The sequence below is a fragment of the Pseudosulfitobacter pseudonitzschiae genome (assembly GCF_900129395.1).
In the GTDB taxonomy this organism is placed as follows: domain Bacteria; phylum Pseudomonadota; class Alphaproteobacteria; order Rhodobacterales; family Rhodobacteraceae; genus Pseudosulfitobacter; species Pseudosulfitobacter pseudonitzschiae.
Genome location: NZ_FQVP01000006.1, coordinates 1 through 229487, shown reverse-complemented (window position 1 = coordinate 229487; position 229487 = coordinate 1). Strand labels below are relative to the sequence as shown.

The 229487-nt window shown below is 62.6% G+C and carries 207 protein-coding genes, 1 pseudogene and 1 riboswitch (1 of these 209 running past the window's edge); of the genes and pseudogenes, 112 read left to right on the top strand and 96 right to left on the bottom strand.

The features are described 5' to 3' along the window. Positions 1 to 881, bottom strand: partial view of a bifunctional cobalt-precorrin-7 (C(5))-methyltransferase/cobalt-precorrin-6B (C(15))-methyltransferase gene (locus BUC08_RS18415; RefSeq protein ID WP_037927400.1) — the 5' portion only. Its footprint begins 319 nt before the window's first position; only the first 881 of its 1200 coding nucleotides appear in the window; it begins with the start codon at positions 879 to 881; the stop codon falls past the left edge of the window. Between BUC08_RS18415 and BUC08_RS18410 the strand changes: the two genes are divergently transcribed. After that, the gene (locus tag BUC08_RS18410; RefSeq protein ID WP_037927403.1) at positions 880 to 1635 is read left to right on the top strand and encodes a cobalt-precorrin-6A reductase; all 756 of its coding nucleotides are present in this window, start codon (positions 880 to 882) and stop codon (positions 1633 to 1635) included. The two genes, BUC08_RS18415 and BUC08_RS18410, sit on opposite strands and share 2 nt — an antisense overlap. Here the strand turns inward: BUC08_RS18410 and cobJ are convergent. The 8 genes from cobJ to BUC08_RS18370 all read right to left on the bottom strand — a co-directional run bounded on the left by cobJ (position 1608) and on the right by BUC08_RS18370 (position 10933). Continuing rightward, a complete protein-coding gene (cobJ, locus tag BUC08_RS18405) occupies positions 1608 to 2360 on the bottom strand; it encodes a precorrin-3B C(17)-methyltransferase (RefSeq protein ID WP_037927405.1) in 753 nt (250 codons plus the stop codon). The two genes, BUC08_RS18410 and cobJ, sit on opposite strands and share 28 nt — an antisense overlap. Further along, positions 2357 to 3085: a precorrin-2 C(20)-methyltransferase gene (cobI, locus tag BUC08_RS18400; RefSeq protein ID WP_037927408.1), complete on the bottom strand. Its 729-nt coding sequence runs from the start codon at positions 3083 to 3085 to the stop codon at positions 2357 to 2359. The genes cobJ and cobI overlap by 4 nt, the downstream gene beginning before the upstream one ends. Further along, positions 3082 to 3711, bottom strand: a complete 630-nt coding sequence (locus BUC08_RS18395) for a precorrin-8X methylmutase (protein ID WP_037927411.1) — start codon at positions 3709 to 3711, stop codon at positions 3082 to 3084. The genes cobI and BUC08_RS18395 overlap by 4 nt, the downstream gene beginning before the upstream one ends. Before the next feature lie 6 nt (positions 3712 to 3717). Beyond that, positions 3718 to 4842, bottom strand: a complete 1125-nt coding sequence (locus tag BUC08_RS18390; RefSeq protein WP_037927413.1) for a cobalamin biosynthesis protein CobG — start codon at positions 4840 to 4842, stop codon at positions 3718 to 3720. Then, complete coding sequence (cobN, locus tag BUC08_RS18385) at positions 4839 to 8156, bottom strand: cobaltochelatase subunit CobN (RefSeq protein ID WP_037927415.1); 3318 nt, start codon at positions 8154 to 8156, stop codon at positions 4839 to 4841. Before cobN ends, BUC08_RS18390 begins: the two co-directional genes overlap by 4 nt. Positions 8157 to 8162: 6 nt before the next feature. After that, positions 8163 to 9221, bottom strand: a complete 1059-nt coding sequence (gene cobW, locus BUC08_RS18380) for a cobalamin biosynthesis protein CobW (protein ID WP_037927418.1) — start codon at positions 9219 to 9221, stop codon at positions 8163 to 8165. Beyond that, on the bottom strand, positions 9214 to 9633 hold the full coding sequence (locus BUC08_RS18375; RefSeq protein ID WP_051694457.1) for a DUF1636 family protein: 420 nt from the start codon (positions 9631 to 9633) through the stop codon (positions 9214 to 9216). Before BUC08_RS18375 ends, cobW begins: the two co-directional genes overlap by 8 nt. Before the next feature lie 94 nt (positions 9634 to 9727). Then, positions 9728 to 9938, bottom strand: a riboswitch (cobalamin riboswitch). 59 nt (positions 9939 to 9997) lie between these two features. Beyond that, positions 9998 to 10933, bottom strand: a complete 936-nt coding sequence (locus BUC08_RS18370; RefSeq protein ID WP_051694459.1) for a LysR family transcriptional regulator — start codon at positions 10931 to 10933, stop codon at positions 9998 to 10000. Positions 10934 to 11095: 162 nt separating this feature from the next. Between BUC08_RS18370 and BUC08_RS18365 the strand changes: the two genes are divergently transcribed. Together BUC08_RS18365 and BUC08_RS18360 are read left to right on the top strand one after the other, a co-directional pair. Next, positions 11096 to 12232: an iron-containing alcohol dehydrogenase gene (locus BUC08_RS18365; RefSeq protein ID WP_037927421.1), complete on the top strand. Its 1137-nt coding sequence runs from the start codon at positions 11096 to 11098 to the stop codon at positions 12230 to 12232. A gap of 244 nt (positions 12233 to 12476) precedes the next feature. Further along, positions 12477 to 13469 (top strand): nucleotidyltransferase family protein, encoded by a 993-nt coding sequence (locus BUC08_RS18360; protein ID WP_234973773.1) that lies wholly within the window; start codon positions 12477 to 12479, stop codon positions 13467 to 13469. Positions 13470 to 13564: 95 nt separating this feature from the next. Here the strand turns inward: BUC08_RS18360 and BUC08_RS18355 are convergent, their stop codons facing one another. Further along, on the bottom strand, positions 13565 to 14041 hold the full coding sequence (locus tag BUC08_RS18355; RefSeq protein ID WP_073194356.1) for an MgtC/SapB family protein: 477 nt from the start codon (positions 14039 to 14041) through the stop codon (positions 13565 to 13567). A gap of 133 nt (positions 14042 to 14174) precedes the next feature. Between BUC08_RS18355 and BUC08_RS18350 the strand changes: the two genes are divergently transcribed. The 24 genes from BUC08_RS18350 to BUC08_RS18230 all read left to right on the top strand — a co-directional run bounded on the left by BUC08_RS18350 (position 14175) and on the right by BUC08_RS18230 (position 41500). Then, positions 14175 to 16634 carry a membrane-bound PQQ-dependent dehydrogenase, glucose/quinate/shikimate family gene (locus BUC08_RS18350; protein WP_037927425.1) on the top strand — a complete coding sequence of 820 codons (2460 nt, stop codon included), beginning with the start codon at positions 14175 to 14177 and terminating at the stop codon, positions 16632 to 16634. Between the two features lie 58 nt (positions 16635 to 16692). Further along, complete coding sequence (locus BUC08_RS18345; protein WP_051694463.1) at positions 16693 to 18093, top strand: APC family permease; 1401 nt, start codon at positions 16693 to 16695, stop codon at positions 18091 to 18093. A gap of 13 nt (positions 18094 to 18106) precedes the next feature. Beyond that, on the top strand, positions 18107 to 19108 hold the full coding sequence (locus BUC08_RS18340) for a cytochrome c oxidase subunit II (protein WP_143186778.1): 1002 nt from the start codon (positions 18107 to 18109) through the stop codon (positions 19106 to 19108). Next, entirely contained in the window at positions 19105 to 21669 is a 2565-nt protein-coding gene (gene ctaD, locus BUC08_RS18335; RefSeq protein WP_037927431.1) for a cytochrome c oxidase subunit I, read from the top strand. Before BUC08_RS18340 ends, ctaD begins: the two co-directional genes overlap by 4 nt. Next, positions 21666 to 22061, top strand: a complete 396-nt coding sequence (locus BUC08_RS18330) for a hypothetical protein (protein WP_037927433.1) — start codon at positions 21666 to 21668, stop codon at positions 22059 to 22061. The genes ctaD and BUC08_RS18330 overlap by 4 nt, the downstream gene beginning before the upstream one ends. Then, positions 22058 to 22636 (top strand): cytochrome c oxidase assembly protein, encoded by a 579-nt coding sequence (locus BUC08_RS18325; protein WP_037927436.1) that lies wholly within the window; start codon positions 22058 to 22060, stop codon positions 22634 to 22636. The genes BUC08_RS18330 and BUC08_RS18325 overlap by 4 nt, the downstream gene beginning before the upstream one ends. Beyond that, positions 22633 to 23679 carry a c-type cytochrome gene (locus BUC08_RS18320; RefSeq protein WP_037927439.1) on the top strand — a complete coding sequence of 349 codons (1047 nt, stop codon included), beginning with the start codon at positions 22633 to 22635 and terminating at the stop codon, positions 23677 to 23679. The genes BUC08_RS18325 and BUC08_RS18320 overlap by 4 nt, the downstream gene beginning before the upstream one ends. Before the next feature lie 141 nt (positions 23680 to 23820). After that, the gene (locus tag BUC08_RS18315; protein ID WP_037927442.1) at positions 23821 to 24723 is read left to right on the top strand and encodes a LysR family transcriptional regulator; all 903 of its coding nucleotides are present in this window, start codon (positions 23821 to 23823) and stop codon (positions 24721 to 24723) included. 143 nt (positions 24724 to 24866) lie between these two features. After that, positions 24867 to 26975: a hydantoinase/oxoprolinase family protein gene (locus BUC08_RS18310; protein ID WP_051694465.1), complete on the top strand. Its 2109-nt coding sequence runs from the start codon at positions 24867 to 24869 to the stop codon at positions 26973 to 26975. A gap of 2 nt (positions 26976 to 26977) precedes the next feature. Beyond that, the gene (locus BUC08_RS18305; protein WP_037927445.1) at positions 26978 to 28687 is read left to right on the top strand and encodes a hydantoinase B/oxoprolinase family protein; all 1710 of its coding nucleotides are present in this window, start codon (positions 26978 to 26980) and stop codon (positions 28685 to 28687) included. 4 nt (positions 28688 to 28691) lie between these two features. Beyond that, positions 28692 to 29102 (top strand): hypothetical protein, encoded by a 411-nt coding sequence (locus BUC08_RS18300; protein ID WP_037927448.1) that lies wholly within the window; start codon positions 28692 to 28694, stop codon positions 29100 to 29102. A 159-nt stretch (positions 29103 to 29261) separates the two neighbouring features. Further along, positions 29262 to 30245 (top strand): TRAP transporter substrate-binding protein, encoded by a 984-nt coding sequence (locus tag BUC08_RS18295; RefSeq protein WP_037927450.1) that lies wholly within the window; start codon positions 29262 to 29264, stop codon positions 30243 to 30245. Between the two features lie 69 nt (positions 30246 to 30314). Further along, positions 30315 to 30824: a TRAP transporter small permease gene (locus BUC08_RS18290; RefSeq protein ID WP_073194342.1), complete on the top strand. Its 510-nt coding sequence runs from the start codon at positions 30315 to 30317 to the stop codon at positions 30822 to 30824. 3 nt (positions 30825 to 30827) lie between these two features. Then, positions 30828 to 32132: a TRAP transporter large permease gene (locus tag BUC08_RS18285; RefSeq protein ID WP_037927453.1), complete on the top strand. Its 1305-nt coding sequence runs from the start codon at positions 30828 to 30830 to the stop codon at positions 32130 to 32132. 360 nt (positions 32133 to 32492) lie between these two features. Next, positions 32493 to 32945, top strand: coding sequence for a Bug family tripartite tricarboxylate transporter substrate binding protein (locus tag BUC08_RS18275; protein ID WP_051694471.1), 453 nt, complete (start codon positions 32493 to 32495; stop codon positions 32943 to 32945). Further along, positions 32945 to 33280 carry a tripartite tricarboxylate transporter permease gene (locus BUC08_RS18270; RefSeq protein ID WP_037927459.1) on the top strand — a complete coding sequence of 112 codons (336 nt, stop codon included), beginning with the start codon at positions 32945 to 32947 and terminating at the stop codon, positions 33278 to 33280. The genes BUC08_RS18275 and BUC08_RS18270 overlap by 1 nt, the downstream gene beginning before the upstream one ends. Before the next feature lie 161 nt (positions 33281 to 33441). After that, positions 33442 to 35073 (top strand): long-chain fatty acid--CoA ligase, encoded by a 1632-nt coding sequence (locus BUC08_RS18265; protein WP_037927462.1) that lies wholly within the window; start codon positions 33442 to 33444, stop codon positions 35071 to 35073. Positions 35074 to 35106: 33 nt separating this feature from the next. Beyond that, the gene (locus tag BUC08_RS18260; protein ID WP_037927465.1) at positions 35107 to 36234 is read left to right on the top strand and encodes an acyl-CoA dehydrogenase family protein; all 1128 of its coding nucleotides are present in this window, start codon (positions 35107 to 35109) and stop codon (positions 36232 to 36234) included. A gap of 13 nt (positions 36235 to 36247) precedes the next feature. After that, positions 36248 to 37027 (top strand): enoyl-CoA hydratase/isomerase family protein, encoded by a 780-nt coding sequence (locus tag BUC08_RS18255; protein ID WP_037927468.1) that lies wholly within the window; start codon positions 36248 to 36250, stop codon positions 37025 to 37027. Then, complete coding sequence (locus BUC08_RS18250; RefSeq protein ID WP_037927471.1) at positions 37027 to 38196, top strand: acyl-CoA dehydrogenase family protein; 1170 nt, start codon at positions 37027 to 37029, stop codon at positions 38194 to 38196. Before BUC08_RS18255 ends, BUC08_RS18250 begins: the two co-directional genes overlap by 1 nt. A 23-nt stretch (positions 38197 to 38219) precedes the next feature. Continuing rightward, positions 38220 to 38981: an ABC transporter ATP-binding protein gene (locus BUC08_RS18245; RefSeq protein WP_037927473.1), complete on the top strand. Its 762-nt coding sequence runs from the start codon at positions 38220 to 38222 to the stop codon at positions 38979 to 38981. Continuing rightward, a complete protein-coding gene (locus tag BUC08_RS18240) occupies positions 38971 to 39690 on the top strand; it encodes an ABC transporter ATP-binding protein (RefSeq protein ID WP_037927477.1) in 720 nt (239 codons plus the stop codon). The genes BUC08_RS18245 and BUC08_RS18240 overlap by 11 nt, the downstream gene beginning before the upstream one ends. A 2-nt stretch (positions 39691 to 39692) precedes the next feature. Beyond that, entirely contained in the window at positions 39693 to 40571 is an 879-nt protein-coding gene (locus BUC08_RS18235) for a branched-chain amino acid ABC transporter permease (protein ID WP_143186777.1), read from the top strand. After that, on the top strand, positions 40571 to 41500 hold the full coding sequence (locus BUC08_RS18230; protein WP_037927481.1) for a branched-chain amino acid ABC transporter permease: 930 nt from the start codon (positions 40571 to 40573) through the stop codon (positions 41498 to 41500). The genes BUC08_RS18235 and BUC08_RS18230 overlap by 1 nt, the downstream gene beginning before the upstream one ends. Positions 41501 to 41522: 22 nt before the next feature. Here BUC08_RS18230 and BUC08_RS18225 read toward each other — a convergent pair whose 3' ends face one another. Beyond that, positions 41523 to 42302, bottom strand: coding sequence for an IclR family transcriptional regulator (locus BUC08_RS18225; RefSeq protein ID WP_037927486.1), 780 nt, complete (start codon positions 42300 to 42302; stop codon positions 41523 to 41525). A gap of 259 nt (positions 42303 to 42561) precedes the next feature. Between BUC08_RS18225 and BUC08_RS18220 the strand changes: the two genes are divergently transcribed. The 7 genes from BUC08_RS18220 (at position 42562) to BUC08_RS18190 (ending at position 50502) form a co-directional block, all read left to right on the top strand. Beyond that, positions 42562 to 43320, top strand: a complete 759-nt coding sequence (locus tag BUC08_RS18220) for an SDR family NAD(P)-dependent oxidoreductase (RefSeq protein WP_037927728.1) — start codon at positions 42562 to 42564, stop codon at positions 43318 to 43320. 61 nt (positions 43321 to 43381) lie between these two features. Then, positions 43382 to 44602: an ABC transporter substrate-binding protein gene (locus BUC08_RS18215; RefSeq protein ID WP_037927488.1), complete on the top strand. Its 1221-nt coding sequence runs from the start codon at positions 43382 to 43384 to the stop codon at positions 44600 to 44602. A 54-nt stretch (positions 44603 to 44656) separates the two neighbouring features. Next, positions 44657 to 45547 (top strand): SMP-30/gluconolactonase/LRE family protein, encoded by an 891-nt coding sequence (locus BUC08_RS18210; protein WP_051694472.1) that lies wholly within the window; start codon positions 44657 to 44659, stop codon positions 45545 to 45547. Then, complete coding sequence (locus BUC08_RS18205; RefSeq protein WP_224769527.1) at positions 45540 to 47657, top strand: acetate--CoA ligase family protein; 2118 nt, start codon at positions 45540 to 45542, stop codon at positions 47655 to 47657. The genes BUC08_RS18210 and BUC08_RS18205 overlap by 8 nt, the downstream gene beginning before the upstream one ends. Continuing rightward, complete coding sequence (locus BUC08_RS18200) at positions 47654 to 48184, top strand: nuclear transport factor 2 family protein (RefSeq protein WP_037927494.1); 531 nt, start codon at positions 47654 to 47656, stop codon at positions 48182 to 48184. The genes BUC08_RS18205 and BUC08_RS18200 overlap by 4 nt, the downstream gene beginning before the upstream one ends. 28 nt (positions 48185 to 48212) lie before the next feature. Next, positions 48213 to 48734: a flavin reductase family protein gene (locus BUC08_RS18195; protein WP_081855407.1), complete on the top strand. Its 522-nt coding sequence runs from the start codon at positions 48213 to 48215 to the stop codon at positions 48732 to 48734. A 136-nt stretch (positions 48735 to 48870) separates the two neighbouring features. After that, positions 48871 to 50502 (top strand): flavin-containing monooxygenase, encoded by a 1632-nt coding sequence (locus BUC08_RS18190; protein ID WP_200796215.1) that lies wholly within the window; start codon positions 48871 to 48873, stop codon positions 50500 to 50502. Positions 50503 to 50626: 124 nt separating this feature from the next. Here the strand turns inward: BUC08_RS18190 and BUC08_RS18185 are convergent, their stop codons facing one another. Then, complete coding sequence (locus BUC08_RS18185; RefSeq protein WP_051694477.1) at positions 50627 to 51445, bottom strand: flavin reductase family protein; 819 nt, start codon at positions 51443 to 51445, stop codon at positions 50627 to 50629. A 4-nt stretch (positions 51446 to 51449) separates the two neighbouring features. Next, positions 51450 to 52529 (bottom strand): LLM class flavin-dependent oxidoreductase, encoded by a 1080-nt coding sequence (locus tag BUC08_RS18180; RefSeq protein WP_037927499.1) that lies wholly within the window; start codon positions 52527 to 52529, stop codon positions 51450 to 51452. A gap of 108 nt (positions 52530 to 52637) precedes the next feature. Here BUC08_RS18180 and BUC08_RS18175 point away from each other — a divergent pair, with 108 nt between their 5' ends. Next, positions 52638 to 53570, top strand: a complete 933-nt coding sequence (locus BUC08_RS18175) for a LysR family transcriptional regulator (protein ID WP_037927501.1) — start codon at positions 52638 to 52640, stop codon at positions 53568 to 53570. A gap of 57 nt (positions 53571 to 53627) precedes the next feature. Further along, a complete protein-coding gene (locus BUC08_RS18170) occupies positions 53628 to 54248 on the top strand; it encodes a TetR/AcrR family transcriptional regulator (protein ID WP_037927503.1) in 621 nt (206 codons plus the stop codon). Here BUC08_RS18170 and BUC08_RS18165 read toward each other — a convergent pair. Together BUC08_RS18165 and BUC08_RS18160 are read right to left on the bottom strand one after the other, a co-directional pair. Then, complete coding sequence (locus tag BUC08_RS18165) at positions 54245 to 55027, bottom strand: SDR family NAD(P)-dependent oxidoreductase (RefSeq protein ID WP_037927506.1); 783 nt, start codon at positions 55025 to 55027, stop codon at positions 54245 to 54247. The genes BUC08_RS18170 and BUC08_RS18165 overlap by 4 nt on opposite strands. A 58-nt stretch (positions 55028 to 55085) precedes the next feature. Next, positions 55086 to 56159 (bottom strand): Bug family tripartite tricarboxylate transporter substrate binding protein, encoded by a 1074-nt coding sequence (locus BUC08_RS18160; protein ID WP_224769526.1) that lies wholly within the window; start codon positions 56157 to 56159, stop codon positions 55086 to 55088. A 97-nt stretch (positions 56160 to 56256) separates the two neighbouring features. Between BUC08_RS18160 and BUC08_RS18155 the strand changes: the two genes are divergently transcribed. From BUC08_RS18155 to BUC08_RS18120, 8 genes are all read left to right on the top strand, one after another. Further along, entirely contained in the window at positions 56257 to 57027 is a 771-nt protein-coding gene (locus BUC08_RS18155; protein WP_037927512.1) for an enoyl-CoA hydratase/isomerase family protein, read from the top strand. A 1-nt stretch (position 57028) separates the two neighbouring features. After that, the gene (locus BUC08_RS18150; RefSeq protein WP_037927514.1) at positions 57029 to 59170 is read left to right on the top strand and encodes an acetate--CoA ligase family protein; all 2142 of its coding nucleotides are present in this window, start codon (positions 57029 to 57031) and stop codon (positions 59168 to 59170) included. Continuing rightward, positions 59167 to 60360, top strand: a complete 1194-nt coding sequence (locus BUC08_RS18145) for an acyl-CoA dehydrogenase family protein (RefSeq protein ID WP_037927517.1) — start codon at positions 59167 to 59169, stop codon at positions 60358 to 60360. Before BUC08_RS18150 ends, BUC08_RS18145 begins: the two co-directional genes overlap by 4 nt. Positions 60361 to 60363: 3 nt before the next feature. Next, complete coding sequence (locus BUC08_RS18140) at positions 60364 to 61368, top strand: acyl-CoA dehydrogenase family protein (RefSeq protein WP_037927522.1); 1005 nt, start codon at positions 60364 to 60366, stop codon at positions 61366 to 61368. Then, entirely contained in the window at positions 61358 to 62110 is a 753-nt protein-coding gene (locus BUC08_RS18135; RefSeq protein WP_037927525.1) for an SDR family NAD(P)-dependent oxidoreductase, read from the top strand. Before BUC08_RS18140 ends, BUC08_RS18135 begins: the two co-directional genes overlap by 11 nt. A gap of 9 nt (positions 62111 to 62119) precedes the next feature. Next, on the top strand, positions 62120 to 63391 hold the full coding sequence (locus BUC08_RS18130) for an SDR family oxidoreductase (RefSeq protein ID WP_051694480.1): 1272 nt from the start codon (positions 62120 to 62122) through the stop codon (positions 63389 to 63391). Positions 63392 to 63508: 117 nt separating this feature from the next. Continuing rightward, a complete protein-coding gene (locus BUC08_RS18125; RefSeq protein ID WP_051694482.1) occupies positions 63509 to 63937 on the top strand; it encodes a tripartite tricarboxylate transporter TctB family protein in 429 nt (142 codons plus the stop codon). Further along, positions 63937 to 65448, top strand: coding sequence for a tripartite tricarboxylate transporter permease (locus BUC08_RS18120; RefSeq protein ID WP_037927529.1), 1512 nt, complete (start codon positions 63937 to 63939; stop codon positions 65446 to 65448). Before BUC08_RS18125 ends, BUC08_RS18120 begins: the two co-directional genes overlap by 1 nt. A gap of 33 nt (positions 65449 to 65481) precedes the next feature. On the opposite strand, the gene BUC08_RS18115 is transcribed toward BUC08_RS18120, so the two are convergent. Next, complete coding sequence (locus BUC08_RS18115) at positions 65482 to 66102, bottom strand: TetR/AcrR family transcriptional regulator (protein WP_037927532.1); 621 nt, start codon at positions 66100 to 66102, stop codon at positions 65482 to 65484. 91 nt (positions 66103 to 66193) lie between these two features. After that, positions 66194 to 67138 carry a nucleoside hydrolase gene (locus BUC08_RS18110; RefSeq protein WP_037927535.1) on the bottom strand — a complete coding sequence of 315 codons (945 nt, stop codon included), beginning with the start codon at positions 67136 to 67138 and terminating at the stop codon, positions 66194 to 66196. Positions 67139 to 67246: 108 nt separating this feature from the next. On the opposite strand from BUC08_RS18110, the gene BUC08_RS18105 reads away from it, so the two are divergent. From BUC08_RS18105 to BUC08_RS18085, 5 genes are all read left to right on the top strand, one after another. Then, positions 67247 to 68254: an isopenicillin N synthase family dioxygenase gene (locus BUC08_RS18105; RefSeq protein WP_037927537.1), complete on the top strand. Its 1008-nt coding sequence runs from the start codon at positions 67247 to 67249 to the stop codon at positions 68252 to 68254. A 55-nt stretch (positions 68255 to 68309) separates the two neighbouring features. Further along, entirely contained in the window at positions 68310 to 69167 is an 858-nt protein-coding gene (locus BUC08_RS18100; RefSeq protein WP_037927540.1) for an ABC transporter substrate-binding protein, read from the top strand. 57 nt (positions 69168 to 69224) lie between these two features. Beyond that, positions 69225 to 70175, top strand: coding sequence for an amino acid ABC transporter permease (locus BUC08_RS18095; RefSeq protein ID WP_051694486.1), 951 nt, complete (start codon positions 69225 to 69227; stop codon positions 70173 to 70175). Between the two features lie 46 nt (positions 70176 to 70221). After that, positions 70222 to 70974 (top strand): amino acid ABC transporter ATP-binding protein, encoded by a 753-nt coding sequence (locus tag BUC08_RS18090; RefSeq protein ID WP_037927752.1) that lies wholly within the window; start codon positions 70222 to 70224, stop codon positions 70972 to 70974. 67 nt (positions 70975 to 71041) lie between these two features. After that, a complete protein-coding gene (locus BUC08_RS18085) occupies positions 71042 to 72238 on the top strand; it encodes a trans-sulfuration enzyme family protein (protein ID WP_037927543.1) in 1197 nt (398 codons plus the stop codon). 31 nt (positions 72239 to 72269) lie between these two features. Here the strand turns inward: BUC08_RS18085 and BUC08_RS18080 are convergent, their stop codons facing one another. Next, a complete protein-coding gene (locus tag BUC08_RS18080; protein WP_037927545.1) occupies positions 72270 to 73973 on the bottom strand; it encodes an ABC transporter ATP-binding protein in 1704 nt (567 codons plus the stop codon). Positions 73974 to 74199: 226 nt separating this feature from the next. Between BUC08_RS18080 and BUC08_RS18075 the strand changes: the two genes are divergently transcribed. From BUC08_RS18075 to BUC08_RS18055, 5 genes are all read left to right on the top strand, one after another. Further along, on the top strand, positions 74200 to 76449 hold the full coding sequence (locus BUC08_RS18075; protein ID WP_037927548.1) for an acyl-CoA dehydrogenase: 2250 nt from the start codon (positions 74200 to 74202) through the stop codon (positions 76447 to 76449). Beyond that, positions 76446 to 77729: an acetyl-CoA C-acetyltransferase gene (locus tag BUC08_RS18070; protein WP_037927550.1), complete on the top strand. Its 1284-nt coding sequence runs from the start codon at positions 76446 to 76448 to the stop codon at positions 77727 to 77729. The genes BUC08_RS18075 and BUC08_RS18070 overlap by 4 nt, the downstream gene beginning before the upstream one ends. Before the next feature lie 8 nt (positions 77730 to 77737). After that, positions 77738 to 79789 (top strand): 3-hydroxyacyl-CoA dehydrogenase NAD-binding domain-containing protein, encoded by a 2052-nt coding sequence (locus tag BUC08_RS18065; protein ID WP_037927754.1) that lies wholly within the window; start codon positions 77738 to 77740, stop codon positions 79787 to 79789. Continuing rightward, positions 79782 to 81593, top strand: a complete 1812-nt coding sequence (locus BUC08_RS18060) for an acetyl-CoA hydrolase/transferase C-terminal domain-containing protein (protein WP_037927553.1) — start codon at positions 79782 to 79784, stop codon at positions 81591 to 81593. Before BUC08_RS18065 ends, BUC08_RS18060 begins: the two co-directional genes overlap by 8 nt. Positions 81594 to 81697: 104 nt before the next feature. Continuing rightward, complete coding sequence (locus BUC08_RS18055; protein ID WP_037927556.1) at positions 81698 to 83356, top strand: FAD/NAD(P)-binding protein; 1659 nt, start codon at positions 81698 to 81700, stop codon at positions 83354 to 83356. A gap of 39 nt (positions 83357 to 83395) precedes the next feature. Here the strand turns inward: BUC08_RS18055 and BUC08_RS18050 are convergent, their stop codons facing one another. The 3 genes from BUC08_RS18050 to ada form a co-directional block, all read right to left on the bottom strand. Then, on the bottom strand, positions 83396 to 84112 hold the full coding sequence (locus BUC08_RS18050) for a 2OG-Fe(II) oxygenase (RefSeq protein WP_037927558.1): 717 nt from the start codon (positions 84110 to 84112) through the stop codon (positions 83396 to 83398). Then, entirely contained in the window at positions 84109 to 84651 is a 543-nt protein-coding gene (locus tag BUC08_RS18045; protein ID WP_037927562.1) for a methylated-DNA--[protein]-cysteine S-methyltransferase, read from the bottom strand. Before BUC08_RS18045 ends, BUC08_RS18050 begins: the two co-directional genes overlap by 4 nt. Before the next feature lie 113 nt (positions 84652 to 84764). Next, positions 84765 to 85847, bottom strand: a complete 1083-nt coding sequence (gene ada, locus BUC08_RS18040) for a bifunctional DNA-binding transcriptional regulator/O6-methylguanine-DNA methyltransferase Ada (RefSeq protein ID WP_037927565.1) — start codon at positions 85845 to 85847, stop codon at positions 84765 to 84767. Between the two features lie 386 nt (positions 85848 to 86233). Here ada and BUC08_RS18035 point away from each other — a divergent pair, with 386 nt between their 5' ends. Next, entirely contained in the window at positions 86234 to 86833 is a 600-nt protein-coding gene (locus BUC08_RS18035) for a gamma-glutamylcyclotransferase (protein WP_211254185.1), read from the top strand. 106 nt (positions 86834 to 86939) lie between these two features. On the opposite strand, the gene BUC08_RS18030 is transcribed toward BUC08_RS18035, so the two are convergent. The 3 genes from BUC08_RS18030 to BUC08_RS18020 all read right to left on the bottom strand — a co-directional run bounded on the left by BUC08_RS18030 (position 86940) and on the right by BUC08_RS18020 (position 89289). Further along, positions 86940 to 87698, bottom strand: a complete 759-nt coding sequence (locus tag BUC08_RS18030; RefSeq protein WP_037927571.1) for an SDR family oxidoreductase — start codon at positions 87696 to 87698, stop codon at positions 86940 to 86942. A 111-nt stretch (positions 87699 to 87809) separates the two neighbouring features. Further along, the gene (locus tag BUC08_RS18025; protein WP_200796214.1) at positions 87810 to 88868 is read right to left on the bottom strand and encodes an SDR family oxidoreductase; all 1059 of its coding nucleotides are present in this window, start codon (positions 88866 to 88868) and stop codon (positions 87810 to 87812) included. 4 nt (positions 88869 to 88872) lie between these two features. Continuing rightward, the gene (locus BUC08_RS18020; RefSeq protein ID WP_037927756.1) at positions 88873 to 89289 is read right to left on the bottom strand and encodes an ester cyclase; all 417 of its coding nucleotides are present in this window, start codon (positions 89287 to 89289) and stop codon (positions 88873 to 88875) included. A gap of 94 nt (positions 89290 to 89383) precedes the next feature. On the opposite strand from BUC08_RS18020, the gene BUC08_RS18015 reads away from it, so the two are divergent. Next, the gene (locus BUC08_RS18015) at positions 89384 to 90244 is read left to right on the top strand and encodes a LysR family transcriptional regulator (protein WP_037927577.1); all 861 of its coding nucleotides are present in this window, start codon (positions 89384 to 89386) and stop codon (positions 90242 to 90244) included. A 40-nt stretch (positions 90245 to 90284) separates the two neighbouring features. Here BUC08_RS18015 and BUC08_RS18010 read toward each other — a convergent pair whose 3' ends face one another. Genes BUC08_RS18010 through BUC08_RS17995 form a run of 4 tightly spaced genes read right to left on the bottom strand, consistent with a single transcriptional unit; the run spans position 90285 to position 93446 of the window. Continuing rightward, entirely contained in the window at positions 90285 to 91151 is an 867-nt protein-coding gene (locus BUC08_RS18010; protein WP_037927580.1) for a transporter substrate-binding domain-containing protein, read from the bottom strand. Between the two features lie 58 nt (positions 91152 to 91209). Further along, complete coding sequence (locus BUC08_RS18005; protein ID WP_037927758.1) at positions 91210 to 91998, bottom strand: ABC transporter ATP-binding protein; 789 nt, start codon at positions 91996 to 91998, stop codon at positions 91210 to 91212. Between the two features lie 5 nt (positions 91999 to 92003). Further along, the gene (locus BUC08_RS18000; protein WP_037927583.1) at positions 92004 to 92735 is read right to left on the bottom strand and encodes an ABC transporter permease; all 732 of its coding nucleotides are present in this window, start codon (positions 92733 to 92735) and stop codon (positions 92004 to 92006) included. A gap of 3 nt (positions 92736 to 92738) precedes the next feature. Continuing rightward, positions 92739 to 93446: an ABC transporter permease gene (locus BUC08_RS17995; RefSeq protein ID WP_037927585.1), complete on the bottom strand. Its 708-nt coding sequence runs from the start codon at positions 93444 to 93446 to the stop codon at positions 92739 to 92741. Positions 93447 to 93598: 152 nt separating this feature from the next. Here BUC08_RS17995 and BUC08_RS17990 point away from each other — a divergent pair, with 152 nt between their 5' ends. Beyond that, on the top strand, positions 93599 to 94771 hold the full coding sequence (locus tag BUC08_RS17990; RefSeq protein ID WP_037927588.1) for an amidohydrolase: 1173 nt from the start codon (positions 93599 to 93601) through the stop codon (positions 94769 to 94771). Here BUC08_RS17990 and BUC08_RS17985 read toward each other — a convergent pair. The 4 genes from BUC08_RS17985 to BUC08_RS17970 are packed head-to-tail and all read right to left on the bottom strand — an operon-like array spanning position 94760 to position 98896. Beyond that, complete coding sequence (locus BUC08_RS17985; RefSeq protein WP_051694501.1) at positions 94760 to 95794, bottom strand: alpha/beta hydrolase fold domain-containing protein; 1035 nt, start codon at positions 95792 to 95794, stop codon at positions 94760 to 94762. The genes BUC08_RS17990 and BUC08_RS17985 overlap by 12 nt on opposite strands. A gap of 1 nt (position 95795) precedes the next feature. After that, positions 95796 to 97220 (bottom strand): gamma-aminobutyraldehyde dehydrogenase, encoded by a 1425-nt coding sequence (locus BUC08_RS17980; protein ID WP_037927591.1) that lies wholly within the window; start codon positions 97218 to 97220, stop codon positions 95796 to 95798. A 24-nt stretch (positions 97221 to 97244) separates the two neighbouring features. Further along, positions 97245 to 98261, bottom strand: a complete 1017-nt coding sequence (locus BUC08_RS17975; protein WP_081855410.1) for a pyridoxal-phosphate dependent enzyme — start codon at positions 98259 to 98261, stop codon at positions 97245 to 97247. Continuing rightward, positions 98258 to 98896, bottom strand: a complete 639-nt coding sequence (locus BUC08_RS17970; protein ID WP_037927594.1) for a helix-turn-helix transcriptional regulator — start codon at positions 98894 to 98896, stop codon at positions 98258 to 98260. The genes BUC08_RS17975 and BUC08_RS17970 overlap by 4 nt, the downstream gene beginning before the upstream one ends. A gap of 92 nt (positions 98897 to 98988) precedes the next feature. Between BUC08_RS17970 and BUC08_RS17965 the strand changes: the two genes are divergently transcribed. The 5 genes from BUC08_RS17965 to BUC08_RS17945 all read left to right on the top strand — a co-directional run bounded on the left by BUC08_RS17965 (position 98989) and on the right by BUC08_RS17945 (position 103453). After that, on the top strand, positions 98989 to 100059 hold the full coding sequence (locus BUC08_RS17965) for a threonine aldolase family protein (RefSeq protein WP_037927596.1): 1071 nt from the start codon (positions 98989 to 98991) through the stop codon (positions 100057 to 100059). A 181-nt stretch (positions 100060 to 100240) separates the two neighbouring features. Further along, positions 100241 to 101047: a methylthioacryloyl-CoA hydratase gene (dmdD, locus tag BUC08_RS17960; protein WP_037927599.1), complete on the top strand. Its 807-nt coding sequence runs from the start codon at positions 100241 to 100243 to the stop codon at positions 101045 to 101047. Between the two features lie 182 nt (positions 101048 to 101229). After that, entirely contained in the window at positions 101230 to 101934 is a 705-nt protein-coding gene (locus BUC08_RS17955; protein WP_037927602.1) for an ABC transporter permease, read from the top strand. Further along, entirely contained in the window at positions 101934 to 102644 is a 711-nt protein-coding gene (locus BUC08_RS17950; protein WP_037927605.1) for an ATP-binding cassette domain-containing protein, read from the top strand. The genes BUC08_RS17955 and BUC08_RS17950 overlap by 1 nt, the downstream gene beginning before the upstream one ends. Next, complete coding sequence (locus BUC08_RS17945; protein WP_037927766.1) at positions 102644 to 103453, top strand: ABC transporter substrate-binding protein; 810 nt, start codon at positions 102644 to 102646, stop codon at positions 103451 to 103453. The genes BUC08_RS17950 and BUC08_RS17945 overlap by 1 nt, the downstream gene beginning before the upstream one ends. Before the next feature lie 47 nt (positions 103454 to 103500). Here the strand turns inward: BUC08_RS17945 and BUC08_RS17940 are convergent, their stop codons facing one another. From BUC08_RS17940 to BUC08_RS17920, 5 genes are read right to left on the bottom strand one after another with little or no spacing between them, the layout of a single operon-like run. After that, positions 103501 to 103998 carry a DUF6505 family protein gene (locus tag BUC08_RS17940; protein WP_037927607.1) on the bottom strand — a complete coding sequence of 166 codons (498 nt, stop codon included), beginning with the start codon at positions 103996 to 103998 and terminating at the stop codon, positions 103501 to 103503. After that, entirely contained in the window at positions 103995 to 104711 is a 717-nt protein-coding gene (locus BUC08_RS17935) for a biotin/lipoate--protein ligase family protein (protein ID WP_037927610.1), read from the bottom strand. Before BUC08_RS17935 ends, BUC08_RS17940 begins: the two co-directional genes overlap by 4 nt. Further along, positions 104708 to 105778: an Mrp/NBP35 family ATP-binding protein gene (locus BUC08_RS17930; protein ID WP_037927613.1), complete on the bottom strand. Its 1071-nt coding sequence runs from the start codon at positions 105776 to 105778 to the stop codon at positions 104708 to 104710. Before BUC08_RS17930 ends, BUC08_RS17935 begins: the two co-directional genes overlap by 4 nt. 3 nt (positions 105779 to 105781) lie before the next feature. Continuing rightward, positions 105782 to 105985, bottom strand: a complete 204-nt coding sequence (locus tag BUC08_RS17925; protein WP_037927617.1) for a DUF6494 family protein — start codon at positions 105983 to 105985, stop codon at positions 105782 to 105784. Positions 105986 to 106012: 27 nt separating this feature from the next. Continuing rightward, positions 106013 to 107995 carry a 4Fe-4S binding protein gene (locus BUC08_RS17920; RefSeq protein WP_073194334.1) on the bottom strand — a complete coding sequence of 661 codons (1983 nt, stop codon included), beginning with the start codon at positions 107993 to 107995 and terminating at the stop codon, positions 106013 to 106015. Positions 107996 to 108372: 377 nt separating this feature from the next. Here BUC08_RS17920 and BUC08_RS17915 point away from each other — a divergent pair, with 377 nt between their 5' ends. The 21 genes from BUC08_RS17915 to BUC08_RS17820 all read left to right on the top strand — a co-directional run bounded on the left by BUC08_RS17915 (position 108373) and on the right by BUC08_RS17820 (position 130120). Beyond that, positions 108373 to 108912, top strand: coding sequence for a DUF3305 domain-containing protein (locus BUC08_RS17915; RefSeq protein ID WP_037927623.1), 540 nt, complete (start codon positions 108373 to 108375; stop codon positions 108910 to 108912). Continuing rightward, positions 108909 to 109505 carry a DUF3306 domain-containing protein gene (locus BUC08_RS17910; RefSeq protein ID WP_037927104.1) on the top strand — a complete coding sequence of 199 codons (597 nt, stop codon included), beginning with the start codon at positions 108909 to 108911 and terminating at the stop codon, positions 109503 to 109505. The genes BUC08_RS17915 and BUC08_RS17910 overlap by 4 nt, the downstream gene beginning before the upstream one ends. Further along, the gene (locus tag BUC08_RS17905) at positions 109502 to 110107 is read left to right on the top strand and encodes a TorD/DmsD family molecular chaperone (protein ID WP_037927106.1); all 606 of its coding nucleotides are present in this window, start codon (positions 109502 to 109504) and stop codon (positions 110105 to 110107) included. Before BUC08_RS17910 ends, BUC08_RS17905 begins: the two co-directional genes overlap by 4 nt. A 58-nt stretch (positions 110108 to 110165) precedes the next feature. Next, positions 110166 to 110372 (top strand): hypothetical protein, encoded by a 207-nt coding sequence (locus tag BUC08_RS17900; protein WP_028956832.1) that lies wholly within the window; start codon positions 110166 to 110168, stop codon positions 110370 to 110372. Between the two features lie 148 nt (positions 110373 to 110520). After that, positions 110521 to 113517 carry a formate dehydrogenase subunit alpha gene (locus BUC08_RS17895; protein WP_037927108.1) on the top strand — a complete coding sequence of 999 codons (2997 nt, stop codon included), beginning with the start codon at positions 110521 to 110523 and terminating at the stop codon, positions 113515 to 113517. Positions 113518 to 113529: 12 nt separating this feature from the next. After that, complete coding sequence (fdh3B, locus tag BUC08_RS17890; protein WP_028956830.1) at positions 113530 to 114123, top strand: formate dehydrogenase FDH3 subunit beta; 594 nt, start codon at positions 113530 to 113532, stop codon at positions 114121 to 114123. A gap of 110 nt (positions 114124 to 114233) precedes the next feature. After that, positions 114234 to 115436, top strand: a complete 1203-nt coding sequence (locus BUC08_RS17885) for a formate dehydrogenase subunit gamma (protein ID WP_037927111.1) — start codon at positions 114234 to 114236, stop codon at positions 115434 to 115436. A 34-nt stretch (positions 115437 to 115470) separates the two neighbouring features. Continuing rightward, on the top strand, positions 115471 to 115596 hold the full coding sequence (locus BUC08_RS25140; RefSeq protein ID WP_263480987.1) for a hypothetical protein: 126 nt from the start codon (positions 115471 to 115473) through the stop codon (positions 115594 to 115596). 14 nt (positions 115597 to 115610) lie between these two features. Beyond that, positions 115611 to 116951: a sigma-54-dependent transcriptional regulator gene (locus tag BUC08_RS17880; protein WP_037927115.1), complete on the top strand. Its 1341-nt coding sequence runs from the start codon at positions 115611 to 115613 to the stop codon at positions 116949 to 116951. Between the two features lie 419 nt (positions 116952 to 117370). Further along, positions 117371 to 118111: a FadR/GntR family transcriptional regulator gene (locus BUC08_RS17875; protein ID WP_037927118.1), complete on the top strand. Its 741-nt coding sequence runs from the start codon at positions 117371 to 117373 to the stop codon at positions 118109 to 118111. 26 nt (positions 118112 to 118137) lie between these two features. Next, the gene (locus tag BUC08_RS17870; RefSeq protein ID WP_037927121.1) at positions 118138 to 119040 is read left to right on the top strand and encodes a crotonase/enoyl-CoA hydratase family protein; all 903 of its coding nucleotides are present in this window, start codon (positions 118138 to 118140) and stop codon (positions 119038 to 119040) included. Further along, a complete protein-coding gene (locus BUC08_RS17865) occupies positions 119037 to 119813 on the top strand; it encodes an enoyl-CoA hydratase-related protein (protein ID WP_037927125.1) in 777 nt (258 codons plus the stop codon). Before BUC08_RS17870 ends, BUC08_RS17865 begins: the two co-directional genes overlap by 4 nt. A 110-nt stretch (positions 119814 to 119923) precedes the next feature. Beyond that, positions 119924 to 121060 carry a C4-dicarboxylate TRAP transporter substrate-binding protein gene (locus tag BUC08_RS17860; protein ID WP_037927128.1) on the top strand — a complete coding sequence of 379 codons (1137 nt, stop codon included), beginning with the start codon at positions 119924 to 119926 and terminating at the stop codon, positions 121058 to 121060. An 81-nt stretch (positions 121061 to 121141) separates the two neighbouring features. Continuing rightward, positions 121142 to 121678: a TRAP transporter small permease gene (locus BUC08_RS17855; RefSeq protein WP_037927130.1), complete on the top strand. Its 537-nt coding sequence runs from the start codon at positions 121142 to 121144 to the stop codon at positions 121676 to 121678. Beyond that, complete coding sequence (locus tag BUC08_RS17850) at positions 121671 to 122978, top strand: TRAP transporter large permease (protein ID WP_037927132.1); 1308 nt, start codon at positions 121671 to 121673, stop codon at positions 122976 to 122978. Before BUC08_RS17855 ends, BUC08_RS17850 begins: the two co-directional genes overlap by 8 nt. 53 nt (positions 122979 to 123031) lie before the next feature. Further along, complete coding sequence (locus tag BUC08_RS17845; RefSeq protein ID WP_037927138.1) at positions 123032 to 124612, top strand: fatty acyl-CoA synthetase; 1581 nt, start codon at positions 123032 to 123034, stop codon at positions 124610 to 124612. Between the two features lie 54 nt (positions 124613 to 124666). Continuing rightward, on the top strand, positions 124667 to 125815 hold the full coding sequence (locus BUC08_RS17840) for an acyl-CoA dehydrogenase family protein (protein WP_211254184.1): 1149 nt from the start codon (positions 124667 to 124669) through the stop codon (positions 125813 to 125815). Between the two features lie 101 nt (positions 125816 to 125916). Continuing rightward, positions 125917 to 126678 (top strand): SDR family NAD(P)-dependent oxidoreductase, encoded by a 762-nt coding sequence (locus BUC08_RS17835; RefSeq protein ID WP_037927141.1) that lies wholly within the window; start codon positions 125917 to 125919, stop codon positions 126676 to 126678. Beyond that, a complete protein-coding gene (locus BUC08_RS17830; RefSeq protein ID WP_200796213.1) occupies positions 126675 to 127865 on the top strand; it encodes an acyl-CoA dehydrogenase family protein in 1191 nt (396 codons plus the stop codon). Before BUC08_RS17835 ends, BUC08_RS17830 begins: the two co-directional genes overlap by 4 nt. Beyond that, positions 127862 to 128926, top strand: coding sequence for a phosphotransferase (locus tag BUC08_RS17825; RefSeq protein ID WP_037927143.1), 1065 nt, complete (start codon positions 127862 to 127864; stop codon positions 128924 to 128926). The genes BUC08_RS17830 and BUC08_RS17825 overlap by 4 nt, the downstream gene beginning before the upstream one ends. Before the next feature lie 33 nt (positions 128927 to 128959). Further along, positions 128960 to 130120: an acetyl-CoA C-acetyltransferase gene (locus tag BUC08_RS17820; protein WP_037927146.1), complete on the top strand. Its 1161-nt coding sequence runs from the start codon at positions 128960 to 128962 to the stop codon at positions 130118 to 130120. Between the two features lie 65 nt (positions 130121 to 130185). Here BUC08_RS17820 and BUC08_RS17815 read toward each other — a convergent pair whose 3' ends face one another. From BUC08_RS17815 to BUC08_RS17770, 10 genes are all read right to left on the bottom strand, one after another. Further along, on the bottom strand, positions 130186 to 130920 hold the full coding sequence (locus tag BUC08_RS17815) for an amino acid ABC transporter ATP-binding protein (protein ID WP_037927148.1): 735 nt from the start codon (positions 130918 to 130920) through the stop codon (positions 130186 to 130188). Beyond that, positions 130917 to 131591: an amino acid ABC transporter permease gene (locus tag BUC08_RS17810; RefSeq protein WP_028956910.1), complete on the bottom strand. Its 675-nt coding sequence runs from the start codon at positions 131589 to 131591 to the stop codon at positions 130917 to 130919. Before BUC08_RS17810 ends, BUC08_RS17815 begins: the two co-directional genes overlap by 4 nt. 3 nt (positions 131592 to 131594) lie before the next feature. Then, entirely contained in the window at positions 131595 to 132353 is a 759-nt protein-coding gene (locus BUC08_RS17805; protein WP_037927150.1) for an amino acid ABC transporter substrate-binding protein, read from the bottom strand. A 281-nt stretch (positions 132354 to 132634) separates the two neighbouring features. Further along, entirely contained in the window at positions 132635 to 133579 is a 945-nt protein-coding gene (locus BUC08_RS17800; RefSeq protein ID WP_051694415.1) for an ABC transporter substrate-binding protein, read from the bottom strand. A gap of 43 nt (positions 133580 to 133622) precedes the next feature. Then, a complete protein-coding gene (locus BUC08_RS17795; protein WP_051694417.1) occupies positions 133623 to 134621 on the bottom strand; it encodes an ABC transporter permease in 999 nt (332 codons plus the stop codon). Then, on the bottom strand, positions 134621 to 136129 hold the full coding sequence (locus tag BUC08_RS17790; protein WP_037927151.1) for a sugar ABC transporter ATP-binding protein: 1509 nt from the start codon (positions 136127 to 136129) through the stop codon (positions 134621 to 134623). The genes BUC08_RS17795 and BUC08_RS17790 overlap by 1 nt, the downstream gene beginning before the upstream one ends. Then, positions 136126 to 137259, bottom strand: a complete 1134-nt coding sequence (locus tag BUC08_RS17785; RefSeq protein ID WP_037927154.1) for a Gfo/Idh/MocA family protein — start codon at positions 137257 to 137259, stop codon at positions 136126 to 136128. The genes BUC08_RS17790 and BUC08_RS17785 overlap by 4 nt, the downstream gene beginning before the upstream one ends. 3 nt (positions 137260 to 137262) lie before the next feature. Next, positions 137263 to 138315 carry a sugar phosphate isomerase/epimerase family protein gene (locus BUC08_RS17780; RefSeq protein ID WP_037927156.1) on the bottom strand — a complete coding sequence of 351 codons (1053 nt, stop codon included), beginning with the start codon at positions 138313 to 138315 and terminating at the stop codon, positions 137263 to 137265. 17 nt (positions 138316 to 138332) lie between these two features. Further along, positions 138333 to 139580, bottom strand: a complete 1248-nt coding sequence (gene xylA, locus BUC08_RS17775) for a xylose isomerase (RefSeq protein ID WP_397466916.1) — start codon at positions 139578 to 139580, stop codon at positions 138333 to 138335. Positions 139581 to 139639: 59 nt separating this feature from the next. Continuing rightward, on the bottom strand, positions 139640 to 140647 hold the full coding sequence (locus BUC08_RS17770) for a LacI family DNA-binding transcriptional regulator (RefSeq protein WP_037927163.1): 1008 nt from the start codon (positions 140645 to 140647) through the stop codon (positions 139640 to 139642). A gap of 352 nt (positions 140648 to 140999) precedes the next feature. On the opposite strand from BUC08_RS17770, the gene BUC08_RS17765 reads away from it, so the two are divergent. Next, a complete protein-coding gene (locus BUC08_RS17765; protein WP_073194328.1) occupies positions 141000 to 141557 on the top strand; it encodes a CHAP domain-containing protein in 558 nt (185 codons plus the stop codon). Between the two features lie 33 nt (positions 141558 to 141590). On the opposite strand, the gene BUC08_RS17760 is transcribed toward BUC08_RS17765, so the two are convergent. After that, positions 141591 to 142235 (bottom strand): SGNH/GDSL hydrolase family protein, encoded by a 645-nt coding sequence (locus tag BUC08_RS17760; RefSeq protein WP_037927166.1) that lies wholly within the window; start codon positions 142233 to 142235, stop codon positions 141591 to 141593. A 228-nt stretch (positions 142236 to 142463) separates the two neighbouring features. Here BUC08_RS17760 and BUC08_RS17755 point away from each other — a divergent pair, with 228 nt between their 5' ends. Genes BUC08_RS17755 through BUC08_RS17725 form a run of 7 tightly spaced genes read left to right on the top strand, consistent with a single transcriptional unit; the run spans position 142464 to position 149069 of the window. Continuing rightward, positions 142464 to 143951, top strand: coding sequence for an ABC transporter substrate-binding protein (locus tag BUC08_RS17755; RefSeq protein WP_037927169.1), 1488 nt, complete (start codon positions 142464 to 142466; stop codon positions 143949 to 143951). Positions 143952 to 143997: 46 nt separating this feature from the next. Next, the gene (locus BUC08_RS17750; RefSeq protein WP_037927172.1) at positions 143998 to 144942 is read left to right on the top strand and encodes an ABC transporter permease; all 945 of its coding nucleotides are present in this window, start codon (positions 143998 to 144000) and stop codon (positions 144940 to 144942) included. Further along, on the top strand, positions 144939 to 145760 hold the full coding sequence (locus BUC08_RS17745) for an ABC transporter permease (protein ID WP_037927174.1): 822 nt from the start codon (positions 144939 to 144941) through the stop codon (positions 145758 to 145760). The genes BUC08_RS17750 and BUC08_RS17745 overlap by 4 nt, the downstream gene beginning before the upstream one ends. After that, complete coding sequence (locus tag BUC08_RS17740) at positions 145761 to 146729, top strand: ABC transporter ATP-binding protein (RefSeq protein WP_037927177.1); 969 nt, start codon at positions 145761 to 145763, stop codon at positions 146727 to 146729. Continuing rightward, the gene (locus BUC08_RS17735) at positions 146726 to 147511 is read left to right on the top strand and encodes an ATP-binding cassette domain-containing protein (RefSeq protein ID WP_037927180.1); all 786 of its coding nucleotides are present in this window, start codon (positions 146726 to 146728) and stop codon (positions 147509 to 147511) included. Before BUC08_RS17740 ends, BUC08_RS17735 begins: the two co-directional genes overlap by 4 nt. Next, entirely contained in the window at positions 147508 to 148317 is an 810-nt protein-coding gene (locus BUC08_RS17730; RefSeq protein ID WP_037927182.1) for a metallophosphoesterase family protein, read from the top strand. The genes BUC08_RS17735 and BUC08_RS17730 overlap by 4 nt, the downstream gene beginning before the upstream one ends. Further along, positions 148314 to 149069, top strand: coding sequence for a tyrosine-protein phosphatase (locus tag BUC08_RS17725; RefSeq protein WP_037927185.1), 756 nt, complete (start codon positions 148314 to 148316; stop codon positions 149067 to 149069). Before BUC08_RS17730 ends, BUC08_RS17725 begins: the two co-directional genes overlap by 4 nt. A gap of 1 nt (position 149070) precedes the next feature. On the opposite strand, the gene kdgD is transcribed toward BUC08_RS17725, so the two are convergent. Then, on the bottom strand, positions 149071 to 149976 hold the full coding sequence (kdgD, locus tag BUC08_RS17720; RefSeq protein WP_037927641.1) for a 5-dehydro-4-deoxyglucarate dehydratase: 906 nt from the start codon (positions 149974 to 149976) through the stop codon (positions 149071 to 149073). A 72-nt stretch (positions 149977 to 150048) separates the two neighbouring features. Continuing rightward, positions 150049 to 150795: a FadR/GntR family transcriptional regulator gene (locus BUC08_RS17715; RefSeq protein WP_051694420.1), complete on the bottom strand. Its 747-nt coding sequence runs from the start codon at positions 150793 to 150795 to the stop codon at positions 150049 to 150051. Positions 150796 to 150947: 152 nt separating this feature from the next. Between BUC08_RS17715 and BUC08_RS17710 the strand changes: the two genes are divergently transcribed. Continuing rightward, positions 150948 to 151739, top strand: coding sequence for an NAD-dependent epimerase/dehydratase family protein (locus BUC08_RS17710; RefSeq protein WP_037927191.1), 792 nt, complete (start codon positions 150948 to 150950; stop codon positions 151737 to 151739). Positions 151740 to 151833: 94 nt separating this feature from the next. Here the strand turns inward: BUC08_RS17710 and BUC08_RS17705 are convergent, their stop codons facing one another. The 5 genes from BUC08_RS17705 to BUC08_RS17685 all read right to left on the bottom strand — a co-directional run bounded on the left by BUC08_RS17705 (position 151834) and on the right by BUC08_RS17685 (position 159936). Next, entirely contained in the window at positions 151834 to 153138 is a 1305-nt protein-coding gene (locus BUC08_RS17705; protein WP_037927194.1) for a TRAP transporter large permease, read from the bottom strand. Then, positions 153135 to 153683: a TRAP transporter small permease subunit gene (locus BUC08_RS17700; protein WP_037927197.1), complete on the bottom strand. Its 549-nt coding sequence runs from the start codon at positions 153681 to 153683 to the stop codon at positions 153135 to 153137. Before BUC08_RS17700 ends, BUC08_RS17705 begins: the two co-directional genes overlap by 4 nt. A gap of 89 nt (positions 153684 to 153772) precedes the next feature. Next, positions 153773 to 154885 (bottom strand): C4-dicarboxylate TRAP transporter substrate-binding protein, encoded by a 1113-nt coding sequence (locus BUC08_RS17695; protein ID WP_037927198.1) that lies wholly within the window; start codon positions 154883 to 154885, stop codon positions 153773 to 153775. A gap of 76 nt (positions 154886 to 154961) precedes the next feature. Beyond that, a complete protein-coding gene (locus tag BUC08_RS17690; RefSeq protein ID WP_037927201.1) occupies positions 154962 to 156671 on the bottom strand; it encodes an AMP-binding protein in 1710 nt (569 codons plus the stop codon). Between the two features lie 37 nt (positions 156672 to 156708). Next, a complete protein-coding gene (locus BUC08_RS17685) occupies positions 156709 to 159936 on the bottom strand; it encodes a carboxyl transferase domain-containing protein (protein WP_037927204.1) in 3228 nt (1075 codons plus the stop codon). Positions 159937 to 160121: 185 nt separating this feature from the next. On the opposite strand from BUC08_RS17685, the gene BUC08_RS17680 reads away from it, so the two are divergent. After that, positions 160122 to 160730 carry a TetR/AcrR family transcriptional regulator gene (locus BUC08_RS17680; protein WP_037927207.1) on the top strand — a complete coding sequence of 203 codons (609 nt, stop codon included), beginning with the start codon at positions 160122 to 160124 and terminating at the stop codon, positions 160728 to 160730. 24 nt (positions 160731 to 160754) lie between these two features. Here BUC08_RS17680 and BUC08_RS17675 read toward each other — a convergent pair whose 3' ends face one another. Further along, a complete protein-coding gene (locus BUC08_RS17675; RefSeq protein WP_037927210.1) occupies positions 160755 to 162692 on the bottom strand; it encodes a sensor histidine kinase in 1938 nt (645 codons plus the stop codon). Positions 162693 to 162757: 65 nt separating this feature from the next. After that, positions 162758 to 163438 carry a DnaA N-terminal domain-containing protein gene (locus BUC08_RS17670; protein WP_037927212.1) on the bottom strand — a complete coding sequence of 227 codons (681 nt, stop codon included), beginning with the start codon at positions 163436 to 163438 and terminating at the stop codon, positions 162758 to 162760. 527 nt (positions 163439 to 163965) lie between these two features. Here BUC08_RS17670 and BUC08_RS17665 point away from each other — a divergent pair. After that, a complete protein-coding gene (locus tag BUC08_RS17665; RefSeq protein WP_037927214.1) occupies positions 163966 to 165261 on the top strand; it encodes an AAA family ATPase in 1296 nt (431 codons plus the stop codon). Positions 165262 to 165264: 3 nt separating this feature from the next. Next, the gene (locus BUC08_RS17660) at positions 165265 to 166392 is read left to right on the top strand and encodes a ParB/RepB/Spo0J family partition protein (protein WP_037927220.1); all 1128 of its coding nucleotides are present in this window, start codon (positions 165265 to 165267) and stop codon (positions 166390 to 166392) included. 5 nt (positions 166393 to 166397) lie between these two features. Here the strand turns inward: BUC08_RS17660 and BUC08_RS17655 are convergent, their stop codons facing one another. From BUC08_RS17655 to BUC08_RS17615, 9 genes are all read right to left on the bottom strand, one after another. Beyond that, the gene (locus tag BUC08_RS17655; protein WP_037927644.1) at positions 166398 to 167471 is read right to left on the bottom strand and encodes a tyrosine-type recombinase/integrase; all 1074 of its coding nucleotides are present in this window, start codon (positions 167469 to 167471) and stop codon (positions 166398 to 166400) included. A gap of 359 nt (positions 167472 to 167830) precedes the next feature. After that, a complete protein-coding gene (locus tag BUC08_RS17650) occupies positions 167831 to 168841 on the bottom strand; it encodes a zinc-dependent alcohol dehydrogenase (protein WP_037927224.1) in 1011 nt (336 codons plus the stop codon). Then, a complete protein-coding gene (locus BUC08_RS17645; RefSeq protein WP_037927229.1) occupies positions 168838 to 169839 on the bottom strand; it encodes a branched-chain amino acid ABC transporter permease in 1002 nt (333 codons plus the stop codon). The genes BUC08_RS17650 and BUC08_RS17645 overlap by 4 nt, the downstream gene beginning before the upstream one ends. A gap of 12 nt (positions 169840 to 169851) precedes the next feature. Continuing rightward, the gene (locus BUC08_RS17640) at positions 169852 to 170712 is read right to left on the bottom strand and encodes a branched-chain amino acid ABC transporter permease (protein ID WP_037927231.1); all 861 of its coding nucleotides are present in this window, start codon (positions 170710 to 170712) and stop codon (positions 169852 to 169854) included. After that, the gene (locus BUC08_RS17635; protein WP_037927244.1) at positions 170699 to 171421 is read right to left on the bottom strand and encodes an ABC transporter ATP-binding protein; all 723 of its coding nucleotides are present in this window, start codon (positions 171419 to 171421) and stop codon (positions 170699 to 170701) included. The genes BUC08_RS17640 and BUC08_RS17635 overlap by 14 nt, the downstream gene beginning before the upstream one ends. Further along, positions 171418 to 172155, bottom strand: a complete 738-nt coding sequence (locus BUC08_RS17630; RefSeq protein ID WP_037927247.1) for an ABC transporter ATP-binding protein — start codon at positions 172153 to 172155, stop codon at positions 171418 to 171420. Before BUC08_RS17630 ends, BUC08_RS17635 begins: the two co-directional genes overlap by 4 nt. A gap of 10 nt (positions 172156 to 172165) precedes the next feature. Next, complete coding sequence (locus tag BUC08_RS17625; protein ID WP_037927249.1) at positions 172166 to 173461, bottom strand: ABC transporter substrate-binding protein; 1296 nt, start codon at positions 173459 to 173461, stop codon at positions 172166 to 172168. Positions 173462 to 173538: 77 nt separating this feature from the next. Then, positions 173539 to 174357, bottom strand: coding sequence for an SDR family NAD(P)-dependent oxidoreductase (locus BUC08_RS17620; protein ID WP_037927253.1), 819 nt, complete (start codon positions 174355 to 174357; stop codon positions 173539 to 173541). A gap of 35 nt (positions 174358 to 174392) precedes the next feature. Then, positions 174393 to 174908 (bottom strand): 2,4'-dihydroxyacetophenone dioxygenase family protein, encoded by a 516-nt coding sequence (locus BUC08_RS17615; protein ID WP_051694421.1) that lies wholly within the window; start codon positions 174906 to 174908, stop codon positions 174393 to 174395. A 238-nt stretch (positions 174909 to 175146) separates the two neighbouring features. Here BUC08_RS17615 and BUC08_RS17610 point away from each other — a divergent pair, with 238 nt between their 5' ends. After that, entirely contained in the window at positions 175147 to 176742 is a 1596-nt protein-coding gene (locus BUC08_RS17610) for a XylR N-terminal domain-containing protein (RefSeq protein WP_159436702.1), read from the top strand. A gap of 21 nt (positions 176743 to 176763) precedes the next feature. On the opposite strand, the gene BUC08_RS17605 is transcribed toward BUC08_RS17610, so the two are convergent. The 6 genes from BUC08_RS17605 to BUC08_RS17580 all read right to left on the bottom strand — a co-directional run bounded on the left by BUC08_RS17605 (position 176764) and on the right by BUC08_RS17580 (position 183731). After that, positions 176764 to 178353, bottom strand: coding sequence for a gamma-glutamyltransferase family protein (locus BUC08_RS17605; protein WP_037927260.1), 1590 nt, complete (start codon positions 178351 to 178353; stop codon positions 176764 to 176766). Between the two features lie 72 nt (positions 178354 to 178425). Next, entirely contained in the window at positions 178426 to 179439 is a 1014-nt protein-coding gene (locus tag BUC08_RS17600) for an oligopeptide/dipeptide ABC transporter ATP-binding protein (RefSeq protein WP_037927650.1), read from the bottom strand. Next, complete coding sequence (locus BUC08_RS17595; protein ID WP_037927263.1) at positions 179436 to 180410, bottom strand: ABC transporter ATP-binding protein; 975 nt, start codon at positions 180408 to 180410, stop codon at positions 179436 to 179438. The genes BUC08_RS17600 and BUC08_RS17595 overlap by 4 nt, the downstream gene beginning before the upstream one ends. After that, positions 180407 to 181306 carry an ABC transporter permease gene (locus BUC08_RS17590; RefSeq protein WP_037927266.1) on the bottom strand — a complete coding sequence of 300 codons (900 nt, stop codon included), beginning with the start codon at positions 181304 to 181306 and terminating at the stop codon, positions 180407 to 180409. Before BUC08_RS17590 ends, BUC08_RS17595 begins: the two co-directional genes overlap by 4 nt. Then, positions 181303 to 182253 (bottom strand): ABC transporter permease, encoded by a 951-nt coding sequence (locus BUC08_RS17585; RefSeq protein WP_037927269.1) that lies wholly within the window; start codon positions 182251 to 182253, stop codon positions 181303 to 181305. Before BUC08_RS17585 ends, BUC08_RS17590 begins: the two co-directional genes overlap by 4 nt. Continuing rightward, positions 182253 to 183731 (bottom strand): ABC transporter substrate-binding protein, encoded by a 1479-nt coding sequence (locus tag BUC08_RS17580; RefSeq protein ID WP_224555815.1) that lies wholly within the window; start codon positions 183729 to 183731, stop codon positions 182253 to 182255. Before BUC08_RS17580 ends, BUC08_RS17585 begins: the two co-directional genes overlap by 1 nt. Before the next feature lie 299 nt (positions 183732 to 184030). On the opposite strand from BUC08_RS17580, the gene BUC08_RS17575 reads away from it, so the two are divergent. Then, complete coding sequence (locus BUC08_RS17575) at positions 184031 to 184747, top strand: GntR family transcriptional regulator (RefSeq protein ID WP_037927272.1); 717 nt, start codon at positions 184031 to 184033, stop codon at positions 184745 to 184747. A 22-nt stretch (positions 184748 to 184769) separates the two neighbouring features. Here the strand turns inward: BUC08_RS17575 and BUC08_RS17570 are convergent, their stop codons facing one another. The 5 genes from BUC08_RS17570 to BUC08_RS17550 all read right to left on the bottom strand — a co-directional run bounded on the left by BUC08_RS17570 (position 184770) and on the right by BUC08_RS17550 (position 190596). Further along, complete coding sequence (locus BUC08_RS17570) at positions 184770 to 186005, bottom strand: Tm-1-like ATP-binding domain-containing protein (RefSeq protein ID WP_037927274.1); 1236 nt, start codon at positions 186003 to 186005, stop codon at positions 184770 to 184772. A gap of 18 nt (positions 186006 to 186023) precedes the next feature. Continuing rightward, the gene (locus BUC08_RS17565) at positions 186024 to 187508 is read right to left on the bottom strand and encodes an aldehyde dehydrogenase family protein (RefSeq protein WP_037927276.1); all 1485 of its coding nucleotides are present in this window, start codon (positions 187506 to 187508) and stop codon (positions 186024 to 186026) included. A gap of 5 nt (positions 187509 to 187513) precedes the next feature. Further along, positions 187514 to 189031 carry a tripartite tricarboxylate transporter permease gene (locus tag BUC08_RS17560; protein ID WP_037927279.1) on the bottom strand — a complete coding sequence of 506 codons (1518 nt, stop codon included), beginning with the start codon at positions 189029 to 189031 and terminating at the stop codon, positions 187514 to 187516. A gap of 15 nt (positions 189032 to 189046) precedes the next feature. Continuing rightward, the gene (locus BUC08_RS17555; protein WP_037927282.1) at positions 189047 to 189586 is read right to left on the bottom strand and encodes a tripartite tricarboxylate transporter TctB family protein; all 540 of its coding nucleotides are present in this window, start codon (positions 189584 to 189586) and stop codon (positions 189047 to 189049) included. Between the two features lie 65 nt (positions 189587 to 189651). Further along, on the bottom strand, positions 189652 to 190596 hold the full coding sequence (locus BUC08_RS17550; protein ID WP_037927285.1) for a tripartite tricarboxylate transporter substrate-binding protein: 945 nt from the start codon (positions 190594 to 190596) through the stop codon (positions 189652 to 189654). 150 nt (positions 190597 to 190746) lie between these two features. Here BUC08_RS17550 and BUC08_RS17545 point away from each other — a divergent pair, with 150 nt between their 5' ends. Next, complete coding sequence (locus BUC08_RS17545; RefSeq protein ID WP_037927288.1) at positions 190747 to 191556, top strand: IclR family transcriptional regulator; 810 nt, start codon at positions 190747 to 190749, stop codon at positions 191554 to 191556. Beyond that, the gene (locus BUC08_RS17540; RefSeq protein WP_037927292.1) at positions 191553 to 192899 is read left to right on the top strand and encodes an aminotransferase class III-fold pyridoxal phosphate-dependent enzyme; all 1347 of its coding nucleotides are present in this window, start codon (positions 191553 to 191555) and stop codon (positions 192897 to 192899) included. Before BUC08_RS17545 ends, BUC08_RS17540 begins: the two co-directional genes overlap by 4 nt. A 165-nt stretch (positions 192900 to 193064) precedes the next feature. Here BUC08_RS17540 and BUC08_RS17535 read toward each other — a convergent pair whose 3' ends face one another. From BUC08_RS17535 to BUC08_RS17505, 7 genes are read right to left on the bottom strand one after another with little or no spacing between them, the layout of a single operon-like run. After that, positions 193065 to 194381 (bottom strand): TRAP transporter large permease, encoded by a 1317-nt coding sequence (locus BUC08_RS17535; protein WP_037927296.1) that lies wholly within the window; start codon positions 194379 to 194381, stop codon positions 193065 to 193067. Continuing rightward, entirely contained in the window at positions 194378 to 194929 is a 552-nt protein-coding gene (locus tag BUC08_RS17530) for a TRAP transporter small permease subunit (RefSeq protein ID WP_037927298.1), read from the bottom strand. Before BUC08_RS17530 ends, BUC08_RS17535 begins: the two co-directional genes overlap by 4 nt. A gap of 58 nt (positions 194930 to 194987) precedes the next feature. After that, on the bottom strand, positions 194988 to 196004 hold the full coding sequence (locus tag BUC08_RS17525) for a TRAP transporter substrate-binding protein (protein ID WP_037927301.1): 1017 nt from the start codon (positions 196002 to 196004) through the stop codon (positions 194988 to 194990). Between the two features lie 33 nt (positions 196005 to 196037). Continuing rightward, positions 196038 to 197081: an L-idonate 5-dehydrogenase gene (locus tag BUC08_RS17520; protein ID WP_037927304.1), complete on the bottom strand. Its 1044-nt coding sequence runs from the start codon at positions 197079 to 197081 to the stop codon at positions 196038 to 196040. Next, positions 197078 to 198043: a 2-hydroxyacid dehydrogenase gene (locus tag BUC08_RS17515; protein WP_051694507.1), complete on the bottom strand. Its 966-nt coding sequence runs from the start codon at positions 198041 to 198043 to the stop codon at positions 197078 to 197080. Before BUC08_RS17515 ends, BUC08_RS17520 begins: the two co-directional genes overlap by 4 nt. Before the next feature lie 7 nt (positions 198044 to 198050). Then, positions 198051 to 198818, bottom strand: coding sequence for an SDR family oxidoreductase (locus BUC08_RS17510; protein WP_037927309.1), 768 nt, complete (start codon positions 198816 to 198818; stop codon positions 198051 to 198053). Further along, positions 198815 to 200011 (bottom strand): mandelate racemase/muconate lactonizing enzyme family protein, encoded by a 1197-nt coding sequence (locus BUC08_RS17505; RefSeq protein ID WP_037927310.1) that lies wholly within the window; start codon positions 200009 to 200011, stop codon positions 198815 to 198817. The genes BUC08_RS17510 and BUC08_RS17505 overlap by 4 nt, the downstream gene beginning before the upstream one ends. Before the next feature lie 200 nt (positions 200012 to 200211). On the opposite strand from BUC08_RS17505, the gene BUC08_RS17500 reads away from it, so the two are divergent. Next, a complete protein-coding gene (locus tag BUC08_RS17500) occupies positions 200212 to 200922 on the top strand; it encodes a FadR/GntR family transcriptional regulator (protein WP_073194326.1) in 711 nt (236 codons plus the stop codon). A gap of 79 nt (positions 200923 to 201001) precedes the next feature. Here the strand turns inward: BUC08_RS17500 and BUC08_RS17495 are convergent, their stop codons facing one another. Both BUC08_RS17495 and BUC08_RS17490 read right to left on the bottom strand, forming a co-directional pair. Beyond that, positions 201002 to 203173 carry a TonB-dependent siderophore receptor gene (locus BUC08_RS17495; RefSeq protein ID WP_037927312.1) on the bottom strand — a complete coding sequence of 724 codons (2172 nt, stop codon included), beginning with the start codon at positions 203171 to 203173 and terminating at the stop codon, positions 201002 to 201004. 111 nt (positions 203174 to 203284) lie between these two features. Continuing rightward, positions 203285 to 204226 (bottom strand): ABC transporter substrate-binding protein, encoded by a 942-nt coding sequence (locus BUC08_RS17490; protein WP_051694428.1) that lies wholly within the window; start codon positions 204224 to 204226, stop codon positions 203285 to 203287. A gap of 173 nt (positions 204227 to 204399) precedes the next feature. On the opposite strand from BUC08_RS17490, the gene BUC08_RS17485 reads away from it, so the two are divergent. Genes BUC08_RS17485 through BUC08_RS17475 form a run of 3 tightly spaced genes read left to right on the top strand, consistent with a single transcriptional unit; the run spans position 204400 to position 207109 of the window. Beyond that, positions 204400 to 205389 carry a FecCD family ABC transporter permease gene (locus tag BUC08_RS17485; protein WP_051694431.1) on the top strand — a complete coding sequence of 330 codons (990 nt, stop codon included), beginning with the start codon at positions 204400 to 204402 and terminating at the stop codon, positions 205387 to 205389. Beyond that, positions 205386 to 206327, top strand: a complete 942-nt coding sequence (locus BUC08_RS17480) for a FecCD family ABC transporter permease (RefSeq protein WP_037927315.1) — start codon at positions 205386 to 205388, stop codon at positions 206325 to 206327. Before BUC08_RS17485 ends, BUC08_RS17480 begins: the two co-directional genes overlap by 4 nt. Then, a complete protein-coding gene (locus BUC08_RS17475) occupies positions 206327 to 207109 on the top strand; it encodes an ABC transporter ATP-binding protein (RefSeq protein ID WP_037927318.1) in 783 nt (260 codons plus the stop codon). Before BUC08_RS17480 ends, BUC08_RS17475 begins: the two co-directional genes overlap by 1 nt. Positions 207110 to 207149: 40 nt before the next feature. Here the strand turns inward: BUC08_RS17475 and BUC08_RS17470 are convergent, their stop codons facing one another. Then, positions 207150 to 210992 (bottom strand): amino acid adenylation domain-containing protein, encoded by a 3843-nt coding sequence (locus BUC08_RS17470; protein WP_051694434.1) that lies wholly within the window; start codon positions 210990 to 210992, stop codon positions 207150 to 207152. Continuing rightward, a complete protein-coding gene (locus tag BUC08_RS17465) occupies positions 210989 to 211192 on the bottom strand; it encodes an MbtH family protein (RefSeq protein WP_037927321.1) in 204 nt (67 codons plus the stop codon). Before BUC08_RS17465 ends, BUC08_RS17470 begins: the two co-directional genes overlap by 4 nt. A 132-nt stretch (positions 211193 to 211324) precedes the next feature. On the opposite strand from BUC08_RS17465, the gene BUC08_RS17460 reads away from it, so the two are divergent. From BUC08_RS17460 to BUC08_RS17435, 6 genes are all read left to right on the top strand, one after another. Further along, positions 211325 to 212650 carry an MATE family efflux transporter gene (locus tag BUC08_RS17460; protein ID WP_051694437.1) on the top strand — a complete coding sequence of 442 codons (1326 nt, stop codon included), beginning with the start codon at positions 211325 to 211327 and terminating at the stop codon, positions 212648 to 212650. Beyond that, entirely contained in the window at positions 212647 to 213813 is a 1167-nt protein-coding gene (locus BUC08_RS17455) for a PLP-dependent transferase (protein WP_037927324.1), read from the top strand. Before BUC08_RS17460 ends, BUC08_RS17455 begins: the two co-directional genes overlap by 4 nt. Then, a complete protein-coding gene (locus BUC08_RS17450) occupies positions 213810 to 214721 on the top strand; it encodes an alpha/beta hydrolase (RefSeq protein WP_051694439.1) in 912 nt (303 codons plus the stop codon). Before BUC08_RS17455 ends, BUC08_RS17450 begins: the two co-directional genes overlap by 4 nt. A gap of 2 nt (positions 214722 to 214723) precedes the next feature. Then, on the top strand, positions 214724 to 215767 hold the full coding sequence (locus BUC08_RS17445; RefSeq protein ID WP_051694442.1) for a GNAT family N-acetyltransferase: 1044 nt from the start codon (positions 214724 to 214726) through the stop codon (positions 215765 to 215767). After that, positions 215764 to 217041 (top strand): lysine N(6)-hydroxylase/L-ornithine N(5)-oxygenase family protein, encoded by a 1278-nt coding sequence (locus BUC08_RS17440; protein WP_200796212.1) that lies wholly within the window; start codon positions 215764 to 215766, stop codon positions 217039 to 217041. Before BUC08_RS17445 ends, BUC08_RS17440 begins: the two co-directional genes overlap by 4 nt. A 182-nt stretch (positions 217042 to 217223) precedes the next feature. After that, positions 217224 to 217799, top strand: a complete 576-nt coding sequence (locus BUC08_RS17435) for a sigma-70 family RNA polymerase sigma factor (RefSeq protein ID WP_081855404.1) — start codon at positions 217224 to 217226, stop codon at positions 217797 to 217799. A gap of 32 nt (positions 217800 to 217831) precedes the next feature. On the opposite strand, the gene BUC08_RS17430 is transcribed toward BUC08_RS17435, so the two are convergent. The 5 genes from BUC08_RS17430 to BUC08_RS17410 all read right to left on the bottom strand — a co-directional run bounded on the left by BUC08_RS17430 (position 217832) and on the right by BUC08_RS17410 (position 224476). Next, positions 217832 to 220336, bottom strand: a complete 2505-nt coding sequence (locus tag BUC08_RS17430) for a cation:proton antiporter (RefSeq protein ID WP_037927326.1) — start codon at positions 220334 to 220336, stop codon at positions 217832 to 217834. Between the two features lie 268 nt (positions 220337 to 220604). After that, entirely contained in the window at positions 220605 to 221639 is a 1035-nt protein-coding gene (locus BUC08_RS17425; protein WP_037927330.1) for an extracellular solute-binding protein, read from the bottom strand. A 45-nt stretch (positions 221640 to 221684) separates the two neighbouring features. Then, positions 221685 to 222488: an ABC transporter permease gene (locus BUC08_RS17420; RefSeq protein WP_037927332.1), complete on the bottom strand. Its 804-nt coding sequence runs from the start codon at positions 222486 to 222488 to the stop codon at positions 221685 to 221687. Beyond that, positions 222481 to 223410, bottom strand: coding sequence for an ABC transporter permease (locus BUC08_RS17415; protein ID WP_037927335.1), 930 nt, complete (start codon positions 223408 to 223410; stop codon positions 222481 to 222483). Before BUC08_RS17415 ends, BUC08_RS17420 begins: the two co-directional genes overlap by 8 nt. Further along, entirely contained in the window at positions 223400 to 224476 is a 1077-nt protein-coding gene (locus BUC08_RS17410; protein ID WP_037927337.1) for an ABC transporter ATP-binding protein, read from the bottom strand. Before BUC08_RS17410 ends, BUC08_RS17415 begins: the two co-directional genes overlap by 11 nt. Positions 224477 to 224579: 103 nt before the next feature. On the opposite strand from BUC08_RS17410, the gene BUC08_RS17405 reads away from it, so the two are divergent. From BUC08_RS17405 to BUC08_RS17395, 3 genes are read left to right on the top strand one after another with little or no spacing between them, the layout of a single operon-like run. Then, positions 224580 to 225257, top strand: a complete 678-nt coding sequence (locus tag BUC08_RS17405) for a TetR/AcrR family transcriptional regulator (RefSeq protein ID WP_051694446.1) — start codon at positions 224580 to 224582, stop codon at positions 225255 to 225257. After that, positions 225254 to 226903 carry an amidohydrolase gene (locus BUC08_RS17400; RefSeq protein WP_037927340.1) on the top strand — a complete coding sequence of 550 codons (1650 nt, stop codon included), beginning with the start codon at positions 225254 to 225256 and terminating at the stop codon, positions 226901 to 226903. Before BUC08_RS17405 ends, BUC08_RS17400 begins: the two co-directional genes overlap by 4 nt. Then, entirely contained in the window at positions 226893 to 227372 is a 480-nt protein-coding gene (locus BUC08_RS17395; RefSeq protein WP_051694448.1) for a DUF3237 domain-containing protein, read from the top strand. The genes BUC08_RS17400 and BUC08_RS17395 overlap by 11 nt, the downstream gene beginning before the upstream one ends. A 45-nt stretch (positions 227373 to 227417) precedes the next feature. Here the strand turns inward: BUC08_RS17395 and BUC08_RS17390 are convergent, their stop codons facing one another. The 3 genes and pseudogenes from BUC08_RS17390 to BUC08_RS17380 all read right to left on the bottom strand — a co-directional run. Beyond that, positions 227418 to 228098, bottom strand: a complete 681-nt coding sequence (locus BUC08_RS17390; protein ID WP_051694451.1) for a GntR family transcriptional regulator — start codon at positions 228096 to 228098, stop codon at positions 227418 to 227420. 152 nt (positions 228099 to 228250) lie between these two features. After that, on the bottom strand, positions 228251 to 229012 hold the full coding sequence (locus BUC08_RS17385; protein WP_037927343.1) for an SDR family NAD(P)-dependent oxidoreductase: 762 nt from the start codon (positions 229010 to 229012) through the stop codon (positions 228251 to 228253). Positions 229013 to 229083: 71 nt separating this feature from the next. Continuing rightward, positions 229084 to 229487 (bottom strand): annotated as a pseudogene (locus tag BUC08_RS17380) (glutamine synthetase family protein); the annotation flags it as partial.

Here is a 229487-nt window from a genome sequence, read left to right as displayed (position 1 = left end):
GTGGCATTTGCCGTGATCCGTGCGGCGCGCGCGGGGTTTTGTTCGATTGTCGTCGCGCTCAGGCTTGGATCGCTCAGCAGCCATTCAATCGCAATCGATCCTGAGCCGCCGCCAATGTCCCAAAGATGTTCGAACGGACGTGGCGCCAGTGCCGAGAGGGTCATCGCCCGCACCGGCTGTTTCGTCATGGTGCCGTCGCTGTCGAAAAAAGTGTCCGGCCTGCCGCTGGCCAGAGGCAGGGCAATGCCTGTGCCTGCAACCTCGATTGCCGCGCAAACCGGATGGGCATAGTTGCCGCCGACACTTTCATCAGCACGCAGGTCGCTGCGCCGCATGTTCGGCCCACCCAGCGATTCCAGCACGCTGATCGCGGAGGCACCCCAGCCTTGTGCCACCAGATACTGCAACAACGACGACACGGCCGCACCGTCGCGCAACAGCACGATCAGCCGCACACCCGGCGCCAACGCAGGGCGCAGGCGTGACAGCGGCGCGGCATGCAGCCCGAAACAGCGCGTGGTCTCTAACGGCCAGCCCATCGCACCAGCCGCAAGCGAAAAGGTAGAGACCCCCGGCAATGTCCGCCATTCCCCCGGTGCCAGGTGGCGCATCATGCTGCCGCCTGCACCGAACCAGAACGGGTCACCCGACGCCAGCATGACGACACGCCTGCCACGATATCCCAGCAGGGTTTCGATGCCGTCGGCAAAAGGCACGGGCCACGTCACGCAGTCCGCCCGCAGTGGCGGCAGAAGGGACAGGTGGCGTGCCGCGCCCATGACGATTTCTGCATCTTCCAGCGCGGCAAGACTTGCACGCGACAGGCCTTCTGGCGCATCTTCGCCAATCCCGAGTATGGTCAGCCAAGGAGTATCAGGCATGCAGAGCAACCCCCTCGTCCTTGGTGGCACGACCGAGGCAACGGCGCTGTGCCGTGCGCTGAGCGACGCGGGTATCGGCGGCACAATTTCCTTGGCAGGCCGTGTGGCGCGTCCTTTGCAGCAGCCCTTGCCGCAGCGCATCGGCGGGTTCGGCGGCGTTGCGGGACTGGTGCAATATCTGACCGACCACCGCATCAGCCATGTCATTGATGCCACGCATCCCTTTGCCGCACAGATGAGCACCAATGCGATCCAAGCCTGTGCATTGGCGCATGTGCCGTTGATTGCACTGAGCCGCGAACTGTGGCGCGCGGGGGCGGGTGATAACTGGACCCATGTGCGCGATATTGCAGGTGCGGTCGCGGCCCTGAACCGTCCTGCGGCCCGTGTCATGCTGGCCGTCGGACGCATGCACCTTGCCGAATTCAGCCCGAACCCGCAGCATTTCTATTTGCTGCGCTTGATCGACGCGCCAGAAGAACGGATGCCCTTTCCCGATCACCGCATCGTGCTGGATCGCGGTCCGTTCACCTATCAAGGCGACCTTGAACTCATGCAGCAGAACGGGATCAACCTGGTCGTGTCCAAAAATTCCGGCGGCACCGGCGCGCGGGCCAAGCTGCTGGCGGCGCGCGCCCTTGGAATTCCCGTCGTGATGATTGATCGGCCCGACCTTCCACCGCGCCTGGAAACCTATGAGGTTTCCGCTGTTCTGGACTGGCTGCGTCATGGCAGGACCGATCTGGGCGTATAGACGATCTTGCGCCGCGCGCCTGTGATGATCCGTGTGTTGGACGCACCCACGATGACCACCGTGCGCATGTCTGCCATTTCGGGGCGCGCGTCATTCAAAGGCACGACGCTGATCTGTTCGTCCGGCGTGGACACCGCACGGGCAAACACAACCGGGCGCGCATCGGCGCAGGCCATCTGCAAAAGGTCCAGTGCGCGGGCAAAGCCCTCGGGTCGGGATTTTGAACGTGGGTTGTAGAACGCCATGGCGAAATCGCCCTCGACCGCGAGGCGCAAACGCTTTTCGATCAGGGTCCAGGGCTTGAGATTGTCGCTTAGATTTATTGCGCAGAAATCATGTCCCAGCGGCGCACCGACCCGTGCGGCAGCGGCCAGCATGGCGGTGATGCCCGGCAGCACCTCGATGTCCAGATCGCGCCAACTGGCAGGACCGTCTTCCAATGCCTCGAACAGGGCCGAAGCCATGGCAAAGACGCCGGGATCGCCCGACGAGACCACCACGACCTTGTGCCCCTGAAGGGCCAGCGACAGCGCATGGCGTGCGCGGTCAAGCTCGACCCGGTTGTCGCTGGGATGCAACGTCAGCCCCGCGCGCGGGGCAATCCTGGCGACATAGGGGATATAGCCGATCACATCGCTGGCCTGTGCCACGGCATCCGACACCTGCGGGGTGACCAGATCATCCGATCCCGGTCCCAAGCCTACGATTTTCACCCAACCCGTCATGGCCTGCGCCCCTGACCGTGGACGACGATGATCGAGAAATAGGGCGTGACCTGTCCTGCGGCCTCGGACAGGCGTCGGACCGTCTGACCCGGCATGCTGGCGTATTCGATCAACCAGGCGTCGTCGTATTTTCCTGCCGCGGTCAAAGCTGCACAGACCTTTTCAATGTTGCGCCCGATCTTCATCACGACCAGCGCATCGGTTGTTTTCATCCGCTCTGTCAACTGCTCTGCGCTGAGCGTTCCCATGAGCACCGTCAGAACATCGTCGCCCCAAGTGATCGGGCTGCCCGTGGCCGTCCAGGCGGCGGACATTCCCGTCACTGCCGGAACGACCTGCACCGGAACGTCATCTTTCAACCGCGTGTAAAGATGCATGAAAGAGCCATAGAAGAACGGATCGCCCTCGCTCAGCACGACCACATCCTCGCCGCCAGTGGCAAGGGCGCGCAGGTGCGCGGCGCAGTCTTCGTAAAAGCGGGACAGAATTTCGTTGTACTGCGGGTCGGTCAGGGGCACTTCGGTTGTGATCGGATATTCCATCGCGAATTCAACGACATCCGGGTGCAGCAGCCCCTCGATGATGGCGCGTGCCTGGCCGGTGCGACCGGCCTTGCGGAAATAGGCGACATGTTTAGCGCCGGTCAGCAACCGGTGCGCGCGCAAGCTCATCAGGTCCGGGTCACCGGGCCCCAGGCCGACGCCATGGATTGTACCAACGCTCATTCCTGTGTGCTCGCGATGGCGTTCACTGCGGCCACGGTGATGGCACTGCCGCCAAGGCGACCTTCGACGATACAGCACGGCACCGGCTGATCCGCCCAAAGTGCATCCTTGCTTTCGCGGGCTCCGACAAAGCCGACGGGGCAGCCGATGATTGCGGCAGGGCGCGGGCATGCGGGGTCTTCCAGCATGTTCAGCAGGTGGAACAGCGCGGTCGGCGCGTTGCCGATGGCAACAACCGCACCGTCCAGATGCGGCCGCCACAACTCCAATGCGGCGGCGGATCGGGTGTTCCCCATTTCCGCGGCCAGTTCGCGCACCCGTGGGTCCTGCAACGTGCAGATCACCTGATTGTCTGCCGGCAGGCGCGCGCGGGTCACACCCTCGGATACCATGCGCACATCGCACAGAACCGGTGCGCCGTCCTTCAATGCCGCCCGCGCGGCGTCGGCAAAGCCAGGCGACAGCTTTACGTCCCGTTCCAGGCCGACCAGTCCGGCGGCGTGGATCATCCGCACGACGATGGATTCCTCTGATGGGGAAAAGCGGGCCAGGTCAGCCTCGGCGCGGATCATGGCAAAGGACTGGCGGTAGATTTCTGCGCCATCGGTTTCATAAGTATAGGTCATTTTATGTCAGAATTCTCCGGTCATCACGTCGTCGGGTTTCAACCCTGTTTTATGGGGGGTGTCGCTTGCGTTGCCTGCCTGCACCAGGTCGAATTTGCCGTCCCTTCCGACAAGCGTCAGATCGGCCGATTGCTTGCGCGCACAGCCTTTTGAGCAGCCCGATACATGCAGGCTGCCACGGATCCGTGGCGCCAGTGTCCGCGCCAGATCGCGTGTCTCGACAGTGGCCGAGGGGCAAAAGGGTGCGCCGGGGCAGGCATCGACGCGCATCAACGGATCGCCGGGCGCGGTCACAAATGCAGATGAGGTTGGCATCGCTGCCCCCTCCAGCAAAAAGGCGCGCCAGGGTGTCAGTCGTATCCCGTCTGCACGCTTCAGGCATTGGCGCAGGGCGTGGGCGTCGATTTGCCCGAACGGTGCACCGACCAAGGCCCCGAGAGCGTGCGGTCCAATAGCGGGGCGCGCAGCGGGTGGGCGTGGTTGCGCGTTGGTCCAGTCGGAAGGCAAGGCAACGCGATTGCACACCGCAGCCATCCTGCGCGCTTGCGGCGTCAGATGATCGGCCAGCCAGACCGCCATTTCGGTCAGGGCGGTATTCGCGGTTTCTTCCGAGACCGCGCGACCGCCTTGCGCGCCATCGGCCCGCAGGATCAGCCCCGCCTGACCCTGTTCAATCCGGATGTCGGCAGAACAGCCAACCAGTTGCGGACCCGCCGGATCGCAATCGACCGCGAAGCCTACCTTTGCCGGCAGTTCGGGCAGATCAGCCAGGTGATCCAGCAGCGACTGTGCAAGCCGGGCAGTTGCGTCGCCCTTGGTCCAGAACGGCGCAACCAGGATGTTGCGGCGGCTCTCCTGTGCGGGGTCTTCATCCAACAGCCCCAACGCGCCCAGCCCCGCCAGAACCGTATCGAAATCCGCCTCTGCCACACCGCGGATCTGCAGGTTGGCGCGATTGGTCAGGTCGATATGCCCAGACCCATGGTCCACCGCGATGTCGCACAGCCCTGCGGTCTGGTCCGCTGTCAAACGCGCCAGCCTGGGCCGCACACGCACGACCAGCCCGTCCTCGGACATCATCGGACGGTAGGCACCGGGACACCAGCCTTTGACGGTCGGGGGCGTTGTCATTGCAAATCCGCCTGATCGGCCAGTATGGAATTGCGCCGCGTCTGCCACAGTCCGCTTCGCAGAAGTTCGGCAAAACGGGCCTGCATCGCCGCATGGGCCTGTGGATTGGCGTCTCGCAAGAAGCTGTCGGTCTCCGGGTCTCCCAGCGTCGCGTCGTGATAGAGGTCAAACAGGTGCGGTGCGACAACACCCGCCAGATGCGCAAAGCTGGCCATGTGATCCAGTGTTGCCGCGATTTCAGCCGCGCCGCGAAAGCCGTGTTGCTTCATCCCGGCGATCCAGCCGGGGTGTGACGCGCGGCTGTGCACCACGCGCGCGATTTCCTCGGACAATGCGCGGGCACGGGGACGGGTGGGGTCGGTATTGTCCAGATGGTACAACGCCGCGCGGCCGCCTGTGACCTGTTGTGCTGCGGCAAAGCCCGCTTCGTGCGCGGCATAGTCGCTGGCCAGCAACAGGTCGGTCTCGGGCAGGTCCTGCGCGTGAACAAAGCTGTCGGCCTGCGCCACACGTTCACGGATGCCCGCCGCGTCCGCCATGGCCGCATCGCCGTCCAGGGCCCAGCTGCTGGCCTTTAGCCAAGCTTCGCCCGCATTTCGCCGTCCGGTTTCGGTGTAATCCTCAAGGTTGGCGCCCATGGCTAAACCAAACTCGCCCGGCGCGGGTCCATACACACGCGCCAGATCGGTGCGTCCCACATAGGGGTTCCAGTCTTTTTCCTCGTCGCGGGCCGCCAGAACACGGACTGCCTGAGCAAAAAGCGTCGACAGCGTGGGGAACACGTCGCGGAACAGGCCCGAAACCCGCAGGGTGACATCAATGCGCGGGCGGTTCATTTCAGCCAAAGGCACGACCTCGACCCCCGAGACACGCTCGGACCCGGCATCCCAGACGGGGCGCACCCCCAGCAGGTGCAGCGCCATGGCGAAATCCTCGCCTGCGGTGCGCATTGTGGCCGATCCCCAAAGATCGACAATCAGCCCGCGCGGCCAATCGCCCTCGTCCTGAAGGTGGCGGCGGATCAGCTCCTCTGCCAGCCGTACGCCTTGCGCATATGCGGCACGGGTCGGCACCGCGCGCGGGTCTGTCGTGTACAGATTGCGCCCCGTGGGCAGCACGTCGGACCGACCCCGATAGGGCGACCCGGAGGGTCCGGCCTCGATACGTCGTCCGTCCAGCGCATCCAGAAGCGATTGCCGTTCCCCATTTGCCGACTCTGCGGTCGCAAAGGGCGTCTTGCCAACAGGGGCGCGGCCCCAGATATGCAACCCTTCGCCAAACTGGCTCTCTTTGATGTCACAGACAAAGCGGTCAATACGGGTGATCGCCTCGGCACTGCACGCGGCACCATCAAGCCCCAGGTCGCGTTCGACGCCTTGGGTCCGTGCTTCGGCGCGGATGTCACCCTGAAGCCGGTCGCGCCTGCGTGGATCAAGCCCGTCCGCGTTGGAAAATTCATCCAGCAGCGCCTCAAGACGGGACAGCCGTTCCGGTGTGCCACTGTCACGCAGGGGCGGGGGAATATGTCCAAGGGTCACGGCGCCGATCCGTCGCTTGGCCTGTGCGGCCTCGCCGGGGTCGTTGACGATAAAGGGGTAGATCACCGGCAATGCACCGGTCAGCGCCTCGGGCCAGCAAGCACCAGAAAGTGCGACCGATTTGCCCGGCAGCCATTCCAGCGTGCCATGCGCACCGATATGAACCAGCGCATCGGCCTGATCCTGAAGCCAGAGGTAAAAGGCAACATAGGCGTGACGCGGCACGCGCGACAGGTCGTGATAGCTGTCCTCGCGCCCCTCTTGCAGTCCGCGTTCCGGTTGCAGCGCAACCCGGATTTTGCCAAAGCGTGCAGCCGTAAAATGAAAGGCACCGTCGCGGGCATCCGGGTCGTCTTCGGGGGTGCCCCATGCCTCCTGAAGGTCCGCGCGCATCGACGCGGGCAGCTGTTCCAGCGCGGCCTTGTAGTTGGCCAGGGGCCAGCGGGTTTCACCTCCCGCCAGAACACGTTGAAGCGCGTCACCGGAGGGTGCATCGCCTGACCCCGCATCATAGCCGGAAGAGGCAAGATCAGAGAGAATTGTTCCCGCGGATTGCAACGCATCAAGGCCAACCGCATGACCCATGTTCCAGTCCTTGCCGGGATAGGTCGACAGCACCATTGCAACGCGCCGGTTGCCCGGTTCCTGTCCTGCAAGCTTCAGCCAGCCCATGATGCGTTTCGTGATCGCCTCGATACGTTCGGCGTCGGCCTGATGGGCAAAGCGGGAAAACTGCAAATGTGGGTCGCGCGGGCCCGGCTGCTTGAACGATGCGACACCGGCCAGAATGCGTCCGTCCACCTCTGGCAGAACGACATGCATGGCCAGGTCCGACGGCGACAACCCGCGTTCGGCCTTGGCCCAGGCGTCCCGGGTCGAGGTGGCCAGCGCAACCTGAAACACCGGCACGCCAGCCGCATCCAGCGGCGAGCGGCCATCGTCGCCTTTGCCGGAAAACGCGGTTGCGTTGATTATGGCGTCCGGTGCCAGCCGGGCGATCTGGCCGCGCAGCCAGCCTGCCGCCTCCGGTGCCTTCAGCGATGGGACGAACAAGGCCGCCACATCGCACCCCTGCCTGCGGAATGCGGAAAACAACGCCTCGATCGGCGCGAGGTCGGCGGCAACCAGATAGGACCGGTAAAAGACAATTGCCACGCGCTGGCGACCGGCCGGTGCGGGGGGCTGTGTCATGGCAAGCGCAGGACAGGCTGGCCCGGTTTCTGGTGTCCATGCCCCGACAGGTGGCAGCCCTTTGGCACCTTGCACAGGACCGGCATAAAGCCCTGCGGCCAGTGACAGTTGCGCCAATGCCGCTTGTGCCGCGACCGCGCCGCCGTTGTCGCACAGGCGCGCCAACCGGCGCAGGGTGGAAATCGGCAGGGTGGAGATTTCGTCCAACCGACTGTCAGGCCGCCCGTCAGCAGGCACCACCGCCAGCGCGATGCCGTGGGTGCGGACCAGCGATTGAATATGTTGCAGGCCATAGGGCCAATAGGGAACGCCACCGATCAACCGGATCAGGATGCCCTTGGCGCCCGAAAGCGTATTCTCGACATATGTATCAACCGAAAGCGGATGCTTGAGTGCCGCGATATTGGCCAGCCTGAGCGTGGGCAGGCGACCCTCCGGTCCGCCGCCCCTGTGCCAGCCTTCCGCGAACGCCCCAAGGTCGGAATCGGACAAAGACAACACAACCAGATCTGCGGCATCCTGGCCCAGATCAGTTGGTGTTTCGGTCTCTTCCAGCCCGTGACTTTCGCGAAAGACAACATGCATCGGATGTTACTCTGCCGCCGTGGTCAGTGTCGAACCAAGTGCTGCGCGGATCGTCTCGGGGTTGATGTCGTCGTGTTCGGCGATCACAACCAGCCGGCCCTGCCTTGCCTCACCCGCATGCCACGGGCGGTCGTACTGGTGACGCACGCGCGCACCCACCGCTTGCACCAACAGGCGCATCGGTTTGCCCGTAATGGCCACGTATCCCTTGACGCGCAGGATGTTGTGATCGCGCGCCAGCCCTTCGATTGCGGCGACCAATGCGGCGGGGTCGTTCTGATCGGGAATCTCGACAACGATGGATTCGAAATCGTCATGCTCATGATCGTCGTGGTCATCGTGATGGCTTGGCCGGGCGTCCATGTCATCCTCTGCTGCCGCCTCAAGGCCCAGGATAATGCGCGGATCAACGACGCCTTCTGCAACCTCGATCACCGGCAGCGGGCGCGGCAGTTCGGCGGCGATCACCGCCTTGGCCTTGGCAACACCTTCGGGGCCGGCCAGGTCAGGTTTTGTCAGCAGGATGATGTCGGCACAGGATATCTGATCCTCGAACACTTCGGAGAGCGGTGTTTCGTGGTCAATGCTGTCATCCGCCAACCGCTGCGCGTCCACTGCGGCCACGTTGGGGGCAAACCGCCCCGCTGCAACGGCTTCGGCATCGGCAAGCGCGATGACACCATCGACCGTAATTCTGGAGCGGATATCAGGCCAGTCGAACGCCTTCAGCAACGGTTTTGGCAACGCCAGTCCCGAAGTTTCGATCAGGATATGATCGGGACGCGGGTCCAGCGCCATCAGCGCCTCGATCGTGGGAATGAAATCATCCGCCACCGTGCAGCAGATACAGCCGTTGGCCAGCTCAAGAATGTTTTCAGCCGGACATTCGGGGATGGCGCAGGATTTCAGGATGTCGCCATCCACGCCGACATCGCCGAATTCATTGACGATCACGGCCAATCGCTTGCCGCCCGGGTTCTGCATCAGGTTGCGGATCAGCGTTGTCTTGCCGGAGCCGAGAAAGCCGGTGATCACGGTTACGGGAAGTTTTGCAAGATCAGTCATTCAGGGTCTCCAGGGGCTGGGTCATCGGTGGAATACGGGCAACACAGTTGCGTTTGAAATGCTCGGGGCGCTCGCGCCAGGGGATCACGCCGTCGGGTGTTGCATGATAGCGCACAGCACCGTCCAGGATCATCGCGGGATGATCCGCCTCATCGACATTGGCAAAGACATAGGTCCATTTGTTGTCCCCGCCGCGCAGCGCGACGGTGCAGCCGTGATCGCAATTTTGCAGGCATTCGACGGGGGCAATGCTGATGCCCTCCGGCACATCCAGCCCGGTGATCGCATCAAAAAGCGCCTGTCCGGGGCGGCGCGCATCTTGCAGGACGCCCTGACCCCGCAGGCACTTGACGCAAACAAGCAATTGCGTCGCTGTCCCGTCCAGGTCTTTGGGCTTTCGTAGCTCTGTCATGGTCCTCTGTCCCATTCTAAGATGGGACGCGGGTCTGATGGCGAGGCAGCACTGACCAGCAGAGCAATCCCCGACACCGGAACACCCCGTCCGGTCGTGGCAATCTGTGCTGGCAGGTCTCCCGGCTCACGGATTTACGGGCGGTGCCCTGCGGTGCGTCTGCCTTCCCAGCCATAGGCCAGTGGCGGTGACACGCCTTGTTTCCGTTCACGGTCGCGGGGGCGGCTTTGCTTGACCGGAAAAGCTCCCGGTTGCAGATTCCCTTTTCACCTGCTTGCACAGGCACCAACACAGGTGCAGATGGTCTTAATCCAACCGGGTTGTCAAGAACGAGAACCTGCAAAGGAATTGTTGCGCCAGTCTCTCAGAGCCGTGTCGTCGCTCCGGCAACGAGATCCTCGATAAAGGCCAGCGCGTGAGGGGGCAGTTCGACCGAGCGACGCGTGATCAGTTCATAGGGCTCGCTTTTCGAGCGCAGGTGCATCGGCAGGACGCTTGCCATGCCAAAGTTCACGAAAAATGCCGCAACATCGCTGGACAGCAACGCCACCGTGTTCGGGTCAGCCTGTATCAGCGAGATCGTGGTCAACGCAGAGCGCGTTTCCATCAACCCCCGTGGCATCCCAAGCCCGGCCTGGCGAAACTCCTGCTCCAGCAGCAACCGCATGGGCATTGCCGCAGTGTAGACAATCCAGCGCGCATCCTCGAGGTCCGTCAGGCGCACCCGCGTGCGGCCGATCAACGGGTGCGCGGGATTGGCGACCACCGCCAGCCGTTCATCGTGGAAAGCCGTTACATGGTAGAGCTGCGGCGTCGCGATCATGGAACTGCGACCGATGATAAGGTCGAGCATCCCCCGGTCCAGCTGTCGGAACAGTTCGACGCTGGTGTCTTCGAGGATCTCGAACGAGGTGCGGGGAAACCGTCGCAGGTAGGTGCTGATGGTTTCCGTCAGATAGGGAACAGCGCCCATAATCGTGCCGATCCGCAACTTGGCCCACCCGCTGTCCGACGCCGTGCGCAATTCTTCTTCCATCTCCTTCAGCTGGGACAGGATGGTCTTGGCATGTCGGATCATGGATTCGCCCGCATGAGTCGGGTTCAGGCCGCGGTTGGTGCGGTTGAACAGCTTTGTGCCGGTAATCTCCTCGGCCTCCTGCAACGCCTTGGTGGCGCGCGGCTGGCTCATCCCGATCAGCTCGGACGCGCGCTTCAGAGAGCCGTTGTCGTCGATGGCGGATATCAAAAGCAATTGTCGCATGGAGAGGGGCGTCATCGGCTGGGAATGGGTGCGCGGCATGGGTTGTGGATTTCCTTTTTGTTATATCCATATCTGATAATAACGCATTTACAGCCCCCTTCCTGCCGATACTTTGCGCGGCGAGATGAAATTCCAGCCGCATCGCCCGAGAATATGGGTTTGCGCGTTGCCAAACGGGAATACCAAAGCAGGGGGAGGCCTATGAGCCTGATCAACTACGTCACGCGGGTCCAATTCGGGTACGGCGAAATCGCAACGCTCAAGGAAGAATTGGCGCTTGCGGGGATCACCCGCCCTGTCATCGTCACCGACAAGGGTGTCCGTGCGCTTGGCCTGCTGGAGCGTATCGAGGCCGCAACGGGCGTTACCCCGGTTGCGGTGTTCGACGAAACCCCGGGCAACCCGACCGAAGCCGCTGCCATTAAGGCGACCGCGCTTTTCCGTGAGGCAAAAGGCGATGGCGTGATCGCCATCGGCGGCGGCTCGGCTCTGGATCTTGCCAAGGCCGTGGCGATAATGGCCGCCCATGAGGGACCGCTGAAGACCTATGCCGTGATCGAGGGCGGCTTGGCAAAGATCACTCCGCGCACGTTCCCGACCATCGCCGTGCCAACCACCGCCGGCACCGGCAGCGAAGTGGGCCGCGCCGCCATCATCATTTTGGAGGACGGGCGCAAGGTCGGGCTGTTGTCCCCCTATCTGGTGCCGCGGGCGGCCATTGTCGATCCGGAACTGACGCTCAGCCTGCCACCGGCGCTGACCGCTGCAACCGGGATGGACGCGATTTCCCACTGTATCGAAACCTACCTCGCCCCCTCCTTCAATCCGCCCGCCGATGGCATCGCGCTGGAAGGGTTACGCCGGGGCTGGGCCAATATCCGCCTTGCGGTGGAACAGCCCGAAAACCGCGATGCGCGCGCCAACATGGCTATCGTGGCAACCATGGGTGCGATGGCGTTTCAGAAGGGTCTGGGCTGCGTGCACAGTCTCAGCCATGCGCTGGGGGGCATCAACCCAAAGCTGCATCACGGCACGCTGAACGCCATTTTCATGCCGCCGGTCCTGGCCTTCAACCGCGACGCCAGGACATCTGTGGAAGAGAACAAGTATGCCCGTCTGGCCGGTGCCATGGGCCTTGCCGCCGAGGCAGATCTTGGTGCGGCGGTCGAAGAGATGACCCGCGCCATCGGGCTTCCCACCCGCCTTTCGGAGCTGGGCGTCTCGTCGGACTTGTTCGACCGGGTGATCACGGGAGCGCTGGCCGATCACAGCCACCTTACCAACCCGCGCGAGGCGACGGCGGAGGATTATAAAACCATGCTTCAGGCTGCGCTTTGAGCGCGGCCGCCAGTCTGGGAGCAAACCGATCATATATGCGCCGCAGGGCAGGCGCCTGATCGCTTCCAGAACGAACCCGTTGTCGGCGCGCCCCACAGCGTTTCGCCGGGGACCGTGGACCTTGTGAACCGCGCCGTTTTTGTTGCTGATCACTTTGTGCCTAGCAATTTAGGTTTTTGCTAGGTATATTCGTGCCTATCAAAACTTGGAAACGATAGGCATGACCTCACTCAGCAGCATCGCAATGAGCGCATATACCGATCTGGTAAGGCTTCTGAAAGATGATGCGCTGTCCGACGTCGCGGGCAAGCCGACGCTGAAACACCGCGGTGACAAAGCGTATTGGTATGTGGCGCGCCGTGTCGGAACAGATATGCGTTTCATCTATATTGGCGAAGACTCCGACGAGATGCGCGCGCGTATCGAACGTATCGAGGACCTGCGCGCCACGGCCAAAGAGCGGCAGGCCGTGCGGTCGCGGCTGGTCCGGTTGTTGCGTGCAGAAGGGCTGACACCGACCGACCGTGCGACGGGGTCGATCCTGTCCGCCATGGCGGCGGCCGGGACATTTCGGCTGGGTGGGACCATCGTCGGGACGAATGCGTTCCGCCTGTATGAAGGCGAGCTTGGCATTCGTCTGCCCCTGGGTGGCATGGCAAACACCGGTGACATCGACATCGCCCAATTTGAAAAACTCAGCGTCGCCCTGCAAGACCAGGTTGATCCGGGGCTGACCGAGACATTCTCGGAGCTGAAGTTTGCCCCGGTGCCGGGGCTGGACCGGGGACGCACATGGCGGTGGGTGCAAGGCGGCAGTGGCCAATTGGTCGAGTTTCTGACGCCTGCATTCGGAGATGAATCTATCCGCGACCTGCCTGCGCTGGGGGTCAACGCGCAGGCGCTGAATTACCTCAACTTCCTGATCGCCGAACCGATCCATGCCGCCGCGCTTTATCGGTCAGGCATATTGGTTCAAGTGCCACGACCCGAGCGGTATGCCATTCACAAGCTGATCATCGCGGATCGGCGGCGCGACGGAGCGGGAAGTCTCAAGGCGTCGAAGGACAGGGAGCAGGCTGCGTTTCTGATCGAAGCCTTGGCCGAGGACCGGCCCGACGATCTGTCCAGCGCCTATGCTGCCGCGTTGAAGGTCGGGCCACGATGGCGCGAACGCATCGCCAACTCGTTGGCGCGGATGCCGGAAACAAGGGCCATCCTGGACAACATTGATCTCTGAGATCTCTGAGCGCTGCGCAACAGACCTCTGGCGGCTGTAACCCCCAGGGCCATCGCCGTGCGCAGCCTTGGCGCGTGCCCGGCGATGGCGCGTGATTACTCTGCAGATCTTTCCAAAGACTTCAGCACGCCCACAATGAAAAGCGCGAGAACGGTGGCCAGCACGGCGATCAACCACACGCCCAGACCTGCCGCTGTGCCGATGGCCGCAACCAGCCACAGGCTGCCGCCCGTTGTAAGTCCTTTGACCTCGCCTCGGGTGAACACGATCAAACCGGCGGCCAGAAACGCCACACCTCCTGTCACGGCTTCGATCATGCGGATCGGGTCAAGGCGCACCTGATCCCCGAAATCCCGACCGACAAGGTCCAGCGCCAGCAGGCAGTAACAGGACGCGGCCAGGCCGACCAGCATATGCGTCCTGAGGCCAGCGGCATGATCCCTGCTTTCGCGTTCAAATCCGATGAGGGAGGACAATATCACGGCACCGGTGATCCGAAAGATCACGACGGGCCATGCCAGCATGCTGTGACCCGCGATCTCTGTTGAAAGTGCATTCAATATTTCCGTCATGGCGAAGCAACCCATCAAAGGGGTTTTCAGTTCCACACCACACGTCAGGGGGGAACCAAATGCAAGGCCGCGCGTTTCAGAACAAAGAGGAAAGGGACCAGTTCCCCCGTTTTTCTATCTAGGGAAAGTTGTCATGCCTGAGGCCTATACACCGCGCACCCGCACTCGTTTTGAATGGTACGCAGTGTTCATAGGAATTCTCCTGCTGGCAATCGGTCTGATCCTCGCAGCCGGCGGTGTCTGGCTGATCTCCCTGGGTGGTTCGTGGTATTACGCGATCACGGGTGTGCTGTTGATCGTCTCTGGCATTTTGCTGTGCCAAAAGCGCCGCAGTGGCGCGGTGGTGTTTGTCGCCGTCTGGCTGGGCACGCTGATCTGGGCAATCTGGGAAGTGACCCTGGACGGCTGGGAGCCTGCTTCGGATTGGTGGGCGCTGGAGCCTCGGGTGTTTGCCCCGACGGTGATGCTGGTCCTTGTGTTGATTGCCTTGCCCGTGTTGCGTCCGCGCAGGATGAACGGGGTGACTGCGGTTGCGGCAACGGCCGCACTGGGTCTGTCCCTTGTGATGGGGGGTGCGGTGCCGCTTCATGCACAGCAAGACGCTTCGCAGGGTGCAACCGAAACACCGGATGTGGCGCAGCAGGCCGAGGTGCCCGAGGACGCGACGATTGCCACGGCGAGACCTGCGCAGGTCACACCCCTGGAAACAGGTGCGGATTGGCCGGTCTACGGTGGCACCGTTCATGGCGAGCGGCACTCGCCTTTGACACAGATCACCACCGAGAATGTGGCGCAGTTACAGCAGGTCTGGTCGATCCACACAGGTGACCTGCCGACCGAAGCCGGGGACACAAAATATTCGCCGGAAAACACGCCGCTGAAAGTTGGCGATACGCTTTTTGTCTGCACGCCGATGAACCAGGTTCTGGCGCTGGATGCCGCTACCGGGCGCGAGGAATGGCGCTATGATCCGGGCGTGTCCGAGGATGCAATTCCTTATGGGGCAACATGCCGTGGTCTGGCCTATCACCTGTCGGCAGATATGGACCCCGACGCGCTGTGTGCTGCGCGGGTCGTGATGGGGACGCTGGACGCGCGGCTGATCGCGGTGGATGCGGACACCGGCCAGCTGTGTTCCGAATTCGGCAATGCCGGGATGGTCGATCTGAACGACGGCCTGGGCGACACGGTGCCCGGATGGTACGCCGTGACCGCGCCGCCGACGATTGTGCGCGGCGTGGCGGTGATCGGCGCACAGGTCAGCGACAACGAGGCGAACGATGCGCCCTCGGGCGTGATCCGTGGCTATGACGTGGTCACGGGCGAGATGCTGTGGGCCTGGGATCTGGGGCAGGGCGGTGTCGTTGATGAACCGGCCCAGGGCGAGACCTATACGCGCGGCACGCCAAACATGTGGACGATGGCCTCGGGCGATCAGGAACTGGGCTATGTGTACCTGCCGCTTGGCAACTCTTCGAGCGACTATTACGGCAGCGACCGCAGCGCGGAAGAGAACGAATATGCGTCCTCCCTCGTGGCTCTGGATGCAACAACCGGCGAAGAGGTCTGGCATTTCCAGACCGTGCACCATGACGTCTGGGATTACGACCTGGGCAGCCAGGTGACGCTGGTCGATTTCCCCGTGGATGGCGGCACGGTTCCGGCACTGATCCTGCCGTCGAAACAGGGGCAGATCTATGTGTTGAACCGTGAAACAGGCGAAAGCCTGTTTCACGTCGAGGAACGCCCCGCGCCCAATGTCGGCAGTGTCGAACCCGACTATATCTCGGACACGCAACCCTATTCCGGTTATGCCAACCTGAACCGGCCACCGCTGACCGAAAAGGACATGTGGGGGATGAGCCCGATTGACCAGCTGTGGTGCCGCATCCAGTTCCGCCGCGCCAATTATGCGGGGCAGTTCACACCGCCTTCGGCGGACAAGCCGTTTATCCAGTATCCCGGCTATAACGGCGGATCGGATTGGGGCAGCGTGTCGGTGGACACCGAACGCGGCATCCTGATTGCCAACTATAACGACATGCCGAACTACAACCAGTTGATCCCGCGCGAAGAGGCCGACAGGCGTGGCGTCAAGCCGTTCAGCGATGCAGGCGGTGAAGCCGGTCCGATGGAGGGGGTGCCCTATGCCATTGATGTGAATGCGGGCTGGCGTGTGCCGTTCACCGGAATGCTGTGTTCCGAGCCACCTTATGGCTGGATCAGGGGGATTGACCTGGCCACCGGTGAAACCCTGTGGGACCAGCCGTTCGGCTCGGCCGAAAACAACGGACCCTTTGGCATCCCGTCGATGCTGCCGCTGACCATCGGCACGCCGAACAATGGCGGGCCAATCACCACGGCGGGCGGCGTGACCTTTGTGGCGGCGACCACCGATGACAAACTGCGTGCCTTTGCGACCGAAACCGGGAAGGAGCTTTGGCAGGTCGATCTGCCCGCCGGGGGCCAGACCACTCCGATGACCTATGAGGTCGACGGCCGCCAATACGTCGTGATCTATCCCGGCGGGCATCATTTCATGGAAACCAAAGTGGGCGACGAGATCATCGCCTACGCGCTGCCCCAAAACTAATAATCGAAAGCCCTTCGCCATTCGGCGGAGGGTTTCTTGTCCTGCATCGGAGAGGGATATGTCGGACACAGGCTCAGACCCATCACAGAAGGATGGCGATACAAAGCTCAAGCGGGTCATGGGCCCGGGGTTGCTGTTGCTTTTCATCGTGGGCGATGTGTTGGGAACGGGCATCTACGCCCTGACGGGCAAGGTGGCCGGAGAGGTCGGCGGCGTGGTCTGGCTGCCCTTCCTCGTTGCCTTTGTCCTGGCGACGATAACCGCGTGCAGCTATCTGGAGCTGGTGACCAAATACCCCCGTGCCGCGGGTGCTGCGCTGTATACACACAAGGCGTTCGGCCTGCATTTTCTGACCTTTCTGGTGGCCTTTGCGGTGATGTCGTCCGGCATCACGTCGGCCTCTACCGCCTCGCGGGCCTTTGCCGAAAACTTTGCCCAGACGGCCGGCTTTGGCGAGGGGGCGTTTGGTGTGACGGTGATCAGCCTGGCCTTTATGGCGCTGATCGCTGCCGTCAACCTGCGCGGTGTGGGCGAAAGCGTGAAGATGAACGTCGTCTTCACCTGTATCGAACTGACCGGTCTGATCATCATCATCCTGATCGGCGCCTGGGCGCTGGCCGGCGGGCAGGGCGATTTTGGCCGTGCCTTTGATTTCAGCGGTGGAGAGGCTGACAAAGGCCTGTTCTGGCCGGTGATCGCCGCCACAACACTGGCGTTTTTCGCGATGGTCGGGTTCGAGGATTCGGTCAACATGGCCGAGGAATCCAAGAACCCGTCGCGCATCTTTCCCAAGGTGCTGCTGACCGGCCTGCTGATAACCGGGGTGATCTACCTGTTGGTATCGGTGACCGCGATTGCATTGGTCGACGCGGATGACCTGAGCGAAGGCGCCACGCCCCTGCTGAAGGTCGTCGAGGCGGGCGCGCCGTGGTTCCCGTTGGGCGTATTCGGGGTGATCACCATGTGCGCGGTGGCCAACTCCGCCCTGATCAACATGCTGATGGCGTCGCGGTTGCTGTATGGGATGGCCGAGGAAAAGGTGTTGCCCAGCGTCCTGGGTCACGTGTTGCCGAACCGTCAAACGCCCTGGGTCGCCATCCTGTTCACCACGGCCCTGGCGGCGGGGCTGATCACCTTTGTCGGGGCGGTGCCCGATCTGGGCGGGACCACTGCGCTGTTGTTGCTGGCGGTGTTTGCCGTGGTCAATGTGGCGGTGCTGGTGCTGCGCAGTGACAAGGTGGACCACGACCATTTCACCGCACCGCTGGGGCTGCCCTATCTTGGCGCGGTGAGTTGTGCGTTTTTTGTCGGACCTTGGACGGGGCGCGACCCGGTGCAGTATCTGATTGCGGGCATTCTGCTGGCAATCGGCGTGGTGCTGTGGGGGGCGACCGTCGCTTACATGAGATCAAATGACGAGACACCCGGAGGGGATGATATGAGCAAGCTGGCCCAATGACGCGGGTGTATTCTTGACCCGTTCTAGGTTGCGCACTGTGTTGCGGACGCTGGTCGCTTTGGCCGGCGTCCTTCTGTTGCCGGCCTGCGGAGAAGGGCGGCAATCGGTGCTGAATCCGTCGGGGCGCGATGCCCTGTTGCTGTATGATCTGGCACTGGTGATGTTTGTCGGCGCGCTGGTGCTGTGGCTGCTGGTGGGTGGGCTGTTTGTCTATGTGACACGGATCAACCCGCGCGAGATGTCGCGCGGACTGGCCGAGGGGCTGATCGTCGGCGGGGGCGTGTTGTTTCCCGTCGTGTTGCTGGGCGGGTTGCTGGTGTACAGCCTGCCGCTGATGCAGGCCCCGCGTGAAGCGGGCGAGGGGATGCGCGTGCACATCACCGCCGAACAATGGTGGTGGCGGGTGGAATACGAGTTGCCCGATGGCAGCCGTGTGACATCGGCCAATGAATTGCGCCTGCCCGTGGGGCAGCGCACCGGGCTGGTCCTGAACGCGCACCGGGTGATCCATGCGTTTTGGGTGCCAGCCCTTGGCGGCAAGGCCGACATGATCCCGGGCCGCGAGACCTATCTGTCGTTCCTGCCCGAAAGTGCGGGCACCTATCGCGGCCAATGCGCCGAATTCTGCGGCGCGTCCCATGCGCTGATGGCCTTTGAAACCGTGGTGATGGAGCCGGAGGATTTCGAGGCATGGCTGGCCGCCGAAGCACGCGACGCCACGCCGCCCCAGACCCAGGAGGCCACGCGCGGCGCGCAGGTTTTTGCCCGCGAAGGCTGCGGCAGCTGCCACACGGTGCGCGGCACGCAGGCCGTGGGACAGGTGGGACCGGACCTGACCCACATGGGCAGCCGCGTGTCGTTGGGGGCCGGTATCCTTGGCGTCACGCCGCCCGATTTTGCCAACTGGATCGCCCACACCGAGACCCTCAAACCCGAGGTTGCCATGCCCAGCTATGACCACCTGTCGCCCGACGACCTGACGGCGCTTGCCGCCTATCTGGGAGGGTTGCAATGACACGCCCCGCCCCGCTGCCCGTGGCCGAAGGGCCCTATCCCCCGACCGAGGAAATGCTGAACGCGCCAGTGCCGCCCGAGGAACAGGAGCGCGGCAAGGCAGAACTGCGCGCCGCGTGGAAAACGCCGGAAGGGTGGCGCTATTTCTCGGCGGTGAACAACACCGAGGTGGGCGTCTGGTACGCGCTGACCGCCTTCGGCTTTATGTTGCTTGCGGGGCTTCTGGCCCTGGCGATGCGGGTGCAACTGGCCTTTCCCGGCATGACCTTCCTGGATGCGGACCGGTTCAACCAGTTCTTTACCATGCACGGCTCGGCGATGATGTTCCTGTTCGCCGTCCCGATGTTCGAGGCGATCAGCATCCTGTTGCTGCCTGCTTTCCTTGGTGCACGCGACATGCCGTTTCCACGGCTCTCGGCCTATGGCTACTGGTGTTTCCTGATCGGCGGCTGTTTCGTCCTGGGCTCGCTGCTGTTCGACGCCGGGCCAAAGGCGGGGTGGTTCATGTATCCGCCGCTGGCCACCGAAGAGGAAGGCGTCGGCCCCGACATCTGGCTGCTGGGTCTGTCATTCATCGAGGTTGCCAGCATCGCCGCCGCGGTCGAGTTGATCGTGGGCGCTTTGAAATGCCGCCCGCCGGGGATGCGCGTGAACATCATGCCGCTGTATGCGTGGTATGTGATGGTCGTGGGCGGGATGATCCTGTTTGCCTTTCCGCCGCTGATCGCGGGCGATTTCCTGTTCGAATTGCAACGCTCGTTCGACTGGCCGTTCTTTGACCCCGAACGCGGGGGCGATCCGATCCTGTGGCAACACCTGTTCTGGATCTTCGGGCACCCCGAAGTCTACATCGTCTTTCTGCCCTCCATCGCCATCGCTGCGATGATCGTGCCGACCGTCGCGCGGCGGCCGATCGTGGGCTATTCGTGGATCGTGCTGTCGGCGGTGGGCACCGGGTTCCTCAGCTTTGGGCTGTGGGTGCACCATATGTTCACCACAGGGCTGCCGCAGATGTCTTTGGCTTTCTTTTCCGCAGCTTCCGAGGCGGTGGTGATCCCCACGGGTATCCAGCTGTTTGCCTTTATCGCCACGCTGATGGTCGGACGGGTCAGGATGAGCCTGCCGATGCTGTGGATTGCCGGGGCGCTTGCGATCTTTGTGGCGGGCGGGCTGACGGGGGTGATGCTGGCCATCGTGCCGTTCAACTGGGCGGCACATGACACCTATTTCGTCGTCGCACACCTTCACTATACACTGTTTGGTGGCATGGTGTTTCCGGTGATCGCGGGGGTCTATTACTTCTACCCGTTCTTCGCGAAAAAGCTGTTGTCGGAACGGCTGGGCCGCTGGTCTTTCTGGCTGATCTTCACCGGTTTCAACGTGACCTTCCTGCCGATGCACCTGACCGGTCTGATGGGGATGCCACGGCGCGTGTTCACCTATCCCGAAAGTTCGGGCTGGGGGACGCTGAACCTGGTTTCGACGATCGGGGCCTTTGTCGTGGCCGCAGGCTTTGCCGTATTCGTCTATGACCTGCTGCGGCCCAAATCGCGGCAGGGGCAAATTCCGCGCAACCCGTGGGACGCCGGTACTTTGGAATTTTCCCACGACGTTCCCGAAGAAGCCTGGGGCGTGCGGTCGGTGCCCTATATCACGTCGCGCTATCCGCTGTGGGACCAGCCAAAACTGGTCGAACGTATGGACGCGGGTCGCTATTACCTGCCCGACGCGCCGGACCACCAGCGCGAGACGGTCGTCACCTCGGTGATCGATGCCAAGCCGATCTATGTGCAACGCGTCACCGGCCCTGCGTGGATCACGATCTGGGCTGCGATCTTTACCGGGGGTGCGTTCATCTTTCCGACGTTCCACATCTACAAGCCCGCGATTGTCTGCGGCGCATTTGCCATTGTCTGTGTGCTCTACTGGTTGTGGACCAGCACCGCCCGCCCGCCCAGGGATGAAATGCGCGAGGCGGGATTGGGCCTGCGCCTGCCGACCTATACGTCTGGACCGGATGCCGTGGGCTGGTGGGGCATGTGGATCACCATGCTGGGCGACGCGACCGCCTTTGCCAGTATCGTGTTTGGGTTCTTCTTTTACTGGACGGCCCGCCCCGATTTTCTGCCCGCCGGTACCGACCATGCCATCGGCACGTGGGTTGCGGCAGCGGCGCTGTTGGGGGTGCTGGCCTGGGCCGCGACCCTGCTGGCCCGCGAAGTCAACCGGCGCGGCAACGTGATGCTGGCGCGGCTGGCACTGGGGCTGGCTCCGCTGAGTGCGGCGGCTGCGGCCGCGACCGCGTGGCTTGCGGTGCGCGATCTGGACCCGGTGTCGCATGTTTACCCCGCGATCCTGTGGGCGCTGATGGTCTGGTTGGTGGTGCACCTGTGCGCGGGGATCGTCATGCAATGCTATTGCCTGGCGGGCAGCCTCTTTGGCAAGGTCACGCCGCGCCATGATGCGGACCTGCGCAATGTCACGCTGTACTGGCATTTCATGGCGCTGAAAGTGCTGGTCACGGCCGCGCTGCTGGGGCTGGTGCCGGGGTGGTTGCCATGACCGAGATCACAGAGAACGAGGATGCCCACGAATTCCGCTCCGAGGCGGTCAGCCTGTGGCGGATCACCTTTGCCCCGCTGATCTGGGCAGTGCATTTCGCAGCATGTTACGGTGCGACGGCCTTGGTCTGTGCCAAGGACGGCGCGGTGGACGGTTTGCGGCTGGGCATCGGGATCGGCACGGGCGTGGCGCTTGTCGCGATTGTGTGGCTGGGCTGGCAGGCCTGGCAACAGTGGGACCTGGTGCGCGACCGGGATTGGGAAAACGATCAGGGCACCGGCGAGGATCGCCACCAGTTTCTGGGCCATGCTGCGTTTCTTTTGGCAGTGATTTCGTTCATCGGGGTCAGCTATGTCGCCCTGCCTGCGCTGCTGATCGGCACCTGCCGGTGAGGCCCTTGCTGGGATACGCAGGCCTGCTGGTTCTGGCCGTGCTGTGGGTGCTGCCGTTGGGGGGCTGGGCAGGGGCCGATTTTCCGCATCACATGCTGCGGCACATGGGGCTGGTGGCCATCGTCACACCGCTGCTGGTCCTGGGCTTTCCCAACGCCACGCGCCCCTTTGCCCTGTCGCCGCTGGTCGGGGCGGCGGTCGAGTTTGTGGTCGTCTGGGGGTGGCACCTGCCGGGGCTGCACGGCTGGGCCGACGGTGGTGGCGTGGGGCTGGTGTTCGAGCAGGGCAGTTTCGCCATTGCCGGTCTGCTGGTCTGGGCCGGTGCCCTGCGCGCCGAACAACCGTTGGCTGGGGCAGGGGGACTGTTGCTGACCTCGATGCATATGACCTTGCTGGGGGCGCTGATCATACTGGCGCCGCGCGATCTGTATGCGGAGATCTGCGGACGGGCGCCGGATCTGGATGCGCAGCAACTGGGCGGGCTTTTGATGCTGGGCATCGGGACGCCGGTCTATCTGGTGGCGGGGCTGGCGCTGGTGGCGCGGGCATTGGATGACAAGAGGGAGTTGGCATGAAACGGGTTTTTCAGACTTTGGCGGCATTGGCGGTCTGTGGCGTGATCGCCGCCGCTGCGGTCGTGGGCTTTGGCTTGTACAACGTGTCGGCACGGCAGGGGCATTTGCCCGGTGTCGAATGGGTCCTGCACACCACGTTCAAACAATCGGTGCGCCTGCGTGCGCCGGACGCCAGTGAGGTTCCCGACGACCTCAACCACGCCGACCGCGTCCAGCTGGGCGCGCTGCATTTCCAGGGGGCTTGTGCCTTTTGCCATTCGGTGCCCGGTCAGCCGCGCAGCGCCACGGCACAGGCGATGAACCCGCCGCCGCCCCACATCTCCGAGGCGGCGGCAAAATGGGAGCCGCAGCACATGTTCTGGATCGTGGAACAGGGTGTAAAGATGAGCGGAATGCCCCATTGGCCGGCAGACGGACGCGGCGACGAGATCTGGTCGGTTGTCGCCTATCTGAACGCGGTGCCGGATATGACGGCGCAGGACCAGACCGCGTTGACCGGGGACGGGTCGGGGGCGGCCCGGTGCTCGGCCTGTCATGGCGAGGGCGGCAAAAGCACCAACAGCTATGTGCCGCGACTGGACATTCTGACAGCTGACCAGATCACGCAGGCGTTGATCCAGTACCGCGACGGAACACGCCCCAGCGGTATCATGCAAGAGGCGGCAGCGCGGCTGACCAACGGGCAGATCGACCGTATCGCGGGACGGTATGGCGCGGCACAGCCGGTCAGCGACCCAGCCGCCGCCACGCCACAAACCGATCACGCGGGCGCGCAGCTGGCCATGCGCGGCACCGACGCCGTCCCTGCGTGCACGCAATGCCATGGCCCCGGACGGGCAGCGGACGCGCCGATTGCGCCAGTGTTGGCGGGGCAAAGCCGCGCCTATCTGGAAAGCCAGCTGAAGCTGTGGCGCGACGGCCATCGCGGCGGCGGGGTGCGCGCCAACCTGATGACCAAGGCCGCCCAAGACCTGAGCGACGCCGAGATCACGGCGCTGGCTGAGTGGTTCGCGGGCCTGGATCCCGCCGCCGACACGCAGTGACCGCCCCGGCGTGGTGGCCTCAGGCGTTCCCAAGCCGCAAGATGCGGCAAAACGGCTGGCCGGGTTCGGCATATGCGCCGCTGTCCCTATCAACAAAGCACGCTTGACCGAGGATCAAAAAAGATGACTTATATTTAGAATATGATCAAAAGTCAGATAACCCTCAAACAACTCGAAGCCTTTGTCGGCGTCGTTGACTTGGGGTCGTTTCGCAAAGCGGCATCCGTGCTCGGAACCACGCAGCCAAACATTTCAAACCGGATTTCGACGCTGGAAGAGACCCTGGGCGTCATCCTTCTGCACCGCGACGCAGGCTCTGTCAGGCAAACGGAAAAGGGCGAAGCGTTGTTGGCGATTGCCCACCAGATCCTGTGGAACGCCGAGGCTTTTCTGGAGGCAGCGGAACGGCAGGATCTTGTCGATGACCGTCTGCGCCTGGGCGTCACCGAACTGATTGCCTGTACCTGGCTGCACAGGTTTCTGCGGCGGTTCAGGGAAGTCTATCCGTCGGTCAGCGTCGAGCTTGAAGTTGGCCTGACCGGCGAGATTGAGAAAAAGCTTGCGACAGGCCAGATTGACCTGGCCTTGCAGACGGGATCATTCGACCGTGAAGCGGGCAGAACAATACACCTGCGAACCTACCCATACATCTGGGTTGCCGCGCCTGCCCTGGCCCAGGCCAACGGAACCAACCGATCGATGGTCAATCTTTTGAAAGGGCCGGTCCTGACCCATGGAAGGAACACGGTGGCCTCGAAAGAACTGGCACGATACGCCGAGGCGAAAAGGCTTGCGATGAACCAGGTTGTCTATTCAAGCAGCCTTGCCTCCAGTGTCCAGATGACGGTCGACGGGATGGGCTTTGCACTTTTGCCTGCGGCTCTGGTGCGCGATCAATTGCAATCCCGAAGCCTTGTCCAGATCGATATCGAATGGCTCCCGAGTCCGCTGGAATTCTATGCGCGCTTCAATCCCAAGCGTGTCCCCCGGTTTGTCGAAGTCGCCGCAGGGTTCGCCGCCGAGATCGCAAATTCCGGAAATTGATAGATTAATAAAATCTATCACCCTTAGAAAAATTAACAATTAGACCTGATCATCTCGGCGTGTAGGCTGACCTTGGGCTTATGCGCCCACCTGGCCCAACGCGGTCGGGCTTTGTTCTGTCCTGCAAGCCAAAGAGAACCGAGATGAAATCAGCACAAAACAGACTTGGCGTCGATATTGGCGGTACATTCACCGACATTGTGCTGGAAACCGACAGCGGACAGTTTTCGACAAAGGTTCTGACCACATATGCAGCCCCCGAGAATGCCATCATCGACGGCATGAAGCAGGTCTGCGAGAAAGCCGGCATATCGCCGGGCGACATCGGTCAGATCATCCATGGCACCACACTGGCGACCAACGCGCTGATTGAGCGGCGTGGTGCAAAAACCGCGCTGATCACGACCCAGGGGTTTCGCGACGTGATCGAAATGCGCACCGAAAGCCGGTTCGAACAATATGACCTGAACCTGGTACTTCCCGAACCTCTTTTGCCCCGCCAGATGCGCTTTACCCTGCCGGAACGGGTGAATGCGCGTGGCGAGATCATGATCCCGCTGGCGCGGGAGGCGGTCGAGGCGGTTGTCGATCAAATCGCCAAGGCCGGTTTCGAAAGCGTGGCCGTGGGCCTTATCCATTCCTACCTGAACCCCGCCCACGAACGCATGATCCGCGAGGTTCTGTCAGAACGCCTGCCCGACGTTGCGGTGTCGATCTCTTCCGAGGTTTCTCCGCAGATGCGCGAATACGAACGCTTCAACACGGTCGTGGCCAACGCTTATATCAAGCCGCTGATGGCCTCTTATCTGGGGCGTCTCGAAAGCAGGCTGCGCGACGAGGGCGTGGATTGCCGCATTTTCCTGATGCACTCCGGCGGTGGCATCATCTCGATCCAGAACGCGGCCGATTTCCCGGTGCGGCTTGTCGAAAGCGGCCCCGCTGGCGGCGCGGTTTTTGCGGCGCATATCGCGGCGCGCTATGGACTGGACAAGGTGCTCAGCTTTGACATGGGCGGCACCACGGCCAAGATTTGCCTGATCAAGGACCAGACGCCGAAAACCAGCCGCGTGTTCGAGGTTGCGCGGACCTACCGGTTCAAGAAGGGGTCCGGCATGCCGATTTCGATCCCCGTGATCGATATGGTCGAAATCGGCGCCGGCGGCGGATCACTGGCCCATGTGGACAGCATGCGGCAAATTCGCGTCGGACCAGAAAGCGCAGGGTCCGAGCCGGGGCCTGCCTGTTACGGACGCGGTGGCGCCCGCCCGGCGGTCACCGATGCCGACCTGATGTTGGGCAAGCTGGACCCGGATAATTTTGCGGGTGGCTCGATCCAGCTGCATGCCGCGCAATCGCGCGATGCGCTGGATGCCCATATCGGCAAGACGCTGGAGATGGACGCCGTCGAGGCCGCCTTTGGAGTGGCAGAGATGGTGGACGAGAACATGGCCAACGCGGCCCGTGTTCATGCGGTTGAGAACGGTGAGGATCTGTCCGAATACACGATGATTGCCTTTGGCGGCGCGGCACCGCTGCATGCGGGGCGCTTGTGCGAAAAGCTGGGCGTTGAACGCCTGATCGTGCCGCCGGGTGCGGGGGTCGGATCTGCCATCGGCTTTCTGCGCGCGCCCTTCAGCTTCGAGGCCAACCGCTCGGTCTACATGCGGCTGAGCGATTTTGACGACGCACTGATCCGCGAACTGCTGGGTGAACTGCGGGACGAAGCCACCGGGTTCGTGCGGACCTGTGATGAAGTCAGCCCGATCCTGGCAGAGTTCAAGGTCTATATGCGCTATTCCGGTCAGGGCTGGGAAATCCCCATCACATTGACCGAACCGCAGGCCATGGCCCCTGACGCGGACACTTTCCTTGCACGGTTCGAGGAGGAATACACCAAGCTTTTCGGGCGCACCGTCGCAGGTATGGACGTCGAGATCACAGTCTGGTCGGTCAACGCCACGACACCGCCCGAAGATGTTGCCCGCGTGACCGTCACAGACGCGAAAGCCGCGGCCAAGACGCAAGGCACCCGCGACGTGTTTGACGCGGCTGCGGGCAGTTTCGCAAAAGCCAACGTGGTCGAACGCGCCGATCTGGCGGACGGGCACTTTGTTCAAGGTCCGGCCGCGATGACGGAGGACGAAACCACGATCATCATCCCGTCCAGCCGCTTCGCGATCAGGCAGCCCGACGGATGTATCGATATTGTCACCGGGGTCGCCAACGCCACGACCGCCCGGAAAGGAGCCTGAAAATGGAAACCAGACAGTCCAGAGTCTCTTTCCAGGTCATGTGGAACCGGCTGGTGTCGGTGGTCGAGGAACAGGCGCAAGCGCTTGTGCGCACCGCGTTTTCCACATCGGTGCGCGAAGCGGGTGATTTGTCCGCCGGTGTCTATGACACCCAAGGCCGGATGCTGGCGCAGGCCGTGACCGGCACGCCCGGTCACGTCAATGCCATGGCTGACGCGGTGGCGCATTTCATCCGCCGCATCGGGCGTCAGAATATGTTCGAAGGCGATGTCTACATCACCAATGATCCGTGGGAGGGCACAGGCCACCTGCACGATATAACCATGGTCACACCGTCGTTTCACAACGGCGTGCTGGTCGGCTTTTTCGCCTGCACCGCGCATATCGTGGACATTGGCGGGCGCGGTTTTGGGGCCGATGCCGCCAGCGTTTACGAAGAAGGGCTCTATATCCCGATCATGAAGTTCGCAGAGCGCGGAGAGGTCGACGAAACCCTGATCCGCATCGTGCGCGGGAACGTGCGCGAACCGGACCAGTTGATTGGCGACATGTATGCCCTCGCGACCTGCAACGAGATTGGCCATCGCCGTTTGATCGAGATGATGACGGAATTCAATTTGTCCGATCTGGACGAGGTTGCAGAGTTCATCCTGGAAAATTCCCGCCGTGCCACGCTGGAAAAAATCGCCGCGCTTCCGCAGATGTCGGCCGAGGGCGAGATGACCGTTGACGGGTTCGATGTGCCGATCACGCTGAAGGTAAAGGTCACCGTTCACGAGGACCGGATCGTTTCGGATTTCGCGGGGACCAGCGCCCTTGACAAGAAGGGCATCAACTGCCCGCTGGTCTATACCAAGGCCTATGCCTGCTATGCACTGAAGGTCGCCATCGCGCCCGAGATACCGAACAATCACGCGTCGCTTGCGCCGTTCGAAATCGCCGCGCCGGAAAACACCATCGTCAATGCCTTGCATCCTGCGCCTGTCGCATTGCGTCACATCATCGGGCATTTCGTGCCGGACGCGGTGTTCAACGCGTTCGACAAGATTGTACCGGGCGTTGTTCCCGCTGAAGGGGCGGGGTGTCTTTGCAATTTCCAGGTTTCGCTGCGCCCGCGCCGCGATGCGCCCGCTCCGGCCCATGCGCGCCGCTCCGAGGTGTTGACCTTCAATTCCGGCGGCTCTGGCGCGCGGCCCGAGTTCGACGGGCTGAACGCAACGGCATTTCCGTCGGGCGTGATGACCATGCCCATCGAGGCCACGGAACACGCGGGTCCGGTGATTATCTGGCGCAAGGAATTGCGTCCCGACAGCGGTGGGGCGGGCCGCACGCGCGGCGGCCTGGGCCAGTACATGGAGGTCGGCGCGATGGAGGGGCACGAGTTTGACATCCAGGCGATGTTCGACCGTGGCGCGCATCCGGCGCGTGGAAGTCGGGGCGGCCTGGACGGCGCGCCCACCACCATCGCGCAGGACGACGGCACGCCGATGCGGGTAAAGGGCAAGCAATTCGTGCCGCACGGACGCAAGGTGGTCATGGCCTTCCCCGGCGGCGCTGGCTACGGCGACCCGAAAGCACGCGACAAGGCATTGGTCCGGACCGATCTGGCGCGCGGCTATATCTCTGCGGACTCCGCGATGCGCGACTACGGTCTGAGTGAAACCGAGATCAAGGCCGTGCAGGACACCGTCAGCAAAGGAGAAATCGTTTGATCCGATGCAGCTAGAGGTCAAAACATTCACCGCTGCCCGATGCGCCGGAGACAGGCAGGTTGGTTACTGGGCCAACCTTGCCGGCACCTTGGCTGATAAGGTCGTGGCTCCTGCATGCAAAAACCGGCTGACGATCGACTTGGAACGCGGTCCCAAGGACGGCTTCAGCCTTCTCAGCCCGGACCGCGCCGGTTCGACCGGTTCAAACGATACCCACGTCGCCGCCGATTCCGACACCCTTTCGCGGGTGCTGAAATCCGGCCCCATTGCCGCCGTTTCTGGCAACGCCAATGACCTGTCACCGCATCCGAACAAACGCGCATCAAGGTCATGTTCCGGGCCGCGTCTTTTATTGCACAACTCAGGGCATTCGAAACCCGTAACGTCCGAATTTGTCGAAACTCGGCATGAATAACTTGCCCGTTCTAGTGTCATCAGCAATCCTTGAACTGATGGCATTCGTCCGGGCACCAAAAGACCGAAGAACCGCAGCACTGGATGCATCACGCGGTCGGTACAAAACTGGGCAAGGAGTCTGCAAAGCAGAACGGGCCCTCAACTTGGAGGACTATTTATGAACTATCTCAAGACCCTGGGGGCTGCGGTGGTCGCCGCAGTGACATTCGGAAATATTGCGACAGCGGAAACCACTTGGGTGATGGCGTCCGGCTATCCTGACGACAGTTTCTTCACACAAAACATCCGAACCTTTATCGAAGAAGTCGAAGCCGCCAGTGATGGCGAGCTGAAGATTGACCTGCGCTCGAACGGTGAGCTGATCAAGCTGGACGCGATCCGCCGCGCGGTTCAGGCGGGACAAATTCAGTTGGGCGAAATCCGCTTTGGCGTCTATGGCAACGAAAGCCCGATGTTCACGCTGGACAGCTTGCCCAATGTCGCCGGGAACTACGATGATGCCTGGAAACTGATGGAAGCGCAAAAGCCTTGGTTTGATAAGGTCTTTGGTGATGCGGGCATGCAGGTCATCTCTTATGCGCCCTGGCCGGGTCAGGGGTTCTATACAAAGTTCGACGTAACCGACGGCAGCCAGTTCGAAGGCGTGAAGCTGCGGATTTATTCGCCCGCGACACAGCGCATGGGCGAACTGCTGGGGTTCCAGGCCACCATCCTGCCCTTTGCCGAAGTGCCACAGGCATTTTCCACGGGCCTGATCGAGGCTTTGTTTACCTCTGGTCAGACCGGCACGGATATTCAGGCGTGGGACTATGTTTCGAACTTTACCTACACGGGTTCGATGCACAACAAGAACGCGATCATCATCAGTGAGCGTGCGCTGAGCGCGCTTTCGCCAGAGCTGCAGGAGGCCATCATTGCCGCAGGCGAACGGGCGACCGAACGCGCGTGGGAGCTGAGCAAGGAAGCGACCGAAACCAAGCGGCAGGAACTGATCGATGCCGGCATGGTGGTCACTGACGCCTCGCCGGAACTGCAAGCCAAACTCGAGGAGATCGGCAAGGCAATGGTCGAAGAGTGGAGCGCATCCGCTTCGCCGGAAGAGGTCGAGGTTCTGAACAACTACCTGGCAGCAAAGAACTGACGACAGGTTGACTTTGGCCCGTGGCGCTGTCCTTGCGCCACGGGCCAAAGCATAACGAGGAGCGACAAAATGCTACGAAAGTCGATCAGGCAACTCGGAACCATTTGCGGGTATCTTGCGGGGGTGTTTCTTGCCGGTATTGCGGTTGCGACACTTGCCCAGATCAGCGCGCGACAGCTTGGCATCCCGATTGATACGACCGAACTTTCCGGCTTTTTCCTCGCCGCTTCCACCTTTCTCGCCCTGGCCTACACCTTTGTAAACGGGGGGCACGTGCGGATCGAACTTGTGTCGCAATTCGCGCCGGAACGGTTGCGTCTGGCGATCGAGATCTGGGCCTGCGCTGCGGCGATCCTTATCGTCGGCTATGCCTCTTGGCATATGACGGCATTTACCATTCAGACCTACACGTTCGGCGATCTCAGCCCCGGATTGATGGCGGTGCCACTCTGGATACCGCAATCGGCTGTATCCTTTGGACTGATCGTCATGTTGCTATCGATACTGGAGCAGTTCGCGGTCGTTCTGACCGGGCGTCGTGGCGCCTATGAAATCAACACAGACAGCACGGCGGAATAGTCAATGGACCCGATCCTCCTCGCAACCCTGGTTCTCGCTGTCAGCTTGCTGTTGTTGCTGACATCCGGGATTTGGATCGCGCTCTCCCTGATGGCCGCTGGATTGATAACATTCGTGTTCTTCGTGCCTCTCGATGCCGGATCGATCATGGCCTCGACGATGTGGGACGCAAGCTGGAACTGGGCGCTGACTGCGCTTCCGCTTTTCGTCTGGATGGGCGAGATCCTGATGCGGTCCGGCCTTTCATCCAACTTGTTCCGGGGCCTTTCGCCATGGGTCGCCTGGCTGCCCGGTGGATTGATGCATATCAATGTCATCGGTTGCGGCGTCATGGCGGCAGTGTCCGGGTCCTCTGCTGTCACTGCGGCAACGGTCGGCCGCATGAGCATTCCTGAACTCAAGGCGCGGAACTATGACAGCAAAATGATGATAGGATCGCTCGCGGGTTCCGGGACCTTTGGTCTGCTGATCCCCCCGTCGATCATCATGATCGTCTACGGTGTTGTGGCCCAACAATCGGTTGCGCGTCTTTTCATCGCGGGGATTTTGCCGGGTCTCATGTTGATCGTGCTTTTCTCGTCGTACATCGTCGTCTGGTCCCTGTTGAATCCCGACAAGCGCGGCGACCTTCCCGAGAAGATGAGCTTTGCCAACAAAATTCGTGCGTCTCGGGATCTGTTGCCCGTGGTTGCCCTGATCTTCGCGATTGTCGGGTCGATTTATGGGGGACTGGCCACCCCGACCGAAGCGGCGACCATCGGGATTTTCGGGGCGCTGGCTCTGGCGATGCTGAACGGAACGCTCAATCGCAAGATGTTTGTCGACAGCCTTCTTGCAGCGACCCGCATCTCTTGCATGATCGCCTTTATCATTGCCTGTGCCGCCGTATTGTCGATTGCGGTCGGCTTTGCGAACATCCCCCGTGCCGCGGCCGAATGGGTGCAGAACATGGCGCTTAGCCCGGGTGCGCTGATCCTGGTCCTGACGGTGTTCTTCCTGATCCTGGGATGTTTCCTGGAAGGAATCTCGATACTGGTTCTGTCAAGCGCCGTGGTGCTGCCGATGATCGAGGCCGCGGGCATCGATCCGATATGGTTCGGCATATACGCCGTGATCGTCATCGAATGCGCGCAGATCACGCCGCCCGTTGGCTTTAACCTGATCGTGCTGAAATCCATGACAGGGCGCGGCATCGGCGAGGTCGCCAAAGCGACATTTCCTTTCCTGGCCCTGCTGTTGCTGGCCATCGTCCTGATCTACCTGTTCCCCTCCATCGTGACCTTCCTGCCAAGCTTGATGTACGGGTGAACGGCATGTTTGCTGCCTGACGTAATCGTCCGGGCGGTCTGGCTGTATGCCCGGTTTCTGCTCGCTCGGCGGAGGACCGAGGATCTGTTGGCCGAAGGCAGTATCTTCGTCTTGCATCAGCCCTGCCAGAGCGTGCGCCGGGAAAAGTCGGCCCTGTGCGCCGTCACGTGCGAGGTCGACGTGGCGGCTGCCGGTTTTGTGCAACAAGGCCCTTTACCCCCCGAAATGACACATATGTGAAATTTGCAAACGTCCTGAAGGTGGGTTGTCGGAAGGCATATCGCCTCCTAAGGTGAAGACTGACTAACCGGTTAGTCAGCACCGGACGAAGGGAGATCGTCCGGCACATGGGAGGAAATCATGAAAGTTTTCATCGCGGCCTTGGCCGTTGCCTTATCTGCGAGCTTTGCACAGGCTGCGGATTACCCCGAGCGCACGATTTCGATCGTTGTGCCCTATTCCGCCGGCGGTGTGACCGATGCCTATGCCCGCCAAATGCTGCCAAAGTTGCAAGAGCGTCTGGGGCAAACGGTTATCGTAGAGAACAAGCCCGGCTCGGGTTCTTTGGTTGGCGCCATGGATGTGGCGCGTTCCGAACCTGATGGCTACCGCATCCTGATGACGGCCTATGGCGTGATCTCCAACGAAGTTTTGATGACGAACACGCCTTTCGAACTGGCAGATCTGTCACCGGTCTACATGCTGGGCCGTGGCTCGAACATGCTGATGATGCGGCCCGACTACCCGCTGGATACGATCCAGGAGATTACCGATTGGGCCAAGGCACACCCCGGCGAGTTGAAGCTCACCTGATGTATCCGGCGATCCTGATGTTCATCGTGATGGGTGTGCTGACGACCTATAACGACGAAATCCAGGTCTGGGTTGTCTTGCTGACAGGGGCCTTCGGCTACCTCCTGCGGTTTTTGGGGTTTCAGGCCGCACCGTTGATCCTTGGCTTTGTGCTGGGGCCGATGATGGAAGAGCATTTCCGCCGGACCCTGCTGCTGAGCGGGGGCGATTTCACCGCCTTTGTCTCAAGCGGCATATCCCAGGTCTGTCTGGGGGTTTCTGCAGCGCTGCTGCTGTACGGGTTCGTCATGACCTGTCGAAACCGGTCTCAAAAATCGGTGCAGGGTTCGGTTTGATGCCAAATTTCCGAGAAGCCCCCGCGTGGCGGCATATGACAGAATACACACTTGTGAAAGTGTAGTTCACATTTGGGTATTACTTTGACAGCGGGCTGTTCCGCTGGCGAAATGAAGACGCGAACGGAGTGGAGGCTGTTCGTCTTGAGGAGGAGTTTTCCATGAACGGTTTGATGCAGAACAGTCCGCTGTTGATTTCGGGGCTTTTGGACCATGCGAGCCGTTTTCACGCGGACGTCGAGGTGGTGACCAAGACCTGCGAGGGGCCGATTGTGCGCCATACCTACGAAACGATCGCAGTGCGGGCAAAGAAGCTGGCGCAGGCGTTGAAATCGCTTGGTGTGCAACCTGGTGACCGGGTGGCGACGCTGGCGTGGAACACGCACCGCCATCTTGAACTGTACTTTGCCGTATCCGGCATCGGTGCGGTGCTGCACACCGTCAACCCGCGCCTGTTTCCCGAACAGATCGACTATATCGTGAACCACGCAGGGGCGAAGGTTCTGATGTTCGACATCACCTTTGCGCAACTGGTGTCCGACCTGCGTCCGGGGCTGGTCCATGCCGATACGCTGATCGCCATGACCGACGCGGATCACATGGGCGACATGCCCGCGGGCAGCCTGTGTTACGAGACACTCGTCGCGGCGGAAACCGCGGATTTTGACTGGCCGGTGTTCGACGAAAACACCGCGTCGGGCCTGTGCTATACCTCTGGCACGACGGGCAATCCCAAGGGGGTTCTTTATTCGAACCGCTCGACTGTTCTGCACGCAATGATGCTGTGCCAGATGGACGGGCTGCAACTGTCCAGCCGGGACAGCACCCTGCTGTGCGTGCCGCTGTTTCATGTGAACGCGTGGGGGGTGCCATATGGCTCTGCGCTATGTGGCGCCAAGCTGGTGATGCCGGGGCCGAACCTCGACGGGCAAAGCCTTTATGACCTGGCGCGGGACGAAGGGTGCACATTTTCCTTGGGGGTTCCGACGGTCTGGCTGGGCTTTCTTGACCACATCGAAAAGACAGGCGTTGATCCAAAGGCCGACCTGAAGCTGAAGCGGCTGGTGGTCGGCGGATCCGCCGCGCCGCGCACCTTGATGCGGCGGCTGCGCGACGTGGGGATCTACGGGCTTCAGGCCTGGGGGATGAGCGAGACGGGTCCGGTTGCCACGGTCGCCAACGCATTGCCCCAACATGACGATCAGGATGACGACGCCCGGCTGGATCTTCAGTGCATGGGCGGACGTCCGGTCTATGGCGTGCAATTGCGCCACGTGGACGATGCAGGTCAGGTACAGCCGCGCGACGGACAGGCGCCGGGCGAACTGCAGGTGCGCGGACCGTGGATCACCTCGGGGTATTTCCGGCACCAGGCCGAGGTTCTGGATTCCGATGGCTGGTTTTCGACCGGTGACATCGCGACCGTTGACGCGAACGGCTATGTGCGGATCACAGACCGGGCCAAGGATGTGATCAAATCCGGGGGCGAATGGATCTCGTCGCTGGATCTGGAAGATGCGGCAATGATGCATCCACAGGTGGCTGAAGCTGCGGTGATCGGGGTGCCACATCCCAAATGGCAGGAACGCCCGCTGATGGTCATCGTGTCGAAATCCGACCTCCCTCCGGACGTGCAGGATCTGCGCCGGTTCCTGGAGGATCGCGTGGCCAAGTGGTGGTTGCCCGATGACATCGTGTTTGTCGACAGCCTGCCGCACACGGCCACTGGAAAATTGCAAAAAGTTGAGTTGCGCAAGCAATTCGCCAATCACGTTCTGCCCGAACATGCCTGAGGGCAACGGGCAGACAGGTCGAAAGGACCAGCGATGACAGGTTTGATCTTGAACGATGATGACGGTGATCTTGCGCTGTTGCGCGACAGCGTGGCGGGTTTTGCACAGCGTCACGACGGCCCGGCGACCCTGCGCGCCCGGCGGGCGTCTGGCGCGGATCTTGACCGGACGTCCTGGGCCGCGATGGCAGAGGCGGGGTGGCTGGGTCTGATGCTGCCCGAAGAGCTGGGCGGCGCCGGACTGGGGTACGCCGAACAGTCCATCCTGTGCGAAGCTTTGGGGCAGGCGCTGGTCACCGAACCGCTGGCACAGCTCAGCGTTCTGTCCGGTGCACTGATTGCAGCCGCGGAGCCGGGTGCCGAACGACAGCGGCTGGCCGATGGCCTGATGTCAGGGGCGGCGATTGTCGCACCAGCCTGGCAAGGGGCAGACGGCGGTGCAGGCCCCATAGCCGCGCGCAGCACTTCAAATGGTATCACGCTGTCGGGCCGCATCTCGTATGTTTCGGCGGCACAATCCGCCACCGACTTTCTGGTTCTGGCCGCAGAGGAGGGGCAAACCCTTTTGCTGAGCGTGCCCGCAAATGCGGACGGGCTGACGGTCGCGGCGCATGCCACGTTGGACGGAAGCCAGTTGGCGACGCTGTCCCTTGATCAGGTCACCGTCCCGACGCAGGCCGTGCTGTGCCGTGCGGATGCTGCGGACGCGGCGCTGGAACAGGCGATTGCAGCCGCCCGCCTGGCCATTTCAGCAGAGCTGGTCGGCATCGGCACGCGCGCCATCGAGGACACGATTGCCTATACCAAGGACCGCGTGCAGTTCGGCCGGCCGATTGCCGGATTTCAGGTGGTCCAGCACCGGCTGGTGGACATGTGGGCCGACGCCGAATTTGCGGCGGCATCGGTGTCTCATGCGGTCGAGATGCAGGCCGAGGGCGAAAGCCTGGAGCGCGATCTTGCTGTTCTCGCGGCCAAGGCGCGCGCCGGTGATGCGGCGGTGACAATCACCCGACGTGCCCTGCATCTGTACGGTGCCATGGGCTTTACCGACGATTGCGACATCGGCCTGTACATGAAACGCGCCGTCGCGCTCAACGCAACTCTTGGCCAGCCCGAAACGCTGCGCCTTCAATTTGTGGCGCGTGAACGCGCCGCGGCATGAAAGGAAACCACCCATGGAAAACAATCTGATCAAGGTTAAGATCGAAGATCACGTTGCGCTGATCACGATGGCCGCCGCCCCCGTCAACGCCCAGTCCCGCGCCTTTGTCGAAGAGCTGACAGCCGTGTTCGACGAGCTGAACGAGACACCGGGCGTGCGGGCCATCGTGCTGACCGGCGAAGGCAAATGCTTTTCCGCCGGCGCCGACATCAAGTCGCGCGGCAAGATCGCAGACGGCGCGCCCGGCGACACCTATCGCCACCTGCGCCGCACGCGTGAGATCGGCTTTGTCATCATGGAGATGAATATCCCGGTGATCGCCGCTGTGAACGGTCCCGCGCTGGGGGCTGGCATGGGGTTAGCGATCTGCTCGGACATCATCGTGTGTTCGACCAAGGCCGTGTTCGGCCTGCCCGAGATCGACATTGGCCTGATGGGTGGCGTGCGTCACACGATGCGGGTGTTCCCCATCGGTCTGACCCGTCGCATGGTGCTGACCGGCTGGCGCTGCCCTGCGGAAGAGCTGTGGCGTCGCGGCCTGATCGAGGCCTGTGTCGAGCCTGAGGAACTGCTGCCGACCGCGATGGAAATGGCCAGGACCATGGCCTCCAAGTCGCCCAAGGCGATCCAATTGGCCAAGCGTGCGCTGAATACGGTCGAAACCATGGGGCTGAAAGACGGCTACCGGTTCGAGCAGAACCTGACGGTTGAAATGACCCGCCACCCGCACAGCAAGGAAGCGATGGCCGCCTTCCTTGAAAAACGACCCGCCGTTTTCAAGGACGAACTGTGATGTCTGAACAACAGGACTGGAATGCGCTCAGCGACGACCAGTTCCGCGCTGTTTTCCGCAGCTGGGTCGAGGCAAATTGCCCCGCCCACCTGCGCTTTATGCGCAAGCAGCGGCCGGTGTTCGACGAGGTATCCGAGTGGTATCACAAACTGGCTGACAAGGGCTGGCTCTCGCCCTTGTGGCCACAGGAATACGGCGGCATGGGACTCGATGCAGCCAAGCATATTGTCTATGTCGAGGAATGGGCCCGGCTGGGGTGCCCACGCATCCCGGACCACGGGATCGGATTGACCGGCCCGCTGCTGATCCAATACGGCACGCAGGCGCAAAAGGATTTCTTCCTACCCCGGATTCTCAGCGGTGAACATGTCTGGTGCCAGGGCTATTCGGAACCTAACGCGGGGTCTGATCTGGCGTCGCTGCGCACATCGGCACGGCGTGACGGGGATGATTTCATCGTCAATGGCCAGAAGATCTGGACCACGCTGGCGCATTGCGCGAACTGGATCCTTCTGCTGGTGCGGACCAGCACGGACGAGGCCAAGCGTCAAAAGGGCATCACCGTTCTGCTGGTGGATATGACCACTGCGGGGTGCACCGTGCGGCCCATCCCCAACCTGCGGAACGAAGCGGACTTCTGCGAAGTGTTCTTTGACAACGTGCGCGTGCCTGCCGCGAATGTCGTGGGTGAGATCGATCAGGGCTGGGCGCTGGCCAAGGCGGTTCTGGGTCACGAACGGATCTTTCTGGGCGCGCCGTCCCGGCCTGAATATGCCATCAAACGGCTTGAACGTCTGGCGCAGGATCGCGGTGCATTCGACGACCCTGGCTTCGTCGCGCGCTACGCCAAACTGCGACTGGACCTGTATGATCTGAGTGCCGCCTTTGAACGTTTTGCCCGCGTCCTTCGGGCGGGGGGCGTTCTGGGCGCCGATGTTTCCGTGCTCAAGATTTTTTGCAGCGAACTGTACCAGCGGATCACCGAAGAGATGCTGACCGTTGCAGGCGAAGAGGCCCGGTTGTGGGACGATCTTCACACCGGCGCGGGCGATGTAGACGCGATGAACCTTTATCTCGACAGCCGTGCACCGACGATCTTTGGCGGTTCGAACGAGATTCAAAAGGGTGTTCTGGCAAAAGGAGTGCTCGGCCTGCCCAGCTCGTTCTGACAGGCCCGGGAGGAGGGCGAACTATGACGACAGAATATGCGCTGGAAGCACGTGGGCTTGGGCGGAAGTTTGGCGCCTTTTGGGCGGTGAAGGATGTTGATCTCAAGGTCAGGCGCGGGTCCATCCACGCCATGATCGGTCCGAACGGGGCGGGTAAAACCACCTGTTTCAACCTGCTGACCAAGACGCTGCAACCCAGCACCGGCAGTATCATCCTGAACGGCGAGGACATCTCGCGCTTGCGCACCAGCGACGTGGCGACACAAGGGATGGCGCGCTCGTTCCAGATATCGGCCACCTTCACCCAGATGACGGCGCTGGAAAACGTGCGCGTGGCATTGCAGGCCGGAAAGGGTACGGCCTACCGGTTCTGGCGGCCGCTCGGGTCCATTGCCCACCTGAACACGCGTGCGATGGAATTGCTGGAAAATGTCGGCTTGCAGGACAGTGCGGGCGTCGCGGCCTCGGACCTGTCCTATGGCAAGAAACGCGCGCTTGAGATTGCGACGACACTGGCGCTGGACCCGCAGGTGATGCTGCTGGACGAGCCAACCGCCGGAATGGGGCACGAGGACATCGAGCCCATCACCGAGCTGATCCGCAAGGTGTCGGTCGGGCGCACCGTTCTGATCGTCGAACACAATCTGTCGGTTGTGTCGTCGCTGTCCGACCGGATCACTGTGTTGCAGGCGGGCCAGATCCTGACCGAAGGCAACTATGCCGAAGTTTCATCCGATGAACGTGTGATCGCCGCATATATGGGAGGTGTCGAAGATGCCCTTTGATGCCAGAACCGACCCGCTGTTGAAGGTCGAAAACCTGCGTGCCTGGTATGGGGACAGCCAGGCGCTGCATGATGTGTCGTTCGATGTGGCCCAGGGCGAACTGGTCACGCTGATCGGGCGGAACGGAGCGGGCAAGTCCACGACATTGCGTTCGATCATGGGCATCGTGCGCAATCGCAAGGGTTCGATCCTGTTCGAAGGACAGGAACTGATGGGCAAACGCACCTATCAGATCGCCCGCAAGGGCATCGCATGGTGTCCCGAGGAACGCGGGATTTTCGCGGACCTTTCTGTGCGCGAGAACCTGACGCTTCCCCCGATCCTGAAACCGGGCGGGATGTCGGACGCCACGCTGCTGGAGACATTCCCCAACCTGAAAGCCCGTGCCACCAGCCGGGGCACGCAGCTGTCGGGCGGCGAGCAACAGATGCTGGCCATTGCGCGCATCCTGCGCAACGGCTGCCGGTTCCTGCTGCTGGACGAACCCAGCGAAGGTCTCGCCCCGGTCGTCGTCAAGGAAATTGGCCGCCAGATCAGGCTGTTGAAAGAGCAGGGCTATACCATCCTGCTGGTCGAACAGAACCTGAATTTCGCCCGTTCGGTGGCCGACCGCCACGTCGTGATCGAAAACGGCGCGGTCGTGGACACGCTGACGAACGATGAACTTGCGGTCGATCTTGACCGCGTCAAAACCTATTTGGGAGTCTGACCATGTTTGACGGGATCACACCGCAGCTGTTGTTCGGCCAGCTGCTGATCGGAGTCATCAACGGCTCTTTCTATGCGATGCTCGCAATGGGGCTGGCGATCATTTTCGGGCTGATGCACGTGGTGAACTTTGCCCATGGCGCACAGTATATGCTGGGCGCTTTCGTGGCGTGGCTGCTGCTTAGCACGCTGGGCGTGCCCTATTGGGGGGCGCTGTTCATCGCCCCGTTGGTGGTCGCGATATTCGGGCTTGTGATGGAGCGATTGATACTAAAGCCAATCGCCCACCTTGATCCGCTGTACAGCCTGTTGGTGACCTATGCCGCCACACTGGTGATCGAAGGGGCGGTTCGGCTGAATTACGGCTCGACCGGCCTGCCCTACAGCTCTCCGCTGCCGGGGGGCGTGAACCTGGGCTTCATGTTCATGCCCTGGTACCGGCTTTGGGTCGTGGTGTTTTCGATCTTTACCTGTCTCGGGACATGGTTGCTGATCGAACACACAAAGCTGGGGGCCTATCTGCGCGCGGCGAATGAATCGCCGGAAACGGTAGAATCCTTTGGCATCAACGTGCCGCGCATGATGACGCTGACCTATGCCTTTGGCGTTGGCCTTGCGGGGCTGTCGGGCGTGCTGGCCGCGCCGATTTACCAGGTGTCTCCGTCCATGGGATCGACGCTGATGATCACCATTTTCGCGGTCGTCGTGATCGGCGGGATGGGATCGATCATGGGCGCGATCCTGACCGGTTACCTGCTGGGGATCGTCGAGGGCCTGACAAAGGTCTTTTATCCCGAGGGCGCAAACCTGGTCATCTTCTTCATCATGCTGCTGGCCCTGATCTTTCGGCCCAGGGGTTTGTTTTCCGGGGAGAAAAGCTGATGCGTATTGCACTTGTTCTGTTGGGCGTCGCCATCGCATTGGCATTGCCGTTTTTCGTCTACCCGATCCTGCTGATGACGATCCTGTGCTTTGTCATCTTCGCGTCGTCGTTCAACCTGCTTTTGGGATACGTCGGCCTGCTGTGTTTCGGGCAGGCGATGTTCCTGGGGCTGTCGGCCTATATCGCGGGTTATCTGCTGAAAACGACAGGGGTTTCGATCGAAATTGCGATCCTCGCGGCGGCGCTTGTCTCTGCACTGCTGGGGGGCTTCGTGGGCTTTGTCGCGGTGCGCAGGACGGGCATCCAGTTTGCCATGATCACCTTTGCCTTTGCACAGTTCGTCTACTTCATGCTGCTGCAATCCGAGTTCACCGGCGGCGAAGACGGCATGCAGGGCATTCCGCGCTCGGATCTTTTTGGCGTGGTGGACATCTCGGACAGCCGGACGTTCTACTATTTCGTTCTGGCAATGACCGCGCTGGCGATTTTCGCGATCTACCGTGTCATTCATTCGCCTTTCGGTGAAATCCTGAAAGCCATCCGGGACAACGAAGCGCGGGTTGAATCGCTGGGCTTCCGGCCCGAGCGTTTCAAGATCATCGCGATGATGATCTCGGCCGGGATCGCGGGTTTTGCAGGCGCACTGAAGGCCACCGTGTTTCAGTTCGCCACGCTGACCGATGTGTCATGGACCGTCTCGGGCGAGGTTATTCTGATGACCTTGCTGGGTGGAATGGGCACGTTCACCGGTCCGATGGTCGGTGCGGCGGCGATTATCTTCCTGAACGACGAACTGGCCCAATTCGGGGAATGGGCGCTGATCGCACAGGGCGTGATCCTGATCCTGGTGATCCTGTTCCTGCGTCGCGGTGTTGTCGGCGAGGCGGGGGCGCTGTGGCGGCGCATGCGCAACCGGAACAAGGGCTAGACCGGCTGTGGAACGCCGTCCGTCACAGTTCGATCTGAACCGGGTTGTTGAAATCCGGGTCTGTGCGAACAGATCGGACGGCCTTTCGCAATGCGCTGAGATACTGGTCGCGGTTGCGTCTGAACCGCTCGGCCACACCGCCAAGCGCCAGGGTGATCGGTTGTCCCTGAACCAGCACCGGCAGCAGCATCGCCAGGGTGGCGCCCCCTTCAAAGGGCATATCCTCGACATAGCCATAGCCCTGCTGCCGGATCTGTTCGATCTGCTCGGAGATGTCTTTAAGCTTCACTCGGTCCGCGACCTTGGGCGTTGCGATGTTGGCACGCCGCACGGTGTTTTCCAGCTTGTCCATGGGCAGGGTCGCCAGCAGAACCAGACCGGCAACCGATTTGGTGATCGGCCGGATCGTGCCCTCTTCGATGTGGAACCGCAGCGCCTGAATGGACGCGCGAGTCTGGATATACTGAAGATAGATATCGTTCTTGGCACCGATGAAAATGCCCTCGCCGGTTTCGGCGTGCAGATCGTTCAGCGCGTCGATGATCTGCCCCGACCCGAACAGCGTCTTGGGGATCCACTCCCCCAGTCCGGTGACCTTGGTCGTCGGGAAATACACGCGCGCGCGCCGGTCATAGTTCAGATAACCCAGCTTAACCAATGTCTTGAGCAGGACTGTCGTGCTGGACAGGGGATAGTCCAGACCGGTGGCAATCTCGGACATCGAACGCGGCTGCCGTCCGATGCGGAAGTATTCAAGCACCTCGAACGCCCGCGCCGCCGATTTTACCTTGGTCTCGCTCACGGTGTCTCTCCTTGGCCGTTTTTCAAGAATGTGAATTTAAACTCCATATATCAATATTCGTGGCCCTGTTCAACGCGGCATGTGAGACTGGGGGCGGGAAATCGGCCGGCTGCATATCCGCAAAATGCGCGCACCGCCGAAGGAGAATGCGTCGTGCGCAGCCCCGCAGGGGGCGCTGCGCGACATCAGATCAAACAATGTCTGGATCACCGGCAGCAGGGCCACCTGTGCCGGGGCAGAGGTCCTGAAGGGAGAACTTATGAGCAAGCGGCTTGAGGGTAAGGTTGCGTTGGTGACCGGTGGCGGTCTGGGCATCGGGCGGGCCATCTGCGAGGCCTATGCCCGCGAAGGTGCCGCCGTCGGCGTTTTCGACCTGAAACCCGAATTGGCCGAAGCCACCGTCGCCGCCATTCAAGAGGCCGGCGGACAGGCCGTTGCCCTGGTTGGCAATGCGGCGCTGCGTGCCGATGTGTTCGACGCCGCGGAAAAGCTGAAGCAGGCATTCGGGCCCGTCACGCTGCTGGTCAACAATGCGATGTGGAACCGGTACGGGCCACTGGAAGATCAGGACGAAACGATGATCGGCCGGATGATCGACGTCGGCTTCAAGGGGGTCATCTGGGGCTATCAGGCGGTGCTGCCGCAGATGCGCGAAGCCGGAGGCGGCGCGATCGTCAACATCGCCTCACCCTCTGCCGTCCTCGCGATGAAACACGGCATCATGTACAGCGCGATCAAGGCAGCCGTTGCTGCGGCCACCCGCTCGGGTGCCGCGGAATTCGGTCCCGATAACGTCCGGGTCACGGCCATCGCACCCGGACCAACCCAGACCGACGGCGCGATGCGCGTGGTGACGGACGAGGGTTGGGAACGGCGGCGCGAGCGCATTCCGATCCGACGTCTGGGGCAACCTGCCGATATGGCGAATGCAGCGGTGTTTCTGGCGTCCGAAGAGGCGTCTTTCATCACTGGCGACATGATTTTTGTGGATGGAGGAATAACCTACGCCTTTTCCTGAGGCGTGGGGAATATCGCACAGGCTGAGGAGGTCTGTGTTCATAAACCCGGGAGGAAAAGTAATGAAAACCAAGGTAAAGTGCAGCCATATGGCCGCAGTGATTGCGGCGATGACACTTGTTGCGTCGCAGGCTCAGGCGGACATCTCGAACGGCGTCATCAAGATCGGCGTGATGAATGACCAGTCCGGCCCCTATGCCGACAACTGCGGCGCGGGATCGACTGCTTCGGTCAAGATGGCCGTTGACGATCACGGGGGTGCCATCAACGGCATGCCCGTCGAAATCGTCGTTGCCGATGACCAGAACAAGCCCGACATCGGTGTCGCGCAGGCCCTGAAATGGATCGAACAGGAAGGCGTCGACGTGATCGTCGGATGTTCGGCCTCGTCCATCGCCCTGGCGGTTCAGGATGTGATGAACACCCACGAAAAACCCTACCTGATCGCAGGCACCGCGACGTCGGACACGACCAACGCCAAATGCACGCCCTATGGCACCAACTGGGCCTATGACACCTATACGCTGGCCAAGGGTTCGGTGATGGCACAGCTCGCACAGGGTCTGGACGAATGGTATTTCATCACCGTCGATTACACCTTTGGCAAACAGTGGCAGGAAGACGCGACCAAGTTTATCGAGGAAAACGGCGGCAAGGTGGTCGGCTCGATCCTGCACCCGCTTGGGACCAACGACTTTTCTTCGCAGTTGCTGCAGGCACAGGCCAGTGGCGCCAAGGTGATCGGCATTGCAAATGCCGGCGCTGACCTTGCCAACGTGCTGAAACAGGCACGCGAGTTCGGGATCGCCGATGCGGGTCAGGTTCTGGCGCCTTTGGGTATGCAGGTGAACAACGTGCATGGCATCGGTCTGGAAACGATGCAGGGGCTGGTTGCCTCGGCACCGGCCTATTGGGACCAAAGCGACGAGGCGCGCGCCTTTTCCGAGCGGTGGAGCGCACAGATGGGCGACCGCAAGCCGAATGAATCCCAGACTGTGACCTATTCCGCGGTGAACCATTACCTCAAGGCGGTCGAAGCAACGGGGTCGGATGCGGGGCCTGACGTGATGGCCAGCATGCGCGAAATGCCGGTCGACGATGTGTTCACCCAAGCAACCATTCGCGAAGACGGTGTTGTCCTGCGCGACATGTTGCAGGTTCAGGTCAAGACACCAGCCGAGTCCGAATATCCTTGGGACTATTACAAGGTCATCGGCAACTTGCCTGCCGCAGATATCTGGCGCCCGCTTTCTGAAAGCGAATGCCCGTTGGTCAAGAACTGATCCAACGTGCGGCCCGGACGATCGGGCCGCACATTTTTCCTAAGCGGACATGACATGATTCTTACTGTTACAGCCACGCGCATTGCGCCTTCACCCGACCAACTCGGGGAAAGCCCGATCTGGGATGACCGGATCGGACGTCTTTACTGGGTCGATGGGGTCAAGCGTTTGATCCGGTTCCTTGACTATGCAGAGGACCAGTTCGGGTCGGTGGAAATGCCCTCGATGATCGGGTCGATCGCATTGACCATGGACCAGGGAAAGCTGGTCGTCGGCTTGGCTGACGGGATTTATATTGTCACACTGGAAACCGCTGCTCTTGAGCCCTTGTACCGGCCCGATCCCGTTGATGCGCGGGTGCGTTTCAATGACGGCAAGGTGGACCATCAGGGCCGCTTTGTCTGTGGGACCATGGGCGTTTTTGCCGAACCGGTTGCCGAGCTTGTGCGCATCTCGGCGGACAAGACGAAAGAGTGCCTTGCCAATGGTATCCGCATCTCGAATTCGGTCTGTTTCAGTCCGGACGGCGGCACCTTGTATTTTGCCGACAGCCTGGACCGACAGATCCGCGCCTATCACTACGCGGCCGAACCCGAACCGCTGACCGAACCGCGCATTCTGGTGAACACCAAGGATTACAATTCCGGCCCCGACGGCGCGACGGTCGATTCCGAAGGTTTCATCTGGGTCGCTTTGGTCCAGGCGGGAAAAATCGGGCGATTTGCGCCGGACGGCACGCTGGACCGCCTGATCGACGCCCCCGTCGATATGCCCAGCTGCATCACCTTTGGCGGGCCGGACATGTCGACCCTGTTCATGACATCCATCAAGGATTCCGGGACCGGACGTGCCGTGTCACGCCATCCCCACGGTGGATATCTTTTTGCCCTCGAAGGGCTGGGCGTCACCGGACGCACAGAGCCGAGGTTTGGTCAAAATGGATAAGGTGAGTATGGAGCGCCAGAGCCTGCAATCGCTGATTTCGCCACGCAGTGTGGCCGTCATTGGTGCCTCTGATGACGTGAAACGCATTGGCGGGCGTCCATTGCGCTATATGCGCGAGGCGGGGTTCGCCGGGAAGATCTATCCGGTCAATCCAAAGCGCGAGACGGTTCAGGGTCTGAAAGCCTATGCCAGCGTGCTTGATCTGCCCGAAGTGCCCGATACCGCCATCCTGGCCGTGCCTGCGGCGGTGACGCTGGCGGCGGTGACCGAATGTGTGGAAAAGGGCATCCCCTCGGCCATCGTCTTTTCAGCAGGGTTTTCCGAAGCGGGCGCAGAGGGCGAAGCCCTTCAGGCCGAAATCGCCGCTGTGGCACGCGCGGGTGGGATGCGGTTGCTGGGTCCGAACTGCCTTGGGGTCATGAACCCCGCGTTGGGGTATTACGGTACGTTTTCCGTGGTGCTGGACGGAGAATTTCTGGCCCCCGGTCCGGTGGGCATCGTGTCGCAAAGCGGGGCCTATGGCTCGCATATCGCGCACCTTGTGCGGGCGCGGGGCCTGGGCATCAGCCAATGGATCACCACGGGCAACGAGATGGACATCTCGCTGGCCGAAGCGTTGGACCATGTTGTGGCCCAGCCTGAAACGCGCGTGGTCATGGCCTATGCCGAAGGGATCGGAAATGGCGACCGTTTCCGCGCCGCGCTTGAGCGGGCGCGCGCGGCAAACAAGGCTGTTGTCTTCATGAAAACGGGCCGGACCGAAGTCGGCGCGCGCGCGGCTGCGTCGCACACGGCGTCGCTTGCCGGGTCGGACGACGTGTTTGATGCGGTTCTGCGCCAATATGGTGCCTATCGTGCGATGACGACCGCAGAGCAGATCGACATTGCCTATGCCGCTGCGGGCGGGGTGTTCCCCGTGGGGAACAAGGCCGGAATTTTCACGATGTCCGGTGGATTTGGCATCCAGCTTGCGGATGACTTCACCGCGGCGGGTCTGGATGTGGCCCCGATGCCCGATGCCGCACAGGCCGAGTTGAAGGCCCTGTTGCCCTATGCGTCGCCGGTCAATCCCGTTGATGCCACGGCACAGGCCGTCAGCGACATGAGCATCCTGACAGCCTTTGTTCAGTCGATGATGGACAAGGGGGGCTATGATATGTTCAGCGCCATCCTTGGAACCGGGCCTGCGTCGGAGAGTTTCTCAAAACCTCTGCGCGAGGCGTTGATGGCGGGGTTCGCGGGGCATGACAGGTCTATTCGCGGCCTGACCATGTCCGCACCGCGCACCGTGGTGGCTGACTATGAGGCCGATGGTTTTCTGGTCTACGAGGACGGCGGGGCGCTGGCCAAATCCTTTGGTGCGCTGGCCGCATTTGCCGACGCATTCGCCCGCAATGACCCGCAGCCCACACCCGGAACGCCTATGGACCTGCCCCAGGGCCGTATGAGCGAAGCCACCGCCAAAACCGTGTTGCGCACCGCAGGTGTGCGGTTCGCGGACGAGGCGCTGGTGCGGACCGGGTCCGAGGCGGCGCAGGAAGCGACCCGGATCGGGTTCCCGGTTGTGCTGAAAATCTGCTCGCCAGACATCGCGCATAAGACAGAGATCGGGGGTGTCGTCCTGAACCTGACGGATGCGGCCGCGGTCCGGCAGGCCACGGACGAGATGTTGGACAGGGTGCGCAAGGCCGCCCCAGATGCCGAGATCGAAGGTGTCCTGGTTTCGGCCATGCTGTCGGGCGGCGTCGAAACCATTGTCGGCGTCCATGATGACCCGTCCTTTGGTCCGGTGGTCATGTTCGGGCTTGGCGGGGTATTCGTCGAAGTTCTGAAGGATGTGACCTTTCGCGTGGCGCCTTTCGGGATCTCAGAGGCCCACCGCATGATCCGCGAGATCAAGGGCCATGCGCTGCTTGAAGGGGTGCGGGGCGCGCCGCCTGCCGATGTCGATGCGCTGGCACAGTTGCTGTCCCAGGTGTCGATGTTTGCCGCCGCCAACCGGAGCCGTATCGCCGGAATTGACCTGAACCCCGTTCGGGTGATGCCACGGGGGCAGGGTGTGATCGCATTGGATGCGCTGATTGAACTCAAGGAAGGGGAACCCTCATGACAGATGCTGCCCTACGTGCGCTGCTGGACAAGGATGCGATACGCGACTGCATCCATCGCTATTGTCGCGGGATTGACCGCGCTGACGAAGCGGCGCTTGTGTCCTCATACTGGCCCGACGCGCATGACAGTCATGGCGCCTATTCGGGGCCGGTATCGGGTTTCATCGAACAGGTGCGCAAGGTCTGGGCAACCGGGCCGCGCAATATCCACAATGTCGGCAATATCATGGTCGAATTTACCTCGGATACGCGTGCGGACGTGGAAACCTATTTCATTGCGTTCCAGCGTGGCACCGGACCAGATGGCGTAGAGCGACAGGTCCAGTTGTGCGGCCGGTACTGCGACCTGTTCGAAAAGCGCGGCCAGGAATGGCGCGTGCTGCGGCGCACGGTTGTCTACGACTGGGTCGCACCCCAGGAGCCGCCCGCGCAAAGCGAGCAGGACCGGTTTGGCCCACGGACCCCGATTGGCGGGTCATACCCGGACGATCCCGTCTATCACATCGCTGCGGACGCGGGGAATTGATGTTGCCGAAACGTACGAAGGGCAGGTCATGACGCCAGAACCTATGTCGAATCCGCCGGACACGGACACCGTGTCGCCTGCGGAATACAAACATGCCATGCGGCGCGTGGTGTCCTCGGTCGCCGTGGTGACCACGCAAACACAGACCGAGCGCGACGGGCTGACGGCGACCGCGATCTGTTCCGCCACGACCATGCCCCCGACGATCCTGGTCTGTGTGAACCGCAAGGCAAGCGCGCTGCACCTGATCCAGAGTTCGGGGATATTCGCGGTCAATTTCCTGAGCGACGCGCACTCAAGCCTGGCGCGGGCGTTCTCCACGCGGGGGTTGACCGGCGAAACACGGATGGGTGCCGGTACATGGACAAAATTTGTCACCGGCGCACCGGTGCTGCCGGACGCCCTGAGCAGCTTTGACTGTGTGCTGGAAAAATCCATGACCTGCGGCGCACACGAGGTCCTGTTCGGTCGCGTCGTTGCGGTTGCCTGTACAGAAGACAGTGCATTGCTGTACCGCGACGGATTTTTCCGCCGCGTGGCGCCCGAATAGCTGAGGGGGTGCCGCGATGTGTCCCCGAAACCCCAATCTTGAGGAGAGCCAGCCCCCCGGTTGCTTTCCTGTCACCGTTCAAACCTGCGTCCGCGCGGTTTGAGCATCAGAAAAATTTAGGATCGAGGTGTTGATGATGAAATCTTCCAAACCAGCCGAACGCGTGGGCATGATCGTTGTCGGCGCAGGATTTGGCGGCATGTATGCCGTCCACAAGTTCCGCGAAATGGGCCATGATGTGGTCGGGATCGAGGCGGGCGGTGACGTCGGGGGTGTGTGGTACTGGAACCGCTATCCGGGTGCGCGCTGTGATTTGATGAGTGTCGATTACTCTTACGGGTTTTCCGATGAAATCCAGCAGGAATGGACCTGGTCCGAACAGTTTGCAGCCCAGCCGGAAATCCTGGCCTATGCGAATTTCGTCGCGGACCGGCTGGACCTGCGCAAGAGTTTCCGGTTCGAAACACGGGTCACCAGCGCCATCTGGGACGAGGCCGAAAAAATCTGGCGCGTCACAACCAACAAGGGCGATGTGCTGGAAGCACCGTTCTGCATCATGTCCACTGGTCCGCTTTCCGTTCCCAAGGACCCGGAGATTGACGGCATCGACCGGTTCAAGGGGCGTATTCTGCGGGCGCAGAAATGGCCGCACGAGAAAATCGACTTTGCCGGCAAGCGCGTCGGTTTGATCGGCACCGGGTCGTCTGGCATCCAGATCGTGCAGGAGGTCGGGCGGCAGGCCGGAGAACTGTTCGTCTATCAGCGCACGCCCAGCTGGACGCTGCCGATGCGCAACCACGATCTTGACGACGCCTATGTCAAAGAGATGAAGCGCCATTACCCCGCGATGCGTGCGGCAATGAAGATGAACCCCACCGGCGGCACACGTCCGGTCACCACGCGACCGTTTTTCAGCCTGCCGCCATCGCAACGGCGCGATGTGATGGAACATGCCTGGCAGGATGGTGGGCACACCTTTCTGGCCGCGTTCTCGGACCTGTTGTCAAACCAGGAAGCCAATGACCAGGTTGCGGATTTCGTGCGTGAAAAGATTGGTGAGATCGTGGACGATCCCAAGACCGCCGAGGCGTTGAAGCCACGCGGCTATCCGATTTTTGCGCGCCGCCCATGTCTGGATACGGAATACTACGAGACTTACAATCTGCCAAACGTCCACCTGAAAGACTGCCTGACCGATCCCATCGTGGAAATCACGGAAAACGGCATCCGCACCGAGGACGGCGAGACGGAGCTGGACGTTCTGATTTTCGCGACCGGTTATGACGCGCTGACCGGTGCGCTGCTGGCCTTTGACGTGGTGGGGCGCGACGGGCGTACGCTGAAGGAAAAATGGCAAGGCGGGCCGCGGTCCTATCTGGGACTGATGATGGAAGGGTTTCCGAACCTGTTTTCCACCTGTGGACCGAACGGCCCCGCGGCCCTGGCCAACATTATCTCGATCAGTGAAAACGACGTGGATTGGATTGCCGATGTGACAACCCATATGGCCAGCACGGGCCTTGCGTCGATCGAACCCACGCTGGCCGCCGAAGATCGCTGGATGAAGATTGTCGCGGAGCTTGCCGAAAAGTCGCTGGTGCGCAAGGCGAACACGTGGTGGGTGGGGACCAACGTGAAGGGCAAGCCGACCGGATTGACCATGTTTGTCGGCGGGTTCAACAAATACCGCGAGTATTGCGAGGCGGCGAAACAGAACGATTATGCCGATTTTTCGTTTCAGCAGCGCGCGGTGGCGACCGCAGAGTGATCTGCTGTGGCCTATGAAGATAAACAGCTCCGCAATGGCAATGCCGTTGCGGAGCTGTTTACTTTGAAACCCGCCGCAAGACGGGCTTCATGACTCGCGCCTGAGGGAGGCCAGGCGAGAGATCCTATTGGATGGCGCTTGGCTGCGCCGTCGTGGCCTTGATCACGCCGTCGTAATTGACCAGCGCGGAACTGTCCTGGGTGTCGCCGGTCGCAATGACCTGACCGATCAACACGGTGTGCGTCCCGGCCTGATGCGACGACACAGGCGTACAAACCAGCGACTGGTGCGACGTGGCCAGAACCGGCGCGCCGCCTTCGGCGTCTTGCCATGCGTCATCGGTAAACCGGTCGGCACCGCGCAACCCGCCTTGGCCGGCAAAGCGCATGGCCACGTCCTCTTGTGATCCGCCAAGGATATTCACGCTGAAGGCATCGGCGGAAATGATCGCGTCATGGGTCGACGAGGTCCGGTTGAGGCAGACAAGAACCATCGGCGGTTCGGCGGACACCGACGAGAAGGCGGAAACCGTCATGCCGCGCCGGTCTGCGCCTTTGCCGCTGGCCACGATGCAGACGCCGCTTGCAAATTTGCGCATGGCGCGGCGAAACTCATCCGCGCTTACGGGGCACGTTTCGGGAAGATAGTCGATATGGGCGCGGATACCGCCGTTTGGTCCGATCCAGCCATGTTCCCTGGCAAAGGCGCACATCGCGGCAAAGCCTGCGTCCCATTCGGGATCGCCTGCCATCGCGGACAGGGCCCTGATGGCGTCGGGGCGCACCCATGCATGGGTGCCCTCCTCTGATTTGAAATCCGCGACCGGCGCGAGGGCCAGGGCTTCGGTCCCTTGCAGCCGTTCATCCAATGCGATGGAAAACCGCGTGAAATCCTCGGGTGCCTCCAGACGCGGGGGCGTGTTCTGTTTGACCACGATCCGCATGGCGTCAGCCGTTCACGACTTTGGCCGGAGCCACTGTGTCCTGGCCAAGCGCCTTGTTGATCGCGGGAATGATCTTGTCGCCCCACAGCTCGATCTGTTTGAGCATGGTTTTCTGGTCAAAATCCCCAAGCTGTGTTTGCAACGCGATATGGTGCGGTTTCAGAATTTCGATTTCGGCCAGCATACGGTCGATGACCTGGTTGACGCTGCCCACCGGCAGGTTGGCCGCCATTTCATCAAGCGACATTTCCCTGTTCAGCGGCACCTCTTGCATCAGATAGCCGTCGTCGGTCTGCTGGCGGCGGTCTTTCAGGCTTTCCGACAATCTGCGGGCAAATCGCGCACTGTCGAGATAGCTTTCGATCTCGGCCTTGTTGTCGCTGGCAAAGCCGCAGCGCAGGAAGCCAAGCTTGGTGTCGGCGATGTCGGTGCCTGCTTCGCTTGCCGATTCCTCAAGCTTTGTGCGCAGCCCTTGAATTGCATCGAGGTCGCCGTGCAGGACGGTCACAAACAGGTTGTGACCTTCTTTCATCGCACGTTCGCGCACCTTGGGATTGCCCGTCGTCACCCAGATCGGCGGCATCGGGTCCTGCACGCAGCGCACGCTGATCGAGCTGGGCGGAATGTCGAGGTATTTGCCATGATACTCAAAGCTTTGCTGTGTCAGGGCCATCGGGATCACGTCCAGATATTCCTGAAACATCGGGCCTGCGTCGGCCAGCGAGGTGCCGAAGCGTTCAAATTCGAATTGCTGGTAGCCCGAGCCGATGCCCAGTTCCAGGCGGCCGTTCGATACCGTATCGACATAGCCAACCTCGGCCAGAAAACGTGCCGGGTGGTACAGGGGCAGGATACACACAGCCGTGCCAAGACGGATTTTCGAAGTCTTGCCCGCGCAATGGGCGACGGTCATCAACGGAGAGGGCGACAGGGAATAGTTGTTGAAATGGTGCTCGGCCGACCAGGCCGCATCAAATCCCGCCTGTTCGGCCAGAACGGTTTGTTCAACCGTATTTGCGATGACTTCTTGCGAACTTTGATTGTAGCTGCGCTGTTGCGCGAGTGTGAAAACGCCGAATTCCATGATCGTTCCTCCCTTGAACCACTGATTTCGTCAAAGTTAACACCTTTCAATTTCGGGTATAATTGGCTAATCGTAAGCAATACCTTTTCACATTCTGCAAAGGCGGATATGGACAAGCTCAGGGCGATGGAACTGTTGGTCGCTGCCGCAAGCCACGGCAGCTTTTCGGCGGCGGGCCGACGTTTCAACCTGTCGCCTGCCAGCGTGTCGCGGCATATCACCGAGTTGGAGGCGCACATCGGGGTGACCCTTGTGCACCGCTCGACCCGCAACCTGACCTTGTCTGAGGCAGGAAAAACCTACGTTGCGCGGGCTGAATCCATCATTGCGGGGATACGTTCGGCCGAGGCTGATGCCGCATCGCTTCAGGACACGCCACAGGGCGTTCTGCGGGTGCATTCGCGGACCATGTTCGGGGTGGCCGTTCTGGCAAAGCTGCAGACGGAGTTCGCCAGATCCTACCCCGAAGTGATCGTGGAACTGCACCTTTCAGAGCGTCCTGTCCGGTTGCGCGAAGACGGCTTTGACCTGGATTTCTGTATTGCACCGCCACAAGAGGCCGGGCTGATGCGGCGGCGTCTGTTCGCAAGCGAACGGGTGTTGATCGCCGCGCCGGATTACCTGGCGCGTAGGTCACAGCCCCTGGTCCCGTCGGACCTGCTGCAGCATGCGTGTCTGCCCTATTTGCTGGGGCATGATGTCGTGTACTGGCGTTTTGTGAAAGAAGACCAGGCTGAAGACCTGCCGGTGCCGACGGCATTCGGGTCGAACAACGGGCAGGTTTTGCTTGAATGCGCGCGACAAGGGCACGGCATTGCCTTGTTGGACGAATACAACGTGGCCCAGGATATCCAAGAGGGCAGGTTGGTGCGTGTCTTGGAGGACTACGCGGTGACAAATACCACATTTGAGGAGGGCATTTATGCGGCCTTCCTTGAGACGGTTCAGGTCCCGACAAAGCTGCGCGTCTACCTCGATTTCGTGGCCCGCTATTGGCAGGGTATTTCGGGGCCCGGCATTTCCGCGACCGCACCGCATTGACCCGCCGGTCAGCCGCTGCGTATAACTTATCCGAGAAGAATTTAAGGGTGATAGAGCATGAGCACAGGGTCCAAAGCCACCTCGGATGCAGAAGCAGATTCGGTTCTCAGCCCGCGGGTTCTGGAGCTTTTGGAGACGGGCGCGCGTGTCTTTGCCGAGAAAGGATACGACGCGGCAACCATGCGTGACGTGTCAGAAGCGTCGGGGGTGTCAAAAGCGCTTTTGTATCATCACTTTACAAGCAAAGAGAAATTCTATTCCCAGATCGCGATGCGCTCGGCGCTTCGCCTGAATGAGTATGTGTTCGGGCAGATCCCCGAGGATGCCAGCGCCGCGGAACAGGTGCGTGCCTTTATGATCGCGACAGCAGAGTTCTTTGAGGAATATCGCTGGGCGTGGATCGCGGCGAGTTCATCGTTTTGGAACGATCCAGACAGGCATCGTCAGGCGGAACGCCTGAAACGTCGGACGGAATTTGAGCTGAAACTGCGGACCCTGATTGCGAAAGGTGTCGAAAGCGGAGAGTTCAATGAGGTCGATCCCGCCATGACAGGGCGCCTTATCCTGTCGGCAATCAACTGGATGCACCGGTGGTACGTGCCTTCGAAAGAATTGCGCCCGCCTGAAATTGTCGATCAGTATTTCGGAATTCTGCTTGGCGGGCTGTCAAAGCGTTAGGTCATGCGTTTGCGTGGGATGTGGGTCATCAGCGTTTGTGTGAACGCGCCATCTACGACCACATCCGCGCCACTTACATAAGACGCCCGGTCGCTGGCGAGGTAAAGCACAGCGTCTGCGATATCTTGCGGCAATCCGATGCGACGCACTGGCACGACATCCTCACGCGCCTTGCGGTCTTTTGGGTCACTGTAGAAATTCTCGCTCAGGGGCGTCAGGATCAGGCCCGGGCTGACCAGATTGCACCTGATGCCTTCGGGACCCCATTCGATCGCCAGCTGTCGGGTTAGGGACGTTAAAGCAGCTTTGCTGGCAGAATAGGCGGCACCGTTCGGAACGGGGTTCTGGGCCGCGATTGATGAAATGTTGACGATCGCGGCGGGTCGGTCCGTGTCGCGTCTGCGGCGAAAGACCTGGGCTGCGACAAGCGCGGCGGTGGTGTTCACTGTCATCTGCAAATGAAAGGCTGCCTCGCTGACCTCTGCCAGCAGGGCAGGGGTCGACATGGCGGCGACGTTGACCAGGATGCCGGGCGCACCGACCAGGTCCGCGGCTGTGTTCAGGGTGCTTTCGACTGCGGCAAGATCGGACAAATCCAGCGGCATCGCCAGCGGCGCGGTTTCGAGTTGGTCCGCCACCGCTTTCAGACCTTCGGCATCACGGTCGAACAGTGCAAGCCGGGCGCCCTGATCGGCAAAGCCTTGTGCAACGGCGCGTCCGATCCCTCCTGCGGCACCGGTGATGAAAACGGTACGATCCTTAAGATTGAGCCAGTCCATTGACGCAACTTCCCTAGCATTGGCGCGCCGGGACAGACCCGACGCGCCTGTCTGACACTTACTCGAGGGTGATGTTATTGTCTTTGACAACCTTACCCCAGACTTTCATGTCCGTGTCCAGCTGGGCCTGCATTGCATCGGCCAGACCCGGCTGCGGGATCATGCCGACATTGACCATCTTTTGCTGGAAATCTGCGTCGTTGATGGCGTTTTGAACAGCGGCACCGACCTTTTCGGTGATGTCGGAAGGTGTGCCCGCGGGGGCGAGCAAGCCGAACCAGAACGACGATTCCAGGTTGGGATAGCCCAGTTCAGTCGTGGTGGGCAGGTCCGGGAATTGATCCATCCGTTCGGGCGTGGTGATGGCCAGCATTTTGATATCCCCGGATTTCTCGTGATCCAGAAGGGAAATAGGCGTCGAGAAATTCAGTTCTGCCTGCCCTCCCATCAGGTCGACCAGAGCCGACGGATTGTTGCGATAGGCGACATCAACCATGTCGACGCCCAGCTCGCCTTGCATGATCAAGCCAAACAGATGGGTCACGCTGCCCGGCCCAAGCGTTGCATAGCGCAGTGGACGCCCCGTTTCCTTGGCGTATTCGGCCAGCCCGTCGATTGTATCAACGCCCAAGGACGCCGGCACGGTCACGGTCAGTGGACCACTGAACATCGTCGCGACAGGATCAAAATCCTCCAGGCCATAGGGCAGGCTTGGGCGCAGCAGTACGTTCAGGGAGATCGGGCCGGTCGCGCCAATCAGAAATGTCTGCCCGTCCGGTTTTGCCGATGCCACGTATTGAGAGCCGATGATTCCGTTTGCACCTGGCTTGTTTTCCACCAGCACCGGCACACCCAGTTCGGCAGAGACCAGGTCGGCAATCTGGCGGGTCATCCCATCGACCAAACCACCGCCACCGTATGGAACAACAAAGGTTATCGGCTCATCAGACTGCGCTGATGCAAATTGCGGTGTGGCGAGCGCAAGGGCTGCTCCTGCTGCGGCAATGACTGCGCGGCGATTGATGAATTTCATTTTTTTTCTCCTCCTGGGTACGGGCTTTGGTCCCGTGATTTGCGCCGTCTGAACGGTGCCAATTGGCCCGACGCTAGTACTGACCGTCCAGTCAGTCAATCCGCAATTTTCCTGTTGTCAGTACCGGGGGCCGGTGCTAGTTACGGGCTGACCGTCTGGTCAGTCAGGGGCTGGGAGAGCCTCAGGAGGAGTACACATGACTTATGAAACCCTGCGATTTGAAATCGTTGACCACGTTGCATTGGTCACCTTGAATCGCCCGCCCGTGAATGCCCTCAACCGCAAGGCGCGTGCCGAAATCATCGCGGTGTTCGACGAGATTTCTGCCCGCGAAGATATTCGCTGTGCCGTTCTGACCGGTGCGGGAAAAACGTTTTGCGCCGGAGCGGACCTGAAGGATCGCCCCGACGCCGAAGTTCCCGGAGATTTTCTCGAGCACAACCGGATCACCCGCGAGACAGGCAATGCGATCCGCGAATGTTCCAAACCCGTCATCGCCGCAGTGAACGGCGCGGCCCTGGGTGCGGGGCTGGGGCTGATGGCGTCCTGTGACGTCTTCTATGCCTCTGAAAACGCGACCTTTGGCATGCCAGAGATCAATGTCGGTCTGGCGGGCGGTGCATCCATGTTGAACACGTTGTTTGGCCGCTCCACGATGCGCCGCATGTTCTACACCGGTGTGCGCCTGACGGCTGCCGAGTTGCTTGAGCGCAATGTCATCGAGGCCGTCACGTCCCAGGAAGACCTTGTGCCGACCGCCATGGCCGTCGCCCGCGAGATCGCGTCGAAAAGCCCGCTGGCCATTCGCTATGCCAAACAGGCGATGACCATCGTCGAGCACATGCCGCAGCGCGATGCCTACCGGATGGAACAGAACTATACGATGGCGCTGGCCCAGACCGAAGACGCGAAAGAGGCCCGCATGGCATTTCTGGAAAAACGCGAACCGAAGTTCACGGGGCGCTGAAATGGCGCGTGACATCAACCTTGGTCGGGGGTTGGACCAGATTTTCCAGCCCCGGTCGATTGCTGTTATCGGGGCATCGACAGACCCGTCCAAAACGGGCGGGCGACCTGTCCATCTGCTGAAGAAACACGGCTATGCCGGGGCAATCCTGCCGGTCAATCCCAAGGCGGACGAGGTTCAGGGTCTGACCGCCTATGCCAGCGTTGCGGACCTGCCGCAGGTCCCGGACCTGGCGCTGATCGCGGTACCGGGCGCCGGTGCGCTGGAAGCGGCACGCGCCTGTGCCGAACGTGGTGTGCCCGCCGCGATCGTGCTGTCCGCCGGATTTGCCGAGCAAGGCAGCGAGGGCGCCGCGCGGCAACTCGAATTGCGGGCGATTGCTGACAACAGCGGGATGCGGGTACTGGGGCCAAACTGCCTTGGCACGGTCAGTGTCCCGGAAAAGGCGATTGGGACATTCTCGGTCGCACTGGAAAATGAAATGCCCGCGCAAGGTCCGGTTGCGATTGTATCGCAAAGCGGCAACGTGGGCAGCCTTGCCATGAAAATGCTGGGGCGCGGTGGGGCGGGGATCAGCCGCTTTATCGCATCTGGCAATGAATGCGACGTGGATATTGCCGATGCCATCGCGTGGATGGCGGGCGACGCTGCGACCCGTGTCATTCTGGTCTGTATGGAAACCTGTCGGGATGCCGCTCGTCTGACGCTTGCGCTGGATATCGCGCGGGCTGCTGGCAAACCCGTGTTCGTGCTGAAGATGGGCGCCTCGGACGTCGGCAAGGCTGCAGCCATGTCGCATACCGGTGGGCTGGCCGGTGCGGACCAGGTGTTTGACGCGGTCTTTGCCAGACATGGGGCAGTGCGCGTCAAGTCGCTTGAGATGTTGGTCCAGATGGGCAGCGCCGCCGCCGCCCTAGGAGACCGGACGGTCAGCGCGAACCCATCGGTGTCGGTCATCGCGGCATCCGGCGGCTTTGGCATCATGATGGCGGACGCGGCGGAAGAACATGGCCTGACCCTGAACCGGACCGGCGACGCCGCGATCGAACAGATCAAGGCAGTGCTGCCGCTGGCTTCGGCTGTGAATCCTGTGGACGCCACGGCACAGATGTCGGCCAACCCCGAAACCTTCGGCGCGTTGTTGTCGGCAGTCGCCGGCGATAATGCGAATGAAGTCGTTTGCATCATGATGGCGCTGGGACTCGAGGTGCCTCGCCTGCGCGACACCTATCTGGCGGCCTTGGATGCGGCGCGTGCGGCCCACCCCGATCAGGTCTTTGTGGCCTGTGTCGCAGGGCCGGACGATGCGCTTCAGATCCTGAACGCCAAGGGCATTCTGACCTTTCCGACCATTGACGCGATGATGGAAGGGGTGTCGCACCTGGGGCGTCTGACGGCGGAAAAGGGCAAAGACGCGGGTGGCGCGCGGGACATAGCAACCGCCCCTCTGGATCGCGGGTCCGTTGCCACAGAAGCAGATGCCAAACGTGTCCTCTCGGCAGCCGGAATAGGCTTTCCCGAGGAGGTCGTCGTGACATCGGCGGATGCAGCGGGACAGGCCGCAGATCGGCTGGCGTTGCCCGTGGCGATGAAAATACTGTCGGCGGACATCCAGCACAAATCCGACATAGGCGGCGTAGAGCTTGGCATTGTCGGCGCGGACGATGCGGCCGCGGCCTATGCCCGGATCATGACCGCCGCGGCCACACATGCGCCTGATGCCCGGATCGACGGCGTGTTGGTTGCGCCAATGATCACAGGGGGCACCGAATTGATCGTTGGCACGACCACCGACCCGATCTTTGGACCGGTGGTCATGGTCGGACTCGGCGGCATCTTTGCCGAAGTGTTCCGGGACACCGCCCTGCAACCGGCACCTGTCTCGCTGGAGGATGCGCAGGAAATGCTGCGATCGCTTAAGTGTTTTGCGCTGCTTGATGGTGCGCGGGGACGGCCCCGTGCCGACGTGGACGCCGCAGCGCAGGCCATTGTCGCCCTGTCCGAATTTGCCGCGCGTCATGCTGATGACGTCGCAGAAATCGATATCAATCCACTTCTCGTGCGGGATCAGGGGCTGGGCGCAATCGCGCTTGACGCGCTGATCATCCCGCACCAGACCCAAACATCAGAGGCCGCTGAATGACACAGACCGCCGCCGTGGCCAGCGAACGGCCCTCCCTTGAAACTGCCGGTGACACGGCCCGCGCCTGGCTGGACGCGAACCTTCCGCAGGGCCTGCGCGAGGATATCCTGCAAGAACGCGAGCCCACTTTCGCCGAGTTGTCCGAATGGGAATCAAAGCTGCACAAGGCGGGTATCATCGGCGCCACTTGGCCCACGCAATACGGCGGTGGTGATCTGGGACTGAGGGCTCATCTGGATATCAGCCGGGAAATTGGCCGCACGCCAATGCCCGAAAGTGTCAATTCGATTGGCAAGGAGCTGGCGGGGCCGATCATTCTGGCCGTTGGCAACGAGCGGCAAAAGGCAGAGTACCTGCCTGCCATCCTCGAGATGCGCAACATCTGGTGTCAGGGGTTCTCCGAACCCAACGCCGGGTCCGACCTTGCGGGTCTGCGCACCAAGGCCGAAAAAACCGATGATGGCTGGGTGATCAACGGTCAGAAAATCTGGACCTCGGGCGCGTCCAAATCCAGCCACTGCCTGTTGCTGGCGCGTACCGGGTCGGTTGAAGATCGTCACCGCGGGCTTGTTCTGTTCGCCGTGGACACCAGCCTGCCGGGCGTGGACATCCGCGAGATCAAGTCAATCGACGGTGCGCGGCATTTCTGTGAAGTGTTCTTTAATGATGTTGTCGTGCCCGAGGCGGATATGCTCGGCTCGCCCGATCAGGGTTGGGCTGCAGCGACGCGGGTGTTGTCGATTGAACGTGCCACCAACCGGATGCACCGCGCCTGGCGGTTTGAAAACCAGTTACAGCACCTGGTGTCGGCCTGTGCCGAAAACCCGGCGACACGCAGGCTGGTCGAACATGACTATGCCCGCCCGCTTGCCGAAGTGGCGGTGAACATCGAATTGCTTAAAGGGCACGTTGAAACATTGGTCGGGTCCCTGATCGACGGTAATGAAATCGGGCCCCGTGGATCGCTGCCCAAGATGTTCTGGAGCGAGGCGCATCAGGATTTTTCCAAGCTTGCCCTGGACATCGTTTCGCGTTTTCCGCCCGATTTGTCCGACCCCTTGCGGGCTGTGAAGCGGCGGATGGAAGACATTTATATCAAGGCGCGCGCCGAAACGATCTATGCGGGCACGACCGAAATCCAGCTGGGCATCATTGCAAAGCGGATCCTGAAACTGAACTGGGAGAGATAATCCATGACCACCGAATATGATCTTTCCCCCGAGGATTTTGCCGATACAGCCAAGGCCGTGGTGAACGCCTGTGCCGAGGCGGGCACCACCGCCGACAGGATCGCGCTTTTGGCAGATGCGGGGCTGACCGGTATCCTGGCCGGCGACAGCTGTGGTGGTATGGGGCTGCCCGTCGACTTTGCCGTGCCTGTTCTTCATGCCGCTGGGGCCGGAATGCTGGCCGCACCCTTGCTTGAGACAATGCTTTTGGCGCGGGCCTTCAGCGGCACCCAGGACGATCTGGCCACGGCCATCGCGATAGGGCACACGAAGGTCACGATCGCATGGAACGGTGAACTGGACGGTGCGGCAGGGACAGTAGACCGCGCTCCGCTGGCCGAGGACTGTGATGCGGTTCTGGTCTTTCGACGCGATGGCTCGGCAATTCTGGTCACCTTGGGCGCGGGCGCCGAGGTGATGGCGGAAGATACCCTTGACCTGGAGCGGCCCGAGGCGCGTGTTGTCATCACCGCCGCCGAAGGCCCTGAATTGAGCGCGGAAACGGTGACGGAATTGCAGCGCATTGCGCAAATTCTGCGATCCGCGTTGATCCTGGGCGCGGCGGAAGACAGCCTTGAGCGTGCCTGTGAATACGCGCAGGACCGGCGGCAGTTTGGCAAAACGCTGGTGTCATATCAGGCGATCCAGCACCATCTTGCCCGACAGTGCCTGGCCGTCGAGACGATCCGCAACTCGATCGCCCGCAGTCTTTCTCCCCACTGCGAAATGCCCGTTGACGCCGCACGCGCAACATTCATCGGGGCCACAGGTCTTGGCGCCAAGACAGCCGAGACTGCGATCCAGATATTCGGCGGCATGGGATACACATGGGACGTGCCGCTGCACCGTCATCTGCGGTTCGTGCGCACGCTTGCCGCACAGGGCAAGGCGGCCGAGCTTCTGGACTCTGTTGCGCAGCAACTTTTGTCGGGAGACAACATCAAAAAGGAGCTGCAACGTGCAAGCTGATAAAACCGTCGCACTGATCACCGGGGCCGGGCATGGCATCGGCAAGGCAACAGCCAAACTCATGGCTGCGCGCGGCTGGACCGTCGCGATCAATGACCTGAAAGCTGAATTCGTCGAAGAGGCCGTTGCAGAAATCACCGCCGAAGGTGGCATGGCGATACCCGTCGTGCAAAACGTCGGCAGCCGCGAAGGTGTCCGCGCTGCCGTGGATCAGGTCATGGAGGCCGCCGGGCAACTTGATGTTCTGGTGAACAACGCGGCGTGGGTGCGCTATCAGGCCATTCCCGACATTGCGCCGGAAACGGTCGACCGCATGGTGCAGATTGGGTTTAACAGCATCATCTGGGGCATTCAGGCTGCGGTCGAAGTGATGGACAAAACCCGTGGCGGGGCCATCGTGAACGTCGCCTCTGCCGCCGGTTTCCGCTCTGCGCCGCGCTCGCTGGTGTACAGCGGTCTGAAAGCAGGCGTCATGGGCATGACCCGCGCTGCGGCGGCCGAGCTTGGGGCCAGCAACATTCGGGTAAATGCCGTGGCCCCGTCCGCCGTCCCGACCGAGGGCACGCAAAAGCACCGCAACGCCGACCTGGATGCCAAACGCATTGCCCATACACCGCTTGGCCGGTTGGGCACGGTCGACGATATCGCCCGCGCGATCATGTATCTTTCTGCTGCAGAAAGCGACTTTGTCACCGGTCAGGTGCTGCTGGTCGACGGCGGCATCGGCACCTCGAACCTTTAAGGGCACAGTATGTCACAGAACAGCAAAGCCAATACCATCCCCCGCAAGGCACTTGTGACCGGAGGGGCCACGGGCATTGGATGGGCTATCTGCCAGCGGTTTGCTGCCAGTGGCATACTGTGTGTCATTGCAGACATAAACGAGAAAGCCGCACAGGAGCGCGCCCGGACCCTTGGTCCCGGCCATGTTGCAATCGGGGTTGACCTGTCCGACCTGGTACAGGCTGCCGGGCTTGTCGCGCGGGCCGCACAGGTCATGGGCGGGCTGGATATCGTTGTGAACAATGCGGGCATCACCGACACCTCGGGACGCCGTGTCGGAGAGATACCGATTGGTGATTTCGAACGACTGGTGGCTGTGAACCTTTCGAGCGTCGATGTTATTTGCCAAGCGTCGCAAGAGGTGCTGCAAGCGGGCGGTGTGGTCGTCAACCTGGCCTCCGGAGCCGCATATCGTCCGCTGGCCCTGCGCGGCGCATATAGCGCAACCAAAGCGGCAATCCTGGCCTTGACCAAGACCTACAACACCTTGGCTGAGAAACTGGGGCAGCGTGTTTGCGCTGTGGCCCCGGGCTACGTGCGCACAGAGTTGGTCGAAAGCCTGATTGCCAATGGCCGACTGGATGCAGAGGCTGCGGCCGCGACAGTTCCGTTGGGGCGTTTGGGTGATCCCGATGACATAGCGCGCGCAGTGGCCTTTCTGGCGTCCCCGGAAGGCGGCCCGCTGGCGGGTGAATGTCTCTCTGTAGATGGTGGGACGATCACCTCTGGCGGGCGACCCTTGGCATCAGATGTGCGCCAGCCTGAACAGGCTGGTGATGGCCCCATCGTCATCATCGGCGACGGCCCATCCGCAATGGCCGTATCCCAGACACTTGCGCCGCATCATGCGGTCAGACGGATCGCAACCCACGATGGACTTGCGGACGGACCAGCGCCATCCGCGATCATTGATATGACACCGCTGTCGTGTGGTGATGTGCCGGGCGCAATGTCTCATCTGCACGCGCTTGCGCGGAAGATAGAAAGCCTGGAGCTGGGTCAGGCGTTTTCGCTTTTGCTTGTGACCGCCGACAGGGGTGCGCCGACGGCTGCAGCGGTGGGCATGTTGTCTCAGGTCATGGCGCTTGAATGGGCGCCGCGCGGGCACCGGGTGAACACGGTGGTTTGGTCGGGCGAGAACCTCGACGGATTGGGTCCCCTGGCGGGATGGACCTCAAGTGAACAGGCCGGATATGTGACGGGCCAGGTCATCTCGGCAAGGTCACCGCATCCAGACTAGGACAACACCGGGTTCATGCTGCCGTGCGGGGAGAGCTGGTGCAGTGCAGGTACAAACAAGCGACCTTTGGGTCGGGGAGGGCATATGTTGAAGTCGCTCATAGACAGAAGAGAAGACTTGATTGCGGGACTTGTCACGGCAGGTCTTGGGGTGTTCATCCTCGTGGAGGCGGTGGGCTATCGGGTTGGGACATTGCGCAGCATGGGGCCGGGATATTTCCCAATGCTGCTGGCTGTCTTGATGTGCCTGCTGGGTGCGGGCTTGATCCTTTTGTCGAAACCCGATCCCCGGAAAGACGACGGTCTTCCGCCGGCCATTGCCGACCGGCGCGGGGTCTTTCTGGTCACCGCGGCGTTTCTTGCCTTTGCCCTGATGATTGAGCGGGTCGGCCTTGTGCCATCGGTGACGGTCGCGGTTTTTCTGTCCGCACTTGCCAATCGCAACACAAAGCTGGGCGTCGCCGTGATCCTTGCCTTTGGAACGGCGGCGGTGTGCTGGTTTATCTTTAGTTTTGCCCTCGGGCTTCAGATCAAGGCATTCGGATAATGGGTGATCTTTTCAGCAACCTCTCGCTGGGCTTTGGGGTCGCGGCGTCGCTTGGCGGGCTCGGCTATTGTCTTTTGGGTGTCACACTGGGGACGCTGGTTGGCGTGCTGCCAGGGATCGGAACCATGGCGACGCTTGCCATGCTTTTGCCGATCACCTTTCATGTCGAGCCCAATTTTGCGCTGATCATGCTGGCGGGTATCTACTATGGCGCGGCCTACGGCGGCTCGACGGCGTCAATCTTGCTGAACCTGCCCGGCACTGCGACAAGCGCGGTGACTGGCCTGGACGGCTATCCGATGGCCCAAAAGGGACAGGCCGGCGTTGCGTTGTTCATCACAGCCATCGCATCCTGTGTCGGGTCGTTGTTCGGCGTTGTCCTCTTGTCGCTGTTCTCTGCCCCGCTTGCGCGCGTGGCGTTGCAATTCGGTCCGCAAGAATATTTCTCGCTGATGTTCCTGGGCCTGATCGCCGCCTCTTTGGTCGGGTCCGGCAAATCGGTCCGTTCGCTTGCCGCCGTGACCCTGGGGCTTGCACTTGGGTTGGTTGGCCTGGATCTGAACAGCGGCGCCGCACGGTTTACCTTTGGCGTTACCGAATTTTACGACGGGCTGCCTTTGGTTGCCGTGGCCATTGGGCTGTTCGGCTTGCCGGAGATCATCGCAAATGCAGGGCGCACGGTAAAAAGCAGCGTCAATTCCAAGGATATTTCGTTCAGGTCCATGCTGCCGTCGCGCCACCAGTGGCGCAGGTCCGGTATGCCGATGTTGCGCGGGTCCAGCATTGGTGCGTTCTTTGGCGCGTTGCCCGGCACCGGCGGCGTCGTGGCCACGTTCATCTCTTATGCCGCTGAGAAAAAGTTAAGCCGTCAGCCGGAGGAATTCGGCAAAGGTGCAATCGAAGGGGTCGCAGCGCCAGAGGCTGCCAACAATGCCGCTGTGCAGGCGGCCTTTATCCCGACGCTCAGCCTCGGGATTCCCGGTGATCCGGTAATGGCGATCATGTTGGGTGTGATGATGGTGCATGGCATTCTGCCCGGGCCAAGCGTTATCACGGACTCTCCCGATCTCTTCTGGGGGCTGATCGTCAGCTTTATCATCGGCAACATATTCCTCTTGATCCTCAATCTGCCTTTGATCGGGCTTTGGGTGCGAATTTTGTCGATCCCCTACAACCTGCTTTTCCCGGTGATCGTCGCCTTTGTCTGCATCGGCATTTACAGCGTGAACTATCAGGTGATGGACCTGTTTGTCCTGCTGGGTTTCGGCTTTCTCGGGTGGGGTATGAAAGCGTTGAATTTCGAAGTCGCGCCCTTGTTGCTTGGGTTTGTTCTTGGGCCGATGATGGAAGAAAACTTCCGCCGGGCTCTTGTGGTGGCAAACGGTGAGGTTTCGACCTTCATCACGCGGCCCATCTCGGGTGTGATCATGGTCATCACCTTCATGATCATCGGCTGGTTCATCTATCAGGGGACACGACAATCTTTGACAGGTCGCAGCCAGAAGGTCTGACAGGATTTGCATCCGGGCGTCAGCGCCGAAAACCTAGCGTTTTTTCAGGTTCGGATCGCGCACCCGCGGACCCAACAGAACAGAGCCGAACAGGGGCTGGTATTGCTCGCGAATGTCGCGGGGTTCCTTGAAAGACAAGGCGTATTGGCCGATCTGGTGAAAATAGGTGATGCGCGCGCGCACAATGCTTTCATCCTGATCATAGCCCATTTTCTGAAACGCTTGCGTCAGAAGGTCCATGCGCAGGTTGTCGTTCTCCTCGACCTCGGTTGCCAGTGCTTTCGAGGTGCGCGACCAGTCGCGGGTGGCCAGATCAAGCGCGGGGCTGAACGGGGCTTCGTCCACCCAGACATGCACGATGTCGGTGAACAGTTGCAGGCCATCGTCATAGTTCGCATCACTCAGGGCATGGAACGGGGCACAGTTGGCGCGGCGCCATTCGTTCAAAAGCTCTTCGTGCAAATCCTTCAAGCTTTTGAAGTGAAAATAGAAACTGCCACGGGTGACCTTCAGTTTCCGGGCAAGCCCGTCGATCTTGACCTCGGCAATGCCGCGTTTCTCCAGCACCTTTCGCGCCGCCGCAACCCAGGCATCGCGTGACAGGTTCTTGCGGGGAACCCTGGTGGGCTTGTCTGTTTTTACAGGTTCACTCACGTGCCAACAGGGCCTTGCTTTCATAGTGATTTCCACGCCCGAAGGTCGCGGCAAAAGCTGTCATGTTTGCCGGTCTATGTCCATAGACCGGTCACGGCAGCGACCCGATACGTTCCAACATCAGGGCAAAGAATGCATCCGCATCGACCCGCCGCAGAACATTGCAGTTCTTGTCGTTGCCGGTGACACCCCACCAGTCGACAACGGTCATGCCAATGGTCACGGGCGAGGATATATCAACTGTGACGTGACACATGCGTTGTTCGTAGATCTCGGGCGCAAGAAGATATCCGGTGACACAGGCATCGTGGATCGGGCGCGCTTCGGTCGGGAATTTGTGCGACCCGTACTGGCGGAAGAAATCGGCCAGATTGGCGGCTTGAACGGCGGCGTGGCTGCCGGTGTTGCGCAGCTTTTGCAGCCATTCCGGCGTCATCTGTGCGGTATAGGTGCAATCAATGCCCGCCATCGTGACCGGAACGCCGGATGCGAACACTTTGTGCGCGGCATGGGGGTCGACGAAGATGTTGAATTCGGCGGCAGGCGTGGTGTTGCCCCCCTCGAAGAAACCGCCGCCCATCAAGACCACCTCGCGGATGCGCGGGATGATACGCGGCTCCATCGTCATTGCCATTGCGACGTTGGTCATCGGCCCAAGGGTGCAGATCGTGATCTCGCCCTCGGGCGCTTCCATCAGTGTGCGCACAATGAAATTGACCGCATGTTCCTTCTGCAAGGGGGTGACAGGGTGCGGCAGATCGGCCCCGTCGATGCCGGTTTCACCGTGGATATGTTCGGCGGTCAGCAGCTTTCGCACCATTGGCGCGGCACAACCTGCAAAGACCGGCACATCGGTGCGCTTTGCCAGCTCGACAACCTTCAGCGCGTTCAGAGAGGTCAAAGGCAGCGGGACGTTGCCCGCAACGGTGGTGATGCCCACAACCTCCAGTTCTTCGGGCGACCCCAGAGCGAACAGGATGGCAAAGGCATCATCATGCCCTGGATCGGTATCTATAATGATTTTGCGCGCACTCATCCGCGTGACCTTCCTTTGTGACAAAAAACTATTGCTGTTTTTTGCGCTTCGTGAATACAATACAGTACTGTATGTAGATGGCAAGATCGACAAGACTGGGAGACTGCAATGGACGGCACTGCACGGGGTGATTTTTCCGAAATCCCGAAGCTGGATGTATCGGCGCTGTATGGCACGGACGAAGGCGCGATTGCCGCCACCGCCGCCGAGATGCGCGGCCACCTTGAAACGACCGGGTTCCTTTATGTCGTCGGCCATCCCATCAGCACGGGCCAGATCGAAGCGGTGCGTGCGATGGGCAAACGCTTTTTTGCGCTGTCCGAGGACGAAAAAGCCAAGGTCCAGATCGACAAGAATTTTCGCGGCTACCTGAAGTTTGCGGGCTCTACCATCGTGACGTCATCAGTCGAGCAAGTGAGCAAGCCCAATCAAAGCGAATCCATATTCTTCATGCACGAGGTTGCCGAAGACGATCCGCGTGCCATCGCAGGCCTGCCGTTGCAGGGACCGAACCAATGGCCGGACGCAGAAGTGCTGCCGGGTTTTCGTGAAACGATCGAAGCTTATGTCGAGGCGATGACCGTGCTGGGCCGCAAGATGGCCAGCGCGATTGCAATCTCGCTGGGGCTGCCCGCCGACAGTCTGAACCGTTATTTTGAAGATCCGACAACATTTCTGCGGCTGCTGCACTACCCACCGCAACCGCCCGAAGACGGTTTGTTCGGCTCGGCTCCGCACACCGATTACGGGTTTATCACCTTGCTGGCACAGGATGACGTGGGCGGGCTGGAAGTGCTGAACAAAAACGGCGACTGGGTCGCCGCCCCGCCGGTTCCCGGGGCCTTTGTGATGAACGTGGGCGATATCCTGGCGCGCTGGTCGAATGATCTGTTCGTGTCCACACCGCACCGGGTCATCAACAGTTCGGGCCGCGAACGGTATTCGCAACCGTTCTTCTTCGATCCGTCAATGGATGAGACGATCAAGGTTCTGGACCCCTGCATCGGGCCGGACGGACAAGAAAAATACGAGCCGATCCTCTACCGCGACTACCTGATGGAACGGATCGACAAGAATTATCATTACCGCAAGAAAGCAGCCGAACAGGCGACATAGCCGGCGGCTGTGTCACTTATTGGCTTAACAACCAATACCAACTTGGAGGGATATCATGAAAAAAACCAATAAACTGATCGCACCCGTTGCGGGCGCCTTGCTTGCGCTGAGCACAGGCAGCGTGTCTGCAGCAGACATCACGGTGTCGCCGGATGTGGCCGAAAGCGGTGTGCTGACGATTGCAAACACGCTGGATTACGCGCCCTTCGAATATCTGGACGAAAAGGGCGCACAGGCCGGTATCATCGTCGAGCTGGCCAACGCTGTCGCGGATGCGATGAACGTCGAACTGGAAATCCAGCGCACGCCGTTCCCGTCGATGATCCCCGGCCTGGCCGCCGGCCGCTTCAGCGTCGCATGGGAGACATTTTCCGCCACGCCAGAACGTCTGGAACAGGTTGATTTCGTGATGTTCCTCAAGGCAGGTGTCGCCGCATCAACGCTGCCCGCCAAGGTCGAGGAATTTTCCGGCGACTATCCGCTCTGCGGCAAATCCGTTGGCGTGTCGGCAGGCAGTCTGGCTGATTTCCTGGTTGAAAAACTGAATGCGGAATGCACCGCAAACAGCTTGGACGTGGTCGAAAAGTCGGTGTTCAACACATCGAGCGACATTGTGCAGGCCGTTCTGTCCGGTCGCATTGATGCCCGCCTGGACGATGCCACCGCCTCGAGCTTTTTCGAGATCGAGAGCAAGGGCAAGCTGGTCGTTTTGCCGACCCTCTACGAGGTGTCGCCACTGGGCATGGCCATCGCCAAGGACGACCCTGACACGGCCAACATGATGCAAGAGGCACTGGCAGCCGTATTTGAAAACGGCACTTACAAGGCCGTTCTGGATAAATTTGGCATGGGCGCCTATGCGATCAACGAACCTTATCTTGTCAGCGCGATGGACGATCTGCGTCAGGACTGATGACAACAGGCGTCCGGTTGTTCCGGGCGCCCTGCACACACCAAAGGACGTTTGCCGATGAGCGCTCATGACGCAAATAACAACGCACAGGTGCAGTCGGCCTCTGAGACAGTGGCGTCCCTGAAGGTTGTGCCGCAAAAGCAGTACGGGCTGTGGATCGGAACGGCGCTGGTGCTGGTGTTGATGTATTTCATCATCCGCGCCTTTGCCGTCAATCCTGCTTTTGAATGGGACGTGGCGCGCAGCTATATGTTCCATCCTTCGATCATGCGCGGTCTTTACAACACGCTGCTGCTGACTGTGATCATCATGGTCGTGGCCACGATCCTGGGCACGATTATCGCAATCATGCGGGTGTCGCGCAGCGAAATCCTGAACGGTTTCGCGGGCGTCTATGTCTGGTTCTTTCGCGGCGTGCCCGCTTTGATTCAATTGATATTCTGGTTCAACCTGTCCCTGCTGGTCAGCAATATCTCGATCAGCCTGCCCTTCGTGGGCGAGGTGTTTTCCGTGCGCACCAACGATTTCATGACCCCGTTCTTTTCGGCGGTTGTGGCGCTGGCGCTGTGCGAAGCGGGTTACATGGCCGAAATCATCCGCGCAGGCATCAAATCTGTGCCGTCCGGTCAGGCCGAAGCGGCGACAGCCCTTGGGATGCCGTACCGGATGATCCTGAAACGCGTCACGCTGCCGCAAGCCATGCGCTTTGTCGTGCCACCCACCGGAAACGAGGCGATCAACCTGTTGAAAATGACGTCGCTGGTGACCTTCATCGCCGTGGATGATCTGTTTTACTCGGCCCAAAGCATCTATGCCCGCACGTTCGAGACGATCCCGCTGCTGATCGTCGTGTCGACCTGGTATCTGGCCGTGGTCAGCATCATGTCGGTTGGCCAGTACTTCCTCGAGCGGCATTTCGGACGCAGCGACAAGCGCAACGAGACGCTGTTCGACACGTGGCTCCGCGCGATCGTTGGCCGCAAAAACCGGAGCAATGCCGATGTCTGAGGCACAAAATCTGAACAGGGCACGGTTTGACGTGCCCGAAACCTCGATGATCTTTGCACGTGGCGTGCGCAAAAGTTTTGGCGCGGTCGAAGTCCTGAAAGGTGTCGACGTGGACGTGGCCGAAGGGTCCGTGACCTGCATCATCGGGCCGTCGGGATCAGGCAAAAGCACGTTCCTGCGCTGCATGAACCATCTGGAAAAGCTCAGCGGCGGCGTCATCCTGATCGACGGTAATTTTGTGGGCTACGATCTGGTGGGCGACCGCCTGATCGAGTTGAAAGACAAGCTGGTCTGCCAGCGGCGCGCCGAAATCGGGATGCTGTTCCAATCGTTCAACCTGTTTTCACATATGACGGTCATGGAGAACCTGATCGAAGCGCCGGTGCGTGTGCGCAGGATGCCAAAAGCCGAAGCCGAAGCCGATGCCCTGACGCTTTTGGCGCGCGTCGGGCTGAGCGACAAGGCGGCCAGCTATCCGCGCGAGCTGTCCGGCGGGCAGCAACAACGTGTGGCGATTGCGCGCGCGCTGGCGATGAAGCCCAAGGCGCTGTTGTTTGACGAGCCGACATCGGCACTGGACCCCGAGCTGGTTGGCGAGGTGCTGAACGTCATGCGCGATCTGGCGAAAAGCGGCATGACCATGGTTATCGTGACGCACGAAATCGCCTTTGCCCGCGAAATCGGGGATCAGCTTATTTTCATGGATGACGGCGTGGTCGTCGAAAAGGGCGATCCCAAAGAGATGATCGAAAACCCGCAATCCCCGCGCACCCGCGAATTTCTGTCGCGCGTCCTGTAACGCGGCGACGGCCTGACATTCCCACAATTTCCGCTGGCCCCTGCGTCAGCAAACAAAGGTATCCAAGATGGACAAACCCGAACTCGACTTTGCCAGCCTCGCAGTCTTTTACGAACCGGAAGAGCATTCGCAATCCATCAACTACCCGCTGTATATGTCCGCGAATTTTGAATACGGCGGCGATACCTATGACCGCATCACCGAAGGCGCGCGCAAGGACGTGAACATCTATTCGCGCTGTGGCAATCCGACAGAGTACCAGTTCGAGGAACATGTCGCCCGGCTGGCGGGCGGCACTGCCTGTCTGGCGACGGCGTCAGGGATGGCCGCGATCTCGCATGCGCTGTTCGGGGTGATGAAAGCGGGCGATCACGTGATTGCGGACCTGACGACCTATTCCAGCACGCATGAATTCTTTGACCACCGCGCCTGCGATTTCGGTCTGGACGTGACGCTGGTGGACTGCACCGATGTGGCCCGCGTCCGCGCCGCGATCCGCCCCGAAACCAAGGTTCTGTATTTCGAGGCGATTGCCAACCCGACGATGAAGGTCGCGCCGATGGCCGAACTGGTGGCACTGGCGCATGAACATGGCATCGTGGTGATCTGCGACAACACTTTTGCCTCGCCCGCAATCTGCCGTCCGCATGACTTTGGCGTCGACGTGGTCGTGGAAAGTGCGACGAAATTTATCGGCGGCCACAACGATGCGGTCGGTGGTGTCATCACGCAGAAATCCGACATCCTGCCCGCCGACTGGCTGGAAGACGTCCGCTGGAACACGCTGAACAAACTGGGCGCGCCAATCTCGCCGTTCAATGCCTGGCTGCTGTTGCGTGGGGCGCAGACCCTGGCCCTGCGCGCCGAGCGTCAATGCCAGAGCGCCGCCAAGATCGCCGCATGGCTGGACACCCATCCCCAGGTCGAACGCGTGTTCTATCCGGGATTGGAATCGCATCCCAACCATGAGGCCGCAAAGATCCAGTTGCGTGATTTTGGCTGCATGATGTCGTTCAAGGTCGCCACCGAGGAAATGGGCGTGCGTATCCTGAAAAACCTGAAACTCTGCGCTTTTGCCGCCAGCCTTGGCGGGGTCCGCACCACCACCCAGATGCCCGGGACGATGGCGTTTCTGGACATCCCTTTGCAAGAGCGGATCGCCATGGGGATCGAGCCGGGCCTGGTCCGTGTGTCCGTGGGCATCGAGCATGTGGACGATATCATTGCCGATCTGGATCAGGCGATACAGGCGGCGCTGGTTTAGGGTTCAGGGGGCCGCGACCGCCCGCGTGGCGTCAGGAGTTCGCAAGCCGTGTGTAGTGGCCAAAAGACTGGCTGAGTTCGGAATGCGTGCCGATCTCTACGATCTGGCCGTCCTGCATCACGGCAATGCGGTCCGCGTTGCGGATCGTGTCCAGACGGTGTGCGATGACCAGGGTCGTGCGGTTTTCCGACAGCGCATCCAGCGCGTCCTGAATCTGGCGCTCGGTCTGGGTGTCCAGCGCCGAGGTCGCCTCGTCCAGGATCAGGATCGGCGGGTTTTTCAGGAATATCCGCGCAATCGCGACCCGTTGCTTTTGTCCGCCCGACAGGCTGACACCGCGTTCGCCCACGATGGTATCAAGCCCCTCCGGCATCTGCGCGATCATGTCGCCAAGCTGTGCCTTGGCGGCCGCGTCCAGAATGTCCGCTTCGCTTGCGTCGAGACGTCCATAGGCGATGTTCTCGCGCAGCGTCCCGCCGAACAGAAACACATCCTGACTGACAATGCCGATCTGACTGCGCAGGGAATTCAGTGTGACACTGGCCACGTCAAGACCGTCAATCGTGATCCGGCCCGCCTGCGGATCGTAGAACCGCGGCACCAGCGCCAGCAGGGTGGTCTTGCCTGCGCCCGACTGACCGACAAAGGCCATCTTCTCGCCCGGTCGCACATCCAGTGTGATGCCCTTGAGCACAGGTCGCCCCTGTCCGTAGTCAAATCCGATATCTTCAAAGCGCACCGCCCCTTTGAACGCTGGTGCCTCTACCGCATCCCTTGCGTCGGCCACGTCCGGTTCGGTCTCCAACAGCTCAAGATAACGGCGAAAGCCCGCGATCCCGCGCGGGTAGGTTTCGATCACGGCGGCAATCTTGTCGAGGGGGCGAAAGAACACCGTCACCAGCAACAAAAACGCCACAAAGCCGCCGGTGCTGAGCGATCCTTCCAGCACAAAACCGGCACCGGCCACCATCACAACCACCTGTATCAGACGCATCCCCATGTAGTTCAGCGCCGATGATCCCGCCATCAGCTTGTAGGCCGACAGCTTGGTTTCGCGGTAGCGGTTGTTGTCCTTGGCGAACAGGGCCGCTTCGTGGTCTTCGTTGGCAAAGGCCTGAACCACGCGAATGCCGCCAATGTTTTCCTCAAGCCGTACGTTGAAATCGGCCACCCGTGCATAGATCGACCGCCATGTGCGGGTCATGCGCCCGCCGAACACCACCACGATGGCGACGCAGGCCGGAACGATCACCGCCGTGATCAGCGCCAGTTTGACGTTGATCGTCATCATCAGGGCAAAGGCCCCCACGAATGTCATGATCGCAATGAACAAATCCTCTGGCCCGTGGTGGGCAACCTCGCCGATCTCTTCAAGGTCGCGGGTGACGCGCGCGACCAGTTTGCCGGTGCGCATCTTGTCAAAGAAGGAAAACGAAAGCCGCTGGAAATGCGCAAAGGCGCGGCGGCGCATTTCGGTTTCGATGTTGATGCCCAGCATGTGACCCCAGTAGATCACGATGGTCATCAGGCCCGAGTTCAGAATGTAGATCACCAGCAAGCCGAAAGCAGCCAGCAGCGTCAGCCCCAGATCGCCGGCGGGCAACAGCACATCGATGAACGCCTTGATCGCCAGCGGAAAGGCAAGCTCTAGCAACCCCGAGGCCACCGCACAGCCAAAATCCAGCCAGAACAGGGCTTTCCATGGGCGGTAGTATTCAAAGAATTGCCGGAGCATGAAGCGCATCTTTCTGCTGTGGGAGGTCTGACGGTTGGTTAAACGAATGAACGACGCTTTCCCAGACACAAGCGGTTGCGCGGCGCAGGTGTTGATTGAATGGGGTCGCACCTGCTCAATCTGACCGCTTTAAGGCCCAAGGCCCGGGCCACTGACAACGCCGCCTGCATCTCTGGGGGGAACTGCGTGCCCGGTCTGTGCGTTTTCGCGATGGAGGGACCATATCATGTCATTTCGTCGCGATTACATCACCAAGCCTATTTTCAAATGGGCCAAGACCGCATTGCCCGCCCTGTCCGAGACAGAAGCCGAAGCGATTTCTTCGGGCGACGTGCATTTCGAGGCAGAGCTGTTTTCCGGCAAACCCGACTGGACAATGCTGCGCAAGATGAAGGCGCCGACGCTGACGGCAGAGGAACAGGCCTTTGTCGACGGGCCGTGCCGGGCGTTTTGCGATATGCTGGACAACTGGCAGATTGACCGCGTGGACGGTGACCTGCCGAAAGAGGCATGGGATTATCTGCGCGAAAACGGTTTCTTTGGCATGATCATTCCCAAGGAATACGGCGGCAAGGGTTTTTCCGCCTACGCCCATTCCGAAGTGGTGCGCTATATCTCCAGCCGGTCGGTGGCGGGTGCGGTGACGGTGATGGTCCCCAATTCGCTTGGCCCCGGCGAATTGATCCTGCAATTCGGCACGCAGGAACAGCGCGATGACTGGCTGCCCCGTCTGGCCTCGGGCAAGGAATTGCCTGCATTCGGCCTGACCAGCGAGGACGCAGGCTCTGACGCCTCGGCCATGGTGGACGAGGGCGTGATCTGCAAGCAAGAGTGGCAGGGCGAGGAGGTTCTGGGCATCCGCCTGAACTGGGCCAAGCGTTACATCACGTTGTCCCCTGTGTGTACCGTGCTGGGGCTGGCGTTCCAGCTGCGTGATCCGGATGGATTGCTGGGTGACACGCCCGATATCGGCATCACCTGTGCCCTTGTGCCCACCGATCTGGACGGTGTGGAAACGGGCCGCCGCCATTTGCCATCCGGGACGATGTTCATGAATGGGCCGACCACCGGCAAGGACGTGTTCATCCCGCTGGAAAACATCATCGGCGGGCCGGATTACGCGGGCAAAGGCTGGATGATGCTGATGAGCGCGCTGGCCGCAGGGCGCGGGATTTCGCTGCCGTCGCTGTCGGCGGCGGGCACGGCGCTGGCGGCACATACCACGGGGGCTTATGCCCGCGTGCGCAAGCAGTTCAACATGCCCATCGGCCTGTTCGGCGGCGTGCAAGAGCCGATGGCGCGGATCGCGGCCAATGCCTATACCATCGACGCCGGTCGCCGTCTGACCACGGCGGCACTGGACGAAGGCCACAAGCTGGCGGTGATCTCAGCCATCATGAAATACCACGCCACAACGCGGATGCGCGAAAGCATCAACGACGCGATGGACGTGCATTCGGGCAAGGCGGTGATCGACGGGCCGCTGAACTACCTGCAACCGCATTACCGTGCCATTCCTATCGGCATCACGGTCGAGGGGGCCAACATCGTCACCCGCAACCTGATCATCTTTGGCCAGGGTGCGATCCGTGCCCATCCGCATCTGCTGGATGAGATGCAGGCATTGCAGGAACCGGACCCGGAGAAATCGCTGACCGATTTCGACAAACACTTCTGGGCGCATGTCGGTCATTCGACCCGCACGTTCTTTCGCGGGTGGTGGTCTGCGTGGACCGGGCGCGGCGACGTGCCGGACAATGCAGGCGACATCGCACCGCTTTACGCACGGCTGTCACGTTGGTCGGCGGCCTTTGCGGTGACAGCGGATATGGCGTTCCTGACGTTGGGCGGAGAGCTGAAGCGCAAGGAAATGATCTCGGCGCGTTTGGGCGATGCCCTGTCCGAGATGTTCCTTGTGTCGGCGGCGCTGAAACGCTGGGAGGACGACGGGCGGCACGAGGCGGACCTGCCATTGGTGCAATACGCCGCCGAAGTGTCGTTCAACCGCATCGGGCGGGCGCTGGACGAGACCATTGCCAATTTTCCCGCGCGCTGGGTCGGCTGGCTGCTGCGTCCGACGCTGCTGCCGCGTTCGCGGTCGCGCGGGCCGTCGGACAAGCTGGCCGAGCAGTGCGCGATGATCCTGTACCACCCGTCGCAAACCCGCGACCGTCTGGTGGGGCCGTTGCATCCGGGCGAACCGGACAGCGGGCAGGGTCTGCTGGACACCGCTTACCGCATGGTGATCGATGCGGAACCGCTGACCAAACGTCTGCGCAAGCTCAAACAATCGCCTGCCGACGCACTGAAGGCCGGCGCGCTGACCGATGCCGAATTCGCGCAGCTTCAGCGCGTGGACGCAGCGGTGCAAAAGGTTGTGGCGGTGGACGAATACAGCCCCGAAGAGATCGCGGCGATGTTCCCCGACGCGCCACAACACCCGGACAGCTTTACCCCCAGAGAGGCCGCAGAATGACCCGACCCGTCTACCTTGTCGATGGTGCCCGCACCCCGTTCCTAAAGGCGCGCGGCGCACCGGGGCCATTCACGCCTGTTGATCTGGCCGTGCAATGCGGCAGGCCCTTGCTGATGCGTCAGCCGATGCCGCGTGATGCCTTTGATCTGGTTATCCTGGGCTGTGTGAACGTCATTCAGGACGAAATGAACCCCGCGCGCGTGGCCGCGTTGCGGTTGGGGATGGGTGATGAACAGGTGGCGTTTACCGTGCAGATCAACTGTGGCTCTGGGATGCAAAGCATCGACACCGCCTTTCGCTATATCCGCGATGGCAGCCACGAGATGATCCTTGCGGGCGGAACCGAGGCGCTGAGCCACGCGCCGCTGGTCTACAACCGCGAGGCGACCGAATGGTTCGGTGGCATGGCGCGGGCCAAGGGGGCGATGGACAAGGCGGCCAAGCTGACCGAGCTGCGGCCCGACTTCTTCAGCCCGGTTATCGGGTTGGAACGCGGGCTGACCGATCCGATCACCGCGCTGAACATGGGCCAGACCGCTGAAGTGCTGGCACATCGTTTCGGCATCGACCGCGAAACCGCGGACGCCTATGCCGTGGACAGTCACAAACGCCTTGCCGCGGCGCAGGCGGACGGGCGGCTGGATGGCGAGGTTCTGCCAGCCTTTGACCGCGACGGGATGGCGCATGCAAAGGACGACGGCGTGCGTCCCGACAACTCGATGGAGCAACTGGCCAAGCTTGGTCCCGCATTTGAAAAACCCTATGGCAAGGTCACGGCGGGCAATTCCAGCCAGATCACCGATGGCGCATCCTGGGTGATCCTCGCGTCGGAAACCGCTGTCGAGGCGCACGGGCTGAACCCGATTGCGCGGCTGGTCGACAGCGAATGGGCAGCGCTGGACCCGTCGGTCATGGGGCTGGGTCCGGTTCTGTCATCAACCCCGCTGGCACAGCGGCACGGACTTTCGGTGGATGACATCGACCTTTGGGAAATCAACGAGGCCTTTGCCGCACAGGTTCTGTCCTGTCTGGCCGCGTGGCAGGATGACGACTTTTGCCGCGAGGTTCTGGGCTATGACGCCGCCTTTGGCCGGATAGACCGTGGGCGGCTGAACGTGGATGGCGGGGCGATCAGCCTGGGCCATCCGGTGGGGGCCAGCGGCAACAGGATCGTGCTGCACCTTGCCAATGCCATGAAACAAAAAGGCGCCCGCCGGGGTATTGCCACCGAATGCATCGGCGGCGGACTGGGCGGTGCCATGTTGCTGGAGGCCGCGTGATGGGTGTCATGGATTTTCTTCCGGTGCGGCCAGCCCCGCAGGACATTCCCAGACCGCAGGGTGTGGCCCATTGGCGTTATGCCAAGGGCGATATCGCACAGCTGTGGCTGGACTGTGCCGACACGGGCACCAATGTCATCTCCGAGGGAGTGCTGCGCGAACTGGACAGCCTGCTGGACCAAACCAAGGTGGACAATCCCCGCGCGCTGGTGATCCGGTCGGCCAAGCCGGGCGGTTTCGCAGCAGGCGCCGACATCGACGGCTTTGCCGACCTGCGTGGTGACGATGCCGTGCAGATGCTGGAACAGGGACACGCCGTGCTGGACAAGCTGGCCGCCCTGCCGTTCACCACCATTGCCGTCGTCCATGGCAACACGCTGGGCGGCGGGCTGGAACTGGCGCTGGCTTGCGATCAGCGCATCGGGGTCGAGGGGGTCAAGGTCGGCTTTCCCGAGGTACAGCTGGGCCTGCATCCCGGTCTGGGCGGCACCGTTCGGCTGACCCGGCTGATTGATCCAGTGGCGGCGATGCAGATGATGCTGACCGGCAGCTCTGCCCACGACCGCAAGGCGCGCAAGCTGGGTATTCTGGATGCGCTGGTGCCCGAACGCCATGTAGAGGCCGCGATTTGCGCGGCAGCGGCGGGCAAACTGGATCACGACACGGGCGGTCTGCGCGCCACGGCGATGCGCACGCGCGCCGCGCGGGCGCTGGCGGCCACGCGGATGCGCGCGGAGGCGGAAAAGAAAGCCCCCAACCAGCACTATCCCGCGCCCTATGCGTTGATCAACCTGTGGGAAGACCACGGCGGCGACAGGACCGAGATGCAAAAGGCGGAAATCGCATCCTTTGTCGAACTGCTGGACAGCGCCACGGCGCAGAACCTGATCCGCGTGTTTTTCCTGCGCCGCAAGTTGAAATCCGAAGGCAAGGGCACGGACGGCATCGACCATGTGCATGTGATCGGCGCCGGTGCGATGGGTGCCGAGATTGCCGCATGGTCGGCGATGCAGGGCAAGCGTGTCACGCTGGAAGACGTGGCGCTGGACCCATTGGGCAAGGCGGTGAAACGGGCCGTTGGGGTTTATGACAGGAAACACCTGAGCGGGATCGACGCCCGCGACGCGCTGGACCGGATGATGCCCGACCCCGATGGGCTGGGCCGTGCCCGTGCCGACCTGGTGATCGAGGCAGCACCCGAAAAGCTGGAGATCAAGGAAAAGATCTATACCTCGCTTGGCGGCGTGATGAAGCCGAACGCGATCCTGGCCAGCAACACCTCCAGCCTGAAACTGGCCGATCTGGTCGGGGCCACACCCGACGCGGGCCGTTTCGCAGGGCTGCATTTCTTTAACCCCGTGTCACAGATGCCGCTGGTCGAGGTCGTGTCCCACGAGGGGGCCGAGGCCAGAACGCTGGACCGTCTGGCCGCCTTTGCCGAAGGGATCGACCGGCTGCCCGTGCGCGTGACCGACTATCCGGGTTTTCTGGTGAACCGCATTCTTGGCCCCTATCTGATGGAGGCGATGGTGATGCTGGAAGAAGGCAAAACCAAGGAAGAGATCGACCGCGCGGCACTGGCATTCGGGATGCCGATGGGGCCTGTGACGCTGGCCGATCAGGTTGGGCTGGACATATGCCTTGAGGTGGCGCAGTCGCTGCGCGAAAATCTGGATCGTCCGATGGCAGAAACGCCCGGCTGGCTGTCCGAGATGGTCGATAAGGGGCATATGGGCCGCAAATCCGGGCGAGGGCTGTATGACTATGACAAGGGCGAAACGCCGCCCGACACACCCGCCGACGATCCACCCGACAGTATCATCGACCGTCTGATCCTGCCGATGTGCGACGCCGGTGTAGAGTGCCTGCGCAAGGGCGTGGCGCAGGATGCCGACAGCGTGGATGCCGCCGTGATCTTTGGCACCGGGTGGGCGCCGTTCCGTGGTGGACCGATGCATTATGCCAAGGTGCGCCGCGATGTGCCCCGCAGACTTGAGGCGCTGGCGGCAGAGCATGGCGCACGGTTCACGCCCGATCCGGGGTGGGCCTCCTTTGGCTGAGACGACCGCAGACCGGATTGCAGCCGAAATCATCGAACGCACAGGCGGCGACATCCGTCTGGCCTTGCCGCTGGGTCTGGGCAAGCCGGTCACCCTGCTGAACGCGCTGACACGCGCGGTGGCCGCGCGACCCGATGTGCGCCTGTCGATCCTGACCGCGCTGACGCTGGAGCGGCCCGATATGGGGCAGGGCATGGCGCGGCGCCTGCTGGAACCGGCGGCGGATCGTCTGTTCGGGCAGTACCCACAGATTGAATACGCGCGGATGATGCGCGACGGCACCTTGCCCGACAACATCGAAGTGTCCGAGTTTTTCATGCAGGCGGGGCGCTGGTTGTCGCAGCCTGTGGCGCAACGGCGCTATATCGCGGCGAACTACACCCATGCGCTGGACGTGCTGCGGCGCTGGCGGCCGAATGTGATGATGCAACTGCTGGCCCCGGTCGATGACGATCATTTCAGCCTGTCGTGCAACACCGATATTTCCGCCGATCTGCTGGACGACCGACGGGCAGGGCGTCAGGACTTTGTCTTGGCGGCCGAGGTCAACGACACGCTGCCCGCGATGACCGGCCCCCAGGCGTTGGTGGACCGCGACGCGGTGCAGATTCTGATGGACGACGGTCCGCAGTTCGAACTGTTTTCCGTGGTCAAGCGGCCTGTCGGTGCCGAGGAACATGCCATCGGGCTGCATGTGTCGCGGCTGATCCGGGATGGCGGTACGTTGCAGATCGGCATCGGCGCGATTGGCGATGCGGTGGCCCATGCGCTGATGTTGCGCCATACGGGCAAGGCGTTGGACATTCAGCGCAACAGCCCCTTTGCGCAAGATGGCTTTGACGAAAGCGGAACCTTTGACGCGGGGCTGTATATGGTGACCGAAATGCTGGTCGACGGCTTGCTGCAACTGTTCAAGGCCGGGATCGTCCGCCGCGAGGTTGATGGCGTCGCGATACACGCGGGCTTCTTCGTGGACTGCCGCGCCTTTTACACGGCACTGCGCGGATTGACAGAGGCCGAGCACGCCCGCATCCGCATGATGCCGGTGTCCTTCACCAACCAGTTGTACGGCGACGAAGACGCCAAACGCGCCGCCCGCACCGATGCGCGGTTTGTGAATGCCGCGATGAAGGTGACGCTGCTGGGCGGTGTGACCAGTGACATTGCCAGCAATGGTCAGGTGGTCAGCGGGATCGGGGGTCAGTTCAATTTCATCGAACAGGCCTTTGCGCTCGACGGGGCGCGGTCGATCATCACGCTGCCTGCAACACGGACCAAGGCGGGGCGGACCACGTCGAATATCGTCTGGTCGCATCCGCATGAAAGCGTGCCGCGCGCTTATCGTGATATCGTGGTGACGGAATACGGCATCGCCGATCTGCGCGGCGTGCGCGACGAGGTTGCCGTGGCCCGCATGGTGCGTATTGCCGACAGCCGGTTTCAGGATGACCTGGTGGCACAAGCCAAGGCGGCGGGCAAACTGGCGGCGGATTTTACGGTTCCAGACGGCTGGCGCTGCAACACACCGCGGCATCTGAACGGCTGGCTTGGGCCTGTGGAACTGCCTGCATTTCCCTTCGGCACCGATTTTGACGACGTGGAACAGCGGCTGCTGCCCGCGCTGGACCTGCTGTCGCAAACCCAGGGCGATCACATCGGTATGGCACGGCTGGTTCTGAAAGGTGTGCGGGCCGGGGATGCCGACCGCGCCTGTCTGGACCGCATGGCGCTGAGGGCCCCGCGCGGCGTGCGCAACCGGCTTGAGGCACTGGCCTTGAAAGGCGCATTGCGGCAAGTCGGGTAGTGGCCGGAAGGTTATCAGGGGAACCTTTTCGCCGTGCTACATGTTGGAAGACATTGGTTCAATAATACCGGCCGGCGCGCGGACGCCCGCCACGGAAAGGCGCCATGATGAAGTCAGGCACGGCTGCGGCACGGATTGCGATTGTCGGTCTGGGCCCACGAAGTTTGGGTGCGCTCGAAGCGTTGGTGGCGCATCTGGCAGACAGCGGGTGCCGTGTTGTGGTCGACGTGTTCGAACCTTCTGACGCACCCGGAGCGGGGCCGAACTTTCACCCCGACGAAAGCCCGCTGTGCCTGTTGAACATTCCCTTTCGCGACATCGCCATCCGCCCGCCCGCATTTTCGCGCGCTGGCAGCTTTGCCAGGTGGTACGCCAGACACACGGGCAACCAGGCCGATCCCGACAGTTTCCCGCCGCGGGCCGATCTGGGCCGGTATTTACAGGCACGGCTGCAGGACCTGCTGGATATCTCCAACGGGACAATCACCATCGTTCCCAATAAGGTCGCGCGGATCGAACGCAGTGACGCGGGCTGGCGGGTGCATGCCGGTGACCCGCCGCGCGCGCCCTACGACGAGGTGCTGCTGACCCCCGGCCAGCCCGAGACCGCGCCCGACGACCAGCTGGCCGAATGGCAGGACCATGCCCGCGACACGCAGGGGCAACTGGCGCAGGCCTATCCGGCGGCGCGATTGGCGGAACGCGCGCAAGATTGGGCAGGCCGCACCGTGGCCATCCGTGGTTTGGGGCTGTCGACCTTTGACGTGTTGCGGGTGCTGACGTGCGGGCAGGGCGGGCGGTTTGATGCACAGGGCTATCACCCTTCGGGGCGCGAACCTGCGGCCATCTATCCGTTTTCGCTGAACGGTCATCCGCCGTTTCCCAAGCCCGCGACGCAGGCGCTGGATGCGCGGTTTGATCTGCACCCGTCAGAGGTGGACAGGTTTTCGCAGGCGATGTCACAGGCAGCCGTGGCAGACCCCGACACCGCCCGCGCGGCGATCAGCGCGGCACTGGAACCCGTCGTCACACGCATTCTGACGGACTGTGGCGCGACGGTGCCCAAGGGGGCCGTGGCCGATTGGCTGGACGCCGAATGGACCGACGCGGGAACGCAAGAAAAAGACCTGTCCCCGATGGATATGTTGCGCAGCGGCATCGCGCTGGCCGAGGGCGCCTGTGCGCCCACCACCGGCTATGCGGTGGGCCAGGTCTGGCGCAAGGCGCAGGACGCCCTGCGTGCAGGGTACAATCCCGTCGAGACACCCGTGGAAACCGCGGAGGCGCTTGTTGCTTTCGACGAAGGGCTAAAGCGCTACAGCTATGGCCCGCCCTTGTCCGCGTCGCGCGAACTCTTGGCGCTGATCGATGCGGGTATTGTGGATCTGGACCTTGCAGTTGATCCTGATTTCACCCTGACAGACAGCGGTTGGACCTTGGAAACAGGTGGCAACACCGCCCGCGCTTCGGTCATGATCGACGCGGTCCTGCCTTCGCCCGACCTGTCGAGCATCGTGGCGGCACCCGTCTGCACCTTGGTGGAAAACGGCGTCCTGTCACCGCTTTCCCAGGGGCTGGCGGCGCGCACTGCAGCCGACGGGCAGGTTCTGGATGAACAAGGTCACGTGGTGCCCCGTTTGTGCCTGCTGGGACGGCTTGCCCTGGGCAGTGTGATCGCGGTCGATTCCCTGCATGACTGTTTCGGAAAATCCGCGGACCGCTGGGCCAAGGGCGTGTGTGCGCGACAAGAGCCCCGCAGGTAGGCCGCAGGAGTCCAGCGGTCCCTGTCAAAGCGATGACGCTTATTTCGCGTCGTGAAAGATGATCCCAATCGTGTGCCGCGTACCGCTGCGCAGGCGGCTGACGCCATGCCGGAGGTTGACCCGGTAGCTGCCTCTTGTTCCCTGCACAGGACGGTTGTGAACAGCAAAGGCCACGGCATCGCCCCGGCGCAGCGGTACGACTTCGACGCGGCTCTGCATACGTGGGCGTTGCTCGGTCATGCAGAATTCGCCGCCGGTGAAATCCTCGCCCGGTTCGGACAGAAGGATCGCGACCTGGATCGGAAAGACAAGGTCGCCATAGAGATCCTGATGCAGGCAATTAAAGTCACCCGCGACGTATTGCAGCAAAAGCGGCGTTGGCCGAAGCTGACCCGCGCTGTGACATTGCTCCAGGTATTCAGCGTGTGTCGCGGGATAGCGCTGGTCCAGGTTCATCGTCCGGTTCCAGTCATTGGCAAGATCGGCAAAGCGCGGATAAAGCGCCGTGCGCAATCCCGCCACGAGGTCGGGCAGCGGATAGCTGAAATATCGGTACGCGCCCCGACCGAACCCGTGCCGCGCCATGATCACATGGCTTCGGAAATGGCTTTCGTCCGGATAAAGCGCGGCCAGCGCGCGGCATTCCCCGGCGGTCAAAAGCCGGGGCAGAACGGCGCTGCCAAAGCTGTTCAGCTCTTCCCCGATGGCGGACCAATCATAGGCGGCGATGCGGTCCACGGCGATGTCCGTTGTCATATCTGCACCTCGTTCCGCAGCAGCTGGCGCTTGCGGTCAAGGCCCCAGCGATAGCCTGCCAGAGCCCCGTCACTGCGCACCACCCGGTGGCAGGGCACGGCAAGGGCCGCCGGGTTGGCCGCACAGGCACCCGCCACCGCGCGGGGCGAAGCAGGCGACCCGACCCGGGCTGCCAGTTCCTTGTAAGTCACTGTCTCACCCGCGCCGATTTTGCGAACCTCGTCCCAGACCCGGTGCTGGAACGGCGTGCCGTTCAGCTCCAGCACAAGATCGAGCCCCTTCGCAGGCGCTTCAATGAAGCGCACCACTTTCGTTATGTCGTCACGGACCGCGCGATCATCCGCCAAAAGGCGGGACTTCGGGAAACGTGCGGCAAGGTCTGCCTCAAGTGCGTCGGCGCTGTCTCCGATCAGCACGGCACGGACGCCCCTGGTGCCGCGTGCCACCAGAATCCGGCCAAGCGGGCAGGGTGCCGTGGCGAACAAGAGCGTATCGGCAGCGTGCGGTTCGGTGTCGAAATTCTTGGTTGCGAAAGTCATCGGGTTTGCTCCGTTTGATGGCGTTGTCATCCAGCCTGCCTGATGCGCACCTGCCGCGAACTCCGGTCCTTGCGGTCAAATCGGCAAAGTGGCCGGCCTTGCGGTTGCGCGGCTTACGCGTCTTGCAGTGCCTCGCGGTCCAGAAGCGCGCGTTTGCGCTCGACGCCCCACGCATAGCCCGACAAAGCACCGTCGTTGCGCACGACCCGATGACAGGGAATGGCGACGGCCAGCTTGTTCGCCGCACAGGCGCCCGCAACGGCGCGGACCGCCTTGGGCGCGTCGATGCGTCGGGCAATGTCGGCATAGGAAACGGTGTCCCCGACCGGAATGTCCTGCAAGGCCTGCCAGACCCGTTGCTGGAATGCGGTGCCGCGCACATCAAGCGGAAGGTCCAGACCGATGCCCGGGTTTTCAATACAGCCGACCACGCGCGCCACGGTCGCCTCATAGGCGCGATCCGCGCCGACCAGCCGGGCCTTGGGGAACCGATCCTGAAGGTTCCTGACCAGTTCGTCCGGATCGTTTCCCAACAGTATGGACACAACCCCCTTTTTGCTGGACGCCACGAGAAGATCGCCAAGCGAGGTGTGCCCAACCGCAAACCTGATCTCTTCGTCCGCGCCGCCGGATCGGTATTGCGACGGCGTCATCCCCAGCATCCTAGTCGATTGTTCGTAGAACCGCCCGCTGGAATTGAAACCGGCGTCATAAATCGCCTCGGTCACGGAATTCCCGGCCACCAACCCCGCGCGCACCCTGTTTGCACGATGTGCCGAGGCGTAGGCCTTGGGCGTCAGACCCGTCGCGGATTTGAAGACCCGGTGAAAATACCCGGGGCTCAGACCCGCCGCCTGCGCGAGCATCTCCAGCGAGGGTATGTCTTCGCTTTCTTCGATAAGACGGCATGCCTGCGTCACCACATCCGTGTGGTCGGCCTCGGCGGAGGAAGCCTCGGGGTTGCACCGTTTGCAGGGGCGAAAGCCTGTCGCACGGGCACTTTCCAGCGTGTCGTGAAGCTGGACGTTTTTCGGATTGGCCCGCCGTGACGGGCAGGATGGACGGCAATAAACGCCGGTCGTCAGGACCGAATACCACAACTGGCCATCCGCCGTCTTGTCGCGCGCCACGATGCGCGCCCATCTGGGGTCCTGCGCAACCGCGTGCCCGTTTGTATCAAAATGATGTGCATTCATCCGTCCGACCTTTCGATGATGTTGCGAAACCCGGAGAACAGCCTGACAGGCGCGAACGCGTCCTGCACTCCGTTCCTTGCGCATTCATCAACCGGGGCGGCGCGGCGCTGGCCGGTCTGGCAAAGCCGGGTTCCGGGGCAAGGAACGGAGTGATCGCAGATGTCTCTGCACCCATACCCGTGACATCGACAACCAACACAGTCTGCCCGATGTCAGATCGCTCATCCCTTCCCCGACCCTTGTCCGCAGCGCGTGCAGATTCGCGTCCGCGCCGCCCAGACACCGATGAAACCGCGGCACCGGTACTGACGCGCGCGTTTCTCGAAACCGGTGGCGCGGTCGCTCTTGCGAGGTGTGACGATCCGGACGGGTCGTTTCCGTCCGAAGTGACACGTGCAGCATCGCTGGATGCCTTTCTGAAGCATCGCCCGCCCGGCGATCTCTGGGTGTTCGGATATGGGTCGCTGATCTGGAACCCCGCGATGAAGATCGCGGAAAGCCGGGTTGCAACGGTCACAGGCTGGCACCGGGCCTTTTGCCTGTCCATGACGGCGGGGCGCGGGACAGCGGCGCGCCCGGGATTGGCATTGGGGCTGGATCGTGGCGGCACCTGCCGGGGCATCGCCTTTCGCCTGAGCGAAAGCGATCTCGCTTCCGAACTCCCACTGTTGTGGCAGCGTGAGATGCTGCTTGGCGGCTATGTTCCGCAATGGGTCGAGGTCCTGGATGGCGACGATGCGGCTTTTGGACAGGCCCTTACCTTTACCATCGACCAAAACCACCGGCACTATGCCGGAAAGCTTTCGCAACGGGCGCGTCTGGAACGGTTGGCGACCGCCGCCGGCAGTTGGGGGTCGGCTGCGGATTACCTGTTCAGAACCGTCGAGGCCCTGCGCGGCCATGGTATCCGGGATATGGCTCTGGAAGAGACGGGAAAGCTGGTCGAGGCGGCGCTGTTGCTCTCCTTCTGGCCGCAAGCGGCGTGACAGCGTGCCATGGGGCGCTGTTGTCCCTGAATGACGGTTTCGCCAACTCGGCGCAGGAGGGGGGGTGCCCCAGGGCGGACCTGCGCCCCGGGGCAATTGCGCGGGATCAGGTCAGCCGGACGGCCATGCCACCATCAGCGGCCAGCGGTGTTCCGGTCACAAAGCTCGACCTGTCGGAAAGCAGGAAAAGCGCCGCCTGCGCGATCTCCCGTGCATCCGCCATGCGTTTCATCGGGTGAAGACCCGCGATGTACGCCAGAGTGTCGGAATCCTGCTCTCCGTTCACAGGGGTAATCGTACCGCCGGGCAGCAGGGCGTTGACGCGGATACCCTCGGCCGCATGGTCCGACGCAAGCGACTGGACCAGCCCGTTCAGACCGGCCTTGGATGCCGCATAGGCGCCCATCCCCGGCATGCCGCCATTGCTGAAACCGACAAAGGACGAGGTGAAGACCATCGAACCGCCGCCGGTCTTCCGCAGCGCGGGAATCTGCGCCTTGGCAGCCTGGAACGCCGCAGTCAGGTTGACCGACATGACCTGGTTCCAGTCGTTCAGGTCCATATCGGGAATGGGCCCCATTTCACCCAGGATGCCCGCGTTGTTGAACGCGCCGTCCAGTTCTCCGAATTCCTTGACGGCCAGCTGTACCAGGGCGTCGGCAAAGCCTTCGTCCCGCACATCACCGGCCAGGAACACGGCGTTGCCACCGTTCGCTTTGATACGCGCGGAAACTGTTTCAAGTTCAGTTTCCCGCCGCGCACCAAGGATCACATTGGCCCCCTCGGATGCAAAGAGTTCGGCCGCCGCCGCACCGATGCCGCTGCTTGCGCCGGTGATGATGATCGTCTTGTTTTCCAGTTCCATGACACGTTCTCCATTGTTGCGTCCGTTCCGGTTCAGGCCGGTAACGACGGGAAAGTGTCATGACTGCGCAACGCCGGAATATCCGTTTCCTGCGTTCAAATCCCGATCCGTTCAGGGCCTGGATCGGCGTCGGGCCTCGGTCGCCGGTGCGGGCAGCATTCCGTTGACACGATACCACGCAACTTCGTCGGCGATGGTTTCCTCCATCGGGCGAAACGACAGCCCCAGCTCGGCCTGCGCCTTGGTCGGATCGAACCGGCTGTGTTCGAATTCGTTGCGCATGTTGCGCACCGCGGCAAGGCTGAGCAGGGCGGGACGGCCTGTCAGACGGGCGATGGCCTCTTGTATCCCCGCGATGATCCACAACGCCGCCGCCGGTATCTTGCGCTTTGGCGCGGCCACTCCGGTGACCCCCTGGTAGAGTTGCATCAGATCCGCCATCGCGACATGCCGTCCGGCGGCCAGGTAATGATCGCCCCGCCGTCCTTGGCGCAAAGCCAGAAGCTCGGCCTGCGCCACGTCACGCGCATCGACAAAGGCAAAGGTCGCGGGCGGGATGCCCGGCAGTTTGCCCCGCATGAAATCCAGCGTGAATTGCCCCGCTGCCGTCGGCCCCCGGTCACCCGGCCCGTGCATCCAGCCCGGCATCACGAAAACGCCAAAGGTTTCGGGATGCCGGTACAGATGCGCCATGACCGTCCGGTCCGACAGGATCTTGGACCGATAGTAGTCGTCCGCGCCCTTTGCGGGGCGTTTCATGGTTTCGTCCACGACCTGCCCTTTCTTGCCGTCCACCACGGCAATCGAACTGGTGTGCACGATCTGCCGGATACCGGCCTGATGCGCCGCGATCAGCAGCCGCCCGGTCGCATCGACGTTGATCGCCTTCAGCTTGGCCCAGTGGCGGCCACCGTAATAGCTGTCGCGGAAATAGGCCGCCGTATGGAACAGCGTGTCGCATCCCTCCAGTGCGCTGGCAAAGCCCGCCACATCCTCCATATCGCCCTCGACGATCTCAAGCCCCGCCAAATCGCCGAACTGCTGCCGCGCCTTTTCAGCGGAGCGCGCCAGCCCCCGCACCTGTACCCCTTCTGCCAGAAGCGTACGGACCAGGTTGTTGCCCAACAGCCCGGTGGCACCTGTCACAAAGGCAATTTTCGTGTCACGCATCATCTCACCCCGCACCCTGACCAAGCGCCTGCATCAGCGCGACCCTGTCGTAAAAGACCTCTTCGCGGGTGGCATGGTGGTCGTCAAAGGTGAAAAACCCTGCAAACCGGAATTGGAACGGCGCTCCGCTTGGCGGGATCAGGTGGCCGCCGATGGCAAAGTCGCCGGTGAACGTACCGGTAAACACAGCCGTCATCGCCAGATGGCGCGCGATCCAGACCACCGGGGACATCTCAACCCTGATATCAGGAAAGGCGGCGAACAACGCCTCTTCGCGGGCACGGGTGGCCGCGCGTCCGGTGGTTTCGCCCATCGGATCGACAAAGTGAAAATCCTCGGACATCAGCCCGAGCAACGCGTCAAGGTCGCGATCGTTGAACGCGGCGCTGGCCCGTTCGGTAAAGTTGAAAGGTATCTGCATCTTGGTCTCCTTTTCACGGTCAGGATAGGCCAAGCAGCGCATTGCAAGAACAGCCACCAATGGACTTCTGCTTTGCGTTTATGCAAAATGGGGCATGACCGATTGGGACGATCTTCGCGTGCTGCTCGCCATCTCGCGGCGGGGCAGCTTTCTTCAGGCCGGGGCGGTGCTGGACATGGCCGCCTCGACCCTGTCCCGGCGCATCACCCGGCTGGAGAAGGAGATCGGCGAACCGGTGGTCGAGCGCGGCGTTGACGGCCTGCGCCTGACGGCCCGGGGCGCGGCGCTGGCCGCAACCGCCGAAAACCTCGAACGCGATCTGCAACGGCAGACGCTGGCACAGGACGGGGCATTGTCTGGCGGGGTCACCGTGACGGCGGGTGACGGATTTGTCCCCGTGCTGACACAGGCGATCGACCGCTATATCGAAATGCATCCGCGATGCACCGTCGATCTGCTGGTCGACTCGACGCTGACCAAGGTCGCGCGCGGCGGGGTCGACATTGCCGTGCGTACCGTGCACCTGGGCGAGCCGTCGCTGATTTACAGCAAGGTCGCCGCGCTGTCCTTTGGTGTCTATTGCGCAGCGGACTATGCCCGTCGCCTGCCCGCGAATGCCACGCCGGGCGACGCCGCGATGATCGACCTGTCGCCGCCCTTTGATCAGGGTGCCCATCTGCGCAGCGCCCGCGCCGCAGGCTTCGTATCCTCACGCTTTCGGGTCTCTTCCTTCGCGGCGCAATTGCAGGCCTGCGCCAGCGGCTACGGCGTTGCCGTGCTGCCTGACCTCTTGTCAGCGGGCCTTGTGCAACCCTTTGGCGCGGTCGCGTTGCCGCCGATGGATGTGTTCCTGGTGACGCGCCCCCAGGCCTTGCGCCAGCCCCACCTGCGCGCGTTCTTCGACGTGCTGCGTGACACCGTGCGGGCAGCAGGGGCGCGGGAGCAATCGGCCTGAGGGTTCCGTCTTGCGGGCGCAGTGATCCTGCGCCAGACGGTCAGGGTGTCACATCAAAACCGAACCATTTCATTGAAATCTCTTTCACGGTGCCATCGGCTTTCAACTCTTCCAATGCCGCGTCCAGTTTTTCACGCAGGGCATCATCCTCTTGCCGCACCGCGATAGCGGCCCCCTGACCCAACAGGCCGCCACCAAAGCGAGGTCCGAACAGCACAAGGTTTTCCTTGCCTTCCTGTTTGACCAGATCACTGAGATACATCAGCGACGCCATGATCAAGTCGACCCGTCCCGCCGCCAGGTCCAGTTCGGCCTCGTTGCCCTTGTATTCGCGGATTTCCACGTCCGGCAGATAGGCGTGAAAGAACTCGGTCGCGATGGTCGAGGCCTGAAGCCCCGCGACCTTGCCTGCAAAAACCGTGTTCAGCTCGGCCAGGGCGTCCTTCAGGCTGTCTGCATCCTTGGCGTCGTCCAGCCGGATCAGCGTATCGACATAAGGAACATCGGCCAGGCTGTTGTCCTTGCTGGTGATAAACGTCAGACCACCAGCGGCATAGGGCGTGGTGAACGACACGACCTTGGCCCGTTCGGGGTTGGCCGACATGGCCGCGACAATCGCGTCGTATTTGCCTGCGTTCAACGCCGGGATGATCCCGTCCCACGGCTGGGCGATGATGGTGCACTTTGCCTTCATCCGTTCGCACAGGGCGTTGGACAGATCGACATCATAGCCGTCCAGGGTGCCGTCCTGTCTGGTCAAATTGAACGGAGGAAAGGCCCCCTCGGTCGCGATGCGGATCGTGTCCCAGGATTTCTCCTGTGCCTGCGCTTGTGCAGGCAGGAACGCGTGCGCGCAGAGCGCCATTAAAACAGCAGCGGTGCCGCGCTTCAGGTGCATCAGTTTCATGTTGGTCTCCTCCAGTGTTGGGTCGGCCCTTCGTGGCGGGGCCGGTTTTCGGGGGCGTTTACCCCTCGATGAACCGCGCGAGGCGGGTGTTGTTGCCGGGCGCAAAGACCTCTTCGGGCGGGCCGGATTCCTCGATGACGCCTTCGTTCATGAAGACAACGGTGTCCGAGATGTCGCGGGCAAAGTTGATTTCATGGGTGACGATCAGCATGGTCCGCCCTTCTTCGGCCAACGCCCGGATCACCCGCAGCACCTCACCGACCAGTTCGGGATCAAGCGCCGAGGTCGGCTCGTCGAACAGCATGACGGTCGGGTTCATGGCAAGGGCGCGCGCGATGGCCGCACGCTGTTGCTGGCCACCGGACAGGCGCGCGGGGTATTGGTCGGCCTTGTCCGCAATACCCACCTTGTCCAGCAGCGCCCGTGCTTCGGCGATGCAATCGGCGCGGGGCCGTTTCTGGACGTGGGTGGGGGCCTCGATCACGTTGCCCAGCACGGTCTTGTGGGACCACAGGTTAAAGTCCTGAAAAACCATGCCGATCCGCGCGCGCATCCGGTCCATGGCGCGCGCGTCCGCAGGACGCCGCCCACCGCCGCGTTGGGCCACCAGTGCAATTTCGGTGCCATCGACGGTGACGGTGCCGGCTTCGGGGATTTCCAGCATGTTGATGCACCGCAACAAGGTGGACTTGCCGGACCCGGACGACCCGAGGATGGACACCACTTCGCCACGGCGCGCGTCAAAGTCGATGCCCTTGAGCACTTCAAGCGCACCATAGCGCTTGCGCAGGCCACGCACGGAAACGGCAGAGGGCTGGATGGGATCGGGTTGCGTGGGCGGGGTCATCTGGTTCACGGGGTCACTTCCTTTCGGGCCGCACCGACACGCGCCACGGGGGCAGGGTCGCGTTGATCGGGGTTCAGTCGGGTTTCAGCCAGGCGCACCAGCAGGATCAGGCCATAGCAGATGGTCAGATAGATCGTGCCGGCGGCGACAAAGACTTCTACGGGGCGATAGGTTTCCGCGATGATCCGGGCGGCAATGCCGGTGACATCGGCCAGCGTGACCAATGAAGCCAGCGAGGTTGCCTTGATCATCAGGATAAATTCGTTGCCATAGGCGGGCAGGGCCTGGCGCAGGGCGATTGGAAAACTGATGCGACGGAACAGCAAGAGGCCTGACATGCCACAGGCCTGCGCCGCCATGATCTGACCGCGTGGCACCGACAACAACGCGCCGCGCAGGATCTCGGAGCCATAGGCGGCTGTGTTCAGCACCAGGGCCAGCAGCGCACACCAATAGGGTTCGCGCAGATAGGTCCAGGCAAAGCTGTTGCGGATCTCGGGGAATTGCGCCAGCCCGTAGTAGATGATGAACAGCTGCACCAACAGCGGCGTCCCGCGGAACACATAGACATAGCCGATCACCAGCCAGTTCAACGGCCTGATCCGGCGCACGCGGATGACCGCAAAGACCAGCGCCAGACAGGCCCCCAAAAGCAGGGACACCGTGGCAAGCTCAAGCGTCACGGGAATGCCGGGCAACAGTTTCAAAAAGGTCTGGCCGAGAAATTCAAAGTCCATGGCTCAGGCCCTTCCCCTGGAATAGCGGTGTTCCAACCGGTTGAAGATCAGCCCGCTGAGGATGGTGATGGCCAGAAACAGCACACCGGCGGCAAAGTAAAAGGTGAAGGGCTGGCGGGTGAAGCTGGACCCGATTTGCGCCTGACGCATGATTTCCACCAGTCCGGTCACGGAAATCAGCGCGGATTCCTTCAGCACCATCTGCCAGACATTGCCCAGCCCCGGCAGCGCGTGACGCGTGACCAGCGGCAGGGTGATGCGGCGGAATTTCAACAGGCGTGGCATGCCCATCGCGGTTGCGGCCTCAAGCTCTCCGGCCTTGACCGAATAGAAAGCGCCGCGAATGACCTCGGCGTGATAGGCACCGGAGACGACGCCGATGGCCCCCATGCCCGCCACGAACCCCGGAAAGGACACAAAGCCTTCGACCCCGAACATATTTGCAATCGGCGTCAGCAGCAGGCCCGAGCCGAAATAGAACAGGTAGATCACCAGCAGGTCGGGAATGCCGCGCAGAACGGTTGTATAGGCCGCCGCCAACCAGCGCAGCGGCGCGTTGCCTGCGATCTTTGCCCAGGCCACGAGAATGCCCAGACCTCCACCCAGCGCAAACCCCGCCGCGGCGACGGCCACGGTGTTGGCCGCAGCGCGCAGCATGGCGGGCCCCCAGCCTTCGGGTCCGAAACCGAACATCGCCAAAGTGTCGAGCATCCATTCCCCTTCCCGGAACCTGATAAGCTTGTGCCATCTACAAATTTCGGCATGGGGCAAAGCTGCACCCATGTTTATTAATTGTCAAGACTATACAAAGTGTATAATTCTTCTGGAGAAACTTCGTGACGAAACGTTAAAAAGGACGCCAAATGACTTTTTCGCCCAATTTCAAAGCGCTTTGCGGCGCTATGACAGAGGTCCGGCGCGATCTGCACGCGCACCCCGAATTGTCGCTGGAGGAGGCGCGCACGGCCGATATCGTGGCGCGCCACCTGGAGGAAAGCGGGCTGGAGGTGACCCGTGGCATCGGCGGCCACGGGGTCGTGGGCAGCTTGCGACGCGGTGGAAATCGCCCGGCGGTCATGTTCCGCGCCGATATGGATGCGCTTGCCATCGAAGAAACCTCGGGCGTGGCGCATACCTCGCGCAACGCCGGGGTGATGCATGCCTGCGGCCATGACGGTCACACGGCGATGCTGCTGGGCGCGGCACGGGCGTTGGCGGACGATCCGTCGGTCACCCGCGACATCCATTTCGTGTTCCAGCCCGCCGAAGAACGCTATTGCGGCGCGCAGCGTATGATCGACGACGGGTTGCTGAAACGCTTTCCCTGCGGCACGGCCTTTGGTCTGCACAATGCGCCGGGCCTGCCTGTGGGTACCTTCGCGACGCGCTCTGGCCCGATGATGGCCGCCTCGGGCATCTTTTCGGTGGTGTTTACGGGGATGGGCGGACATGGCGGCGGCAGGCCACATTTGGCCGCCGATCTGACACTGGCGCTGGCCGAATTCACCATCGGTTTGCAGACGGTGATCCGGCGCGGGTTCTCACCGCTTGACCCGATCGTACTGACACTGGGGTCGGTTCAAGGTGGCAACGAGAACGCCTCGAACGTGATGCCCGCGCGGGTCAAGGCGACCGGAACCATGCGGTGCTTTACCCAGGACAACTGCACCCTGATTGAGACCGCGCTGAACGATCTCGCAGAGCGGGTCGCGCTGCTCAACGGCTGTGATGCCAAGGTCAAAGCGGTATGGGAAGCCCGCCCGCTGGTCACCGATCCCGAGGCCACCGAGATTGCCCGCACGGCAGTCGAAACCCTGGGGCGCGATCTGAACGAAGCCCCGATGACCACGGGAGCCGAGGATTTCTCGGATCTGACACAGGCCTTGCCCAGCTCGTTCATGTTGATCGGCAATGGCGTTGAAAAGGGCGCAGGGGGCGATGCGTTGCACGCGCCGACCTATGATTTCAACGACGACGCCATCCCGCACGGCATCGCCTACTGGACCGCGCTGGCGCGGCAGCTGTCACAGACCTGAGGCAAAATCCCGCGCGACACGCCCGCACAAGCTCAGGGCTTGTCGCGCGTCCTGCAGATGCTGTGACATCTGCAAAAACCCGTGGGGCATCCCCGGTACCACGTCCAGCCGCACGGAATGCCCCAGCGCCAAAAGCCTGCGCCACAGGGCCAGGCTGTCCGACAGAAGCGGGTCCGTTTCAGCGCCAAGGATGTGGACCGGCGGCAGCGCGGCCAACGCCGCATCGCCGGCCAGAAGCGGCGCGGCCAACGGATCGCTGCGCCGGGCCGGGTCGGGCAGATACCATTCGGTGTAGCGCTGCAACTTGCCCGCAGTGAAACCGGGATAATCCGCAAAGCGCAGGTGCGAGGCCCGCTGCCGCCCCGGCGCGAACATGCCGTAGTACAGCAGCAATCCTGCAGCGGGGGTCTGCGGCTCCAGCAACAGGGTTGCGATGGCAAGGTTGGCACCGGCGGAATCGCCACCCACGACCACCGGACCCGCGGTGCACCCGATGGTGTCAGGATGCGTGGCAAGGGTCAGATAGACGCTGGCCACATCAAGCAGCCCTGCGGGAAACGGGTCTTCGGGCGCTTTGCGATAATCGGGCAAGACAACGGTCATCCCGGCATCCTGCGCCAGACACCGTCCGGCGTGTTCGTCGGTTTCAGGCGCACCAAAGGCAAAGCCGCCGCCGGGGATCATCAGGTTCGCGCCCGGCGCAGCATTCGGCGGCGTCAGCACGACCACACGACAGGGCGCGGCGTCGGCGCGGGCGGGGGGCACCACATATTCGTGGCGCTGCATCGGGGGCAGGTCCGTGTTCCAGATCTGCGCACGCGTCGCGGCCAGGGCACGGCCTTGGGCGGCGGGCAATGTGGTCGGATCAACCTGCGGGCCCGAACTGCCCAGCTTTGCCATCAGTGCCAGCAGGCTGGCGGCGGGCGCGTTGGGAATATCCTGCGGTTGCTCCTCGCGCTGGGGGTCCAGCCAACGGGGCAGCCCATACGACCAATCCGGCAGGAAGGGGTCATGCGAAGACATCCTAATGCGCGATCATGATGTGCCGGATTGCCGTGTAATCCTCAAGCGCATGCAAGGACATATCCCGCCCATAGCCCGAGGCCTTCAGCCCGCCATGGGGCATTTCGTTGACCAGCATAAAGTGGGTGTTCACCCAGGTGCAGCCAAACCGCAGCCCTTTCGCCACCCGCATCGCCCGCGACACATCGCGGGTCCAGACGGACGAGGCCAGCCCATAATCGGTGTCATTGGCCCAGCCCATCGCCTGCGCCTCGTCGTCAAAGCGCACGACTGTCACCACGGGGCCAAACACCTCTTTGCGCACGATCTCATCGTCTTGGGTGACATTGGTGATCACTGTCGGCTGGTAATAGTGACCCTTGCCTTCGCCCACCGCACCGCCGCACAGCACCCTCACCCCTTCGCGCGCACGGGCACGCTGGACAAAGCCGTCGACACGGTCGCGCTGTTTCGCCGTGATCAGCGGGGGAATCTCGTTCTCGCTATCATCGGCATTGTCATAGCGCAGGGTTTTGACCGCCTCCGACAGCTTTTGCGCAAAGACATCGTGAATCCCGCTTTGCGCATAGACGCGACAGGCTGCGGTGCAATCCTGACCGGCGTTGTAAAAGCCGAAGTTGCGAACCGCATCGACCGCCGCATCCACATCCGCGTCGTCAAAGACCAGCACCGGGGCCTTGCCGCCCAGCTCGAGATGGGTGCGTTTGATCGTGGTCGCGGCGGCGCTCAGCACGGCCTTGCCGGTGCCCACGTCGCCGGTCAACGAGATCATGTCGACCTGCGGATGCCCGATCAGCGTAGCCCCAACGCCGGGGCCGTCCCCGGTCAGGATGCTCAGCACGCCCTTGGGCAGGATGTCAGCCACCAGCGCGGCAAAACGCAGCGCCGTCAGCGGCGTGTGCTCGGCCGGTTTCAGCACCACGGTGTTGCCCGCCGCAAGGCTGGGCGCCAGCTTCCACGCCAGCATCATCAGCGGATAGTTCCAGGGGGCAATCGCGGCGACCACCCCCACCGGATCGCGGCGCACAAAGGATGTGTGGCCAACCAGGTATTCCCCGGCCAACGGACCGGTCATCGACCGGATCGCGCCTGCGAAAAAGCGAAAGCAATCGGCGGTGGCGGGGATTTCATCATCGCGTACGCAATGGAACGGCTTGCCACAGTTCAGCGCCTCCAGCCCGGCCAGCCTGTCGCCGTCCGCCTCGATCCGGTCGGCGATTTGCAACAGCAGAGCGGCGCGGTCGGATGGCGTGGTTTCGGACCATGCCGGAAAGGCGCGCCGCGCCGCCATGACCGCCGCGTTGATCTGGTCCGCGCTCGCGGAGTGCACGGTGACTATGCCCGCACCGGTGCGCGGATTGATCAGCTCGATCGCGTCGCCGCGTCCGGGGACAAAACTGCCATCAATATAGTTTGCGGTTTCCATCCGGCTCTCCTGAGGGGCTGCGCGCTAGGGCGTGGTGATCTGCCCCAGCGCTTTCGCGTGGCGGCTTTCGGTGATGTTTCCGCCGCACACCACGGCAAGCGGGCGCGGCATGACTTGGGTCTGCGACAGCTTTTGCCATCCGGCGACGGCCAGCGCGGCGGCCCCTTCGACCCGCTGCCCGCAATCGGCCATCAGGTGTTTCATCGCGGTTGCGATCTGGGCCTCGGTGCAAGTAACGGCGCTGGTCAGACGGTCCAGCGACAGCGGTATCGTGATGCTATCGGGGTCAATCTCGCCCGCCACGGCGCTGGCAAGGGTCGGCGCATGGGCGCGCAGGGCGTCAGGCACCTTGCGCCAGTAGAGCGGCGCGGAATTCTGCGGAAAGCAGGCGTGCAGGCGGATATCAGGCCGCAGGTGCTGCAACACCACGGCCAGCGCGGAATACAGCCCGCCGCCGCCGACCGAGACAAACACATCCGTAACATCGGGATAGTCCCGGACGATCTCTGCCGCGATCGTCGCATGGCCCAGCAGCACGCCAAGGTGGTTGTAGGGGGAAATATACGTGGCCCCGTTGCGCGCGGCGAGGCTTGCCGCATGACGCTCGGCACTCAGGCAATCCGCGCCGTAGACGATGGTGCGCGTCGCGATCTGGCGCACCACTTCGTATTTGGCCAGCGACACATCCTCGGGCAGAACCACGGTTGCGGACAGGCCATTGCGCGCCGCCGCATAGGCGACCGCCAGCCCGTGATTGCCCGATGAGGCGGTGAAAACCTCGCCCTGCACCGCCGGCAGGACACCGGGGATGCCCTGCACGGTCGTCATCGCACCGCGCACCTTGAACGACCCGGTTGGCAGCAGGTTTTCCAGTTTCAGCAACAGCGGCCCTGCGCCGTTGATCGTGGCGGTGATGGTGGTCGAGTCCCGGACATCCGCCGGCAGCAGGCTGGCCGCACGGCCATGGTCATTGCGCAGGACACGGGCGGCCTGTTGTGCCGCGTCGTCTTGCGCAACGGACCAGACCAAACGGGGTGTCACAGGCCGCTTCCCAGATCGTTGGACTTGTCGCGGGCAGGGCGCATCGCCTTGTACAGGGTCGCCCGCGAGATCCCCAACAGCTGCGAAACATAGGTCGGTGAATTGCGGATGCTGAACGCGCCGTTGGCATCCAGCGCCTGGATCATTTCCGTGCGCTCGTCGCGGGTCATCGCCTCGAGCGAGGTGCGCCGTTCCCGCAAGAAATCATAGATGCGCGTGTTGATCTGCTCGCGCCAGTCGGTTTCGAACAGGACCGACGGTTGGTCCGCCTGTTCCGGTATCCCGATCAGGGATTGCAACATCTCGGCAGCGGCATCAAAGCGCGAGACATCAAGGTTCACGCAAAACAGCCCCGCCGCTGCACCGTTTTCGTCCCGCAAAACGGCGGTTGTCGATTTCATCCGGTGCAGATCGCGGCTGACCTTGGGATATGGTCCCATCACATCAAGATCGAGCGAGATATTTTCATCCATCGCCGTTTCGGACGGATCACCAACTTTGCGGCCCGAGATCGGATTGACGATATAGGCCACCGTGTCTGTTTCCAGATCATGCAGAACCACCTCTGCATGTGGGCTCAGCAAAGCTGCAAGGCTGTCGGCGATGGGAACATAGTTTCTGAAGATTTTTCGCATGGGTCCAACCTATCCTTTCTATACAAATTGTCAACACTGCTCATTTAGTATAATCACGACGCAACGCACCTGCAGGGAGGCAGCAGACCGTCATGAGTTTTGGCAGCGACAATCAATCCGGCGCATCGCCAGCCGTGCTGCAAGCCCTGTTGCACGAATTCAGCCAAAAGGGCGCATCCTACGGCACAGATGAAGCCACAAAGCAGGCAGAAGACAAGTTGCGCGAGGTGTTTGATTGCGACCTTGTTGCCTATTTTGTCACTTCGGGCACGGCGGCAAACTGCCTGGCCCTGTCTGCGCTTGGCGATCCGTGGGGGGCGATCCTGTGCCATCATCAGGCGCATGTGCTGCGCGATGAATCGACCGCGCCCGAGCTTTTGACAGGTGGCATGCGCCTGATGCCTGTCGCCCCCTTTGCCACGCGGCTGGACGTGGATACTGTCGCCGCCCACCTTCGCGCCATGCCCGACGACAGACCGCACAATATCCGCCCCCAGATCCTGTCGATCGCGCAATCCAGCGAGAACGGCCAGGTCTATACGCCCGCCGAAGTGCACGCCCTATGCGGCGTTGCGCAGGATGCGGGGCTGCGCGTTCACATGGATGGTGCCCGTTTTGCCAACGCCGTGGTGCATCTGGGCTGTCATCCGGCTGACATTTCTGCGCGCGCAGGGGTCGATGTGCTGTGCCTGGGGGCAACCAAGAACGGGGCGATGGCCGCCGAGGCCGTTATATTCTTTGACAAGACACTGGCGCGCGGCTTTCCCGACCGCATGAAGCGCAGCGGTCATCTGTTGTCCAAGGGCCGCTTTCTGGGCGCGCAATTCAATGCATGGCTGCACGATGACCACTGGCTGGATCTTGCACGTCACGCGAATGCGCGGGCACAGGTTTTGGCAATGACCCTGGCCGCGATCAACGGGGCCCGGATCGCCATGCCACCACAGGCCAACGAGGTCTTTGCGGTGCTGCCTCGCGCGGTCTGCGCGCAACTGGCTGCGGCAGGCATTGGTTTTGCCGAATGGTACGCCGACGCGATCCTGCCCGACAAAATTGACTTGGAGCACGAGGCTCTGGTGCGTTTCGTGACCTCCTTCGCGAGCAGCGAAAGCGAGATTTCAGCCCTTGCCAAGGCCGGGGGCGACACGGGCTATTTCTCTTGATGACAATGCCGAAAGGCACCCGTCGGCCAAACTGACGCGCCGTCACGGATCAAGGCGGACTTTCAGATTGTTTGACTGTTTCATTGGGCATATCTGTCGTCCTGACCTCTTCAAACGGGGCTTTGCGCACGCATAGGCCGGTCTTTGATCGCGGCCCCGTTCAACCAAAAAGGACTTTGCCATGCTCGACGCTTCGCATTTCGACGATTACACCAACCTGGACATCGCGCTGCGCGACAATGGTGTGGTGATCGTGACACTGGACCGCGCAGACAAGCGCAATGCGCTGGACGTGGCGACCATTGACGAGCTGGTGCGGTTTTTCAGCTCGGCCCATCGCAATGGCGTGCGGGCCGTCGTGCTGGCCGGGTCCGGTGACCACTTTTGCGCCGGTCTGGACCTGATCGAACACTGGAAGGCCGACCGCAGCCCCGATGAGTTCATGCACGTCTGCCTGCGCTGGCACGAGGCGTTCAACAAGATGGAATACGGCGGTGTTCCGGTGATTGCGGCGTTGAAAGGGGCCGTTGTCGGTGGCGGTCTGGAACTGGCCAGTGCGGCCCATGTGCGGGTGGCCGACGCGTCCACCTATTTCGCCCTGCCCGAAGGCCAGCGCGGCATTTTCACCGGCGGCGGTGCCACGATCCGCGTCAGCGACCTGATCGGCAAGGCGCGGATGATCGACATGGTTCTGACCGGCCGCGTCTATCAGGGCCAAGAGGCGGTAGATCTTGGCCTTGCGCAATATCTGGTCGACGGGTCCAGCCTGGACAAGGCCATCGCGCTTGCGGACAAGGCGGCAGCAAACCTGCCGTTGACCAATTTTGCCATTTGCTCGGCGATCAGCCACATCAACAACATGTCCGCGATGGACGGCGCCTATGCCGAATCTGTGGTTGCGGGGATCGTCAACACGCAACCGGCAGCACGTGCGCGGCTCGAAGCTTTTGCCGACAAGACCGGCGCGCGGGTGCGTCCCGAAAGCTGAGCGGACAGGCCGCGCGGTCAAATTGTCCAGCCACCTGCAAGGCGTATGAAAATCTGCGGACAGCTTGTCCGCGACAGGGACAATCGTGTCTCACGGGGCTGGCCTTGGACAAAATGTCCTGACACTCTGCACGCGAATACGGTTGGGCCCGCCCAACTGCGGGGGGAGGGGGCCAGTCTCGCATGGTCGATTTATGGAGCGGTCTGGCGCAAGCGTTCTGGCTGGTCGTGACGCTGGACGCCGAGCTGGTCGAGATCGCGCTGCGGTCCCTCCGGGTGACGCTCAGCGCGCTGGCCGTGGCCTGTGTCATCGCCCTGCCGCTGGCCGCCTTTGTCGCGGTGAAACGGTTCCGTGCACGGCGGTTTGTCATTGCCATCCTGAACGCGCTGATGGGGCTGCCGCCGGTGGTGGTGGGGCTGGTCGTTTACGTGTTTCTGTCGCGGTCCGGTCCGTTGGGGGTCATGGGGCTGTTGTTCACGCCCACGGCGATGATCATCGCCCAGACCATCATCATCGTGCCGCTGATCGCGTCGATTGCGCACCAGTCGATCCGCGATCTTTGGCAGGAATATCATGATCTTCTGATCTCGATGAACGTCACGCAGGGGCAAAAGATCCGCACGCTTCTGTGGGATTGCCGCCGCGCCTTGCTGACCGCCGCGCTGGCCGGATTTGGCCGCGCGATTGGCGAGGTGGGCGCGATCATGATCGTGGGCGGCAACATCGACCACGCCACGCGGGTGCTGACCACGGCGATTGCGCTGGAAACCGGCAAGGGTGAATTCGCGCTGGCGCTGGCCCTGGGCTTTGTGCTGATCGGGCTGGCGGTGGCGGTCAATCTGGCGATCCACTGGCTGGGCCGGACCGAACGCGAGGGGGGCTGGTGATGCAACTGTTCCCGATGACGGCCAAGGGCATCGAAAGCCGCAGGCGCGGGCAGGTTCTGGTGGGGCCGATCGACCTGACGCTGGACGGAACCGGCGCCTGTGTGGTGGTCGGGCCGAACGGTGCCGGCAAGACGACATTGCTGCGGCTGCTGCACGGCACCGCGCGGCTGTCGGCGGGACAGATCAACTGGGCCTGTCCGACGGACGAGGCGCGCCACCATCAGGGGTTTGTGTTCCAGCGGCCCGTGATGCTGCGGCGCACGGTGTTGCAGAACCTGATCTATCCGCTGCGCCTGCGCGGGGTGCCCTTGGCGCAAGCCCGCGACCGTGCGCGCGACTGGGCCGCGCGGGTGGGGCTGGCGGATATGCTGGACCGTGCCGCCCCCGTCCTGTCGGGGGGCGAGCAGCAAAAGCTGGCGCTGGCGCGGGCGCTGATTTCAGAGCCTAAAGTGCTGTTTCTGGACGAACCCTGTGCCGCGCTGGATGGCCGCGCCACCCGCGAGATCGAAGAGATTCTGACACATGCGAAATCCACCGGCACGCGGCTGATCCTGTCCACGCACGACATGGGGCAGGCACGGCGGCTGGCGGACCAGGTGCTGTTCCTGCTGGGCGGGCGCATCCATGAAAGCGGCCCGGCAGAGACATTTTTCAACCGGCCCGAAACGCCACAGGCGCGGGCCTTTCTAAGAGGAGACATAGTCGAATGATGAAACGGTTTGCATTGACGCTGGCGGCGCTGGCCATCGGCACCGCTGCACAGGCGACGGACGTGATGAAAATGGCGGTGACGACGTCGTTCAACAACTCGGGACTGGCCGAGGTGCTGTTGCCCGAGATCAAGAAGGATCTGGACCTGGAGGTTCAGTTGCTGGTCGTCGGCACCGGACAGGCGATCAAACTGGGCGAGGCGGGCGACGTTGACGCCATTCTGGTCCATTCGCGCAAGGCCGAAGAAGCGTTCGTCGAGGGCGGGTTTGGTACACATCGCACCGAGATTATGTACAATGATTTCGTGTTCATCGGCCCCAAGGCCGACCCCGCTGGCATCAAGGATGCCGATGCTGCCGCCACCGCGCTGACGTCGATTGCCGAGGCCGAGGCGCCTTTCGTCAGCCGTGGCGATGACAGCGGGACGCACAAGAAAGAGCTGTCGCTGTGGAAAGCGGCGGGTCTGGACTCCACGGGGTTTGGTGACTGGTACAAGGCCGTCGGTGCCGGCATGGGGGCCGCGCTGAACACCGCGTCGGGCATTCCGGCCTATATCATGTCGGACCGCGCAAGCTGGCTGAACTTTGGCAACAAGGGCGATCTGGAACTGCTGTATGCGGGCGATCCGGTGCTGTTCAACCAATACGCCTATCTGCCCGTGAACCCTGAAAAGCACGCCCATGTCAAAACCGAACTGGCGGGCAAGCTTGAGGCGTGGCTGGTGTCGGAACGGGCTGCGACGTTGATCAACGATTACAAGATCAACGGCGAAACGCTGTTCGTGTTCAACGCCAAGGCGGCGGAATAACCCCGCATCCGTGACACATCGCGCCCCTGTGACGGGGCGCGGTGGCGCTATTCCGGCAGGTCGCCGTGAATGGCGAACTGTTCCAGCCCGGCATCCTGTGGCTGGATCACGCGAAAGCTTTCGCGCACGCCCGCGTCGGTCAGTTCGCGCGCCACGGTCAGCAGGGTGTTGGCGTCGTGGTCGGCGCACATGTCCATCATCTGCGCCAGTTCCTCGGCGGCGACGGGGCGGGCGGCGTTCACGTCAGGTGCGCCGTAGTAGGTGACGAAATGCTGCGCCAGCATGTCGGTCAGCGTGGCAATCTCAGACGGCTCTACCTGCGTCACCGCGACGAATGTCACGCGGCCAAAGGTTTCCAGCCCCAGCCAGCCGTTGGCAAAGGCCTGTCGCGCCTTGCCGGTCAGGTCGCCGTCGGTCCAGTCCGAAAACTCGAACCCGCCCGACACGCACCATTCCCCGGTGCGCGCAGGGCTGGAAAACACGTTCGTGTCGCTTTCGTCGAAATGGATCGCGCGGGCAAGTTTGCGCAGGTCGGGCTGGGTCACGGGCTGGGCTCCAATATAGCGGTCAGCGGGATCAGGTGGGTGGTGTCGGCGTCGCGCAAGAGCAGGCCAAAGCGTTCGTCGACGCCAAGATAGGTGCCGGTCTTGCCGTCCTGGGTGGTCGCTTCGCCGATGCCGTAAGCCAGCCCGCGCCATTCGCTGTGCAGGGGGGCTGCGCCCTCGCCGTCCCAGCGGTTGATCCAGTGCAGGCTGTGGCGCGCCCATGCCTCGACCAGTGCGGGCGGGGACACCTCCGCGCAACCTTCGGCATAAAGCGCGGTCTGATCCGGGCGCAGGCCGGTTTCGGCAAGGTCGGGATCGTCGAGCGGATACAGCGGCAGGGTGAACCCCACGACCAGCCAGTCGGGCACCGCCTCGGGGTCGGTGGTGGACGCGATGCAGCGGAACCGCCCGCACGCCGCGTTGTTGATGCGAATGCCGCCATCCCAATCCAGATGCACGGCAATCTCGGGCGGGGCCAGCGCGCCCAATGCGTTCTGAAAGCCGATGCCACACAGCGGCAGCATCGCCATGGCGTCGCGCAAGGGCACCTCGGGGGCAAAAACCAATGCCGCCTGCACCACGTGACCGGCCAGCGCATAGACCACCAGCCCTGCGTCACAGCCCATGGCGGCGCGCATGGCGGCGTGCTCGAACGCATCCGCCGCCACGGCCTCGCCCCACAGCAGCGGCGGAAAGGTCAGCGTGTCGGTCATGCGTGGCCGCCGTCGATCAATTGGCGGGCGATGGCCTGAAAGCTGGCCGCCTGCGCGCTGTCGGGCTGGCTGACGGTGATCGGCGCGCCGCCGTCCGAGGCCAGACGGATTTGCAGGTCCAGCGGCACCTCGGCCAGCAGGGGCACGCCCATCTTGGCCGCTTCTGCCGCCACGCCGCCGTGGCCGAACACATGTTCCTCGTGGCCGCAGTTGGTGCAGATGTGCGTGGACATGTTTTCGATCATGCCGATGATCGGCACCTTGAGCTGGTTGAACATATCAATGCCCTTGCGCGCGTCCAGCAGCGCCACGTCCTGCGGGGTCGAGACGATGATCGCCCCGTCCACCTGCGCCTTTTGCGCCAGCGTCATCTGCACGTCGCCGGTGCCGGGGGGCAGGTCGACGATCAGCACGTCCAGCGCGCCCCATTGCACCTGGGTCATCATCTGTTGCAGCGCGCCCATCAGCATCGGGCCGCGCCAGACCACGGCCTGATCCTCGTTGGTCATCAGGCCGATGGACATCATCGTGACACCGTGGTTGCGCATCGGCAGGATCGTCTTACCATCGGGCGAGGCGGGCCGCCCCGACACGCCCAGCATCCGCGGCTGGCTGGGGCCGTAAACATCGGCGTCCAGCAGGCCGACACGCCGCCCCTGTTGCGCCAGGGCGCAGGCCAGGTTGGCGGATACGGTGGATTTGCCCACGCCGCCCTTGCCCGAGGCGACGGCCAGGATACGGTCGATGCCGGGGATTTTCTGCGGGCCTTTGGGTTCGGCGGCGCGTTGCGGTTTCAGGTCGGGCGGCGGGGCCTTTTCGCTGTGGCCGGTCAGCACGATGGACACTTTGCCGATGCCATCGACCTGCGCCAGCGCGGCCTCGGCCTGTGCCTTGGCCTGCGCGTAGGAGTCGGCCAGTGCGGGCGGGATTTCCATGACGAAACGCACCGCGCCGTTGGCATCGACGTTCAGGGCGCGCATCACGCCGCTGGCGACGATGTCGGTGTCGGTTGCCGGATCATTGACGGTCTTGAGCGCGGTCAGAACCGCCTCTCTGGTGGCTGCCACGGTTTAGTCCTGTTCTGCGTCTGGCGCGGTGATGGTGCCGGTGACCTCGTGGGTCATGCCCAGTTCGGGGATGGTGATGACGGCGCGCACCGGCACGGCCTGACCGGCGGTTGCACCCTCGCGCATGGCCTTTTCGATGGCCTGCTGCGAGGTCACGCCGACCTGTTTGAGAAACTTGCGCATCGACATGTTGAAGTCATCGCTCATTGGGGTGGCTCCCTGTGTTCGGGCGGATCAGTGATCGCGCCGCTTGCTAAGGTAATCGTCGGTGGTGCGGGGGCGGGGGCGTTCGGCCCCGGCCAGCGGGTTGTTGGCGCTGTGATACTGCGCGTTGATGCGGCAATCATCACACATCTGGATCATGCGCAACTTGCTCTCATCCGCGAACATGGAATGGTTGCGCAGTTTGTCGGTGATCCGGTCGATGGTGGATTTGACGCCAAAGAGCGTGCCGCATTCGACGCAAGGGAACGGCTCTTCCTCGTGCAGCACGCGCTGTTCCAGTGCGGCGCCGGTCAGGTTCAGTTGGGGGGCAAGGGTGATCGCATCCTCGGGGCAGATGTTGGCGCACAGGCCGCATTGCAGACAGGCGTCTTCCTGAAAGCGCAGTTGCGGCAGGTCGGGGTTGTCGCCCAATGCGCCCGAGGGGCACAGCGACACGCAGGACAGGCACAGGGTGCAGGCGTCACTGTCGACCACAACAGCCCCGTAAGGCGCACCGGCGGGCAATGGCAGCACCTCGGCCTCGGGGTGCAAGGCGCGGGCGGCCTGACGGGTGATCTGGCGGCGGGTGCCCATGGGGCGCACGGGGCTGGCCACGGGGGCGGGGGCGGGGGCCGTGCCGTCGGGGGTGGGGGCCGTGCCGTCATACAACGTGTCGGACATGGCATCGGGGTCGGGCGTGTCGATCAGCTGCACGCGGGCGTCGCCACCGATGGCACGGGCCAGAGCGATCTGGGTTTCGATCGCGTCGCGGTCCGATTTCGGCCCCAGCAGCAGGCTGACGCCCGCGAAACCGGCGGCCAGCGCGGCCAGCGCTTCGGCATGGCCGAATGCCGCCAGCGCGGGCAGGGCCATAGGGATCACATCGGCCGGCAAGCCGCGCCCGTGGCGGGCCGACAGGCGGATCATTTCCGCGCCGTGGGTGTCGTCGTGGACCAGCAGGCGGGGGGCGGTGCCGCCCGCATCCAGATAGGCGCGCGCCAGCGTCTGCACCCGCAGCATGGTGAAATCGACGGCCGGCGCGTCATAGCTGATGGCACCGGACGGGCAGGCGGCAGAGCACGCCCCGCAGCCTGCGCAGATCATCGGATCAACGCTCACGTGGTCGCCGTCGGGGGTGATCGCCCCCGTCGGGCACAGGTCCAGACAGTTGGTGCAGGCGGTTTGCCCCGCGCGGCTGTGGGCGCACAGCAGCGGTTCGGTGCGCACGTACAAGGGTTGTTCAAACGTGCCGACCAGATGCGACGCGGCCAGCACGGCGGCGGCGACGGCAGGCGGGTGGGCCGGATCGGCGCGCAGGTAGCCCTCGCGTTTCTCGTGGGCGGGGAACAGCGGCTGCTGCTGCCCACGCATATCCAGGATCACGTCGCAGTGGCTGATCGCGCCGTCTTGCGGGGCGGTGTAGGTCAGCTCGCCACGGCCGCCGGGCACGACCTGACGCAGGGCGTCGATGGTCACCTCGAAGTGCCCCAGCGCGCCCTTTGCCTTGCGCAGGGTGCCGCCGATCACGTCAAACGCGCGGGTGTCGGGCAGGGGCTGCGACGGGTCGGTCAGCAGGGTGACGGCAAGGTGGTCTTTCAACTGATGCGCGGCCTGCACCGCGGCCTCGCCCGTGCCCAGGATCAGGCACAGCCCTTCGGATGTCACATCCAGCGACTTTTCAAGCGGGGCGTTCAGCAGCGCCTCGGATGCCAGCGCGGACATTTTGGGCAGTTTCGACGCGGGGTCATCGGACCAACCGGCCCGGTCGCGCAGGTCCAGCAGGGGGGGCGGGGCCACCCCCAGTTCCTCGGCCAGTTCGGTGAAGACCCGCGATTCCTGGGTGCAGCAGAAAATTGCATCACCTGCGGTCAATGCGGCGGCGGCACGGTCGATCTGGCGGGTGCACAGGGCCGAACAGGGGGGCGCGACCGCATGGCCAAGGGTGTTGGCAAGTGCTGCGGAATCGATGCTTTGCGAGCCTTCACAATCACATGTTATCAACGTCTTTGCCATGATTTTTCCCTTGCTGGACACGCCTTTTCGGGCGGTTCGCGGACGGCGATCAGGCTCCAAGCTAGACGGGTTTCCGGGCCGCCCACAACCGCAATTCTGCGCCGACGCGGGAGCAAGGCCCGTCAGCCAGCGATGCCGCACGGCAGCATTCGTATCACGTGATTCGTTTTCAGGCGCGGCGGCTTTTTCCTATGAAAACAGTCGGGTTAGACAATTCGTCCGACAGCGCCGGTTTGCCCCTCGCGGACGGGCCAACTTGTCTGGAGGACAGGATTTTTTGGGCTAGCTGGGCGTTAAGGCTTTGCACCGGACCAAGGCCGCGAGAGGATAGAGACCGGAGGAGCATCTTGATTTACAACCCGAATATGTACCGGACCTTGCCCGTGGGCGTCGTGCTGCGGCGGACCCCCGGTGTGACCCGTTGGGCCAGGTGGAGCTGGAAGGCCACCGCCGTCCTGCCCGGTGCATCGGACGCGCACTGGCGCGAGCTGCGCCGCGAGGGAGAAGTCACAGAATATCACGCCGCCACCTTGCCGCTAGAGTTGCACGGGGCCGAGACCGAGGCCTATGTGCACGGGCTGGGCGCCGAGGTGCCGTGCGTCTACGTGGTGATGCGCCCGATTGCGGGGGCCACGGATCGCCCGTTCGATGTTCTTCTGGTGACCGCGTCGCCCTACGAGGCGCAGGATTATTGCGACAGCGCCGAAGAGGTGGTCGAGAAGGTCGCCATGCCGCAGGGGCTGGAGGCGTGGGTGCGCGACTTTGTCGAGCAGTTCCACCAGGACGAGGTGTTCGTGAAACGTCGCCGCGACAAGCAGCGCACAGATCAACAACAGGATGGCATCGGCGATCCGCGCGTACAGACCAGCGCGGATGTCTACGCCTCGCCCGCGTTGAAACGCAGGCGGATGATATGAGCGGGTTCTGGGATCGCCGCCGCGCTGCCGTGGCCGCCGAGGCCGAAGGCGAGGCGCAAGCTGTTGCCGCCGCGGTGCAGGCGCAAGAGCAAGCCGAGCTGGAGGCGCGCGACGATGCGGAGCTGTTGGAAGAACTGGGCCTGCCGTCGCCGGACAACCTGGTGGATGGGGCGCAGTTGCGCGCATTCCTCAAGGCACAATTGCCGCAACGGCTGAAAACACGGGCGCTGCGCGGGTTCTGGCGCAGCAATCCGGTTCTGGCCTGTCTGGACGGGCTGAACGATTACGACGACGATTACACGTTGGCGTCGACTGCGGGGCAGACGGTGAACACGCTGTATCAGGTCGGCAAGGGCATGGTGCAGCCGATTGCCGATATGCTTGAGGAAGAAGCGCCGCAGGACGAGGTGATCTTGGCCCAAACCACGGATGTGGACGTGCCCGAACCGCAGGTGACGCAGATCGAAACCGCCCCGGCCTATGTCCACGAAGAGACCGAGGACGACGCGGACGTGATGGCGTCCGCCCCGACACACCGCCGGATGCGCTTTCATTTCGCAGCGGCACCCGACGCAGAAAGCACAGGCGCATGAACCAGATGACCGGCACCCAGATCCCCGAAGAAGACCGCCTGCGCGCGGACCTTTACAACTTTATGGGCCTGATCCTGTCGGCCCCGCCGGATCGCATGTTGCTGGACCAGTGTGCGGGGCTGAACGGCGACGACACCGAGCTGGGGCAGGGGATTGCCACGCTGGCCAAACTGGCGCGCCTGACCAAGCCCGCGACGGTCGAGGCAGAGTTCAACCGCCTGTTCATCGGGCTGGGGCGGGGCGAGCTGTTGCCCTATGCCAGCTATTACCTGACCGGTTTCCTGAACGAAAAGCCGCTGGCGCTGTTGCGTCAGGACATGGCGGCGCGGGGGCTGGCGCGGGCCGATACGGTGTTCGAGCCCGAGGACAACATCGCATCGCTGATGGAGATGATGGGCGCGATGATTGCGGGCCGCTTTGGCACGCCGGCCACGCTGGACCAGCAAAAGACGTTTTTCAGCAAACACATCGCCCCTTGGGCGGGACATTTCTTTTCCGATCTGGAGGGGGCCAAAACGTCGGTCTTCTACGCGCCCGTGGGCAAGATCGGCCGCGCCTTCATGGAGGTCGAATCCGAGGCCTTCCGGCTGAGCGGCACCTGATACCAAACCCGCGGGCAGGTTGCCCGCTGACACTTCAAGACACCAAGAGGAGGCAAAGATGACCAAGCAATCCGACGCACCCGAGGTCCGCAAGGACAGACGTGCGTTCCTGAAATTTGCGGGCACCGCCGCACCGCTGGCTGCGGTGGCCGTGGCCACCGGCACGACCGAGGCGCAGGCCGCCCCCGTCGAGGCAGACCTGTCATCGGACAAGATGCAGGACACCGCACACACCCGCGCCTATTACGCCAGCGCGCGGTTCTAGGCCCCCGGCCCGGCCCCAAGACACCGCACGGCCCGATCCCGGACCTGCAACACCGGCAATAAGCGACTGGTTGCGTGACGCCCGACTGCAGATTGCCATCCATTAGCCACCAGATGCGGGCCAAGACCCGCGTTCAGGGAGTGAAGATATGTTGAGGAAAAAGACCAACGGGGTTGCGCGACGCCCCCAGCGGACAAGTATCCTGTCTGACGTGGCCCGGTCCAAGATTGACCGCCGTGCGTTTCTGCGCGGTTCAGGGCTGGCCATTGGCGGCCTTGCTGCCATTGCTGCCATTGCTGCGACAGGCGGCACCGTCCAACAAGCCAATGCCGCAACGGCTGCGGCGACAGGCGCCATCGAAATCAAGAAATCCATTTGCACCCACTGTTCGGTGGGCTGCACGGTCATCGCCGAAGTGTCGGGCGGTGTCTGGGTCGGGCAGGAACCCGGCTGGGACAGCCCCTTCAACCTGGGCGCCCACTGCGCCAAGGGGGCATCGGTGCGTGAACACGCCCACGGCGAACGCCGCCTGAAGTATCCGATGAAGAAAGTCGGCGGCGAATGGCAGCGCATCAGTTGGGAACAAGCGATCAACGAGATCGGCGACAAGATGACGTCGATCCGTGACACATCCGGTCCCGACAGCGTCTATTGGCTGGGCTCGGCCAAGCATTCGAACGAACAGGCGTACCTGTTCCGCAAGTTCGCGGCCTATTGGGGCACCAACAACGTCGATCACCAGGCGCGTATCTGCCACTCGACGACCGTTGCAGGTGTTGCGAACACATGGGGCTATGGCGCCATGACCAACAGCTATAACGACATCCACAATTCCAAGGCGATCTTCATCATCGGCGGCAACCCCGCCGAGGCGCACCCTGTTTCGCTTCAGCACCTGCTGAAAGCCAAGGAACAGAACAACGCGCCGCTGATCGTCTGCGACCCGCGCTTTACGCGCACGGCGGCCCATGCGGACGAATTCGTGCGCTTCCGGCCCGGGTCGGACGTGGCGCTGGTGTGGGGCATTCTGTACCATATCTTTGACAACGGCTGGGAGGATCAGGAGTTCATCCGCACCCGTGTCTGGGGCATGGACGAGATCCGCAAAGAGGTGGCCAACTGGACGCCGGACGAGGTCGAGCGTGTGACAGGTGTGCCCGAAGCACAGTTGAAACGCGTGGCCCGCACGCTGGCCAACAACCGCCCCGGCACCGTGATCTGGTGCATGGGTGGCACGCAGCACACCAACGGCAACAACAACACCCGCGCCTATTGCATCCTTCAGCTTGCGCTGGGGAACATGGGTGTGGCCGGTGGTGGCACCAACATTTTCCGCGGCCACGACAACGTGCAGGGGGCGACCGATCTGGGCGTTCTGGCCGACACGCTGCCGGGTTATTATGGCCTGTCTGCCGGATCGTGGGCCCACTGGGCGCGTGTCTGGGAGGAAGACCTGGATTGGCTCAAGGGCCGCTTTGGCACCATCAAGGGGGCCGATGGCAAGGACAAGGAGATGATGGGGCTGACGGGCATTCCCGTTTCGCGCTGGATCGACGGTGTTCTTGAGGCACGCGAAAACCTGGAACAGCCCGACAACACCAAGGCGATGGTGCTGTGGGGTCACGCGCCCAACTCGCAGACCCGTCAGAAGGAAATGAAGACGGCGATGGAAAAGCTGGACCTGCTGGTCGTGGTGGACCCGTACCCGACCGTTTCCGCCGTGCTGCACGACCGCACCGACAACACCTATCTGTTGCCCGCGTCGACGCAGTTCGAAACCTCTGGCTCGGTCACCGCGTCGAACCGGTCGCTGCAATGGCGGGAAAAGGTTGTCGAGCCGCTGTTTGAATCGCTGCCCGATCACACGATCCTGTACAAGTTCGCCGTCAAGTTCGGCTTTGCGGATCGCATGTTCCGCAACATCGAGGTGAACGGCGAGGAGCCGCTGGTCGAGGATCTGACCCGCGAGTTCAACCGCGGCATGTGGACCATCGGCTATACGGGTCAAAGCCCCGAGCGGATGAAGATGCACATGGAAAACCAGCACACCTTCGACAAGACCACGCTGCGGGCCAATGGCGGTCCTGCGGATGGGGATTTCTACGGGATGCCGTGGCCCTGCTGGGGCACGCCCGAGATGAAGCACCCCGGCACGGCGAACCTTTATGACATGTCGATGCCGGTGGCCGAAGGCGGTTTGACCTTCCGCGCCCGGTTCGGCGTGGAACGGGACGGTGAAAACCTGCTGGCCGAGGGCGTCTATTCTGTCGGGTCGGAAATTCAGGATGGATACCCTGAATTCACCATGCAGATGCTGATCGACCTGGGCTGGGACGGTGATCTGACGGCGGAAGAGCGTCGTTCGATTGAAATGGTCGCAGGCTATGAAGCGCCCGAAAAGGCCGACGAAGGCACCGAAGAGGTGGGCGAAACCTCGCAACAGGGCGACATGCCGTCGGATTATGTCGAGGCTGTGGGCGGTATCAACTGGAAGACCGACCTGTCGGGCGGCATCCAGCGTGTGGCAATTGCCCACGGCTGTGCGCCTTTTGGCAACGCCAAGGCACGTTGCGTGGTCTGGACCTTCCCCGACCCTGTGCCCGTGCACCGCGAGCCGCTGTACACAAACCGTCGCGATCTGGTCGAAGACTATCCGACCTACGAGGACAAATCGTTCTGGCGGGTGCCGACGCTGTATGCGTCGATCCAGAAGAACGACTTTTCCAAGGAGTTTCCGATTATCCTGACCTCAGGCCGTCTGGTCGAATACGAGGGCGGCGGGGACGAAACGCGGTCGAACCCGTGGCTGGCCGAGCTTCAGCAGACCATGTTCATCGAGATCAACACGCGCGATGCCAACAATCTGGGCGTGCGTGACGGGACCGATGTGTGGGTCGAAGGGCCGGAAGGCGGGCGGATCAAGGTGCAGGCCATGGTCACCGAACGGGTCGGCGAAGGCGTTGCCTTTATGCCGTTCCACTTTGGCGGCCACATGGAAGGCGTCAGCCTGCGGGACAAATACCCCGTGGGTGCCGATCCGATCGTTCTGGGGGAAAGCACCAACACCGTGCAGACCTATGGCTACGATTCCGTCACACAGATGCAAGAGACCAAAGCGACTCTTTGCAAAATCATGCCCGCGTAAGGAGACAAGAGAATGGCTAGATCAAAATTTCTCTGCGATGCCGAACGCTGCATCGAATGCAACGCCTGTGTCACGGCCTGTAAGAACGAGCACGAGGTGCCCTGGGGCATCAACCGCCGTCGGGTGGTGACCATTCAGGACGGCAAGCCGGGCGAACGCTCGATCTCGGTGGCCTGTATGCACTGTTCGGATGCGCCCTGTATGGCCGTCTGTCCCGTGGATTGCTTTTACCAGACTGACGAAGGTGTGGTCCTGCACTCCAAGGATCTGTGCATCGGCTGTGGTTACTGTTTCTACGCGTGCCCCTTTGGTGCGCCGCAGTACCCGCAGGCGGGCAACTTCGGCTCGCGCGGCAAGATGGACAAGTGCACCTTCTGTGCCGGTGGTCCCGAGGAAAACAACTCGGCCGCCGAGTTCCAGAAGTACGGGCGCAACCGGATCGCAGAAGGCAAGCTGCCGATCTGCGCCGAGATGTGTTCGACCAAGGCCCTGTTGGCCGGTGACGGCGACATGGTGTCGGACATCTACCGCGAACGTGTGGTGGCCCGTGGTTTCGGGTCCGGCGCCTGGGGTTGGGGCACAGCCTACGGCCAGAAGGGTCAGTAACCCGGCGGCACGGGCACACTTACGGGCCACGCGTCCGTGCCGATGACAGGTCTGGCGGCCCCCGTTGTGGCGGGCCGCCGCTTCACCGTTATTCATGCGGGGGATTTCCCATGTTGCGCCATCTGATGGCACTATTCGTTATTGCGTTGCTGGCTTTGCCCGGCATCGCATCTGCACAAGACGTGCGCCCGCCGGAAAACGCGGCAAACGTCGACACGCCACGCGCCTCGACCGGCGGGGCGCAAACGCTTCAGGACGTGCTGCGCCGCCAGCAGGGTCTTGAGGTTGATGACAGTTTCCGCCGCAACAACATCGGCGGCGACGCGGGCACGGCACCCGGCCTTGGCCCGTTGGGCGGCACGTCGGATGCCGAGCAATGGCGCGCGCTGCGCTATAACGAGGCGGACGTGCGCGTGTCGACCCTGAACCCCACCGGCAAAGTGCTGGTGCAGGACGGTGGCATGTGGTGGCTGGATGTGCGCCGTGGCCCGTTGCTGACCTATGGCGGCTGGCTGCTGCTGGGCACGCTGGCCGTTCTGGCCGTGTTTTTCCTGTTGCGCGGGCGCGTACGGGTCGAGGACGGCATGTCGGGGCGCACCGTCACGCGGTTCAAGGCGATTGAACGCTTTGCCCACTGGATGCTGGCGGGGTCGTTCATCCTGCTGGGGCTGACCGGGCTTTTGTCGCTGTTCGGGCGCAAGGTTTTGATCCCTGCCTTTGGGCACGAATTCAATTCGGTGCTGCTGATCGGGTCAAAGTTCATTCACAACAACGTCTCGTGGGCGTTCATGATCGCGCTGGTGATGGTGTTCGTGATGTGGGTCTGGCACAACCTGCCCGACCGCACCGACCTGACATGGTTCCGCTATGGCGGTGGCATCATCGGCAAAAAGCACCCGCCCGCGAAGAAGTTCAACGCCGGTCAAAAGCTGATCTTCTGGTCGGTGATCGTGCTGGGCGCATCGGTGTCGGCCTCGGGCCTGTCATTGCTGTTTCCCTTCGACCTGCCGCTGTTCGGGCATACGTTCGCACTGTTGAACGACAGCGGAGTGCCGCAGGCCGTGGGCCTTGGCACCATGCCCGTCAATCTGGCCCCGCAGGAAGAGATGCAATATGCGCAACTGTGGCACGCCATCATCGGCTTTGTCATGATGGCGATCATCTTTGGCCACATCTATATCGGCACGTTGGGTATGGAAGGCGCCTATGACGCGATGGGCAGCGGCGAGGTTGACGTGAACTGGGCCGAGCAACACCATTCGATCTGGCTGGAAAAGGTCAAGGAAGACGAACTTCGGAGGCCTGCAGAATGACCGCATTCAGGGCACAGGCAACAGGAGACCGGCCATGAAAATGATGTTTGCAGGCTTTGCCGGGATCATCGTGATCGGTGTCGTGGCCTATTTCGGGCTGCACGAGATGGGCTTTTCCTCGCAACAGGTCTATTCCAGTGACAACGTCCGCGTGGACTGACACGAGGGAAGACCATGGCAGATGACGAATACGGCGGCACGCTTGCGGGCGCGTCGGTCCTTGTGATCGACGACGAGCCGGGTATGCGCAATTTCCTGGTCAAGATGCTGGAACCGCGCGTGAAGCGGGTGGAGCAGGCCGCGTCGCCCGCAGAAGCGACGCAGTTGCTGGACAAGGCCCATTTCGACGTGGTCGTGCTGGACAACATCATGCCGGGCAAGACGGGCCTGGAATGGGTCACCGAACAGCGTCGCAAGGGGTTCTACGCCGATACCATCCTGATCACCGCCTATGCCGATCTGGAAACCGCCATCGCCGCACTGCGGGCAGGGGTCAGTGATTTCATCCTGAAACCGTTCCGCACCAACCAGATACTGGGGGCGGTGTCGCGCACGCTGGACCGCAAGAACCTGCGCCGCGACAACACGTTGCTGCGGCGCGAGCTGGACGCTGGGTCAACCGCGCGGATGCTGGGCAAGTCGCCCGCCCTGACCGCGGTGCGCGACCTGCTGAAACGGCTGGCGCCGCTGCCGACGCCGGTTCTGTTCACCGGCGCCAGCGGCACAGGCAAGGAGCTGGCGGCGCGGCAGTTGCACCAGATGTCGCCGCGCGCCGACAAGGCGTTCGTGGCGGTGAACTGTGCGGCCATCGCGCCGGACCGGATCGTGCCGGAACTGTTCGGCTCGGTCGAGGGGGACGCGACGCTGAAACCCGGCCTGCTGTTGTTGGCCGATGGCGGCACGCTGTTCCTGGACGAAGTGGCGCAGATGCCCGAACCGCTGCAAGCGGCGTTCCTGCGGGTGCTTGAGGACCAGCGCATCCGCCCGCAGGGGGCCGAACGCGAAATCCCGCTGGACCTGCGGTTCTTGTTCGCCACCAACGCCGATCTGGAACAGGCGGTGGCGCAGGGGCGGTTCCGCGCCGACCTGTATCACCGCATCAACGTGATGAAGATCGAGATGCCCCCCTTGAAGGACCGGTCGGAGGACATCGTCGAACTGGCCGCATTGTTCATGGAGCAGTTTTCCACCGCCCTGGGCATGCCCGCGTTACGGCTGGACGACGACACGTTGCTGAAGCTGCGCCGCTACGACTGGCCCGGAAACGTGCGCGAACTGCGCAACCTGATCGAACGCTCGGTGATCCTGGGGTTCTTTCCCGATGAATTCGCGGGGAAAGGATCGGTTGCGGGGGCGCGTGCCATCGAGGATCTGGATTTGGTGGTGCAACGGCACATGTTGCACATGCTGGACCTGTGCCAGGGCAATCGCGCCGAGGCCGCCCGCCGTCTGGGTGTGTCGCGCAAGACCATCGACCGCAAGCTGCAAGCCTGGGGCGAAGTGCCTCCGGGCTGACCTTGCCGTTTTGCCTTTGCCGCGCGCCCGTCTTCGGGCAGGCATCGAATCTGTGGATTGACGTCCAAACAACCAGCAGATGAGCCCCAGAATGCGCAGGCCACCGATACAGTGTGGTCCGAAAGGGTAAAATGCCGCTGCGTCACGCGCTTTGTGTCCGACACTAAATTCAAGCGCGCCGGCAGGAAAACAGGGTAAAAACCGTATAGATTTCCCGAGATTTCACTAGATGCAGCATGTTTTTCCCCAAAACATCTACATATTGGTGAAAACCGCGCAGATTTGCCCCGGTTGACAGAATTCATGAGACACATCCAGAGTGCCTGAGTGTCAGACCAAGAGGGCCTCATGACCTGCGACGTGATCAAACAGCATTCTCAACCGGAAACTGCATCCCGTGACACCATCCGGGTGTCGGCATGAAGGCCGCAGGAAAACCGGCACAGGTGCACTTTGCCTACCAGCAGATCGCCGACGAGATCGAGGCGCAGATCCTGCGCGGAGACCTCAACCCCGGCGACCAGTTGCCCGGCGAGGCCGAGCTTGCCGGACAGTTCGGGGTGACACGCTCGACCCTGCGCGAAGGGTTGCGCCAGCTGGAAAGCGACGGTCTGGTGCATCGCCCGTCGCCGCGACGGCTGGAGGTTGCGGTGCCGCAGGCGGATCAGCTGACCACGCGGTCCGGGCGTGCGATGGCCCTGATGAAGGTGACGTTCCGCGAGCTGTGGCAGGTCACCATGATGACAGAGCCGCTGGCCGCGCGCCTGGCTGCCGAACATGGCACGGCGGATGAAATCAACGGCCTGCAAAGCCTGCACGCCGAAACCGTCGCCGCCGAGGGCATGATGAAACGCACCATCAGCCTGGACGAGGATTTTCACACCCGTCTGGCCGACATGGGCCGCAACCGCGTGCTGGGGCTGGCGCGCGAACCGATTGCGCTGTTGCTGTTCCGTGGCTTTGAACAGATCGCGCCCTTTGCGCCCAAATTCTACAAACGCCAGATCGAGGCCCATTCCAACATCATCGCCGCCCTGCGCGACCGTGATGCCGACCGCGCCGAGAAATGGGCGCGGATGCACATCGAGGATTTCTGGCGCGGGGCGCAGATTGCGGGCCTCGAGGACGAGATCGCCCTGAACCCGCGCGCCTTGTCATAGCGCGGACCTTGGGGGGAGGAAACAAGATGACATACCAGACACTGACCACGCACACCGCCGATGGCGTCATGGTGCTGACGTTGAACCGGCCCGACCGGCTGAACGCCTTTACGCTGGTGATGATGCAAGAGATGATCGCGGCGCTGGACGTGGCCGATGCGGATGACGACGTGCGCGCGATCATCGTCACCGGCGAGGGGCGGGGCTTCTGTGCCGGTGTGGATCTGGATGACCCCGATGCGTTCACTTCGGCACGGCCCGACATGACCTCGACCGATCCGGCGGTGTGGAACGATCCGACCAACCGCGACATGGGCGGGCTTGTGGCGCTGCGCCTGTTCAACTGTCTCAAGCCGGTGATTGCTGCCGTGAATGGTCCCGCTGTCGGGATCGGCATGACCATGCAACTGCCGATGGACATCCGCATCGCATCAACCTCGGCGCGGTTCGGATTTGTCTTTGCCCGGCGCGGCATCGTGCCCGAAGCGGCGTCGTCATGGTTCCTGCCGCGTCTTGTGGGCATGTCGCAAGCGTTGGAGTGGTGTTATTCCGGTCGGGTGTTCGACGCGGAAGAGGCCATGGCGGGCGGGCTGGTCCGTTCGGTGCATGACCCCGAGGACCTGCTGGCCGAAGCGCACCGTATCGCGCGCGAGATTGCGGACAGCACCGCGCCCGTGTCCATCGCCCTGACCCGCCAGATGATGTGGCGCATGGCCGGGGCTGCGCACCCGATGGCGGCACACCAGATCGACAGCCGTGGGATTGCCGCGCGCAGTGGGTCCGCGGACGCCGCAGAAGGCGTGGCCAGCTTCATGGAAAAACGTGCGCCGGTGTTTCGTGACAAGGTTTCGACCGACATGCCCGGATTCTTTCCTTGGTGGGACGAACCCGAATGGACGATGGCGCCGCGCAAGGGAGAGCCGAAGTGACCGACAAGATTCGGGTCGAACGCAAGGGCGCGGTCACAACACTGCGTCTGAACGACCCCGCCACGATGAACAGCCTGACGCCCGCCATGGCGCGCGCGCTGCACGCACGGCTGGTCGAAGAGGCCAAAACCGCCCGCGCCATCGTGCTGGCCGGAACTGAGCGCGCATTTTCCACGGGGGCCAACCTGAAGGCGGCGATCCCCCAGGACATCGCCAGTTTCGATGTCGGCGAGACGCTGGAGCAGGACTATAACCCGCTGATGCTGGCGATCCGTGATCTGTCGATCCCGCTGGTGTCGGCGGTCAATGGCGCTGCGGCAGGGGTGGGCGCGTCGATTGCCCTGTCGTGCGACATCATCGTCGCGGGGCGGGATGCCTATTTCCTCGAAGCTTTCGCGCGCATCGGCCTGATCCCCGACGGCGGGGCGACATGGTTGCTGACCCGTGCGGTGGGCCGTGTGCGGGCAATGGAAATGATGTTGCTGGCTGAAAAGATCCCCGCGCCACAGGCGTTCGACTGGGGGTTGATCACGCGGCTGGTCGACAACGACGCGGTCGAAGCGACGGCGATGGAAATTGCGCAGCGACTGGCCGAGGGACCATCGTCCAGCCTTGCCCTGATCCGTCGCGCGGCATGGCGTGCTGCCGACAGCGACTTTGAATCCACGCTTGGAAACGAGCGTGAATGGCAGAAAAAGGCGGGAGAAACGCCCGATTTTGCCGAAGGACTGTCAGCGTTTCTGCAGAAACGCCCTGCACGGTTCAACGCATAAGCGCTTGCGCGGGCCAAATGGGAGTGAGGCCAGCGCACACGTTTAAGGGAGACCCAGTTCGCCAGCCGGTGAAACGGGAAGGGAATGTCTCAATCGGAGGAAACGAGACCATGAAAACAGCTATCAAGGGAATTCTGGCCAGCGCATCCATGCTGGCAATGGCGGGGGCGTCCTATGCCCAGGACCTGACATTCGCAGGCGGCTGGCCGCCCGGTTCTGCGCCGACGCGGATGCTGGAGGACTATGCCAAGGCGGTAGAGGAATACACAAACGGCGATGTGACCATGCGTGTGTTCCCGCTGTCCCTGCTCAGCTTTGCCGAGGTGAACGCAGGCGTGCGCGACGGGATCGCCGACGCTGCCGCCAACCTGACCGCCTATTTCCCTGCGGAATATCCCAACCTGAACATGCTGTCCGAATTCTCGGAACTGGTCGAGCTTGAGGAATTCGCGGGCGAGCTGAGCTCGACCGCCTTTGCCGGTGCGATCACCGAATACGTCATGTTGAACTGCGACGACTGCCAGACAGAGGTCGCGGCGCAAAACCAGGTCTATCTGGGTGCGGCATCGACCACGTCCTATGTGCTGCAATGCGTCGTGCCGCTGAACTCGGTCGCGGACCTCAAGGGCAAACGCATTCGCGCCGCCGGTGCCTATTGGGCACGTTGGGCGGAAACCGTGGGGGCCGTGCCCGTTTCGATGTCGGTCAACGAAACACTGGAAGGCCTGAACCAAGGCGTTGTGGACTGCACCGCCAGCAACACGGCTGACTTTGTGAACTTCAGCTTTATCGACGTTGTGAAATATCTTTACGTCGGGCTGCCGGGCGCGCAGTTCAACGTGCCGTTCACCATGAACATGGACGCCTGGAACAGCCTGTCGGACGACTCCAAGGGTCAGGTTATGCGGGCCAATGCCAAACTGATGGCAGATGTCACATGGGTCTATATCGAAGAGGCGCGCGCGGGCAAGGAACGGGCACCGGGGCTGGGCATCGAATACACCGATGCGGCGGCGGATCTTGTGCAGATGAACCGCGAATTCATCGCCAAGGACAAGGACGCCATCGCCTCGATCTATAAAGAGCGGTTTGGTCTGGAAACCGGCGCCGCAGCGGCCGAGGCGTTGAACACGTTGCTGGTCAAGTGGACCGACCTGACCAAGGGCGTCGAGGGCGGCGAGGCACTGGCCAAGCTGTACTACGATGAAATCTTCTCGAAGGTCGATGTCGCCAGCTACGGCAAATAATCCGCGAGACCACACCTGGGAAAGATCGGGCACCGGACTGCGGTTCGGTGCCCGACACTTGCAACAACGGGAGGCCCCACCATGTTTCTGATCGGCAGATTTCTGTCATCCCTGTCCAAGCTATCATCCTTGATCGGGACGATCTGCGTCATTCTGATGATGCTGCACGTCACCGCCGACGTCATCGGACGCTATTTCTTCAACGCGCCATTGCCCGGCACGATCGTCGTGGTGGCGAACTATTACATGGTTGTGCTGGTGTTCCTCGCGATCGGCGTGGCCGAGGAACAGCGGGCGCATATCTCGGTCGAGTTCGTCACGGACATGATGCCCGAACGGGTGCAGACCGGGTTCTCCGTCTTTTCCAGTGCGCTGACCGTCGTGGTGATCTCGGCGCTGATGGTGGCAGGCTACACCGAAGCGATGAAAAAGACGAACATCGGCGCCACGATGGAGCAAGGGTCGCAGATGATCGAGGTCTGGCAGAGCTACTGGGCCATTCCGGTCGGTGCGGGGCTGATGGTCCTGATTGCCGCCTACCGTGTCATCACGACCCTCACGGGCCTGCGCAGCGGGTTGAACGAAACCGGAATAGATGCTGAATTTATAAATGACTGATGTTGGAATTGGCCTGACCGGCCTGGCGACACTGATCGCCCTTATCGCAATGCGGGTTCCGATTGGTATCTCGCTGATCGGAGTGTCGTTCGGCGGGCTGTGGGTGCTGATGGGACCGCGCGTGGCCTGGGGGGCGATGGGGCTGGTGCCCTATCAGTTCACGTCCAGCTGGATCTTGTCGTCGATCCCGATGTTCCTGTTCCTGGGGTTCATCAGCTATCACACGCAACTGACCAAGGGCATGTTCAATGCCGCGCGCGTCTGGATGGCCGGCTTGCCCGGCGGTCTGGCGATTGCGTCGATCTTTGGTTCGACCGGTTTCGCGGCGGTGTCGGGGTCGTCCATCGCCTGTTCGGCGGCAATGGGGCGCATCGCGATCCCGGAAATGATGAAGCACAAATACCACCCCGAGCTGGCCACCGGCACCGTGGCGGTGGCGGGGACCATCGGCGCGCTGATCCCGCCGTCGATCATTCTGATCCTCTACGGTGTCATCGCCCAGATCTCGATTGCGGACCTGTTTCTGGGCGGCGTCTCTGCCGGTCTGCTGACCGCGCTGGGGTATGTGATCGTCGTGCTGATCCGGGTCAAACTGAACCCGGACCTGGCCCCGCAAAAGGACGAAAGCGTCACGACGCGGGAAAAGATCCTCGCTTTGCGCGAGACCTGGCCACTGCTGCTGATCATGCTGGGGATTTTCGGAGGCCTGTTTGGCGGTGTCTTCACACCGACCGAGGCGGGCGCCGTGGGTGCCTTTCTGGCCTGTATCGTGGCATTGGTCACCGGCGAAATGACATGGGCCCGTTTCCTGACGGCGGCGCGCGAAACGCTGATGACCACGGCGTCGTTGCTGGTGATCGCGGTGGGGGCCAGCCTGCTGACCCGCTTTCTGGCGCTGTCGGGAGCGGGGAACTACCTGTCGTCGGGTATCCTGTCCATCGCGGACAGCCCGGTGCTTTTGATGCTGGGGATCGTTTGCGTTTACCTGCTGATCGGCATGTTCCTGGAACCCATCGGGGCGATGCTGCTGACGCTGCCGATCATCCTGCCGGTGGTCGATGCCTCGGGGTGGAGCCTTTTGTGGTTTGGCATCGTGCTGACCAAGCTGCTTGAGATCGGGATGATCACGCCGCCCATCGGGATGAACGTCTTTGTAATCAAAAGCGTGGTGGGCAACCTGGTATCCACTTCGGCCATTTTTCGCGGGGTGCTGTGGTTCCTTGTCATGGATCTGGTCCTGGTGGCCATCCTGTGTGCCTTTCCCGCGCTGGTCCTGACCCTGCCTGCATTGATGCAATAAACACCGGTCCGGCGGGGCAAGCGCCGGAGCCATTCAACAGAAAGGATAGTGGAATGGGAAATGAACGTCTGGTGCGTCGTGCCCGCAGCCAGCAACTGGGCGATCTGCTGCGGCGGTCGGCGGCGCGTGTGCCGAACAAAACCGCACTGGTGTTCCGCGATCAAAGCGACACCTTTGTCGAGCTTGATGCCGCCGTGAACCGTGCCGCCAACGCGCTGCGCGCGCGCGGCATCAGCAAGGGGGACCGGGTCGCGCTGTTCACCCACAACAACCGCAGCTTTGTCGTGCTGCGCTTTGCGCTCGCGCGGTTGGGGGCGATTGCGACGCCGGTGAACTTCATGCTGAACGCCGAGGACTTTGCCTATATCCTCGACCATTCCGGCGCGCGGATGCTGGTGGCCGAGGATGCGCTGTGCGCGGTGGCAGATGCGGCGCTGAGCGCGATGAACAGCAACATGCCAAAGCTGGTGATCCCGCATGCGGGCGGTGCAGTCGCGGACGGATGGGAGCCGGTCGCGGCCATCCTGGACCACGACGACGCCGCAGAGGTCTGGACCGACCTTGCGGGCGATGATCCGGTGCAGATGATGTACACCAGCGGCACGGAATCCCGTCCCAAGGGCGCGCTTTTGTCGTCGGACGCGCTGTATGCGCAATATGTCAGCTGTATCGTCGACGGCGAGATGACCGGCGACGCCGTATCGCTGCATTGCCTGCCACTGTTCCACTGCGCGCAGTTGGACTGTTTCCTCAGCCCTGACCTGTACTTGGGCGTCACGTCGATCCTGCACGAAAAGGCCGACCCCGCGGACATGCTGGCGGCCATCGAAGACCATGGCGTGACCAAACTGTTCTGCCCGCCAACCGTCTGGATCGCGCTGCTGCGCCATCCCGATTTCGACAAGCGCGACCTGAGCAGCCTGAACGTGGGCTATTACGGCGCGTCGATCATGCCGACGGCGGTGATCGAAGAGCTGATGCAGCGGTTGCCAAACATGCGGCTGTTCAACTTTTACGGCCAGACGGAAATGGCCCCCGTTGCCACGATCCTGCGCCCCGAGGATCAGGTGCGCAAGCTGGGCTCGGCCGGGCGTCCGGCGCTGAACGTGGAAACGCGCGTGGTCGATGACAACGACGAACCCGTCGCCGTGGGCGAAGTGGGCGAGGTCGTGCACCGCAGCCCGCATCTGATCTCGGAATACTACAACGACACCGACAAGACCGCAGACGCCTTTCGCAACGGTTGGTTCCACAGTGGCGATCTGGGGCGGTATGACGATGAGGGTTACCTTTATATCGTCGACCGCAAGAAGGACATGATCAAGACGGGTGGCGAAAACGTGGCCAGCCGCGAGGTCGAGGAAGCGATCTTTCGGCACCCGGAGGTGGCCGAAGTGGCCGTCTTTGGCGTGCCGCATCCCAAGTGGATCGAAGCGGTGACGGCGATTGTCGTCCTCAAGGCAGGTGCCACCGCGACGGTCGAGCAGATCCAGACCTACTGCCGCGAGACCCTGACCCACTACAAGGCACCCAAACATATCGCGATCACCGACCAGCTGCCCAAGAACGCCAGTGGCAAGATCCTGAAACGGGATTTACGCCAGCAGTATGGCGATGTCTTTGCAGAGGATTGAAACCAGCCCCAGCCCCGCGCGCACCGGGGCAGGGCCAGCGACAGGGAACATGACATGATCCGCAGACGCATATTCGAACCCGAGCACGAGATGTTCCGCGACACGGTCCGCAAGTGGGCCGAGGCCGAAGTCTATCCGCGCAGCGCAGAGTTCCGCCGCGCGGGCATGGTCGCGCGGGATGTCTGGGCCTCGGCCGGCAGGCAGGGGTTTCTGGCGATGTATGCCGATCCCGCATATGGCGGTCTTGGGCTGGACGATTTCCGCTTTGACATGGTGCTGATCGAAGAGCTGGCGGCACGCGAAAACGGACTTTACATCCCGTTGCACAACCGCATTGTCGGGCCCTATCTGCACCGCTTTGGCTCTGACGCGCAGAAACGTCAGCACCTGCCCGGCGTGGTGTCGGGCGACACCGTTCTGGCGATTGCGATGACCGAACCCGACATCGGGTCCGATCTGGCCGGGATGCGCACCCGCGCCGAGGACCGGGGCGACCACTGGCTGTTGAACGGGTCCAAAACCTATATCTCGAACGGTATTCTTGCCGGTCTGGTCATCGTCGCCGCGCGCACCGGAACGGGCCGACACGACATCGGGTTGTTTCTGGTGCCCGAAGGCACGGCGGGGTTCACCCGTGGCCGTCGGCTGGAAAAGATCGGTCTGCATTCCCAAGACACCGCCGAGCTGCATTTTGAAAACGTAAAGCTGCCCAAGAGCGCGGTGCTGGGCGAACCTGCGGGCGGTTTTCGCATGATGATGCAGAACCTGGCCGAGGAACGGCTGGTCGGCTCGAACCAGTTCATCGCCCATGCGCAGCGCGCTTTTGACATCACGCTGGATTACATTCTCGAACGCAAAGCCTTTGGGCAGACCATCGGCTCGTTCCAGAACTCGCGTTTCCAGATGGCGGCGCTGAAGACAAAGATCGACGCGGGCTGGGCTTTTGTCGATCACTGCGCACGCGAACATCTGGAAGGTGCGTTGACCGCCGATCTGGCGGCGCAGGCCAAACTGCTGTGTTCCGAGATCGAGGGAGAGGTCGTTGACGCCTGTCTGCAACTGCACGGCGGCGCAGGCTTTATGGAAGAATACGAAATCGGACGCATGTACTGCTCGGCGCGGGTCAGCCGGATCTATGCGGGCACCTCTGAGATCATGAAAGAGATCATCGGGCGCAAGCTGGGGCTGGGGGATCGTGGCTGAGTGAAACAGCGGGGCGTTTGCGCGCACCGGATCAAACCCAATTGGAAAGACGCGCGTTGGCCTGACGATCGGTCAACCGCAAGAAGCAAAAAGGACAAGACATGGACATCAAGGGACAGGCCGCCATCGTAACGGGCGGCGCATCGGGGCTGGGGGGTGCAACCGCCGACATGCTGGCGCAGGCCGGCGCCAAGGTTACCATCTTCGACCTGAACGCCGATCTGGGCGAGGCGAAGGCCAAGGACATCGGCGGCAAGTTCATCAAGGTGAACGTCACCGATGAAAGTGAGGTCGAAGCCGCCATCGCCGAGGCCGAAGGCGTCCATGGCAAGGCCCGAATTCTGGTAAACTGCGCGGGCATCGGGCCGCCCAAAAAGGTCATCGACCGCGAAGGCAACGCCATCCCGCTAAAGGATTTCACGTCAATCGTGAATGTGAACCTGTTCGGGACGTTCAACGTGCTGTCGAAATTCGCAGCCAGCCTGCACACCGCCGACCCCATCGGGGAAGAGCGCGGCGTGATCATCAACACCGCGTCTGTCGCGGCCTTTGACGGGCAGATCGGGCAGGCGGCTTATGCGGCATCCAAGGGTGGCATCGTTGGCATGACCCTGCCTGTCGCCCGTGAACTGGCGCGCTATGGCATCCGCGTTATGACCATCGCACCGGGTCTGTTCCTGACACCGCTGATGGCGTCCCTGCCGCAAGAGGCCCAGGACAGCCTGGGCCGCCAGGTGCCGTTCCCGCCCCGTCTGGGCAACCCGACCGAATTCGCAGCCATGGTGCAAAGCATCGTGACCAACATCATGCTGAACGGCGAGACGATCCGCCTGGACGGCGCAATCCGAATGGCCCCAAAATGAGCTTTACCCTCGACAACACCCGCATGACCGACCGCGCGCTGGACATCGCAAACCGCGTGGAAACCTTTGTGCGCGAGACCATCGCGCCCTATGAAAAGGACACGCGCAAGACATCCCACGGCCCCACCGACGCGCTGGCCAACGAAATCAAGGCCAAGGCGCGTGACGCCGGCGTGCTGACGCCGCATATCCTTGAGGGTGGCGATCACCTGACCCATCTGGAAACCGCCGCCGTGCTGATCCGGTCCGGGCTGTCGCCGCTGGGGCCCGTGGCCTGCAACGTCGCGGCCCCCGACGAGGGCAACATGTATCTTCTGGGCAAGCAAGCCTCGCCCGAGTTGAAGGAACGGTTTCTTGAGCCAATGGTGCGCGGCGAGATGCGGTCGGCGTTTTTCATGACCGAACCCGCCGAGGATGGCGGGGCCGGTTCCGATCCGATGATGATGCAGACCACCTGCAAGATGGACGGCAATCACTGGGTCATCAACGGCCGCAAGACCTATATCACCGGTGCCGAAGGGGCCGGGCTGGGCATTGTCATGGCCAAATCCGACGACGGGGCCTGCATGTTTCTGGTCGACCTGCCCGATCCCGCGATCCGCATCGAACGGGTGATGGACACCATCGACAGCTCGATGCCCGGTGGGCACGCGGTGATCAGCATCGACAACCTGCGGGTGCCTGCCAGCCAGATGCTGGGCCAAAGCGGCGAGGGGTTCCGTTACGCCCAGGTGCGCCTGTCGCCCGCGCGTCTGACCCACTGCATGCGCTGGCTGGGGGCCTGCATCCGCGCCAATGAAATCGCCAGCGATTATGCCAACCGTCGCATGGCATTCGGCAAACCGCTGGTCGATCACGAAGGTGTCGGCTTTATGCTGGCCGAGAACCTGATTGACCTCAAACAGGCGGAACTGATGATCTATTGGTGTGCCGATATCCTGGACACCGGCGTTCTGGGCACCGCCGAAAGCTCGATGACCAAGGTCGCCGTGTCCGAGGCGCTGATGCGTGTGGCTGACCGCTGTGTGCAGGTCATGGGCGGGCAGGGTGTGACCGGTGACACCATCGTTGAACAGGTGTTCCGCGAAATCCGCGCCTTCCGCATCTATGACGGCCCGACCGAGGTTCACAAATGGTCGCTGGCCAAGAAGATCAAGCGCGACTGGAAAAAGGCGCAAGGTCTGTGAGCACAGGTGCCGAGGCAAACGCTGGTGTGATGCCGGTGCGCGCGGGGTTCGGCTTTGCCGTCGAACCGCTGGCGCGCTGGATGGTCGACAACGTGGCGGGGTTTCAAGGGCCGCTTGAGGTGCTGCAATTCAAGGGCGGGCAATCCAACCCCACCTTTATGCTGCGTGCCAAAAGCGGCGATTATGTGCTGCGCCGCAAACCCGGTGGCCAGTTGGCCAAGGGGGCACATGCCATCGACCGCGAGGCACGAGTGCTGAGTGCCCTGGGCAAGGCGGGATTTCCCGTGGCACAGGTCCATGGCCTGTGTCTGGACGAAAGCGTGATCGGGTCGATCTTTTACGTGATGGAGATGGTCGAAGGCCGGATTTTCTGGGATGCCAGCTTTGCCGAGATACCCGCGCCTGAGCGGGCCGCCTATTTCATGGAAATGAACCGCGTGCTGGCGCAGTTGCACGGGATCGACCCCAATGCCGTGGGCCTGGGCGATTACGGGCGGCAAGGCAACTATTTCGAACGCCAGATCGGACGTTGGACCAAAAGCTATCTGGCGGACACCGACGCGGGCCGTGACGCGGTGATGGACCGGCTGATCGAATGGCTGCCGGCCGCCATTCCTGAAGGCGACGAAAGCACCATCGTTCACGGCGATTTCCGCTGTGACAACCTGATATTCCACCCCACGGAACCGCGGGTTCTGGCGGTGCTGGACTGGGAGCTGTCGACGCTGGGCCATCCGCTGGCGGATTTTGCCTATCATGCGTTGATGTACCGGATGCCGCCCGAGATCGTCGCCGGTCTGGACGGGGTGGACCCCGCAACCCTGTCGCTGCCGACAGAAGCGGAATATATCGCGGCCTATTGCGCCAACACGGGACGCGCGGGCATCCCGAACTACGACTTTTACATCGCCTTCAACTTTTTCCGCATGGCGGCGATCTTTCACGGCATCAAGGGGCGTGTCGCGCGTGGTCAGGCATCGTCCGCCCATGCCGCCGACCGCCTTGCCGCCTATCCGCGCCTGTTGAAACTGGCACAAGAGGCCATGGACGCCTGCACATGACCACCATTACCGAAACCCCGGGGGATCTCAAAAATGACTGAAGCTTATATCGTCACAACCGCACGCACCGCAGGCGGCCGCCGCAATGGCGCGCTGGCCGGGTGGCATCCTGCCGACATGGGCGGCGAGGTGATCAACGCGTTGATCGACCGCTCTGGCATCGACCCCGCGACGGTGGACGACGTGATCGTGGGCTGTGTGACCCAGGCAGGCGAACAGGCCTTTGCCTTTGGCCGCAACTGCGTGCTGGCATCGAAACTGCCGCAATCGGTGCCTGCCGTGACCATCGACCGTCAATGCGGCAGCTCGCAACAGGCGGTGCAATTTGCGGCACAGGCCGTGATGTCGGGAACCCAGGACGTCGTGATCGCCATGGGCGTCGAAAGCATGACCCGCGTGCCGATGTTTTCGAACGTGCAATTCCACATGCAGGAAGGTCTGGGCGAGGGTCCGTTTTCCGACCGGATCGCGGCACGCTTTGGCACCAAGGATTTCAGCCAGTTCAAAGGCGCCGAGATGATCGCGCGCAAATACGGGTTTGACCGCGAGACGCTGGACCGCTTTGCACTGGAAAGCCACCGCCGCGCGACCAAAGCCACCGAAGCGGGTGCCTTTGACGCCGAAATCGTGCCGCTGGCTGTCGAGGGCGGGCTTCACACCCGCGACGAAGGCATCCGCGCGGATGCAACGCTGGACAGCATCGGCAGCGTGCGGCTGCTGGAAGAGGGCGGCATGATCACCGCCGCCAACGCTTCGCAGATCTGCGACGGCGCTGCCGGTGTGCTGGTGGTCAGCGCCGCCGCGCTGAAGACATACGGCCTGACGCCGGTGGCGCGCATCGTGAACCTGACAGTGACGGCAGGCGATCCGGTGATCATGCTGGAAGAGCCGATTGCCGCCACACGGCGTGCGCTGGAACGTGCGGGCATGAAGATCGGCGATATCGACCTTTACGAAGTCAACGAAGCCTTTGCCCCGATCCCGCTGGCCTGGCTGAAAGAGCTGGACGCCGATCCCGCCAGGCTGAACGTCAACGGCGGCGCCATTTCACTGGGGCATCCGCTGGGCGCTTCGGGGGCCAAGCTGATGACGACGCTGGTCCATGCGTTGCATGCCCGAGGGCTCAGATACGGGCTGCAAACCATGTGCGAAGGCGGCGGCATCGCCAATGTCACCATCCTTGAAGCGGTCTGATCAGACGAGGATTTTCGCAACATAATTCAGATTATGCGGAACACGTCACGTGGTCCTGCAACGGCTCAGCCTTCGACCCGTTGCAGGAACTTGCGCAGCCGCGCATCCTGTGGCGCACCAAAGATTTGCGACGGCGGGCCGCTTTCGACAATCTTGCCGCCTTCCATGAACAGAACGCGGTCCGCGATCTCGCGGGCGAACTGCATCTCGTGGGTGACGATCAGCATGGTCTGGCGACGTTCGGCCACCGCACGCATCAGGTCCAGCACCTCGCCCACCCATTCGGGGTCCAGTGCCGAGGTCGGTTCGTCAAACAACAACAGCTCGGCTCCCAGCGCCATGGCGCGCCCGATGCCCACGCGCTGTTGCTGGCCACCCGACAGCGCCGATGGATAGCTGTCCGCCTTGTCCGCCAGACCGGTTTCCGCCAGCACCGCCAGCGCGCGCTGTTCGGCCTCGGCACGGGGGCGCTTTTGCACGGTGGTTAGCGCCTCCATGATGTTTTCCTTGGCCGTCTTGTTGGCGAACAGCCCATAGTTCTGGAACACCATGCCCGTGCACCGGCGCAGTGCCAGAATGTCGGCCTTGCGCGCCTTTGCAGCATCCACGGTCACGTCGCCGATGGTGATGACCCCGGCCTGTGGCACATCCAGGAAATTCAGACAGCGCAGCAACGTCGACTTGCCCGTGCCCGAGGGGCCGATGATCACCACCCGCTCGCCATCGGCAATGTCCAGATCAATGCCGTCCAGCACAGGGGCTGCGCCAAAATGTTTGGTCAAACCACGGACGCGTATCATCGCACAAACGCCTTGTTCAGATGTGTTTCCAACCGTTTCTGGCCCTGGCTGAGGATTTCAACGATCACCCAATAGATGATCGCCACGACAAGGAAGGCCTCGAAATAAAGAAAGCTGCCCGCCGCCTCTTTCTGTGCCGCGCCCATCATTTCCGTGACACCCAGCGTAAAGGCCAGCGAGGTGCCCTTGATCATGTCGATAAAGTAATTCACCAGCGTCGGCGCCGCGACCCGCGCGGCCTGTGGCAGGATGATCCGCCACATCATCTGGCCTTGAGTCATGCCGATGGACTGCGCGGCCTCCCATTGGCTGCGGTCCACGCCGACAATCGCGGCGCGGATCGATTCCGCCATATAGGCCGAGAAATGCAGCGTCAGCCCCATGATCGCCGCCGTCACCCCGTCAATCTGGGTCAACGACGGCAGGATCTGCGGCAAGCCAAAGTAGAACAGGAACAGTTGCACCAGCAGCGGCGTGCCGCGGAAAAAGCTGATGAACAGCACCACGAACCAGTCCAGCACCGGCACTTTTGCCACCCGCTCGACCGCCAGCAGCGCGCCAAGGATCAGTGCAAGCACCATCCCCGCGCCCGCCATGAACAGTGTCAGCGGCACATAGCCCAGGATAACGGGCACCAGTCCCAGCATGTAATCAAGGTCAAGCGCCCGCATGGATCATTCCGCCGTGGTGATGTCGGTGCCGAACCACTTGTCCGAGATTTCAGCCAACGTGCCGTTGTCCCGCAGCGTGGTCAGGGCCGCGTCAACACGGTCGCGCAGCGCCCGGTCGGCTTCGGTGTCGCGGAAAGGCAGCGCGTTGCGGATTTCCGAAAACGGCTGACCGGCCAGTTGCAGCGGCAGCGGGCTTTCCTTGATCAACTGCGCCGACGACACGCGGTCCATCACAAAGGCATCGACCCGCCCCAGCGCCGTGTCCTGCGCGATGTTGGAATCATAAGTCTTGATCGTGATCTCATCCGCATAGGGCAGTTCATTCAGCAACTGCTCAAAGTTCGAACCCAGGTTCACCGCAACCGTCTTGCCGCGCAGGTCCTCGACGCCGGTGATGTCTTCGTTGCCCGCCTTGGTCACGACCTGTGCGCCGTCGATGACATAGGGCGCGGTAAAGATGAACTTGGCCTCGCGTTCCGGCGTGATGGTGATCTGGTTGGCAATCGTGTCGATCCGGCCTGCGTCCAGCGCGCCGATCAGACCCGAAAACGCCATGGTTTCAAACGTCACGTCCAGCCCGGCCTCTGCGCCCACGGCGTTCATCACGTCGACTTCGAACCCCTGCAATTCGTCCAGCTTGACGAAGGTGAACGGGAAATAGCCCCCCGACATGCCGACGCGCAGCGTATCGGTGTCCTGGGCGATGGCCGCCCCGCCCCATGTCAGGGCAAGCGCGCCGACGGCGATGATCTGTTTAAGCATTGAATTCACTCCTGTAACTCTTGCCTCCAAATGTCACCGCAAGCCGCGCGCTTCAACTGTCCCGCAAAATCAAGACGATTTATCCGCGCCAGCGCACGCAAGCACTGCGCTGTTCGTTTGGCACGGCTCTATGGGGAAAATATCCTGAGTTCTGCTCATTTCCAGAAATATGTACCGAACAGAACCCTCAGGAAACGCATTACCAGAACGGATATGCGCTGAATGCAAGGCTGGCGAAGGTGATCGAAGGGCCGCAAAGCCCTTCGATCGGTTCACGCGGATCAGAACGGGCTGTCTTCGTAATAAAAGTCAGCAGCGTTTTCCGAAGTGATCAGCACCGACCCGATGGTGAACGTGCCAGACACCGGCGCGGTCGAGGTCAGGCCCACGGCGGTCAGTTCGATGGCGGTCGCAATCATCGACGGCGGATAGGTCACGTCGGCCGGGATCATCGGATCGCCGTCGCGTACTTTTGCGACCATTTCCTTCATGCCGGCCCCACCCAGAACAAACTTGATATCATCGCGCCCCGATTGCTCGATGGCCGCCAGCACGCCGATGGCCATATCGTCATCCGAAGCCCAGACCGCGTCGATCTTGTCGTATTTCGACAGGAAATCCTGCATCACGGTAAAGCTGTCGTCGCGGTTCCAGTTTCCGTGCTCCATCGCCAGGATGTTGATGCCCGATCCGTCAATGGCGTTTTCAAACCCTTCGACGCGCTCGTTGTCGATGGTGGTCGGGATGCCCCGGAACACAACGATGTCACCGCCGTCCGGCATGGCCGACACCATGTATTCGCCCGACACCTTGCCAAAGCCGGGGTTGTCGCCCGCGACATAGAGGTCTTCGATCCCCGGCTGCGCCAGGCCACGGTCCACCACCGTCACCCACGCGCCGCTGTCTGCCACCGCCTTGACCGGGCTGGTCAGCGGTTCGGATTCGAACGGCAGCACCACCAGCGCGCTGATGTTGCGCGTGGCCAGCATGTCCTCGATGTCGTTGACCTGTTTGGCCGGATCAGAGGCCGTGGCCAGCACGAAATCCAGCTCGGGATAGACCTTTTCCAGCCGGTCCACCGCCTGTTGCGCGTGAAAGTTCATGCCCCCTGCCCAGCCGTGCGTTGCCGCCGGGATCGAAACCCCGATGACCTTGGTGTCCTGGGCAAAGACCGGCATCGCCAGTGTCGCAGCCAGCGCGGCCGCCGTGATTTTCGTAAATTTCATGGCTTATCTCCTCTGTTTACCATGTTCTCCCGAAGGGCTGTTTTCAGCTCTCCGCCTTCTTGTCGCGCTGCAGGATGACGGCCAGGATGATGATCACACCCTGTATGGCCCCGTTCAGATAGGGCGATACGCCATCCGTCAGATTCAGAATATTGTCGATCAGCGACAGGATCAGCACGCCGATCACCGTGCCCCAGACCCGGCCAAAACCGCCCTTGAGCATGGTGCCGCCGATGATCACCGCCGCGATGGCTTCCAGTTCCCAGAGCACCCCGGTGCTGGGCGACGCCGAGCCAAGGCGCGGCACATACATGATTGTCGCCACCCCCACGAGGATTCCCAGAAAGACATAGGTCAGCATCCGCACGCGGTTGACGTTCACCGAAGAATAGCGCGCCACCTGATCGTTGGACCCGACCGCAGCCGCGTGCCGCCCAAAGGCCGCGCGGCGCATCACCAACTCGCCAATGATCGCCACCAGTGCAAAGACGATGATCGGCCAGCTGATCCCCAGAATACCGTCGAAATAGATCGGCCGGATCACCGACCGCATCCCGAAATCCAGCGAAAGCGTGCCGCCATCCGCCAGCCATGTGACAAGGCTACGGTAAATGCCCATGGTGCCCAGCGTCACGATAAACGCCTCGATCCGCATCGTCGTGATCAGGAACCCGTTGACGAATCCGGCCAGCGTCCCCGCCACCATCGCCGTCAGCATGCCGACAAAAACCAGCGGCCACCCCGGCCCCATTGTGGGCAGCATCGCGTTCATCACCAGGATCATCAACCCCGCGATGAAGGCCGCCATGGACCCAACCGACAGGTCCAGCCCGCCGGCCGTGATGACAAATGTCATGCCAACCGCGATGATCCCGATAAAGGCGGACCGCGACAGCACGTTGGTGATATTGGCCGCGCTCAGGAAATTCCCGTTCAGCGCCGCGCCGACAATCACCAGCACGACCAGCGCCAGAATGGGCCCCAGCACCTTCAGGTTCACGCTTCTGGTTGCCCGTGAGGGCTGTGTTTCGGTGGCTGTCATCAAATCGCCTCTTGCCTTGTCGCGCCCAGCCCCATTGCGAGCCGCACGATCTTGTCTTCTGTCATGTCATCGCCGCTGACTTCGCCCGCGATGGTGCCCAGCCGCATGACCAGCACCCGATCCGCAAGGCCAATGACCTCCTGCATCTCGGAACTGACCACGATGATGGATTTGCCCGCCGCCGACAGCGCATGGATGAATTCGTAAATCTGTTGCTTGGTGCCGATGTCGATGCCCCGCGTCGGCTCGTCGATGATGACGATGTCGGGGTCGGTCAGCATGATCTTGGCGATCAGCAGCTTTTGCTGGTTGCCCCCCGACAGGTTGCCCACCAGCACCTCGCGGCTCGGTGCGCGAATGTCGAAATCGGCAATCGCCTTGGTCAGCGCGTTCTCTTCCGCCTTGTGATCTATCAGCCAGTTGGTGAACGCGGGCAGCGCCTGCAGGGTCAGGTTTTCCCGCATCCCCTTTTGCAGCAGCAGCCCCCGCCCCTTGCGGTCTTCGGTCAGGTAACACAGCCCCGCCGCCTGCGCCTGTTGCGGTGACTTCAGTGACACGGGCCGCCCGTTGATGCGCACATCGCCATGGGCGGTGCGTAGACCCGTCAGCCCCTCCATCGCCTCGGTTCGGCCCGACCCGATCAGCCCGGAAATCCCCAGTATCTCGCCCTTGCGCAGGGTAAAGCTGATGTCGCGGGCATAGCCCGGCACGTTCAGCCCATTGACCTCCAGCGCCGGCGCATCGCCCACCGCGACAGAGCGCACAGGATAGAGCGAGGACACATCGCGCCCCACCATGGCTTGCGCCATCTGGTCCTCGTTGAACTCGGTCGTCATGCCCTGTGCCACCACATGCCCGTCGCGCAGCACCGTGATCCGGTCCGAGATGCGCTTGACCTCGTCCAATTTGTGCGAGGTGAACAGGATCGCCACGCCTTCGGCCTTCAGCCGGTCCACCTGTTCAAACAGCACCTCCGCCTCGCGTTCGGTCAATACGGCGGTGGGTTCGTCCATAATCAGAACCTGCGCGCGCCGCGACAGCGCCTTGGCGATCTCGACCATCTGCTTGTCCGCGTTGGAAATGTCGCGGACCCGCGCGGTGGGCGACACCGTGCAATTCAGCCTGTCCAGCAGCTTGCGTGTCTCGGCCTGCATTGCGGGTCGGTCCAGAAACAACCCCCGCCGCTTTTCGTGACCCAGAAAGATGTTCTGCTCCACGCTCAGCTGATCCGCCAGGTTGAACTCCTGATGGATCAGCACAACCCCCTGCGCCTCGGCCTCCTGCGAAGAGGCAAAGCGCACCGGCGCATCGTCCAGCTTCACCTGCCCCCTGGTCGGCTCCAGATAGCCCGACATGATCTTCATCGCCGTCGATTTGCCCGCCCCGTTCTCGCCGATCAGGGCATGCACCTCTCCGGGCCGCAGGGTCAGGCTGATGTCATGCAACACCTGCACCGGCCCGAAACTCCGGCAGACATCAGCCAGCGAAAGGGCGCGGGTTTCGCTCATAGCCTGACCCATGCCGCATCACGCTTCGACGACCGCACACAGGCGTCGATGAATGCAACACCCTCCAGCCCGTCCTGCACGGTGGGCAACAGGTGATCCGGCACTTTGCCGTCACGCGCCGCGACGATCAGGTCGGCGGCCTCGTTGTAGATATTGGCAAAGCCTTCAAGATAGCCCTCGGGGTGTCCCCCCGGAATGCGCGAGGCGCTTTGGTTGGCCGCAGTCGCACCCGCCCCGTTGCGCGTCAGCAGGCGCTTGGGTTCGCCAAACGGCGTGAACCACAGATAGTTCGGATCTTCCTGCGCCCATTCCAGCCCGCCCTTGTCGCCGTACACACGCAGCCTCAGCCCGTTCTCATTGCCCGGCGCCACCTGCGAGGACCACAACATGCCTCTCGCCCCGCCGTCAAAGCGCAGCATCACATGCACGTTGTCATCCAGCCGCCGCCCCTCGACAAAGGTGCTCAGGTCCGCCGCAAGGCTTTCCAGCTGCAACCCGGTGACAAAGCGCGCAAGGTTATAGGCATGCGTGCCGATGTCGCCCACACAGCCCCCCGCGCCGGACCGTTCCGGATCGGTGCGCCATTCCGCCTGCTTGCTGCCGTCGGCCTCCACCGGATCGGTCAGCCAGTCTTGCGGATACTCGACCTGCACAACACGCAACCTGCCCAGATCGCCCTGCCGCACCATCTCGCGGGCCTGCCGGACCATGGGATAGCCGGTGTAATTATGCGTCAGCACAAACAACGCATCCGATTTCTCCGCCGCCGCCACCAGCTTTTTCGCATCCACCAGCGTCGAGGTCAGCGGCTTGTCACAGATCACATGGATGCCGCGTTTCAGGAACTCGCGCGCCGCCGGGTAATGCACATGATTCGGCGTGACAATCGCCACTGCCTCAACCCCGTCCTTCAACCGCGCCTCGCGCTTCGCCATCTCGGTGAAATCGCCATAGCAGCGATCTTCGGCCAGCCCCAGCGCAGCACCCGAGGCTTTGGATTTCTCCGCCGTCGAGGACAGCGCCCCTGCGACAAGCTGAAACCGCCCGTCAATGCGCGACGCAATGCGATGCACCCCGCCGATGAATGCGTCATTGCCGCCGCCGATCATGCCCAGTCTGATAGGTTTCATCCGTCAAATCCCCATCATCTTGGCGTTCAGCGCCTTATCCGCCCCGCCATCTGCAAAATCGTCAAAGGCGCGCTCGGTCACGCGAATGATGTGATCCTTGACGAATTGCGCCCCCTCGCGGGCGCCGTCCTCGGGGTGCTTCAACGCGCATTCCCATTCCACCACGGCCCAGCCGTCGAAATCATTCGCCGCCATCTTGGAAAACACCGCGCCAAAATCGACCTGCCCGTCGCCCAGACTGCGGAAGCGGCCAGCGCGGTTGACCCACGACTGATAGCCGCCATAGACGCCCTGCCGGCCCGTCGGGTTAAACTCGGCATCCTTGACGTGGAACATGCGGATGCGGTCGCGGTAAATGTCGATGTTGTCGAGATAATCCAGACATTGCAGCACGTAATGCGACGGATCATACAGCATGTTGGCGCGCGCGTGATTGCCTGTGCGTTCCAGAAACATCTCGTAGGTGATCCCGTCGTGCAGGTCCTCGCCCGGGTGGATCTCGTAACAGACATCGACGCCGCAGTCCTCGGCGTGGTCCAAAATCGGCAACCACCGTTTTGCCAGTTCGTCAAAGGCCTGCTCGACCAGCCCCGCGGGCCGCTGCGGCCACGGATAGACATAGGGCCAGGCCAGCGCGCCCGAAAACGTCGCATGTGCCCCGATGCCCAGGTGTTTCGAGGCGGTCAGCGCCTTTTTCACCTGATCGACCGCCCATTCCTGACGTGCCTTGGGATTGCCCCGCACGCTTTCGGCGGCGAAGCCGTCAAACACGTCGTCATAGGCCGGATGCACCGCAACCAACTGCCCTTGCAGGTGCGTCGAAAGCTCGGTCACCTCGACGCCATTGGCGCGCGCCTGTCCGGCCCAATCCTCGCAATAGCCCTTGGACGTGGCGGCCTGCTCCAGGTCGATCATCCGCGCGTCCCAGCTGGGCACCTGAACGCCCTTGTAGCCGCAGTCGGCGGCCCATTTGGTGATCGCATCCCATGAATTGAACGGCGCGTCATCGCCTGCAAATTGCGCCAGGAACAGCGCCGGTCCTTTGATCGTTTTCATGTCATTCCTCCCTTTCGTCAGACGTAGCGGTTGACGATATTCTCTAGCTTTTCCTGTGCGCCGGATCGCGGTTGCGGGTTCACGCGGGCCTGCTCGGCACGGGCGGCGATCCCGTCCAGCGTGGCGTCTGCGGCCAGCATGGCTTGCGCATCGGCGCTGTCCCAACCGGCGTAACGGGCGCGGCGCGGCCCCTCCAGCGCGTCGTCCTCGATCATCCGGTATGCCGATTTCAGCCCCCGCGCGCAGATGTCCATTGCCCCCACGTGAGCCGCGATCAGGTCTTCGGCATCCAGCGACTGACGCCGCAGTTTGGCATCGAAATTGGTGCCGCCGGTGGTGAACCCGCCTGCCATCAACACCTCGTAATAGGCCAGCGCCGCCTCGGACGGGGAATTGGGGAACTGGTCGGTGTCCCAGCCGGACTGGTAATCGTTGCGGTTCATGTCGATCGACCCGAAAATACCCAGCGTCCGCGCCATCGCCAGTTCATGTTCGAACGAATGACCGGCCAGAATGGCATGGCCCTGCTCCACGTTCACCTTGACCTCATCCTCAAGGCCGAACCGTTTGAGGAACCCGTAGACGGTCGCCACATCGTAATCGTACTGGTGCTTGGTCGGCTCCTGCGGCTTCGGCTCGATCAGGATCGCGCCCTTGAAGCCGATCTTGTGCTTGTATTCGACCACCATCGACAGGAACCGGCCCATCTGTTCCAGCTCGCGGCCCAGATCGGTGTTCAGCAGCGTCTCGTATCCTTCGCGCCCGCCCCACAGCACATAGTTCTCGCCGCCCAGCCGGTGGGTCACGTCCATGCAGGCCTTTACCGTCGACGCGCAATAGGCGAACACATCCGGGTCGGGGTTGGTGCTGGCACCGGCCATGTAGCGCCGGTTCGAGAACATGTTCGCCGTCCCCCAGAGCAGGCGCGGCCCGCCGTTGGCCATCTTCTTTTCAAAGTAATCGGCCATCTCGTTCAGCCGCTTGTGGCTCTCGGCCAGACTGTCACCTTCGGGGCGCACGTCATGGTCGTGAAAGCAGAAAAACGGCACACCCAGAATGCGGAACATGTCAAAGGCGGCATCCGCCTTGGCCCGCGCCAGTTCCATCGTATCCGCCGGGAACCACGGGCGCTGGAAGGTCTGCCCGCCAAAGGGGTCGTTCCCCTCCCAGACGAAGTTGTGCCAATAGCAGACGGCAAAGCGCAGATGCTCTTCCATCGTCTTGCCCCCCAGCTTTTCCTGCGGGTTATAGTGACGAAAGGCCATCGGATTGGTGCTGTCCGCACCTTCGAATGTCACCGGGGCGATGTCTGCGAAATATTGGCTCACTGTATGTTCTCACGACTGTAGATGTTCAATTTGATCCTGCCGGCATCGGCAGGGGGTGTGATGGAATCCGTCAGGTCACGCATGACCCCGACGGCGGCAATGACGCCCGCGCGAATGTCCTGATCAATCACCAGATCAAAGGTGCCCGTGCGCAGCGCCTCGCGCGAAACCTGGGTCAGTTCGTGCACGATGGTCACGGGCTTGGGGTTCAGCGTGCCGACCGCGCGCACCAGCCCGCGATTGCCCGCCCCGATGGCATAGATCCCTGCAATCGGCCGGTCGCGGGCGGTGTCCATGACAATCTGCTCAACCCGGGCGGCGTCATCAGCGCCCTGCGCCGCGGGCAACAAGGTGCAGCCGTCGTATCGTTCTTGCATGACCATCTGGAACCCCAGCAAACGCTCGCTGTGGTCCCGCGCGGCCAGCGATCCCGCAATCATCAGGATGTTACCCGTGTCCTTGATGAACCGCCCCATGAACTCGGCCGCGGTGCGCCCTGCCATGACGTTGTCGGGGCCGACATAGGCGTCCCGCCCCGAACTGGGCAGGTCCGCGACCAAGCTGACAACCCGGACGCCTGCGGCAAGCAGCGCGGCGATCTCCTCGTTGATCTCGGGGGCCTCGCTGACCATCACCGCAACCGCGTCACAGTCCAGATTGCGCAACGCCGCGATCTGGTCCTCGACGTCAAAGGGGCGGGTCGGGACGATCTGGACGACCACCTGTTCCTCTCTCAGCCGATGCTGCTCCTGCGCCAGCGCCGCGTGCAGCAAGGCCACAAAGCCGGTGTCGCCGGTCGGCACGACAAAACAGAACCGATAGATGCGGCGGCGCGACAGGTTGGCAGCGGCCAGATTGCGGACATAGCCGGTCTGGACAACAGCCGCCTTGACGCGCTCCACGACCTTGGCCGACACGCCGCCGCGATTGTTCAGAACGCGGTCCACGGTCGCAAGGCTTACCTGCGCCACCTCAGCGACATCGCGTACCGTTGGCCCGCTCATCTCGATTCCCCCCCAGTTGCCCAAGGATCGGAGAATTCTTGAGGTACGTCAATCAAGATTCTGACGACTATGCCTCAAATGACGTCCGGCCACCCCTTGAGGCGCGCGGCCGCGCTCGCCGGAAAACGCGGATCACTCCCTTTGACCCCGCGCATATCGCGACCGTGATTCCGGTCCTGCGCTTTCACGGGCCGTCGTGCCGTACCGGACTGGCGGGCAGATCGCCGCCAAAACTCACATAAGGCACTGTTATTGATAGACTTTATCGCGCGCGCGAATTCCCGCCCATGCCATTTGCCAGAATCGTCGGTCACCGATACTGACTGTCCAAAAAACACGGGCAGTCAAAATCATGTTACGAACCAACAACGCGCGCAAACTTCCCTGGGCTTTTCTGGCCTTGGGCATGCTGGTCTCAGCCTGCGCCCAGAAACCTGAAGTTACGCACAGCGGGATCGATCAGAACCGTTTGACGCTGGCGCTGATGGAGGTCGAGGCCAAGCACGAACGCGGCGCGCGCGTGTGGTGCGTCCCATTCGCCCGCGATCTGAGCGGCATTGAAATTTACGGAAATGCGAACCTGTGGTGGGACAAGGCCAAGGGCCTCTACCCGCGCGGCAACGCCCCGGCCCCCGGCTCGGTTCTGGCATTCCGGTCAACCAGCAAAAATCCCATGGGACACGTGGCGGTGGTTTCGCAAATTCTCTCGGACAGGATGATCCAGGTGGATCATGCCAACTGGGAGAAAAACAGGGTCACGATGAAAATGGTTGCGGTTGACGTGTCCAAGGGAAATGACTGGACCGCCGTGCGCCTCGAAAGCACCCCCGGCAACCTTGGATCGACCTATCCGACCCACGGGTTCATCTATCCCGTCGAAAACCAGCCCAAAATCGCATCGCTCGACTAAAGGCGGCCTGCTGCCACCCGTTGCGAAGACTGTTCAACGCGCCAGCAATGGCGCGATCAGTCCGGCAATGCGCGCCGATCCTTTTGGCGACGGGTGCAGACGGTCCGAAGCGAACAGGGACAGGTCGTCGGCCCGGAACACGTCATCCATATCCGCCAGCGTCACCCCGGCATCAGATCCGGCCATCCGCCGCAGCCGGTCCTCCAGCACCTGATAGGGCTGTTCACACGCGGTGCCCGCATAGCGCGGCGCGGTGTAGTAATCCGCCCATATCACCTTTGACCCGCGCGCCCGCAGATCGGCCACCAACGCAGGGATCGCACCTTGGGTCCCGTTTTCGGAAATCAACCGATCCAGAACCGCCCCGCAGTCAGAGCAGCTGCAATTCGCGCTCAGGTCGTTGGCGCCGCCGTTCAGGATCACCCACTCGGACCGCACCCCCTCCAGCTGTGCCGGAATGTTCAACGGCCCGATGCCGCCGATGATACGCGCAGAGGGCAGGGAAACATCGCCGACAGGTGCGCCCAGACCCGCGCGCAAGCCATCAGCGACAGACCCGCCTGCGGTCCGGTTCCAAGCCATGACGGAATCCCCCGCCACAACGATGCGTGCATCCTGCGGCACGCCGCGTCCACAGGCGCTCAGCAGGCACAGGGCGAAGATGATACAATATTTCATCCTCGTGAATTAGGCCGACCGACAGCGCGCTCAAGCCATACTGACGAAATCTTGCAAAGATCCTCCGCACCAGACACGGCCCCGCGCAACAAACGCCCGCAAGCGGAACTATGAAGTTTTTTTGTCTCTGCCGTAATTGCATTGACCATCCCCGTGCGCCTGCGCAGACTGATGCGCACAAGGGAGGCGGTTGGCCACCCGTATCTGCCATGGAACCTGGGGGTCCTAATGTCTGAATTTTCAAGAATTTTCGCCGCAACCACTGTCGCGCTGGGAATGGGCTTGTCACCACTGGCCGCCGCCGCCGACCAAATCATCATCGGCCTGCAACAGGAACCGACCACGCTGGACCCCACCGCCGATGCCACCGCGTCTATTGACGGCATGATGACCATGAACGTGTTCGAGGCGCTGACCACCGTTGCCGAGAACGGCGAGGTTCAACCGAACCTGGCCACGGGCTGGAAAATTTCGGACGACGGGCTGACCTATACGTTCCAGCTGGCCCAGGACGTGACATTCCACGACGGCACCGCCTTTGACGCCGACGACGTGGTCTTCTCGTTCAACCGCGCCATGGCCGAAGACAGCGTGAACCCGTCCAAGTCGATTTTCAAGCCGATCGAAAGCGTCACCGCCATCGACCCGCACACCGTTGAAATCAAACTGTCGCGCAAGGATGCGTTTTTCCTGTTCAACATGGGTCAGGGCGACAGCGCCATCGTGGCCTCTGAATCGGTGGACACCAACAACACCAACCCCGTGGGCACCGGTCCGTTCAAATTTGACAGCTGGACCCGGGGCGACCGCCTGACGCTGGTGAAAAACCCCGACCACCGCGACGCCGCGAACGTGGCACTGGACAAGGTCGAGTTCCGCTTTATCTCGGACCCGTCGGCGGCCACTGCCGCGATGATGGCCGAAGAGCTGGACGCCTTCCCCGGCTTTCCCGCGCCCGAGCTGCTGACCCAGTTCGAAGCCGACCCGCGCTTTCGCGTGAACATCGGTTCGACCGAGGGCGAGGTCATCCTGGCCATGAACAACTCGAAACCGCCCTTCGACAACATCGAGGTGCGCCGCGCCGTGGCCACCGCCGTGAACCGCGACGAGATCATCGAAGGCGCGATGTACGGCCAGGCCGTGCCCATCGGCAGCTTTTACCCACCGCACGGCACCGCCTATGTCGACCTGACCGACGCCTATCCGCACGACACGGCCAAGGCCAAGCAGATGTTCACGGACGCGGGCGTCGAAGGCACCACCATGACCCTGCGCGTGCCGCCCTTCCCCTATGCCACACGGTCGGCTGAAATCATTCAGTCGGAACTGGCCGCGGCCGGCATCGACGCCAAGGTCGAGAACGTCGAATGGGGCTTCTGGATCGACGAGATCTACAAGAAAAAGAACTATGACATGACAATCATCGCGCACACGTCGCCCAACGACATGGGCAACTTTGCGCGGGGGCCGGATTATTTCTACGGCTACGATGACGCCACCTTCAACGACCTGTGGGGCCGGATCGAAACCGAAACCGATCCCACCCGGCGCGATGAACTGCTGCAGGAAGGTCAACGCTTTCTGACCGACCAGTCGGTGCACGTGTTCCTGTTCCAGTTGCCGCTGCTGGGCGTCTTCAAGACCAGCGTCGAAGGCTACTGGTCCTCGGCCCCCGTCCTGTACATGCCGCTCAAGGGTGTGACGAACCCAGGCTGACAAGGATCGGCGGCAGGGTTTCGGACCCTGCTGCCGGATCAAACGGATGTGGTATTTCATCTTTCGCCGGACCGCCGGTTTCGTGGCGACACTGTTTGTGGTGTCGGCGGTTGTCTTTGCAGTGATGAACATCCTGCCGGGTGATCCGGCGCTGACCATCCTGGGGCTGGACGCGACCGACGACGCGCTGGCCGCGTTGCGCGAACAGCTGGGGCTGAACCAGCCGGTGCTGGCGCGCTATGTCTCGTGGATCTGGAACGCCCTGCAGGGTGATTTCGGCATCAGCCATTCCTTCCGCGTGCCGGTGTCCGAGCTGATCGCGGAACGGCTGCCGATGACCGTGTCGCTGGCGGTGGCGGGCATGATCTTTACGCTGGTGATCGCGCTGAGCCTGGGCATCGGTGCTGCGGCGCGGCACCGCAAGGTGGGCGACTGGGGGGTGATGTTCATCTCGCAGATCGGGATCGCGGTGCCTGCGTTCTGGCTGTCGATGCTGCTGGTGTTGCTGTTCGCGGTCAAACTGCGCTGGCTGCCGCCCGGCGGCTTCGCGGGCTGGTCCGATCCGGTGGCGGCGATGCGTTCGCTGGTGTTGCCGACCATTGCCCTGGGCGTGGTGCAGTCGGCGGTGCTGGCGCGGGTCACGCGGTCATCGGCGCTTGAAGTCATGCGGCAGGATTTTGTGCGCACCGCCCGCGCCTCGGGGCTGTCGCGGCGGCGGGTGTTGTGGCGGCACGTGCTGCCGAACGCGCTGGTGCCGATCGTGACCATCGTGGGAATGCAGTTCGCGGCGCTGGTGACCGGCACCATCGTGATTGAAAACGTGTTCTACCTGCCCGGGCTGGGGCGGCTGATATTCCAGTCGATTTCCAACCGCGACCTGCCGACGGTGCAGGCGCTGGTGATGCTGTTTGCCGCCATCGTGGTGACGGCCAATTTCGTGGTTGATCTGCTGTACGTGGTGATCGACCCGCGCCTGAAGGCCCGCACATGACCCGCCGTTTGCCTGTCAATTTCATCCTTGGCGCGGTGCTGGTGGCGCTGGTCGTCGGCACCGCAGCACTTTCGTTGGTGTGGACCCCGCATGACGCGACGCTGATGACGATTTCGAACAAGTTCGCGCCCCCCTCGGCCACCCACTGGCTGGGCACCGACCAGCTGGGCCGCGATGTGGTCTCGCAACTGATGGCGGGCGCGCGCAATTCGATGGCGGTGGCGCTGGTGGCGGTGCTGCTGGGCGGGTCGGTCGGCGTGGCGCTGGGGCTGCTGGCCTCGGCCATCGGCGGCTGGGTCGAAGACGGGGTGATGCGGCTGGCCGATCTTGGCTTTGCCTTTCCGGCGCTGCTGTTTGCGATCATGCTGGCGGCGGTCTTTGGCCCGTCGCTGACGAACGCGGTGCTGGCGATTGCGTTTATCAACATTCCGGTCTTTGCCCGTGTGACGCGCGGCGCGGCCAACCAGGTCTGGACGCTGGACTATGTGCTGGCGGCCCGCGCGGCGGGCATGAACCGCTTTGCCATCAGCCGCGACCACATCCTGCCCAACATCGCCGCCGCGATCATCGTGCAGGCGACCATTGAATTCGCCGTCGCCATCCTGGCCGAGGCGGCGCTGTCCTACCTTGGCCTTGGCGCGCAACCGCCCGCGTCCAGTTGGGGCCGCCTGCTGTCCGAGGCGCAGACGCTGATGTATCTTGCGCCGCAACTGGCGATCTATCCGGGGCTGTGCATCGTCGTGGCGGTTGTCGGCTTTGGCCTGCTGGGCGACGGGCTGCGCGATATGTCCGACCCCCGCCTGTCGAGGGAGCGTTAGATGTTCCAGCTTGCCGATTTCTCCGTCAGCTTTGGCACCGCCACCGCCCTGCGCCGGGCCACGCTGGACATCCGTCAGGGTGACCGGCTGGGCATTGTCGGTGAAAGCGGGTCGGGCAAGACCATGCTGGCGCTGGCCCTGATGGGCATGGCCCCTGACGCGGCAACAATCAGCGGACGGCTGACCATCGACGGCCACGACATGACCCACGCGACCGAAGCCACATGGCAGCAGATGCGCGCGCGGCGGGTTGCGATGATCTTTCAGGAACCGATGAGCGCGCTGAACCCGCTGCGCCGCATAGGCGACACGGTGATGGAACCGCTGATCGTGCACGAGGGGCTGAGCCGCGCACAGGCGCAGGCCCGCGTGCTGGCTTTGTTGGAGGAGGTCGGCATTCCCGACCCCGCCGCGCGCCTGCGCATGTTCCCGCACGAGCTAAGCGGCGGCCAACGTCAGCGGGTGCTGATCGCGCTGGCACTGGCGTGCAACCCTGCGCTGCTGATCGCGGATGAACCGACGACAGCGCTGGACGCGAACGTGGCGCTTCGGATCACCGATCTGCTGGTGCGGCTGGCGCAGGAACGCGGCATGGCGCTGGTGTTCATCACCCATGATCTGGCGGCGGTGGCGCGCACCACCAAGGACATCGTGGTGATGTACGGCGGCGACATGATCGAACGTGGCCCGACCGCGCAGGTGCTGTCGGCCCCCGCGCATCCCTATACGCAAGGACTGCTGGCCGCGCGTCCCGACCCCACCGTCCCGCCGCGTGACGCGACCGGCAAACGCCGCCGCCTGCCGACCCTGCCGGGCACCGTGCCCCCACTGGCCGCCCTGCCCCAAGGCTGCCGCTTTTCGGGCCGGTGCAGTGTCGAGCTGCCGCAGTGCGCGGGCACGCGCCCCACGGACCACGCTTTGGACGCGGACCGCTCTGCCGCCTGTCACCTGCTGGGGGCCACGCCATGACCGCCCCGCTGCTGGACGCCCGCAACCTGACCCGCCGCTACCGCCTGCCGCGCACGTCGCTGCTGCACCCGGCCCCGGTGCTGACGGCGGTGGACAACACCAGTTTCACCATCCGCGCGGGCGAAACGCTGGGCGTGGTGGGGGAATCCGGCTCGGGCAAGTCGACCATCGCCCGCATGGTCATGGCGTTCGAGACACCGGACGCGGGCGAGGTGCTGTTTCAGGGGCAGAACCTGCACGCCCTGTCGCCTTACGAATTGCGCCTGCAACGCCAGAAATTCCAGATGGTGTTTCAGGACCCCTTCGGCTCGCTGGACCCGCGCCGCACCGTGGGTTGGTCGATTGCCGAACCCATGCGCGCGATTGGCGCCGATACCGACACCGCCCGCCGCACCGCCGAGGCGCTGGAACAGGTCGGCCTGCCCGCCCGCGATGCAGACAAATACCCGCACGAGTTTTCCGGCGGCCAACGCCAGCGCATCGCCATCGCCCGCGCCATCGTCACCCGCCCCGCCCTGCTGGTCGCGGACGAGGCCGTTTCGGCGCTGGACGTGTCGGTGCAGGCGCAGATCCTGAACCTGTTGATGGACCTTCAGGACGATCTGGGGCTGGGCATCCTGTTCATCAGCCACGATCTGGCCGTTGTGGCGTCGATCTGCGACCACATCCTTGTCATGCAGCACGGCAAGCCGCTGGAATCCGGCCCCGCCGCGCAGGTCTTGCGCAGTCCGGCCCATGCTTATACCCAAACCTTGCTCAAGGCCGCAGGAGTTTCCACATGACGCGCTTTATCCACCTGACAGACATCCACGTATCGCACCCCGACGCGGGCGATCCGTCGGCAAACGTGGCCGGAAACGCCGCGATGCTGGAACAGGTGGTTGGGATCATCAACGCCATGGACCGCCAGCCCGATTTCGTCGTGGCCAGCGGCGATCTGACCAACATGGGCGATCCGGCCAGCTATGAGCTGATCAAGGACATCCTGTCCCCGCTGGCCGCGCCGCTGGTGCTGGCGCTGGGAAACCATGACAAGCGCGAAGGGTTTCATCAGGTGTTTGACGGCGCGACATCCGACGCGCCCTATTTCCACGATGCCGTGCACGCGGGCCTGCATGTGATCACGCTGGACACCATGGTGCCGGGCCATGTGGCGGGCACCATTTGCGATGCACAGTTCGACTATCTGGCACAGCCGCTGACCCGTCACGCAGAGCTGCCAAAGCTGATCGTCATGCACCACCCGCCGCGCATTGATGACGCGGGCCTGCCATGGGGCAGCATCGACATGGACAGCACCAACCGGCTGGCCGATATGCTGCACGGGCATCGCGTGGCGGCGATCCTGTCGGGGCACATCCACATCAATCAGGTCACCCAGTGGCACGGCATTCCCATCGTGGTCTCGATGGGGCTGAATTCCACCGTCGACCTGCTGGAAACCCGCGACCTGCGCCTGATCGAAGGCCGCGCATTAGGCATCTGCGACTGGCGTGACAGCGGGCTGACCGTCAGCTTTGTCCCCCTGACACCCGAAGCGCGCGAACTGGGCGTGATCGACCGCGCGCGCCTGCTGGCCTTCACATGAGCGGCGGCAAACGGCACCTGCCCGTCGAGGGCGCCTTTAACATCCGCGACCTCGGCGGATACCAGACACGTGCAGGCACGCCGATCCCGTGGCGGCGGTTCCTGCGGTCGGACAGCCTGCACCGCATCGCCCCGCAGGAAATCACCCGCCTGCATGACGAGGGTCTGCGCGCCGTCATCGACCTGCGCACCAGCGCCGAGGTGGCAACCGCCCCCAACCCCTTTGCCGCCTATCCGGATGTGCGATATCTGAACCTGCCGCTGTTTGACGACCTGTCGCCGCAATCCATGTCGGATGCCGCGCAAGAGGGCGACCATCCGCTGTTCACCTTTTACATGACCGCACTGGAAACACGCGGCGATGCGATCTGCGAAATCCTGACCGAGATGGCCCAGATCGACGACGGTGCCGTGTTGTTCAACTGCACCGCAGGCAAGGACCGCACCGGCATCATCGCGGCGCTGCTGTTGGGCATTGCGGGTGTGCGCCGCGAACAGATCATCGCCGACTATGCGCTGACCGCCGAGTTTATCCCCGATCTGGTGGCCGAATTCCTGGACATCTCCCGCGCGCGCGGTGGCGACACCGAACGCTATGCCCGCATGTTGGAAAGCCCGGCCGAGACGCTGGCCGCGACGATGGACGCGATCCGCGCGAAATACGGGACATTCCGCAGCTATCTACAGTCGATTGGCCTGCCCGAAGAGGTGCGCCTGACCCTGCGCGCGCGCCTGACCGGCACGCAAGGCTAGTTCAGCGTTTGTGTGACCCGATCAGCCTGTCCAGCATCTGCATCTCGTCATCGGTCAGGTCGGTCAACGGTGACCGCACCGGCCCTGCGTCAAACCCTTGCAGGCGCACACCGGCCTTGATGGCGGACACGGCGTAACCTTTGCAGCGGTTGCGAATGGCCATGAACGGATAGAAGAAATCGTTCAGAATGGTCGTGCACCGGTCGCGGTTTCCGGCGCGCAGGGCGTCGTAGAATTCAATCGCCAGACCGGGGACAAAGTTGAACACAGCAGACGAATAGGTGGTGAAACCTGCGCCCAGATAGGCCTCGGCGAACAGTTCGGCGGTGGGCATCCCGCCCAGGTACATCAGCCGGTCGCCCATCTTGGCCGTGACCTGACGCACCAGACCGATGTCGCCCGACCCGTCCTTGAACCCGATCAGGTTGGGACAATCGTCGCACAGCCGCGCCAGCGTGTCCGGGTGCAGGATCGAATTGTCGCGGTTGTAGACCATCACGCCAATCCCGACCGACTGGCAGACCCGTTTGACGTGAGCGTACAGCCCGTCCTGCGGTGCGTCGATCAGGTAATGCGGGATCAGCAGGATGCCATCGGCCCCGGCCTTTTCCGCCGCCTGCGCAATCTCCACCGCGATCTCGGTGCCATAGCCACAGCCCGCCACGATCGGGATCGACCCCGCCGCCGCCTTGGCCGCGGTTACGATCTGCGGGATTTCCGAAGGTTTCAGCGAAAAGAACTCGCCCGTGCCACCCGCCGCGAACAACGTGGCCGCCGGGTATTGCGAAAGCCAGTTGATGTGGTCCTCGTAGACAGGGCGGTTGAACGCACCATCCGCACCAAAGGGGGTCACAGGGAAAGACAACAGCCCCGAACCAAGGGACGTTTTCAGATCAAGCGGGTTCATGGGATGCTCCGATTGCATGGGTTGGCCAAGGGGTAGCCAACTTGTCATACATCTGTCAACAACTTGTATGATCTATTCGGCAGGGCCGCGCAAAAGACTGCGATACCGCTGCTGGCTGCCCATCAGATGATGGCGCATCGCGGCACGCGCGTCGTCTGCATTGGCCTGTGCAATGGCGTTGGCAATCGCGCGGTGTTCGGCTGAAATCAGCGCGATGTAGCTGTCCGTGCTGTGCTGTCCGCCCGCCCCTTCCAGACGCGACCGCGGGATCGATGCCTCGCCCATCATGTCCAGAAATTCGACAAAGCGCGGGTTGTTCGCCGCCAGCGCCACGGCGCGGTGAAACCGGAAATCCGCCTGCGCCGTAGGCTGGCCTTCCTGCGCCAGCGCGCGCACCTCGGCCTCGGCCTGATAGATCTCGTCTTCCTGCGCAGGTGACCGCCGTGTTGCAGCCAGCGCCGCCGCCTCGATCTCGACCGCCGTGCGCAGTTCAAGCACTTCGATGATCGAGGAAATCTTGTCGACATCCACCACCTGGAACGGGCGCACCTCAGGCTCTGCCGGGGCCAGGACGAACACCCCTGCCCCCTGGCGCGGCTCGACCAGACCATCGGCGCGCAGCGTGGCAATTGCCTCGCGGATCACCGTGCGTGACACCGAAAACGCCTCGGTCAAACGCGCCTCGGACGGCAGCTTTTCCCCGACTGCAAACCGCCCTCCGACAATCTGCTCGCGCAGGGCTGCCACGACCGCAGCCACAAGGTTTCCGCGCGCACGCTCTGGCACGAGGGGCGATTTCTGCGGCGGGGTTTCGTCCATGGCGCGGCTCCTTACGCGACGACTAAAGCGGTATCAGGCGAAATTTGTCAAACCTTGTGCAAAGTCATCATATCAATTTACACTTTACCCATGGCTTTGTCGGCCTGTCCCGCGCATCGGCTGCCCAAAACACCACTTTGAAAGAGGTTTTCATGAAACGACTGTTGATCACCGGTGCCGCCGGAACCCTTGGCAAACTGGCCCGCGCGCGGCTGGGCCACATGGCCGATGTGCTGCGCCTGGCCGACATCGCCGACATGGACCCGGCGGGGGACGGCGAAGAGGTCGTGCCCTGCGATCTGGCCGACGCGGCCGCTGTGCACGATCTGGTGCAGGGCTGCGACGGCATCCTGCATCTGGGCGGCATTTCCGTCGAACGGTCCTGGGACCAGATCCAGCGCGGCAACATCACCGGCGTCTATAACTTGTACGAGGCCGCACGCGCCCACGGCCACCCCCGTATCCTCTTTGCCACGTCGAACCACACCATCGGCTATTACCGTCAGGATCAGGTGCTGCGCGTCACTGATCCGGTCAAACCCGACGGGCTTTACGGCGTGTCCAAATGCTTTGGCGAAGCGATGGCCTCGATGTATCACTCGAAATTCGGGCAAGAGACCGCGCTGGTGCGCATCGGCTCCTGTCTGGACAAACCCCGCGACCGGCGGATGATGTCCACATGGCTGTCGCCCGACGATTTCGTCTCCCTGATCGAATGCGTGTTCCGCGCGCCGATGCTGGGCTGTCCGATCATCTGGGGCGTGTCCGACAACAACGCGGGCTGGTGGAACACCGAAACCGCCAAGCTGATCGGCTGGCGGCCCAAGGACAACTCGGAAATCTTCCGTGTCGAGATCGAGGCCACCCCGCGCCCGCCCGCCGACGCCCCGCAAAGCGTCTATCAGGGTGGCGTGTTCACCGCCGAACCGATCCACAAGACCTGACGCCCCCCTCCCGTTTACGACAGGCGGACGCCAGGCCCTGCCCCCGCGCATCCACCCTGCGCAGCGGCGGTTTCGCGAGATTGAAACCGACAGCCTAGGACAACCCCGGCAACCACAGGATCACCTGCGGAAAGGCCACCATGATCGTCACGACCACAGCATCGGCCACCAGGAACCAGATCACCCCGCGAAAGATCACACCCAGCGAAATCGACCGGTCCACGACACCCTTGATGACGAACACGTTCAGCCCAACGGGCGGCGTGATCATCCCGATCTCAAGGAACTTTGCGACGAACACCCCGAACCAGATCAGCGAAAGCCCCGCCTCGTCCACCACCGGCAGCAACACCGGCAACGTCAGCAGCATCGCGCCAATCGGGTCCAGGAACATGCCCAATATGATATAGACCAGCGCAATCCCCATGATCAGCGCCAGCTCGGACGCACCAAAGGTCAGGATCGTCTGGGTGATCAGCTCGCCCGAACCGGACAGCGCCAGGAACCGCGTCAGCAGGTTGGCCCCGATGGCGATCAGGAACAGGGCGGCGGTGGTCACGATGGTTTCATTCACCGACTGGCGCAACGTGGCCAGGGTCAGCCCGCCACCCGCCCAGGCGATGATGCAGGCCGCCAATGCACCGACGGCCCCCGCTTCGGTCGCGGTGAACAGGCCCGCGAACATGCCGCCGATCACCACCACGAACAGCAGGATCACCGGCCAGATGCCCCGCAAATGGGCAAAGCGTTCGCCCCAGCTGGCCGGGTCCTCGCGCACCGGGGCCAGCGCGGGATTGAGGCGCACGCGGATATAGATCATCGCGGCATAGACCAGCGCCGTCAGCACGCCTGCCCCGATGCCGCCCAGGAACAACTGGCCGATCGGAACCTGCGCAAAGATGCCAAACAGGATCAACAGGATCGACGGCGGGATCAGCGCACCCAGCGTGCCGGCCGCCGCAATCGACCCTGTCGCCAGCCCCGGATCATACCCCGCGCGCGTCATCTCGGGCACCGCGATCCGGCCCATGGCCGCCGCACAGGCCACCGACGATCCGGTCACCGCCGCAAAGCCGCCGGCCCCGAACACCGACGCAATCGCCAGCCCGCCGGGCAAGGCACCCAGCCACGCCCGCGCTGCGGCAAACAGCGCCTTTGTCATGCCGCCGTGATAACAGACATAGCCCATCAACAGGAACATTGGCACCGACGACAACGTCCATTTCGCCGCAAACTGATAGGGCACGCTGGTCAGAATCCCCCAGGCCGGACGCGGCCCCAGCAGGATGTAAATCCCGCTGAAGCTGACCAAGATCAGCGACAGGCCGACCGGCATCCGCAACAGCAGCAACAGCGCCAGAACGCCAAGTCCCAGCAATCCGATGATTTCGGGCGTCATTGGCCGCCCTCCCCTGCGATCTCCGAGACGTCGGGGATCAGCGGTTCGCGCGCTTCCCGCGCGCCAACCAGACCCAGAACGATGCGCAGCAAATAGGTCATCGCCAACAACGCGAACCCGGCGGGCAACAGGAAATACCCCTGCCAGACCGCCATCGACACGCCGTCCTCGACCGCGACCGATCCGCTGGCATAGCGGCGCATGGCCTCGTCCCACATGGTCGAGGTCAGCCCGCAGCAGGTGGCAAAGGCCAGCACATGCACCAGCAACCCGACCAGCCGCTGCGCGCCCGGTCCAAGGTTGCCATAGACCAGGTCGACCGAAATATTGCGGTCCTGCGCTTCGGCCATGGCCAGCGGCAGGAACGCGATGGCGACCATGAAATAATTGGCCACGATCACCGAAACAAAGGGAATACGCGCGTTGAACACCTGTCGCGAAAACGCGTCAGAGGCGACGGTCAGCATCATCAGGATCACCGCAACAGCGGCAATCGCGGCGGCGATGCGGGTCAGCAAAAGGTCGAAACGGATCAGATGTGCCATCGGCAAAGCTTTCGTTGGGCGCAGGTCTGGCGGGAAAGAACGGGGATGTCCCGCCGCACCCGGATCGGTGCGACGGGGCAGGTGCGCGGTTAACCCAGCGACGCCGGGTCGACCTTGGAGAACACTTCACGCAGGTACAGATCACCCACGGCCTTGGGGTCGCTGGTGTCGATGTCCTTGACCAGCGCGTCCCACTTGGCGACCAGCTCCTGGAACCGTGCCACCTGTGCCTCGGCGTCCGAAATGCCGTATTCATCGCGGTTCAGGGTCACAACGGCTTCCATGTCCGAGGTGCGGAAGGCTTCGGATTTTTCCTTCACGTCCGCATCAGGCTCCAGCAGTTCGACACCATGCGCCTGCGGATCGGCCAGGATCGCCTCGGCCTGGTTGACGCTGTCGATGGTTGCAATGGCGTGGCCGATGGCCGCGCCGTCAATCATCGCGCGCTTGGTCTGGTCGCTCAGCCCGGCCCAGGTCATCGCGCTGACGTTGAACATGGTGTTGCCGATGAACACCGCAATCGGCTGGTTCAGGGCATAGTCGGCCACCTCACCCGTCGACAGCGTGTCGAGCGTTTCCAGCGTGTGCACGTTGCCATCGATATGGCCCTGGCTCATGCTCTCGTAAATGTCGGTGGCCCCCAGGCTGACGGTCGATGCCCCCATCGCGTCCAGCCAGCGGGCAAAGGGACCAAAACCGCGCACCTTGATGCCCTCGAAATCGGCCAGCGCCTTCACCGGTTTCTGGTTGTACATATAGTATGGGCCGGTGACCGTGTTCCCCAGGAAAATCTGCCCCGCATTGTTGAACTCGGCCAGACAGGGCGCACAGGTGAACATGAATTCATTCGCAGCCCCGGCCATGGCAACCGGATCAACGCCGGCGGTGCCCATGTCGCTCAGCAGGTTGGCATAGGGCAGCTCGGCGCGGTGATAGGCCGGTACGACAAAGCCGCTGTCGGCGATGCCATCGCGCAGGCCGGTGAAGGTTTCGGTAAAGTTCAGCAGCGACCCGGCATAGATCTTGATCTCGGTCTCGCCGCCGGTCTGCTCCTTGATATAGTCGGCCCAGGCCTCGGTGCCGTCGATCAGCCCGCTGACCCCGGCCGATCCGACCGCGTGGCGCAGCGTTTCGGCCTGTGCGATGGGGGCCAGTGCGATGGCTGCCGTGGCGGCCAGTGTCGTCAGTTTCAAATGTTTCATGTCATCCTCCCGATTTACATGTATTTTTCCGCCGCGCGCACCTCCCTGTGCTGCGGCGTCCGTCCTGGGCGGCGCGCTACAGCAGCGCCGCCAATTCCTCTTTCTTGACCTTGCCCGTGGCCGTCATCGGCAGGGCGTCCACCAAACGGATCTCCGGCACCTTGAACGACGCCATCTGCTCGCGGCACCATGCGCGCAGGCTGTCGGCGTCGATGCCGTCGGCCTTTTCCGGGTCGATGTGGACAAAGGCCACCGGCACCTCGCCCTTGGCCTCGTCCTTGCGCCCGATCACACCGGACCCCAGGATCGCCGGGTGGCGGCCCAGCAGCATCTCGATCTCGGCGGGGAACACCGGCATGCCGTTCACTTTCAGCATTTCCTTGCGTCGCCCCAGGTAGTGTACAAAGCCGCGTTCGTTCACCATTCCGATGTCGCCGGTGTGCAGCCAGCCATCACGCAGGGCGTGTGCGGTCTCGTCTGGCTTGTTCCAATAGGATTTCAGGACCGAGGGCGAGCGCACGCAAATCTCGCCGGTCTCGCCGATCTCTTTCAGTGCGCCGGTTTCAAAATCGCGGATGATGATATCGGTTTCGGGCACCGGCAGGCCCACGAACACCGGTTGTTGCTGCAGGTCATAGTCGTCCTCCTGCAGCCCCACCGTATAGGTATCGCAGGTGTTGGTTTCAGTCATGCCATAGGCGGCCTCGACCATCGCGCTGTCGGTCAGCGCACGCCATTCCGCGCGGAACGCCGCACCCAGTTTCTTGACGAAGGAACAGACCGACGTGTTGCGCAGCGATGTCAGGTCATAGTCCCCGGCGCGCGGGTGGCGCATGACTTCGACCGCGTTGTCGACCAGCAGCGTGACGATGGTGGCGCGATGCTCGGCCACCGCCGCCATCCATCCCACCGCATCCCAACGGTGCAGGATGCTGACGGCAGCGCCGGTATAGACCGGCGCAAGCACGCCCAGATCCTCGCCCGCGATCCAGAACATCGGGAAAAAGTTGACCACAACGTCGTCCGGGCCTGCATCCCCCATCGCGCAGCCGCAATAGGACGCGACGGTATACAGCATGTCGCCATGCGTGTGCACGCACCCCTTGGGCATCCCCGTGGTGCCGCCCGTGTAGTTCAGCGCGGCCACCGCATCCAGATCGGTGCAATCCGGTCCGGCAAAGGGCGTGGCCGCGTCCAGCGCCTCCAACAGCCGCGCGACACCCGCGGCCTTTGGCGCATCGCCCATGCCCGCCGGGCGCGGCACCGCACCGCCGTCGCCTGCCATTTCGGCCGCCCCCGTGGCCCACATCATCCGCACCGGCGTGTCATCCACCACCGACGCCACCAGCGGCGCCAGATCGTCCTGAAACACCAGCGTTTCCGCACCGCTGTCATTCAGCTGATAGGTCAGCTCGACACCCTTGAACATCGGGTTCACCGGCACCAGAACCGCGCCCAGCTTCATGATCCCCCAAAAGCAGATCAGGAACTGCGGACAGTTGCCCAACATCACCGCAACCCGGTCGCCTGCCGCGACGCCATGGGCCTGCAACAGACCCGCGAAACGGTCCGACGCGCCGTCAATCTCGGCCCAGCTCAGCGTGCGACCATAGTAATGTACCATCGCGGCGTCCGGTCGGGCCTTGGCTTCGGCGCGCACGTACTGGCTCATCGGGACCTTGCCCAGACGATAGGTGATGTCGCGCGACACGCCCTTGGGCCAGCTTTCGGCCTGGCGTTTGCGCAAGTCTGCCACGTGTTCTTCGATCTGTTGGTTTTGGGTCATCCCGTCATCCTTTTCGAAAATCTGTCAGGGCCGCGCATCACATCCGCGCCGCCATACGCATGCCTTTGGCGATCCACCCGCGCGTGTCCGCCGGATCAATCACCGCGTCGATTTCATGGGTCGAGGCGACGTTCATCGCACTGCCCCGTTCGTACAGTCCAGCGACCAGCCGGTCATACAGCGCCGTCCGTTTGTCCGGGTCCGTCTCGGCCTCAAGCTCCTTGCGATAGCCAAGCTGCACAGCCCCCTCCAACCCCATCGGGCCAAACTCGCCCGTGGGCCACGCCAGCGAGAACGCAGGCTCGCCCAGACTGCCCGCCGCCATCGCCTGTGCACCGATGCCATAGCCCTTGCGCAAACAGACAAAGAACATCGGCGCGTCCAGGTTGGCCCCCGCCGAAATCAGGTCACAGGCCGCGGCCACCGCCCCTTGGGTTTCGCTTTCAGGGCCGACCATGAAGCCGGGCGTGTCGCACAGGGACAGCACCGGCAGGTCGAACCGCCCGCACAGGTTGATGAACCGCGCCCCCTTGGCCGAGGCCGCCGCATCCAGCGCCCCGCCCAGATGCTGCGGGTTGTTGGCGATCACCCCCATCGGCCGGCCTTCGATCCGCAGGAACCCGGTGACCATGCCCGGCGCATGTTCCGCGCCCAGTTCAAGAAAGCTGCCGGTGTCGGCCAGCCCCTCGATCACCGGACGGATCAGGTACGACCGCTTGCGGTTTTCGGGGATCATGTGGCGCAACAGACGTTGATCCGGCGCGTCCCAATCGGCCAGCGGCCCCTGGAAATAGGACAGCACGTCGCGCGTGGCCTGAATGGCGGCGTCGTCATCCTCGGCCAGAATGTCCAGCAACCCGTTTTCCGCGTGCATCGGCGCGGGGCCGATCTCCTTGGGGTGATATGCCCCGATCCCGCCCGCCTCGATCATCGCGGGACCGGCCAGACCGATCCAGCTGTTGCGCGTGGCGATGCGAATGTCACCCGCACCAAACAGCGCCGCGTTGCCCGCGAAACAAAAGCCCGAGCTGACCGTGATCCGTGGCCCCCAGCCGCGCAGGCGGGCGTATTCGGCGAATGTGGTGACCTTCAGCCCCGATTGCACGGTTTCAGCGAAATCGTCGTCATTTGGCCGCCCGCCGCCCCCTTCGGTAAAGAACACCGAGGCCAGCCCGCGCGCCTTGGCAACCTCGATCATCCGGTCGGTTTTCAGGTGACCGAAATACCCCTGCGTCCCCGCCATCACGGTGGAATCATAGGCCAGCAACGCCACCTGACTGCGATCCTCGGCAAAGCGGTCGGCGTTCACCGCCCCCACGCCCGTGACGATCCCATCCGCAGGCGACACGTCAATCAGCGCATCAATCCCCAGCTTGCGCCGCTGCCCGGCCAGCACCAGTTGCCCGTATTCATGAAAATCCCCGCCCTGGCACAGGCCCGCGACAATCTCGCGGGTGGTGCGTTGGTCGCGGCTGCGGCGACGTTCGACCGCCTTGGGCCGGTTTTCGTCCAGCGTGCGCGCCAGCCGGTCGTTCAGCGCCTGAAGATCGGGGCGGATATGATCCGGGTCCGCAACCGCCTCGTCGCGGGCAATCTCGTCCAGCGTATCGTCGGGGGCAAAGGCCAGAACCGGCGCGCCCGACGCCACCGTCTCGCCCGCTACGGTATAGACCGCAACCACCGTGCCACCAGCCTCGGCCAGCACCGTGTGCTGCATCTTCATCGCCTCGATCACGGCCACGACCTGCCCCTTGGCAATCTGGTCGCCCACCGCCACCTGCACCGCCTGCACCATCGCCTGCATCGGCGCGCGCAGCGCCTCGGCCCCCTCGGGGATGTCATGGGTGCAGGCGGCCTCGGTGGCCTCCGCCTCGAAATACCGCGTCTGACCTGCGTCGCTGGCGGACATGTCCAGCGCCTGCGTGTCCAGCGTGCGCACGTCCACATCCCACGCCGTGATCGCGGGCCGTTTCAGCAAGGACCGCAAGAACCCGATGTTGGTGCCGACCCCGTCAATCTGGAACTCGGACAGCGCCCGCTCGGCCCGTGCAAACAACCGCCCCAGATCACCCGAGGTGTCGTGCACCACCAGCTTGGCCAGCATGGAATCGAAACTTGGGTTGGTGCTGTATCCCGCATAGGCATAGCTGTCGATCCGCACGCCCGGTCCCGAAGGCGCGGCATAGGTCTCCAGACGCCCGCCCGTGGGGGTAAAGCCCCCCTGCCCGTCCGGCGTTTCGGCATTGATCCGCGCCTGTACGGCAAATCCCCGGGGACGCGCGGGTGCATCGCCCAGACCCACCTGTGCCAGCGACAGCCCCGACGCCAGCCCCAACTGGATTTCCACCAGGTCAAAACCGGTGATTTCCTCGGTGATCGTATGTTCAACCTGGATGCGCGGGTTGGTCTCGATGAAATGGAACGCGCCACCGGCCTCGACCAGAAACTCGACCGTGCCCAGCCCGCGATAACCACAGGCCCGCCCGATGGCGACCGCCGCGTTCAACAGCCCGTCGCGCGTGGCATCGGAGAGGTTCGGCGCGGGGGCAAGCTCGATCACCTTCTGATGCCGCCGCTGAACGGTGCAATCGCGCTCCCACAGATGGGTGACGTCCTGACCGTCGCCGACGATCTGCACCTCGATATGGCGCACCGATTGCAGGAACCGTTCCGCATAAAGCTGATCGTCGCCAAAGGCGGCCAATGTCTCGGCCCGCGCCTGCGCGAAGGCCGCGTCGATCTCCTCTGCCGCCTGAACGATACGCATCCCGCGCCCGCCGCCGCCGTTCACCGCCTTGATCATCAGCGGCGCGCCGCCATGGGCGTCAAAGAACGCGTGCAGGTCCGCCGCCGTCGCCAACAGGTCCGAACCGCGCAACACCGGCACGCCCGCCGTTTCGGCCAGCGTACGGGCCGACACCTTGTCCCCCTGCCGCCGCAACGTCGCGCCATCGGGACCGACAAAGACCAGACCGGCAGCCGCACAGGCATCGGCAAAATCCGCGCGCTCGCTCAGCAATCCGTAACCGGGGTGCACCGCATCGCATCCCGTGTCGGTGGCAATGGCGATCAACGCATCGATGTCCAGATACCCGGCCACGCCCGCCTGCGGCAGCGCGCGCACCCTATCGGCATGTTTGACGTGCAGGGACGTCGCGTCATCGGCCGTGTAAACGCCCACCGTTTCCACCCCAAGGGCTGCCGCAGTGCGCGCCACGCGAATCGCGATCTCCCCGCGATTGGCTATCAACAGCCGCTTGATCATTCGGTGGCCCTCCCCTGCAACCGTATTCCTCCCCTTTGGATATTGGCGCAAAGCCATAACCCATCGGCACTTTGGTTACCGTCGGTTACCAAACTTTCCGAAGATTAGTTTTGCGCCTCTCGGGAAGTCAACTTGATACTGGTCATTCTATTGACGCCGTAACGTCGCCAGAGGATAACCTGAGGATGAAAGCAATCAGCGGCTTCCCGACCAAACAAGAATTGCGCGATCACAAGCGCCGTGAAATCGTGCGTTGCGCGTCCGAAAAATTTGGCACCGAGGGGTATGAAAACGTCCCCCTGGATGCCATCGCCGCCGAACTGGGCGTGACCAAGGCCGCGCTGTACAATTATGTCAGCAGCAAGAACGACCTGCTGATGCAATGCTACGAGGTCGGGATGGACCGGCTGATCGCCTCGGTCGAACAGGCCATGGACACGCCCTCGGACACTGCGGCGGAACGGCTGCGGATCGCGCTGGAAACCTATGTCGTCACGATGACGCGCAAGGACATGCAATACTTGTGGAATGACATCCGCCCGCTGCTGGCCCCCGGCGACAAACGCAGCGTCCAGACCAGCCGCGACAAGATCGACAGCCTGTTTCGCGCCATGCTGCAGGACGGCATCGACGACGGATCGCTGCGCGCAGACCTTGACCCGAAACTGGCCAGCCTCGTGATCCTGGGCGCCGTCAACTGGGTCGGCATCTGGTTCCGTGCATCGGGGTCAAAAAAACCACAGGAGATCGCCCGCGCGGTGGTCAGCGACGCCATGCGCGGTTATCTGGCCTAGGGTCAGGGCCCATTAATCCTGCGCCTATCTTTCGGGCAGCCAGACGGTGAACTCCGCCCCGCCCCCGTCGCGGTTGCGCACCGAAATCAAGCCACCCGCCCGCTGGATCAGCGTTTGCGAGATCGACAGGCCCAGCCCGGTCCCCTCACCCCGCTTGGTGGTAAAGAACGGATCAAAGACCGACCCCAGCTGGTCCTCGGCCACGCCCGGCCCGCTGTCCTGCACCACCAGCGCCGCGCCCCCGCGCGGGTCGGGATACAGTTGCAGGATCAATTGCCCCCCGTCGCCCATCGCCTGAACCGCGTTCACCACCAGATTGACAATCACCTGCTGGATCTCGCCCGTGTCCACACGCACCGGCGGCACCGGATCAAACTGACAGGTCACGGTGATCTGATGCTGGCTGATCAGGTGATCGACCAGCACCAGGCAATCGCGCACCACGGGGGCCAGGTCGACCTGTTGCTGATGGTCGGCAAAATCCGACGGGGCCGCGAATTTCAACAACTTGCCCACGATCGCCTCGATCCGCGACACCTGTTTGTCGATCAGGTCCAGTTCGGTCCGCACCGGGACCGCGCCCTCGCCCAGGGTCTGCCGGATCACATCGACATTGCCCAGGATCACCGCCACCGGATTGTTGATCTCATGGGCGACGCCGGCAGTGATCTCCCCGATCGAGGCCAGCTTTTCGCTCATCACCAGTTGCCGGAACGTCTGTTCCAGCTTGGCGTTCGCTTCGCTTAACTCGGCGGTGCGCTGGTCGACGCGTTTGTTCAACTCCTCGTTCCAGGCGCGCAGCCGCAGGTCGCGGTCCTGTACCTGCTCCAGCAGCCCGTCCAGATGCTGCGCCACCTCGCCGATCTCGCCGCGCGCGCCCACGGGACCGATCCGCGCCGACAGATCGCCCCGCCCGACGCGGTTGATCACTTGGGTCATCCGTTCCAGCGGCGCGAAAATGCCCCGCGCCATCCACAGAAACACCGGTGCCGACAGGATCAGCACGGCGGCAAAGGCCGCCATCATCCACAGGAAGGCATCCCGCTTGGCCACGTTGAACGGCGCTTCCAGAAAGCCCACGTACAACATGCCCACCCGGTCGCCAAAGCTGTCGGTGATCGGCAGATAGCCCGAGATATACCAGTCGTTGACCACAAACGCCCGGTCCAGCCAGATGCGCCCCTCGCTCAGCACGGCCTTGCGCACTTCGCCCGACACCCGCGTGCCCAGAGCGCGCACATCCTCGAACAGGCGCACGTTGGTTGAAATCCGCACATCATCTAGAAACAGCGTCGCCGTCCCCTGTCGCGCCCCCGCAGCCCCGGCGTGCGCATAGACAAGGTCGTTGATCGTGTCGATGAAATCCAGATTGCGGTTCAACAGGATGCCGCCCACCAGAACCCCGCGATGCCCGTTCAGCGTGATCGGGCTGGCCGCGTGAATGACCATGCCACGGTCCTCGACGGCACGGGTTGTGGGCACGGCGGCTGGCGTGGCGATCAGCGGTATGCGCGCGGTCTGGGCAATCTCTGGTGACAGCCGGGCCAAGGTGTCACTGGCCATGATATCGATCTGCGCGCCGCCCTGCCCTGCTGCCGCCTGTGCGATCACCGGCCAGATGGCCCCCGCCCGGCCAACCTGTTCGGCGGGCAGGTAATACAGAAACGTCAGCCCCAGCCGGTCGCGGGTCTCGTCGAAATAGCGGGCGCGTTCATCTTCGGGACGGTCCAGCCATGTGTTGAACTCCACCGATGCCGTGACCGCGTTCAGTTCGTCCCCGGTCTTGGCCCGCAAGCGTGACAGGTACTGGCTCGCGATTTTCAGGTCGCTTTCGACATTGGCGATCAGCACCTTGTCGTAATCAGAGGTCCAGCGGGTCATGCCCAGAAGCAACAGCAACGGCATCAGCACGATCAACGGCGCAAGGGCAAGGATCAAAAGTCGCAGGCGAACGGATGTCATGGGCTGGCTTTCCTGAGGCTGCGCCAGCCTAGCCTGTCGTGCGGATCAGGTGAAGCGGCAGCGGATCAGACCACGATCCCGACATCCGTCACATCCGAATCCACCGCTTGGCAGGCGGCCAGCACCCGTCGGGCCAGATGCGTCTGAACATAGGTTCCGTGAAACCGGCTGGGCGCTTTCAGCGTCAGCCGCCCCCCTGCCCTGCCCACACGTTCAAGGTTGCGCAACCAGCTGCCATAGACGTCCGGTGCCTCGGCGTGCAGGATCGCCTGGGCCAGAACCCATTCCGTGCCCGCGCTGACATCGGGGGGCGGCACGTCGCCTTTCAGCGGCAAGGACACCACCGGCGTCTCTTCGGTCTTGCCGCTCATCCGCAGATCGAAATCCGGTCCGACGTTGCTCCAGTCGCCCTCGGTCATGGCCAGCATCCGGTCCAGGTCCATGCCGTATTCCGTGACACGGCCACGGGCACCCTGGCGTTTGACCACCAGCCAGCCCTTGCCCCGCAGCTTTGCCATCTCGCGTTTCACCGTGCGTTCGTCCACCGACCACAACCGCGCGATCTCGCGCTGGCCCACCGCCAGTTCATCCCGTGCCCAGTTGTAGCGCGCGGTGATCAGGGTGATCAGCCGCAGAACCAACCGCTGGTCATGTTTGTCACGCGCCAGCGCATAGGCGCCCAGGGCGGTGATGATATCATATTTGCGCGCAGCGTCGCGCGGACGTGCGGGTTTGACAATGTGCATGGATGCCCTCTACTGCGCCGGGACGCAGCTATACTGTGCCTCATAGAAGGATCTCTTGGCGGATCCTGTATTGGAGCAAACGCAGACAACGTCTTTCCAACTTATTCCCTGATTTGCGTCCAAAGTTGCGATTCTGTCAAGAGGCTGTTTCGCAGAGCACCTTCAAACCCCCTCATTCAATTTAGAATTTTGGGTATATAGGTATTGGGGGCCATACAGGGCGTCCCCCAATTTGACAGTTTTGTCCCCCAATACATAGCAGAACAAACAAAGGTGTCCCGCAATATCGTGGGGATTCCCGCAAGGTTGCCCTGGCCCGTGGAACCGTTGCGAATCTATGCGGCAGGCATAAATGCAAGGGGATCACGAATTTCCCGAATTCAGAATATATCACTTCCTTTACTATGCAAGTTCGGCTTAAACCAAGAAAGAAGAAGAATTAGCGTTCTGTTTTCTGTCTGGCGTCGGTTCCCCGCGGGGAACCCGGACCAAATCAGGGGCAGCAACCGGCAATCCGAGGTCTCTTTATGTACACGCACACCGATCTGGCAAAGCTGCAGGCGCAGTCGCTGAAGATGCAGGGGTTTATCCGCAAACAGACGTATTCCCCCGAGATGGAAAAAACCCTGCGCCGGTTCTCGAGCTGGGAGGTCGCCGAACTGATCCTCAAGATCAATCCCTCCACCTTCCGGGGGCGGCTTGCCGCGGACCCGTCCCTGCCCGAGGGGCTGGTCGAGGAGGACGGGCGCCAGCGGTGGTACACGCTGGATGAGATCAACGAGCTGCGCCGCAAGCTGAAAATCAAGAGCAAGTCGCTGATGCCTGTCCGTCCGGCGGGCAAGCGAGCGGTGCGGGCGGCGATTGCAAACTTCAAGGGGGGTGCCGGCAAGTCCACCGTCGCGCTGCATTTCGCCCATGCCGCCGCGCTGGATGGCTACCGCGTGCTGGCCGTCGACTTTGACCCGCAGGCGACGCTGAGCCATTCGATGGGCCTGTCCGATGTTTCGGAAGAGGTCACCGTCTGGGGCATCATGGCCCGCGACCTGATCCGCGAGACCGAACGCATGAACGCCGCCGCCGCCGGGGCCGAGAGCGGAACCGCCCTGCCCCAGCGCAAGCTGCCCGCGTCCGTCACCGGCATGGGGCTGAGCGATCTGCGTGTCACGGATTTCATCAAGCCGACCAGCTGGTCCACCATCGACATCATCCCCAGCTGCGCCAACGCGGCCTTTGTCGAATTTGCCAGCGCGCAGTACCGGCACCTGAATCCCGAATGGTCGTTCTTTGCCGCCGTGTCGCGCTATCTGGATCAGATCCCGGCCGATGCCTATGACCTGATCATCTTCGACTGTCCGCCTGCGATCGGCTATCAGTCGATGAACGCGGTCTTTGCCGCCGACGTTCTTTATGTGCCCTCGGGTCCGGGCTATTGGGAATATGACAGCACCACCAGCTTTATCGGACAGCTGTCCGAGGCGCTGGAGGATCTGGGTCGGTTCCGCGGTCGGCTGCCATCGGGCACGAACCCGGACAAGGTGTTTTCCGATATCCGGTTCCTGCTGACCCGGTTCGAGCCGAACAATGATTTGCACCGTGCGATGCAGACAGCATTTGGTCAGGTTTTTAAGTCACATGTAACAGAGCATCCGATCGAGATGACGCGGGCGGTTGAACAGTCCGGGCGGTTCCTGTCGTCGATCTATGAAATGGATTACCGCCAGATGACGCGGGAAACCTGGCGTCGTGCGCGGATGTCCTTTGATCGGGCCTATGACGAATTCCAAGCCACGCTGGTTGCCGCGTGGGACAAGCTGGAGGATTGATGAATGGTTAAGAAACGCTCTGTCTTCGATATCAATTTTGAACTGGACGAAGAAGAAGAGACCGCAGGGTTCCCCGCGGGGAACCAGCGCGCGCCCGAGACCAAGTCGATGGACGTGTCGCCACAGCCGCGGGTCAGCGAAGTTGGCGCGCCTCGACGCGGGCCAATGGCCAGTGCGATTGCCGAAACCGCCGATGCCACAGCCGAGCGGGCCCAGGCCGAGGCAGCCATCCGCGCCGAAAACGACGCGCTGGCGCACGAGCATGTGCGGCTGAAAAAGCTGGGGCTGATCACCGATCTTATCCAGACCTCGGACGTGCTGACCTCAAAGCTGACGCGCGACCGGTCGGCCAATGTCGACCCGGAACTGGCCGAGTTGAAAGAGTCTATCAAGGCGGTTGGTCTCTCTAATCCGATCCGCGTGGAGCAGACCGCAGAGGGCTTTGAACTGATCCAGGGCTTTCGTCGCCTGACCGCGTTCCGGCAACTGGCCGAGGAAACCGGTGACCCGCGGTACACCCGCATCCCGGCGGCGATGGTTCCCCGCGGGGAACCGCTGGTGGCGCTGTACCGCAAGATGGTGGATGAAAACCTGATCCGCAAGGATCTGTCCTTTGGCGAGATGGCCCAGCTTGCGCTGTCCTATGCCCGCGATGAAAGTATCCCGTCGGGCGAGGCGGTGTCGACGCTGTATGCCTCGGCGCTGAAACAGAAGCGGACCTATATCCGTCAGTTCGCCCGCGTGCTCGAGGCGTTGGACGGCACGGTGCGCCATCCCGAAGCGATCCCGCGCGCGCTGGGGCTGGATGTCTACAAGCTGTTGGACGCCGAGCCGGAGCGGGCCGAGGGCATCATGAAGGCGCTGAAGGAGATGCCGGACCGTGATGCCGCTGCCGAAATGCGAATTCTGCGCGACAGCCTTGTGCCGCAGAAAAAAGCCAAGGCGGAACCGGTGGCGAAATCCGTTTCGAAAACCTCGCTCCGGCTGGGGCGACCCGAGGGCGAGGCGCGGGTGACCGCATCGGATGGCAAGGTCGAGTTGCGGCTGGACCGCGATTTTTCCGCCGTGCCACGCGCCCGGCTTCAGGCCGGGATCGAGGCCTTTCTGGCCACGCTGGACGAGGAAGGGTAGGGGCCTTACAGCCCCGCCGCCTTTGTCAGGTTCACCCGAAACCGGTCGCGGCGACGCTGGTAGCGGCGGGTCATTTCCGCCGAGGCATGGCCAAGCTGCTTTTGGATATAGCGTTCGTCCACCTCGGCCGAACTGGCCAGCCCCGCGCGCAGGCTGTGGCCCGAGTACAGCTTGGCACGGTCCGCTTTTGACAGCTCGGGCCGCAACCCCGCGTCTTCGACGGTTTGCTTGATCAGGCGCGCGACGTGTTTGTCGTTCAACCGGGTGTCCAGCGCCCGCGTGCCGTCCCGTGCGGTGCGGACGAAAATCGGGCCAAAGTCGATGCGGGCAAAGTGCAGCCATTGTTCAAGCGCGCGCACCGGGCAACTGAAGTCCGACGACCCGCGCCCGATCTCGACCTCGCGCCAGCCGGTCTTGGCGTTCAGGGTCAGCAGGGCGCCGTCGTCCATGATATCGATCCAGCCGCCGCTGTCGGGCGTGTCGTCCTTGTGGCGGTCCAACCCGACGATCTCGGAGCGGCGCAGGCCCCCGGCATAGCCGATCAACAACAGCGCACGGTCGCGCAATCCGCGCAGATCCTGGGGCAGGGTGGCGACCATGGCCAGGATATCCTCGGCCAGGATCGCCTCTTTCTGCACTGGCGGGCGGGCGTGCCTGCGTTTGATCCCGGCCAGCACCGTGGCGATGTGCCGGTTCTTGCGGTCCAGGGTGAACCCGCGCTGCGCGTAGTTCCAGGCCAGTCCCGACAGACGGCGGTCGATGGTGCTGACAGAGAGCGGGCGCGTACCGGCGGCGAGGTCCGCCAGATACAGCCCGATCAATTCGGACGCGGGGGGCAGGGGGTCTGCGCCCTTCATCCGGCACCAGCGGGTGAAATGCGCCCAGTCCGTGGTGTAGGCTTTCAGCGTGTTGTCCGAGGTCGCGGCCCGCGCATAATCGCGGGCGGTGTCGACCAGACGATCCAGGGTCCCTGAGCCCGCCACATCGGCAGGCAAGGCAATCGCGGCACTTTCGCCTGTCTCGCCCTGAGCAGGATCAACAGGGGGCGCATCGTTTGATTCATTGCCTTTTGACGTCATCAGATCCACCGAAAGCTGTGTAAACTCTGCACTGGCGCAGAGCATAACCAGTCAGTCCGATAATGCAAGTTATTGGACGCACTGGAAAGAGGCAGGGCGGGGCGGTTAAGGGTGGAATTTTTGGGAGAAAGCGCCGCCGCATGGTGCGGTCGCAAAAGCGGCTGACCGTCTTGCTGTGCATTGCGAACACGACGGAGCTTATCCAAACAGCCGGCAAAAATCACCTGTGCAAATAGTGAAATCTGCCAGACTGTGGCTATTCTGCTGGGGTCGGGGCGACGGATGTGGCGTTGGTATCGAACACCTTTGCAGCGTGGAAGAACGCCTTGATAAATGGGCTTTGCGCTGTGCCGCGCGACTTATCGTGGGGCGATCAGAACCTTGCATTCGGTTGTGCGGTTTTTCAGCGCTTCGAATGCGGCCGGGGCCTGTTGCAGTGACACGGTGCCGGAGACGAGGTGCTGGGGTGCGTAGCGGCCAGTGTCCAGCGCGTCGATGGCCGTGGCGAATTCGTGCATGTTGAAGAAGACGGACATGATGACGTTCACTTCCTTCGAGATGGCCCGAAAGCTGTCGAGCCGGTCGGTGCCCGTACACAGGCCCAGCACGCAGACCGTGCCGCGCGGGCGCACAAGGTCGATGCAATGGTCGATCAGCCCGACCTTTCCGACGCATTCGAAGACGATATCGGGCGCACCGCCACAGGCCTCGGCGATGCGGGTTGGGCCATCGGGTCCGGAAACGACAAAGCCGGTCGCCCCGAGATCCATCGCCCGGCCCTGCTGGTGATCGTGCAGGTCGGCGGCCACGACGCAGCCCGCCCCCATGCGCCGTGCCCAGTAGACCACGGCAAGGCCAATGGCCCCGGCGCCGACGACCAGCACCCTGTCACCGGGTTTCATCCCCGACCGCAGGACACCGTGCAAGGCAACGGCCAGCGGTTCGGCCAGCGCCCCGTCGGCCAGCGAGATGTCCACCGGCAGCTTGCGCAGCTGGCGGGCGGCCAGGGCGGCGTATTCGGCATAGCCGCCGCCGATCAGCGTCATTCCGTTTTCGCACCAGGCCGGGTCGCCCTGTCGGCAGGGCGTGCAATGTCCGCAACCGCGCAGCGGTGCGGCGGCGACAAGGTCACCGGGCCGCAGGCCGCTCACGTCGCGCCCGACCTCCAGCACCTCGCCCGAGAACTCGTGGCCGATCACGTCACCGGCGTTCAGCGCGAAGGTTGCCGGGTCTTCGGTCATGTGCAGATCGCTGCCGCAGATGCCGCACCGGCACACGCTGATCAGCACCTCGTCAGCGGCGGGCGTGGGGTCCGGCACCACGGTTTCGCGCAGGGGCTGGCCGGGGGCGTCGAAGACGAGGGCTTTCATGAGGTGTCTCTTCCTGTGTGGATCAAGGTGCGTCGGGTCGGGAACCATGGCGCATCGAATGTGCGGCGCCAGAGGCCCCAGAGTCCCTCGCGGAAGAACAGCGCGGTCATCAGCGTCAGCAGGCCCAGCACGATGAGGTAGCTTGCGCCAAAGCCGCCGAACCAGCGGTCTGCAAAGAAGTAGATCACCGCGCCGATCAGCACGCCCTCGATGCTGCCGATGCCGCCGACCATGACGATGAAGATGGCAAGGTTGGCCCAGTTCATGTCAAAGGCCGAAGGTGGCGTGATGCGCAGTTGCACCATGAAGTAGACCGCGCCCGCAAAGCCCGTGCCCACGGCGGCGGCAACGAAGATCAGAAAGCGCAGGCGCTGCACGTCGACGCCCTGGCTGCGCGCGGCCACCGGGTTGTCGCGCATCGCCGTCAGCGCGATACCATAGCGGCTGCGCAGCAGAAGATAGCTGCCGCCGACCGTCACCAGCAACAGCAGCGCAGCAAGGAAAGCCCCGGCGATGGCCCGCTCGTGGGCCGAAAACTGGGTCATTACGCGCAGGCTCATGCCCGCGCCGCCGTTCAACATCGGCGTGTTGGTGGCAATGAGGCGCAGCGCCTCGGCCACGACCCAGGTTCCGATGGCGAAATATGGCCCTTCGAGGCGGTGCAGCAACAGGTAGATCGGCACCGCCAGCAGGGCAGGGGCGAGCAGCGAGAGGCCCACGGCGACAAAGGGGTTGAGGCCCCAGAGCTGTGCCATGACGAACATCGCATAGGCTCCGACCCCGACAAAGGCCTGCTGGCCGACCGAGACCAGCCCGCCATAGCCCGCCAGCATGTTCCACATCTGCGCCACGGCGATAAAGCAGGACAGGGTGATCACGTCGCGGATCAGCCCCTGCGAGGCCCACCAGGGCATGGAGAGAATGGCCCCAAGCGCCACGGCTCCGGCAAGGAGTGCGATGCGGCCGGATGGCGTCATGCGTTCTACACGGTAGGTCATGTCACACGCTCCTCAGGATTTGCGTTGAAAGATGCCTTGCGGCCGGATGGCGAGGACCGCGAGAAAGACGAGATGGCCGGCAAGGATGCCGAAACCGGGGCTGATCCGAAAGCCGATGGCCTGGCTGATGCCAAGGATCATCGCGCCGGTGAACGCGCCCCAGACAGAGCCGAGCCCGCCGATGATGACCGCCTCGAAGGCGTAGATCAGCATGAACGGCCCATCCGCCGGGGCCACGGTGGATCGCATCGCCTGGAAGGTGGCGGCAAAGCCGAGGATGCCCACGGCGATGGCGGTTGCGGTGGCATAGACGGCCTTGGGGTTCACCCCCACCATCGCCGCCGCCTCTACATCCGCCGAGGCCGCGCGCAGCGACCGGCCATAGCGGGTGAAGCGCAGCACCGCGTCCAGCCCGCCGGTCAGCAGGGTGGCGCAGACCAGCACGATCACCGGCAGCACGCCCACGAAGAGCGGTCCGATCTCGACCGAAGCCTGTTGAATCCCGCCGCCGGGCAGAGAGCGCGTGTCAGCCGACCAGACGACCAGCATGGCATTCTGCAGCGCAATCGACAGGCCAAAGGTGGCGATGAGCGAGGGCAGGGGGTCGTCACCGACCACACGGTTGAGGATCGCCCGCTGCAACAGCCAGCCGATGGCCGCGCCGATGGGGACCAGCGTGACCAGCACGCTCCACGGTCCGATGCCCGCGAAATCGGCGAAGGAGATGCCGATAAGCGCAAGCAGGATCACCAGATCGCCGTGCGTGACGTTGACGATCTTCATCACCCCGAACATCAGCGCCATACCCAGCGCATATTGGGCATAAAGCCCGCCCAGCAGGACGCCCTGCACGATACCTTCAATCCAGTGCATGGCTTGCTCCGAAATAGGCCGCGCTGATGTCGTCGCGGCTGATGTCACTTGATTGCCCCTCAAGGGTGACGCGGCCTTCGAGCAGGCAATAGAGCCGCTGCGAGGCCTGTTTTGCGAGGCCCACGTCTTGCTCGACCAGCACCAGCGCGGTGCCCTGCGCCGTCACCTGCGGCAGTGCGGCGTAGATCTCGCGCACCACTCGGGGGGCGAGGCCAAGGCTGATCTCGTCACACAGCAGCACCCGCGGCTGGGCCAGAAGCCCGCGCCCGATGGACACCATCTGTTGCTGCCCGCCCGAGAGGTTCTCGACCGGGGTGCGGGCCTTTTCGCGCAGGATGGGGAAAAGGTCATACACCCGCTCTTGGGTCCAGGGCGTGTTGTGCGGCGCGGCGGCGTGTTCGCTGGCGACGCGCAGGTTTTCTTCCACGGTCATGCCTGAAAAAAGCCGCCGCCCCTCGGGCACGATGGCCACGCCGCTTTGCACCATACGGTGCGGTGCGGTGCCGCCAACGGGTTTGCCGTCGAATTGCACCATCTCGGCGGCCACCGGCAGCAGGCCCATGATCGCCCGCAGCAGCGTGGATTTGCCGGCGCCATTGGCCCCGATCAACGCGACGGTCTCGCCCGGGTCCACGGCAAAATCTATCCCGTGCAGCGCGCGCATGTCGCCGTATCCGGCCAGCAGGCCGTGGGTGGACAGCAGGCTCATACTTCAACCCCCATGTAGACGCGTTTGACTTCCGGGTCTTCGATGACCACGGACGGCACGCCCTCGGCGATCTTTTCGCCGAAGTTCAGCACCAGCAGCCTGTCGGCCACCGCGAAGAGCGCGTGCAGAACGTGTTCGATCCAGACGATGGTGGTGCCCCCGTCGCGGATGCGCCTGATGAGCGCGACAAGATCCTTGCCCTCGTCCTCTGTCAGCCCGCCCGCGATCTCGTCGAGCAGCAACAGGCGGGGTCTGGAGGCCAGCGCGCGGGCCAGTTCCAGCCGTTTGCGGTCCAGCAGGGTGAGCGACCCGGCGTTGGTGTTGGCGCGCTGGGTCAATTCGCATGCCTCAAGCACCTGCACGCAATGGTCGTAGCTGTCCGCCTCGGCCATGCCGCCGCCAAAGGTGGCGGCGACCAGCAGGTTTTCGAAGGTGCTCATCCCGGCATAGGGCCGGGGGATCTGGTAGGTGCGCCCGATCCCCTGGTGGCACCGCTTGAAAGGCGGGCCGACCAATGGCCGATCCTGGAAACGGATCTCGCCCGTGTAATCGCGGATATCCCCGCTGATGAGATTGAACAGCGTTGTCTTCCCCGCGCCATTGGGGCCGAGGATGCCCAGCACCTCGCCCTGCCGGACCTCGAAATCAAGGTCATGCAGCACGCGGACCGCCCCGAAGGACTTGCCCAGGCCGCGTGCCGCAAGCAGCACGGAGGTGTCTGCGTTTTTCGTCATCACAGCGGCCCTACTTCGCCCAGGCCAGCGGTTTCATCGCCTGCTCGGGCTCGAACAGCGGGTTCACCGTGTTGTCGACGATCTTCAGCTCATAGGGCCATTTCTCGCCCTTGACCCACTGACCGCCAAAGATCGGCGTGGTCGAGACGTTCGGGTGCGGCCCCGACGCGAAGTCAATCGGGCCGATCAGGGTTTGCATGTTGGTAGCCTTGAGCGCATCGCGGTTGGCGGCGCGATCCAGCGGGTTGGCCGAGCGGCGCAGCGCATCGACGGTGATTTCCCAGATCGCGTGGCTGTAGCCAAGCGGCTGGGTCCACTGGCGTCCGGTTTCGGATTCCCAGACGTCCGCCACGTCGCGGCTGAGCTGACCGGTGAGCGATGATTTGAAGGGGAAGGCCGGGGTCCACCAGACCTCGGAGGACATGCCGTCACCCAGCTCGCCCAGGGATTCGATGCCCGAGGGGAACAGCAGTGCCGCGGCGACCGTGATCGCCTTGGGGTTGTATCTTTGCTGGGCGCATTGGTTCACGAAGTTGGTCAGGTCGTCCACGTAGGTGATGCCGCCGACGATATCGGCATCAAAGGCTTTGAACGAGGAGATCATCGACGAGAAATCGTTGGTCCGGGGCTGGAAGAATCCGGGCATGTCAATCTCGAACCCGGCCTCTTGCGTCGGCGAGGGCAGGCCGTAATCCATGTTGCCCCAGGTCTCGCCATCGGCGTTCTGCGGAAACAGCATGCCGACCTTGCGGTTGGTTTCAAGGCTGTTCCACAGCCCGACAAAGGTGTTCAGCGCCTCGTCCAGACCCCAGAAGAAGTGATAGGTCCAGTTGAACGGGTTGTCCGCCCCGCCGCGCGGAAAGACGACGGCCTGCCAGGGTGCGGCAGTGGACAGGCAGGGGCATTCAAACAGCTCGGCCTGATCGGCGGCGGGGTTGATGGTGTCGGTGGTCGAGGCGGGCAGCAGCATGTGCACCTCCTCGTTCAGGATCAGCTCGGCGGCGACCTCGGCCGAGCGGTTCGGATCGGACTGGCTGTCGCGCATCAGGATCTCAAGGTCGTAGGTCTGCCCGTCGGCGGCTTGGATCTTGCCGCCGAGCGCCTCGCGTACCTTTTCGACCGTGTATCCGTCCGTCTCGCCGAACAGAGCCAGCGGGCCGGTGGTCGGGGTCAGGAACCCGATCTTGATGGTGCCGGCGCTTTGCGCCCGCACGATGTTCGGGGCCGAAAGGGCCACCGCCGAGGCGCCCATGCCTTGCAGGACGCGCCGCCGTGACGTGGTCCAGCGTTTTGTGTCTTTTGTCATCTCTTGTTTCCTCCCTATGTGCCTGCCGAAGTGTTTCTCGCGGGCCCGGCAGCGCGGCCCGCCAGCGGTGCGTTGCGCTAGCCGCGCAGCGACGAGCCGCCGTCGATGGTCATCTGCGCGCCGGTCACGTAGCTTGACGCGGGCGACGCGAGGTAGAGTGCGAGACCCTTGATCTCCTCGGGGAGCGCGATGCGCCCCATCAGGGACTGCGCTTCGAACGCCTCGCGGTCGGCCTTGTTCTTCAGCCGCCCGCCGGCGATGTTGGTGATGAACGGCCCCGGCGAGATACAGTTGACGTTGATCCCGTGCGCCGCCAGCTCCATCGCCGCGTTGCGCACCAGGTGGTCCACCCCCGCCTTGGCGGGCATATAGGCGGTTCCCACGATGCTTTCGTTCACCCGTGCCGCGACCGAGGAGGTCACGATGATCCGCCCGCCGCCGGTCTGTTTCATGTGGTGTGCCGCATTGCGAATTGTCATGAAGACCCCGGTCAGGTTCACGTCGATGACGCGATCCCACTGCGCCTCGGGCATGGTGTCGATCTGCGCCTCGGGCACGCGGTCGCCCGTGGGCGACAGGAAACCCGGACCGGCATCGACCCCGGCGTTGGCAAAGACCACGTCGATGCGCCCCTGGTCGGCCACCACTGTGTCAAAGGCCGTTGCCAGTGCGGCGCGGTCGCTGACGTCAAGCTGGCCGCTTGACACTTCGCCCGGCCATCCCATTGCGGCGATCTCTGACACGGTTGTCTCCAGCCCGGCTGCATCCATGTCGAGGATGCGGACCCTGGCCCCCATCTCCACCATGATCTCGGCATAGGCGCGCCCGATACCGGAGGCGCCGCCGGTGACGATCACGGATTTGCCCGCGACGTTGAACATCGTTTCCAGGGTCATTGCTGCGGCTCTCCTCCCAGTCACCTGATCCGCGATCAGATGAACATGTCCTTGTTGATTTCGATGTCGTTGGCTTCGCAGTAGCTGACGTAATGGTCGATGAACCAGAAGACGTCGGCGGTGAAATCGAAATTCGCGTTCTCGTCGTAGAACTCGATCGCGCCGTTCAGCCAGAACAGCGCCTTCATGCCGTTCGGATCATCGGAATAAAGCGTATGTGCGGTGCCCGGCAGCTCGTAGACGAAATCGCCGGGGCGGGCGACCCAGTCGTATTCGTGGTAGCCCCAGGAGCCCTCAAGCGTGACCGCCGAGACCACGCCGCGATGCTTGTGGGTGCCGATCATGCCGCCGCCCTTGACCCACAGGATGTTGGCCGCCGAATTGTTGCGCACGTCAAAGGCCAGATGCTTGATCGCGGCCATGTCGCCGAAAGGCACCCAGGGATTGTTCTTGTCGTTGCCAGGGATAAACGCCCCCTCCTTGCCGAAGCGGTTGATCATCGCCTCGTGGGGTTCCGGGGGCAGTTTGGTGATGAGCTCTTGCTTTGACATGGGTTCCTCCTCTGACCTGTCTTTGCGGTGGAGTTCATGCAACGGCCTGCGCCCTGATCCCGTCAAAGGGAAAAAATCGATGCTGCGTCGCGGCGCGGGGCGATGGGGCGTATGGGTGTTGAATTGCTGGCAATTCGTGATGGCTGTCGCTGCGGATTTGACCGGGGCAGGGAAGTGTGCCGCGCTGCAACATTATTATTTGGTGACATCCAGTTCATCAAATGATCAAGATCGGCACATGAAAACCAATCCTGACGAATCCGCGCTGTTAACACGTGGCGGTCGCCCGACCCTGCGCGACCTGCTTGATCATCTCGAATTCAGTCCGACACGCGGCAGCATCACGCTGAACGGCGCGCGTATGCTGATGAGCCGCGCGACCTTTGGCAGCGACCTGCGCGACCAGCTTGTGCGCCGCTACTCGGAGCACGAGGCGATGGTGCTGATGCTGCGGCTTGGCTACCTGAGCGGGCGCGAGGATGCCGAGTTCATCCTGCAATCCTGGCCCGAACTGGACCCCGGCGATGCCTTCACCGCCGGCACGCGGCTGCACATGGTGACGGGCACGGTGCGGGTCGAGACCATCTCGAATGATTTCGATTTCGACACCGACAGGTTCTCGGGCGATTTCCTTTGGCACGATTCCGTTGAGGCCAGCGAATATCACCGCCGCCACGGCCGTGCCCTCCAGCCGGTCTGCTGGATGCAGACGGGTTATGCGGCGGGATATGCCAGCCCGTTCTTTCGCAAGCTGGTGCTGTTCAAGGAAACCAGTTGTTCGGCGATGAGCCACAAGGCCTGCCGTGTCGTCGGCAAGACGGTGGACCAATGGGGGCGTGACGACCCGTTTGTACAGCTTTTCCTCAACGAAGTTCTGCCAACAGGGGGCGATCACGTCGCCAATGCGCGGATCAACCGGCGGTCCGGCAAGGGGGCCGATGCCCCCGACCTTGACGATCTGATCATCGCCCCGGTGCGCGCGCGCCTTGATCTGGTTCTGCAGGGCCGGGTGCCGGCGCTGATCACCGGACCGGCGGGGGCCGGGCGACGTGCCGCCGCGCGCTGGCTGCACAAATGCCGGTTTCGCCACGGCAATTTCACGATCACCCATGCCGGTTCCCCCGAAGTGGGCGAGCGGCTGGCGGCGCTGAGAAAAAGCGGTGGACAGCCCTACGCGTCCGACGCCTTTCTCGCGATTTCGGGGATCGAGAACCTGTCGACGGACCGGCAATGGGCGCTGCTTGACCTGATCACCGGCCAGGGTGGACAGCAGCCGATGATCGTGGCGATCTCGGACATGGCCGCGGACAGGCTGGTGGCCGAGGCCGGGTTGCTGCCCGAGCTTGCCTATGCCTTGCAGGTGATGCCGATCACCCTGCCGCCCCTGAAGGATCGCAGCGCCGACCTTGGGCCGCTCTCGCGGGCCATTCTGGCCAGCGCACCGTCCTTGCGCGACGCGCCCAAGGCGCAGTTGACCGATGCGGCCTGTGACCGGATCGCGCGGCTGGACCTGCCGGGCAACCTGCCGCACCTTCGCGGGCTTCTCCAGCGGGCGGCGCTGCTTGCGGCGGACCCGAAATGCATCGACGCTGCGGATATCGATGCGGCGCTTGCGCTGGACCCGCCCCGGTCCGCACCGTCGCAGCATTCGGATATCTGGGATGCCCTTGCGCCGGGGTTCGAAAATGGATCGCTGACGCTGGACGGCCTCAACGCCACGCTCATGCAAAAGGCAATGGCGCAGACAGAAAACAACGTTGCCGCGGCCGCGCGTCTGCTTGGGCTGACGCGACCGCAACTGGCTTATCGGTTGGGGCAATCGGAACGTGAATGACCGCAGATTGGAAAAGGCTCGTTAAAACCCCAGAGCCATCCCGTCTTTTCTGGAGTCACTGCCCCCCGACAGCACGCCTGTTTCGGGGCAGATATAGATCGCCTGGCTGCCGCCGATCGGGGAGTTCTGCACGGACAGCACATGCCCGCGCGCAGCCAGATCCTCGCGGACTTCCAGGGCAACGCCGGGTTCGATATCCAACACGCCATCGTGCGCAAAGCTGCGCGGTGCATCCATCGCTTGTTGGATGTCCATGCCCAGGTCCAGCACGCCGGACAAGAACGCAGCGTGGCCTGCGGCTTGATAATGTCCGCCCATGACACCAAAGGGCATGACGGCGACGCCATCCTTGCAAAGCATTCCGGGAATGATCGTGTGCATGGGGCGTTTGCACGGCGCAATGGCGTTGGGGTGGTCTTCGATCAATCTGAATGACGCACCGCGCGAGTGGAAAAGAACACCTGTGGTCGGGTCTAAACGCGTGGAGCCGAAACCGTGAAAGATTGAATTGATGAAAGACAGCGCATTTCCCTGTGCGTCGACAACGCTCAGGTAAATCGTATCTTTATGCTCTGGCTCGTCCCACAGCGCAGGCGGCAATGCGCGGCGCATGTCGATCCGTGCGGCCAGCGCGTCCACGACCTTATCCGACAAGAGTGTTTCAACCACGTCGGGACAGTGTGCAGGGTCTGCGATCAGGGCATCGCGGTGATGGTATCCAAGCTTTGTGGCTTCGGCGTGCAGGTGAATGCGGTCAGCGTCGGAAAGGTCCTTACCCATGTCAAAGCGCGACAGGATGCGTAGGATCAACAGGGCTGCGAGGCCCTGGCCGTTCGGGGGACATTCATAAACGTCATGATCGCCATAACGCGCTGAAATCGGTTCAACCCAGTGCGCTTGATCCCGACCTTCATGAAAATCCGCCTCGGTGTGCAAACCGCCAAGAGATTGCAGATGTGCCGCCATTCTGGCTGCCACCGCTCCTTCGTAAAACCCTGCAGCACCTTTTTCTGCAATGTCACGCAGCCGTGCCGCCAGCAGGGGTTGGGCGTGCGTTTCACCGGCTTTGGGTGCTTTTCCATTGGGCAGAAACAGCTTTGCCGCATGGTCATCGCCTGCCACGATATCCGCGTTCGCAGCCCAATCCATCGCAACGCGCGGGGTCACGGGGTAGCCGTTTTCAGCGTAGTTTATGGCACGCGCAAACAGCTGTTCCAGTGGCAGCGAACCATGATCCTTGTGAAGCAGACACCACCCCGAAATGGCACCTGGAATGGTGATCGCATGCGGGCTTGTCTGGGGAATCTCATCGGTGAGACCGGCGTTTTTCAGCGCCTCGACGGTTGCAGCCGCCGGCGCGCGCCCGGAGCCGTTAAGTGCCTTTACCTTGCCGCCTTTTGGCGCATAGAGCGCAAAGCAGTCTCCACCGATACCTGTCATCAGGGGATCAACGACGCATTGCACGGCCACTGCGGCAATCGCCGCATCGACCGCATTTCCGCCCTTGGACAGAATTTCATGACCAGCAGAGGTTGAAAGCGGATGGGATGTTGCGATCATCGCTGAAGAGGCAAGCGTGCTGGGGCGGCGCGCGGAGAAGAAGTCAAACATTCTGGGTTTCCTGTAGTTGGCACCGCCGGGCATGGGCACGCGGTGATCCGGCATCATGGGACGAGGGAAGGTTCATTGCGGCTGCAAAGGGTGCAGACAGGCTACCGCGCGCTGGGGGCCGAGTTTCCCCAACTGGGGGTCTTTCAGGCGGCAATCATCCTGCGCCTTTGGACAGCGTGTGGAAAAACGACACCCTGCGGGCAGGTTGAGAGGGCTTGGGATTTCACCTGGCAACGGCTCTGAAAGCGGCTCGAAGAACTGAGGTGCCGCGGCACGAAGCGCGGCGGAGTAGGGATGAGAGGGCGCACCGAGCACCGCATCGGTCGGACCGGTTTCGACGATGCGACCAAGATACATGATGGCGATTTCCTCGCAAAGAAAGCTCGCGACGCCCAGATCGTGCGTGATGAAGATGAGAGTCAGGCCCATGTCGCGCTGTAGGGACTGCAACAAGATCAGCAGCTGCGCCTGCGTGGATACATCCAGTCCTGAAACCGCTTCGTCCGCCACGAGAACCGAGGGTTCCGAAGCCAGCGCGCGTGCGATTGCGACGCGCCGGACCTGTCCTCCTGACAAGCCCGAGGGATACCGATCAGCCGCGTCCGCAGGCAGCCCCACCCGATCAAGCAGTTGCGCAACACGTGCGGCCTCGTCTTGACGCGGTACGATATCAAAGTGCCGAAGCGGCTCAGCGATGAGCGCGCCAATCGTCATGCGGGGGTCGAGCGATCCACGGGCATCCTGATAGACCATCGCAACATCACGCGCGAATGCGATACCGCTTGCCCGTCCTTCCAGAATTGGTTTGCTGTGATACAGCGCACGCCCACCGGTCGGCCTGTCCAGCCCCAGCAGCACCCGAAGCAGGGTAGATTTGCCCGACCCGCTTTCTCCGACGACTGCAAGCGATGTGCCCTTGCGAACAGTCAGCCGAACCCCGTCCAGGGCACGCAGGCCGACTGTTTCGCGGCTGAAAAGGGATCGCCCCGGTTTGGGGACTTCGAACACCTGCTCAACCTCGATCAACTCAAAGATGGGCTGTTCAGAAGCAGGCGCTTTGGTTTCGGACAAGGTTTGCGCGATCATTCCGGGTTCCAACATGCAATGTGGTGGTCAAGGGGGCCTGTCGCGGTCTGCCGGGCTGGCACAAGCGGGGGCGCTTGGTCGGCGCAACGCGCCACCGCGCGCGGGCAGCGCGTGCAAAACCGGCAGCCAATTGGCATCTGGTCGTGGGATGGCACGGTGCCCTCGGGTGCCACCAGGTCCTTGGCACCGATTTCCAAAACGCAGGATTTAAGCTGCCTGGTATATGGGTGGCGATGCCGTTCCAGCACGTCACGCGCCGGACCGCTTTCCACAACTTGCCCCGCATAGAGCACCACGATCCTGTCGCAGGCTTGGCTTGCAAGAGCCAGGTCGTGCAACACAAAGACACAACTTGCCCCGCGTTCACGTGTCAGCTGCAGGATCAGGCGAACAATCTGGGCCTGGATCGTGACATCCAGCGCCGAGGTCGGCTCGTCCGCCAAAAGCAGATCGGGGCTGCCTGCCAAGGCGATTGCCACCATCACACGTTGCTGCATGCCGCCTGATAGCTGGTGGGGAAAAGCGGTCATCCGGCCTTCTGGATCGTTGATCCCGACAGAGGTGAACAACTCGATCGCTTGTTTCCAGGCCTCTGCCTTTGAAAGCCCGTGAATGCGTTGCAAGGTCGTGCCAAGCTGTCGTCCGACCGTGTACGAAGGGTTCAGCGCAGTGCCCGCGTCCTGGAAGATCATAGACAGGCGGCGGCCGCGCAGCTTGACCATTTTCCGCTCTGACAGCGTGAAAAGGTCGCCTTCACCAGCCAAGGTCGCACTGCCCGTGACCCTTGCATTTTCAAGCAGGCGCATGATCGCGGTGGCGATTGTCGATTTCCCGGCACCGCTTTCCCCGACCAGGGCCAGGGTCTCGCCCTGGCCAAGTGCAAGGGTCACGCGATCCAGGATTTTAGCTGCCCCTCGAAAGACGGTCAGATCCTTGATCGACAAGACATGATCTAGGGCCATATCTTTCATGAATCCCTCCGGAGTTTGGGGTCAAACTCTTCGCGCACCCCGTCGCCGACAATCGACAAGGCGATCAGCAAGAGGGCCAGGGCAAAACCGGGCATTGCCGACATCCAGGGCGCAAAGCTGACAAAATCGCGCCCTTCAGCGATCATGAGGCCCCAGTCAGGTGTCGGGGGCGTCACGCCGATGCCCAGGAACGAGAGAGACGAAGACACCAGGATTGCCTCTGAAACGCGTATCGTGACCTGAACGGCGAGCGGGAAAATCACGTTCGGCAGGACATGGCGCAGAACCACACGCAGGTAGGAAATGGACATCAGCTGTGCAGCCTCGATGAAAAGCTGCACGCGCACCTGCATCACGTCGCTGCGCACCGTGCGTGCAAAGGGTCCGATCATGGAAAGGCCCACTGCGATGACGACCTTGTCCACGCCCTGACCAAGGATGGCGATGAACGCGACGGCCAGGATCAGCGACGGCAATGCAAGGATGGCGTCGATCAGGCGCATCAGGCCCCATTCCGCCCATCCACCGGACAGCCCTGCGGCCAGCCCGATGATGAGCCCACCCACCGCGCCAATCATGACAGAAAAGATGCCGATGATGAGCGCATAGCGCGCACCAAATATGACACGCGACAGGATGTCCTGGCCGTAGCTGTCCGTGCCAAGCCAATGCACCACGGAAGGGGCTTTCATCATGACGTTGAAATCCTGCTTTACCGGATCGAACGGCGCGACATAGGGCGCGAAAATGGCGGCGAGCACGTAAGCCGCGGCAATGAGCAAAGATGCGGTAAAGAAAGGCCGCCGGATGAAAACAGATCGACGGGATTTTCCCGCAGGCGACGGGGTCGCTGCGATCGGTACATCCGCGACGCCTTTGGTGATCTGAACGGTCATTTGCTGGTTCTCAGTCGTGGATCGAGGAAGGGATAGGACAAATCGACCAGCAGGTTGACGCCAATGAACAAAACGGCGGTCATCATAACGCCGGCCTGAACCACAAGGTATTCACGCCCCAGAACTGCCGAGGTCAGCATCTGTCCGACACCGGGAAGGTTGAACACTGTTTCAGTCAGAACAGTCCCCTGCAACAGCACGCCCAGTTGCAGACCGAGGATCGTCACAAGCGGCATGGCGATGTTGCGGACACCATGCACCCAGACCACACGCCAATTGGGTTCACCGCGTGCGCGGGCCGCTGCAATATAGGGTTGCTCCAACACTTCGATCAGCGTCGCGCGGGTCAGGCGGGTGATCATCGCGATGAAATAGGTCGAAAGCGTGAGGCCCGGCAGGATCATGTGGTAAATGCCGAGCCAGAAGTTCTCCCACGGGGACACATAGCCCATCACGGGAAAAATCTGAAGTTTCACCGCGAAAAACCAGATCAGCAGGATACCCAAGAGAAACGACGGGAATGCCGTCCCCGTCAGGGCAAGCACTGCCGATCCTGCGTCAAAGATCGTATCCTTCTTGATGGCCGACAGCACGCCCAAGGGCACACCGACCAAAATTGCAAAAAGAAGGGAAAAGGAGGCGAGGGTCAGCGTGACAGGCAGCGCCTCCTTGAAGGCATAGGTGAAAATCTCTGCGCGCGCGACATAGGATGTTCCCCAGTTGCCCTGCACAAACTGGATCGCCCAGTTCGCGTATTGAACGAGGAATGGTTGATCCAGCCCCAGTTCGGCGCGCAGGGAATCGTAGCTTGCTTGAGAGAACTCCGACCCCAGCATGATCTGGATCGGATCGCCCGGAGCCAGCTTTAGAAGTCCGAAGCTGGCGACCGACACGACGAAGAGGACAACGAATGTCTGTGCGATTTTCCCCAGTGCCTTGAAGAGCATTAGCCAATACTCACGGTGTGCAGGTTCACAAGGTCGGCCGGGATGTACTGGAAGCCCTTAACCTTGGTCGAGAACACCTTGTAGATCGGCATGTGGGCCATGATGGCAATGCCGGCTTCGTCCATCAGAAGGTCTTCGGCCTTGTTGTACAGGGTGCTCCGCGCTGCTGGGTCCAGCTCGACCTGTGCTTGGGCGCAAAGGTCATCAAAGTCGGTGTTCACCCAGCCGCCAAAGTTCCACGCCCCGTCTGATTTGAATTCAGGATACAGCGTTTCGTCGGGGTCGAGATCTGCAACCCATTCAAAATCATAAAGATCAAAGTCCGAGGCATTGCGCCGCTTTACCCAGGTTGCGGGTTCCACAAGTTCCAGTTTCGCCTTGATCCCGATTTCAGCCAGCATCGGAGCCACGGTTTGGGCGACACGGGTGCCGACAGGTCCGCGTTCCGCCATCAGATACACGGCTTCGATTTCGCCCTGGTTGGCGGCTTTGGCACGGAAGGACTTTGCCTTTTCCAGATCGAACCACTGACCACGGCCACTTGTCGCGATGTCGGGGTCAAAGAATTCGGTCATCGGAGGAGAAATCGGCGTATAGGCTTTTTGTGCCCGTCCAAAATAGGCCTGTTGCACGAGTGTGTCGCGATCCAGCGCCCAGGCAACTGCACGGCGCAGGTTGATGTCGTCAAACGGGCTGCGTTTGCAGTTCATGCCGACAAAGGTGTAATTGCCCTCGATCTCGCCATAAAGGTTCGCGTTCGGAAAGGCTTCGACCTGGTCGACAAGTTGCATGGGGCAATCGGTCATGCCGTCAATCTGGCCGGAGAACAACGCCGCAAGCGCCGTTGACGCCTCGTTCATCAGAACAAAGGTGGCACGCTCAAGCTTTGGCAGACCGGGTTCGAAATAGTCGGGGTTCGCTTCGAGTTCGATGGCGTCGTTTTCTTTCCAGGACACAAATTTGAATGGCCCGGTTCCAACGGGATTGCGCCCATAGTCGGCACCGTATTTCTGTACGGCAGCGGGGCTGACGATTGTTCCTGCACGCCCGGTCGAACCGTTCAGGGCGACGGGCAAAAAGGCATAGGGTTGCGAGAATGTCAGCTTTATCGTCAGCGGATCGACGATCTCGATAGTCTCCAGAAGCTCCAGTTTCCACGCGTGGGGTGACTTGGGTTCCCCTTCCTTGACGCGCAACAGCGAGAATTTGACGGCTTCTGCGTCACAGGGTGTTCCATCGTGGAACATGACGCCCTCGCGCAGCTTGAAGACGTGTACTTTTTCGTCCTCGATATCCCAGCTTTCCGCCAGATCGGGCTCGAAGGTGACGTTCTTGCCGTCGTACACGATCTTGAGCAGACCGTTATGGATGTTGTTGATGATCTGGATGGAAGACAGGAAGCCAGTGAAATGGGGGTCCAGCGTATCAATGACCTTGATGGACGCAATCTTGATGTGACCGCTTTGTTGTGCGCGCACAACAGAAGGTGCCCCTGTCGTTGCTGCGGTTAGAAGACCTGCACCAAGGCCCTTAAGAACTGTTCTGCGCCCAAAGCGTGCAGAAAGGCGTTCGGCGAGAACTTTTTTGTGGTCGATCGGTTTCATGTTTTGTTTTCCATGTTGGCATTGTCTCCTCCCCTTTTCGTATTGACCGACCAATTCCTGCGCCGGGTTTCCCCCGGTTCGCCCGCCTCACGCCGGTTTTGAGGCATTTTTTAACCGAACCCTCCAACTTGTTCGGCGTCGTGTGGTTAAGGCTTGCAAGGACATGTATACAAATGGAAGCTAAAAGAGCACAAAACGACTGGATTGGTTGGCAGATGACTATTCGTGCAGCAGATTGCATCTTTGAAAGCCTGATAGAGACGATCATGGGCGGCCAATTGGCCCCGGGCGAACCGCTTATTGAACAGGCATTGGCTGAAAAATTCGGTGTCTCGCGTACCCCGGTAAGGGAGGCCTTGCACAGGCTGGCGCAGGCGGGCCTGGCCGAGCGTGGCACCAGACGGGCCTACTTTGTGCGCGAGATGACACCCGAAGATCTTGCTGAACTGTTCGAGGCCACCGGCGAGATAGAGAGTGCGCTTGCCGCTCTTGCCGCCAAACGTATGAGTGAAATCGAACGCCGCCAGCTTATGGCAATTGTTGAAAGCGGCGATGCCTGCGACGACCCGGCGATATACAGCGAGATCAATCGGCAGTTTCACGAGGCGATAAAGGTCGGTGCCCGCAACACGACGCTTGCCGCCACTCTGGACGAGCTCAGCATGCGTACCTTTGCCTGGAGAACGGCCAACTTCCGGGAAGACAGCAGGCGGCTGGCGTCCTCTCGAAGCGAGCATCGTCAGATCGCGGATGCGATACTGAATCTGGACGTCGACCTGACGCGCAGACTGGTCTGCAGCCATGTCGCGTCTTCTTATCTTGTGTCGTCCGACATTCTTGCACGCCGCAAGACAGAGCTGGGCGGATTTGCATTCCAGCGTCTGCCATGACGGACGCCGGCTTCGTCAGAGATCAGGCAGACTTTACAATTCCCTCGGCACGCCATGCGTCGAAGATTTCGAGCGCTTTGCTGACAAATGCCGCGTCATTGATATGGGCGTCCAGATCGTGACGTTGCACGTGCGCGGGGAGGGTTGCACGCAGTTCGGTCAGAAAGGCATCAAGGCCCGCCTTGTCGTGCAGGTCCGCGCCTTCGCGGTCCCATTCGCCCAGACCCTGTCCCGGCAGGATCATCGCGACCGGTGCCTGCGCCACGGCCAGTTGTCTGGAATGGGCACGTGCGACGTCCTGGCGTTCTGCCGTGTTCAACACAATCGAGGTCAGCAGGCGATTGTGAGCGTGCATCATGTGGTCTGACCATTTGTCGGGCACATCCTGCCAGCCCACGATATCGACCAGATCATAGCACCCCGGCGCCACGATTTGCGGAATGCCCGCTTTGCCTGCATTTGTCAGACGGTCGGCCCCCGCCGAGATGTTCGAGCCGTGCAGGTGATTGCCCAGCTCTTGGGTGCAGAAATCAAGGACACAGGCAAAGGCGCCCTGTGACGCGAGGCTTTCAAAGGCGCGTCCCCCCATGCCCGTGGCGTGGAACACGGCCACTTCGTAACCGCGTTCTTCCAACGCAGGCTTGAGGGACACCATGTATTTCAGCGCCGATTTGCCCAGGGATGTCATGCCGATCAACGGCTTGGACAGGTCCGGTGCCGTGACCGCGCGCGCCGCACCTAGGACTGCGCCAGCCGCCTGACTGAGCGAGGCCTTGCAAACGGAGTTCAAACCGTAAAGCCCGCCGGCCCAAAGGATCATCTGCGTGTCCGCCGCCAGCCGTTCCGCAGGGATCAAAGGCGAGAAAGAGACCGTCGAGACCACATATTTCGGCACGCCCAAGGGCAGGGCCGTGCAGACATCCAGCGCCAGGTCGGTGCCCATGGTCCCGCCAAGCACGATCATCCCGTCAAAACGCCCCTCGGCATACAGCCGCGCGGTCAGCATCGCGGCGCCCTTTGCCATGATCTGCATCGCGTGGTTTTCATCGCCGGAGTCAATCGCGGCCTGAATGCTGCTGCCGCCTTCCTGGGCCACGTCGTGTTTGGAATAATCCGTGGGCTGTGACGGATCACCCAGAACAGACACATCCATGGTGACGACCCGACCGCCCTGACCGCGCAGCACCTGCGCCAGGAATCCCAGTTCGTCGTCCTTGGTGTCGTAGGTTCCGATCACAAGAATGGTTTTGTCAGACATGTTGGTCCTCCCTAGGCCTCAAAGCTTGATCCAGGCGGTCTTGAGATTTGTGTATTTTTCCAGCGCGTGCAGCGATTTGTCGTGTCCATTGCCGGACTGGCCGACGCCGCCCAGTGGCACCGTGACATCGGGCCCGCCATAGGTGTTCACGTGTATCACCCCTGTCCGCACGGCCCCGATCATCCGGTGCGCCCGCGACAGGTTCGCCGTCCAGACGCCGCCCGCAAGCCCGTAGATTGAATCGTTTGCCAGCCGTATGGCGTCGGCCTCGTCGTTAAACGGGGTGACAGCCAGAACCGGGCCGAACACCTCTTGCTGGGCCAGGGTTGCCTTGGGCGCGACATCGGTGATGATGGTGGGTGCCATGAAATAGCCGCCGGTCTCCTGCAAAACCTGCCCGCCGCCGGTGGCGATTGTGCCACCTTCCTCTACCGCGGTCGTGACGAATTGCAGGTTCTGGCGCAGCTGGTTTTCGGAGTTGACCGCGCCGATCTCGGTCGAGAGGTCCAGCGGATTGCCCACCTTCATCGCTTCGGCCACGCGGGCGACCTCGGCCACGAAATCATCGTGGATCGCAGCCTCGACCAAAAGCCGCGATCCCGCCACACAGACCTGACCCGCATTGCGGAAGATCCCGAAGGCGGCGACCTTTGCGGCCTCTTGCAGGTCCGGGGCGTCGGCGAAAACGATGTTGGGGGATTTGCCGCCAAGCTCAAGGTAGACGCGTTTCAGGTTCGACTGTGCGGCATAGGTCAACAGGCGGCGGCCCGTCCCGCCCGAGCCGGTAAAGACCAGGACGTCCACGTCCATGGACAGCGCCATCGCTTCGCCGACAACCGGGCCTTCCCCTGTCACGGCATTCAGGACACCCGGCGGCAGGCCCGCTTCGTGGGCAAGCTCGACCAGGCGCATCAGGGACAGGGAGGCGGTTTCCGCAGGCTTCAGGACCACGGAATTGCCCATCGCCAGGGCCGGGGCCAGTTTCCATGCGCCAATCATCAACGGGAAGTTCCACGGGATGATCGCGCCGACAACGCCCACGGGTTCCTTGTGGATCAGTCCCAGGAATCCGTCCTGTGTCGGGGCAATCTCGCCATAGTGTTTGTCGATGGCCTCGGCATAATACCGGATGGTCGCAGCGGCCGAGCCCGGCTCTGCCTTCAGGGCCATACTGATCTCGGTGCCGTTGTCGCGGACCCCCAGCACGGCCAGTTCAAGCGCGTGGGTGTCGATCAGCTCCGCCCATTTCAGCAGGATGTTTTTGCGCGCCGCCGGGGTTTGACCGGCCCAGCGTCGGTCTTCGAACGCTGCGCGCGCGGCCGCGACGGCGGCGTCCATGTCAGCCTTTGTGCCCTTGGCGACGGTGGTCAGGCGCTGGCCGTTCAACGGCGACAGAACCTCCATGTCCTGGCCGTCAGAGGCGGCGACAGTCTGTCCGTTGATAATGTGGCGCTGCGCCGGGACGGTGAGATTGCCCAGTGCATCGATGGCTGCCTGATCCATGGCGGTTACCTTTGCTGCGTGTCGTGAATGTCATGATCGGCATCGGTCGCGGGCGCACCGTATTCGCGGAACAATGCCCGGATGTGTATGGCGATGACCAACAGGATCATAAGGAACAGAATAAAGGCGATGGGACGGTCGATCATATCCATCGGCGTCTTGAGGCGCGGCATGGCCGAGCGCAATTTAACCTCCATGATGCCGCCCAGAACCATGCCAAGGATGATCGGCACAATCGGCAGGTTCAGCCGTTTCAGGATCAGGCCCAGAACGCCAAATCCTGCGGCAATCATGCAATCGGTCAGGGAATTGCGCAGCGAATAGACGCCGACGAAGGACAACACCAGGATCATCACGCCCAGGAACCGCGTCGGCACCCGGATGATTTTTGTCATCAGGTTGGTAGAGAACAGCAGGAACACAAAGACGATCACGTTCAACAGGATCAGCGCAATATAGAGGCCATAGACCAGGTCGATGTTGTTCTGAAACAGCTGCGGTCCCGGAATGACGTTGTGCACGTAGAACACGGACAGCATCATGGCGGTCAGCGCCTCGCCGGGGATGCCAAGCGCCAGAAGCGGGATCATCGCCGCCGCTGGAACGGCGTTGTTGGCGGCCTCGGATGCGATCAGCCCCTCGGGCGATCCATTGCCAAACAGCTTTGGCGTTTTCGAGGTTTTCTGCGCGTAGGTATAGCTCATGAATTGGGCGGTGAATTCGCCCGTGCCCGGGATCATCCCCAGGATCACGCCAAAGCTTGACGCGACCGTGGCCACACGCTTGTTGCGCAACAGCTCTTTGATGCCGACACTCATCCGTCCTGACACCGGCTTGGCGTCGGGGGTGCTGTCCGGCTGCGTCAGCAGGAAAAACGCCTGGCTCAACGCAAAGAGGCCAAGAACCACGACGATAAGATTGATCCCCGAACTCAGGAAGGAAAAGCCGAAGGTGTAGCGCTGGGTGTAGGTGACGGCATCAAGGCCGATGGTCTGCAGGAAGATGCCGAACATGGCCAACATGCCTGCGGCCATGATCTGCCCCCGATGGGCAAGGATCACGAGAACGATCCCCAAAAGGGCCGCGAGAAAGATTTCCCGGCTGCCGAACATGGGCGCGACCCAGGCCAGCACGGGCGACAGCAGGATCAGGCACAGAATGCCGAAAATGCCACCCCAGAAAGATGCGGAATAGGCGATGGAGACGGCGCGATGCGCTTCGCCCTTTTGGGTCATCGGGAAGCCATCGTAAGAGGTCAGCGCGTTGACCGCCGTGCCGGGCGTGTTGATCAGAACGGCGGGGATCGCGCCCCCGTACATGGAAGATCCGTAGATCCCCAAAAGCATCGTCAACCCGACGATGGGGTCCATCGAAAAGGTTGCGGGCAACAGGATCGCGATGGCCACGGCAGGCCCGACGCCGGGGATTGCGCCAATCACCACGCCCCCGATCGAGCCTATGAAAAGCGCAAGCATCACGTCCCAGCGCATCAGCATTTCGGCACCGGCCAAAAGGTTTTCCATCGTCCGTGATCCTGCCTAGAAATATGTCAGCATGAATTGGCGCAGCCCGTCTGGCAGCGCCTCGTAGATTTGTCCGGCGGGCAGGCTGACGTGCAGCAGCGTTCTGAACAGCACGACGATGGCGCATGCGATCAACGTGGCGCTGATCATCATCCGGCGGCTGCGATAGCCCATTCGCAGCGTCAGCAAGAGAACAAAGCCCACGGTTCCGATCAGATACCCCACAACTGGCACAAGGACCGCGTAGAGGATGAACCAGATCGCGAACTCCAATGCGCGGACCCAGGTCAGAACTTCGCGCCACCGGCCCTCGATCCGTTCGGACACCATCGACCCGATCAGGTGAAGCGCCGCGAAAAAGGCCATCCCGCCCAGGGAAACAGCGGGCCAGAACCGGGGTTGTGCAATAAGCTTTTGCCCGTTGCGCCACGCGGTCTGATCCCAAAGCTGCGACAACATGAACACCGCAAAGGCCAGGGCCAGCCAGGCAAAGACGATATCGCCCGGACGGCGATAGCGCTGGAACATTTGTTGAAGCGTTTGAAATCTGAGCATTGCAGCTTCCCCCTGGCAGATCAGAATGCGGGCGACCCGTCACAGGTCACCCGCTGTCAGTTGGATCAGTTGCCCAGCATCTGGCCAATGGTGCCAAGCGTCTCGATATCCTTGGCGATCTGGTCTGCGGCTGCATCAGCGTCCTGCCAGTAGACCAGCGCACCGGTCTCGGCGGCAAGCTTCTGTGCTTCTTCGGACATCACGGTTTCACGCGCGACGGCGATGATCTTTTCCTGCACATCGACGGGTGTGTCCTTGTGAACGAACAGGCCGTTCCACAGGGCGACATCCAGCGTCGGGGCAAGCTCGGCCACCGTCGGTGTGTCCGGTGTCAGCGAGATCCGCTGGTCCCCGATAGAGGCCAGCACCTTGACGTTGTCCAGGCAGGGCAGGATCAGCTGAAGCGTGGTGTTGATCACGTCGACATCTCCCGATGCCAGCGTGTTGCAGTCAAGCGCATCGAACGGGGCATCGGATGCATAGGAAAAGCCCATTTCGCTGGCCAGTGCCAAAGTCACCTGTGTCGGAACAAGCGGCGCACCGAAATGGCCCAGGACCACATCGTTTTCCTGCGCATATGCCGCCAGACCTTCCATGTCATCGTAAGGCGCATCGCCCGCGGCAGCGATCACGAAGGGATAGGTCAGGAAGTTGCCAAGGGGGATAAACGGATCGGGGTTCAGTTCCGGGATGCCGATGGTCGGCCCGACGACCGGCACCGCAATGATGAACGACCCGATGGTATAGCCGTCAGCAGGCGCGTTTGCGACTTCGATAGCGCCGGGGAAGGGGCCGCCGCCGCCGCCGGGCTTGTTCACGACAGCCGCGGGCACGCCATAGGTTTCCTGAAAATCGTTGGCGATCATACGTGTCAGCACATCTTCCAGGTCTCCCGGAGGCCACGGCACGATGAATTCAACGGGCTTTTCGGGATATTCAGCCAATGCCGGTCCGGCCAATGCGGCGACGGCAACGGACAGCGCTGTCGTATACTTCCTGATTCTGGACATGGTTTCTTCCTGTTTTTGGTTTCTTGATCTTACCGAATAATCGGTTCATATATTGAACCGTCGGTTCATAAAAAGGTTGCCTTGTGAAGCTTCACCTGTCAAATCTTTTTTGGAATCGGGGCAGAACCGGCCCCTCGGAAAGGAGTTCAGATGTCGTCCGTTTCAAAAGCGCTTGAGCTTATGACCTTCTTTTCGGGCGCGCGGCCCGAGATCGGCTTGTCCGAGATGCGCAGGCTGGCCGGGCGCGACAAGGCGACAACCTACCGCCACCTTCAGGCCCTTCAGGTCTTTGGATTAATTGAACAAAACCCCGAAACGAAAAACTACCGCCTTGGTCCCGCGCTGTTGCAGCTTGCACAGTTGCGCGAACAGACGGTGCCCCGCAAAGCCGCCGCACGCACCGCCATTCAAAGGCTGGCCGAAGTCACCGGAGAAACCACCCACGTCAGCGTCATGTCGGGCAACACACTTTACGCGCTCGACTCGTGCGAATCGGAAAAACACAGCACGCGGGCGATAATCGACATTGCCATCTTCCCGCTTCACGCCACGGCATCCGGCCTGTGTGCCCTTGCATTCGGCACAGCCGATCTTCTGGAAATGGCGCAGGCGGACCTGAAACCTTTCACCGCCTCCACGCCGCTGACGCAGGACGCGCTGGCGTCTGCGGTCGCCGATGTGCGCCGGTCCGGTTTCGGCAAATCCCTGGGCACGTTCGAGGCAGACATTCACAGCCTGTCCGCCCCGCTTTTTGACCAGGACGGACATTTTGCCGGCGCCGTGTCGGTTGCCAGCGTGGCGACCCGATTTGATCCCGCGCTTGAGCGGACGATCATGCAAGGTCTGGTCGCCGCATCCAGGGACATCACGAAAAACTGGGGTGGCCGCGTGCCCCAGAACATCGAACACAAATGGGAGGCCACGCTTGGTGGCCACACAGAGATGGAGCATGCCACATGAAGGATTCAAACTTTCTGAAGGAAAACAACGGTCGAGTCTTCTGGCACCCGATGACGTCGCCGGAGGACAGCATCAAGAACCCGCCAAAGATCATCACCGCCTCGAACGGTGTGCGTATTTCGGACATCGACGGTCACGAAGTGGTTGATGCGGTCGGTGGTCTTTGGAATGTGAACCTGGGCTATTCCTGTGCGCCGGTGAAGGACGCCATCGCGGCGCAACTGGAAAGGTTGCCTTATTATTCCACGTTTCGCGGGTCGTCCAACGATGCCGCGATCGAACTGGCGTTTGAGCTGGGCGAATTTTTTGCCCCTGACGGTGTCACGCGCGCCTTCTTTACCTCTGGCGGATCGGATTCGGTGGAAACGGCGCTGCGGCTGGCGCGGCAGTATCACAAGCTGCGGGGCGATTCCGGGCGGGTCAAGTTCCTGAGCCTGAAGAAAGGCTATCACGGCACCCACTTCGGCGGCGCGAGTGTGAATGGCAACGCCAATTTCCGCACCGCCTACGAGCCGCTGATGCCCGGCTGTCATCACATTCCGGCCCCCTATACCTATCGCAACCCGTTCAACGAAAGTGACCCGGAAAAGCTGGCGCATCTCTGCGTTGCGGCCCTTGAAGACGAAATCGCGTTCCAAGGGGCCGGGACCATTGCCGCGATGATCATGGAGCCCATCCTGGGGGCCGGGGGTGTGATCCCGCCGCACAAAAGCTTTGCCCCGATGGTCGCGGATGTCTGTAAACGCAACGGCATCCTGTTGATCACCGATGAGGTCATCACCGCCTATGGCAGAACCGGCGCATGGTCGGGTGCACGGCTGTGGGGCATCAAGCCGGACATGATGTGCACCGCCAAGGCCATCACCAACGGCTACTTCCCCTTTGGGGCGCTGATGATCGGTGAACAGATGCAGGAGGTGTTCGAGAACAACCCCGCCGCCAAGATCGGTCACGGCTATACCTATTCCGGCCACCCGGTTGGCGCCGCGGCGGCGCTGGCGTGTCTGGCCGAGACAAAGCGCCTGAACGTCGTCGACAATGCCGCCGCACGGGGCGATCAGCTTTATCAGGGCTGTCTGGCGTTGCAGGAGAAATACGACATCATCGGCGACGTGCGCGGGGGGCACGGGTTGATGACCGCCATTGAAATGGTCAGCGACCGCGCAACCAAGGCACCGATTGACGCAGCCAGCGCCATGAAGGTGCAAGAGGTGGCCTATCAGTCGGGTGCGATGGTCCGCGTTTCTGGCCCGAACCTGATCCTGTCGCCGCCGCTGGTTCTGACCGAAGCGGACGCGACCGCGATCCTCGACGCGCTTGACGCAGGCTTTGCAGCTTTGTGAGGGCGGGCCGGCACCGACAAGGCAGGCACTGCAGCCGATGCGTCGTCCAAGTGCCATTTGCCCGCCGCTTTGGGGTGATCCCGGCGGATCACCCTAGTGTGTCGCGACCCAAATCCGGCAGTCCGACATAGCGCGTGCGCGCACGGGCCATCGCCCAGGCCCCTGTCAGCGTCCGGTGATCCACGGGAACGCGATCAGCAGGCCAACCGCGAGCACCTGTAGCGCGATGAAGGGCAGCAACGACCGGAAGATTTCGCCCAGCGATATGTCAGGGGGGGCGACCGACTTCAGGTAGAAGGCCGCCGGGCCGAAGGGGGGCGACAGGAAACTCACCTGCATGTTCATCGCGAACAGCACGCCGAACCACACCGGGTCAAGGCCCAGCGTCTTGATGATCGGCACGAAGATCGGCATCGTCAGCAACGCAATCCCCACCCAGTCCAGGAAGGCCCCGAGGACAAACAGGATTGCCATCATCACCAGCACGATCACGGTCGGATTTTCGGAAATCCCCGTCATCAGCTCCGAGATAAAGCGGATGCCGCCCATCAGGTTATAGACCCCCACGAGCGCCGTGGCACCGATGCCGATCCAGACGATCATGCCGACCGTGGCCAGCGTCTGCATCGCGCTGTCACGCAGCATGGCGAAGGTGAATTCCCCCCGCAGCACGGTCGACAGCAGCACGCCGCCCACCCCAACGGCAGAGGCTTCGGTGACCGACGCGATCCCCGCATAGATCGACCCGAGTACGAAAAAGACGACCAGCAGCGGCAGGATCAGACCCTTGAGCAGTTTGACCTTTTCGGCTGTTGGCATCCGCACCGGATCGGGCGGTGGCGCAACGCTTGGGCGGATGTAGGACAGCACGAGGATATAGATCACGTAGAACATCGCCAGCATGAAGCCGGGGATAAAGGCCGCGGTGAAAAGATCCCCGATCGAGACGTTGGCCGTCAGTCCGTAGATGATCAGCACGATTGACGGCGGCACCATGGTCCCCAGCGAACCACCCGCACAGACCACACCAATGGCCAGCTTGCGGTCGTAACCCTGTCGCAGCATCTGCGGCAGGGCGATCATGCCCAGCAGGACAATCTCGCCGCCGATGATCCCGGACATCGCCGCCAGCACCACCGCGACGAAAATCGTCTGCACCGCCACACCGCCGCGCAACCGGCCGCCGATCAGCTTCATCGCGTCGAAAAGGTCGCGCGCGATCCCGGATCGGTCCAACAGCGCCGCCATCAGCACGAACATCGGCACCGAGACAAAGACGAAACTTTCGACAAACGTATAGATGCGCGAGGTGATGATGGGCACCGCCATGGTGCCATAGCCCAACAGCGCAAACACCAGCGCCACCAGCAGCGTGACAAAGGCCAGCGGCATGCCCGTCAGCAGCAGCATGACCATCAGGCCGAACATCCACAGGGTCAGCGGCCCGATGCCGATGGCCGCGAAATCGAGAAGAGCACTCATGCGTCGGTTTCCAGGGCGCGGTCCGCAGGAGCGCGCAGGTAATTGATGGCGAGGATCAGGAACTGGATCGCCATCGCGATGAGAATGAGGAACAGGAAACCCTTGACCAGCGCCGGTGTCGGCGGGTTCCAGGCAGAGCCCGAGGTTTCCATGCGAAAGGCGCCGGTTGGTGTCCAATAGGACTTGGTCACCATGATCCAGCAGGCAAAGGCGAAAAAGCCCGAGGCGATCAGCGACAGGATAGAGATGGCGACGTTCAGCCACCGCTTGGCGCGGGGACCGATGGCGTCATAGATCAGGACGACGCGAATGTGGCTGTTGCGGGACACGCTGAACAAACCGCCGTAGAGGAAGGACAGGCCGCACAGGAACGTCGTGGTCTCGTGCGCCCACAGCGTCGGACTGTTGAACACATAGCGCAGAAAGACCTCGAGCAGCAGGATGCAGGCGGCCAGCACGATGCCCGCCGCGAATACATAACCGCCCTTGTCGATGATGCGCCCCAGGCGTCCCGCTTCGGGCGCCGCGCGCTTGGACAACTCGCTCATGTCTCTCCTCCTCGCTTCAGGGTTCCGGGGCGGGCACTGTCGCCCGCCCCGGTCCGGTTCACTTGATCAGGCCTTTGGATTCAAGATAGGCGTTCAGGCTGTCAAAGACTTTCTGCGCCATCTCGGACTGGCTTGCGACCTTTTCCCATTCCCCCCGCGCGATGCCGCGGAACTTGGCGCGCTCTTCGGCGGGCCAGTCGTGGATGGTCACTTTGCCCGAGGCCTTGGCCGCTTCGACCGCGGCAAGGTCACGCTCTTGCAGGGCGTTGACCTGTGTCTGCTGGAACTCCTTGATCGAGGCGCGGAACATGTCCTTTACGTCGTCAGGCAGCGCGTCCCACTTGGCCTTGTTCATCGACACTTCGACCAGCGGCAGCGAGTGGAAGCCGGGATAGACCGGGTGCAGTGCCACGTCGTTCATGCCGACCTCCTGGTTGACCGAAAAGACCGAATAGTCGGCCGCGTCGATCACGCCCTTGTCGAGCGAGGTGTAAACCTCGGAGGCGGGCAGGTTGACCGGGGCGGCGCCCGCGGCGCGGAAGACGTTGGCGATCAGACCCTCGGGGCTGCGGACCTTGATCCCTTGAAGATCGGCCACGCCGTCCAGCGGCACCTTGGAGACAAACGCTTCAAGGCCGGGCGTGGACACGCCGATGAATTGCAGTCCGTAGGGGTTCAGCAGTTCGTTCATCAGCTCGGCCCCGCCGCCATTCTCGACAAAGTCGATCATTTCGGCGGGGTCGGACCAGGCGCCCACGGGGTTGGCGATCAGGCCAAAGGCCGGGTCTTTGCCAGCAAAATACGACGTGTCCGTGATGTGCCCGTCGATGATGCCCGCGCCCACGGCGTCCTGGGTTTCCTTGTAATCGACGATCGAGCCTACGGGCAGCAGTTCGACGACGATGTTGCCGTCGCTCATTTCCTTCAGCGTTTCGGTCCAGCCTTGCTGGAACACGAAGTTGGGGTTGCCTGCGGGGTCGGACGACTGAAAGCGGAAGCTGTAGTCCTGGGCATGGGCGGCCATGGCCGTCAGGCCAAGGGCCAGCGCGCTGGTAAGCAGGGTCTTGTAGGTCATTGAGGTCTCCTCCCTCTGGGTGAAACCGGCGCGTCAGACGCCGGAGAAACGGATTTGTACTTTCATGGCGCGCGCCTTGTCGGCGGCAAGGTCAAAGGCCGCGACGGCGTCGTCGGCCTCAAGAACGTCGGTCAGCAGCGGGGCAAGGTCGATGCGCCCGTCCGATATGACACGCGCGGCCGTGGCGAATTCCTCGTGAAAGCGGAAAGCGCCGCGCAGGGTCAGTTCCTTGGCGACCGCAAGCTGCAAGGGCAGGGGGGCATCGCCACCCATGCCGACAAGGATCACGGTGCCGCCCGCCCGCGTGGCGGTCAGCAGACCACCAAGCGCTTGCGGCGCACCGGAGCATTCGAAGCTGATGTCGATCTGCCCCTTGTCGCGCTGGAACGGCGCCAGCCCTTCGGGCGTGGTGGCCAGGTTGATCGTCTCGTGCGCACCCATCTTACGGGCCACGCCAAGCGGTGTGTCCGATATGTCGGTCGCAACGATCCGCGTCGCACCGGCCAGCCGCGCGGCGGCGATTGTCAGGCACCCGATGGGACCGGAGCCTGCCACCAGCACCGTCTTGCCCACCAGCGACCCGGCTTGCCGTACCGCGTGCAGGCAGACCGCAAGCGGTTCGGTCATGGCGGCAAAGGCCAGGTCGGCATCCGGTGCGAACCGTTCGACCAGCGTCGCGGGCAGGGTCAGCGCGGCGCGGAACAGGCCCTGTTCATGGGGCATCCGCATGGCAGAGCCGTTGAAGCGCATGTCGAGGCATTGGTTCGGCTGTCCGCGCAGGCAATAGTCACAGCGCGTACAGGGGCGCGAGGGGTTCACGGCCACTTTGTCGCCGACCTCCAGCCCTTCGACGCCGTCGCCGATGGCCGACACCACGCCCGAAACTTCGTGACCGAGCGCCATCGGTTGACGGATGCGGATCGCGCCGAAACCGCCGTGCAGGTAATAATGCAGGTCCGAGCCGCAAATCCCGCCGTTCGCCACATGCACCTGCACCTCGCCCGGCGCAGGTGCGGGCGCGGGGGCCATGCTCTCGATCCGCAGATCGCGTGCGCCGTGGATGACGACTGCCTTCATGCTTTTGGCTCCATGACGATGTTGATCAGGGCGTCGCCCCGTGCCAGCCGGTTGATGTTCTCCGCCACGGTGGCGGTGCGGCGGGCAATCGTGCCCGTGGTCCAGGCCGACATATGCGGGGTCAGGGTGACGTTGGGCAGCGCGTGGAACGGGTGTTTCGACGGCTGCGGGTTTGGCACGTCCTTCGACGGGTAGACGTACCATGTGTCCAGGATCGCGGTCAGGCGACCGTCCTTCAGGGCAGCGAACAGCGCATCCTCATCAATCACCGGTCCCCGCCCGACATTCATGACGACCGCGCCCTCGCGCATCGCGGCGAGCACATCCGCGCCGATCAGCCCCGCAGTGGCGTCGGTCAGCGGCAGCGTGTTCAACAGCACATCCACCTGTCCGGCCATCGCGGCCAGTTCATCCAGCCCGTGCGCTGTCACCCGCGCATCGGCAACCGGCGAACGATTGGCCACGTGGACCTTCATGCCGAAGGCCAGCGCGCGGTCCTTGACCGCCTTGCCGATATGGCCATGTCCGACGATGCCGATGCTTTGCTGGCCCATTTCGGTGCGCAGCCCGTCCGGGCCGCCGGCCCAGTAATGCCAGTCCCCTTGCCGCAACCGCGCGTCCGCATCCGCCAGCGGCACATGCCGCGACAGCAGCGCCGCCATGACATATTCCGCAATGGCGTTTTCGTGCCCGAAGGCGTTGCAGACGGCGCACCCCTTGGGCAGCACATCCATATCGACCTGATCGTAACCGGCGGCGGGCAGCTGGAACAGCCGTGCGGCCTGCACAGCTGTGCCCTTGTAATGCACGCCCACAACCACGTCCGCCCCTGCCAGCGCCTCGGCCTCGCCCGGCCCGTCAGCCGCATCCGAGATGATGGTAATCTCGTGCGGCATGTCCAATTGTTCGGACAGGCCCGGCTCGAAGGTGGCGGCATTGGCGCCGTAGAAGACGATGTTCATCATGAGATCACAGCACCGAAATCATGCCGCCATCGGCATAGATGATCTGACCCGAGACATAGTTCGACGCGTCCGAGGCAAGGTAGATGCAGGTGCCGGCCAGTTCCTCCGGCAGGCCCCAGCGGCGCATCGGCGTGCGCCCCTTGACCCATGCGTCGAACTCGGGGTTCTCGATCAGCGCCTCGTTCATGTCCGTCACCATATAGCCCGGACCGATGGCGTTGGATTGAATGCCTGCCTCGCCCCATTCCGCGGCCATCGCCTTGGTCAGCATCTTGATGCCGCCCTTGGCGACCGTGTAGGGCGCGACCGTGGCACGGGCCAACTCGGATGTCAGCGAGCCGATGTTGATCACCTTGCCCCGCCCACGTTTGGCCATGCGTTTCGCGGCCTCGCGGCCCACGACAAAGGCGGCGGTCAGGTTGATCTCGATCACGCGCCGCCAGTCGGCGGTGTCAAGCTCAAGCATCGGTTTGCGGAACTGGATGCCCGCGTTGTTCACCAGGATATCGACGTCGATGCCTTGGGCATCCAGCGCCTCGAAGGCGGCCACAATCGCAGCCTCGTCCGCCACGTCAAAGGGCGCGGTCAGAACGTCAAAGCCCTGATCGCGCATTTCCTGTGCCGCGGCCTCAAGCCGTTCTGCGTTCACACCGTTCAGCACGATGCGCGCCCCGGCCTGTGCCAGACCTTCGGCAAAGGCGCGGCCAAGGCCACGCGAAGAGCCGGTGATAAGGGCGGTCTTGCCGGTCAGATCGAACAGGGGATGGCTCATGAAACCTCCGAAATACGTGTTGTCAGGTCGCCGCGATCAAAGAAATCGGGGCGCAGTTCGGTGCCCAGGCCCGGACCTTCCATCGGATAGACATAGCCACCCTCGATGCGCGGCACCTCGGTCACCAGTTCGCGATACCAGCCGTTGTAAAAGGCGCGGACGCTTTCCTGGATCAGCGTGTTGGGCTGGCTGAAGGACATGTGGATCGCGGCGGCAAAGCCCACCGGGCCGATGCAATCATGCGGCGCGAACGGGCGGTGATAGGTGTCGGCCATGGCGGCGATCTTGCGCCCCTCGGTCAGGCCGCCGGTCCAGCACAGGTCGGCCATGACCACATGCGCGGCGTTCCGGTCGAGGAACTCTTTGTACGCAAACCGCGAGCCCAGGGTTTCCGACGCGCAGGTCCACACAGAGGTCGAGGCCGCGAATTCCGCCAGCGCCTGCGCGTTGTTCATGCGGATCGGGTCCTCGTACCAGCGGGGCTGGTAATCCTCCAGCACGCGGGCGATGTCCTTGGCCACGGGCAGGTTCCACAGGCAGTGCAGTTCGACCATGATTTCCATGCGGTCGCCGACCGCCTTGCGGATCTGTTCAAAGGGTTTCACCGCCTGTTTCATCTGCTCGGCGGTGATGAACATGCCCTTGTTTTCGATCGCGGGCGGATCGAACGGCCAGATCTTCATCGCCGTGATGCCCTGGTCAAGCAGATCCTCGGCCAGCGCGCCCGCGTCCGTCATAAAGGCGTCCAGGTCTTCGTACCGGCCCTCGTCGCGGTTCCAGGTGTCGACCGGCTTGATCTTGTTGGTGCGCACATAGCGCGTGCCCGCGCAGGTGTTGTAGACGCGAACGCGGTCCCAGCTTTGCCCGCCCAACATGACATGCACGGGCTGACCCGCGACCTTGCCGAAGATGTCCCAAAGGGCGATGTCGATGGCAGAGGCCGCGCGGTATTCCACGCCGGTCGAGGCCTGCGCATTGGGCAGGCTGACCATTTCCTTGTGCAGCGCCTCGATGTTCAGCGGGTTCTGGCCCAGAAGCCGCACGGCCAGCGTGTTGTGGATGTGCGCCTCGCAGGCCTCGGCCCCATAAAAGGTTTCGCCAAGGCCGGTGATCCCGGCGTCGGTTTCCACATGAACCCAAAGCACGTTGGCGAATTCCTCCGCACGATAGGTACGGATGGCGGTGATCTTCACGTCAGATGTCCTCCCTGCGCAGTCGGTCCGGCCGACGGCGTTTGTCCCGGCAATATCTATCTGCCACGACGGACCGCAACCAGATATTGTGACAATTATTCGTTGATTGTCAGACAATACTGATGAAGAATTGCCGAAAATCGCATTTTTGCACCTTGGACAGCAAGAATCGCCCAAACTGACACAGAGAGGGCCACTGTGTGACACAGCCGATAACAAGCGAGCCGGGACTGGCCGAAATGGCGATGAACGGCATACGTGACCTGATCCGCGCGCAGGGGCTGCGCCCGGGCGACCCGCTGCCGTCCGAAACCGCGCTTGCGGCGCATCTGGGCGTGTCCCGCCCGGTGACCCGCGAGGCGCTGCGCGGTCTTGCCACGCTGCGGATTCTCGATATCGGCGGGTCGCGCAAGGCGCGGGTGGCCCTGCCCGATGCCTCTGCGCTGAGCCTGGTTCTGGATCACGCGACCTATAGCCGTGGGATGAGCATCCAACAGGTGCTGGACGTGCGCCGGACACTGGAAATGCGCACCGTCGGGCTGGCCGCGATGCGGCGCAGCGACGCCGAGGCGACAGAGCTGCTGGACATCACCGCGCGCATGTTTGCCGCGTTGGAAGGCGGGCACACCGACCTGATGGAACTGGACATCCGCTTTCATTCCCTGATCGCGAAAGCCTCGGGCAATCATCTTTATGCGATGCTGGTCGACAGCTTCTGGATCATCACGCGGCAGACCTGGGCGATCGGATGGCGCTCGCGTGCGACCCACCAGAACCGCCGGGACAATATCAAGTGCCACGAACGCATCGCGACCGCGATCATGGCGCAGGATGCCAGCCGCGCCGAGGCGGCCATGTCCGAACATTTCGACAGCGCCGTAAGCGTTCTGCTGCGCGCCGGAGTGACCTGAGGGGGCAGCAGAACGCCCGGGCATCGGGATATCTTCGGCTTTGGGGTGTCAACGGGACAACGCCCCAAAACCGATCCCGTTAAAACTGTCGGCTGAGCGACACCTTGATGACCCGTCCTTCGCCCTTGGCACAGCCATAGCCATCGTAGCAGACCCCGTAATAATCGCGGTCAAACAGGTTGCTGACGTTCAGGTTCACGTCAAAGTTCCGCGCCTCGTAAGTCACGGCCATGTCGGCGATCGTGTTGCTGGGGGTGATGCGCAGATTGTCCTGTGTCGAGTAGGATTCGGCGGTGTAGCGGATGCCTGCGCCAACGGTCAGACCCTGCACCAATGCCGAAGCATCATAGTCCAGCCACAGCGAAAGCTGGTGCATCGGGGCGAAAGAATTGGCGTTTCCTTTCTTAATGGGATCGGTTGGAAGGACGGGATCCGGCGCCTCGGTGATTTCCGAGTCAAGATAGCTATAGCTCAGGATCGCTTGCAAATTCTGCGTCAGGCGCCCGCGCGCTTCCAGTTCGAAACCGCGGGAGCGCACTTCACCCACCTGTACAAAGCTGGAATAGGTATCATCTTCGGGATCGTAATCTTTCACATTTGTCTTGCGCAGATCAAAGACCGTGCCGCTGAACATCAAGTCCCGTGTCGGCTGATAACGCAGTCCGACTTCCCATTGCTTGCTTTTTGATGGGTCGAGCGTTTGCCCGGTTGCGGTGGTCCCGACGTTCTGGATGAACCCTTCGGAATAGCCGATATAGGGCGTCAGCCCGTTGGCAAATTCGTGGGTCACGCCGATCATGCCGGTCGCGGCACTGTCGCTTTGGCTGCTGGTGGTGCCCGCCAGCAAGTCGGTGGCGTCATTCTCGAACCAGCTGTACCGCAGACCCGCCGTGACCGCGGTGCCGTTGGAAAACTTCATGTGGTCCTGCACGTAGACGCCGGTTTCCCGATAGGTCGTGCGGTCGTGCGAGGACAGCGCCGGGTCGGCCACCGTGAAGTTAAAATTGGGGTCGCTGTAGGGCAGAGTGTAGATTGAACCGTCGTAATAATGTGTGACGTCGACGCGGCTGTATTGGTAATCCAGCCCCGCAATCAGGTTGTTCTCGACGTTGCCCAGTTGGGTTTCCCATTTGACGTTGTTGTCAAAACCGAATGTGCGGGCCTCTTCGTCATTGCGGAAAGCGTAATAGTTCAGGCCCGATGCATCCGCATAGCTGAAGTCAAGCTGCGCGTAATCGGTGGTCTGATGGGCAAGACGGACACGCTGGTTAAAGGTCAGGCCCTCCCCGAAACGATGGGTCAGTTCCCAGCCGAACGATTCCTGCGTGGTTTCAAAATGGTTATAATCCGACTGGCGATAGGCATAGTCGTCGGGCAACGGCCCGAACGCGGAATCGAAATCCTCTCCCGCGACAGGGGCCATGATCAGCGGTGTTTTGGCGTCCTTCTGGACATGCCCCAGCAGCGTCAGCGTTGTGTTGTCCGTGGGTGCCCAGGTAAAGCCGCCGGCCAGGAACGCACGGTCGTTGTCCGAACTGTGGACTTCGGTTTCACCATCGCGCAGCAGGCCGGTCACCCGTGCAGCCATGGTGCCGTCTGCGCTGATCGTGTCGGACCAGTCGAATGCGGCTTCGGCGGTGTTGTTGCTGCCATAGCTCAGGCGGCCTTGGGCCAGACGGTCAAAGACCGGCCGCTTGGTCACCAGGTTCACCATGCCGCCCGCGTCGTTCGAGCCGTACAGAACCCCGGCAGGGCCACGCAGCACGTCCACACGGTCGATCATGTAAGGATCGGTGGAAAAGGCCGAAAAGCTCAGCACTTTTTGCGGCAGGCCGTCGCGGTACAACGCGCTCGACCCCATGTCGAAACCCCGGATCGAAAACTGGTCGAACCGGTCGTCCGTGCCCCATGTCGATGCGGCGATCCCCGGCACATAGGCAATCGCGTCTTCCACTTCGTCGGGTTGGCGGGCCTCAAGCTCGGTCGAGGTGACCACCGAAATCGATTGGGGCACATCGCTGAGGGGGACGCCGGATTTCACGCCGGTCTCAGTGGCAGGGGCCAGATAGCCATCGACGCGCCCGGAATAGTCCAGCTCATAGCGCAAAAGGATCGACGGCAGTTCCATCGGCGCGGCATCCTGAGCCTGCACCGATTGCGCGGCCAGCGCGACAGAGCATATGGCGGTGCAGCCTGCCAGAATGCCGTTCAGCGATCTGCGGGGGAAACGGGGGGCGGGGAAATATGTCATCTCGGGTCCTGTCAAGCGGCGCATGTATCATGCGGGATATGCTGATGAAGAGATCAGCACTCGCCTGGGAGTGACCTGGGTGGGGGCACCTTACGGTTCTGCAATCGGGTGTCAATCCGGTTCTGCGCCCCGCAAGGCGCGTTGAAATCTCGGGGCAAGGCGCCGTGCAGCCCATGGGATCGACAGCGGTGTCTGAAAGCTCATCGCGCCGGTTTCGTCTTCATCGGCCCAGACCGACCGGCCCTTTTGGGCCAGCGTGCTGGCCTGATAGGCAGGCAACGCCTCGATCAGTTCCCGCCCCGCCGTATCGCCCAGCCACAGGGCCAGATCGCGCTCAAACAGGTCGATCCGCTCTAGGCTGACCGAAAAGTTGCCCGCCGCACTTGCCAGGGTTTCGAATTCCGCTGGGATCTCGAACCCCAGATCGGACATAAAGCGGTTGGCGCCGTCTGCGGGGCCATATCCCACCAGCTTGGTGCCCGCGACATGGGCCACCGCCACGCTGGCCCCGTCAAAGGCCGGGAATTGCGCGCGGGTGTCGGCCAGCACGGCGTCAACATCGGCGATCACCCTCTCGGCGCGGTCTTGCCTGCCCGTGGCGCGGGCAATCAGGCGCAGTTCTTCCTGCCAGGGCGCGCCCCAGTCGGGGAACCCTTCCGGCGGGCCAACCACGGGCGCGATGCGCGACAGTTGCGCATAGGTGGCGGCGTCCATGGGTGCAAAGCTGGCGACGATCAGATCGGGCTGCAATTGCCAGACCCATTCCAAGTCAATCTCGAACCCGCGCTGCACCTGCGGCTCTGCACCGACAGCCTTGCGCGCGTCATCGGCCCAGACCCAGGTGGCAAAGGCGCGCGCGCCGAACCATTCGTGCACCCCCACCGGCGCAAGGCCCAGAGCATAGAGAAAATCCTGCTCGTGATAGCCGACCGAGACGATCCGCTGCGGCGGCGCGTCAATGCGGGTGGTGCCGAAACGGTGGGTGATATCGACCGGCTCTGCCAGGGCAGGCAGGGTGATCATGAACAGGCAAAACAGCAATACGGCGCGCATCAGACTCTCCTGAGTGAGGGGAAAACCTGGCGTCTGCTGGGTGCGCGGACATTCCATGGGCACGGTTGCGCTGTCAAGCCGATGGCAGGGGTTGCAGGTGCAGGGACTTCGGCGCACACTGTTGCCCAGCCAGCCCCGCGCCCGCCAACACCGTCTCTTGCTGTTGGATTGCCATGGCCCCGCTGCGTCCTTTGTACATATTTCTGTTGTTGTTGTGCCTTTTTGCGCTGACCTTGCTGTGCGCCTTGCGGTTCGGCACAGCGCAGATGTCGGCCGAGGCGCTGTTGCACGGTGACGCAGGATTGCTGCCGGGACGCGGTTTTCGCGCCCTGTGTGCCATGACGGTGGGCGCAGCACTGGCAGTGTCCGGGCTGATGCTGCAAAGCCTGACGGGCAATCCGCTGGCCGATCCCGGCATCACCGGCATCAATGCCGGTGCGGCGCTGATGGCCGTGGCAACAGCGCAATTCGCGCCTTCGGCCAGTGCGGGGGTGGTGATGGTCTCGGCCATAGCCGGGGCCGGTCTGGCGGGGCTGGCGCTGTGGCTGCTGGCGGGTGGTGACGCCGGGCTGGGCGGTGAAGGCATCGCGCTGCGCCTGCCGCTGGCGGGGCTGGCCATCGAGGCATTGTGCCTGTCGCTGGCGATGATGCTGATTCTGACCGATGCGCAATCGCAGGCGCGCTACCTGCACTGGATCTCTGGCGCGATACCGCCTGTGTCACGGGGCGAAACTGTGCCGCTGCTGACCATCTGTGCCGCTTTGGTTGCGGGTATCTTCCTGTGCAACAGGCTGGCGCTGCTGACGCTGGGCGCGGATCAAAGCCACAGCCTGGGGCGTAATCCACGGGTTACCATCTCGCTGACGCTGGCGCTGGTCACGGTGTTGTCCGGGGCATCGGTGGCCATCGTCGGCCCGATTGCCTTTCTGGGCCTGCTGGTGCCCTTTGTCGCGCGCGGTCTGGCGGGGACCGAATTGCGGCGGGCCTATTTCTATTGCCTGCCCTTGGGCGCGGCGGTGTTGATGGCCAGCGATGTGGCGGGGCGGGTGATTGTGCGCCCGGGCGAGATTGACGCCGGTCTCATCCTGGCCATGTTCGGAGGCGTCGGGCTGGTCATGGTGCTGACACGGCTGCTGCCGCGCGGCGCGGGGGTGCGGTCATGAGGCGGACCGTTTTGCTGCCTGCCCTGTTGCTGGTGCTGGTCTGGCTGGCCCTGGCGGGCGGGCGCAACTGGCTTGGCCCTGCGGCGCTGGTGCAGGGGCTGTTGGACCGGCAGGACTTCCTGATCCACGGCCTGCGCCTGCCACGTCTGCTGATCGCGGTCGGGGCGGGGATGGCGCTGGGAATGGCGGGTGCGCTGATGCAGGGGCTGACGCGCAATCCGCTGGCCACGCCGGATATCATCGGCCTGACGCAGGGGGCGGGACTGGGCTTTGCCTTTGCGCTGCTTTTCGATCTGCCGCTGCTGGCGGGGGCGGCCTGTGGGGCGGGGATCGCGATGCTGTGCGTGGCGCTCCTGGCGCAGGGGCGCGGGGCGCTGGCCTTTGTGCTCTTCGGCATCGGGATCGGGGCCACGGCGGCAGCGGCGACGACGGTTCTTTTGGTGCTGGCACCGGATGCCAAGGCCGCCCGCGCGATGATCTGGCTTTCGGGGTCGCTGGCGCGGGCCGATCTGGCAACGGCGGGCTGGGTCTGGCTGGTGCTGCTGGCAGGCGGTGCGCTCGCCGCCCTGCGCGCGCACCGGCTGGGGTTGCTGTGGCTGGGCGATGAGGTGATGGCATCGCTCGGCGTTGATCTGTCGCGGATGCGGGTTCTGGTGCTGGGCTTGGTCACCGCGTTGACAGCGGCCAGCACATTGGCCGTTGGCCCCATCGGTTTCGTGGCCTTCGTCGCCGCCCCGCTGGCGCGCGCGATCAGCGGCACCGAAGCACCGGCCATATGGCCCGCCGCGCTGACCGGCGCCTGTCTGCTGGTGGCGGCGGACCTGGTGGCGCGCCTGATCGCCCCTGTTGCCGTCTTTCCCACGGGTCTGGTCATGGGCGTGATCGGCGCACCCTATCTGATTTTCTTTCTGTGGCGCGACCGGCAGGAGGCCCGCTGATGACCGACCCCCTTTTCAACATTGAAAACCTGTCGCTGCGACTGGGAGGCCGCCAGATCTATGACGGCTTTTCGGGGGCTTTGCCCAACGGCGGGCTGACCGGCATTGTCGGGCCGAACGGCTGCGGAAAATCCACATTGCTGCGCTGTCTTGCCGGTGTGCAGCCCCCCGATTCAGGGCGGATCGCATTTCAGGGCTATCCCCTGGCGGGCCTTGCCCCGGCGGAACGTGCGCTGTGCATGGCCTATCTGCCACAGAACCCGCCGCTGGTGCCGGACATGAGCGTTGGCGGGCTGGTCGCCAAGGGACGGACGCCCTGGCGCAAGGCGTTCCGGCCATTGTCCGGGGCCGATCATGAGGCCATCGACAAAGCGCTGGCCGCGACGGGCCTGTCCGATCTGCGCACCGCCCGCCTGAGCGCCCTGTCGGGCGGGCAGCGGCAGCGGGTCTGGCTGGCCCTGGCGCTGGCGCAGGACACGCCGGTGATATTGCTGGACGAACCCACCGCTTTTCTGGATTTGCAGCACCAATTGTCGCTGTTGCGCCTGCTGCGCCAGCTTGCGGACGAACAGGGGCGCAGCATTGTCATGGTGTTGCACGAGCTGACCCTTGCGGGGCGGTTCTGCGATCATGTGATGGGCTTGCGCGACGGGCGGCTGGTCTGCGCGGGTCCGGCAGAGCAGGCGATTACGTCCCAGACGGTCGCGGCGCTGTATGACTTGCAGGCCGATGTGGCCAATGACCCGATTTTTGGCAAGCCTGTGGTCTTTCCGCGCGAATGATGTGTGGTCTGGCAGAGTGTCACCCCGCCAGACCGCTAGGCTAACCCATCGCAAAGGCCGCATTCAGCCGTGCGCGAAAGCGGTCGTGGAACGCCGGATCACCGATAATGTGCAAGTGGTTCGTGCCGCTTACAATCTCGGCGGGCGTGGCGCGCGCCGACCATTTGCGCCAGTCCATCAGGTTCAGCCCGCGGCTGAGGCTGTCGCCCGCGCTGAAGGACGCCACGGGCACATCAAGTGGTGTCAGCCTGTGCTGGCGGAACACCAGCGCATTGTCGATCAGCACCCAAAAGGTGTGCTCGCGGCTGGAAATGTCCGGCCCGTCAAAGGGCAGGGGCGCAGTCTCGTTGCCGATGAACCGCAGGAATTGCGCATAGCATTCGGCGTCCATCGCGCCAATCAGCTGGTCCCATTGCGCGCGCATCTGCGTGCGGGCCAGCCATGCGGTCAGGTCGGCCTCAAGCTGCGCGCGTTCGCCGGGGGCAAAGACCGGTGCGACGCCGGGGGTGAAATCGCTGCCCAGATCGCAGACATCGACCATGCCCAGCATTTTCACGTCCACCTCATGTTGCAACTGCCGCGCGGCCTCCCATGCCAGCAGACCGCCCCATGACCAGCCCAGGAACGCCACCGGCGCGCCGAAGCTTTCGCGGCGGATGTGGTCGACATAATCGGCCACCACATCCGCTACCGACACATTCAACTCCTTGTTTTCGTTCAGCGAATGGCACAGAAATCCGGTGACGGGTTGATCGGGCCCAAGGTAATCGGTCAGCCGCAGATACGCGCGGGTCGAGACCAGCAGACCCGGAAAGCAATACAGCCGTGGCCGGGTGCCGCCCGCGCGCAGCGCGATCGCCGCGCGCCCTGTCTGGCCGCCCTGCGAAACGCGTGTGCACAGGCCCCGCACGGTGGGTGCATCAAAGAAATCGGCAACCGTCAGCGGCACGTCGGGCCACAGTTTGCGCATCCCCGCAATCGCCCTGAGCGCCAACAGGGACGATCCGCCCATGGCAAAGAAATCATCCGTCACGCCAAGGTCGGGCAGTGTCAGAAGATCACGCCACAGCGTCAGAACCCGCTGTTCGGCGTCCGAGGCAGGGGCAACGCCCTGTGTCCGTCGGCTGCGCGTCTCGGGCAGGGGCAGGGCGGCGCGGTCAAGTTTGGCGTTGGGGTTGGTCGGCATCCTGTCCAGTACAACCACCGCCTCAGGCAGCATGTGTTTGGGCAATTTGTTTTCCAATGCGCGGCGCAGCGTGTCTTCGGCCCCCGGCGCGGGACCGGTGACATAGCCGATCAACCGCTTGGCCGCGCCGTCTTCGCGCAGCAGCACAAGCGCCTCGGTCACGTCGGGTTCCCCCAACAGCGCGGCCTCGATCTCGCCGGGTTCGATGCGATAGCCGTTGATCTTGATCTGCAAATCGACGCGCCCCACGAATTCAACCGTGCCATCCTCGCGCCAGCGTCCCTGATCGCCGGTGCGGTACAGCCGCGCGCCTGATGTGCCGTCCAGCACCGGCCCGAAGGGGTCTGGAACGAACCGGTCGGCGGTGACCTGCGGCTGCCCGACGTAACCGCGCGCGACGCCGGTGCCGCCCAGATAGATCTCGCCCACCACCCCTTGGGGGCAGGGCATCATGTCTTGGTCCAGCACATAGACCCGCCTGTCCCCCACCGCGCGGCCCAGGGGCGCATAGGTGCCCTGAAACCGCGTGCCTGCGGCCACCTTCCAGACCATCGGGGTCATGATGGTTTCGGTCGGTCCATAACCGTTGATCAGGGTCTGCGCCTTCAGGGCGCGGCTGAGCAGGTCGAATGTGGACTGCGCCAGCCCCTCGCCGCCAAAGGAATACAGCCGCATCGGCGGGGCGGTTCCGGTGTCTTCGGCCCATTCGGCCAGTTGTTGCAGATAGGTCGTGGGGATCGAGGCATTGTTGCATCCGTGTTCACGCATCGCGCCCAGGGTCTGTTCCGGCGTCCACAGCGGCCCGTCGGGCACCACGACCGACCCGCCCATCATCAGCGGCACCATCCAGCGTTCGTGCCCGCCGTCGGACGAGAAGGGCAGGAACGGCAATTCGCGGCTTTCGGCGGTCATTTCATAGACGCGCGCGGTGGTCTGGTTGTGGTGCGACAGGGGGCCATGCTCCACAGCCACGCCCTTGGGTTTGCCGGTAGAGCCCGAGGTATACATGACATAGGCAAGCTGCTCGGGGTGGATCGTGACCGCGGGCGCATCCGGGCGCGGTGCGTCGTCCAGATCGTCCAGACAGATGACCCGGGCCGCAAGCGCATCGGGCAGACGGTCGCGGAATTGGCTGCGGGTCAGAACCACGGCAACGCCCGCATCGGTCAGGATGTGATGGTTGCGGCTGCTGGGGTGGTCAGGCTCGACAGGGATATAGGCACCGCCTGCCTTGAGCACGGCAAGGATAGCCACAATCGCATCTGCGCCACGTTCGATCAGGATGGCCACGGGCGTTTCCGCCCCGACACCGGCAGCACACAACCGGTGCGCCAGCGCATTGGCGCGCCTGTCCAACGTGGCGTGGGTCAGACGATCCGCCCCGCTGATGACAGCGATCTTGTCAGGCGTGGTCAGGGCATGGGCTGCAATGATCTCATGCGTCGCCCTTGGATCGACGGGCGCGTCGTCGGGATAGGGGGCCGACAGGGCGGCCAGTTCGCTGTCATCCAGCAGGGGAATGCGCCCGACAGGCAGGTCGGGCTGGCTCAGGCCGCTGTGCAGCACCCCTGCCAGATGCCGCAAGAACCGCTCGATCAGGGCCGGTTCGAACAGGGCGGCATCAGCGTCGGCGTGCAGCACGATGCCTTGGGGCGTGCTTTGGGCGGTCAGCACCAGCTCTTCTGCGCTGGGGGGCATCGGGCGAAGATGGTGGCATATCCCCTCGGGCAGGTCACGATGCGCGCGCAGGTACAGTGCGACTGCCCCCAGCGGGTGCGGATCGGCATCGGCATGGGCAAGCTGGTCTTGCACCAGCGTCTCTGACGACACGGGCAGCGCGGCGTTGAGCGCGCGTGCGGTCAGGGCCACCGCGTCGCCAAAGGGCGCAGACAGGTCCGGCGACAGGCACAGCGGGCGCAGATCGGTGCAGCGCCGGTCCACCGGCTGTGGCGGCAGGGCGACAGCAAAACGCAAGGCATCCTGCGCACCGTAGCGGCGCAGAACGATGCCAAGCGCGGCTGCCATGTCGGCAGGGGCAACCGGCGCGTTGTCCGGGGCCGGCAGGGTGATCTGGCGGACGATGCGTTTGACGGCTGGCGGTTCTTGATCGGGGGCCACATAGCGGTGCGGCAGGCGCGCGATCTGGTGGCTGTTCATCAGCGTGCGCCATTGGGCACGGGTGTTCATGTCCTGAGCGTCAGAAACGGCTGCCGGCAGCGTTGCGGACGCGGGTCGCAGACCCAAGGCCACCCACAAAGCGGCCTCGATGCTTTCGAATGTCGCATCGTCCCCCAGGACGGGGTGCAGCACCACAGTCAGGATATGCCCTGCGTTGCCATCGGGCCATAAATCGGCGCAGGCGGGGTGTCCCGTCAGGTCCGGCGCGTGGGTCGCCGCATGGGCGCGCGCTTCGTCAAGAGTGCCGACCTGATGGATTGCCAGCCCCGTGTGCCCTGTGTCGTGCCGCTCGACCGCGCCACCTGCATGGGTGACGAAGACGCTGGTAAAGGCCGGATGATGGGCCAGAACATCGGTGAGGGCGGCCACCAGGTCGGCGCGGGCAAAGCGGTGGTCAAAGCCCAGTATCAACGTCTCAAAGGCAAAGGGCGCAAGCTCGCCCACATGGTCATGGGCATAGATGCGCCGTTCAAGCGGGGTCAGCGGCAGGACCGTGGGGGTGATGAAATCCTTGCTCATGCCAATGCCTCCTGCACGCTCAGGGGACGCATATCGGTCCACAGCGCGCCGATGCGCGCCAGACAGTCCGTGCGCAGGGCGGGGTCGCCCACGGGTGTCCAGCCCGCGGGGATGGGGTGCGTGGCACGCGTCATCGAATAGCGCCCTTCGCAATTGCGCAGCACGCGCCACAGGATCTGGGGTTCGGTGGTCAGGGTCATCTGGATTTTCCTTTCAGCTCTTTCCCTGCTGACGTTTCGGAGGCGGGAAAATTCACCGGTTCAAAAAAATTTCTGCAAAGGGTGAATTTTCCGCCCGCTGCCGCGTCCTGTGACCAAGACAAGGAGAAACGCATGGCCGACAGCGATCTGTCCGATCCCGACCTGTACCGCCTGATGTGGCGGCTGGGCCTGCCCGCGATGGCGGGGCTGTCGCTGAATGCGTTGCATCAGGCGGTGGATGCGGCCTTTGTCGGGCGTCTGGGATCGGACGCGCTGGCGGCCCTTGTGGTGCTGGCACCGCTTGCCGGGCTGGTTGCGGCGGCGGGCATCGGGCTGGGCATAGGGGCTGCCAGTGCGACGGCCAGATCATTGGGCGCAGGGCGGCCGGATCAGGCGCGCGCCGTTGCGGGTCTGTCGATGACGGCCGCGCTGGTGCTGGCGGTCTGTGCTGTCGGCGGGCTGTGGAGCTTTGGCGAAGGGGTGTTGCACCTGTTGGGCGCACGTGGCGCATTGCTGGCAACGGCGCGGCCCTACCTGCTGATACAGGCCCTGACCATCGGCTGTGCGATCCTGCAGATCCTGTGCGATTTCCTGGCCATCGGGCGCGGCAATGCAGCCTTCAGCCTGAAAACACTGGGCCTTTGTTTTGGTCTGAACATCCTCCTTGATCCTTTGTTCATCTTTGGTCTGAACCTTGGCTTGGCGGGGGCGGCGTGGGCGACGCTGTGCGCGCAGGGCGTCACCCTGTGCGTCTGGGCGTGGCATTTTCACACCCCGCGCGGTCGCCCGACCCTTGGCCCGCTGCGCCTGTTGGCGCCGGTGCTGCGCGTCGGGTTGCCCGAGGCGGTGGCGGTCGCGGTCACAACGATAAGCCTGATGGCGCTGCTGCGCATCGCCACCGCGTTCGGCGGTGCGGATGAGGTGGCAGCCTTGGGGCTCGCGCTGCGTCTGGTCTTTGTCGTGATGCTGCCGCTGGAAGGGTTTGCCATTGGCGTTCAGCCGATCCTGTCCCACGCGCATGGCCGCGCCAATGCCGCGCGTTTCGCGGCCACCCTGCGCAGGATTCTGTGCATGTGCGGCGCGATTACCGCAGCGCTTTCCATACTGTTCAGTATGGGTGCGCGCCCGTTGGTGCGCCTGTTCGTGGTTGATCCTGACACCGTCGCACAGGCCGCCGAGATGCTGTCATATCTGGCCCTGTCTCTGCCTGCGGTTGCGCTGCGCCTGTGTGCACAGATCAGCCTGCAAGCCACTGTGCAGCCACGGATGGCGACGCTTTTGGGTCTTGCGCCGATGGGCTGGCTGCTGTGGCCGTCGATGGCGCTGCTGGTGCCGCTGTTCGGCCCCGTCGGTATCGCCATATCCGTTCTTGTTGCGGCCTGGCTGGCCGCCTTTCTGGCGCTGGTCCCGATCCGTGCCGCCCTTTTCCCCCTCTCACCCACCGGAGCCTCTGTATGACGCGAACACCCCCCACACCCGATCTGATTTCACCGAGCCGTCCCGTGCCCCATGACGCCAGCGCCACGCCGATCTTTCAAAGCAGTTCGTTCCTGTTCGACAGCTATGCCCAGATCGAGGATGTCTTTGCCGGACGCTCTGACAGGTTCATCTATTCGCGCGGCGACAACCCGACAGTCTGCGAACTGGAAGACCTGATTGCGCGGCTGGAAGGTGGCGAAGCGGCACGCGGGTTTTCGTCGGGGATGGCGGCGATTTGCGGCGCGGTGCTGCCTTTTGTACAGGCCGGTGACCGCATCGTTGCGGTCGAGCATTTGTATTCAGACGCGTTCCGCCTGTTCGAAACGGTGCTGGCGCGGTTCGGGGTTGAAACGGTTTACATCGACGGCACCGACACGCAGGCGATGGTTGACGCCTTGGCGGGCGCGCGACTGGTCTATCTGGAAAGCCCGACCTCGTGGACCTTTCGTCTGCAAGACCTGCGGGCCATCGCGACCGAGGCGCGGCGGCTTGGGGTGGTTTCGGTGATCGACAACAGCTGGGCCACACCCCTGTACCAGCGCCCGCATGATCTGGGCGTCGATCTGGTGGTGCATGCGGCGTCGAAATACCTGTCGGGCCACAGCGACACGCTGGGCGGGCTGGTCACGGGATCGCGCGAGATGATCCAGGCCATCGACCATGAGGCCACCCACCTGTTCGGCGGACGGATGTCCCCGATGGATGCGTTTCTGGTGCTGCGCGGGATGCGCACGCTGGATATGCGGATGGCACGCCATATGCAGACCGGTCTGGAGCTGGCGCGCGGGCTGGCGGACCATCCGCAGGTCACAGCCGTGCATCATCCCGGATTGCTGGCGACCCGCCCCGAGGGGCTCAGCGGTTTTGGCGGGTTGTTTGCCTTTGATCTGGCGGCGGGCCTGGATGTGGCGCGCTTTTGCGATGCGCTGCGCACCATCCGTATCGGGGTCAGCTGGGGCGGACCCGAAAGCCTGATCGTACCGGGGCAGGCGGCCTGCGGATTGGCGGGGGCGGCAAATGTGTTCCAACGCTTTGGCGTCAGCCCGCGCACCATCCGGTTGGCGGCGGGGCTGGAACCTGCGGCATTGCTGATGGACGACCTGCGCACGGCCTTGCACGCGGCAGCAGAGGCTGCAGCATGATGCGTGATGTTGTGGCGCAGGGCATGGCCGACAGTGGCGGCACCCGTTGGTTCGACCTGAAAGACAGCCAGACCGGCGACATTCGGCGTGTGTTCCTGTGGGTGCCGCCCGGCGAAGCCCCCGCCGATGGGTGGCCCGCGCTGTGGCTGCTGGATGGCAATGCGGTGATCGGCACGGCCGTTGATGTGATGCGCGCCCAGGCGTTCTGGCCCACGGGCACCAACCTGGGCTGGGGCGTGCTGATCGCGGTGGGTTATCCGACTGACGCGGCTTACGATTCCTTTCGCCGCAGCTGGGATCTGGGGCCGCCGCCGGGTCAAAGCTATCCGCCCTTTGCCGCCGATGGACCAAGGGTCAGGACCGGCGGCGGCGCGGAAATGGCGCGGTTCCTGCTGGAAGACGTGCGCGGCTTTCTGGCCGGTCAGGTTGCGCTTGATCCGGCGCGGCAATCGTTGTTCGGCCATTCCTTTGGCGGTCTGTTCGCCTTGTGGCTGATGTTCACCCGTCCCGATGCCTTTGCCAACTGGATTGCAGCCAGCCCGGCGATCACGTGGGAAGACAGCTTTTTGCTGCAACACCTGGATCGTTTCGACGCGGGATCACACCGGCTGCGGGTGCATCTTTCAGCGGGGGAATGGGAGGGCGATGCGTTGGCACCGTTTCAGGCCGGCGGACCCGAAGCTGCCGAGAGGCGCGCGGAAAAGGCCAGGGCCCGCACCGTCGCCGCCGCGCAGGAGATGGCGACGGCCCTGTCGGCGCGCGGGGTTGCGACCCGGTTCGAAATCTATCCCGACGAGACGCATATGTCGGTGCTGCCGGTGGCGGTGAACCGCGCGCTTCGATGGGCTTTTGCCCTTGCTGACACGCAGGCCCGGCCTGCGTCACCACAGATCAAAGAAAGGACGTGAATGTGGCTTTTGATATGCCTTTGACAGACCGCCCCGTGGCGCAGCGTGGCAAAGATCATGTACAGATTGGGGCGGATCTTGTACTGCTTCTCAGCGATGCAGGTGATGGCAGGCTGGGCCTGAGGGCGACGCCGGATCTGACCGTCGCACAGGCGCTCGCGGCTTTCGAGACGCTCAGCGCAGAGGGCGGCGAGGTGGCCATCCGGCTGGACGGCGCGGACTGGGCGGGCTTGCTGCCTCGGCTTGCGTTGATGGGCGTCGCAACAGCCGTTGGCACGGCGCATTGGGTGCTGCCGGTGGCGTTCTGGCAGGTGCCCGACCGCTGGATCATGCATCCGACACCCCCTTGGCCGACGCTGTGGCGCACCGGCCCCAACGGACGCCACCCCGTGCGCCCGCCCAAACCTGCAGGGCCCCTGTACCGCCGCTATATTCCATGGCTCGGCCAGCACATTGAACTGCGCGCGGCCTGTATCGACGATCTGGCCACCTTTCACCGCTGGCAGAACGACCCGCGCGTCGCTGCATTCTTTGAAGAGGCGGGCACGCTGGAGGCGCACCGCGACACCCTGCAAACCCTGATCGCAGACCCGCATATCCTGCCGGTGATCGGCAGCCTGGACGGGCGTGATTTTGGCTATTTCGAGCTGTATTGGGCGCGTGAAAACCGGATTGGCGGCGTCTATGACGCCGATCCGTGGGATCGCGGCTGGCACGTGCTGATCGGCGAGGATGACATGCGCGGCGCGGATTATGTCACCGCGTGGATGCCGTCGCTGATGCACTACATGTTTCTGGCCGAACCGCGCACGCAGGCCCTGATGGGCGAGCCGAAGGCAAGCCACTTGAAACAGCTCAGGAACTTGGGGCGCGGCGGCTTTGCCCATGTGCGCGATTTCGATTTTTCCCACAAACGCGCAACGCTGGTGCGGTTGGAACGCCAGCATTTTTTCGAATCCCGCATCTGGGCACGACCCGACACCGGGCAGGGCACGCCGCTGGCCCTGTCGCTGACAAACATGCTTGGCACAGGAGAAAACCGATGAATGATATGAATGCGCAACCGCTGGATGTGATCGGCATCGGCTTTGGCCCCTCGAACCTTGCGCTGGCGGTGGCCTTGCACGAACGCGGCAGCCGCTTGCGCGCAGGGTTTCTTGAGGCAAAACCGGCCTTTGCCTGGCATCCGGACATGATGCTGGCGGGCACCGATATGCAGGTGTCTTTCCTGAAAGACCTGGTGTCCCTGCGCAATCCGCGCAGCGGGTTTTCGTTTCTCAGCTATCTGCATGCCAAGGGACGCCTGTCGCGCTTTATCAACCGCAAGACGTTTTTCCCCAGCCGGGAAGAGTTCAACGACTATCTGGGCTGGATCGCGGGCCAGTTTTCCAATTGCCATTACGACAGCCGGGTCACCGCCATCGAACCGGTGCAAAAGGGAGACCGGGTGACCCATCTGGCGGTGCACAGCCAAGGCGCGGACGGCAGGCAGACGCGCCATATGGCCCGCAACGTGGTGCTGGCACCGGGCGGCAAGCCGCATTGGCCCGAGGTTTTCGCGCCCTTGCGGGACAGCGGCCGGGTGTTCCACACAAATGACTATCTTTCGCAGGTCGTGCCCCGGTTGAAGCCGGGCCAGCGCATTGCCGTGATTGGCGCAGGCCAAAGCGCCGCCGAAGTCTTTGCCGATCTTGCAGCCCGCCCCGAACAGCCACGGGTCGACATGATCCTGCGCGGCAGGGCCATCAAGCCATCGGATGACACGCCCTTTGTGAACGAGATCTTTGATCCCGCACAAACGGACCGGTTCCACGGTTTGCCGGAAAAGGCGCGGGCGCAGACCCTGCACAGCCTTGCGGCCACAAACTATGCGGTGACCGATGCGGACCTGATCGAACAGATCTACGAAACGCTTTATGCCCAGGACGTGCGCGGGGAAGACCGTCTGGGCCTGTTGGCGGAGACGCAGGTGCAAGAGGCGCAACAGGCGGGTGCGCAGGTCGGGTTGCACTTGTCAGGGCCGTCCGGGTCGCAGGTCGCGGCTTACGACCTTGTGGTTCTGGGTACAGGGTACCGCCGCGCGCTGGACCAGTCGGTTCTGTCAGACCTGATCCCGTGGCAGGCCGCGTCAGCGCCGGATCGTGACTATCGTTTGCCGATGAAGGACAGGTTCGAGCCGGGCATTTTCGTTCAGGGCTTTAGCGAGCCGACACACGGGCTAAGCGACACTTTGCTGTCGGTTCTGGCGCTGCGGTCGGACGAGATTGCGCAACAGCTTGAAACCCTGCACGGATCTGCCTCTGCCATTGCGGCCGAATAAGCTGTTGTTCCGCCCCTGTGTCGTGCAGGGGTGGAAAATACACGTATTTGGCGAAAAATTGCCCGCACCGACGGCCTGGCAGGTTGTGGTGCCCTTGGGTTGGGCGTAAAGGGGTCACAGGTCCACTCAGCTTGTGCGCTAGGCAGACATTTTGTCCTGTCCTTCCCATTCAAGCGCTAAAGATGGCTAAATCATCAGAACCTGTCCCCGCTGGCTGTGCTTTGACACGGCAAAAACTGCTGCGTCATTTGATTGACGAGCGTGAAATGCTGTTGTGCGATGCGATGCGCATTATCGGCAATCGCGACCGCGCCGAAGATGTGGTCCAGGATGCGGCCATGCGCTGTCTCAGCAGCAAGGCCATTGGCACAGAGATCGCCAGCCCGCGCGGTTTCCTGCGCCGGATCGTGCGCAATCTGGCGCTGGATCATCGCCGCCGCGAGATCAGCGAACGGATCACGCCGCTTGAACTGGATGATGATCTGTTATGCGACAGACCCACGGCCGAAACGCAGTTGCAGGACAGACAGCGGCTTGGTCGGCTGGCCAAAGGTCTGAGCGCATTGCCCGCGCGCGAGGCTGACATCATTTTCGCGCATCGCCTGAGGGTCGAAAGCCAAAAGGATATTGCGCGGCGCTATGGGCTGTCACCTGCCAGGATAAACGGGATCATTGCACATACGCAGGCCAGGCTGGCGGTCTATGTGGATGCGTCCGATCACAAGGACATGGCCGGGCAGGTCGATGACAAGAGGTGACCCTAGGTTCTGACCGCCTGCAATCAGATACCCTACGGGTCGGTGGACTGAAGACCAGCAAGCGTAACCCCGCGTTTTTCGCCGCTGGCAAGCACGGCTTTGCGCACGGTTTCGCTTTGATCCAGCAGGCGGCGAAAGCGCGCCTCGTCCAGCACAAGAAGCGTCGAGGGCGCGATTGCCCGTACTTCGGCGCGGCGGGTCTTGTTCATCAGGATCGCCAACTGGCCGAACATCTCGCCACGTCCCAGCCGCAGGGTTTTTCCTGCGCTCTCCAGTTCGACGGCGCCCGAGGCAATAAAGAACACGCTTTTCGCCGTGCTATCCTTGAGGATGATGGCATCCCCGGCGTTGACATAGCGGGTCTGGAGGGCGCGGCCCAACCGTTTCAGCGCCGTTTCGTCAAAATCTGCGAACAGTGGAAATTGTTTGACGAGTTCCTCACGCTGGAGCGCGATATCGAGGCGCGGGCGATCTTCCGCCGCGGCGCGCCGTGCCGCCAGTGACTGCATAAGCGCGGTGTAGACCTCGGCCCCGATCAGCCCGTCTTCGCGCATCGCCATGTATTCGCGTTCCTCAAAGCGCAACGCGGTGCGACGGATAATGCGACGTTCCAGCTTCTCGGCATAGCCGGGATATTGCAGGCGCAGTCCCTCAAGCGCGGTTTCCACAGCTTCGATCCGGCGCGACAGCAGTTCGTGCAAAAGGTCGGCCACCCGCCGCCCATGGATGCGGACGATGCGATTGTCGATGAACAGGCTAAGGTCGCGCAGGATCAGCCGCTGCGACAACAAAAGCTCGAACCTGTCTGCGGTCATTCGGCCCAGCGGTGCAGGAAGGCGCAGCCGATTGCGCAGCATCACGGCCAATCGGAACACTTTGCCATAAGCCACGCTGCGACGGGCGGCGAGTTGGTATCCACTGCGTCCGCCCGCCTGCGCCCCTTCGATAAGACGGTCGGCATCCGACAGAACCTGCTCTGCCATCCGGGCGGTGATCGTGCGCTCGCGCACCCGCGCCAGAATGGTGTCACGTTCATGACCGGCAAGCGCAATCAGCCCCAGCGTGATCCGGTCGCGATCCAGAATCCCGACGCTGTCCTCGGCGGCTTTGACGGTTTCGTCCAGTCGTTCGCCGAACTGCTTGGCCTCGGAGCGAACGATGTCGCGCGTCAGTTCGTAGTTTTCGGTGGCGCGTGCGACGTCCTCGCGCACGGTTTGCAGCGCAACCGCCACGACCTGCCGCGACAGCGCCTCGTCGATGGGGGAGAGCCGGTCAAGGCCGAGCCAGCCGATCACGGACCGCAACGTCGTACCCTGCACCACGAGTGTGAACAGCGTGAAACCGGTGGCCAGGATGCCCACCACCCGTTTGACTTCAAGCGGTACGCGGAGGCTTTCGGTGACGGCCAGCGCAAGCGCCAGCGTAACCGCGCCCCGAAGGCCACCCCAGAGGATGGCGGCGCGGTAGGGCCTTTCGATGGCGGGCGAGATCCGCAAGGAGGTCAGAAGCGGCAGCAATCCGAACAAGATCAGCGCCCGTGCCGCGATGGCGGCCACGATCACCACGCCGATCAGGGCAAAGTCTGTAACGCGGACCCCTTCCAGAAGGCGCGGGATCAGAAGGGCGGCAAGAATAAAGATCAACGCCCCCGCCCAATGGGCCAGGACACCCCAAAGCTCGCGCAGATTTGCCCAGGCCTGCGGCGGCAATCGCCCCGGCCCGGTCAGGTTCAGCGTCAGCCCCGCGGTGACGACCGCGATCACCCCTGACGCCCCTATACTCTGCTCTGCGCCGATATAGACCAGATACGGCAGTGCCACCGAGATCGAGATTTGCGCAAGTTCATGGCCGTTGAAAAACGCCATGATCCCGACCGCGAGCCGTGCGGCCAGCCAGCCTGTCAGTGCGCCACCGGCGATCAGCATCGGAAAACGCATCAGCGCGTCGCTGAGGTTCGGGTCGGGCACGCCCAGCATCACGAAGCCGATGAAGAGGCCAAAGAGCGCGATGGCGGCCGCGTCATTCAAAAGGCTCTCACCCTCGATGATCCGCGCCAGACGACGCGGTGCCGAGATCGAACGAAAGATAGAGACAACCGCCGATGGGTCAGTGGTCGATACGATCGCCCCGATCAGAAGACAGGCCGCCAGCGGCAGCGAACTGGCCCATGAAAGCGCATAGCCCACGGTCAGCGTGGCCACCACCACAGCGACGACAGCCAGAACAAGGATCGGGACCCAGTCGTCAAGCATTCGGCGCAGGTTCATCCCCAGCGTCGCCTGGAACAGCAACGTCGGCAGGAAGACATAAAGGAAGACGTTGGACCGGATCGGCAGCCCCAGGATCGCCTCGGCGATGGGATTCAGCGCGTCCGTCAACTCGGTGCGCAGGAAGAAGATCGCGCCGCCCCCGATCAGAATGCCAAGCATGGCAAGGATCACACTGAAAGGCAGGCGCAAACGCGCCGCGAGCGGCTCTGCCACGCCGATGACGAGGAAGAGTGAAGCAATGATCGTGGTAACCAGGACTATATCCATGGCCCTGAATTAGCAGGGAAATGATGGGAGGGAAATCAATATTGGCGGCGTTTGGGCCTGCCTCGGCATAGTTCCGACGCCGTGTATGGAAATGCCTCGTTTTTAGGTGAAATTGAGCAAGGCCAGATCCGCAACACGCATGGCCCGCATGCTGTCGCAAGTCACGACAGCGCCACGTTCCGGCAATGGCTTTTTACCCCTCGCAAGCTTATTGAAACCCGGCGCATGAGAAAACCGGCGGTGGTGCACCGCCGGTTCCAGAAAGAGATCAACGTGTCAGTTCTGTCCAGATGCGGGTATAGAGGTCCTGTGCTTCCGGTGCGCAAAGGGTCTGTTCAATGGCCGCGCCTTGCAGGTCTTCGGGCACCTCCAGTTCCGGTGCGCTGATCAATGCGGGGTCCATGAACGCTTCGGACCCTGTGATGGCGTTGTTGTACATCGTGTAATTCGAGATCATCGCGGCATTTTCGGGTTCCATGACGAAATTCTGGAACAGCTTGGCATTCTCGACATTGGCCGCGTCAGCCAGGATGGCGAGGTTGTCCATCCACTTCATATAGCCGTCCTTGGGCCAGCCATAGGCAAAGCCATCGTTCAGGCCGCGCACGCGGGCGGCGGCACCGCTCCAGAAGACCGAGGCGCTCAGATCCTCGTTGATGAATTTCTCGAACGAAGGATAGTCGACCGAAGCCCAGTTTTCCTTGGCCGAAAGCAGCAGATCGCGCGCCTTGCTGAGGCTTTCGCGGTCGGTGGTGCAGGGCTCGGCGCCGATGTAGCTGAGGGTCATGTCGATCATGTCGTTCATGCTGGGCACGATATTGATGCCGCCCTTGAGCTCTTCCGGCGGGTCGAGAAAGATCGCGGCGGTGTTGATGTCGCCGTCATAGACCTTTCTGTTCACCATGACGCCGGTGGTGCCCCAGACCCAAGGCACGGTGTACTTGCGTTCGGGGTCTGTCGGGATCGATTTCCACTGGTCCGCGATGTTGTGAAAGTTCTCCATCCCGGCCGGGTTGCTTTCCATCAGCAGGCCCTGGTCGACATAGGCGGGGATGAAATAGCCGCTGACGATGATCACATCCATGCCGTGACCGCCGGCCTGAATGCGGGCGATGGCCTCTTCGTTGGCGACAAAGTCGGTCAGGGTGACTTCGACGTCATATTCCTTCGAGAATTTCTCAAGCAGGTCCGGCGGGGTGTAGAGCCCGAAGTTGTAGACGTTCAGGTTGCCTTCGGCGGTGGCGGACTGTGCCAGCAGCGTCAGCCCGGCGGCAAGCGCGGTTCCGGTGTGGGTGCGTTTCATTGAAAAGACTCCGATGTTGGATTGGGGTTGTCAGTTTCTTCTTGGTTATTGTTTGGTGCGGGTGATGACCCACGAGGCGGCGACGATAGAGATGCTGGCGAAAAGCAGCAGCGCCGAGATCGCGTAGATTTCCGATGTGAGATTGCGACGCAGTTCGCCCATCAGGTAGGTGGGCAGGGTTTCCTGTCCCGGCGATTTGACCAGGCTGCTGACCACCACGTTGTCGAGCGAGATCACAAAGGCCAGCATGAAACCGGTGAGGATGCCCGGCAGCAACAGCGGCAGCGTGACACGCCGGAAGGTGTAGAACCGGCCGGCATAGAGGTCCATCGACGCGGTCTCCAACGTCAGGTCCATGCCCGCCAGGCGGGCGCGGATCGGCAAAAAGGCAAAGGGGATGCAAAAGGTGGTATGGGCCGCGATCAGATAGCCAAGGCCCTGATAGCCGGTCACCTGCTTGACCTGTGCCAGCACCACCATGAGGGCGATGCCAAAGACGATTTCCGGAACAAGCAGCGGCTGGTTCACGATGATGACGATGCTGCCTTGTCCCTTGATCTGCCTGCCCCGTGTCACGGCCAGCGCCACCGCCGTGGCAAGGCAGGTGGACAACAGCGCCGCCGCAAGGGCCACGATCACCGAGTTCACTGCCGCGCTGCGGAACGCGGCGTTGTCCAGGGCGGCCGCGAACCAACGCAACGACAGGCCCTCCCAGCGGCCCGCGGTATCACTGCCGTTAAACGCGTTCACCACCAGGATAAGCACCGGGATGTAAAGCGCGAGGAAGGTGACGATTGCGATGGTTGCGGCACCGGGCACATGGGTGACGTCAAAGCGTTTGTTAGCCATTGGTTGCGTCTCCTTTTGCGGCGCGGCGCGCGTACCAGACCATTGCGCCAACCACGACGAGGGTCAGGGTGATCGACAGCGCGGCACCCAGGGGCCAGTTGCGGCCCTGCCCGAATTGCAGGTCGATCAGGTTGCCCCACATCATCGCGCGTCCGCCCCCCATCAGGCGCGGCGTGACATAGGCGCCAAGTGCCGGGATGAAGACCAGGATCGAACCGGCAACGATGCCTGGCCACATCAACGGCAGCACCACCCTGCGCAGGCAGTAAAGCCGCGAGGCGTGCAGGTCATAGGCGGCCTCGGCCAGGCGGAAATCGAACTTTTCGATGGCGGCATAGACCGGCAGCACCATCAACGGCAGGTAGACATAGGTCATCCCCACCAGCACGGCGCCATTGGTGAACATCATTTGAAGGGGCTCGTCTATCAGGCCCGTCGCCAGCAACAGCCGGTTCAGCGTGCCGTCGGCGCGGATCACCTCTTGGATCGCGATGGTGCGGACCAGCAGGTTGGTCCAGAACGGCACGGTGATCAGGAACATCCAATAGGCCCGCGTCGCGGGCGGTCGCGTTGCGATGAACCAGGCGGTGGGGATGCCAAAGACAAAGGTCAGGGCGGTGGTCGCCAGCGCCAGCAGGATCGACCGGGCCAGGATCGTCAGGTGCGCGGTGGCCGGAATGTAGCTGTCATCGAAAAAGTCCCGATCGAGGAACACGGCTCTCCAACCCTCAAGCGAAAACCCCCACTGGACGTTGCCGTATTGGCCGGCCTCCATGAAGGAATAGGCGACCATGACCCCCAGCGGCAGGATCGAGCAGAGGGTGATCACCGTGAGCGCGGGCAGTGCCAGCGACCAGCGTCGCCGGGTCTCGGCGCGCGCCACGGCGCTTTCGCTGGCGGCAGCGGTGGGGTTACGCGGCATTGGCAATGTCCTCTGGCAACAGGCGCAGTGCATCGACAGGCAGCGCGACCCGGAGCGGCTCTCCCTCGGCGAAGGTCGTGGTGGCGTGAGAGTTGTTGGGCGCGCGCAGGCTTAGGGTGTCGCCGTTTTCCAAGCGCAGCGTCACGTGGGTATCGGTGCCGGAAAAGACCAGCGCCTCGATCTGCCCGTCGAGCGTGACGGCATTGCCGCCGGCAGAGCCGACAACGACCTGTTCGGGGCGGATCATCACGGTGACCGGGCCGCTGGCATCCGCACCGTGTGGCAACGGCACGGGCGCTTGCCCGGACAGCGAAAGCTTGCCACCGGCAACCGTGCCAGACAGGAAATTCGCCTCGCCGATAAACTCGGCCACGAAACGGTTGGCGGGGTGATCGTACAGTGTCCGGGGGTCGGCCACCTGTTGCAGGGTTCCGCCATCCATCACCGCAATGCGGTCCGACATTGTCAGCGCCTCGTCCTGATCGTGGGTGACGAAGATGAAGGTCAGGCCCAATTCGCGTTGGAGACGTTTCAGCTCGAACTGCATCTGTTTGCGCAGCTTCAGATCCAGCGCCGAAAGCGGTTCGTCCAGCAACAGGATTCGCGGGCGTGGGGCCAGCGCCCGTGCCAGTGCCACGCGCTGCTGTTGCCCGCCGGACATCTGGCTGCTTTTGCGGTCGCGCAGGTGCGCCATCTGCACGATTTCGAGGATTTCATCTACCCGCGGGGCGATCTCTGCCGGATTGGTGCCGCGCGCCTCCAGCCCGAAGGCCACGTTCTGCGCCACCGTCATGTGCGGAAACAGCGCATAGCTTTGAAACACGGTGTTCACGGGCCGGTGGTTCGGCGGGATCGTCGCGATGTCCTTGCCGTCCAGCACCAGCTGCCCGCCACTGGGCTGCTCAAAGCCTGCGATCAGCCGCAGCAGGGTTGTCTTGCCGCAGCCCGAGGGGCCGAGCAGCGTAAAGAACTCGCCTTCCTCAATGGTGATGTCGATCGACTTCAGCGCCTGAAAAGCGCTGTCACCGGAGCCAAATTTTTTCGAAAGCGAACGTATGTCGAGCATGTGACCCTACCTTGAGAATTTCTCGAAAGTTATTGACAAAAATATTTTAGTCAATAAAAAATTTTAGTAACACAAAAAGATTGAATGCGAAAAAGAGACCCCGATGCCCAAGGATGCAGAACCCGGATTGCGTGATCGCAAGAAAGCCAGGCGGCGGGAGGGTATCATTGCGGCGACTATCGACTTGTTCGAAGAGAAAGGCGTGGATGCGACCACGATCGCGGACATCGCTGAAGCCTGCGAAGTGTCTGCGCCTACTGTTTTCAACTACTTCGGGTCCAAGGATGGCATTCTGCTTGCCATCATCGAGGAGGGCACACAGCGCAAGCGCGAGAGCGGATCGCGCCGGCCGCGCCTGGACGGGGTTCCGTTGGCCAGCATCGTGCTGGACCTGTTTTCAGAGGTCTCGCAGGAAACCCTGGATATCGCGTCGCGTCGGTTGTGGCGATATGCCGAAGCGTCGGTCATCCGGCGGCCCGATACGGACCTGTCAAAGCGATTCCGCAACACCTCGCGCCTGCTGATCGACGCCATTGTCGAGCGGCTGGAGACCTACGAGCTGCGCACGCGTTTGGGATCGCCGATGGATATCCGCTATCTTGCGACCCTGCTGCATGACCTCTGGATGCCCTGCTATCTGACCTTGATCACGGACCCGCAGACCACTCTGGCGGATCACGATGCGATGCTTTCGCAGCGGATCACGCCCTTTTTGAACCACGTCTTTGACGACAGCACGCTGGCCGCAACTTATCTGCGCCGGGCAGGAGATTCCGCATGACCCCCACACTTGTTTTCCTCAATGCCAGCGTTCTGACGATGGACCCCGAGGCACCCCGCGCAACCGCAGTTGCGGTCAGCGATGACAGGATCGTCGCTGTCGGTTCCGATGCCGAGATCGACGCGCTGGCGGGGCCTGATACGCGCAGGATCGACGCAGGCGGGCGGACGCTGTTGCCCGGTTTCGTGGAATCGCATGTGCATCTTTTCATGGGCGGTTACAACGAAACCGTGATCCGCGCCGACCGGGTCAGTGGCCTGGAAGAGCTGCGCGCGGCTGTTACGGCCTACGCGGCCGGCCATCCCGAGCAGAGCCTGCTGGTGGGGCAAGGGGCCGATTATGCGATCCTTGGACAGGATCGGTTGCTGGACCGCCATGTGCTGGATGAAATCTGCCCGGACAGGCCGCTGATGATCATGGCCTATGATTTCCACACGGCCTGGGCCAATACCCCGGCGCTTGAGGCGGCAGGCCTGCTTGACGGGCGCGAACTGCCGCGCGGCAACGCGGTGGTGATGGGCGCGGACGGCAAGGCCACGGGCGAATTGCACGAGAAACTGGCGATGCTGCCGGTGCTTGAGGTGCGCAACGTGGGCGGGCGCGAGTCGCTGGGCATGTCGGGGATCGAACCGCCGGTTCCTCCGACACAAAAAGAGCGGGCAGAAGACCGCGAAACGCTTAAGGTCGGCCTGCGCCATGCGGCGCGCCATGGCATCACGACGATGCACAACATGGACGGCAATCGGTACATGATGGAGATCCTGCGCGAGATCGAGGACGAGGGCGCGCTGATCTCGCGGCTGCGGGTGCCGTTTCACCTGACGGCGGAAATGGATCTGTCTGAACTGGACCGCGCCAGTGCCATGACGCGGGATTTCACCGGGGACACCCTGTGTTCGGGCTTCGTCAAGATTTTCCTCGACGGGGTGATCGCGAGCGGTACGGCGGCGATGCTTGAACCCTATGCCAATCGCCCGGACCATCGGGGCGACCTGCTGTTCACCCGCGAGGATTTTATCGCAGCGGCGGTAGAGATCGATAAACGCGGCATGCAGATCGCCATACATGCCATCGGGGACGCCGCCGTGCGGCTGGCCCTGGACGGCTATGAGGCGGCGGCCAAAGCCAACGGCCCGCGCGACCGTCGGCACCGGATCGAGCATGTGGAGATGTTGCACCTCGACGATCTGGGGCGTTTTGCCGAACTGGGTGTCATCGCCTCGATGCAGCCGCCGCACGCACCGGTGCGCGAGGATGAGACCACCGTGGGGATCGGTGCGGACCGGGCGGGCATGGCCTATGCCTGGCGCAGGATTGCCGACACGGGTGCGGTCGTCTCCTTTTCCTCGGACTGGCCGATTGTGCCGATCTCTCCGCTGGCGGGGATTCAGGCGGCGATGACGCGGCAGAACTGGGTCGCGGGGGGGCCGGATCAGCGGTTGTCCCTGCACGAGGTTTTGGCGGCATACACCTGCAACGGCGCATATGTGGGTTTCGCGGAAGGGCTGACCGGCACGATCCGGACCGGCATGAAGGCGGACCTTGCCCTGCTGTCAGGTGATATCGAGACAACACAGGCGGACCGGATCGGGGCGCTGGAGGTTGACCTGACACTGTTCGACGGAAAGGCTACGCATGAGCGCTGACTGTCCTGACATGACAGCATTGGGTGCGCCGCTGTCGCCGGGCCAGCCCCGCCTGACCCGCGTCTGTTCGATCCGGGCCGAGATTGGACCCGCAACCGAATTCGACACAAGCCGGGGCACGGGCAGGGCGCTGTTCCCGATCACCGGAGGCGAGGCGGTCGGCGCAGACTGGCGCGCGAAGATCCTGCCCGGCGGTGCCGATTTCGCCCGCCGCCTCGCCGATGGCACCTATGAGATCGAAGCGCGCTATTTCCTTGAGCTTGAGGACGGGACAATCCTGATGGTGCACAATGCGGGGCGTATGGTGCCACAAGCAGATGGCAGCTTTCACGGGCGCACCCGGGCAGAGATGGAGGTGTCTGCAGGCCCCCACGCGGCATTGGGCGACATGGTGCTGTTCGGAACCGCCCTTGCCCCCTCAGGCGATGATGGAAATGTCTTCATCGAACTCTGGCACGCCGAGATCTGAGGCGGGGATCAGGACCGTCTGCCCCACAATAACCCACTGAGTCCGTCAATGGCCCCGTTCCGGGTTGTGAACCGCTTCATCCGGCCTGTCGTCGAGCGTCTGCTTGAGCAGATGAACGCCATCGGCAATGTCCGCCCGGATGGCCAGCCCCAGCGCTTCGGCGTCGTTGCGCCGAATCGCCTCAAGGGTCATCTGGTGCTTGTCTACGATGTCGGATTTCTCTTCCATCTTGAAAACGCTGCGCATGAAGGGGCCGAACTGCATCCACACGCTTTCCAGCAGCGGCACCAACACCTCGGACGCGCCGGACCGGTAAAGCGTGAAGTGAAACTGGTAGTTCTGCTGCATGTACACCCCGGCGTCGCCGGTGGTGTAGCTGTGGTTCATACGCTGGTCGCAGGCTTCCATTTCCGCGATTTTTTCCGGCGTCATGAACGGCAGGGCGCGCATGGCACAGAGCGGTTCCAGCTGTCGGCGGGCCTGCATCAGCTCGTCAAAGCGGTCGCGGGTCAGCGCCGGAACGCAAAAGCGCCCGTTGCGCTGAACCTCAAGGGCGCGTTCCCCCACCAGCCGCGTGATAGCACCGCGCACAGGCATAAGGCCCACGTCCATCGTCTGGCTGATGTCGCGGGCATTAATATTCGTGCCCGGCGCAAACTGCCCCGAAATCAGCTGCTCGCGCAGCGTCTGATAGATCTGTTGGTGCAGGGTCGAGATATCGCGCATTCAGTTCTACCATTGCTTTCGTGATCCGGAGGGCTGCGCGCTATGACAGGGTCCGCGCACCCAAGATGTCCGGCAGGGGCCGGTTGGTGCCCCGAACCTAGCCAGTCAAGATGCCTTTGCCAATTCGGTCAGGCCAATGGACCCATTGGCATTCATCCGATTTGAACCTTGCTTTCCTGCAGGATGTTGCCGCCGTCCACAACCAGCAGTGATCCGTTCACATAGCTTGCCTCTTCGGAGGCGAGAAAGACAGCCGCCGCCGCGATTTCGTCAGGGCGTCCTGCACGGCCCAAGGGTGTGTGGCGCGCGGCGATCCGCTCTCCCTCGGTCGAGGCGCCGGTGTCGACCCATCCCGGCGCGACCGCGTTGACCGTGACGCCAAAGCGCCCAACCTCCAGTGCCAGCGCATGTGTCATTCCGACCATGCCTGCCTTGGCCGCGGAATAGGCTGCCTCGCCTTCGTTCGAGACAAGCGGGCCGGTCACAGAGGCGATGTTCACGATCCGCCCGATGCCGCGTTCGGTCATGTCGCCAAGAAACGCCTTGGTCACAAGGAATGCCGTCTTGAGCGTCACATCGATGCCGACATCCCAATCGGCTTCGGTGAGGGACAGAAAGCTGCGCTGAAGCGCGGGGGCGGCAACCGACCCCATGCCCGCATTGTTGACCAGCACATCGACGTGGCCGACCTCGGCCCGCAGGCGCGTGACCTCCTCCGCTTTGGTCAGGTCGGCGACATGCGACGTGATCTGGAAACCCTCGGCGCGCAACTCGTCTGCGCGGTCGTGAACCCGCGCGCTGGCACCGGCAATTGCGACCGAAAGCCCGCGTTTCGCGAGGCTTCTGGCAATTGCCACACCGATGCCGTCATGCGCACCTGCGCCGGTGACCAGGGCTGTTTTGAGTGGGGTCATGTTGTTTCACCTGTCCAGGTCAATTTCCCGTCGCAGACAGAGATTTGCGATGGGAAACCGAGGTTTGCGCGTCAGATCGTGCTGCTGAAATAGTCGAATTCTTCCGCCGTGACCTCGGCCATGAAGCGGTCGTATTCCGATTGCCGCAGCGCTAGGAACACATGTGCCATCTTCTCTCCCAGGGCTTCCCTGAGAAACGCGGAGCCTGACGCGCGGGCAATCGCAGAGGCCCAGTCCGCAGGCAGCGCATAGGCGCTGTTGGCGTCATAGGACGTCGCTTCGGCCTCTGGTTGCAACTTGTCGCGGATGCCCTCGTACATTCCGGCCAGCACGCCTGCCGCCACGAGATAGGGGTTGGCATCGACACCGGGCGTGCGGTGTTCAATGTGGCGGTTGGCCGGGTTCCCCGCGGGGACCCTGATGGCGACACTGCGGTTGTTGCGGCCCCATGTGGCGGCGGTCGGTGCATAGCTGT

Coding starts and splice junctions, on each gene's coding strand:
- BUC08_RS18410 (WP_037927403.1), top strand. CDS start 880: ATGCAGAGCAACCCCCTCGTCCTTGGTGGCACGACCGAGGCAACGGCG.
- cobJ (WP_037927405.1), bottom strand. CDS start 2,360: ATGACGGGTTGGGTGAAAATCGTAGGCTTGGGACCGGGATCGGATGAT.
- cobI (WP_037927408.1), bottom strand. CDS start 3,085: ATGAGCGTTGGTACAATCCATGGCGTCGGCCTGGGGCCCGGTGACCCG.
- BUC08_RS18395 (WP_037927411.1), bottom strand. CDS start 3,711: ATGACCTATACTTATGAAACCGATGGCGCAGAAATCTACCGCCAGTCC.
- BUC08_RS18390 (WP_037927413.1), bottom strand. CDS start 4,842: ATGACAACGCCCCCGACCGTCAAAGGCTGGTGTCCCGGTGCCTACCGT.
- cobN (WP_037927415.1), bottom strand. CDS start 8,156: ATGCATGTTGTCTTTCGCGAAAGTCACGGGCTGGAAGAGACCGAAACA.
- cobW (WP_037927418.1), bottom strand. CDS start 9,221: ATGACTGATCTTGCAAAACTTCCCGTAACCGTGATCACCGGCTTTCTC.
- BUC08_RS18375 (WP_051694457.1), bottom strand. CDS start 9,633: ATGACAGAGCTACGAAAGCCCAAAGACCTGGACGGGACAGCGACGCAA.
- BUC08_RS18370 (WP_051694459.1), bottom strand. CDS start 10,933: ATGCCGCGCACCCATTCCCAGCCGATGACGCCCCTCTCCATGCGACAA.
- BUC08_RS18365 (WP_037927421.1), top strand. CDS start 11,096: ATGAGCCTGATCAACTACGTCACGCGGGTCCAATTCGGGTACGGCGAA.
- BUC08_RS18360 (WP_234973773.1), top strand. CDS start 12,477: ATGAGCGCATATACCGATCTGGTAAGGCTTCTGAAAGATGATGCGCTG.
- BUC08_RS18355 (WP_073194356.1), bottom strand. CDS start 14,041: ATGACGGAAATATTGAATGCACTTTCAACAGAGATCGCGGGTCACAGC.
- BUC08_RS18350 (WP_037927425.1), top strand. CDS start 14,175: ATGCCTGAGGCCTATACACCGCGCACCCGCACTCGTTTTGAATGGTAC.
- BUC08_RS18345 (WP_051694463.1), top strand. CDS start 16,693: ATGTCGGACACAGGCTCAGACCCATCACAGAAGGATGGCGATACAAAG.
- ctaD (WP_037927431.1), top strand. CDS start 19,105: ATGACACGCCCCGCCCCGCTGCCCGTGGCCGAAGGGCCCTATCCCCCG.
- BUC08_RS18330 (WP_037927433.1), top strand. CDS start 21,666: ATGACCGAGATCACAGAGAACGAGGATGCCCACGAATTCCGCTCCGAG.
- BUC08_RS18320 (WP_037927439.1), top strand. CDS start 22,633: ATGAAACGGGTTTTTCAGACTTTGGCGGCATTGGCGGTCTGTGGCGTG.
- BUC08_RS18315 (WP_037927442.1), top strand. CDS start 23,821: ATGATCAAAAGTCAGATAACCCTCAAACAACTCGAAGCCTTTGTCGGC.
- BUC08_RS18310 (WP_051694465.1), top strand. CDS start 24,867: ATGAAATCAGCACAAAACAGACTTGGCGTCGATATTGGCGGTACATTC.
- BUC08_RS18305 (WP_037927445.1), top strand. CDS start 26,978: ATGGAAACCAGACAGTCCAGAGTCTCTTTCCAGGTCATGTGGAACCGG.
- BUC08_RS18300 (WP_037927448.1), top strand. CDS start 28,692: ATGCAGCTAGAGGTCAAAACATTCACCGCTGCCCGATGCGCCGGAGAC.
- BUC08_RS18295 (WP_037927450.1), top strand. CDS start 29,262: ATGAACTATCTCAAGACCCTGGGGGCTGCGGTGGTCGCCGCAGTGACA.
- BUC08_RS18290 (WP_073194342.1), top strand. CDS start 30,315: ATGCTACGAAAGTCGATCAGGCAACTCGGAACCATTTGCGGGTATCTT.
- BUC08_RS18285 (WP_037927453.1), top strand. CDS start 30,828: ATGGACCCGATCCTCCTCGCAACCCTGGTTCTCGCTGTCAGCTTGCTG.
- BUC08_RS18275 (WP_051694471.1), top strand. CDS start 32,493: ATGAAAGTTTTCATCGCGGCCTTGGCCGTTGCCTTATCTGCGAGCTTT.
- BUC08_RS18270 (WP_037927459.1), top strand. CDS start 32,945: ATGTATCCGGCGATCCTGATGTTCATCGTGATGGGTGTGCTGACGACC.
- BUC08_RS18265 (WP_037927462.1), top strand. CDS start 33,442: ATGAACGGTTTGATGCAGAACAGTCCGCTGTTGATTTCGGGGCTTTTG.
- BUC08_RS18260 (WP_037927465.1), top strand. CDS start 35,107: ATGACAGGTTTGATCTTGAACGATGATGACGGTGATCTTGCGCTGTTG.
- BUC08_RS18255 (WP_037927468.1), top strand. CDS start 36,248: ATGGAAAACAATCTGATCAAGGTTAAGATCGAAGATCACGTTGCGCTG.
- BUC08_RS18250 (WP_037927471.1), top strand. CDS start 37,027: ATGTCTGAACAACAGGACTGGAATGCGCTCAGCGACGACCAGTTCCGC.
- BUC08_RS18245 (WP_037927473.1), top strand. CDS start 38,220: ATGACGACAGAATATGCGCTGGAAGCACGTGGGCTTGGGCGGAAGTTT.
- BUC08_RS18240 (WP_037927477.1), top strand. CDS start 38,971: ATGCCCTTTGATGCCAGAACCGACCCGCTGTTGAAGGTCGAAAACCTG.
- BUC08_RS18235 (WP_143186777.1), top strand. CDS start 39,693: ATGTTTGACGGGATCACACCGCAGCTGTTGTTCGGCCAGCTGCTGATC.
- BUC08_RS18230 (WP_037927481.1), top strand. CDS start 40,571: ATGCGTATTGCACTTGTTCTGTTGGGCGTCGCCATCGCATTGGCATTG.
- BUC08_RS18220 (WP_037927728.1), top strand. CDS start 42,562: ATGAGCAAGCGGCTTGAGGGTAAGGTTGCGTTGGTGACCGGTGGCGGT.
- BUC08_RS18215 (WP_037927488.1), top strand. CDS start 43,382: ATGAAAACCAAGGTAAAGTGCAGCCATATGGCCGCAGTGATTGCGGCG.
- BUC08_RS18210 (WP_051694472.1), top strand. CDS start 44,657: ATGATTCTTACTGTTACAGCCACGCGCATTGCGCCTTCACCCGACCAA.
- BUC08_RS18205 (WP_224769527.1), top strand. CDS start 45,540: ATGGATAAGGTGAGTATGGAGCGCCAGAGCCTGCAATCGCTGATTTCG.
- BUC08_RS18200 (WP_037927494.1), top strand. CDS start 47,654: ATGACAGATGCTGCCCTACGTGCGCTGCTGGACAAGGATGCGATACGC.
- BUC08_RS18195 (WP_081855407.1), top strand. CDS start 48,213: ATGACGCCAGAACCTATGTCGAATCCGCCGGACACGGACACCGTGTCG.
- BUC08_RS18190 (WP_200796215.1), top strand. CDS start 48,871: ATGAAATCTTCCAAACCAGCCGAACGCGTGGGCATGATCGTTGTCGGC.
- BUC08_RS18185 (WP_051694477.1), bottom strand. CDS start 51,445: ATGCGGATCGTGGTCAAACAGAACACGCCCCCGCGTCTGGAGGCACCC.
- BUC08_RS18180 (WP_037927499.1), bottom strand. CDS start 52,529: ATGGAATTCGGCGTTTTCACACTCGCGCAACAGCGCAGCTACAATCAA.
- BUC08_RS18175 (WP_037927501.1), top strand. CDS start 52,638: ATGGACAAGCTCAGGGCGATGGAACTGTTGGTCGCTGCCGCAAGCCAC.
- BUC08_RS18170 (WP_037927503.1), top strand. CDS start 53,628: ATGAGCACAGGGTCCAAAGCCACCTCGGATGCAGAAGCAGATTCGGTT.
- BUC08_RS18165 (WP_037927506.1), bottom strand. CDS start 55,027: ATGGACTGGCTCAATCTTAAGGATCGTACCGTTTTCATCACCGGTGCC.
- BUC08_RS18155 (WP_037927512.1), top strand. CDS start 56,257: ATGACTTATGAAACCCTGCGATTTGAAATCGTTGACCACGTTGCATTG.
- BUC08_RS18150 (WP_037927514.1), top strand. CDS start 57,029: ATGGCGCGTGACATCAACCTTGGTCGGGGGTTGGACCAGATTTTCCAG.
- BUC08_RS18145 (WP_037927517.1), top strand. CDS start 59,167: ATGACACAGACCGCCGCCGTGGCCAGCGAACGGCCCTCCCTTGAAACT.
- BUC08_RS18140 (WP_037927522.1), top strand. CDS start 60,364: ATGACCACCGAATATGATCTTTCCCCCGAGGATTTTGCCGATACAGCC.
- BUC08_RS18130 (WP_051694480.1), top strand. CDS start 62,120: ATGTCACAGAACAGCAAAGCCAATACCATCCCCCGCAAGGCACTTGTG.
- BUC08_RS18120 (WP_037927529.1), top strand. CDS start 63,937: ATGGGTGATCTTTTCAGCAACCTCTCGCTGGGCTTTGGGGTCGCGGCG.
- BUC08_RS18110 (WP_037927535.1), bottom strand. CDS start 67,138: ATGAGTGCGCGCAAAATCATTATAGATACCGATCCAGGGCATGATGAT.
- BUC08_RS18105 (WP_037927537.1), top strand. CDS start 67,247: ATGGACGGCACTGCACGGGGTGATTTTTCCGAAATCCCGAAGCTGGAT.
- BUC08_RS18100 (WP_037927540.1), top strand. CDS start 68,310: ATGAAAAAAACCAATAAACTGATCGCACCCGTTGCGGGCGCCTTGCTT.
- BUC08_RS18095 (WP_051694486.1), top strand. CDS start 69,225: ATGAGCGCTCATGACGCAAATAACAACGCACAGGTGCAGTCGGCCTCT.
- BUC08_RS18090 (WP_037927752.1), top strand. CDS start 70,222: ATGATCTTTGCACGTGGCGTGCGCAAAAGTTTTGGCGCGGTCGAAGTC.
- BUC08_RS18085 (WP_037927543.1), top strand. CDS start 71,042: ATGGACAAACCCGAACTCGACTTTGCCAGCCTCGCAGTCTTTTACGAA.
- BUC08_RS18080 (WP_037927545.1), bottom strand. CDS start 73,973: ATGCTCCGGCAATTCTTTGAATACTACCGCCCATGGAAAGCCCTGTTC.
- BUC08_RS18075 (WP_037927548.1), top strand. CDS start 74,200: ATGTCATTTCGTCGCGATTACATCACCAAGCCTATTTTCAAATGGGCC.
- BUC08_RS18070 (WP_037927550.1), top strand. CDS start 76,446: ATGACCCGACCCGTCTACCTTGTCGATGGTGCCCGCACCCCGTTCCTA.
- BUC08_RS18065 (WP_037927754.1), top strand. CDS start 77,738: ATGGATTTTCTTCCGGTGCGGCCAGCCCCGCAGGACATTCCCAGACCG.
- BUC08_RS18055 (WP_037927556.1), top strand. CDS start 81,698: ATGATGAAGTCAGGCACGGCTGCGGCACGGATTGCGATTGTCGGTCTG.
- BUC08_RS18050 (WP_037927558.1), bottom strand. CDS start 84,112: ATGACAACGGACATCGCCGTGGACCGCATCGCCGCCTATGATTGGTCC.
- BUC08_RS18045 (WP_037927562.1), bottom strand. CDS start 84,651: ATGACTTTCGCAACCAAGAATTTCGACACCGAACCGCACGCTGCCGAT.
- ada (WP_037927565.1), bottom strand. CDS start 85,847: ATGAATGCACATCATTTTGATACAAACGGGCACGCGGTTGCGCAGGAC.
- BUC08_RS18030 (WP_037927571.1), bottom strand. CDS start 87,698: ATGGAACTGGAAAACAAGACGATCATCATCACCGGCGCAAGCAGCGGC.
- BUC08_RS18025 (WP_200796214.1), bottom strand. CDS start 88,868: ATGCGTGACACGAAAATTGCCTTTGTGACAGGTGCCACCGGGCTGTTG.
- BUC08_RS18020 (WP_037927756.1), bottom strand. CDS start 89,289: ATGCAGATACCTTTCAACTTTACCGAACGGGCCAGCGCCGCGTTCAAC.
- BUC08_RS18015 (WP_037927577.1), top strand. CDS start 89,384: ATGACCGATTGGGACGATCTTCGCGTGCTGCTCGCCATCTCGCGGCGG.
- BUC08_RS18010 (WP_037927580.1), bottom strand. CDS start 91,151: ATGAAACTGATGCACCTGAAGCGCGGCACCGCTGCTGTTTTAATGGCG.
- BUC08_RS18005 (WP_037927758.1), bottom strand. CDS start 91,998: ATGACCCCGCCCACGCAACCCGATCCCATCCAGCCCTCTGCCGTTTCC.
- BUC08_RS18000 (WP_037927583.1), bottom strand. CDS start 92,735: ATGGACTTTGAATTTCTCGGCCAGACCTTTTTGAAACTGTTGCCCGGC.
- BUC08_RS17995 (WP_037927585.1), bottom strand. CDS start 93,446: ATGCTCGACACTTTGGCGATGTTCGGTTTCGGACCCGAAGGCTGGGGG.
- BUC08_RS17990 (WP_037927588.1), top strand. CDS start 93,599: ATGACTTTTTCGCCCAATTTCAAAGCGCTTTGCGGCGCTATGACAGAG.
- BUC08_RS17985 (WP_051694501.1), bottom strand. CDS start 95,794: ATGTCTTCGCATGACCCCTTCCTGCCGGATTGGTCGTATGGGCTGCCC.
- BUC08_RS17980 (WP_037927591.1), bottom strand. CDS start 97,220: ATGGAAACCGCAAACTATATTGATGGCAGTTTTGTCCCCGGACGCGGC.
- BUC08_RS17970 (WP_037927594.1), bottom strand. CDS start 98,896: ATGCGAAAAATCTTCAGAAACTATGTTCCCATCGCCGACAGCCTTGCA.
- BUC08_RS17965 (WP_037927596.1), top strand. CDS start 98,989: ATGAGTTTTGGCAGCGACAATCAATCCGGCGCATCGCCAGCCGTGCTG.
- dmdD (WP_037927599.1), top strand. CDS start 100,241: ATGCTCGACGCTTCGCATTTCGACGATTACACCAACCTGGACATCGCG.
- BUC08_RS17955 (WP_037927602.1), top strand. CDS start 101,230: ATGGTCGATTTATGGAGCGGTCTGGCGCAAGCGTTCTGGCTGGTCGTG.
- BUC08_RS17950 (WP_037927605.1), top strand. CDS start 101,934: ATGCAACTGTTCCCGATGACGGCCAAGGGCATCGAAAGCCGCAGGCGC.
- BUC08_RS17945 (WP_037927766.1), top strand. CDS start 102,644: ATGAAACGGTTTGCATTGACGCTGGCGGCGCTGGCCATCGGCACCGCT.
- BUC08_RS17935 (WP_037927610.1), bottom strand. CDS start 104,711: ATGACCGACACGCTGACCTTTCCGCCGCTGCTGTGGGGCGAGGCCGTG.
- BUC08_RS17925 (WP_037927617.1), bottom strand. CDS start 105,985: ATGAGCGATGACTTCAACATGTCGATGCGCAAGTTTCTCAAACAGGTC.
- BUC08_RS17920 (WP_073194334.1), bottom strand. CDS start 107,995: ATGGCAAAGACGTTGATAACATGTGATTGTGAAGGCTCGCAAAGCATC.
- BUC08_RS17910 (WP_037927104.1), top strand. CDS start 108,909: ATGAGCGGGTTCTGGGATCGCCGCCGCGCTGCCGTGGCCGCCGAGGCC.
- BUC08_RS17905 (WP_037927106.1), top strand. CDS start 109,502: ATGAACCAGATGACCGGCACCCAGATCCCCGAAGAAGACCGCCTGCGC.
- BUC08_RS17900 (WP_028956832.1), top strand. CDS start 110,166: ATGACCAAGCAATCCGACGCACCCGAGGTCCGCAAGGACAGACGTGCG.
- BUC08_RS17895 (WP_037927108.1), top strand. CDS start 110,521: ATGTTGAGGAAAAAGACCAACGGGGTTGCGCGACGCCCCCAGCGGACA.
- fdh3B (WP_028956830.1), top strand. CDS start 113,530: ATGGCTAGATCAAAATTTCTCTGCGATGCCGAACGCTGCATCGAATGC.
- BUC08_RS17885 (WP_037927111.1), top strand. CDS start 114,234: ATGTTGCGCCATCTGATGGCACTATTCGTTATTGCGTTGCTGGCTTTG.
- BUC08_RS25140 (WP_263480987.1), top strand. CDS start 115,471: ATGAAAATGATGTTTGCAGGCTTTGCCGGGATCATCGTGATCGGTGTC.
- BUC08_RS17880 (WP_037927115.1), top strand. CDS start 115,611: ATGGCAGATGACGAATACGGCGGCACGCTTGCGGGCGCGTCGGTCCTT.
- BUC08_RS17875 (WP_037927118.1), top strand. CDS start 117,371: ATGAAGGCCGCAGGAAAACCGGCACAGGTGCACTTTGCCTACCAGCAG.
- BUC08_RS17870 (WP_037927121.1), top strand. CDS start 118,138: ATGACATACCAGACACTGACCACGCACACCGCCGATGGCGTCATGGTG.
- BUC08_RS17860 (WP_037927128.1), top strand. CDS start 119,924: ATGAAAACAGCTATCAAGGGAATTCTGGCCAGCGCATCCATGCTGGCA.
- BUC08_RS17855 (WP_037927130.1), top strand. CDS start 121,142: ATGTTTCTGATCGGCAGATTTCTGTCATCCCTGTCCAAGCTATCATCC.
- BUC08_RS17850 (WP_037927132.1), top strand. CDS start 121,671: ATGACTGATGTTGGAATTGGCCTGACCGGCCTGGCGACACTGATCGCC.
- BUC08_RS17845 (WP_037927138.1), top strand. CDS start 123,032: ATGGGAAATGAACGTCTGGTGCGTCGTGCCCGCAGCCAGCAACTGGGC.
- BUC08_RS17840 (WP_211254184.1), top strand. CDS start 124,667: ATGATCCGCAGACGCATATTCGAACCCGAGCACGAGATGTTCCGCGAC.
- BUC08_RS17835 (WP_037927141.1), top strand. CDS start 125,917: ATGGACATCAAGGGACAGGCCGCCATCGTAACGGGCGGCGCATCGGGG.
- BUC08_RS17830 (WP_200796213.1), top strand. CDS start 126,675: ATGAGCTTTACCCTCGACAACACCCGCATGACCGACCGCGCGCTGGAC.
- BUC08_RS17820 (WP_037927146.1), top strand. CDS start 128,960: ATGACTGAAGCTTATATCGTCACAACCGCACGCACCGCAGGCGGCCGC.
- BUC08_RS17815 (WP_037927148.1), bottom strand. CDS start 130,920: ATGATACGCGTCCGTGGTTTGACCAAACATTTTGGCGCAGCCCCTGTG.
- BUC08_RS17810 (WP_028956910.1), bottom strand. CDS start 131,591: ATGCGGGCGCTTGACCTTGATTACATGCTGGGACTGGTGCCCGTTATC.
- BUC08_RS17805 (WP_037927150.1), bottom strand. CDS start 132,353: ATGCTTAAACAGATCATCGCCGTCGGCGCGCTTGCCCTGACATGGGGC.
- BUC08_RS17800 (WP_051694415.1), bottom strand. CDS start 133,579: ATGAAATTTACGAAAATCACGGCGGCCGCGCTGGCTGCGACACTGGCG.
- BUC08_RS17795 (WP_051694417.1), bottom strand. CDS start 134,621: ATGACAGCCACCGAAACACAGCCCTCACGGGCAACCAGAAGCGTGAAC.
- BUC08_RS17790 (WP_037927151.1), bottom strand. CDS start 136,129: ATGAGCGAAACCCGCGCCCTTTCGCTGGCTGATGTCTGCCGGAGTTTC.
- BUC08_RS17785 (WP_037927154.1), bottom strand. CDS start 137,259: ATGAAACCTATCAGACTGGGCATGATCGGCGGCGGCAATGACGCATTC.
- BUC08_RS17780 (WP_037927156.1), bottom strand. CDS start 138,315: ATGAAAACGATCAAAGGACCGGCGCTGTTCCTGGCGCAATTTGCAGGC.
- xylA (WP_397466916.1), bottom strand. CDS start 139,580: ATGGCCTTTCGTCACTATAACCCGCAGGAAAAGCTGGGGGGCAAGACG.
- BUC08_RS17770 (WP_037927163.1), bottom strand. CDS start 140,647: ATGAGCGGGCCAACGGTACGCGATGTCGCTGAGGTGGCGCAGGTAAGC.
- BUC08_RS17765 (WP_073194328.1), top strand. CDS start 141,000: ATGTTACGAACCAACAACGCGCGCAAACTTCCCTGGGCTTTTCTGGCC.
- BUC08_RS17760 (WP_037927166.1), bottom strand. CDS start 142,235: ATGAAATATTGTATCATCTTCGCCCTGTGCCTGCTGAGCGCCTGTGGA.
- BUC08_RS17755 (WP_037927169.1), top strand. CDS start 142,464: ATGTCTGAATTTTCAAGAATTTTCGCCGCAACCACTGTCGCGCTGGGA.
- BUC08_RS17750 (WP_037927172.1), top strand. CDS start 143,998: ATGTGGTATTTCATCTTTCGCCGGACCGCCGGTTTCGTGGCGACACTG.
- BUC08_RS17745 (WP_037927174.1), top strand. CDS start 144,939: ATGACCCGCCGTTTGCCTGTCAATTTCATCCTTGGCGCGGTGCTGGTG.
- BUC08_RS17740 (WP_037927177.1), top strand. CDS start 145,761: ATGTTCCAGCTTGCCGATTTCTCCGTCAGCTTTGGCACCGCCACCGCC.
- BUC08_RS17735 (WP_037927180.1), top strand. CDS start 146,726: ATGACCGCCCCGCTGCTGGACGCCCGCAACCTGACCCGCCGCTACCGC.
- BUC08_RS17730 (WP_037927182.1), top strand. CDS start 147,508: ATGACGCGCTTTATCCACCTGACAGACATCCACGTATCGCACCCCGAC.
- BUC08_RS17725 (WP_037927185.1), top strand. CDS start 148,314: ATGAGCGGCGGCAAACGGCACCTGCCCGTCGAGGGCGCCTTTAACATC.
- kdgD (WP_037927641.1), bottom strand. CDS start 149,976: ATGAACCCGCTTGATCTGAAAACGTCCCTTGGTTCGGGGCTGTTGTCT.
- BUC08_RS17715 (WP_051694420.1), bottom strand. CDS start 150,795: ATGGACGAAACCCCGCCGCAGAAATCGCCCCTCGTGCCAGAGCGTGCG.
- BUC08_RS17710 (WP_037927191.1), top strand. CDS start 150,948: ATGAAACGACTGTTGATCACCGGTGCCGCCGGAACCCTTGGCAAACTG.
- BUC08_RS17705 (WP_037927194.1), bottom strand. CDS start 153,138: ATGACGCCCGAAATCATCGGATTGCTGGGACTTGGCGTTCTGGCGCTG.
- BUC08_RS17700 (WP_037927197.1), bottom strand. CDS start 153,683: ATGGCACATCTGATCCGTTTCGACCTTTTGCTGACCCGCATCGCCGCC.
- BUC08_RS17695 (WP_037927198.1), bottom strand. CDS start 154,885: ATGAAACATTTGAAACTGACGACACTGGCCGCCACGGCAGCCATCGCA.
- BUC08_RS17690 (WP_037927201.1), bottom strand. CDS start 156,671: ATGACCCAAAACCAACAGATCGAAGAACACGTGGCAGACTTGCGCAAA.
- BUC08_RS17685 (WP_037927204.1), bottom strand. CDS start 159,936: ATGATCAAGCGGCTGTTGATAGCCAATCGCGGGGAGATCGCGATTCGC.
- BUC08_RS17680 (WP_037927207.1), top strand. CDS start 160,122: ATGAAAGCAATCAGCGGCTTCCCGACCAAACAAGAATTGCGCGATCAC.
- BUC08_RS17675 (WP_037927210.1), bottom strand. CDS start 162,692: ATGACATCCGTTCGCCTGCGACTTTTGATCCTTGCCCTTGCGCCGTTG.
- BUC08_RS17670 (WP_037927212.1), bottom strand. CDS start 163,438: ATGCACATTGTCAAACCCGCACGTCCGCGCGACGCTGCGCGCAAATAT.
- BUC08_RS17665 (WP_037927214.1), top strand. CDS start 163,966: ATGTACACGCACACCGATCTGGCAAAGCTGCAGGCGCAGTCGCTGAAG.
- BUC08_RS17660 (WP_037927220.1), top strand. CDS start 165,265: ATGGTTAAGAAACGCTCTGTCTTCGATATCAATTTTGAACTGGACGAA.
- BUC08_RS17655 (WP_037927644.1), bottom strand. CDS start 167,471: ATGACGTCAAAAGGCAATGAATCAAACGATGCGCCCCCTGTTGATCCT.
- BUC08_RS17650 (WP_037927224.1), bottom strand. CDS start 168,841: ATGAAAGCCCTCGTCTTCGACGCCCCCGGCCAGCCCCTGCGCGAAACC.
- BUC08_RS17645 (WP_037927229.1), bottom strand. CDS start 169,839: ATGACCTACCGTGTAGAACGCATGACGCCATCCGGCCGCATCGCACTC.
- BUC08_RS17640 (WP_037927231.1), bottom strand. CDS start 170,712: ATGCACTGGATTGAAGGTATCGTGCAGGGCGTCCTGCTGGGCGGGCTT.
- BUC08_RS17635 (WP_037927244.1), bottom strand. CDS start 171,421: ATGAGCCTGCTGTCCACCCACGGCCTGCTGGCCGGATACGGCGACATG.
- BUC08_RS17630 (WP_037927247.1), bottom strand. CDS start 172,155: ATGACGAAAAACGCAGACACCTCCGTGCTGCTTGCGGCACGCGGCCTG.
- BUC08_RS17625 (WP_037927249.1), bottom strand. CDS start 173,461: ATGACAAAAGACACAAAACGCTGGACCACGTCACGGCGGCGCGTCCTG.
- BUC08_RS17620 (WP_037927253.1), bottom strand. CDS start 174,357: ATGACCCTGGAAACGATGTTCAACGTCGCGGGCAAATCCGTGATCGTC.
- BUC08_RS17615 (WP_051694421.1), bottom strand. CDS start 174,908: ATGTCAAAGCAAGAGCTCATCACCAAACTGCCCCCGGAACCCCACGAG.
- BUC08_RS17610 (WP_159436702.1), top strand. CDS start 175,147: ATGAAAACCAATCCTGACGAATCCGCGCTGTTAACACGTGGCGGTCGC.
- BUC08_RS17605 (WP_037927260.1), bottom strand. CDS start 178,353: ATGTTTGACTTCTTCTCCGCGCGCCGCCCCAGCACGCTTGCCTCTTCA.
- BUC08_RS17600 (WP_037927650.1), bottom strand. CDS start 179,439: ATGATCGCGCAAACCTTGTCCGAAACCAAAGCGCCTGCTTCTGAACAG.
- BUC08_RS17595 (WP_037927263.1), bottom strand. CDS start 180,410: ATGAAAGATATGGCCCTAGATCATGTCTTGTCGATCAAGGATCTGACC.
- BUC08_RS17590 (WP_037927266.1), bottom strand. CDS start 181,306: ATGACCGTTCAGATCACCAAAGGCGTCGCGGATGTACCGATCGCAGCG.
- BUC08_RS17585 (WP_037927269.1), bottom strand. CDS start 182,253: ATGCTCTTCAAGGCACTGGGGAAAATCGCACAGACATTCGTTGTCCTC.
- BUC08_RS17575 (WP_037927272.1), top strand. CDS start 184,031: ATGGAAGCTAAAAGAGCACAAAACGACTGGATTGGTTGGCAGATGACT.
- BUC08_RS17570 (WP_037927274.1), bottom strand. CDS start 186,005: ATGTCTGACAAAACCATTCTTGTGATCGGAACCTACGACACCAAGGAC.
- BUC08_RS17565 (WP_037927276.1), bottom strand. CDS start 187,508: ATGGATCAGGCAGCCATCGATGCACTGGGCAATCTCACCGTCCCGGCG.
- BUC08_RS17560 (WP_037927279.1), bottom strand. CDS start 189,031: ATGGAAAACCTTTTGGCCGGTGCCGAAATGCTGATGCGCTGGGACGTG.
- BUC08_RS17555 (WP_037927282.1), bottom strand. CDS start 189,586: ATGCTCAGATTTCAAACGCTTCAACAAATGTTCCAGCGCTATCGCCGT.
- BUC08_RS17550 (WP_037927285.1), bottom strand. CDS start 190,596: ATGTCCAGAATCAGGAAGTATACGACAGCGCTGTCCGTTGCCGTCGCC.
- BUC08_RS17545 (WP_037927288.1), top strand. CDS start 190,747: ATGTCGTCCGTTTCAAAAGCGCTTGAGCTTATGACCTTCTTTTCGGGC.
- BUC08_RS17540 (WP_037927292.1), top strand. CDS start 191,553: ATGAAGGATTCAAACTTTCTGAAGGAAAACAACGGTCGAGTCTTCTGG.
- BUC08_RS17535 (WP_037927296.1), bottom strand. CDS start 194,381: ATGAGTGCTCTTCTCGATTTCGCGGCCATCGGCATCGGGCCGCTGACC.
- BUC08_RS17530 (WP_037927298.1), bottom strand. CDS start 194,929: ATGAGCGAGTTGTCCAAGCGCGCGGCGCCCGAAGCGGGACGCCTGGGG.
- BUC08_RS17525 (WP_037927301.1), bottom strand. CDS start 196,004: ATGACCTACAAGACCCTGCTTACCAGCGCGCTGGCCCTTGGCCTGACG.
- BUC08_RS17520 (WP_037927304.1), bottom strand. CDS start 197,081: ATGAAGGCAGTCGTCATCCACGGCGCACGCGATCTGCGGATCGAGAGC.
- BUC08_RS17515 (WP_051694507.1), bottom strand. CDS start 198,043: ATGAACATCGTCTTCTACGGCGCCAATGCCGCCACCTTCGAGCCGGGC.
- BUC08_RS17510 (WP_037927309.1), bottom strand. CDS start 198,818: ATGAGCCATCCCCTGTTCGATCTGACCGGCAAGACCGCCCTTATCACC.
- BUC08_RS17495 (WP_037927312.1), bottom strand. CDS start 203,173: ATGACATATTTCCCCGCCCCCCGTTTCCCCCGCAGATCGCTGAACGGC.
- BUC08_RS17490 (WP_051694428.1), bottom strand. CDS start 204,226: ATGCGCGCCGTATTGCTGTTTTGCCTGTTCATGATCACCCTGCCTGCC.
- BUC08_RS17485 (WP_051694431.1), top strand. CDS start 204,400: ATGGCCCCGCTGCGTCCTTTGTACATATTTCTGTTGTTGTTGTGCCTT.
- BUC08_RS17480 (WP_037927315.1), top strand. CDS start 205,386: ATGAGGCGGACCGTTTTGCTGCCTGCCCTGTTGCTGGTGCTGGTCTGG.
- BUC08_RS17475 (WP_037927318.1), top strand. CDS start 206,327: ATGACCGACCCCCTTTTCAACATTGAAAACCTGTCGCTGCGACTGGGA.
- BUC08_RS17470 (WP_051694434.1), bottom strand. CDS start 210,992: ATGAGCAAGGATTTCATCACCCCCACGGTCCTGCCGCTGACCCCGCTT.
- BUC08_RS17465 (WP_037927321.1), bottom strand. CDS start 211,192: ATGACCCTGACCACCGAACCCCAGATCCTGTGGCGCGTGCTGCGCAAT.
- BUC08_RS17460 (WP_051694437.1), top strand. CDS start 211,325: ATGGCCGACAGCGATCTGTCCGATCCCGACCTGTACCGCCTGATGTGG.
- BUC08_RS17455 (WP_037927324.1), top strand. CDS start 212,647: ATGACGCGAACACCCCCCACACCCGATCTGATTTCACCGAGCCGTCCC.
- BUC08_RS17450 (WP_051694439.1), top strand. CDS start 213,810: ATGATGCGTGATGTTGTGGCGCAGGGCATGGCCGACAGTGGCGGCACC.
- BUC08_RS17440 (WP_200796212.1), top strand. CDS start 215,764: ATGAATGATATGAATGCGCAACCGCTGGATGTGATCGGCATCGGCTTT.
- BUC08_RS17435 (WP_081855404.1), top strand. CDS start 217,224: ATGGCTAAATCATCAGAACCTGTCCCCGCTGGCTGTGCTTTGACACGG.
- BUC08_RS17430 (WP_037927326.1), bottom strand. CDS start 220,336: ATGGATATAGTCCTGGTTACCACGATCATTGCTTCACTCTTCCTCGTC.
- BUC08_RS17425 (WP_037927330.1), bottom strand. CDS start 221,639: ATGAAACGCACCCACACCGGAACCGCGCTTGCCGCCGGGCTGACGCTG.
- BUC08_RS17420 (WP_037927332.1), bottom strand. CDS start 222,488: ATGGCTAACAAACGCTTTGACGTCACCCATGTGCCCGGTGCCGCAACC.
- BUC08_RS17415 (WP_037927335.1), bottom strand. CDS start 223,410: ATGCCGCGTAACCCCACCGCTGCCGCCAGCGAAAGCGCCGTGGCGCGC.
- BUC08_RS17410 (WP_037927337.1), bottom strand. CDS start 224,476: ATGCTCGACATACGTTCGCTTTCGAAAAAATTTGGCTCCGGTGACAGC.
- BUC08_RS17405 (WP_051694446.1), top strand. CDS start 224,580: ATGCCCAAGGATGCAGAACCCGGATTGCGTGATCGCAAGAAAGCCAGG.
- BUC08_RS17400 (WP_037927340.1), top strand. CDS start 225,254: ATGACCCCCACACTTGTTTTCCTCAATGCCAGCGTTCTGACGATGGAC.
- BUC08_RS17395 (WP_051694448.1), top strand. CDS start 226,893: ATGAGCGCTGACTGTCCTGACATGACAGCATTGGGTGCGCCGCTGTCG.
- BUC08_RS17390 (WP_051694451.1), bottom strand. CDS start 228,098: ATGCGCGATATCTCGACCCTGCACCAACAGATCTATCAGACGCTGCGC.
- BUC08_RS17385 (WP_037927343.1), bottom strand. CDS start 229,012: ATGACCCCACTCAAAACAGCCCTGGTCACCGGCGCAGGTGCGCATGAC.